189 protein-coding genes, 5 tRNA genes, 3 other RNA genes, 2 pseudogenes, 1 CRISPR repeat array and 1 riboswitch are annotated in these 205956 nt (G+C 68.6%); of the genes and pseudogenes, 69 read left to right on the top strand and 130 right to left on the bottom strand.

Annotated features, from left to right (window positions below; all coding sequences use genetic code 11):
• Positions 1 to 149: 149 nt before the first annotated feature.
• The 8 genes from MXC99_RS14555 to MXC99_RS14520 all read right to left on the bottom strand — a co-directional run bounded on the left by MXC99_RS14555 (position 150) and on the right by MXC99_RS14520 (position 7401).
• Positions 150 to 1145: an aldo/keto reductase gene (locus tag MXC99_RS14555; RefSeq protein WP_247726137.1), complete on the bottom strand. Its 996-nt coding sequence runs from the start codon at positions 1143 to 1145 to the stop codon at positions 150 to 152.
• Positions 1146 to 1263: 118 nt separating this feature from the next.
• A complete protein-coding gene (locus MXC99_RS14550) occupies positions 1264 to 2223 on the bottom strand; it encodes a Gfo/Idh/MocA family oxidoreductase (protein WP_247726136.1) in 960 nt (319 codons plus the stop codon).
• The gene (locus tag MXC99_RS14545) at positions 2223 to 3077 is read right to left on the bottom strand and encodes a class III extradiol dioxygenase subunit beta (protein WP_247726135.1); all 855 of its coding nucleotides are present in this window, start codon (positions 3075 to 3077) and stop codon (positions 2223 to 2225) included. The genes MXC99_RS14550 and MXC99_RS14545 overlap by 1 nt, the downstream gene beginning before the upstream one ends.
• Positions 3078 to 3079: 2 nt before the next feature.
• Positions 3080 to 3547 carry a protocatechuate 4,5-dioxygenase subunit alpha gene (gene ligA / locus MXC99_RS14540; RefSeq protein WP_247726134.1) on the bottom strand — a complete coding sequence of 156 codons (468 nt, stop codon included), beginning with the start codon at positions 3545 to 3547 and terminating at the stop codon, positions 3080 to 3082.
• Positions 3548 to 3549: 2 nt separating this feature from the next.
• Positions 3550 to 4464, bottom strand: coding sequence for an amidohydrolase family protein (locus MXC99_RS14535; protein ID WP_247726133.1), 915 nt, complete (start codon positions 4462 to 4464; stop codon positions 3550 to 3552).
• A 98-nt stretch (positions 4465 to 4562) separates the two neighbouring features.
• Entirely contained in the window at positions 4563 to 5252 is a 690-nt protein-coding gene (ligK, locus tag MXC99_RS14530; RefSeq protein WP_247726132.1) for a 4-carboxy-4-hydroxy-2-oxoadipate aldolase/oxaloacetate decarboxylase, read from the bottom strand.
• Positions 5253 to 5266: 14 nt separating this feature from the next.
• On the bottom strand, positions 5267 to 6292 hold the full coding sequence (locus tag MXC99_RS14525; RefSeq protein ID WP_247726131.1) for an amidohydrolase family protein: 1026 nt from the start codon (positions 6290 to 6292) through the stop codon (positions 5267 to 5269).
• Complete coding sequence (locus MXC99_RS14520; RefSeq protein ID WP_247726130.1) at positions 6289 to 7401, bottom strand: 4-oxalomesaconate tautomerase; 1113 nt, start codon at positions 7399 to 7401, stop codon at positions 6289 to 6291. Before MXC99_RS14520 ends, MXC99_RS14525 begins: the two co-directional genes overlap by 4 nt.
• Before the next feature lie 185 nt (positions 7402 to 7586).
• Here MXC99_RS14520 and MXC99_RS14515 point away from each other — a divergent pair, with 185 nt between their 5' ends.
• Both MXC99_RS14515 and MXC99_RS14510 read left to right on the top strand, forming a co-directional pair.
• Complete coding sequence (locus tag MXC99_RS14515; protein ID WP_247726129.1) at positions 7587 to 8486, top strand: LysR family transcriptional regulator; 900 nt, start codon at positions 7587 to 7589, stop codon at positions 8484 to 8486.
• A 78-nt stretch (positions 8487 to 8564) separates the two neighbouring features.
• Positions 8565 to 9380, top strand: a complete 816-nt coding sequence (locus MXC99_RS14510; RefSeq protein WP_247726128.1) for a DODA-type extradiol aromatic ring-opening family dioxygenase — start codon at positions 8565 to 8567, stop codon at positions 9378 to 9380.
• A gap of 87 nt (positions 9381 to 9467) precedes the next feature.
• Here the strand turns inward: MXC99_RS14510 and MXC99_RS14505 are convergent, their stop codons facing one another.
• On the bottom strand, positions 9468 to 10793 hold the full coding sequence (locus MXC99_RS14505) for a hypothetical protein (protein ID WP_247726127.1): 1326 nt from the start codon (positions 10791 to 10793) through the stop codon (positions 9468 to 9470).
• Between the two features lie 12 nt (positions 10794 to 10805).
• Positions 10806 to 10982: a hypothetical protein gene (locus MXC99_RS14500; protein ID WP_247726126.1), complete on the bottom strand. Its 177-nt coding sequence runs from the start codon at positions 10980 to 10982 to the stop codon at positions 10806 to 10808.
• Positions 10983 to 11199: 217 nt separating this feature from the next.
• Here MXC99_RS14500 and MXC99_RS14495 point away from each other — a divergent pair, with 217 nt between their 5' ends.
• On the top strand, positions 11200 to 11667 hold the full coding sequence (locus tag MXC99_RS14495; RefSeq protein WP_247726125.1) for a permease: 468 nt from the start codon (positions 11200 to 11202) through the stop codon (positions 11665 to 11667).
• A 248-nt stretch (positions 11668 to 11915) separates the two neighbouring features.
• Complete coding sequence (locus MXC99_RS14490; RefSeq protein WP_247726146.1) at positions 11916 to 12155, top strand: thioredoxin family protein; 240 nt, start codon at positions 11916 to 11918, stop codon at positions 12153 to 12155.
• Positions 12156 to 12266: 111 nt separating this feature from the next.
• Here the strand turns inward: MXC99_RS14490 and MXC99_RS14485 are convergent, their stop codons facing one another.
• Complete coding sequence (locus MXC99_RS14485; RefSeq protein ID WP_247726124.1) at positions 12267 to 13181, bottom strand: alkaline phosphatase D family protein; 915 nt, start codon at positions 13179 to 13181, stop codon at positions 12267 to 12269.
• 39 nt (positions 13182 to 13220) lie between these two features.
• Positions 13221 to 13469: a hypothetical protein gene (locus MXC99_RS14480; RefSeq protein ID WP_247726123.1), complete on the bottom strand. Its 249-nt coding sequence runs from the start codon at positions 13467 to 13469 to the stop codon at positions 13221 to 13223.
• Between the two features lie 258 nt (positions 13470 to 13727).
• On the opposite strand from MXC99_RS14480, the gene MXC99_RS14475 reads away from it, so the two are divergent.
• The gene (locus MXC99_RS14475; protein ID WP_247726122.1) at positions 13728 to 13928 is read left to right on the top strand and encodes a type II toxin-antitoxin system VapB family antitoxin; all 201 of its coding nucleotides are present in this window, start codon (positions 13728 to 13730) and stop codon (positions 13926 to 13928) included.
• A complete protein-coding gene (locus MXC99_RS14470; protein WP_247726121.1) occupies positions 13925 to 14296 on the top strand; it encodes a type II toxin-antitoxin system VapC family toxin in 372 nt (123 codons plus the stop codon). The genes MXC99_RS14475 and MXC99_RS14470 overlap by 4 nt, the downstream gene beginning before the upstream one ends.
• A 217-nt stretch (positions 14297 to 14513) precedes the next feature.
• On the opposite strand, the gene MXC99_RS14465 is transcribed toward MXC99_RS14470, so the two are convergent.
• Together MXC99_RS14465 and MXC99_RS14460 are read right to left on the bottom strand one after the other, a co-directional pair.
• Positions 14514 to 14606: transfer RNA gene (locus tag MXC99_RS14465), tRNA-Ser, on the bottom strand.
• 62 nt (positions 14607 to 14668) lie between these two features.
• A complete protein-coding gene (locus tag MXC99_RS14460) occupies positions 14669 to 15895 on the bottom strand; it encodes an aspartate kinase (RefSeq protein ID WP_107220332.1) in 1227 nt (408 codons plus the stop codon).
• Between the two features lie 257 nt (positions 15896 to 16152).
• Between MXC99_RS14460 and MXC99_RS14455 the strand changes: the two genes are divergently transcribed.
• Positions 16153 to 16446, top strand: a complete 294-nt coding sequence (locus MXC99_RS14455; RefSeq protein ID WP_075149583.1) for a helix-turn-helix domain-containing protein — start codon at positions 16153 to 16155, stop codon at positions 16444 to 16446.
• Positions 16447 to 16461: 15 nt separating this feature from the next.
• Here MXC99_RS14455 and MXC99_RS14450 read toward each other — a convergent pair whose 3' ends face one another.
• Positions 16462 to 17340 carry a radical SAM protein gene (locus MXC99_RS14450; protein ID WP_247726120.1) on the bottom strand — a complete coding sequence of 293 codons (879 nt, stop codon included), beginning with the start codon at positions 17338 to 17340 and terminating at the stop codon, positions 16462 to 16464.
• Between the two features lie 87 nt (positions 17341 to 17427).
• On the opposite strand from MXC99_RS14450, the gene queD reads away from it, so the two are divergent.
• Positions 17428 to 17871, top strand: coding sequence for a 6-carboxytetrahydropterin synthase QueD (queD, locus tag MXC99_RS14445; RefSeq protein WP_247726119.1), 444 nt, complete (start codon positions 17428 to 17430; stop codon positions 17869 to 17871).
• 143 nt (positions 17872 to 18014) lie between these two features.
• Here the strand turns inward: queD and MXC99_RS14440 are convergent, their stop codons facing one another.
• From MXC99_RS14440 to purN, 4 genes are read right to left on the bottom strand one after another with little or no spacing between them, the layout of a single operon-like run.
• Entirely contained in the window at positions 18015 to 18560 is a 546-nt protein-coding gene (locus MXC99_RS14440) for a phospholipase D family protein (RefSeq protein ID WP_432654256.1), read from the bottom strand.
• A gap of 46 nt (positions 18561 to 18606) precedes the next feature.
• Entirely contained in the window at positions 18607 to 19905 is a 1299-nt protein-coding gene (locus MXC99_RS14435) for an RsmB/NOP family class I SAM-dependent RNA methyltransferase (protein ID WP_247726118.1), read from the bottom strand.
• A gap of 11 nt (positions 19906 to 19916) precedes the next feature.
• On the bottom strand, positions 19917 to 20678 hold the full coding sequence (locus tag MXC99_RS14430; protein ID WP_247726117.1) for a DUF3108 domain-containing protein: 762 nt from the start codon (positions 20676 to 20678) through the stop codon (positions 19917 to 19919).
• Positions 20678 to 21334 (bottom strand): phosphoribosylglycinamide formyltransferase, encoded by a 657-nt coding sequence (purN, locus tag MXC99_RS14425; RefSeq protein WP_247726116.1) that lies wholly within the window; start codon positions 21332 to 21334, stop codon positions 20678 to 20680. Before purN ends, MXC99_RS14430 begins: the two co-directional genes overlap by 1 nt.
• Positions 21335 to 21485: 151 nt before the next feature.
• Here purN and mutL point away from each other — a divergent pair, with 151 nt between their 5' ends.
• Positions 21486 to 23417 carry a DNA mismatch repair endonuclease MutL gene (gene mutL / locus MXC99_RS14420; RefSeq protein ID WP_247726115.1) on the top strand — a complete coding sequence of 644 codons (1932 nt, stop codon included), beginning with the start codon at positions 21486 to 21488 and terminating at the stop codon, positions 23415 to 23417.
• Positions 23418 to 23446: 29 nt separating this feature from the next.
• Here the strand turns inward: mutL and MXC99_RS14415 are convergent, their stop codons facing one another.
• Complete coding sequence (locus tag MXC99_RS14415) at positions 23447 to 23992, bottom strand: YqaA family protein (protein ID WP_247726114.1); 546 nt, start codon at positions 23990 to 23992, stop codon at positions 23447 to 23449.
• Positions 23993 to 24384: 392 nt separating this feature from the next.
• Between MXC99_RS14415 and MXC99_RS14410 the strand changes: the two genes are divergently transcribed.
• The 4 genes from MXC99_RS14410 (at position 24385) to MXC99_RS14395 (ending at position 27325) form a co-directional block, all read left to right on the top strand.
• Positions 24385 to 25080 (top strand): hypothetical protein, encoded by a 696-nt coding sequence (locus MXC99_RS14410; protein ID WP_247726113.1) that lies wholly within the window; start codon positions 24385 to 24387, stop codon positions 25078 to 25080.
• A gap of 3 nt (positions 25081 to 25083) precedes the next feature.
• A complete protein-coding gene (locus tag MXC99_RS14405) occupies positions 25084 to 25650 on the top strand; it encodes a FlgO family outer membrane protein (RefSeq protein ID WP_247726112.1) in 567 nt (188 codons plus the stop codon).
• An 88-nt stretch (positions 25651 to 25738) separates the two neighbouring features.
• Positions 25739 to 26734, top strand: a complete 996-nt coding sequence (gene miaA / locus MXC99_RS14400; protein ID WP_247726111.1) for a tRNA (adenosine(37)-N6)-dimethylallyltransferase MiaA — start codon at positions 25739 to 25741, stop codon at positions 26732 to 26734.
• 45 nt (positions 26735 to 26779) lie between these two features.
• Entirely contained in the window at positions 26780 to 27325 is a 546-nt protein-coding gene (locus tag MXC99_RS14395) for a DUF1415 domain-containing protein (RefSeq protein WP_247726110.1), read from the top strand.
• Positions 27326 to 27393: 68 nt separating this feature from the next.
• Here the strand turns inward: MXC99_RS14395 and MXC99_RS14390 are convergent, their stop codons facing one another.
• The 3 genes from MXC99_RS14390 to ssrA all read right to left on the bottom strand — a co-directional run bounded on the left by MXC99_RS14390 (position 27394) and on the right by ssrA (position 32092).
• On the bottom strand, positions 27394 to 30468 hold the full coding sequence (locus MXC99_RS14390) for an efflux RND transporter permease subunit (protein ID WP_247726109.1): 3075 nt from the start codon (positions 30466 to 30468) through the stop codon (positions 27394 to 27396).
• A 9-nt stretch (positions 30469 to 30477) separates the two neighbouring features.
• A complete protein-coding gene (locus MXC99_RS14385; RefSeq protein ID WP_247726108.1) occupies positions 30478 to 31575 on the bottom strand; it encodes an efflux RND transporter periplasmic adaptor subunit in 1098 nt (365 codons plus the stop codon).
• Between the two features lie 189 nt (positions 31576 to 31764).
• Positions 31765 to 32092: a transfer-messenger RNA gene (ssrA, locus tag MXC99_RS14380) on the bottom strand.
• Positions 32093 to 32302: 210 nt separating this feature from the next.
• Between ssrA and MXC99_RS14375 the strand changes: the two genes are divergently transcribed.
• The gene (locus tag MXC99_RS14375; protein ID WP_247726107.1) at positions 32303 to 33547 is read left to right on the top strand and encodes a nitronate monooxygenase; all 1245 of its coding nucleotides are present in this window, start codon (positions 32303 to 32305) and stop codon (positions 33545 to 33547) included.
• A gap of 118 nt (positions 33548 to 33665) precedes the next feature.
• Complete coding sequence (locus tag MXC99_RS14370; protein WP_247726106.1) at positions 33666 to 34745, top strand: HD domain-containing phosphohydrolase; 1080 nt, start codon at positions 33666 to 33668, stop codon at positions 34743 to 34745.
• Positions 34746 to 34762: 17 nt separating this feature from the next.
• Here the strand turns inward: MXC99_RS14370 and gloA are convergent, their stop codons facing one another.
• The 5 genes from gloA to ffh are packed head-to-tail and all read right to left on the bottom strand — an operon-like array spanning position 34763 to position 38879.
• Positions 34763 to 35149: a lactoylglutathione lyase gene (gene gloA / locus MXC99_RS14365; RefSeq protein WP_247726105.1), complete on the bottom strand. Its 387-nt coding sequence runs from the start codon at positions 35147 to 35149 to the stop codon at positions 34763 to 34765.
• Between the two features lie 53 nt (positions 35150 to 35202).
• Positions 35203 to 35928: a M48 family metallopeptidase gene (locus MXC99_RS14360; protein ID WP_247726144.1), complete on the bottom strand. Its 726-nt coding sequence runs from the start codon at positions 35926 to 35928 to the stop codon at positions 35203 to 35205.
• Positions 35929 to 35975: 47 nt separating this feature from the next.
• Positions 35976 to 36725, bottom strand: a complete 750-nt coding sequence (locus MXC99_RS14355) for a competence/damage-inducible protein A (RefSeq protein WP_247726104.1) — start codon at positions 36723 to 36725, stop codon at positions 35976 to 35978.
• On the bottom strand, positions 36722 to 37492 hold the full coding sequence (locus MXC99_RS14350) for an EI24 domain-containing protein (protein WP_247726103.1): 771 nt from the start codon (positions 37490 to 37492) through the stop codon (positions 36722 to 36724). Before MXC99_RS14350 ends, MXC99_RS14355 begins: the two co-directional genes overlap by 4 nt.
• A gap of 16 nt (positions 37493 to 37508) precedes the next feature.
• Positions 37509 to 38879 carry a signal recognition particle protein gene (gene ffh, locus MXC99_RS14345; protein ID WP_247726102.1) on the bottom strand — a complete coding sequence of 457 codons (1371 nt, stop codon included), beginning with the start codon at positions 38877 to 38879 and terminating at the stop codon, positions 37509 to 37511.
• A gap of 48 nt (positions 38880 to 38927) precedes the next feature.
• On the opposite strand from ffh, the gene MXC99_RS14340 reads away from it, so the two are divergent.
• The 8 genes from MXC99_RS14340 to aspS all read left to right on the top strand — a co-directional run bounded on the left by MXC99_RS14340 (position 38928) and on the right by aspS (position 48068).
• A complete protein-coding gene (locus MXC99_RS14340) occupies positions 38928 to 39758 on the top strand; it encodes a cytochrome C assembly family protein (protein ID WP_247726101.1) in 831 nt (276 codons plus the stop codon).
• A gap of 139 nt (positions 39759 to 39897) precedes the next feature.
• Positions 39898 to 41178 (top strand): HlyC/CorC family transporter, encoded by a 1281-nt coding sequence (locus MXC99_RS14335; protein ID WP_282100159.1) that lies wholly within the window; start codon positions 39898 to 39900, stop codon positions 41176 to 41178.
• A gap of 88 nt (positions 41179 to 41266) precedes the next feature.
• Positions 41267 to 42982 carry a type IV-A pilus assembly ATPase PilB gene (pilB, locus tag MXC99_RS14330; protein ID WP_247726099.1) on the top strand — a complete coding sequence of 572 codons (1716 nt, stop codon included), beginning with the start codon at positions 41267 to 41269 and terminating at the stop codon, positions 42980 to 42982.
• A 14-nt stretch (positions 42983 to 42996) separates the two neighbouring features.
• Complete coding sequence (locus MXC99_RS14325; protein ID WP_247726098.1) at positions 42997 to 44226, top strand: type II secretion system F family protein; 1230 nt, start codon at positions 42997 to 42999, stop codon at positions 44224 to 44226.
• Positions 44227 to 44229: 3 nt separating this feature from the next.
• Positions 44230 to 45081, top strand: coding sequence for a prepilin peptidase (locus tag MXC99_RS14320; RefSeq protein WP_247726097.1), 852 nt, complete (start codon positions 44230 to 44232; stop codon positions 45079 to 45081).
• Between the two features lie 150 nt (positions 45082 to 45231).
• Positions 45232 to 45489 carry an FmdB family zinc ribbon protein gene (locus MXC99_RS14315; protein ID WP_247726096.1) on the top strand — a complete coding sequence of 86 codons (258 nt, stop codon included), beginning with the start codon at positions 45232 to 45234 and terminating at the stop codon, positions 45487 to 45489.
• Positions 45490 to 45538: 49 nt separating this feature from the next.
• Complete coding sequence (locus MXC99_RS14310; protein ID WP_247726095.1) at positions 45539 to 46165, top strand: DUF502 domain-containing protein; 627 nt, start codon at positions 45539 to 45541, stop codon at positions 46163 to 46165.
• A 103-nt stretch (positions 46166 to 46268) separates the two neighbouring features.
• Positions 46269 to 48068, top strand: coding sequence for an aspartate--tRNA ligase (aspS, locus tag MXC99_RS14305; RefSeq protein ID WP_247726094.1), 1800 nt, complete (start codon positions 46269 to 46271; stop codon positions 48066 to 48068).
• A gap of 63 nt (positions 48069 to 48131) precedes the next feature.
• Here aspS and prmC read toward each other — a convergent pair whose 3' ends face one another.
• The 9 genes from prmC to groES all read right to left on the bottom strand — a co-directional run bounded on the left by prmC (position 48132) and on the right by groES (position 57439).
• Positions 48132 to 49001: a peptide chain release factor N(5)-glutamine methyltransferase gene (gene prmC, locus MXC99_RS14300; RefSeq protein ID WP_247726093.1), complete on the bottom strand. Its 870-nt coding sequence runs from the start codon at positions 48999 to 49001 to the stop codon at positions 48132 to 48134.
• On the bottom strand, positions 48998 to 50083 hold the full coding sequence (prfA, locus tag MXC99_RS14295; protein ID WP_247726092.1) for a peptide chain release factor 1: 1086 nt from the start codon (positions 50081 to 50083) through the stop codon (positions 48998 to 49000). Before prfA ends, prmC begins: the two co-directional genes overlap by 4 nt.
• Before the next feature lie 58 nt (positions 50084 to 50141).
• The gene (gene hemA, locus MXC99_RS14290) at positions 50142 to 51395 is read right to left on the bottom strand and encodes a glutamyl-tRNA reductase (RefSeq protein ID WP_247726091.1); all 1254 of its coding nucleotides are present in this window, start codon (positions 51393 to 51395) and stop codon (positions 50142 to 50144) included.
• Between the two features lie 220 nt (positions 51396 to 51615).
• Positions 51616 to 52824, bottom strand: a complete 1209-nt coding sequence (locus MXC99_RS14285) for a Bcr/CflA family efflux MFS transporter (RefSeq protein ID WP_247726090.1) — start codon at positions 52822 to 52824, stop codon at positions 51616 to 51618.
• Between the two features lie 115 nt (positions 52825 to 52939).
• A tRNA-Phe gene (locus MXC99_RS14280) sits at positions 52940 to 53015 on the bottom strand.
• Positions 53016 to 53155: 140 nt separating this feature from the next.
• Positions 53156 to 54625 (bottom strand): sensor histidine kinase N-terminal domain-containing protein, encoded by a 1470-nt coding sequence (locus MXC99_RS14275; RefSeq protein ID WP_247726089.1) that lies wholly within the window; start codon positions 54623 to 54625, stop codon positions 53156 to 53158.
• The gene (locus MXC99_RS14270; protein WP_247726088.1) at positions 54600 to 55286 is read right to left on the bottom strand and encodes a response regulator transcription factor; all 687 of its coding nucleotides are present in this window, start codon (positions 55284 to 55286) and stop codon (positions 54600 to 54602) included. Before MXC99_RS14270 ends, MXC99_RS14275 begins: the two co-directional genes overlap by 26 nt.
• Before the next feature lie 166 nt (positions 55287 to 55452).
• Positions 55453 to 57096: a chaperonin GroEL gene (gene groL / locus MXC99_RS14265; RefSeq protein ID WP_247726087.1), complete on the bottom strand. Its 1644-nt coding sequence runs from the start codon at positions 57094 to 57096 to the stop codon at positions 55453 to 55455.
• A gap of 52 nt (positions 57097 to 57148) precedes the next feature.
• Positions 57149 to 57439: a co-chaperone GroES gene (gene groES / locus MXC99_RS14260; protein WP_136386082.1), complete on the bottom strand. Its 291-nt coding sequence runs from the start codon at positions 57437 to 57439 to the stop codon at positions 57149 to 57151.
• Positions 57440 to 57899: 460 nt separating this feature from the next.
• On the opposite strand from groES, the gene cas3 reads away from it, so the two are divergent.
• From cas3 to MXC99_RS14190, 13 genes are all read left to right on the top strand, one after another.
• On the top strand, positions 57900 to 60527 hold the full coding sequence (cas3, locus tag MXC99_RS14255) for a CRISPR-associated helicase Cas3' (protein WP_247726086.1): 2628 nt from the start codon (positions 57900 to 57902) through the stop codon (positions 60525 to 60527).
• A 3-nt stretch (positions 60528 to 60530) separates the two neighbouring features.
• Positions 60531 to 62114, top strand: a complete 1584-nt coding sequence (locus MXC99_RS14250) for a type I-E CRISPR-associated protein Cse1/CasA (RefSeq protein ID WP_247726085.1) — start codon at positions 60531 to 60533, stop codon at positions 62112 to 62114.
• Entirely contained in the window at positions 62111 to 62641 is a 531-nt protein-coding gene (locus MXC99_RS14245) for a type I-E CRISPR-associated protein Cse2/CasB (RefSeq protein ID WP_247726084.1), read from the top strand. Before MXC99_RS14250 ends, MXC99_RS14245 begins: the two co-directional genes overlap by 4 nt.
• Positions 62642 to 62679: 38 nt before the next feature.
• Positions 62680 to 63870 (top strand): type I-E CRISPR-associated protein Cas7/Cse4/CasC, encoded by a 1191-nt coding sequence (cas7e, locus tag MXC99_RS14240; RefSeq protein ID WP_247726083.1) that lies wholly within the window; start codon positions 62680 to 62682, stop codon positions 63868 to 63870.
• A 1-nt stretch (position 63871) separates the two neighbouring features.
• Positions 63872 to 64582, top strand: a complete 711-nt coding sequence (gene cas5e, locus MXC99_RS14235) for a type I-E CRISPR-associated protein Cas5/CasD (protein ID WP_247726082.1) — start codon at positions 63872 to 63874, stop codon at positions 64580 to 64582.
• Positions 64579 to 65295, top strand: a complete 717-nt coding sequence (gene cas6e / locus MXC99_RS14230) for a type I-E CRISPR-associated protein Cas6/Cse3/CasE (RefSeq protein ID WP_247726081.1) — start codon at positions 64579 to 64581, stop codon at positions 65293 to 65295. Before cas5e ends, cas6e begins: the two co-directional genes overlap by 4 nt.
• Entirely contained in the window at positions 65289 to 66182 is an 894-nt protein-coding gene (gene cas1e / locus MXC99_RS14225) for a type I-E CRISPR-associated endonuclease Cas1e (protein WP_247726080.1), read from the top strand. Before cas6e ends, cas1e begins: the two co-directional genes overlap by 7 nt.
• The gene (gene cas2e / locus MXC99_RS14220) at positions 66154 to 66465 is read left to right on the top strand and encodes a type I-E CRISPR-associated endoribonuclease Cas2e (protein WP_247726079.1); all 312 of its coding nucleotides are present in this window, start codon (positions 66154 to 66156) and stop codon (positions 66463 to 66465) included. Before cas1e ends, cas2e begins: the two co-directional genes overlap by 29 nt.
• Before the next feature lie 59 nt (positions 66466 to 66524).
• Positions 66525 to 68444: direct repeats of the CRISPR family, unit length 29 nt; unit sequence GGATCCCCCGCGTCCGCGGGGATAGGCCC.
• Between the two features lie 100 nt (positions 68445 to 68544).
• Positions 68545 to 68868 (top strand): winged helix DNA-binding protein, encoded by a 324-nt coding sequence (locus tag MXC99_RS14210; protein WP_282100158.1) that lies wholly within the window; start codon positions 68545 to 68547, stop codon positions 68866 to 68868.
• A 16-nt stretch (positions 68869 to 68884) separates the two neighbouring features.
• Positions 68885 to 69682: a 5-oxoprolinase subunit PxpB gene (gene pxpB, locus MXC99_RS14205; RefSeq protein WP_247726078.1), complete on the top strand. Its 798-nt coding sequence runs from the start codon at positions 68885 to 68887 to the stop codon at positions 69680 to 69682.
• Positions 69679 to 70737, top strand: a complete 1059-nt coding sequence (locus MXC99_RS14200; RefSeq protein ID WP_247726077.1) for a biotin-dependent carboxyltransferase family protein — start codon at positions 69679 to 69681, stop codon at positions 70735 to 70737. The genes pxpB and MXC99_RS14200 overlap by 4 nt, the downstream gene beginning before the upstream one ends.
• Positions 70734 to 71510 (top strand): LamB/YcsF family protein, encoded by a 777-nt coding sequence (locus MXC99_RS14195; RefSeq protein ID WP_247726076.1) that lies wholly within the window; start codon positions 70734 to 70736, stop codon positions 71508 to 71510. Before MXC99_RS14200 ends, MXC99_RS14195 begins: the two co-directional genes overlap by 4 nt.
• Positions 71511 to 71628: 118 nt before the next feature.
• Positions 71629 to 74106, top strand: a complete 2478-nt coding sequence (locus tag MXC99_RS14190) for a Lon protease family protein (protein ID WP_247726075.1) — start codon at positions 71629 to 71631, stop codon at positions 74104 to 74106.
• A gap of 20 nt (positions 74107 to 74126) precedes the next feature.
• Here the strand turns inward: MXC99_RS14190 and MXC99_RS14185 are convergent, their stop codons facing one another.
• The 10 genes from MXC99_RS14185 to MXC99_RS14140 all read right to left on the bottom strand — a co-directional run bounded on the left by MXC99_RS14185 (position 74127) and on the right by MXC99_RS14140 (position 84442).
• Complete coding sequence (locus MXC99_RS14185; protein ID WP_247726074.1) at positions 74127 to 74804, bottom strand: transglutaminase family protein; 678 nt, start codon at positions 74802 to 74804, stop codon at positions 74127 to 74129.
• Positions 74801 to 75910 (bottom strand): alkene reductase, encoded by a 1110-nt coding sequence (locus MXC99_RS14180; protein WP_247726073.1) that lies wholly within the window; start codon positions 75908 to 75910, stop codon positions 74801 to 74803. Before MXC99_RS14180 ends, MXC99_RS14185 begins: the two co-directional genes overlap by 4 nt.
• Positions 75911 to 76095: 185 nt before the next feature.
• Entirely contained in the window at positions 76096 to 76383 is a 288-nt protein-coding gene (locus tag MXC99_RS14175; protein ID WP_075147438.1) for an acyl carrier protein, read from the bottom strand.
• Positions 76380 to 77588, bottom strand: a complete 1209-nt coding sequence (locus tag MXC99_RS14170) for a dihydrolipoamide acetyltransferase family protein (RefSeq protein ID WP_247726072.1) — start codon at positions 77586 to 77588, stop codon at positions 76380 to 76382. Before MXC99_RS14170 ends, MXC99_RS14175 begins: the two co-directional genes overlap by 4 nt.
• Positions 77581 to 78555, bottom strand: a complete 975-nt coding sequence (locus tag MXC99_RS14165) for an alpha-ketoacid dehydrogenase subunit beta (protein WP_247726071.1) — start codon at positions 78553 to 78555, stop codon at positions 77581 to 77583. The genes MXC99_RS14170 and MXC99_RS14165 overlap by 8 nt, the downstream gene beginning before the upstream one ends.
• Entirely contained in the window at positions 78552 to 79571 is a 1020-nt protein-coding gene (pdhA, locus tag MXC99_RS14160; RefSeq protein WP_247726070.1) for a pyruvate dehydrogenase (acetyl-transferring) E1 component subunit alpha, read from the bottom strand. The genes MXC99_RS14165 and pdhA overlap by 4 nt, the downstream gene beginning before the upstream one ends.
• Positions 79568 to 80986: an acetate--CoA ligase gene (acsA, locus tag MXC99_RS14155; RefSeq protein WP_247726069.1), complete on the bottom strand. Its 1419-nt coding sequence runs from the start codon at positions 80984 to 80986 to the stop codon at positions 79568 to 79570. The genes pdhA and acsA overlap by 4 nt, the downstream gene beginning before the upstream one ends.
• A gap of 428 nt (positions 80987 to 81414) precedes the next feature.
• Complete coding sequence (gene groL / locus MXC99_RS14150) at positions 81415 to 83004, bottom strand: chaperonin GroEL (protein WP_247726068.1); 1590 nt, start codon at positions 83002 to 83004, stop codon at positions 81415 to 81417.
• A 91-nt stretch (positions 83005 to 83095) separates the two neighbouring features.
• On the bottom strand, positions 83096 to 83764 hold the full coding sequence (locus MXC99_RS14145; protein WP_247726067.1) for a phosphoribosyltransferase: 669 nt from the start codon (positions 83762 to 83764) through the stop codon (positions 83096 to 83098).
• 111 nt (positions 83765 to 83875) lie between these two features.
• Positions 83876 to 84442 carry a phosphoribosyltransferase family protein gene (locus MXC99_RS14140; RefSeq protein ID WP_247726066.1) on the bottom strand — a complete coding sequence of 189 codons (567 nt, stop codon included), beginning with the start codon at positions 84440 to 84442 and terminating at the stop codon, positions 83876 to 83878.
• Between the two features lie 166 nt (positions 84443 to 84608).
• Here MXC99_RS14140 and MXC99_RS14135 point away from each other — a divergent pair, with 166 nt between their 5' ends.
• Together MXC99_RS14135 and MXC99_RS14130 are read left to right on the top strand one after the other, a co-directional pair.
• Positions 84609 to 85238 carry a nicotinamidase gene (locus MXC99_RS14135; protein WP_247726065.1) on the top strand — a complete coding sequence of 210 codons (630 nt, stop codon included), beginning with the start codon at positions 84609 to 84611 and terminating at the stop codon, positions 85236 to 85238.
• Positions 85235 to 86581 carry a nicotinate phosphoribosyltransferase gene (locus MXC99_RS14130; protein WP_247726064.1) on the top strand — a complete coding sequence of 449 codons (1347 nt, stop codon included), beginning with the start codon at positions 85235 to 85237 and terminating at the stop codon, positions 86579 to 86581. Before MXC99_RS14135 ends, MXC99_RS14130 begins: the two co-directional genes overlap by 4 nt.
• 82 nt (positions 86582 to 86663) lie before the next feature.
• Here MXC99_RS14130 and MXC99_RS14125 read toward each other — a convergent pair whose 3' ends face one another.
• The gene (locus MXC99_RS14125) at positions 86664 to 88349 is read right to left on the bottom strand and encodes an autotransporter assembly complex protein TamA (protein WP_247726143.1); all 1686 of its coding nucleotides are present in this window, start codon (positions 88347 to 88349) and stop codon (positions 86664 to 86666) included.
• Between the two features lie 89 nt (positions 88350 to 88438).
• Complete coding sequence (locus MXC99_RS14120; RefSeq protein WP_247726063.1) at positions 88439 to 89440, bottom strand: class 1 fructose-bisphosphatase; 1002 nt, start codon at positions 89438 to 89440, stop codon at positions 88439 to 88441.
• Between the two features lie 254 nt (positions 89441 to 89694).
• Between MXC99_RS14120 and MXC99_RS14115 the strand changes: the two genes are divergently transcribed.
• Positions 89695 to 90957 carry a D-amino acid dehydrogenase gene (locus tag MXC99_RS14115; protein WP_247726062.1) on the top strand — a complete coding sequence of 421 codons (1263 nt, stop codon included), beginning with the start codon at positions 89695 to 89697 and terminating at the stop codon, positions 90955 to 90957.
• On the opposite strand, the gene MXC99_RS14110 is transcribed toward MXC99_RS14115, so the two are convergent.
• From MXC99_RS14110 to dnaX, 9 genes are all read right to left on the bottom strand, one after another.
• Positions 90929 to 91411 carry a hemerythrin domain-containing protein gene (locus tag MXC99_RS14110; protein ID WP_247726061.1) on the bottom strand — a complete coding sequence of 161 codons (483 nt, stop codon included), beginning with the start codon at positions 91409 to 91411 and terminating at the stop codon, positions 90929 to 90931. The genes MXC99_RS14115 and MXC99_RS14110 overlap by 29 nt on opposite strands.
• A 10-nt stretch (positions 91412 to 91421) precedes the next feature.
• Positions 91422 to 91862: a ClpXP protease specificity-enhancing factor gene (locus tag MXC99_RS14105; protein ID WP_247726060.1), complete on the bottom strand. Its 441-nt coding sequence runs from the start codon at positions 91860 to 91862 to the stop codon at positions 91422 to 91424.
• A gap of 64 nt (positions 91863 to 91926) precedes the next feature.
• Entirely contained in the window at positions 91927 to 92523 is a 597-nt protein-coding gene (locus MXC99_RS14100) for a glutathione S-transferase N-terminal domain-containing protein (protein WP_107220285.1), read from the bottom strand.
• 107 nt (positions 92524 to 92630) lie between these two features.
• Entirely contained in the window at positions 92631 to 93386 is a 756-nt protein-coding gene (locus MXC99_RS14095) for a cytochrome c1 (protein WP_247726059.1), read from the bottom strand.
• The gene (locus tag MXC99_RS14090) at positions 93383 to 94651 is read right to left on the bottom strand and encodes a cytochrome b (protein WP_247726058.1); all 1269 of its coding nucleotides are present in this window, start codon (positions 94649 to 94651) and stop codon (positions 93383 to 93385) included. The genes MXC99_RS14095 and MXC99_RS14090 overlap by 4 nt, the downstream gene beginning before the upstream one ends.
• Before the next feature lie 3 nt (positions 94652 to 94654).
• Positions 94655 to 95248, bottom strand: coding sequence for a ubiquinol-cytochrome c reductase iron-sulfur subunit (petA, locus tag MXC99_RS14085; RefSeq protein WP_247726057.1), 594 nt, complete (start codon positions 95246 to 95248; stop codon positions 94655 to 94657).
• A gap of 200 nt (positions 95249 to 95448) precedes the next feature.
• Positions 95449 to 96042, bottom strand: a complete 594-nt coding sequence (recR, locus tag MXC99_RS14080) for a recombination mediator RecR (protein ID WP_247726056.1) — start codon at positions 96040 to 96042, stop codon at positions 95449 to 95451.
• Positions 96043 to 96056: 14 nt separating this feature from the next.
• Positions 96057 to 96380, bottom strand: coding sequence for a YbaB/EbfC family nucleoid-associated protein (locus tag MXC99_RS14075; protein ID WP_247726142.1), 324 nt, complete (start codon positions 96378 to 96380; stop codon positions 96057 to 96059).
• A gap of 139 nt (positions 96381 to 96519) precedes the next feature.
• Positions 96520 to 98496, bottom strand: a complete 1977-nt coding sequence (dnaX, locus tag MXC99_RS14070) for a DNA polymerase III subunit gamma/tau (RefSeq protein ID WP_247726055.1) — start codon at positions 98494 to 98496, stop codon at positions 96520 to 96522.
• Between the two features lie 240 nt (positions 98497 to 98736).
• Between dnaX and cfa the strand changes: the two genes are divergently transcribed.
• Complete coding sequence (gene cfa, locus MXC99_RS14065) at positions 98737 to 99948, top strand: cyclopropane fatty acyl phospholipid synthase (RefSeq protein WP_247726054.1); 1212 nt, start codon at positions 98737 to 98739, stop codon at positions 99946 to 99948.
• A pseudogene (locus MXC99_RS14060) lies at positions 99949 to 100077 on the top strand (ZIP family metal transporter); the annotation flags it as partial. It lies immediately after the preceding gene.
• 71 nt (positions 100078 to 100148) lie between these two features.
• Here MXC99_RS14060 and ffs read toward each other — a convergent pair.
• An RNA gene (gene ffs / locus MXC99_RS14055) (signal recognition particle sRNA small type) lies at positions 100149 to 100247 on the bottom strand.
• A 100-nt stretch (positions 100248 to 100347) separates the two neighbouring features.
• Here ffs and MXC99_RS14050 point away from each other — a divergent pair.
• The 3 genes from MXC99_RS14050 (at position 100348) to MXC99_RS14040 (ending at position 105922) form a co-directional block, all read left to right on the top strand.
• Positions 100348 to 101163 carry a nitroreductase family protein gene (locus MXC99_RS14050; protein ID WP_247726053.1) on the top strand — a complete coding sequence of 272 codons (816 nt, stop codon included), beginning with the start codon at positions 100348 to 100350 and terminating at the stop codon, positions 101161 to 101163.
• Between the two features lie 52 nt (positions 101164 to 101215).
• A complete protein-coding gene (locus tag MXC99_RS14045) occupies positions 101216 to 103042 on the top strand; it encodes an SLC13 family permease (RefSeq protein ID WP_247726052.1) in 1827 nt (608 codons plus the stop codon).
• A 114-nt stretch (positions 103043 to 103156) separates the two neighbouring features.
• Positions 103157 to 105922 (top strand): diguanylate cyclase domain-containing protein, encoded by a 2766-nt coding sequence (locus tag MXC99_RS14040; RefSeq protein ID WP_247726051.1) that lies wholly within the window; start codon positions 103157 to 103159, stop codon positions 105920 to 105922.
• 85 nt (positions 105923 to 106007) lie between these two features.
• Here the strand turns inward: MXC99_RS14040 and MXC99_RS14035 are convergent, their stop codons facing one another.
• The 16 genes from MXC99_RS14035 to rnr all read right to left on the bottom strand — a co-directional run bounded on the left by MXC99_RS14035 (position 106008) and on the right by rnr (position 129401).
• Positions 106008 to 106370 (bottom strand): hypothetical protein, encoded by a 363-nt coding sequence (locus MXC99_RS14035; protein ID WP_247726050.1) that lies wholly within the window; start codon positions 106368 to 106370, stop codon positions 106008 to 106010.
• Between the two features lie 25 nt (positions 106371 to 106395).
• Positions 106396 to 106911 (bottom strand): chemotaxis protein CheW, encoded by a 516-nt coding sequence (locus tag MXC99_RS14030; protein ID WP_247726049.1) that lies wholly within the window; start codon positions 106909 to 106911, stop codon positions 106396 to 106398.
• The gene (locus MXC99_RS14025; protein WP_247726048.1) at positions 106908 to 108590 is read right to left on the bottom strand and encodes a diguanylate cyclase; all 1683 of its coding nucleotides are present in this window, start codon (positions 108588 to 108590) and stop codon (positions 106908 to 106910) included. Before MXC99_RS14025 ends, MXC99_RS14030 begins: the two co-directional genes overlap by 4 nt.
• 13 nt (positions 108591 to 108603) lie before the next feature.
• On the bottom strand, positions 108604 to 108969 hold the full coding sequence (locus MXC99_RS14020) for a response regulator (RefSeq protein ID WP_247726047.1): 366 nt from the start codon (positions 108967 to 108969) through the stop codon (positions 108604 to 108606).
• 24 nt (positions 108970 to 108993) lie between these two features.
• Positions 108994 to 111153 carry a hybrid sensor histidine kinase/response regulator gene (locus MXC99_RS14015; RefSeq protein ID WP_247726046.1) on the bottom strand — a complete coding sequence of 720 codons (2160 nt, stop codon included), beginning with the start codon at positions 111151 to 111153 and terminating at the stop codon, positions 108994 to 108996.
• Between the two features lie 5 nt (positions 111154 to 111158).
• Complete coding sequence (locus MXC99_RS14010; RefSeq protein ID WP_247726045.1) at positions 111159 to 112706, bottom strand: CheR family methyltransferase; 1548 nt, start codon at positions 112704 to 112706, stop codon at positions 111159 to 111161.
• Complete coding sequence (gene cheB / locus MXC99_RS14005) at positions 112703 to 113776, bottom strand: chemotaxis-specific protein-glutamate methyltransferase CheB (protein ID WP_247726044.1); 1074 nt, start codon at positions 113774 to 113776, stop codon at positions 112703 to 112705. The genes MXC99_RS14010 and cheB overlap by 4 nt, the downstream gene beginning before the upstream one ends.
• Entirely contained in the window at positions 113773 to 115455 is a 1683-nt protein-coding gene (locus MXC99_RS14000) for a methyl-accepting chemotaxis protein (RefSeq protein ID WP_247726043.1), read from the bottom strand. The genes cheB and MXC99_RS14000 overlap by 4 nt, the downstream gene beginning before the upstream one ends.
• Positions 115456 to 115565: 110 nt before the next feature.
• A complete protein-coding gene (locus MXC99_RS13995) occupies positions 115566 to 118370 on the bottom strand; it encodes a nitrate reductase (RefSeq protein WP_282100157.1) in 2805 nt (934 codons plus the stop codon).
• A 53-nt stretch (positions 118371 to 118423) separates the two neighbouring features.
• A complete protein-coding gene (locus tag MXC99_RS13990) occupies positions 118424 to 120106 on the bottom strand; it encodes a bifunctional protein-serine/threonine kinase/phosphatase (RefSeq protein WP_247726042.1) in 1683 nt (560 codons plus the stop codon).
• A gap of 7 nt (positions 120107 to 120113) precedes the next feature.
• Positions 120114 to 121328: a nitrate/nitrite transporter gene (locus MXC99_RS13985; RefSeq protein ID WP_247726041.1), complete on the bottom strand. Its 1215-nt coding sequence runs from the start codon at positions 121326 to 121328 to the stop codon at positions 120114 to 120116.
• Positions 121329 to 121473: 145 nt separating this feature from the next.
• On the bottom strand, positions 121474 to 121824 hold the full coding sequence (nirD, locus tag MXC99_RS13980) for a nitrite reductase small subunit NirD (RefSeq protein ID WP_247726040.1): 351 nt from the start codon (positions 121822 to 121824) through the stop codon (positions 121474 to 121476).
• Positions 121825 to 121833: 9 nt separating this feature from the next.
• Positions 121834 to 124332 carry a nitrite reductase large subunit NirB gene (nirB, locus tag MXC99_RS13975; protein ID WP_247726039.1) on the bottom strand — a complete coding sequence of 833 codons (2499 nt, stop codon included), beginning with the start codon at positions 124330 to 124332 and terminating at the stop codon, positions 121834 to 121836.
• A 228-nt stretch (positions 124333 to 124560) separates the two neighbouring features.
• On the bottom strand, positions 124561 to 125301 hold the full coding sequence (bluB, locus tag MXC99_RS13970) for a 5,6-dimethylbenzimidazole synthase (protein ID WP_247726038.1): 741 nt from the start codon (positions 125299 to 125301) through the stop codon (positions 124561 to 124563).
• 49 nt (positions 125302 to 125350) lie between these two features.
• Positions 125351 to 125544, bottom strand: a riboswitch (cobalamin riboswitch).
• Between the two features lie 142 nt (positions 125545 to 125686).
• On the bottom strand, positions 125687 to 126439 hold the full coding sequence (gene rlmB / locus MXC99_RS13965) for a 23S rRNA (guanosine(2251)-2'-O)-methyltransferase RlmB (RefSeq protein WP_247726037.1): 753 nt from the start codon (positions 126437 to 126439) through the stop codon (positions 125687 to 125689).
• A complete protein-coding gene (gene rnr / locus MXC99_RS13960) occupies positions 126432 to 129401 on the bottom strand; it encodes a ribonuclease R (protein WP_247726036.1) in 2970 nt (989 codons plus the stop codon). The genes rlmB and rnr overlap by 8 nt, the downstream gene beginning before the upstream one ends.
• Before the next feature lie 39 nt (positions 129402 to 129440).
• Between rnr and MXC99_RS13955 the strand changes: the two genes are divergently transcribed.
• Together MXC99_RS13955 and MXC99_RS13950 are read left to right on the top strand one after the other, a co-directional pair.
• Positions 129441 to 129525: transfer RNA gene (locus tag MXC99_RS13955), tRNA-Leu, on the top strand.
• A 169-nt stretch (positions 129526 to 129694) separates the two neighbouring features.
• Positions 129695 to 129779 (top strand) — tRNA-Leu (locus tag MXC99_RS13950).
• Positions 129780 to 129973: 194 nt separating this feature from the next.
• Here the strand turns inward: MXC99_RS13950 and MXC99_RS13945 are convergent.
• The 19 genes from MXC99_RS13945 to MXC99_RS13855 form a co-directional block, all read right to left on the bottom strand.
• Entirely contained in the window at positions 129974 to 131284 is a 1311-nt protein-coding gene (locus MXC99_RS13945; RefSeq protein ID WP_247726035.1) for an adenylosuccinate synthase, read from the bottom strand.
• Between the two features lie 4 nt (positions 131285 to 131288).
• Positions 131289 to 132446, bottom strand: a complete 1158-nt coding sequence (locus tag MXC99_RS13940) for an ATP phosphoribosyltransferase regulatory subunit (RefSeq protein WP_247726034.1) — start codon at positions 132444 to 132446, stop codon at positions 131289 to 131291.
• Positions 132447 to 132464: 18 nt separating this feature from the next.
• Positions 132465 to 132650, bottom strand: coding sequence for a DUF2065 domain-containing protein (locus MXC99_RS13935; protein WP_247726033.1), 186 nt, complete (start codon positions 132648 to 132650; stop codon positions 132465 to 132467).
• A gap of 7 nt (positions 132651 to 132657) precedes the next feature.
• A complete protein-coding gene (hflC, locus tag MXC99_RS13930; protein WP_247726032.1) occupies positions 132658 to 133539 on the bottom strand; it encodes a protease modulator HflC in 882 nt (293 codons plus the stop codon).
• Positions 133539 to 134843, bottom strand: coding sequence for an FtsH protease activity modulator HflK (gene hflK, locus MXC99_RS13925; RefSeq protein WP_247726031.1), 1305 nt, complete (start codon positions 134841 to 134843; stop codon positions 133539 to 133541). Before hflK ends, hflC begins: the two co-directional genes overlap by 1 nt.
• A 14-nt stretch (positions 134844 to 134857) precedes the next feature.
• Positions 134858 to 136003, bottom strand: a complete 1146-nt coding sequence (gene hflX, locus MXC99_RS13920; protein ID WP_247726030.1) for a ribosome rescue GTPase HflX — start codon at positions 136001 to 136003, stop codon at positions 134858 to 134860.
• A gap of 51 nt (positions 136004 to 136054) precedes the next feature.
• Positions 136055 to 136291 carry an RNA chaperone Hfq gene (gene hfq / locus MXC99_RS13915; protein ID WP_002924769.1) on the bottom strand — a complete coding sequence of 79 codons (237 nt, stop codon included), beginning with the start codon at positions 136289 to 136291 and terminating at the stop codon, positions 136055 to 136057.
• Positions 136292 to 136402: 111 nt separating this feature from the next.
• The gene (gene der / locus MXC99_RS13910; protein ID WP_247726029.1) at positions 136403 to 137731 is read right to left on the bottom strand and encodes a ribosome biogenesis GTPase Der; all 1329 of its coding nucleotides are present in this window, start codon (positions 137729 to 137731) and stop codon (positions 136403 to 136405) included.
• 13 nt (positions 137732 to 137744) lie between these two features.
• Complete coding sequence (gene bamB / locus MXC99_RS13905; RefSeq protein WP_247726028.1) at positions 137745 to 138887, bottom strand: outer membrane protein assembly factor BamB; 1143 nt, start codon at positions 138885 to 138887, stop codon at positions 137745 to 137747.
• Between the two features lie 3 nt (positions 138888 to 138890).
• A complete protein-coding gene (locus tag MXC99_RS13900; RefSeq protein WP_247726027.1) occupies positions 138891 to 139538 on the bottom strand; it encodes a tetratricopeptide repeat protein in 648 nt (215 codons plus the stop codon).
• A gap of 2 nt (positions 139539 to 139540) precedes the next feature.
• Positions 139541 to 140836, bottom strand: a complete 1296-nt coding sequence (hisS, locus tag MXC99_RS13895; RefSeq protein WP_247726026.1) for a histidine--tRNA ligase — start codon at positions 140834 to 140836, stop codon at positions 139541 to 139543.
• A gap of 75 nt (positions 140837 to 140911) precedes the next feature.
• Complete coding sequence (gene ispG / locus MXC99_RS13890; RefSeq protein ID WP_247726025.1) at positions 140912 to 142171, bottom strand: flavodoxin-dependent (E)-4-hydroxy-3-methylbut-2-enyl-diphosphate synthase; 1260 nt, start codon at positions 142169 to 142171, stop codon at positions 140912 to 140914.
• A gap of 9 nt (positions 142172 to 142180) precedes the next feature.
• A complete protein-coding gene (locus tag MXC99_RS13885) occupies positions 142181 to 143152 on the bottom strand; it encodes a RodZ domain-containing protein (RefSeq protein ID WP_247726140.1) in 972 nt (323 codons plus the stop codon).
• A gap of 5 nt (positions 143153 to 143157) precedes the next feature.
• Complete coding sequence (gene pilW / locus MXC99_RS13880; RefSeq protein WP_247726024.1) at positions 143158 to 143946, bottom strand: type IV pilus biogenesis/stability protein PilW; 789 nt, start codon at positions 143944 to 143946, stop codon at positions 143158 to 143160.
• Positions 143943 to 145103 (bottom strand): 23S rRNA (adenine(2503)-C(2))-methyltransferase RlmN, encoded by a 1161-nt coding sequence (rlmN, locus tag MXC99_RS13875; RefSeq protein ID WP_247726023.1) that lies wholly within the window; start codon positions 145101 to 145103, stop codon positions 143943 to 143945. The genes pilW and rlmN overlap by 4 nt, the downstream gene beginning before the upstream one ends.
• A gap of 115 nt (positions 145104 to 145218) precedes the next feature.
• Positions 145219 to 145644, bottom strand: coding sequence for a nucleoside-diphosphate kinase (ndk, locus tag MXC99_RS13870; protein WP_247726022.1), 426 nt, complete (start codon positions 145642 to 145644; stop codon positions 145219 to 145221).
• Between the two features lie 219 nt (positions 145645 to 145863).
• The gene (locus tag MXC99_RS13865) at positions 145864 to 147150 is read right to left on the bottom strand and encodes a TRAP transporter large permease (protein WP_247726021.1); all 1287 of its coding nucleotides are present in this window, start codon (positions 147148 to 147150) and stop codon (positions 145864 to 145866) included.
• Positions 147151 to 147165: 15 nt separating this feature from the next.
• Positions 147166 to 147885 (bottom strand): TRAP transporter small permease, encoded by a 720-nt coding sequence (locus MXC99_RS13860; protein WP_247726020.1) that lies wholly within the window; start codon positions 147883 to 147885, stop codon positions 147166 to 147168.
• Positions 147886 to 147961: 76 nt separating this feature from the next.
• Positions 147962 to 148966 carry a TRAP transporter substrate-binding protein gene (locus MXC99_RS13855; RefSeq protein ID WP_247726019.1) on the bottom strand — a complete coding sequence of 335 codons (1005 nt, stop codon included), beginning with the start codon at positions 148964 to 148966 and terminating at the stop codon, positions 147962 to 147964.
• Positions 148967 to 149140: 174 nt separating this feature from the next.
• Between MXC99_RS13855 and MXC99_RS13850 the strand changes: the two genes are divergently transcribed.
• A complete protein-coding gene (locus MXC99_RS13850) occupies positions 149141 to 151123 on the top strand; it encodes a sensor histidine kinase (RefSeq protein WP_247726018.1) in 1983 nt (660 codons plus the stop codon).
• On the top strand, positions 151120 to 151725 hold the full coding sequence (locus MXC99_RS13845) for a response regulator transcription factor (protein WP_247726017.1): 606 nt from the start codon (positions 151120 to 151122) through the stop codon (positions 151723 to 151725). The genes MXC99_RS13850 and MXC99_RS13845 overlap by 4 nt, the downstream gene beginning before the upstream one ends.
• Before the next feature lie 94 nt (positions 151726 to 151819).
• Here the strand turns inward: MXC99_RS13845 and tilS are convergent, their stop codons facing one another.
• The 4 genes from tilS to MXC99_RS13825 form a co-directional block, all read right to left on the bottom strand.
• A complete protein-coding gene (gene tilS / locus MXC99_RS13840; protein ID WP_247726016.1) occupies positions 151820 to 153178 on the bottom strand; it encodes a tRNA lysidine(34) synthetase TilS in 1359 nt (452 codons plus the stop codon).
• Positions 153179 to 153238: 60 nt separating this feature from the next.
• A complete protein-coding gene (locus tag MXC99_RS13835) occupies positions 153239 to 154204 on the bottom strand; it encodes an acetyl-CoA carboxylase carboxyltransferase subunit alpha (protein WP_247726015.1) in 966 nt (321 codons plus the stop codon).
• 168 nt (positions 154205 to 154372) lie between these two features.
• Entirely contained in the window at positions 154373 to 155038 is a 666-nt protein-coding gene (locus MXC99_RS13830; RefSeq protein WP_247726014.1) for a Bax inhibitor-1/YccA family protein, read from the bottom strand.
• Between the two features lie 53 nt (positions 155039 to 155091).
• Positions 155092 to 155427 carry an HPF/RaiA family ribosome-associated protein gene (locus tag MXC99_RS13825; RefSeq protein ID WP_247726013.1) on the bottom strand — a complete coding sequence of 112 codons (336 nt, stop codon included), beginning with the start codon at positions 155425 to 155427 and terminating at the stop codon, positions 155092 to 155094.
• A gap of 166 nt (positions 155428 to 155593) precedes the next feature.
• On the opposite strand from MXC99_RS13825, the gene nhaR reads away from it, so the two are divergent.
• Positions 155594 to 156505, top strand: coding sequence for a transcriptional activator NhaR (gene nhaR, locus MXC99_RS13820; RefSeq protein WP_247726012.1), 912 nt, complete (start codon positions 155594 to 155596; stop codon positions 156503 to 156505).
• A gap of 125 nt (positions 156506 to 156630) precedes the next feature.
• On the opposite strand, the gene MXC99_RS13815 is transcribed toward nhaR, so the two are convergent.
• Positions 156631 to 156715, bottom strand: a tRNA-Leu gene (locus MXC99_RS13815).
• A gap of 111 nt (positions 156716 to 156826) precedes the next feature.
• On the opposite strand from MXC99_RS13815, the gene queA reads away from it, so the two are divergent.
• From queA to secF, 5 genes are all read left to right on the top strand, one after another.
• The gene (gene queA / locus MXC99_RS13810; RefSeq protein ID WP_247726011.1) at positions 156827 to 157891 is read left to right on the top strand and encodes a tRNA preQ1(34) S-adenosylmethionine ribosyltransferase-isomerase QueA; all 1065 of its coding nucleotides are present in this window, start codon (positions 156827 to 156829) and stop codon (positions 157889 to 157891) included.
• Positions 157881 to 159041 carry a tRNA guanosine(34) transglycosylase Tgt gene (gene tgt / locus MXC99_RS13805; RefSeq protein WP_247726010.1) on the top strand — a complete coding sequence of 387 codons (1161 nt, stop codon included), beginning with the start codon at positions 157881 to 157883 and terminating at the stop codon, positions 159039 to 159041. Before queA ends, tgt begins: the two co-directional genes overlap by 11 nt.
• A gap of 92 nt (positions 159042 to 159133) precedes the next feature.
• On the top strand, positions 159134 to 159460 hold the full coding sequence (gene yajC, locus MXC99_RS13800; RefSeq protein ID WP_247726009.1) for a preprotein translocase subunit YajC: 327 nt from the start codon (positions 159134 to 159136) through the stop codon (positions 159458 to 159460).
• 109 nt (positions 159461 to 159569) lie between these two features.
• Positions 159570 to 161450, top strand: a complete 1881-nt coding sequence (gene secD, locus MXC99_RS13795) for a protein translocase subunit SecD (RefSeq protein ID WP_247726008.1) — start codon at positions 159570 to 159572, stop codon at positions 161448 to 161450.
• A 24-nt stretch (positions 161451 to 161474) separates the two neighbouring features.
• Positions 161475 to 162407, top strand: coding sequence for a protein translocase subunit SecF (secF, locus tag MXC99_RS13790; RefSeq protein WP_247726007.1), 933 nt, complete (start codon positions 161475 to 161477; stop codon positions 162405 to 162407).
• A 297-nt stretch (positions 162408 to 162704) separates the two neighbouring features.
• Here secF and MXC99_RS13785 read toward each other — a convergent pair whose 3' ends face one another.
• The 4 genes from MXC99_RS13785 to secA form a co-directional block, all read right to left on the bottom strand.
• Complete coding sequence (locus MXC99_RS13785) at positions 162705 to 163022, bottom strand: DUF2322 family protein (RefSeq protein ID WP_247726006.1); 318 nt, start codon at positions 163020 to 163022, stop codon at positions 162705 to 162707.
• 87 nt (positions 163023 to 163109) lie between these two features.
• Entirely contained in the window at positions 163110 to 164486 is a 1377-nt protein-coding gene (purB, locus tag MXC99_RS13780; protein WP_247726005.1) for an adenylosuccinate lyase, read from the bottom strand.
• 127 nt (positions 164487 to 164613) lie between these two features.
• Entirely contained in the window at positions 164614 to 165852 is a 1239-nt protein-coding gene (gene argJ, locus MXC99_RS13775; RefSeq protein ID WP_247726004.1) for a bifunctional glutamate N-acetyltransferase/amino-acid acetyltransferase ArgJ, read from the bottom strand.
• A gap of 108 nt (positions 165853 to 165960) precedes the next feature.
• Positions 165961 to 168687, bottom strand: coding sequence for a preprotein translocase subunit SecA (gene secA / locus MXC99_RS13770; protein ID WP_247726003.1), 2727 nt, complete (start codon positions 168685 to 168687; stop codon positions 165961 to 165963).
• An 87-nt stretch (positions 168688 to 168774) separates the two neighbouring features.
• On the opposite strand from secA, the gene MXC99_RS13765 reads away from it, so the two are divergent.
• Positions 168775 to 169206: a DUF721 domain-containing protein gene (locus tag MXC99_RS13765; protein WP_247726002.1), complete on the top strand. Its 432-nt coding sequence runs from the start codon at positions 168775 to 168777 to the stop codon at positions 169204 to 169206.
• A 39-nt stretch (positions 169207 to 169245) separates the two neighbouring features.
• Here the strand turns inward: MXC99_RS13765 and MXC99_RS13760 are convergent, their stop codons facing one another.
• From MXC99_RS13760 to rsmI, 21 genes are all read right to left on the bottom strand, one after another.
• Positions 169246 to 169434, bottom strand: a complete 189-nt coding sequence (locus MXC99_RS13760) for a hypothetical protein (RefSeq protein ID WP_247726001.1) — start codon at positions 169432 to 169434, stop codon at positions 169246 to 169248.
• A 109-nt stretch (positions 169435 to 169543) separates the two neighbouring features.
• Entirely contained in the window at positions 169544 to 170467 is a 924-nt protein-coding gene (gene lpxC, locus MXC99_RS13755) for a UDP-3-O-acyl-N-acetylglucosamine deacetylase (RefSeq protein WP_247726000.1), read from the bottom strand.
• A 222-nt stretch (positions 170468 to 170689) separates the two neighbouring features.
• Entirely contained in the window at positions 170690 to 171835 is a 1146-nt protein-coding gene (ftsZ, locus tag MXC99_RS13750) for a cell division protein FtsZ (protein WP_247725999.1), read from the bottom strand.
• A gap of 123 nt (positions 171836 to 171958) precedes the next feature.
• Positions 171959 to 173188 (bottom strand): cell division protein FtsA, encoded by a 1230-nt coding sequence (gene ftsA, locus MXC99_RS13745; RefSeq protein WP_247725998.1) that lies wholly within the window; start codon positions 173186 to 173188, stop codon positions 171959 to 171961.
• Positions 173185 to 174042: a cell division protein FtsQ/DivIB gene (locus MXC99_RS13740; protein ID WP_247725997.1), complete on the bottom strand. Its 858-nt coding sequence runs from the start codon at positions 174040 to 174042 to the stop codon at positions 173185 to 173187. Before MXC99_RS13740 ends, ftsA begins: the two co-directional genes overlap by 4 nt.
• Positions 174035 to 174949, bottom strand: coding sequence for a D-alanine--D-alanine ligase (locus tag MXC99_RS13735; protein WP_247725996.1), 915 nt, complete (start codon positions 174947 to 174949; stop codon positions 174035 to 174037). The genes MXC99_RS13740 and MXC99_RS13735 overlap by 8 nt, the downstream gene beginning before the upstream one ends.
• Positions 174946 to 176361 (bottom strand): UDP-N-acetylmuramate--L-alanine ligase, encoded by a 1416-nt coding sequence (gene murC, locus MXC99_RS13730; protein WP_247725995.1) that lies wholly within the window; start codon positions 176359 to 176361, stop codon positions 174946 to 174948. Before murC ends, MXC99_RS13735 begins: the two co-directional genes overlap by 4 nt.
• The gene (murG, locus tag MXC99_RS13725) at positions 176358 to 177428 is read right to left on the bottom strand and encodes an undecaprenyldiphospho-muramoylpentapeptide beta-N-acetylglucosaminyltransferase (protein WP_247725994.1); all 1071 of its coding nucleotides are present in this window, start codon (positions 177426 to 177428) and stop codon (positions 176358 to 176360) included. The genes murC and murG overlap by 4 nt, the downstream gene beginning before the upstream one ends.
• A complete protein-coding gene (ftsW, locus tag MXC99_RS13720; protein WP_247725993.1) occupies positions 177425 to 178660 on the bottom strand; it encodes a putative lipid II flippase FtsW in 1236 nt (411 codons plus the stop codon). Before ftsW ends, murG begins: the two co-directional genes overlap by 4 nt.
• Positions 178657 to 180054: a UDP-N-acetylmuramoyl-L-alanine--D-glutamate ligase gene (gene murD / locus MXC99_RS13715; RefSeq protein ID WP_247725992.1), complete on the bottom strand. Its 1398-nt coding sequence runs from the start codon at positions 180052 to 180054 to the stop codon at positions 178657 to 178659. Before murD ends, ftsW begins: the two co-directional genes overlap by 4 nt.
• The gene (gene mraY, locus MXC99_RS13710) at positions 180051 to 181139 is read right to left on the bottom strand and encodes a phospho-N-acetylmuramoyl-pentapeptide-transferase (protein ID WP_247725991.1); all 1089 of its coding nucleotides are present in this window, start codon (positions 181137 to 181139) and stop codon (positions 180051 to 180053) included. The genes murD and mraY overlap by 4 nt, the downstream gene beginning before the upstream one ends.
• Positions 181140 to 181158: 19 nt before the next feature.
• Positions 181159 to 182559 carry a UDP-N-acetylmuramoyl-tripeptide--D-alanyl-D-alanine ligase gene (locus tag MXC99_RS13705; protein ID WP_247725990.1) on the bottom strand — a complete coding sequence of 467 codons (1401 nt, stop codon included), beginning with the start codon at positions 182557 to 182559 and terminating at the stop codon, positions 181159 to 181161.
• Positions 182556 to 184061 carry a UDP-N-acetylmuramoyl-L-alanyl-D-glutamate--2,6-diaminopimelate ligase gene (locus MXC99_RS13700; protein WP_247725989.1) on the bottom strand — a complete coding sequence of 502 codons (1506 nt, stop codon included), beginning with the start codon at positions 184059 to 184061 and terminating at the stop codon, positions 182556 to 182558. Before MXC99_RS13700 ends, MXC99_RS13705 begins: the two co-directional genes overlap by 4 nt.
• Entirely contained in the window at positions 184058 to 185824 is a 1767-nt protein-coding gene (locus MXC99_RS13695; protein WP_247725988.1) for a peptidoglycan D,D-transpeptidase FtsI family protein, read from the bottom strand. Before MXC99_RS13695 ends, MXC99_RS13700 begins: the two co-directional genes overlap by 4 nt.
• Positions 185821 to 186087: a cell division protein FtsL gene (gene ftsL / locus MXC99_RS13690; protein ID WP_247725987.1), complete on the bottom strand. Its 267-nt coding sequence runs from the start codon at positions 186085 to 186087 to the stop codon at positions 185821 to 185823. The genes MXC99_RS13695 and ftsL overlap by 4 nt, the downstream gene beginning before the upstream one ends.
• A complete protein-coding gene (gene rsmH / locus MXC99_RS13685) occupies positions 186084 to 187022 on the bottom strand; it encodes a 16S rRNA (cytosine(1402)-N(4))-methyltransferase RsmH (protein WP_247725986.1) in 939 nt (312 codons plus the stop codon). The genes ftsL and rsmH overlap by 4 nt, the downstream gene beginning before the upstream one ends.
• Complete coding sequence (gene mraZ / locus MXC99_RS13680; protein WP_107220184.1) at positions 187019 to 187462, bottom strand: division/cell wall cluster transcriptional repressor MraZ; 444 nt, start codon at positions 187460 to 187462, stop codon at positions 187019 to 187021. The genes rsmH and mraZ overlap by 4 nt, the downstream gene beginning before the upstream one ends.
• A gap of 298 nt (positions 187463 to 187760) precedes the next feature.
• Positions 187761 to 188141: RNase P RNA component class A (gene rnpB, locus MXC99_RS13675), an RNA gene on the bottom strand.
• 89 nt (positions 188142 to 188230) lie between these two features.
• Positions 188231 to 189811 (bottom strand): methyl-accepting chemotaxis protein, encoded by a 1581-nt coding sequence (locus tag MXC99_RS13670; RefSeq protein ID WP_247725985.1) that lies wholly within the window; start codon positions 189809 to 189811, stop codon positions 188231 to 188233.
• Positions 189812 to 189954: 143 nt separating this feature from the next.
• Positions 189955 to 190992, bottom strand: a complete 1038-nt coding sequence (pyrC, locus tag MXC99_RS13665) for a dihydroorotase (RefSeq protein WP_247725984.1) — start codon at positions 190990 to 190992, stop codon at positions 189955 to 189957.
• Between the two features lie 137 nt (positions 190993 to 191129).
• The gene (gene rsmI / locus MXC99_RS13660) at positions 191130 to 191960 is read right to left on the bottom strand and encodes a 16S rRNA (cytidine(1402)-2'-O)-methyltransferase (protein WP_247726139.1); all 831 of its coding nucleotides are present in this window, start codon (positions 191958 to 191960) and stop codon (positions 191130 to 191132) included.
• Between the two features lie 108 nt (positions 191961 to 192068).
• Between rsmI and MXC99_RS13655 the strand changes: the two genes are divergently transcribed.
• From MXC99_RS13655 to MXC99_RS13645, 3 genes are read left to right on the top strand one after another with little or no spacing between them, the layout of a single operon-like run.
• Positions 192069 to 192566 carry a YraN family protein gene (locus MXC99_RS13655; RefSeq protein ID WP_247725983.1) on the top strand — a complete coding sequence of 166 codons (498 nt, stop codon included), beginning with the start codon at positions 192069 to 192071 and terminating at the stop codon, positions 192564 to 192566.
• 44 nt (positions 192567 to 192610) lie between these two features.
• The gene (locus MXC99_RS13650) at positions 192611 to 193204 is read left to right on the top strand and encodes an SIS domain-containing protein (RefSeq protein ID WP_247725982.1); all 594 of its coding nucleotides are present in this window, start codon (positions 192611 to 192613) and stop codon (positions 193202 to 193204) included.
• Entirely contained in the window at positions 193204 to 193875 is a 672-nt protein-coding gene (locus tag MXC99_RS13645; protein WP_247725981.1) for a BON domain-containing protein, read from the top strand. The genes MXC99_RS13650 and MXC99_RS13645 overlap by 1 nt, the downstream gene beginning before the upstream one ends.
• 101 nt (positions 193876 to 193976) lie before the next feature.
• Here MXC99_RS13645 and mpl read toward each other — a convergent pair whose 3' ends face one another.
• Positions 193977 to 195350: a UDP-N-acetylmuramate:L-alanyl-gamma-D-glutamyl-meso-diaminopimelate ligase gene (gene mpl, locus MXC99_RS13640; RefSeq protein ID WP_247725980.1), complete on the bottom strand. Its 1374-nt coding sequence runs from the start codon at positions 195348 to 195350 to the stop codon at positions 193977 to 193979.
• Positions 195351 to 195431: 81 nt separating this feature from the next.
• On the opposite strand from mpl, the gene MXC99_RS13635 reads away from it, so the two are divergent.
• The 7 genes and pseudogenes from MXC99_RS13635 to MXC99_RS13610 all read left to right on the top strand — a co-directional run bounded on the left by MXC99_RS13635 (position 195432) and on the right by MXC99_RS13610 (position 200546).
• Entirely contained in the window at positions 195432 to 196052 is a 621-nt protein-coding gene (locus MXC99_RS13635) for a hypothetical protein (RefSeq protein ID WP_247725979.1), read from the top strand.
• Complete coding sequence (locus MXC99_RS13630; protein ID WP_247725978.1) at positions 196049 to 196600, top strand: TlpA family protein disulfide reductase; 552 nt, start codon at positions 196049 to 196051, stop codon at positions 196598 to 196600. The genes MXC99_RS13635 and MXC99_RS13630 overlap by 4 nt, the downstream gene beginning before the upstream one ends.
• 362 nt (positions 196601 to 196962) lie before the next feature.
• On the top strand, positions 196963 to 197415 hold the full coding sequence (accB, locus tag MXC99_RS13625; RefSeq protein WP_247725977.1) for an acetyl-CoA carboxylase biotin carboxyl carrier protein: 453 nt from the start codon (positions 196963 to 196965) through the stop codon (positions 197413 to 197415).
• A gap of 7 nt (positions 197416 to 197422) precedes the next feature.
• A complete protein-coding gene (gene accC / locus MXC99_RS13620; RefSeq protein WP_247725976.1) occupies positions 197423 to 198781 on the top strand; it encodes an acetyl-CoA carboxylase biotin carboxylase subunit in 1359 nt (452 codons plus the stop codon).
• Between the two features lie 3 nt (positions 198782 to 198784).
• Positions 198785 to 199687 (top strand): 50S ribosomal protein L11 methyltransferase, encoded by a 903-nt coding sequence (gene prmA / locus MXC99_RS13615; protein WP_247725975.1) that lies wholly within the window; start codon positions 198785 to 198787, stop codon positions 199685 to 199687.
• Between the two features lie 7 nt (positions 199688 to 199694).
• Positions 199695 to 199796 (top strand): annotated as a pseudogene (locus MXC99_RS16965) (MJ0042-type zinc finger domain-containing protein); the annotation flags it as partial.
• A 279-nt stretch (positions 199797 to 200075) separates the two neighbouring features.
• Positions 200076 to 200546, top strand: a complete 471-nt coding sequence (locus MXC99_RS13610; RefSeq protein WP_247725974.1) for a DUF3426 domain-containing protein — start codon at positions 200076 to 200078, stop codon at positions 200544 to 200546.
• A 42-nt stretch (positions 200547 to 200588) separates the two neighbouring features.
• Here MXC99_RS13610 and MXC99_RS13605 read toward each other — a convergent pair whose 3' ends face one another.
• On the bottom strand, positions 200589 to 201062 hold the full coding sequence (locus MXC99_RS13605; protein WP_247725973.1) for a glycine zipper 2TM domain-containing protein: 474 nt from the start codon (positions 201060 to 201062) through the stop codon (positions 200589 to 200591).
• Positions 201056 to 201991 (bottom strand): carbohydrate kinase family protein, encoded by a 936-nt coding sequence (locus tag MXC99_RS13600; RefSeq protein WP_247725972.1) that lies wholly within the window; start codon positions 201989 to 201991, stop codon positions 201056 to 201058. The genes MXC99_RS13605 and MXC99_RS13600 overlap by 7 nt, the downstream gene beginning before the upstream one ends.
• 157 nt (positions 201992 to 202148) lie before the next feature.
• On the opposite strand from MXC99_RS13600, the gene MXC99_RS13595 reads away from it, so the two are divergent.
• The 4 genes from MXC99_RS13595 (at position 202149) to MXC99_RS13580 (ending at position 204413) form a co-directional block, all read left to right on the top strand.
• A complete protein-coding gene (locus MXC99_RS13595) occupies positions 202149 to 202928 on the top strand; it encodes a GNAT family N-acetyltransferase (protein WP_247725971.1) in 780 nt (259 codons plus the stop codon).
• A 166-nt stretch (positions 202929 to 203094) separates the two neighbouring features.
• Positions 203095 to 203865, top strand: coding sequence for a lysophospholipid acyltransferase family protein (locus MXC99_RS13590; protein WP_432654255.1), 771 nt, complete (start codon positions 203095 to 203097; stop codon positions 203863 to 203865).
• Positions 203866 to 203887: 22 nt separating this feature from the next.
• Positions 203888 to 204145 (top strand): type II toxin-antitoxin system Phd/YefM family antitoxin, encoded by a 258-nt coding sequence (locus tag MXC99_RS13585; RefSeq protein WP_247725970.1) that lies wholly within the window; start codon positions 203888 to 203890, stop codon positions 204143 to 204145.
• A complete protein-coding gene (locus MXC99_RS13580; protein ID WP_247725969.1) occupies positions 204135 to 204413 on the top strand; it encodes a Txe/YoeB family addiction module toxin in 279 nt (92 codons plus the stop codon). Before MXC99_RS13585 ends, MXC99_RS13580 begins: the two co-directional genes overlap by 11 nt.
• Positions 204414 to 204482: 69 nt before the next feature.
• Here the strand turns inward: MXC99_RS13580 and MXC99_RS13575 are convergent, their stop codons facing one another.
• From MXC99_RS13575 to MXC99_RS13565, 3 genes are all read right to left on the bottom strand, one after another.
• Complete coding sequence (locus MXC99_RS13575) at positions 204483 to 205280, bottom strand: symmetrical bis(5'-nucleosyl)-tetraphosphatase (RefSeq protein WP_247725968.1); 798 nt, start codon at positions 205278 to 205280, stop codon at positions 204483 to 204485.
• A gap of 2 nt (positions 205281 to 205282) precedes the next feature.
• Positions 205283 to 205435: a hypothetical protein gene (locus MXC99_RS13570; protein WP_247725967.1), complete on the bottom strand. Its 153-nt coding sequence runs from the start codon at positions 205433 to 205435 to the stop codon at positions 205283 to 205285.
• Positions 205435 to 205956, bottom strand: a 522-nt coding sequence (locus MXC99_RS13565) for an alpha/beta hydrolase (RefSeq protein ID WP_247725966.1), incomplete at its 5' end; no start/stop codon positions are given. The genes MXC99_RS13570 and MXC99_RS13565, both read right to left, overlap by 1 nt.

The following is a 205956-nucleotide window of genomic DNA, read 5'->3' as shown; positions in this document are numbered from 1 at the left end:
GCGAGGCGGTAACGCTGCTTCGGGCTACGCCCTGCGCAGCGTTACCGCCTCGCATAATCGAGCGGACAATTCATTTGCTACAACACCGGACAGTTCTATTTGTTGCCAACAGCACGCGCGAAACGAGGCCCTTGCGCGCCTCCCTGCGGTCAGAATTTCTCGGTGTCGATTTCCGCCTGGGTCGCTGCCGCATAGCGCGCCCCGCTGACCGTGTGGCGGTTGATCAGGGCATCGAGCCGCACCACCAGATCACCATCGAGGCGGATTTCGCCGGCCTGCAGGTTTTCCTCCAGATGGTCGGGGCGGGTGGTGCCCGGAATCGGCAGGATGTGCTCACCCTGGTGCAGCAGCCAGGCAAGGGCGAGCTGGGCCGGCGTGCAGCCGGCTTCGCGGGCGAGGGCGAAGTAGCCTTCGAGCAGGCGCAGGTTGGCGGCGAAGGCCGCGCCCTGGAAGCGCGGCATCGCCCGGCGGATGTCCTTCGCGTCGAAGGCGGCGACCTGGGCGGGGGTGGTCAGCGCGCCGGCGAGAAAGCCGCGCGCCACCGGGCTGAAGGCGACGAAGGCGACGCCGAGCGCGCGGCAGGCCTCCAGCACCGCGATCTCGGCGTTGCGCGTCCACAGCGAATATTCGGTCTGCACCGCGGCGACCGGATGCACCGCGTGGGCGCGGCGCAAGGTGGCGGCCGACACTTCCGACAGGCCGATGGCGCGGATCTTGCCCTCGCCTACCAGCTCGGCGAGCGCACCGACGCTGTCCTCGATCGGCACCGACTTGTCCCAGCGGTGCAGGTAGTAGAGGTCGATGACTTCGGTCCGGAGGCGGCGCAGCGCTTCCTCGCAGGTGCGCTTGAGGGTCTGCGGGCGGCCGTCGATGACGCGCTTGCCATCGACACCGGTCATCCCGCACTTGCTCGCCAGCGTGAAGCGCGACCGATACGGCGCCAACACCCGGCCGAGCAGCGTCTCGTTGGCACCGAAGCCGTACAGCGCGGCGGTGTCGAAGTGGGTGACGCCCAGGTCCAGTGCGCGCCGCAGCAGCGCTTCCGCCTGCTCAGGCGCGGGCGGCACGCCGTAGGCGTGGGACAGGTTCATGCAGCCCAGGCCGATCGCGCCGACCTGGAAGGGGCCGAGGGGGCGTTGTTGCATGAGGAGACTCCGGTACGGAAAGACGGGCGCGGACGATCCGCCGCACGGATGGCGCCGGCAGCACGCAGGCGACGGCGTGGCGCGTCCGCCGTCTGCGCTGCGGCCGGCAGGCTACCGCTCAGGCCGCATCGAGCTGCTGCTCGAGTTGGTGCAGCACCCGGTAGCAGGGCAGCACCTTGGCAACGCTGGAGTTCGGCTCGCGGCCTTCGCGGATCGCGGCGAAGAACTCGCGGTCCTGCAGCTCGATGCCGTTCATCGATACCGCCACCCTGGAGACGTCGATCTTCTCTTCCTTGCCGTTGAAGAGGTCGTCGTAGCGCGCGATGTAGGTGCCGGTGTCGCCGATGTAGCGGAAGAAGGTGCCCAGCGGCCCGTCGTTGTTGAACGACAGCGACAGCGTGCAGATCGCGCCGTTGGCGGCCTTCAACTGGATCGACATGTCCATCGCGATGCCCAGAGCCGGGTGGATCGGGCCCTGGAGGGCATTGGCCTGGACGATCGGGCTGCCGGCCTGGTAGGCGAACAGGTCGACGGTGTGCGCGGCGTGGTGCCACAGCAGGTGGTCGGTCCAGCTGCGCGGCTGGCCGAGCGCGTTCATGTTGGTGCGGCGGAAGAAGTAGGTCTGCACATCCATCTGCTGGATGTTGAATTCGCCCGCCTTGACCTTGTTGTGCACCCACTGGTGGCTGGGGTTGAAGCGGCGGGTGTGGCCGACCATCGCCACCAGGCCGGTCTCCTGCTGCAGCTTCGCCACTTCCTCGGCGCCCTTCAAGGTGTCGGCGAGCGGGATCTCGACCTGGACGTGCTTGCCCGCCTGCAGGCAGGCGATGGTCTGCTCGGCGTGCATCTGCGTCGGCGTGCACAGGATCACGGCATCGACTTCGGGCCGTGCCAGGCTGTCGGCGAGATCGGTGCCGGCGTGGGCGATGCCGTACTGGCGGGCGACTTCGCGGGTCTTGTCCAGGTCGCGGCCGATGACCGAGACCACTTCGACACCGTCGATGTTCTTGATGCCGTCGAGGTGCTTGATGCCGAAGGCGCCGGCACCCACCAGCGCAACCTTGATCGTCTTGTCCATCAGTTGTTCTCCAGGATCAGGTGGCCCACTGCGGTGTTCGACGCCGGGACGTGGAAGAAGCGGTGCTTGACGTTGGGCCTGGGGCCGCCGTCGATGTCGGCCATCGCGCCGCGCGCGATCAGCCACATCACCAGCTCGATGCCTTCGGAGCCGGCTTCGCGCACGTACTCGATGTGCGGCATCTCCGACAAGCCGGCCGGATCGTCGATCAAGCGGTCGAGGAAGCAGTTGTCCCACTCGGCATTGATCAGGCCGGCACGCGCGCCCTGCAGCTGGTGGCTCATGCCGCCGGTGCCCCAGATCTGCACCTTGAGGTCGTCATCGTAGGACGCGACCGCGCGCCGAATCGCCTGGCCGAGCTGGAAGCAGCGCCGCCCCGACGGCACCGGATACTGCACGACGTTGACAGCGAACGGGATCACCGCGCACGGCCACGCCTCGGGCTCGCCGCACATCAGCGACAGCGGCACGGTGAGGCCATGGTCGACATCCATCTTGTTGACGATGGTGAGATCGAAGTCGTCCTGGATCACGCTCTGGGCGATGTGCGAAGCGAGTTCTGGATGGCCGATGACTTTCGGCACCGGGCGCGGCCCCCAGCCCTCGTCCGCGGGGGCGAACTCGGCCGCGGTGCCGATCGCGAAGGTCGGAATCATGTCGAGGCTGAAGGCGGTGGCGTGGTCGTTGTAGACGAGGAAGATGACGTCGGGCGTGTTCTCCTTCATCCACTGCTTGGAATATTCGTAGCCTTTGAACAGCGGCTGCCAGTAGGCCTCGCCGGTCTTCTTGAGGTCGATCGCGGCACCGATCGCGGGTACGTGCGAGGTGTAGACGGATGCGGTGATTCTGGCCATGGTCAGGCTCCCTTGTTCTTGCCGACTGGGCGGCCCGGTTGACGACCGGCGGCGCCCTGGGGCTGGTGCTGCGGCTGGGCGTCGCCATCTTCGCCCAGATAACGGTTTCCCTCGGGCGAGCGCCCGCCCCTGATCATCATGTCGCGGTATTCCTGTTCGGTCATGCCGGTCATGCTGCCGGCCATCTGCTGGAAGCTCAGGCCGTCGGTGGCGCCGATCTTGGCGAGGAAGTAGATGTTGCCACCGGTGCGCATGCACCAGTTGAGGTCGCGCGCGAGGACGGCCTGCTTCTGCTCCTCGGTCATCGGCCACTCGTCGAGATAGGCGCGCTCGTCGGCCTTGAAGCGGGCGCGGTTCTCGGCCTTCATCAGCGACATGCAGAACTGGTTGAGCCAGTAGCCTTTGCGCGACTGCTCGGCATCGAAAATGATGGTGCCGGGAATATCCTTGTAAGGTTTGTCCAAAGCCATGATCAGCACTCCTCGGGCCAGTAGAGACGCATCGGGTTATCGACGAGCAGCTTTTTCTGCAGTTCCGCAGTGGGAGCGATGTGGGGGATGAAATCCACCAGCAGGCCGTCGTCGGGCATGTGATCCTTCAGATTGGGGTGCGGCCAGTCGGTGCCCCACAGCACGCGCTCGGGAAAGGTCTCGACGATGCGGCGGGCGAAGGGGACGACGTCGCGGTAGGCATTCTGTTCGCCATCGAGCGCCTTCGGCCCGGTCAGCGACAGGCGCTCGGGGCAGCTGACCTTGGACCAGACGTTCGGGTTGTCGCGCATGAACTTCACGAACAGCTCGAACTCCGGGCCGTCGACCGGCTTGGCGACGTCCGGGCGGCCCATGTGGTCGACGACGACGGGCGTCGGCAGCGCAGTGAAGAAATCCCACAGCTCGGGCAGGTCGGCGGCCTCGAAGTAGATCACCACGTGCCAGCCCAGCGGCGCGATGCGGGCGGCGATCTCGAGCAGCTCGTCCCTCGGAGTGAAGTCGACCAGGCGCTTGACGAAGTTGAAGCGCACGCCGCGCACGCCGGCAGCGTGCAGGTCCTGCAGTTCCTGGTCGGTGATGCTGCGGCGCACGGTGGCGACGCCGCGGGCCTTGCCGCCGGAGTGGATCAGCGCATCGACCATCGCACGGTTGTCGGCGCCGTGGCAGGTCGCCTGCACGATCACGTTGCGGGCGAAGCCGAGCTGATCGCGCAGGGCGAAGAGCTCGGCCTTGCTCGCATCGCAGGGCGTGTACTTGCGCTCGGGGGCATAGGGGAATTCGGCGCCGGGGCCGAACACGTGGCAGTGGGCGTCCACTGCACCCGCCGGCAGCTGGAAGCGGGGCTTGCTCGGGCCGGCGTACCAGTCGAGCCAGCCGGGGGTCTTGTCGAATTGCATGGGTCGTCCTCTGGTGCTCTCAGTTGTGGTCGGGCGTGCGAGGCCTGCGGCAGGCGAGCGGCTATTCCCGCCCGTGGCACGCCGTCCCTTCTTGTATTTCAGTCGATGTATTTCAGCCCGGCCTTGGCGAGCGGCTCGCGCAGCGAATACATATCGAGGCCCAGCTCGCCCGCAGCGAAGCGGGCGCGCTTGGCGGCCTCGTTGGCTTCGCGCGCGGCCGCGGCATCGGCAACCTGGGCAGCGACCGCACGCGGCACCACCACCACGCCGTCATCGTCGGCGATAACCACGTCGCCCGGCTCGACCAGCGCCCCGGCGCACACCACCGGCACGTTCACCGAGCCCAGGGTGGCGCGGGTGCAGCCCTTGGCGTGAATCGCCCGGCTGAACACCGGAAAACCCATCGCGGTGAGATCCTTGACGTCACGCACGCCGCCATCGATGACGAGCCCCTTGGCCCCGCGCGCCCGATAAGAGGTGGCGAGCAAATCGCCGAAGAAGCCGTCGGTGCTGTCGGTGATGCAGCCGGCCACCACCACGTCGCCGGGCCGGATCTGCTCGGCGGCGACGTGCAGCATCCAGTTGTCGCCCGGCTGCAGCAGCACGGTGACGGCCGTCCCGCACAGATGGGCACCGGTGTAGATCGGGCGCATGTAGGGCTTCATCAGGCCCGCACGGCCGAACGCCTCGTGGATGGTGGCGACGCCGAACTGCGCCAGGCGTGCCACGGTGTCTGCGTCGGTGCGCTCGATGTTGCGCTTGACGATGCCGAGATTGTTGATGGACATGTCGATTCCTCCCGTTACCGGCCCTTGGCCTTCAATGCCGCATCCAGCCGCGGATAGACGCGGCGGGCGTTGCCTTCGTAGATCTGGTGGCGCTCTTCGGCGGTGAGATTGGCGCCTTCGATGTAGCGCTTGGTGTCGTCGTAGTAGTGGCCGGTCTCGGGGTCGATGCCGCGCACCGCGCCGATCATCTCGGAGGCGAAGAGCACGTTGTCGACCGGGATGACCTTGGTCAGCAGGTCGATGCCGGGCTGGTGATAGACGCAGGTGTCGAAGAAGATGTTGTTGAGCAGGTGTTCGGTCAGCAGCGGCTTCTTCAGCTCCTGCGCGAGGCCGCGGAAGCGTCCCCAGTGATAGGGCGCGGCGCCGCCGCCGTGCGGGATCACGAAGCGCAGCGTGGGGAAGTCCTTGAACAGCTCGCTGGTCAGGCACTGCATGAAGGCGGTGGTGTCCGCGTTCAGGTAGTGCGCGCCGGTGGTGTGGAAGCAGGCGTTGCAGCTCGTGCTGACGTGGATCATCGCCGGGATGTCGAGCTCGACCATCTTCTCGTAGATCGGGTACCAGTGCCGATCGGACAGCGGCGGCTCCTTCCAGTGGCCGCCGGACGGGTCCGGGTTCAGGTTGATGCCGACGAAGCCGTATTCCTTCACGCACTTCTCGATCTCGGGCAGGCAGGTCGAAGGGCTCACGCCCGGCGACTGCGGCAGCATCGCGGCGCCGATGAAGTAGTCCGGAAAGAGCTGGCTGACCCGGTAGCACAGCTCGTTGCAGATCGCCGCCCAGGTCGCGCTGGTGTTGAAGTCGCCGATGTGGTGGGCCATGAAGCTCGCGCGCGGCGAGAAGATCGTCAGGTCCGAGCCGCGCTCCTTCATCAGGCGCAGCTGGTTGTTCTCGATCGTCTCGCGCAGCTCGTCATCGCTGATCCTGAGGTCGGCGACCTTGGGCGCGACGGCCGGGTCCTTGAGGCCCGCGATCTGCTGGTTGCGCCACTCTTCGAGCACCTTCGGCGCGGTCGTGTAGTGACCGTGGATGTCGATGATCATGCCTTGTCTCCTTTGTTCCAGACCGAGGTGGGTACCATGACTTCGCCGCGCATGATCAGGCGCGCGGTGCGCAGCAGGGCCGCGCGGGTGACGTTCTGCGGGTCGGCGGGGTCGAGCTCGAGCTCGACCGAGAATTCGCCCGTGGGATGCTCGACCGACACCGACTTGACACTGCCTTTGGGCACGACGGCGATGCCTTCAGCGACCGAGCCCTTCAGCACGCAGGCGGTGGCGACGGTGACCGCGGCGAGCACGCCGATGGCGTCATGGCAGACGTGGGGGATGAAGCTGCGCGTGGCCAGGCTGCCGCCGTGCTGGGCGGGGGCGATCAGCGTCATCTTCGGGTAGTTCTTCGCGCTGACGTCGCCCAGGCCCATCGCATGGCCGCAGGCGAGACGCAGGCGCTCGATGCGCGCCTTGAGCGCGGTGTCGGCGTTGAGCTCGGCGACGCTCTCGTAGCCGCTGCGGCCGACGTCGGCAGCGCGCAGGATCACCAGCGGCATGCCGTTGTCGATGCAGGTGACGCCGACGCCGTCGATGACGTCCTTGACCTTGCCGGTGGGCAGCAGGCCGGAACACACCGAGCCGGCGGTGTCGAGGAAGTTGATCTTGATCGGCGCCGAGGTGCCGGGCACGCCGTCGATGCGCGCGTCACCGTCGTAGGCGACCTGCCCGCCGGGGGTGTGCACGGTGATATCGCACTGCATGTCGGTGTTGAGCGTGAGCACGCGCAGCGTCGTCGTGTCGCCCTGCGCCTGGGCGAGGCCGGTCTCGAGCGCGAAGGGCACGACCGCGGCGAGCATGTTGCCGCAGTTGGGCGTGGTGTCGACCCTGTCCTGGTCGGGCTGCAGCTGGGCGAAGAGGAAGTCGAGATCGACGCCGGGCACGGTGCTCTTGCGCACGATGCCGACCTTGCTGGTGAGCGGATGGGCACCACCGAGGCCGTCGATCTGGCGCCGGTCGGGCGAACCCATCACGGCGAGCAGCACGCGGTCGCGCGTCGCCCGGTCCGCCGGCAGGTCGGATTCGAGGAAGAACGGCCCGCGCGAAGTGCCGCCGCGCATGAAGAGGGTGGGGATCGGGGTCTGCATGGCTTGCATTCTGTTCATCCGCTGCTCCTCGCAATAGGGCGCCAAGCATCTAACAGCTATCGAATCATGCTATAACCGGGCAGAACATATCTCACTTCAAGCATGACCTGTCTGCCCCGACACCTCCCGCGCTTCCCGCACAGGCCGCCCCCGCAGCCGGCCGCGGGCAGGATCGGTTTCCGGCAATCCTATCGCCTAACGTCATGGACCTGAAACAGCTCGCTTATTTCGTCCGGGTCGCCGAGCTCGGCAGCTTCACCCGCGCCTCGATCGCGCTCGACATCGCCCAGCCCGCACTCAGCCGCCAGGTGCGCCTGCTCGAAGTCGAGCTGCACCAGAACCTGCTGGTGCGCAACGGTCGCGGCGTCACCCTCACCGAAGCCGGCACCGTGCTGCTCGAACACAGCCGCGGCGTGCTCCACCAGATCGAACGCCTGCGCGAAGAGTTGTCGCGGGTGCGCGGCGCCCTCTCCGGCCGGGTTGCACTCGGCATGCCGCCCAGCCTGTCGAAGCGGGTCGCCGTGCCGGTCACGCGCGCGTTTCGTCAACGCATGCCCCAAGCGGCGCTGTCGATCATCGAGGGACTCTCGGTCACCATGCAGGAATCCCTGGTCTCCGGCCGCCTCGACATCGCGCTGGTGTATAACGCGACCCCGTCTCCCGACGTGGACCTGATCCCGCTACTCGACGAAGCGCTGTACCTGATTCAACGCAGCGACGATCCCGCCGCCGGCGAGCCGATCACGCTCAAGGATCTCGCCCGCCAGCCCCTCGTGATTCCGAGCCGGCCCAACTCGATCCGGATGCTGGTCGAGACCGAGCTGGGCAAACTCGGCCTCCACCCGGAGATCACGCTCGAGATCGACGGCGTGCCCACCATCCTCGATCTGGTCGCCGACGGTGCCGGCCGCGCCGTGCTGACTCGCAATGCCGTCCTCACCGCCGCCACCCCGTCCCTGTTCGCCACCCGCCCGATCGTTTCACCGCAGCTGCAGTCCAGACTGTCCCTCGCGCTCAGTTCCCGCCGCCCCAGCACCGGCACGCAGCGGGCGATGCTGAACCTGCTCGAAGAGCTCATCCCGCAGCTGCTGACCACGCGCTGAGCGAGCCATCGCCGAAGCGCTCACCCGGCACCCCAGGCGATACTCTGTCCACGCAATTTCACCCCGCGGAGCATGATCATGACCGCCATCGGCAATACCCGCATGCCCACCCTGTTCGTGCCCCATGGCGCCGGACCCTGCTTCTTCATGGACTGGAACCCGCCCGACGCGTGGAACGCCATGGCCGCTTTCCTCGAGAACGTGGCGGGCACCTTGCCCGCGCGCCCGTCGGCCATCGTGCTGGTCTCGGCCCACTGGCTGGAACCGGCCTTCAGCGTCGGCAGCGGCGCGCAGCCGGAGCTGATCTACGACTACTACGGCTTTCCGCCGCACACCTACGAGCTGCGCTATCCGGCGCCCGGCGCGCCGCAGCTGGCGGCACGCATTGCCGCCCTGCTCGGCCAGGCGCAGCTGCCGGCACGCCAGGATGACGCGCGCGGCTTCGACCACGGCATGTTCATTCCGCTGAAGCTGATGTTCCCCGCCGCCGACGTTCCGGTGGTGCAACTCTCGCTGCGCCACGACCTCGACCCGCAGGCGCACCTGGATGCCGGCCGCGCGCTGGCCCCGCTGCGCGATGAAGGCGTGCTGATCGTCGGCAGCGGCATGAGCTTTCACAACATGCGCGGCTACGGCGACCCGCGCTTCGGGCCGGTTTCCGATACGTTCGACCGCTGGCTGGTGCACACGGTCGAGTCCGCAGCGCCGCAGCGCGAGCATGCCCTGGCCGCCTGGGAACAGGCGCCGTCGGCCCGGCTGTGCCATCCGCCGCGCGCCGAGGAGCATCTGCTGCCGCTGATGGTGGTTGCCGGCGCGGCGAGCGAAGCTGGCGGCCGATGCGTCTTCAGCGACCGGGTGATGGAAACCACGTTGTCGGCCTTTCGGTTCGACTGACTTCTCAGGGAGATCGGGGCCGCCGCCCGGCCCTTCCCCATTGGCGAGCTGGTGCAAAAAGTCCGCCCGGGCCTGCTGCAGCTCGAATCATCCGGCAAGATCACTCGCACGGGTCACAAACACCGGCGCGAACCCGCCGCCCGGCGTCCGGAAATTGGTCGTCTGTCCCTTGTACAGCCGCGCCGCGACCAGACGGATCGAGCCGGCATACGCATAGGCACGGACATCGAGCTTCAGATCGCTGCTCTGCCCATCGATCGCGACCCGCCGTTCCGAGGGAAGGGCAAGGCTTTGCGCCACGTAGCCGCCGGCGAGGATCTCCTGCCAGACGCGCTGCGTGAGCTTGTCGCCGCGGTAGGTCGCACGGCTGCCGAAGCCGGCGAAGGGTTTGAAGAACAGGCCGCGCCGTGCGGCCCACAAGGCCTCTGCCCGTTCCGGGGTGACGGCCACCGTGCGGGGGACTCCCGCGCGCAAGCGCTCGACATGGGGCGGGGAAACGCCCAGTCCGGCAAGCTGCGCGGCATCGCTCAAGAGCGTGAGATTGCGCTTGTCCGCAACCAGCGCGTGCGCGCGCGGGTGTGGGGTCAGCACCACCACACCGGCTTCGTAGGCCGCGCGCAAGGGCACCAGCGCCGGAGCCTGCAGGTAGAAGTCGGTCAGGCGGTTGTAGACCAGATCGATCGGCGCGCCGGCGTGCATCAGGCGCCCCGAATCGAACGACAACTCGGCGGGGTCGCAGATCACGGCGTCGATACCGGCACTGCGGAAGAGGTGGCGAAAGAGCAGGAACTCGGGGTACAGATACTGCGCCGTAGGATGTTCGTCGACGATCGCCACGCGGGCGGGCCGGCCGCTTCGCCCCTGCAGCGCCCATTCGGCGAGGAAGTCGTCCAGCCAGTGGCGGTCGAGCGCATCGAGCGCCGCCGTCGGCCGAAGGAAGGGCTGGATCTGCTCGCAACAGGCCTTTTGTGCGCGCGCCAGGGCACCGTTGAGCATGGCCCCGCCGGCGTTGGTGTTGATCTCGATGAGCTGCGGGCCGGCTTCACCCAGGTGGAAGTCAAAGCCCATGAATACCGACTTCGGCCCCAGGTCGATGCGGGCGATCGGCGGGGCACGATCGAGTGCGATCGCCTGGTACGCGGGCAGCGCCAGGACCGATTCGACCGCCGCGACGAGGTCTGCCATGGCCAGGAGCGTTTCGGGCGCGATGAACACGGCGGTCGCGGAGAACAGATGCGGCCGGCTGCGGCCGATCTCGGCGGCGAGACCGAGCAGGCTCGGCTCTGCTTCGAGTTGCCGGCGCAGGCGCGCGGGGTCGAGACTGCGGCACTCGCAGTCCCGGTTGATCGCCGCAGCCACGTCGTGTGCGCTGGCGTGCCGGGTAAAGCTGAAATCGACCGAGTCCATATCCATTTATACATGATCTCACTTCGAACCGAAGTCCGTCATCGGCCCCATCGCCCCGACGGTGAGGTCCGGCTCTTGGGCACGGAACAACGTGCCCGCCAGGTCCAGTTCGATAAGGACGGGAAGGTCTTCTGTTTCGTGCCCCCCCCCCCGCGCGACTGACCCTGCCGCCTTTTTCTCACGCGACGTTTTCATGGGTGAGCCTGCTTGTCGGCGGCGGATCAGGCGATTCGGCTGCGCCTCTGGGTCGAGTCGAGCGGATGTCAGGTTGCAGGACTTCTCGGAGTAGGTGTCATGGACATGGTGCTTTCCTGGGGGAGTCCATCCTGTACGGCGGCCTGGGTAACCTTGCGGCCTATCTCGCGGCCCATGCGCTGCTGTGCCTGCTGCCCGCCTTTTCATCGCCGGCGCAATGTCAGCGCTGATTCCGAAGGAGACCCGCTTCCTCGGTCGCAACTCGCGCAAGGCGGTGTCGTATCCCGCTGCAGCGGCCGCCGGATCCTTGCTCGCAGTGTGCTCGTGCACCATCGTTCCGCTCTTCCCCGGCATCTACAAGAAGGGCGCCGGCCTCGGCCCGGCGATCACCTTCCTGTTCTTCGCGCCGGCGGCCGACATCCTGGCGCTGGTCTACACCGGCGGCATCATCGGCCCCGATCTTGCCCTCGCGCGCTTTCTGCTCTCGCTGACTTTCGGGATCGGGATCGGCCTGATCATGGCCTTGATCTTCCACCGCAACGACGCCGCGCACGACCGCGCCACCGACACGGCTTTCGGCGCGCAGGGCGCGGGGATGGAGCGGATGGCGCTGGTGTTCCTGTTCGTGTGGGTGGCATTGCTGCTGGTGGGGACGCTCAAGCTCGATGTACTGACCGGTACCTGATGCCCGACCCCGCGCTGTCGCAGCAGAGCATCCTGATCATCGCGGCGATCATCGGGCGCAAGAACACCTTCACCTACGTCGGCCTGGTCGCGCTCTTCAGCGCCGCTGCCGACCTCATCTACGGCGCCTGGATCGACGGCAGCTTCGCTGCTCATGCTCGCCCCCTACCTGGCGGGCTTCATCGCTCTGCCGGCGGCGCTGCTGTCGGTCACCCGCCGCCGTGGGTGTTCACTGAAAGGGGTCTGATCATGCTCGACATCAAGGTGCTCGGCCCCGGCTGCGCCAATTGCCGGAAGCTGGAAGAGCTCGGACGCGAAGCCGTCGCCGCCACCGGCAGGGAAGCCGAAGTCCTCAGGATCACCGACATGGACGAGGTCCTCGCCCACGACGTGCTCAAGACTCCGGGGCTGGTGATCGGCGAAAAGCTGGTGTCGCCGGGGCGGATTCCGACGACGGCAACGATTGCGGGGTGGATCCGGGCGGCCTGAAGTCTCCGGACTCGAACAGCCGAGCAGCGATCTCTACGCGGCGAAAGAGCATGGCAGGCTGGAAATCTGCACGAAGCTGGTTCTTGGCTGTTTGCGCAAGACCCGGTGCGCTCACGGCGTGCGCAGCCGCGCGGCTGGAAATTCCGCCTCCCACAGGCGCGTGCCCGCGGCGTCCCACGCGGCGACGCGGAGCAGCCGCGCGCCGGCCGGCCCGGAGAACTGCAGGGTGCAGAAGTTGCGCTGCGTGACCAGGGTTCCAGGAACCTCGCGCACCGGGAAGGGGCGGGGATGCACGCGCGCGGTCAGCGGCGAGCAGGTCAGCTCGGTGAGCGGGTAGGTGCCGGGGCGCTCGCGCTCGGTCAGGTGGGTGTAGTGGATATCGCCGGAGACGAAGAGCACGCCGTCGATGCGTTCCGCAGCGAGCCAGTCGAGGAAGGCCTGGCGTTCCGCCGGGAAGTTGTGCCAGCCTTCGCCGCCGCGCAGCTCCGGCGACGGACGGTCGCTGAGCATGCGGCTGCCGTTGGTGACCAGCTTGAAGCTGGCGTGCGAGTCGCGCAGCGCGCCCTTGAGCCATTCGAGCTGCGCTGCGCCGAGCATCGTCCGTGCCGGATCGGTGCTGGCATCGTCATCGCGGTGGTAGCGGTCGTCGAGCAGGAACAGCTCGACGTCGCCGAGCGGCACGCGGTAGGCGTAGCGGGTGGCGGCCCGCAGACCGTCGAGGTCGATACGCGCGGTGTGGCCGCGCTCCGGGCGGGTGGCGACTGGCGCGCTGCGCTGCGCCGCGCCGGGCTGCCCCTGCGCCCAGTACTCGAGCTGCACCTGCGCGGGGGCGTCGGTCATCAGCCACACGCCGACGCGCTCGGACGTCGCCGGCCCGGCCATCGGGCCGCCAGCCAGGGTGGCCGCACCGGCACCGGCCGCGTACAGCGCCAGCCAGGGCAGCGCCAGGCGGCGCAGGGCGCGCCACGCGATTCCGGGGCACAACGGCAGGAGGGGCGTGGAGGCGGTTATCTTGCTGGCCGTCATCGGCTGCCGTATCACCGACAGGAAATCAGCTCGCCAAGGTCACCCTTCCGTTTGCGAGTCGTTTTTTTGCGCATCCGCGCCGGACTTTTCTCGAGCGGCTTTGATGTCCGCTTCCATCTTCCTTTTGGCCAAAGCGACGGCGAGCTTGACCGCCACGATCATCACGCCCGCAACCACGATGAGGGAGAGCATTGAAGCTCGAGTGCCCTCTTGAGGCGTTGCGGCGATCGCCGCAGCACTCGAAAGGCACATACAGGAACCGGCCAACACTGCCGCCACGTACTTCATGTAGAACCTCGTTCGTCGATCTCGTTGTTTCCCGCGTCATACGGCTACCCGCTTCCGGGCAGGTAGTGTCGCAGATCGTATCCCGTGTGGACGGATGGGCGCGAGCGCAAGGTCGCAGCAAGCCTCGACATGAACGCCAGGAAGCATGTCGCCACCGCCCCTCCTGGGCATCGGGCGTCCCATCCTCCAGGCCGAAAGGCACGGATAAGCGCATCAAATGGTGCTAAAATTGATTCAAGTCACTTCATCGAGCCCATTATGCGCACCACCCTCGCACTCGACGACGAGCTGCTTGCCAAGGCTCAGGCACTGACCGGGCTGACCGAGAAATCCACCCTGGTGAAGGAAGCCCTGTGCGCACTGATCCAGCGCGAAAGCGCCCGGCGCCTCGCCCTGCTGGGCGGCTCGGAGCCTCAACTGAACGACATTCCGCGGCGGCAGCCGGAACCTGCGGCATGATCCTCGTCGATACGTCGATCTGGATCGACCACCTGCGTGGCTCGGATCAACATCTCTCCGTGCTTCTGGCAGAGGGGCGGGTGGTGATGCATCCGCATGTGCTGGGCGAAGTCGCACTCGGCAGCCTGAAAAACCGTGCCGCCGTGCTGGGTGCGATGAGCGACCTCCCGCAGACGGTAGTGGCAACGGACGACGAGGTGCTGCGCTTCATCGAAGCGCAGGGGCTTTTCGGGCTGGGTATCGGTTACATGGATGCGCATTTGCTCGCCGCCGTGATGCTGACGCCCGGAACAAGGCTGTGGACGCGCGACCGGCGCCTGAGCGCCGCAAGTGCTCGCCTCGGTCTGACCTATGCGCTCGCCCACTGATTCGGTACCGGGATTTCGATGACGCACATTCACACCGGACAAGCCCTCGAAGACGAGATCTGCCGCACCCTTCGGCAAGCTCAGGACAGGCCCGTCGAAGGCTTGAGCGGATTTCTGGCGGCGCAACCGCTGGTTCCAGGGTGACTCCTCCACTGCTGGGCCGCCAGAAACGAAAAACCCGCAAAGCCAACGGCAGTGCGGGTTTCAGCGTTTCTTCTGGCGGAGACGGAGGGATTCGAACCCTCGATACCGTTTTTGACGGTATGCTCCCTTAGCAGGGGAGTGCCTTCGACCTCTCGGCCACGTCTCCATCAGGAAGGCGAGATCATAGCGAGTTCGTGCCTTCCGGTCAAACAGGATTGAGCGCGTTTATCAGGCTGCGGTGTCGAGGCCGAAAGCCTTGTGCAGCACGCGCACGGCGAGCTCCAGGTATTTTTCTTCGATCGCCACCGAGATCTTGATTTCGGAGGTCGAAATCATCTGGATGTTGATGCCTTCCTCGGCCAGGGTACGGAACATCTGCGAGGCCACGCCCGGATGGGAGCGCATGCCGACGCCGACGATCGACACCTTGCACATCGTGCTGTCGCTCTCGATCGCGCGCGCGCCGATATGCGCCTTGACGCCTTCGAGCACTTTTTGCGCCTTGGCCAGGTCGCCGCGTGCAACGGTGAAGGAAAAGTCGGTGGTGCCGTCGTGGCCGACGTTCTGGATGATCATGTCGACGTCGATGTTGGCGTCGGCGACCGGCCCCAGAATCTGGTAGGCGATGCCCGGCTTGTCGGGCACACCGGTCACGGTGAGCTTGGCTTCGTCACGGGAGAAGGCGATGCCGGAGATGACGGGCTGTTCCATGTTCTTGTCTTCCTCAACGGTGATGAGCGTGCCCTCGCCTCCATCTTCGAAACTGGAGAGGACGCGCAGCTTGACCTTGTACTTGCCGGCGAATTCCACCGAGCGGATCTGCAGGACCTTCGAGCCGAGGCTGGCCATTTCCAGCATTTCCTCGAAAGTGATGGTGTCGAGCTTGCGGGCTTCGGGAACGATGCGCGGGTCTGTGGTATAGACACCGTCCACGTCGGTATAGATCTGGCACTCGTCGGCTTTCAGCGCGGCGGCCAGCGCCACCCCGGTGGTATCCGATCCGCCGCGGCCGAGGGTGGTGATGCTGCCGTGCTCGTCCACGCCCTGGAAACCGGCGACGACGACGACCTTGCCGCCATCCAGGTCCTTGCGGATCGGCGCGTCCTCGATGTTCAGGATGCGCGCCTTGGTGTGCAGCGAATCAGTCAGGATCTTCACCTGGCCGCCGGTATAGCTCTTCGCCGCCACCCCGATGTCCTCGAGCGCCATGCACAACAGGCCGATCGTGACCTGCTCGCCGGTAGACACCACGACGTCCAGTTCGCGCGGGCTGGGATTGGACGCCACCTCCTTGGTGAGCGCGATCAGCCGGTTCGTTTCACCGCTCATCGCCGACACCACCACCACCACCTGGTGCCCTTCCGCGCGGAACTTCGCGATCTTGCGCGCGACGTTCCTGATGCGCTCGGGGTTGCCCACCGAGGTGCCGCCGTACTTCTGAACTATCAGTGCCATTGTCGTATCCAAGTGCCAGTGGATAAAGCAGGGGATTCTAGCGAAAGGCGGAAATTTTTGCTCGACCTCGGAAACTACGCTTGCGCAGGTTATTTTTTGCAAGTTTCATTAAAACCGCCAAAATCGATATTGTATGTTGAGCGAATAGTGATCTATACTTCATACGCCCTATGACTTAAGTCATAGGGAAAACGTAGCGGCTGTGCGGATAAAGCCTGCCCCCCAAGGCATCGCCGGCGCAAACATGAGGAACGATGATGAAAGCTACCGAAAAGCTGGACGTCCGCGAAATCCGCCGGAAGCTGGGTCTGAATCAGTCCCAGTTCTGGTCGAAGATCGGCGTCACCCAAAGCGGCGGATCCCGCTACGAAAGCGGCCGCAACATCCCCCGTCCGGTACAAGCGCTGCTTCGCCTGGTCCACGTCGAACAGATCGACATCAACAAGGTCAAGCGTGACGATGTCGAAGTTGCAGAATATCTCAAGACGACGAACCCGGAACTGTACAAGACACTAAAGAAGGAGGCGCGCAGCAAGCGCAAGGAGCGCTGAGCGCATGCCGGCGCATCAGGGGCTGACGCGAACCGTCAGCCCTTTTTTTTCGATCCGGTCCCCGATCGCTTCCAGCTCGGCCGCACTCAGCGGCGCCAGATGCACCGCCTCCGGCTGCATCGACGGGCGGGCGATGCCGTACAGCAGCACGCCCTCCAGCCGACCGATACCGGCCGCCGCAAGCAGCGCGAGGTAGTCGTCGATCTCGGCGGTGGTGGGAGCTGCACCGTTCCAGCGGAACATGCAGGTTTGCACCCAGGTGGGGCACAGCTGCGCGCTGCGCGCCAGGTTGCGTGCGACCGCAGCCGGTTCAAGCCGCACCCCGTTGATGCGCTCGATCGCCGCAGCGCTGCCGCCATCGACCTTGAACCACACCTCGCCCCCGGCCTGCGCGAGCCGGCGCACCCCCTCCTGCACGCGGGCCTGCGCCATCAGGCTGCCGTTGGTGATCAGCCGCAGCGGCACCGCCGCACTGGCGAGGCCGAACGCCTCCCGCACGCGCGCCACTCGGTCCACCGCCTCCGCAAACTCCACCGCGCTGGTCGGCTCGCCGTTGCCGGAAAAGGCGATGTCACGGATCACCCGTGTGCCTTCGGGAACGAAGCGCTCCATCCAGTCGCCATGGAGCAGGTCATCGATGAAACCGTGCAGTTCGTCTTCCAGCCGGGCGAGATCGATCGCCGGCGCCTTGCCGCGCACCAGTCCGGGCACCTGGCAGTAAGCGCAGTGCCAGTTGCAGGCGTTGTTCGGATTCAGGTTGATCCCGATCGAGACCCCGCCGGCCCGTCGCGACAACACCGGATAGACGTAGGTCAGCCCGGCCAGATCGCGGTCATGGTTGCGGACGCTGAGCCTGCCGGCCCTCGCCCCCGCTCCGGAAAAAGAAGAATTCATCGTTCGCTCAAAGACTTGCAAAACCGCTCCGGGCCAGACCGGAAACGGCCGGTGATATAATCCGCCGCCCAGTTCACGAGAGTCGCCATGCGCATCACCCGCCGCCTCGAATTCGACGCCGGACACCGGATTCCCGATCATGCCAGCCAGTGCCGCCACCTCCACGGCCACCGCTATGCGCTCGAAGTCACCCTCTCGGGCGAAATCATCGAGGCCGACGGCCTGCCGGTCAACGGCATGGTAATGGACTTCGCCGACGTCAAGCGCATCGCCAACGCGCTGGTGGTCGAGCGCTGGGACCATGCTTTCCTCGTCTACCGCCAGGACTGCAAGGTCCTCGACTTTCTCGCCTCGCTACCCGGACACAAGACCGTGGTGCTCGACGTCGTCCCTACCGCGGAGAACCTGGCGGCCGAAGCCTTCCGCATCCTCGACCCCGCATACCGCGACAGCTACGGCAACCATCTGCGCCTCGAACGCGTACGCCTGTACGAAACGCCGAACTGCTGGGCCGACGCCCTCCGCAGCTGAATCCGGCGCGACAGCGCCCCGCCGGCCAGCGCACCCGGGGGCCGGCGTCCACTCGGGGGCCAGCGTCACCTCCGCACGCAGTCAGCGCCGCCCCACTGCAGCGCTGCTCGCCACCCCGGTTACCTGGTCATTTCCGCGCGCGGTCAGCGCCGCCACGGCAGCGACTTCACCGGCGTCGCCTCGGCGCGGTGGCGCCGCCAGTTGTCACGGTAGGCACGCGCGAGCGCGCAATGGTCGCGCAGCACCAGCAGGTTTTCGGCATTACGCTCGCGTGCCGACCAGGTGAAATTGTAGGAACCGGTCAGCACCGCGCACCCCGGCCCTTCCGCATCGGCGATCAGCACCTTGTTGTGGGCGGCGGCGTACTGGGTCTCGAACGCCACCGGCACCCCGGCGGCGAGCAGGCGCGGAATCGCCTTGCCCTTGCCCTGCCGGTTCATCTTCGCATCGGCGAGCACCTCGACCTTCACTCCGCGGCGATGGGCCGCGACCATGGCGTCGGCGATCGGCTGGCTGGTGAACACGTAGGCCTGCACCTCGAGGCTGCGCCGGGCGCGGCGGATGACATCGAGGACGAGCTTCTCGGCCTCGTCACCGGGCACGAACGCGAGTTCGATCTCGCCGCGCGCGGCAAAGCGCTGGCTCGCCTGAAGACCGGCGCTGGCCGCCACCCCCAGCAGTACGCACAGTCCCCTCGCCGCCAGTGCCAGGCCGGCGATGCGTGCGCCGCGAGGCTCAGGCACCGCCGGCGCGCTCCATCACCGCGGCGAAAAAACCGTCGGTATCATGAACCTGCGGCAGCAGGCGCAGACGCTCGCCGGTCTCGAGTGCGACGCCCTGCCTGGACAGGATGTCCTGCGCCGAGCACACGCGAAACTCCGGATGGGCGGCGAGGAAGGCGTCGACCACGCCGTCGTTTTCTTCCGCGAGCAGGCTGCAGGTCGCATACACCAGGCGCCCGCCAGGACGCACCAGGCGTGCGGCGGCAGCGAGGATGGCGCCTTGCTTGGCGGTCATTTCGGCGACCGCGGCCGGCGACTGGCGCCACTTCAGGTCGGGATTACGGCGCAGCGTGCCCAGCCCGGTGCACGGCGCATCGACCAGCACGCGGTCGGCCTTGCCCGCCAGGCGCTTGACCCTGGCGTCGTTCTCGTGCGCGATCAGCACCGGATGCACATTCGACAGCCCGGCGCGCGCCATCCGCGGCTTGAGCTTGGCCAGGCGCTTGTCGGATACGTCGAAGGCGTACAGCCGCCCGCTCGAACGCATCATCGCTCCCAGCTGCAAGGTCTTGCCGCCGGCGCCGGCGCAGAAATCGACCACCAGCTCGCCGCGCCGCGGCTGCACCAGCAGGCCGAGCAGCTGGCTGCCTTCGTCCTGCACTTCGAAGCTGCCGTCGATGAACAAGGGGTGCTTTTGCAGCGCCGGCTTGCCCGCCAGGCGGATCGCCTGCGGTGACAGCCGCCCCGCGCTCGCACCGATGCCATCGGCCTCGAGGCGGGCGAGCACCGCGTCGCGGTCGGCCTTGAGCTGGTTCACCCGCAGATCGAGCGGCGCCGGGCGGTTGAGCCCATGGGCAAGCGCCAGCAGTTCGTCTTCGCTCATCTGCGCGCGCAGGCGCTCGGCCAGCCAGTCGGGCAGATCGGCGCGCTCGGCGAGCGACATCGCGCCCGGCTCGGCCGCTTTCAGCGTCGCCACCCAGTCGCGCTCGGTCGCGCTCGCCAGGCCTTCGAAGTTCCGCATCGGCCAACCCTCACCGCGCGCCAGCCAGGCCAGCAGCAGCATGCGCGGGGTCGCCTCGTCGCCGGCCAGCCGGCGCAGCCAGCGCAGCCGGCGCAGCACGCCGTAGATCGACTCGGCGATGAAGCCACGGTCGCGATGACCGAGTTCGCGATTGTCGCGAAAGTGGCGCGACAGCACTGCGTCGGCCGGGTGTTCGAAAGTCAGCACAGCCCCCAGCGCCTGGGTGGCGTGAATGAACAGCGGGCGGGAAACGGCCCCTTCGGGTGCCTTGGTCTTGGTCGGTCGGTTCATATCCGGTGTGCTCAGTTCTTGTTCGAATTCGTGTTCGCCCGGGTCGCCTCGCCGGCAGGACCGAGTTCGATCCGTGCCGCGCGCTGGTCGAGCACCGCGCCCTTTTCATCTTCGATGCGGATGCGCACCGGAAGCAGCCCGTGCGCCAGCGACAGCCAGATGCCGATGTCGAGCCCGCCGTCGGCGGCGTAGGCTCTCATGCGCACGGTCGCGACGCGGCCGATCGGCAGGTCCAGCACTTCCTCGCCGAGCACTTCCAGCGTCGCCTGCTTGAGGCTCTTGCCCGTCGCCACCGCCACCGTGGCGCTCTTGCCGGAGCGCGCGACGCGCCGCGCCTGGTGCCACAGGCTGAGCAGATCCTGGTCGCCGGGACGGATCTCGCCCGAGCGCCGCTCGGTGTCGCCACGGCGGATGCTGACCCGCTCCCCGCTCCAGTCGAAATGGGCGCTTTCGGGTTTGCGCCCGCGCTGCTCGACGCTGAAGCGCTCGGGGCGCAGGCCGTGGCGGTCGATGGTGCCGGTGCTGCGCTGCTCGTACTGGAGCCCGAACAGGCCCGCCAGCCCGCTCGCCTCCAGATTCAGCCGCAGTTCGTAGCGGGTCTCGCCGATGTGCCACTGATGCAGCGCTTCGCCCACCTTGAAGCCGCGTTCACCGTAATGCACGTCGAAACCGATGCTGCCCGCCGCCGGCGGTTCGGCAGTTGCGGCCCCGACCTGCAGCGGCAGCACCGCCGCGCCGATCAGGAGCAAGCCCGCCAGCGCGCGCCGCAGCATCAGTCCGCCTCCCCGGTCTCGAGCGGCGGCACCGTGCACCCGGCCTCATCGAGGCGCACACCGCGCACCCGGACCCGGCCCCGGTCGTCGATCGCCAGCCGGTCGTCGACGAACCAGCGCACCGCCTGCGGGTAGATCCGGTGCTCCTGCGCCAGCACGCGCGCCGCCAGCGTCGCCTCGTCGTCGGCCGGCAGCACCGGCACCGCCGCCTGGATGACGATCGGACCGCTGTCGAGCGCCGCGGTGACGAAATGCACGGTGGCGCCATGCACGCGCACGCCGGTTTCGATCGCCTGGCGGTGGGTATGCAGCCCCGGGAAGGCGGGCAGCAGCGAGGGGTGGATGTTGAGCAGGCGCCCTTCGTAGCGCTGCACGAAAGCCGGGGTCAGCAGGCGCATGAAGCCGGCAAGCACCACCAGGTCGGGGGCATGGGTGTCGATGCAGGCCGCCAGCGCGGCATCGAAGTCCGTGCGCTCGGCATGGGCGGTGTGATCGACCACCGCGGTGGCGATGCCATGCGCCTGAGCGAAGGCCAGCCCGCCGGCTGCGGGCCGGTTGCTGATCACCGCGGCGATACGGGCGCCGGGGATCCTGGCGCGCACGATCGCTTCCATGTTGCTGCCGCGGCCGGAGATGAGGATGACGATGGATTTCATGGGAAGGCGAGGAGAAAAAAGGGCAGGACAGGACCGGGCCGCATTGTAGACGGCGGACCGGTGTGCATCGGAAAAAGTTCACCCCCGCTGCTCAACGCAAAGCGGTTTTCGGCCCCTTGTATAATGCGCCGTTCCGCCCCGGCCCCGCCCCATGTCCCGCATCCATCCCCTGCCCGACTTGCTCGTCAACCAGATCGCCGCCGGCGAAGTCGTCGACCGCCCCGCGTCGGTGCTCAAGGAAGTGCTGGAAAACGCCGTCGACGCCGGTGCGCGCGCGATCGAGGTCCAGCTCGAGCAGGGCGGCGTGCGCCGCATCCGCGTCACCGACGACGGCTGCGGCATCGAGCGCGACGACCTCGCCCTTGCCCTCGAGCGCCACGCCACCAGCAAGATCGCCAGCCTCGACGACCTCGAACACGTCGCCACCATGGGCTTTCGCGGCGAGGCACTGGCGGCGATCGCCGCAGTGGCGCGCACCACCCTCGCCAGCCGCGCCGAAGGCGCCGCCCACGCCTGGCGCATCGACGGCGACGAGCGCAGCCTGGCGCCCGCAGCGCTCAATCAGGGCACCGTGGTGGACGTCGCCGACCTGTATTACAACACTCCGGCACGACGCAAGTTCCTCAAGCGCGAAGCCACCGAGTACGCCCATTGCGACGACATGTTCCGCCGCGTCGCCCTGGCGCGGCCCGAGATCGGCCTGCAGCTGTCGCACAACGGCCGCGTCATCCACCGCCTGCCCCCCGGCTCCGTCGCGGCGCGGGTGGCGGCGCTGATGGGCGACGACTTCCTCCAGCATGCGCGCGAAGTGACGGCCGATGCCGGCCCGCTGCGCCTGACCGGCTTCGCCTCGCTGCCGGCCTACTCCCGCAGCAGCCGCGACGCGCAGTATTTCTTTGTCAATGGCCGCTTCGTCCGCGACAAGCTGCTGACCCATGCGGTGCGCGAAGCCTACGCCGACATCCTGCACGGCAGCCGCCACCCGGCCTACGTGCTGTTCCTCGGCATCGACCCTGCCGGCGTGGATGTCAACGTTCATCCGGCGAAGATCGAGGTGCGCTTTCGCGAAGCGCGCGCGGTGCATCAGTTCGTCTATCACGCGCTCGAGCGCACGCTGGCGGAATCCGGTGCAGGGTGCGCCATGCCCCCGCAAGGCCGCCCCCGAGCGGACGGAGCACGGGCGGACGAAGGCCAGACTGACGGCTGGCCGGGTGCGGGAACTCCCGCCGCCTCGCCGCCCGCCGCCCGTCCGCCGGCGCACGCCTGGCCGGCGGTCGCCGCGCAGCAGGGCCTGCTGGCGATGGAGCCGGCCAGCCGCGCATACTTCGACTTCGCCGCCGGCGCCCGCCCTGCGCCCCCCGTCGGCCCGCCCGCAAGCGCCACCGCGGCCGCCACCGGCACCGGCGCCCGATCCGGCGCCACCGCGGAAAACCCGCGGGACGGTGAATGGCGCCGCGCCGGAAGCACGCCACTGCCCCCGTCCTCGCTCGCGAACGACGGCTCGCCCCCGCTCGGCTTTGCCCTCGCCCAGCTGCACGGCATCTACATCCTCGCCCAGAACAGCGCCGGGCTGGTGCTGGTGGACATGCACGCGGCCCACGAGCGCATCCTCTACGAAAAGCTCAAGACCGTGCTCGACGGCCGCCCGGCGGTGCAACGCCTGCTGATTCCGGCGGTGTTCTCGGTCGGGGCGAAGGACCTTGCCGCCGCCGACGAGTGCAGCGAAGTGCTCGCCGCCATGGGGTTCGACGTTGGCGCCGCCGGCCCGCAGGAGTTGGCGGTGCGCAGCGTCCCGGCCTTGCTCGCCTCGGCCCCGGTCGCCGAGCTGATGCGCCAGCTGCTGCAGGAACTGCGCGAATACCCCGCCACCGAAGTGGTCGCCGCGCGCCGCAACGCGTTGCTCGCCACCATGGCCTGCCATGGTGCGGTGCGTGCCAACCGCCAGCTCACCCTCCCCGAGATGAACGCCCTGCTGCGCGACATGGAAGCGACCGAACGCGCCGACCAGTGCAACCACGGTCGTCCGACCTGGACCCAGCTGAGCCTCGCCGAGCTCGACCGCTTCTTCATGCGCGGTCAGTAAAAGCCGCCAAAAACCGCCGCCATCCCGGCTCAAGCCCGGTAGAGGAGCACTCCGACCACTACCGCCCCGACCGTCGCCCAGCCCAGGCGATCGACGTACTTGCGCAGCACCGCTTCCATCCGCGCTCCGCCCCAGGCCATCAGCCCGGCTACCAGGAAGAAGCGCGCCCCGCGCCCGATCAGCGATGCCAGCGTAAACGGCATCAGCGCCATCGAGACCACCCCTGCGGCGATCGTGAACACCTTGTACGGAATCGGCGAAAACCCGGCGACGAAGATCGCCCAGAACCCCCAGGCCTCGAACCACGCCGCGGCCTGCGTGTAGGCCCCCCAGTACGCGCTCGTGCGCAGCCAGGGCTCGATTGCATCGAAGGCGTAGTGGCCGATCAGATAGCCGAACAGCCCACCGGCGACCGAGGCCAGGGTGGTCAGCAGCGCGAACCACCACGCCCGGCGCGGGTTGGCCAGGCTCATCGGCGCCAGCATCACATCCGGCGGAATCGGAAAGAAGGACGACTCGGCAAAACTCAACCCGCCGAGGAACCACGGCGCGCGCCGGTGCCTCGACCAGGTCATCGCACGCTCGTACAACGGCGAAAAGATCTTCACGTTCCCCCCGGAACCATAAGCAAGAAAAGTCCCGCAACACCGCGGACGGCAATGATAACCGCTGCACCGCCGCCGCATGCGTGCCCCGGAACGTTTTCCCCAGCCGGCGTGGGAAGCCGTCTGGACAAGCTGTGGATAAGCATCGCAAGCCATTGTTATTGTATTGAAATACGCCGCCGCCTCATTTTTAGGCATCGCCCCCCGCACCGCACCGGTCCTTCACCGGCTGCAGCCTGAATTGAGCGGGACGGCGTTTTCTGCTAGTTTCGGCCGGCTTCGCCAATATGCCGTTTCACCTTTCTTGCAGGCACTCGTCATTCCCCGGAGGGCGGCGGGTGATCTCCTTCAAATCGAGCTCCATGATGAAAAGCCTCGCCGCTGCCGCGGCCACGATCCTGGCGGCAACTGCCTGCAGCACCCCGTACTCGCCGGCACCGCTGGCCACGAACTTCGCAACGGCCAAGCAGCACAAACTGCAGGCAGCCGCACACTGGAACACCATCGCCCACGACGTCGCAACGCGCCTCTCCTCCAGAGTGCCCAAGAGTGCGCCCCTGTTCATCGTTCCTCAGGAAAACCCGTCCGCATTCGAGCGCGCGTTCAACGCCCAACTGGTCACGACACTCGTGGACGCCGGCCATCTGGTGACGCGGGTCCACGAAGGCGCACTGCAGGTGGAGCTCGACACCCAGGCCGTTCCGTTCGCCGCCGACCGGCAGCAGTACCGCCACGCCGGAAAGGCCACCGCCCTCGGCGCCGGAGTCTGGGTGCTGTACGACATCGTCGAACACGCCCCCTCGGGCGCCGGCCAGGCCGCCCTGCTCGCCCTGGGCGCCGCCGATGCCCTCGCCTGGTCGGAGTCCGAATTCGCCGCCGGTGCCACCCCATCGATGGAAATCATCGTCAATGCCAGCGTCACTGGTGCCACCCATTATCTTGCACGCAATACCAGCGTCTATTACGTCGCCGATTCCGACCAGCGCCTTTACCTGAAGCCCCTTCCGCAGGAAGTGTTGCGCCCGGTCATCAAGACCTTCCAGGTCGAAGGAGACTGAAGGATGTTCAGGCATAGCACGCCCGCTGTCGCACTGGCCGGGATCATCGCCCTGAGCACCGGAGGGTGCACCACCCAGGCCAAGGCCGTACGCAAGGAGCCGACCTACCAGCAGGCCGCGGCCAACCCGCTGATTCCCGCCAACTACGCCGCGGCCGCAACGCTGCTGGCACAGTTGCAGAATCGCCTGGCGACCGGCTCCCCGTTGATCATCGCCACGGTCGTCAATATCGACGCCCTCAACCGCTCATCCACCCTCGGCCGGCTGATTTCCGAGCACGTTTCGGCGCGTTTTTCACAAGCCGGGTACCGGATGGTCGAGATGAAGTTCCGCAGCAGGGTCTACATGGCGCGCAACCAGGGCGAACTGATGCTGACCCGCGAAATCCATGACATTGCCAATTCGCACGATGCGCAGGCGGTGGTCGTCGGCACCTATGCACAGAGCAACGAACTGGTGTTCGTCAATCTGAAGGTGATTCAACCCGAGACCAACATCGTGCTGGCGGCGCACGACTACGCGCTCCCCCTCGATGCAATGACCAGCTCGATGTTGAGCACGAGCCCCTGAGCGCCCCCGGGGTCGGCCAACCAGGCGCGATTCGCGCCAGCCCCCCGCTTCTGGGGGATAATCGCCCGCCACCGACTCTTGCCCCCCGATGCCCTCCGCCTGCGTGCCCCCCGACGCCCATCATTCCGGCCCCACTGCCGGCCTGCCGCCCGCCCTGCTGCTGCTCGGCCCCACCGCCAGCGGCAAAACCGCAAGCGCGCTCGCGCTCGCCCGGCATCTGCCGGTGGAGGTGGTGAGCGTGGATTCGGCGCTGGTGTATCGCGACATGGACATCGGCACCGCCAAGCCGAGCGCGGAAGAGCGTGCGGCGTGCCCGCACCACCTGATCGACCTCATCTCGCCGGAAGAAAGCTACGGCGCCGCGCGCTTTCGTGACGACGCCATCGCGCTGATGCGGGCGATCGGCGCACGCGGGCGGATTCCGCTGCTCGCCGGTGGCACGATGCTGTACTTCAAGGCGCTGCGCGACGGGCTTTCCGACCTGCCCGCGGCCGACCCCGCGCTGCGCCGCGCGCTCGACGAGGATGCCGCCGCACGCGGCTGGCCGGCGCTGCATGCCGAGCTCGCCATGCTCGACCCCGAGGCCGCCGCCCGCCTCGCGCCCACCGACGCCCAGCGCATCCAGCGCGCGCTGGAGATCGTGCGCCTCACCGGCCGCCCGCTCGCCGCCAGCTATGCGCAGGCCGAAGACGCCCCCCTGCCCTGCCGGCTGCTGCCGATCGCGCTCGCGCCTTCGAACCGCGCCGTGCTCCACGCCCGCATCGCCGCGCGCTTCGACGCCATGCTCGACGCCGGCTTCATCGACGAAGTGCGCCGGCTGCGGACGAAATATCGCCTCGACCCGGCCCTGCCGTCGATGCGCTGCGTCGGCTACCGCCAGGCCTGGGAATACCTCGACGGCGCAATCGATGCCGATGCGCTGCGCTTCAAGGGTATCGCCGCCACCCGCCAGCTCGCCAAGCGTCAGCTCACCTGGCAGCGCCAGTTCCGCGAGCGCTGGCCGGGGCTGATCGAACTCGACTGCCTGCGCCCCGACCTGCCCGCCGCAGTGCTCGAGGCCGCACGCCGCCTGCTCGACGCCTGAGCCTTCCCCGCTCCCGCTTCCGCCCACTCACCTTCCGAGGCTCCCATGGACGAACAGATCATCGCCGACATCGAACACTGGCTGGACGAAGTCGTCATCGGCCTCGACCTCTGCCCCTTCGCCGCCAAACCGCGCCGGGAAAAGCGCGTGCGCATCGCGGTCAGCCACGCCACCGACGAGGAAACCCTGCTCAACGACCTGCAGGCCGAACTCGAGCGCCTGTCCGACACCCCGGCGGCCGAGCTCGAGACCACCTTGCTGGCGATCCCCGCTATGCTCGAGGACTTCGCCGACTACAATGACTTCCTCGACGCGGTCGACCTCTGGGTCGAGCAGTTCGGCTGGGAGGGCGAGCTGCAGGTGGCGAGCTTCCACCCCCAGTACCAGTTCGCCGACACCGCGCCCGACGATCCGGGCAACCTCACCAACCGTTCGCCGTGGCCGCTGCTGCACCTGCTGCGCGAGGACAGCCTGGAGCACGTCCTCGCCCATTACCCCGACATCGACGCCATCCCCGAACGCAACATCCGGCGCATGGAAGGACTCACCGCGGAAGACAAGCGCCGGCTCTTCCCCCACTTCTTCGGCTGAGCTCGGGATGACCTCGGACTGACATTCCGCGGGCGCGGCGGGCACGGCCGTCCCCGCGCTGCGCTTTTTCAGCCCGCCGCCCCGCCCGGCGCCGCCACCGCCGCGCGCGCCCGCCGCGCCAGCAGCGTGTACACCGTCGGCACCACGAACAGGGTGAACACGGTGCCAATCAGCAACCCGCCGACGATCACCCAGCCGATCTGCTGGCGGCTCTCGGCCCCGGCCCCGGTGGCGAGCGCGAGCGGGATCGCCCCCAGCACCATCGCTCCGGTGGTCATCAGGATCGGTCGCAGGCGCAGCACCGCCGCCTCCAGCACCGCCTCGTCGACCGTCCGCCCCTGCCCCGGTTCGCGCAGCTGGTTGGCGAACTCGACGATCAGGATGCCGTGCTTGGTGATCAGGCCGACCAGGGTCACCAGCCCGATCTGGCTGTAGACGTTGAGCGTGCCGCCGGCAAGCCACAGCGCGCCGAGTGCACCCGCCATCGACAGCGGCACCGTCAGCATGATGATGAAGGGATCGCGGAAGCTCTCGAACTGCGCCGCCAGCACCAGGTAGATGAAGGCGAGCGCGAGCACGAACACCAGCGCCAGGCTCGCCGAACTGGTCTTGAACTCGCGCGACTGGCCATCGTAGTCGGTGCCGTAGCCCGGCGGCAGGGTGCGCGCGGCAGTGTCCTCCAGCCACTGCAGGGCCTCGCCGAGGGCGTAGTCCGGCGCCAGATTGGCGGAGATCGTCACCGAGCGGCGCTGGCCGAAATGGTTGAGCTCGCGCGGCGCCACCCGCTCGCTCACCGCCACCACGCTCGACAGCGGCACCATCCCGCCATCGCGGGCGCGCACGAAGATGTCGCGGATGTCGCGCGGGTCGGCACGGCTGCCGGCCTCGACCTGCACGATCACGTCGTACTGCTCGGCATCGCGCTTGAAGCGGGTGACCGGGCGGCCGCCGAGCATGGTTTCCAGGGTGCGCCCGATCACATCCACCGCGACCCCGAGGTCGGCGGCGCGGTCGCGGTCGACGTCCACCGCGAGCTCGGGGAGCGTCAGCTTGAGGTCGGTGTCGGGCGACACGAAGCCGGGGTTGGCGCGCATCGCATCGAGCAGGGCGTCGGCGACGCGGGCGAGTTCGTCGTAACTCTCCGAAGTCGAAACCACGAAGCCGACCGGGCGCGAACGCGGACTCTGGCCGAACGAGGCGGGCTGCACCGGGAAGGCGTTGACGCCGGGGATGGCGCGCAGCTTCGGCTGCAGCTCGGCGCCGATCTGCGCCGCCGAGCGTGTGCGCGCGGCCCAGTCGGTGAAGCCGACGAAGGAGATGCCCTGGGACACGGTCGGGTTGCCGGCGATCACCAGGTAGCGGTCGACTTCGGGCAGCCCGGCATAGACGTCCTCGATCTCGCGCGCGTAACGCGCCATGTAATCGAGGGAGGCGCCTTCCGGGCCGGAGAAGATCCCGATCACGCGGCCACGGTCCTCCTGCGGTGCGAGCTCGGTCTTCAGCTGCCCGAGCAGCACCACCGCGCTGCCGGCCACCACCGCGAACGCCAGCATCACCACCCAGCGCCGCGCCAGCGCCGCCGCCAGGGTCCGGCGGTAGCCCGCGGTCAGCGCCCCGAGAAAGCCTTCGATGGCGTTGTACACCGCACCATGGCGCCGCTCATGGCGCAGCAGCCGGGCGCACATCATCGGCGACAGGGTCAGCGCGACGAAGCCCGACACCAGCACCGCGCCGGCCAGGGTGAGGGCGAACTCGGTAAACAGCTTGCCGGTGCGCCCGCTCATGAACGCCACCGGGGCATACACCGCGGCCAGCGTGATCGTCATCGCCACGATCGCGAAGCCGATCTCCTTCGCCCCGCGGAAGGCCGCGGCGAGCGGCGCCATGCCGTCCTCGATGTGGCGGTAGATGTTCTCCAGGACCACGATCGCGTCGTCGACGACGAGGCCGATCGCCAGCACCAGGGCGAGCAGGGTCAGGGTGTTGATCGAGAAGCCGAAGGCGAACATCAGCGTGAACGCCCCCACCAGCGACACCGGAATCGTCACCAGCGGCACCAGCATCGCCCGCCAGTTGCGCAGGAAGAAGAAGCACACCGCGGCGACCAGCAGCACCGCCTCCCAGATCGTGGTGAACACCGCCTCGATCGAGCGCTCGATGAACACCGTGGTGTCGTTGGCGATCGTCATCGACATCCCGGCCGGCAGCTCGGCCTCGAGTCGCGGCAGCATCTCCACCAGCCCGCGCTTGAGATCGAGCGGGTTGGCGGTGGCCTGCTTGATCAGGCCGATCGAGATCGACGGCCGCCCCAGGAAGCGCACCGAAGTGCGCTCGCTCTCGGGCGCCAGCTCCACCCGGCCGACATCGCCGATGCGCACCGTATAGGCGTCGGGCGTGGCCGGCGGGCGCACGACGACGGCGGCGAACTGGGCCGGCTCGGCCAGATCGGTCTGTGCGACGACGGCGAACTCGCGCTCGCGGCTCTCGATGCGCCCAGCCGGGAGTTCCACGTTCTGGCGCCGGATGGCGTCCTCGACGTCCTGCACGGTGAGGCCGAATGCGGCCAGGCGCTCGCGGTCGAGCCAGATCCGCATCGCATAGCGGCGCTCGCCGTACACGCGGGCGTCGGCCGCGCCGGGCAGGGTCTGCAGGCGCGGCTTGATGATGCGGCTGGCGAAGTCGCTCATCTCCAGCGCCGAGTGGCGGTCGGACGAGAACGCCACCCAGATGATCGGGTTGGCGTCGGCCTCGACCTTGGCGATCACCGGCTCGTCGATGTCGTCGGGCAGGCGCCGGCGCACCCGCGAGACGCGGTCGCGCACGTCGGCGGCGGCGCTGTCGGCAGCGCGCTCGACGCGGAAGCGCACGGTGATCTGGCTGCGCTCCTGGCGGCTGATCGAGGACAGCACGTCCACCCCCTCGATCCCGGCGAGCGAGTCCTCCAGCGGCTTCGTCACCTGCGACTCGACGATCTCGGCGCTGGCGCCGCGGTAGGTGGTGTCGACGGTGACCACCGGCTCGTCGATGTTGGGGTACTCGCGCACGGCAAGGCGCGAGTACGACATCAGCCCGACCAGCAGCACCAGCAGGGACAGCACGGTGGCGAACACCGGGCGGCGGATGCAGATCTCGGAGACGACCATCGCCCGCTCTCAGTCGGCCGGCGCCGCGCTGCCGCCGGCGCGCACCTGCACTGGGGCACCGTCGCGCAGCTTCAGCTGTCCCGCGGTCACCACCTGGTCGCCCGCCTGCAGGCCGTCGACGATCTCGACCATCGCCTCGCGGCGCACGCCGGTGCCGACCACCACCCGCTGTGCCTTGCCCTCGGCGACCCGGTAGACGAACTGCACGTTGCCGGGCGCCGGCACCAGGGCCGTCTCGGGCACCATCACCACGTCGCCGCGCTCGGCCAGGATCAGGCGCACGCGCACGAAGCCGCCCGGACGCAGCCGCATTCCCGGATTTTCCAGCCGGGCGCGCAGGCGCAGCGCCCGGCCCTGCGCATCGACCAGCGGATCGACCGCGTCGACGGTGGCGGCGAAGCGCTCCCCCGGCAGCGCGTCGCTGGCGAGCGACAGGGTCTGCCCCGCCCGCACCCGGTCGAGGTACTGCTCGGGCAGACGGAAATCGACCTTCAAGGTGGCGATATCTTCGACATTGACCAGCGCGTCCCCGTCCTTGACGAAGTCGCCCGGGCTCACGCTACGGAGCCCCACCACACCGTCGAAGGGGGCGCGGATCTGCATGCGCGCCAGCCGCGCCTGCGCCAGCGCGACGCCGGCACGCGCCACCTCGAGCTGGGCACGGGCGCTGTCGAGGCTGCTCTGGCTGACGAATTTGCGCGCGAACAGATCCTGGGCACGATGGAAGCTCGATTCGGCGAGGGTGAGAGCGGCGCGCGCCTGCTCCAGCTCGGCGCGCTGCACCGCGGCATCCAGTTCGACCAGCACGTCGCCGCGCCGCACCGCGCTGCCATCGCGAAAGCCGATCGCGGCGATCCGCCCGGCCACTTCGGGGCGCAGCACCACCGATTCATTCGACACCAGCGAGCCGACCGCGGTGACGTCATCGGCCAGCGCCAGCGTCCGCACTGCGTGCGTCTCGACCGCGACCGGCACCACGGCCGCCGGCGCATCGGGACCGGAGCGCGGCACGCCCCCCGGACTTCGGCTCGCATGCCAGGCATAGCCGGCCAGGAGTGCGAGGCCGATCAGGCTGGCAATGACGATGAAGGGGTGGCGAGAAGACATGGCGTTAGCGGCTTGGAGGGCTTGGAGCGGCGGGCAATTTCCCGATTGTCACACAACACCGCACCCGCCCGCCTCGCCCGGTTACGCCGCTGCGTTGCAAACCGCCTTCGCTGCACGCTTACCGAGTGCGCCGCACATCGACCGGCGCGGCGAAACGAAAGGCGGGGCGCACTCGGCACCCGGTAGACGTGACGATGGGGACCGAAGTCCCCACCGGCTTTTCTTTGGTAACAAGGCTCAAGCGGCCTCGGCATAGGCCTTAGGCGGCCAGTGCGAAACGCTCATCGTTGGCGTTTATGGTTTTGCGCGGATTACGTCCGTCGCCTCTCGGGTTGCCTGCTCACCTTTGCCCGCCCTGTCGAAACCGGTACACCCCCACCCAAACACACTCCCGAATGCGCTTGGGTGGAGGTGAGGGGAATCGAACCCCTGTCCAGAACGCCTCCAGATTGCCGGGATTACAACCATGAGGGCTATGGTACGCAGGCCAGCGTCAGCATTCAACACCTACGCGCGCCAGACATCGGCGCAGTTGTAAGCAATGTTCTCGCCGGCGGGGCCGCAGGCGCCCGCCGGCGCCTCTGCGGGGGCCGCCAACGGGCGCTGCCGGACGGGCCCACAAGCGGGCCGGATGGCATGCCGGGCATGCCCGATGTGCTGCGGGGCTGGGCCGGAACCCTGACTCGGGTGATAATGCTGGACTGCCGATACAACGGACACTGAATCAATGAAGCGCGTGGATGATTTTCGCCTACGACTGGGCTCGCAGGAACTGGTACCGATCATGGTAGGAGGGATGGGAGTCGATATCTCGACCGCCGATCTTGCCCTGGAAGCCGCCCGTCTGGGTGGGGTCGGTCACATCTCCGACGCGATGCTGCCCACGGTTTCGGACCGCCGCTACAACACCAAGTACGTCAAGAACAAGCTCCAGCAGTACAAGTTCAACGTCGCCAACACCGACAAGTCAGTGGTGCAGTTCGATCTCGGCCTGATCGCCGAGGCTACCGCGACCCATGTCGGGCGCACGATGGAAGCCAAGCGCGGGCCGGGCCTGGTGTTCATCAACTGCATGGAAAAGCTGACGATGAACAGTCCGCGGGACACCCTCCGGGTGCGCCTGCGGACCGCGATGGACCACGGCATCGACGGCATCACCCTGGCGGCCGGCCTGCACCTCGGCTCGTTCGCGCTGATCGAGGATCACCCCCGCTTCCACGACGTCAAGCTCGGCATCATCGTCTCCTCGCTGCGCGCGCTGCAGCTGTTCCTGAAGAAAAGCGCGCGCACCGGCCGCCTGCCCGATTTCGTGGTAATCGAAGGCCCGCTCGCCGGCGGCCATCTGGGCTTCGGCATGGACTGGGCGCAGTACGACCTCGCCACCATCGTCGCCGAGATCCGTAACTGGATGCGCGAGCAGCAGCTCGACATTCCGCTGATTCCGGCCGGCGGCATCTTCACCGGAAGCGATGCGGTCGATTTCCTCGAGGCGGGCGCCGCTGCGGTGCAGGTGGCGACGCGTTTCACCGTCACCCAGGAATGCGGCCTGCCCGACGACGTCAAACAGCATTATTTCAAGGCCAGCGAAAGCGAGATCGAGGTCAACCAGATCTCCCCCACCGGTTACCCGATGCGGATGCTCAAGAGCAGCCCCGCGATCGGCAGCGGAATCCGCCCCAACTGCGAGGCCTACGGCTACCTGCTCGACTCGCACGGCAACTGTCAGTACATCGATGCCTACAACCGCGAAGTGGCGGCACATCCGGACGCGAAGAAAGTGAAGGTGCGGGACAAGACCTGCCTGTGCACCCACATGCGCAACTTCGACTGCTGGACCTGCGGTCACTACACCTACCGCCTGAAGGACACTTCACATCGCGACGAGAACGGCGACTACCGCATCCTGAGCGCCGAGCACGTGTTCCACGATTACCAGTTCAGCACCGACAACAAGGTCGCGCTCCCCGACTGAGCGCGGGATGGCGCCGCAAAACGGCGCCATTTTTCTTTTTTGCTCCGCGACTTATTTCCTCGCCCCCGGCATTCGCCGGGGCCACGATGGCAGCGTTTCGATCTCGCCCGGTCAACCGATGAACGTCGCCATCGTCGATGACACGCCGCTCAACCTCACGCTGATGGCCCGGCTCGTCGGCCGCCTGCCCGGCGCGACCCCGGTGGCGTTCGATCGTGCGCTCCAGGGGCTGGCATGGTGCGACGCCAACGACCCCGACCTCGTCATCGTGGACTACAGGATGCCCGAGATGGATGGCCTGGAATTCATCCGCCATCTCCGTGCACGCCGCGACAGCGACGATCTTCCGATCCTGATGGTGACCGCCAGCGATGATCGCCGGGTGCGCTACCAGGCGCTTGAATGCGGCGCCAGCGACTTCCTGACCAAACCCTTCGACACCCACGAGTTCGAGCCACGGGTGCGCAACATGCTGAAATTGCGCAGTGCCCACCTCGCAACCCGCCAGCGTACCGCCAGCCTGGCGGCCGAAGTGCGCCGCGCCACCACCGAAATCCTCGAGCGCGAGCGTGAAACGATCACCCGGCTGGCGCGCGCAGCCGAATTCCGCGATCCGGAAACCGGCGCCCACATCCAGCGCATGTCACACTATTCGGCGCTGATTGCGCGTGCCCTGAGCTATCCCGAAGAGTTCGCCGAAGCCATGCTGATGGCCGCGCCGATGCACGACGTCGGCAAGCTCGGCATCCCGGACGACATCCTGCTCAAGGCCGGGAAACTCACCGAGGATGAATTCGCCATCATGAAGCGCCATCCCCGCATCGGCTACGACATCCTGAAGGACTCCTCCTCCAGCATTCTGCGCCTGGGGGCGACCATCGCCCTGTCGCACCACGAAAAAATCGACGGCAGCGGCTACCCGCAAGGGCTCTCCGGCGAGGCGATTCCCCTCGCCGGGCGCATCGTCGCGGTGGCCGACGTCTTCGATGCACTCACCTCGGCACGCCCGTACAAACCGGCATGGCGGTTCTCCCGCGCCATCGCACTCCTGCGCGCCGGCTGCGGCAGCCACTTCGACCGCCGCTGCGTGGATGCCTTCCTGCACCGCTGGAATGACGTGCTCGCCATCCACGCACGCTTTCGCGACACTCCAGCGCCAGCGCACGGGAACGCGCGAACGGCCGCCACACCGATGTGAGCGCGCGGCGCCGGCGTTCAGTCCCGGCGTTCGATCAACTCCACCTTGTAGCCGTCGGGGTCTTCGACGAACGCGATCACGGTCGAACCGTGCTTCATCGGCCCGGCTTCACGCACCACCTTGCCGCCGCGGGCGCGGATCTCGTCGCAGGCCTTCTTCGCATCGGGCACTTCGAGCGCGATATGGCCGTAGGCGTTACCCGCCTCATAGGCATCCACGCCCCAGTTGTACGTCAATTCGAGCACCGCTGCGTCCTTTTCGTCCTGGTAACCGACGAAGGCCAGCGTGAACCTGCCGTCCGGGTAGTCCTGGCGACGCAGCAGGCGCATTCCCAGGACTTCGGTATAGAACGCGAGGGAACGCTCCAGATCGCCGACGCGCAACATCGTGTGCAGAATACGCATGAAATTCTCCTTGGTCGGAGGATGGAAAGAAGGGTGGCGGAGGGCGGGCCGGCTCAGCCTGCCGCGGCGCCGCGGCCCGGTGCGCTGTGCGCCCCGATCACCGGCAGGGTCGGCGCGGCCGCGCGCAGCGCCGAACGCGCAGCGCGCCAGTTCGGATAGACGTCTTCCACCACGGCCCAGAAGCGCGGGGAATGATTCATCTCGATCAGATGCGCCACTTCGTGGGCCACCACGTAATCGATCAGCCCCGGCTGCAGGTGGATGAGTCGCCAGTGCAGGCGTATCCCCGAGCGGCTGCTGCAACTGCCCCAGCGCGTCACCGCGTTCGACAATCGCACCGGTGGCTGCTTCAGGCCGAGGCGATGGCAATACTCCGCCACCCGCCCGCGATACCAGGGCAGCGCCCGGGCCTGGAGCGCGCGCAGCAGCGCACGCGAGGGATCGCCCCCGAGCGGGAGCACGAGTTCTTCGCCGCCGTCGAGCGCCGCCCGCCACTGCGTTCTGCCGCCTTCGCGCAGGCGCAGCCTGAGCGGACAGCCGAACAGAGGGAGTTGCACCCCGTCCGCGACCTCCAGCACCGGCGCCCGTGCCGCCTCCGCGCTCGCCTTCAGCCGATCGAGCAGCCAGCGCCCGTGGCTGTGAACGAAACGCTCGATCTCCTGCAGCGAAGTGCGCAGCGGCACCGCCACGCGCGCACCGCAATGGTCGATCTGCAGAGCGAAGGAGCGGCGCGCCGAACGACGCAGCACCAGGTCCACCGCCGTGCCGTCGATCACCATCGCGTGCGACAGCTCCACCGCCTCGCCTTTCCCATCCCGGCGCACGTTCAACGCTTGTCCTGCCACTCCAGCCCGCGCGCCGAAAGCGTCTCCCGGATCCGCGCCATCGCCGCGGCGACAGCGGCCGCCGGCCCTTTCATGCCCAGTTCCAGTGAGCGCCGCCGTCCTTCTTCGGCCAATGTGGGCAGGCTGAAGAGGGTGGCCTCGGGAAAGTCGTCGCAGAGCTCGCGCATCAGGCCGATGAGTTGGCCTTCGTAGACGTCCCACACCGTCAGTGCCTGTTCGACATAGTCTTCGGCGTGGTGGAGGTGGGCATATTTCGTGTCCAGCACCCATTCCACCATCGGCCAGGCCATGACCGGAAAGCCGGGCACGAAATAGTGCTGCCGGATGGAAAAGCCGGGGATGCGGTTGTAGCCGTTGGGGATGATGTCGCTGCCCACCGGATACACGCCCATCTGCAGGCGCTCGGGCGTGATCTCGTCACCGAAGCGGGCACGGATCTCGGCCTCGGCCGCGGGATGGAGGGCCAGTTCCAGGCCGAGCGCGGCCGCCGCCGCGGCGCGCGTGCGATCGTCCGGAGTCGCGCCGATGCCGCCGAAGCTGAACACCACGTCGCCGCTGGCGAACGTCTGGCGCAAAGTCTCGCACAGGCGGACGGGGTCGTCACCAGCGTAGCGCGCCCACGCCAGCTTCAGCCCGCGCGCGGCGAGCAGTTCGATGAGGCGGGACAGATGCTTGTCGCTGCGGCGGCCGGAAAGGATCTCGTCGCCGATGATCAGGGCACCGAAGTTCATGAAATCTTCCGCGGGGGGGGAGCGGCATCGAGCACGCTGATGCCGTGCTGCAGGCGATGGCGGCGCAGGGCCTCGAGCAGGTAATGCACGAAAGCGAGGCCGGCATAGGCCGGCGCCACCAGGTTGACGAAAGGAACGTAGGCCAGCAGCGCGGAGCCGCCGCCGAGCAGCAGCATCTGCGGCCTGCGGTCGCCACGCAGGCGCTGGAGTTCATCCTTGTCGGCGTGCAGCATCAGCGCATCGTAGCCGAACGCGCGCTGGTTGAGCCAGCCGGTAAGTACGACCGAGGCGAGCAGGCCGACACCGGGGATCAGCCAGAGCGGCAACGACACCAGCAGTGCGAGCAAAAACAGAAGGCCGGCGACGACCGAATTCCACGCGCTGCCGAAGTTGGAGCCGCCGCGGCGCTGTTCGAGTTCGGCGTAGTCGGTACGCCCGATCCGCTCCAGCATCAGCGGCAAGGCAACGGTGGCCACCAGCAAGGCCGCGGTCACATAGACCAGGGGCACCACCAGCAAGGCGACGGCGATCTTGATCAGCACCAGCATCGTCACCGCCGCCGCATCCGAAGCCGACAGCCAGCCGCCGACGAAGGACCAGCCGTTCACCCAGGCGAACAGGCCCTCGGTGACCGGCGTCCACACCAGCACCGCGACCACGGTCCACACCAGCATCGCAACCACACCCGGCCACAGCAGGTGCCAGAAGATGTCGCGCCGCAGCAGGCTGCGGCTGGCGCGACCGAAGGCAACGAGAATCTCCTTCACGACCACCCACCTCCCATCACCGGGGCATACCCGGCAGGCCGCCCGGGATCATACCCTTCATCGCTCGCATCATTTTCTGCATGCCGCCCTTGGAGAACTGCTTCATCACCTTCTGCGTCTGTTCGAACTGGTTCAGCAGGCGATTGACCTCCTGCACCGTGACCCCGGAACCGGCAGCGATGCGGCGCTTGCGGCTGGCCTTGAGCACCTCCGGCTTGGCACGCTCGAGCGGCGTCATCGAGTTGATGATGCCCTCGATGCGGGAGATGGCCTTTTCCTCGGCGCCCCCCTGGAGCTTGCCGGCGGCCTGCGCGAACTGCGCCGGCAGCTTGTCCATCATCGACGCCAGCCCGCCCATCTTGCGCATCTGGGCGATCTGCTCTTTGAAGTCGTTCAGATCGAAGCCCTTGCCGCTCTTCAACTTCTGCGCGAAGACGCGGGCTTTCTCCTCGTCGACTCCGCGGCGCGCCTCCTCGACCAGGCCGAGGATGTCGCCCATCCCGAGGATGCGGCTGGCCATCCGGTCGGGGTGGAAGGGCTCGAGCCCGGAGAGCTTCTCGCCGACGCCGGCGAACTTCAGCGGCTTGCCGGTGACGTGGCGCACCGACAGCGCCGCACCGCCACGCGCATCGCCGTCGAGCTTGGTCAGCACCACACCGGTGAGCGGCAGCGCCTCGTTGAAGGCGCGCGCGGTGTTGACCGCATCCTGGCCGAGCATCGCATCGACCACGAACAGGGTTTCGATCGGGCCGAGTGCGGCGTGCAGATCCTTGATCTCGGCCATCATCGCCGCGTCCACCGCGAGACGGCCGGCGGTGTCCACGAGCAGCACGTCGACGTGGTGCTTGCGCGCGTAATCGAGTGCGGCGCGCGCGATGTCCACCGGCTTCTGCTCCGCCGACGAGGGGAAGAAGCCGACGCCCGCCTGCGCCGCCACCGTCTTCAACTGCTCGATCGCCGCCGGGCGATAGACGTCGGCCGACACCACCAGCACTTTTTTCTTCTGCTGTTCGTGCAGCAGTTTGGCGAGCTTGCCGGTGGTGGTGGTCTTGCCCGCGCCCTGCAGACCTGCCATCAGCACCACCGCCGGAGGCTGGGTGGACAGATCGAGACCTTCGTGCGCGCCGCCCATCAACGCCTTCAGCTCGTCATGCACCACCCCGACCAAAGCCTGGCCCGGCGTCAACGACCCGACCACCTCCTGACCGACCGCCTTTTCCTTCACCCGGGCAACGAAGTCCTTGACCACCGGCAATGCGACGTCGGCCTCGAGCAGCGCCATACGCACCTCGCGCATCGCCTCCTGGATGTTTTCTTCGGTCAGGCGCGCCTGGCCGCGGAGGGTTTTGACGACTTTGGACAGGCGCAGGGTGAGATTGTCGAGCATGTTCGGAAAGGCCTTGGCGCGGTGACTTGGAGTAAACTGCGGCTACATATGCAGACCATTCTACTTCATCTGGTTCCCGCCTCGCTTTACGCCGGACTGGGCGTGCTGTTCTGGCGCAGCTGCCTGCTCGGCGCCGCACCGGAAGGGGCGCGGGAATGCCTGTCGGGGCGACAGCGCTTGGTGTTGCTTGTCGCCGTGCTCGCTCATGGCTATGTCCTGCACGAGGCGATCTTCCCCGGCAGCGAAATGCGTTTCGGCTTCGGTGTTGCGGTATCGCTGATGGTGTGGCTGGCGATCTGCTTCTACTGGGTGGAAACGCTCTATACCCGGCTCGACGGCCTGCACGCGGCCGCCATGCCTGCAGGTGCGCTGGCCAGCCTGGTGCCGCTGATCTTCCCTGGCGAGCATGTGCTCGTCAACGCAGCCTCTCCTGCCTTTCGCGCCCACTTCGTGGTCGCGATGCTGGCTTACAGCCTGTTCACGCTGGCGGCCCTGCACGCCATGCTGATGTCGATCGCCGGACGCCAGCTCCACAGCGCCCGCTTCAGCCGCCTGCTCGCCGGACTTCCGCCGCTGCTGACGATGGAAGCGCTGCTGTTCCGCCTGATCGCAATCGCCTTCGTGCTGCTCACCCTCACCTTGGCCAGCGGCGTGCTGTTCTCCGAGACGCTTTTCGGCCAACCTTTCCGGGTCGACCACAAGACCGTCTTCGCCTTCGTTTCGTGGTTTCTCTTCGGCATGCTGCTGCTCGGCCGCTGGCGCTGGGGATGGCGCGGACGGGTGGCGTTGCGGTGGACGCTGGCGGGCTTCACCGCCCTCGTGCTGGCCTATCTCGGCAGCCGTTTCGTCATCGAAGTCGTGCTCGAGCGCGCTTCCTGAGCGCCTCCTGCCTGACCATCTCCTGCCACAACCGTCTCCGCAAGCCGCCGTATCGCGCAGGCATCCGCCCCGCCCGGCTTTGTTGACAGCGTTCTGAGGCGCCCCAATACTCGGGGCCCCGCGACTTTCCCCGCCTCTCGTGCCGGACATCAGCCTGACGGCCCAATTCATCGCCCTGGTCGTGCTACTCGTACTTTCGGGCGCCTTTTCCATGTCCGAGACGGTCATGATGGCGGCGAACCGCTACCGCCTGCGTTCGCTCGCCGGCCAGGGCAATCGGGGTGCCCGCCTCGCAATCGAGCTGCTGGGCAGGACCGACCGCCTGCTGGGCGTGGTCCTGCTGTTCAACAATCTGGTCAACACCGCCGCCGCGACCCTGGTCAGCGTCATCACGCTGGAGATTTTCGGTGACGAGCGCTGGGTTCTGGGAATCGCCACCCTGCTCGTCACCTTCGCCATTCTGGTCTTTTCCGAGATCACCCCGAAAGTGATCGGCGCCACCCACGCCGACCGCCTCGCCCCGATCTTTGCCTTTCCGCTCTCGGCCCTGCTGCGGGTGTTCTACTTCGCGATCTGGTTCGTCAATCTGTTTTCGCGCAGCCTGCTGTGGTTGCTCCGGCTGCAGCCCCGGGAAGACAACCACACCGCGCTGTCGGTCGAAGAGCTGCGTGCGATGGTGCTCGAGTCCGGCCAGTTCATTCCGCACAAGCACCGCAGCATCCTGGTGAACCTGTTCGATCTGGAGAGCATCACGGTCGAGGACGTGATGACCCCGCGCGGCGCGATCGAGGCGATCGACCTCTCCGCCACCGAGACCGAACTGCGCCGCCAGATCGCCACCAGCTTTCACACCCGCCTCGCCGTGCACGACGGCGACAGCGAACAGGTGATCGGCGTGCTGCACCAGCGCCGCCTGCTCAACGATACGCTCGAGGACGGATTCTCCGTCGAGCGCATCCGCGGCTTGCTGGCCAAGCCATACTACGTGCCTGCCGACACCCCGCTGTATTCGCAGATCCAGTTCTTCCAGGAAAACCAGCAGCGCCTCGCCTTCGTCGTAGACGAGTACGGCGAGATCCTCGGCCTGATCACCCTGGAAGACATCATCGAAGAGCTGATCGGCAAATTCACCACCAGCATGCCCGCCGCCGGCGGCCGCCTGGCCTGGAACGAGGATGGCAGCGTGCTGGTCGACGGCAGCGCCAACCTGCGCGAACTCAACCGCAGGCTCGACCTCGCGCTGCCGACCGATGGACCGAAGACGCTCAACGGACTGATCCTCGAGCATCTGCAGGACATCCCGGAAACCGGGGTGTCGATGAAGATCGCCGAAATTCCGATCGAAGTCGTGCAGACCCAGGACCGCCGGGTGCGTACGGCACGCCTGTTCCGCCCGCTCGGAGACGGCACCGGACGATGAGTTTCTCCTTCCCCTTCGCGCCCGCGAAGGCCTTTACAAGGCCCGAGGTGGCGTGCAACATCGCCCGCTATCGAGTCGAGAGCACGGCATGGCGGCAAGCTCCAAACCGTCCCTGAGCGGCCTCGCCAGGGCGCTGATCCAGCACGGGCATCTGCAGGAAACCGATGCCCTCGCCTGCTCCGCACACAGCGGAGAAGGCAGCAACGCTTTCATCCGCGAAGTCGCCCAGCGCGGACTCATGAGCAGCGCGGCGATGGCCGCCTTCGCTGCCGAAACTTTCGGCTACCCCCTGCTCGACATCACCACCTTCGACACCGCCGCCCTCGCCCGCGAAGCCGTCGATCGCAAGCTGATGCAAAAGCACCAGGTCGTGCCTTTGGCGCGGCGTCAGAACCGCCTCACCCTCGCAATCGCCGACCCGTCGAACATCCGTGCACTCGACGAGATCCGTTTCCAGACCGGTCTCCAGCTCGACCTCGTGATTGCCGAAGCCGACAAGCTCGGGCGCGCCGTCGACGCGCTGGTCGAAAGCGCCGCCGATACGCTCCGGGAGCTCACCGGTGAAGCCTTCGACATGGACCTGCTGCACCAGGAAGGCGCGCAGCACCCGCCCGACGAAGACGACACTTCGGAAGTCGACGACGCGCCGGTGGTGCGTTTCATCCAGAAAGTGCTGATCGATGCCATCAACGAAGGCGCCTCCGACATCCACTTCGAGCCGTACGAGAAGTACTACCGCATCCGCGTGCGCACCGACGGCGTCCTGCGCGACATCGCCCAGCCTCCGCTGGTGCTCAAGGACAAAATCGCCGCCCGCATCAAGGTCGTCTCGCGCCTCGACATCTCGGAAAAGCGCATTCCCCAGGACGGGCGGATGAAGCTGGCGCTGTCGAAGAACAAGGCGATCGACTTCCGCGTATCCACGCTGCCGACCCTGCACGGCGAAAAGATCGTGATGCGGATCCTCGATCCCGGCTCGGCAATGCTCGGCATCGATGCCCTCGGCTACGACCCCGACCAGAAGGAAGCCCTGCTCGCTGCGATCGACCGTCCTTACGGCATGATCCTGGTCACCGGCCCCACCGGCTCGGGCAAGACGGTGTCGCTCTACACTTGCCTGAACCTGCTCAACCAGCCCGGCGCCAATATTTCGACCGCGGAAGACCCGGCCGAAATCAACCTCCCCGGCATCAACCAGGTCAACATCAACGAAAAAGCCGGCCTCACCTTTTCCGCGGCGCTGCGCGCCTTCCTCCGCCAGGACCCGGACATCATCATGGTGGGCGAGATCCGTGACCTCGAAACCGCCGAGATCTCGGTCAAGGCGGCACAGACCGGCCACCTCGTGATGTCCACGGTGCACACCAACGATGCCCCGAGCACGCTCGAGCGCCTCAAGAACATGGGCGTCGCCCCGTTCAACATCGCCTCTTCGGTGATCCTGATCACCGCCCAGCGCCTTGCCCGCCGCCTGTGCTCGTGCAAGAAGCCCGCGGACATCCCGGAAGAGGCGCTGCTCGAAGCCGGCTTCAGCGCTGCCGAGCTCGACGGCAGCTGGCAGGCCTATGGGCCGGTCGGCTGCGAACGCTGCCAGGGCAGCGGCTACAAGGGCCGGGTCGGGATCTACCAGGTCATGCCGGTCAGCGAGCAGATCGCCCACATCATCATGACCGGCGGCAACTCCATCGACATCGCCGCGCAGGCCGCACGCGAGGGCGTGCGCGATCTGCGCCAGTCGGGCCTGCTGAAAGTGAAGCAAGGCATCACTTCGCTTGCCGAAGTGCTGGCCTCGACCAACGAATAAAGGACGTTCGACTCATGGCGACAGCAAGCCGGGCAGTGCGCGGCACGGGCCCGAAGGAAGACCTGTACAGCTGGGAAGGCAGGGACAAGACGGGCAAGTTGATCCGCGGCGAAATGCGCGCCAGCGGCGACGCCATGGTCCAGGCCATGCTGCGCCGCCAGGGCATCCGGGTGAGCAAGGTGCGCAAGCAGAAGCTGTCGCGCGGCCGACGCATCGGCGACAAGGAGATCGCCCTGTTCACCCGCCAGCTCGCCACCATGATGAAATCCGGCGTGCCCCTGCTCCAGGCCTTCGACATCGCCATGAAAGGGTCGGGCAATCCGGCACTGTCGCGCCTGCTCAACGAGATCCGCAACGACGTCGAGACCGGCTCCAGCCTGTCCCAGGCATTCGCCAAACACCCCCGGCACTTCGACAAGCTGTTCACCAACCTGGTCGCCGCCGGCGAGCAGGCGGGCATCCTCGACAACCTGCTCGACCGCATCGCCACCTACAAGGAAAAGATCCTCGCGATCAAGAGCAAGATCAAGTCGGCCCTGTTCTACCCCGCGGCCGTGGTCGTGGTTGCCGGCCTGGTGATTTCGGTGATGATGCTGTTTGTGATTCCCGAGTTCAAGAACGTGTTCTCCAGCTTTGGCGCCGACCTGCCGGCCCCCACGCTGATGGTGATCGCGATGTCTGACTTCTTCGTCGCCTACTGGTACCTGGTGTTCGGAGCGCTGCTCGCGGCCGTGCTGGCGATCGCCTGGAGCTACAAGCGCTCGAGCGCAATGCAGATCGCCGTCGATCGCGTCGTGCTGCACCTGCCGCTGGTCGGTCCGATCATCCGCAAGGCGACCGTGGCCCGCTGGACACGCACCCTGTCGACGATGTTCGCCGCCGGCGTGCCATTGGTCGAAGCCCTCGACTCGGTGGGCGGCGCCTCGGGCAATCACGTCTACCTGACCGCGACCCGGCAGGTCCAGAGCGACGTCAGCACCGGCACCAGCCTTACCGTCGCGATGCAGAACGCAGCGGTGTTCCCGGCCATGGTGGTGCAGATGGTTTCGATCGGCGAGGAGTCCGGCCAGCTCGATTCCATGCTCGGCAAGGTCGCGGATTTTTTCGAGCGGGAAGTCGACGACGCCGTCGCCGGCCTGTCGCAGCTGCTCGAGCCGCTGATCATGGTCTTCCTCGGCACCATCATCGGCGGCCTGGTGGTCGCGATGTACCTGCCGATCTTCAAGCTCGGCTCGGTCGTGTGATCCATGGCTGAACTCCTGCACGAACCGTTCGCTCTCGTTCCGCTGCTCAGCCTGCTCGGGCTTTTCGTCGGCAGCTTCCTCAACGTCGTCATCCATCGCCTGCCGAAGATGATGGAGCGCGACTGGCACGCCCAGGCCGCCGAACTGCGCGGCGAGCCGGCGCCCGAAGCCCCGCGCTTCAACCTCGCCACGCCACGCTCGCGCTGCCCGCACTGCGGCCACCGCCTGTCCGCGCTGGAAAACATCCCGGTGCTCAGCTTCATCTTCCTGCGCGGCCGCTGCAGGCACTGCGGCGCCGGCATCAGCAAGCGCTACCCGGTCGTCGAACTCTGCACCGCCGCCCTCTCCGGCGTGGCCGCCTGGCATTTCGGTGCCAGCACCGCCACGCTCGGCGCGCTGCTGTTCATCTGGGCGCTGGTGGCGCTGAGCTTCATCGACCTCGACACCCAGCTGCTGCCCGACAGCATCACCCTGCCCCTGCTGTGGCTGGGCCTCGCGTTCAACACCGGAGGCGTATTCACCGACCTGCACAGCGCGGTCATCGGCGCCATCGCCGGTTATCTCGCCCTGTGGACGGTGTACTGGCTGTTTCGGCTCGCGACCGGCAAGGAGGGCATGGGTTACGGCGACTTCAAACTGCTGGCGGCGATCGGTGCCTGGCTCGGCTGGCAGGTGCTGCCACTCACCATCCTGCTGTCCTCGCTGGTGGGGGCGATCGTCGGCATCGCCCTGATCGCCTTCGCGCGCCACGGCCGCAACGTGCCGATTCCGTTCGGCCCTTATCTCGGTGCCGCCGGCCTGATCGCGCTGCTGTGGGGCGAGACCCTGACCACGCGCTACCTGGGCCTGTTCTAACCCCCGGACCACCCTCCGGCGCAATGCCCACCCTCCTTGAAACCCGGCTGCGCCACCCCCATTTCGGTTGCGCGCCCGGTGTTCACGGGCTTCGCTTTTTCCTTATGCTGCATTGCGTTAGACTTGCGCACTTGTCTCCGGGAGCTCGTCATGCCCATTTATGAATATCGTTGCCCAAGCTGTGGTTTCCAGAAGGAACATCTGCAAAAAATGAGCGACGCACCGCTGTCCTCGTGCCCGTCCTGCGGCACCGAGGGGTACACCAAACTCCTCTCGGCCGCCGGCTTCCAGCTCAAGGGCAGCGGCTGGTACGCCACCGACTTCAAGGGCGCTGCCGCGCCGAGCACGCCCGCCCCGGCAGCGGCGCCCCCCTGCGCCGGGGGCAGCGGCGCGTGCGCCTGCCACTGACCGGCCACGTTCCCCCGAACGGCCCGCCCGGCGGGCCCGAGACGCTCAATTGAAGAAATACTTCATCACCGGCCTGCTAATCTGGATTCCGCTGGCGATCACCTTCATGGTGCTGGCCTGGATCGTCAGCACGCTCGACGCGATCCTGCTGTGGCTGCCGAACGGTTTCCATCCGCGCGACTTCATCGGCCTCGATATCCCCGGCGTCGGCGTGCTGGCAAGCCTGCTGATCGTGTTCTTCACCGGCCTGGTCGCAGCCAACGTGCTCGGCCAGAAGCTGGTCCAGCTGTGGGAAGCGCTGCTGTCCCGGATTCCGGTGGTGAAGTCGATCTACTACAGCGTCAAGCAAGTCTCGGACACCGTTTTTTCCAGCACTGGCCAGGCTTTTCGCAAGGCCCTGCTGGTGCAGTACCCGCGCCAGGGCGCATGGACGATCGCCTTTCTCACCGGCCAGCCAGGCGGCGATGCGGCGTATCACCTGCAGGGCGACTACGTCAGCGTCTATGTGCCGACCACGCCCAACCCGACCTCGGGCTTCTTTTTGATGATGCCGCGGGCGGACGTCATCGAACTGGAGATGAGCGTCGATGAAGCGCTCAAGTACATCATCTCCATGGGAGTGGTCGCTCCCCCGCTGCGCCGGCCGGCCAGCCGGGCGGCCCTGCTCAACGAATGACGCTCCCCGACGGACAAGGCCACCGCCAACAAGACCACCCCGTTTTCCCTGCTTCCTTGAATCCCGACGGCACGCTGCCGTCGCCCAGCCGGAACTCCTCCTTATGCGAACCCATTACTGCGGAAAAGTCACTGCCGCCGACCTCGATCAGATCGTCACCATTTGCGGCTGGGTGCATCGCCGCCGCGACCACGGCGGCGTCATCTTCATCGACCTGCGCGACCGCGAGGGCCTGGTCCAGGTGGTGTGCGACCCCGACCGCGCCGAGATGTTCAAGATCGCCGAATCGGTGCGCAGCGAGTTCGTCCTGAAGATGAGCGGCAAGGTCCGCCGCCGCCCGGCCGGCACCGAAAACGCCAACCTGACCTCGGGCGAGATCGAGGTCCTGTGCCACGACATCGAGGTCCTCAACGCCGCCGCGACACCGCCGTTCCAGCTCGACGACGAGAACCTGTCCGAGACCGTGCGCCTGACGCACCGCGTCATCGACCTGCGCCGCCCGCAGATGCAGAAGAACCTGATGCTGCGCTACAAGACCACGATGGCCTTCCGCCGCTTCCTCGACGGTGCCGGCTTCATCGACGTCGAGACGCCGATGCTCACCAAGAGCACGCCGGAAGGCGCGCGCGACTACCTGGTGCCCTCGCGCGTGCATCCGGGGCAGTTCTTCGCCCTGCCGCAATCACCGCAGCTGTTCAAGCAGCTCTTGATGGTCGCCGGCTACGACCGCTACTACCAGATCGTCAAGTGCTTCCGCGACGAGGACCTGCGCGCCGACCGCCAGCCCGAGTTCACCCAGGTCGACCTCGAGACCTCGTTCATGGACGAGCGCGAGATCACCGCCCTGGTCGAGGAGATGATCCGCTACGTGTTCAAGGAAGCGCTGGCGGTCGAACTGCCCGCGCCCTTCCCGCGCATGAGCTACGCCGAGGCGATGCGCCGCTACGGTTCGGACAAGCCCGACTTGCGCGTGACCCTCGAGCTCACCGACGTCACCGACGCGGTGCAGGACGTCGCCTTCAAGGTCTTCTCCGGCCCCGCCACCTCGGGCGGGCGCGTCGCCGCGATGCGCGTCCCCGGCGGCAACAGCCTGACCCGCGGCGAGATCGACGAATACACCAAGTTCGTCGCCATCTACGGCGCCAAGGGCCTGGCCTACATCAAGGTCAACGATGCCACCCAGCCCAACGAACAGGGCCTGCAGTCACCGATCGTCAAGAACCTGCATGAGAAGGCGCTCGCCACCATCCTCGAGCGCACCGGCGCGCAGTCGGGCGACCTGATCTTCTTCGGCGCCGACAAGACCAAGGTGGTCAACGACGCCATGGGCGCGCTGCGCACCAAGCTCGGCCACGAGAAGGCTTACGTGACGGGCGAAGCCTGGCGCCCGCTGTGGGTGGTCGACTTCCCGATGTTCGAATACGACGAGGACGACAAGCGCTGGACCGCCTGCCATCACCCCTTCACCAGCCCGAAGGACGAGCACGTCGAGCTGCTCGAATCCAACCCGGGCGAATGCCTCGCCAAGGCCTACGACCTTGCGCTCAACGGCTGGGAGATCGGCGGCGGCTCGGTGCGTATCCACCGCGCCGACGTGCAGGCGCGCGTGTTCGAGGCCCTCGCCATCGGCCCCGAGGAGCAGCAGGCCAAGTTCGGCTTCCTCCTCGATGCGCTCAAGTACGGCGCCCCGCCGCACGGCGGCCTGGCCTTCGGCCTCGATCGGATCGTCACCATGATGACCGGCGCCGAATCAATCCGCGACGTCATCGCTTTCCCCAAGACCCAGCGCGCCCAGTGCCTGCTGACCGATGCACCGGGCGACGTCGACGAGAAGCAGCTGCGCGAACTGCATATCCGCCTGCGCCAGAAGGTCGAGACCCAGGTCGAAGTCGGCCGCGGCTGAGTCCGCCAAAGCGGCCGCCAGACCGCCGCCTGCCCGCCCCCGCGGCGGACAGGCGGCGGTTTTTCATTTTCGCCCGGGCCAGCGCCCGCCCGAGACGCGCTCGAGGCCGGCCAGATCCTTCCACGAAGCGATCGCCCCGAAACCGGCATCGAGCAGCAGGCTGCGCACCGCCGCCGCCTGATCGTAGCCATGCTCGAGGAACAACCAGCCGCCGTCCTCCAGCCAGCGCGGCGCGGCACCCACGATCGCAGCCAGGTCGTCCAGCCCCGCCGGCCCGGCGGCGAGCGCCGTCACCGGCTCGAAGCGCACGTCGCCCTGCGCCAAGTGCGGGTCGCCCGCCGCCACGTAGGGCGGATTGGCGACAATGAGCCCGAAGCGCTCCTCGCCCAGCGCCGCAAACCAGTCGCTGAGGACGAAGCAGGCGCTGGCGCCGAGCCGCGCGGCATTGGCCATCGCCACCTGGAGCGCCTCGCGCGAGCGGTCGACGGCCACCACGTCGGGCACATCGAGTTCGAGCGCAAGCGTCACCGCCAGCGCCCCGCTGCCCGTCCCCAGGTCGAGCACGCGCACGCCGCGCCGCGCCGCGCAATGGGCAAGGGCGAGCTCGACCAGCAGCTCGGTCTCCGGGCGCGGAATCAGCACCGCGGGGGTGACGAGGAATTCCCGCCCGTAAAACTCGCGCGTACCGGTGAGGTAAGCCACCGGCTCTCCCGCCGCGCGACGCTCGACCAGGCCGCGGTACGCCGCCCACTCGGCGTCGGCCAGGCGCTGCTCGGGATAGGCGGCCAGGCGCGCCCCGGAACACTGCAGGGCATGGCGCAGCAGCACGCGGGCATCGATCGGTTCAATGCGCGCGCGCGCCCAGGCCAGCGCCGCGGCGATATCGGGCACCGCCGCGGGCGGCAGGCCGGCGCCGGATGAGGCCGTGCTCATGCGCCGTCCCCCGCCAGCGCGGCGAGCAGTTCGGCCTGGTGCTCCAGGATCAGGGCGTCGACGAGTTCGTCGAGCTCGCCCTGCATCACCGCATCGAGCTTGTACAAGGTCAGGTTGATGCGGTGATCGGTGACCCGGCCCTGGGGAAAGTTGTAGGTGCGGATGCGCTCGGAGCGGTCGCCGCTGCCGATCAGGCTCTTGCGCTGCGCCGCTTCGGCGCTCTGCCGCGCACGCGCTTCGGCATCGTGCAGGCGCGCGGCCAGCACCGCCAGCGCCTGTGCCTTGTTGCGGTGCTGCGAACGATCGTCCTGACACTCGACGACGATGCCGCTCGGAAGATGGGTGATGCGCACCGCCGAGTCGGTCTTGTTGATGTGCTGGCCGCCGGCGCCCGAAGCGCGGAAAGTGTCGATGCGCAGATCCGCCGGGTTGATGTTCACCGTTTCGACTTCGTCCGCCTCGGGCAGTACCGCCACCGTGCACGCCGAAGTGTGGATGCGGCCCTGGGTCTCGGTCACCGGCACGCGCTGGACGCGGTGGCCGCCGGACTCGAACTTCAGCTTCGAATAGGCGCCCGCGCCGGCGATGCGGGCGATCACTTCCTTGTAGCCGCCGAGGTCGGACTCGCTCGCCGACACGATCTCCACCTTCCAGCGCTGGCGCTCGGCATAGCGGCTGTACATGCGCAGCAGATCGCCGGCGAACAGCGCCGCCTCGTCGCCCCCGGTACCGGCCCGGATCTCGAGAAAAAGGTTGCGCTCGTCATTGGGGTCGCGCGGCAGCAGCGCGCGCTGCAGCGCGGCCTCCAGCTCGGCGATGCGCGCTTCACCGGCGGCCAGCTCCTGCTCGCCGAGCTCGCGCATCTCGGCATCGTCCAGCAGCTCCCGCGCCGTCGCGCAGTCGGCCTCCGCCTGCGCATAAGCCTGGTACAGGGCGACCACCGGTTCGACTTCGGCGCGCTCCTGCGACAGTTCGCGGAACCGTTTCATGTCGTTCGCCGTTTCCCCGGCCGCGAGTGTGCGATCGAGTTCGTCCAGGCGGCGGACGAGGTGTTCGAGTTTGTCGCGGATGCTTCGCTTCATGGAGTCAGCCCGGAGGGCCTGCGCCGGGCGCAGGCGGTAAAGAATCGACCGTAGCGCCCTAGCCGTGGGACGGCAGGTTGAACAGTTGCTCGACGAGCCGCCCGGCCTCGGCCTTGCGGGTCTCGTCGGCCTGGTTCAGGAAGCGCGTGGGGCCGTGCATGAGCTTGTTGGTGAGGCCGTGCGAGAGGGCGTCGAGCACGCGCTGCGGCTCCTCGCCCTTCGCCAGCAGGCGCAGGGCGCGCTCGAGCTCGGCCTGGCGCAGGGCTTCGGCATGTTCGCGCAGCGCGCGGATGGTCGGCACGCTGCCGCGCGCCGCCATCCAGTGCAGGAAGCCGTCGACCCGCGAGTCGATGATCTGCTCGGCCTCGACCACCGCCTGCTGGCGCGACTCCATGCCCGCCTCGACGACCTGGGCGAGATCATCCACGGTGTACAGAAAGACGTCGTCGAGCCCGGCGATCTCGGGCTCGATGTCGCGCGGCACGGCCAGATCGACCATCACCATCGGCCGGTGGCGGCGTGCCTTCACCGCACGCTCGACCATCCCCAGGCCGACCAGCGGGAGGGGCGCGGCGGTACAGGACACGACCACGTCGAAGCGCGCCAGCGCCTCGCCGATCTGGTCGATGCGCAAGGTGCGCGCGCCGAAGCGCGAAGCCAGGACCTGGGCGCGTTCCTCGGTGCGGTTGGCGACGGTCATCGACTTCGGACAGGCACCGCCGAAGTGCGCCGCACAGAGCTCGATCATCTCGCCCGCACCGATGAACAGCACATGCTGATCGGAGACACGGCCGAAAATGCGCTCAGTCAGGTGCACCGCCGCGGCCGCCATCGACACCGTATTGGCGCCGATCGCGGTCGTCGAACGCACCTCCTTGGCCACTGCGAACGTGCTCTGGAACAGCTTGTGCAGCAGCACCCCCAGGGTCCCGGCCTGTTCCGCGAAGCGCGCCGCATCCTTGACCTGGCCCAGGATCTGCGGCTCGCCGATGACCATCGAGTCGAGCCCGCTGGCGACGCGGAAGACGTGACGGATCGCGTCGCGCTGCGGGTAGGCGTACAGGTAGGGCGAGACTTCGTTCAGCGAGACGTGGTGAAAGTGCGCCAGCCAGTCGGCGACACGCTGGGGCTGCTCGGCAGCGAAATACAGTTCGGTGCGGTTGCAGGTCGACAGGATCGCCGCTTCGCGCACCGAGTCGGCATGAGCGAGGCCGTGCAGGGCCTGCTGCAGATGCTCAGGCTGAAACGCGACCCGTTCGCGGATCGCGAGCGGCGCCGTGTGATGATTCAGACCCAGAGCGTAAAGTTGCATGCGGAAAACGGCCTCGTCGACAGCCGGCGCATTATAGCACTCCGAAAAGTGCAAAAAACTTGAGCAAAATCAGCCACTTCAACCCGAAAAAGAGGGTGCGCGAACGAAAACGGGCCGACACCCGGTCGGCCCGTCTGACGAAATCGGCGCCAGTATAGCAACAAACCCGGAGGCGAATCCACGCACGCGCCGAAGGCCGCACGCCGGGCGGGCGCGCGCGCTACCCGGCCACGCTTGCCCGGCTGCGGTGCATCAGCGTCTGCGCCGCGACCGCGCACAGGGTGAACGTCATCATCAGCAAGCCCAGGTTCACCACCCCGTGATGCGGAAACAGGCCTACCGCATAGCTGCCCACCGCTCCCATCAGCTGCTGCAGCACGCCGGCCACGGCAGCGGCCGAACCGGCCAGCGCAGGCAGCACACCGACCGTTCCGGCGAGCGTCGACGGCATCAGGAAACCATGTCCCAGGCCCAGCAGCAGCAGCGGCAGGGCGAGGGCCAGCGGCGTATTCAGCCCGGCCAGCCCAAGCACGAGCATCAGGCCGATACCGCTCACCGTGAACAGCTGCCCGAGCGCCATGATCCGCCCCTCCCGGGCCCGATGCACCAGATGAGTGGTCAGGTAGTTGCCGACGATGTAGGCCGCCGGAATGCACATGATGTAGTAGCCGATGCCTTCGGGGCCGACGCCGTAGCTGCCGAGCACGATCGGCGCGCCACCGAGAAAGGCGTAAAAAGTAGCGGTGGTCATCGACAGGATCGCCACATAGAACAGGAACACCGGCTCCCGGAGCAGGCGCCCATACGCACTGAGCATGTTAGCGAACCAGTGCCCCCGATTTTCCGCCGGCGCGGGCGAAGCCGGCAGCCCGCGCCAGGCCGCCAGCAGGAGCGCGGCGGCGAGAACGGCGATGAGGACGAAATTGGCCTGCCAGCCCAGGCGGACATGCAACTGCCCGCCGACGATGGTCGCCAGCGGCGGGCACAGCCCCATCACCATGCCGACATAAGCCATCACCCGGGTCCGCTCCGGCCCGTGGAACAGGTCCTGGACCATTGCCCGCCCCACTACCATCCCTGCCGCACTGCCCGCGCCCTGCAGCACGCGCGCCGCAGTCAGCGTCGCCAGGTCCGGCGCCAGCGCGGCGAGGACCGAACCGGCGCCCGCCAGCGACAAGCCCGCCAGCAGCATTCTTTTGCGTCCCATCTGGTCGGACAGCGGCCCATAGACCAGTTGCAGTCCGCCGAAAGCGAGGAGATAGGCACTGAAGGTAAGCTGGACGCTCGCCTGGCTGGAGCCGAAGATGGCAGCCCATTCCTGCATCGAGGGAATGGAAATGGTCATCGCCAAGAGGCCGAACGCCATCTGTCCCAGCAAGTTGGCGATCAGCAGGGTGCGGGCACGTTGCGTCGGAGCGGCGTTCATCATAGGTTTATAGCCATTCGAAATGCCGCGCAATGCAGCCGCCGGCCGGCACGCGAATCGTCCCGAGGTACAAAGCAAAACGCCGACCACACGGATCGGCGTTTTGCTTGAAATACGGTGGTGGCCAGTCGCGGAATCGAACCACGGACACGCGGATTTTCAATCCGCTGCTCTACCAACTGAGCTAACTGGCCTAAGGAGCGCGCATTATAGCGAATTCAGGACGAAGGTCAAACATTCACGCCAGTTTTTTCGATATCCCGAACGGGACGGCCGGGCGGCGGGCCGGGCCGTGCAGCAGTTACGCCGGCGGTGCCGGGGCGACATCCCGGAATCACTCGAAATCGCCGTGCACCGGCGGTGGCGGCTGCAACTGGCTGCGCGGGAAGACGACGCGCGCAAGCGTGCCCCGCCCGCCGGGGTTGGCGTCGAGGGTCACGACCGCACGATGCAGTTCGGCGATTTCCTGCACGATCGGCAAGCCCAGGCCGGAGCCGTCCTCGCCGCTCCCGAGCACTCGGTAGAAGCGCTCGAACACACGCTCGCGGTCCGTCTCCGCGATCCCGACCCCGGTATCCTCGACTTCGAGGATCGGCACCCCTGCGAAGCGTGTGCGCGCCGTTACGCTGCCGCCGCGCGGGGTGTATTTGATCGCGTTATCGACCAGGTTCTTGACCATCTCCCGCAGCAGGACTTCGTTACCTTCGACCAGCAGGTGCTGCCCCCCTTCGACACCGAGGTCGATCTGCTTGGCGCGCGCGCGCGGGAAGAGTTCCAGCGCGACCGCACGAACCACGGCTTCCAGATCGACCGGCTCGACCGCATACAGCTTCTCGAAGCTGGCCTCGGCGCGTGCCAGCGACAGCAGCTGGTTGATCAGGTGGGCGGCACGGTCGGTGCTCTCGGCGATGCGCTCGAGCGACTGGCGCAGCTGCTCGGGGTCGGCTTCATGCAGCGCCAGGTCGGCCTGCATTTTCAGGCCGGTCAGCGGGGTGCGCATCTGGTGTGCGGCATCGGCGATGAAACGCTGCTGGGCCTGCAGGTTCTCTTCCAGGCGGGCCATCATGTCGTTGAAGGCGATGATCAGCGGACGGACTTCCTCGGGCACGCTGGCCGGGGCGATCGGCGACAGATCGGTCGGACGCCGGCGCCGGATCATGCTCTGCAGGCGGCTCAGGGGCGCGATGCCGCGCGTGAGCCCGACCCACACCAGCACGACCGCGAGCGGAATGATGGCGAACTGGGGCAGCAGCACACCGGTCACCACCTTCGAGGCAAGATCGGTGCGCTTGTTGCGGGTTTCCGCCACCTGCACCAGCACCAGCAGGTCGCGCTTGTCCGGCTCGGGACGCAGGAAACGGTAGGCGACCCGCGCCTCCTCGCCATGGATCACTTCGTCGCGGAACAGGACCTCTTCACCGTAGAGCGTTTGCGGCAAGGGCGGGCGGCCGATCTCGACGTCGCCGGTGAGGATCGAGCCGCCGTGGCTGGCGACCTGGTAATACACCGCATCGTCCTGGTCGGCGCGGAACAGCGCCCGCGGCGGCGCCGGAAAATGGACCGCCACTTCACCGTTTTCGACGACCACCAGCCGCGCCAGCGCGCGCACGCTGTCGGCGAGCGCGAGGTCATAGGGCCGGTTGGCGATGTTGTCGGCGACGTTGTGGGTGACGATGATCGAGATCGGCCACAGGAACAGCAGCGGGGCAAGCATCCAGTCGAGGATTTCGCCGAACAACGAGTTCGGCGCCGCGCTCTTGCGCCCGCCTGAAGCGCGTTCAGGCTTTCGCCGCCGCGCCAGCATCGGGGTTTTCCAGGCAGTAGCCCAGGCCGCGCACGGTGACGATCCGCACGCCGCTGTCCTCGAGCTTCTTGCGCAAGCGATGGACATAGACCTCGATCGCGTTGCTCGACACTTCCTCGCCCCAGCCGCACAAGTGGTCGACGAGCTGGTCCTTGCTCACCAGCCGCCCCACCCGCAGCAGAAAGACTTCGAGCAGGGCGATCTCGCGGGCTGACAAGTCCACCATCTGGCCGTCGATCTTGACTACACGGTCGGCCTGATCGTAGCTGAGCCGGCCGACCTCGATGCAGCGCGGCTGCCCGGTGCCCCGGCGACTCAGCGCGCGCACCCGCGCCTCCAGCTCGGGCAGCGCGAAAGGCTTGGTCAGATAGTCGTCGGCGCCGGCATCGAGTCCGCGCACGCGGTCATCGACGCCATCCTGGGCCGTCAGGATCAGCACCGGCTGAACCGACTTGCGCGCGCGCAGGCGCTTGAGCACTTCGATGCCGTTCAGCCGCGGCAGCCCGAGATCCAGGATCAACAGATCGTAAGCCTGCGAACTGACTGCCGCATCCGCATCGACCCCGTCCCCGACGTGATCGACCGCACAACCGCCACGCCGCAAGGCACGACAGATGCCGTCGGCGATGACCGGATCATCCTCTGCCAACAAGATGCGCATAGACTCAGGATCCCTCCTGGAAAGGAGGGATTATCCCACGCTTCGCCGAAGAGAAGCATCCGCGGCGCACGCCGTATGGAGCGCATCAAAAAGGCGAAAGCCCCGCCGAAGCGGGGCTTTCGCCTTTCCAGCAGGCTCCCGGCCGCGGCCGGGAAACGGGCCGGTCTTACATGCCCATGCCCATGTCACCCATGCCGCCCATGCCGCCCATCGGGGGCATCATCGGCTTTTCTTCGGCCAGCTCGCCGACCATGCAGTCGGTGGTAAGCATCAGGCCGGCCACCGAGGCGGCGTTCTGGAGCGCGGTGCGGGTAACTTTGGTCGGGTCCAGCACGCCCATCTCGACCATGTCGCCGTACTCGCCGGAGGCGGCGTTGTAGCCGTAGTTGCCCGAGCCTTCGACCACCTTGTTGACCACCACCGAAGCTTCGTCACCGGCGTTGGCGACGATCTCGCGCAGCGGCTGCTCCATCGCGCGCAGCACGATCTTGATGCCGGCGTCCTGGTCGTGGTTGTCGCCCTTGAGGCCGGCGAGGTTGGCGCGGGCACGCAGCAGGGCGACGCCGCCGCCGGGGACGATACCTTCTTCCACTGCCGCGCGGGTGGCGTGCAGGGCGTCCTCGACGCGAGCCTTCTTCTCCTTCATTTCGACTTCGGTCGCGGCACCGACCTTGATCACCGCCACGCCGCCGGCGAGCTTGGCGACACGCTCCTGCAGCTTCTCGCGGTCGTAGTCGGAGGTCACTTCCTCGATCTGCACACGGATCTGCTTGACCCGCGCCTCGATGCGCGAGGCTTCGCCGGCGCCGTCGATGATGATGGTGTTTTCCTTGCCGATCTCGATGCGCTTGGCCTGGCCGAGGTCTTCCAGGGTGGCCTTCTCCAGGGTCAGGCCGACTTCCTCGGCGATCACCTGGCCGCCGGTCAGAATGGCGATGTCTTCGAGCATGGCCTTACGACGGTCGCCGAAACCGGGAGCCTTGACGGCGCAGGTCTTGAGGATGCCGCGGATGTTGTTCACCACCAGGGTGGCGAGCGCTTCGCCGTCGACGTCTTCGGCGATGATCAGCAGCGGACGGCCGGACTTGGCGACTTGCTCGAGCACCGGCAGCAGATCGCGGATGTTGGAGATCTTCTTGTCGAACAGCAGGACGAACGGGTTCTCGAGGATCGCGACCTGCTTGTCCGGGTTGTTGATGAAGTAGGGCGACAGGTAGCCGCGGTCGAACTGCATGCCCTCGACGACGTCGAGTTCGTTGTTCAGGCTCTTGCCGTCTTCGACGGTGATCACGCCTTCCTTGCCGACCTTGTCCATCGCGTTGGCGATGATGTCGCCGATATCGGCGTCGGAGTTGGCCGAGATCGAGCCGACCTGGGCAATTTCCTTGTTGGTCGAGCAGGGCTTGGACAGCTTCTTCAGCTCTTCGATGGTGGCGATCACGGCCTTGTCGATGCCGCGCTTCAGATCCATCGGGTTCATCCCGGCGGCGACGAACTTCATGCCTTCGCGCACGATCGACTGGGCCAGCACGGTCGCGGTGGTGGTGCCGTCACCGGCGATGTCCGAGGTCTTGGAAGCGACTTCCTTGACCATCTGCGCGCCCATGTTCTCGAACTTGTCCTTCAGTTCGATTTCCTTGGCCACCGAGACGCCGTCCTTGGTCACGGTCGGGCCGCCGAAGGAGCGCTCGAGCACGACGTTGCGGCCCTTCGGGCCGAGGGTGACCTTGACTGCGTTGGCGAGGATGTTGACACCGGCGACCATGCGCTCGCGGGCGGAATCACCAAACTTGACTTCTTTAGCTGCCATTCTTCAGAACTCCTTGAATATTCGGTAGTGAATCGTTGGGGAAGAGGGAGGCTCAGGCCTCGACCACACCCATGATGTCTTCTTCGCGCATGACGAGAAGCTCTTCGCCCTCGACCTTCACGCTCTGGCCGGCATACTTGCCGAACAGCACCTTGTCGCCCACCTTGACGGCCATCGGACGGACCTTGCCGTCGTCCAGGATCTTGCCGTTGCCGACAGCCAGCACTTCACCCTGGTCGGGCTTCTCGCCGGCGGAGTCGGGGATCACGATGCCGCTGGCGGTCTTGCGTTCGGCTTCCAGACGCTTGACGATCACGCGATCGTGCAGGGGACGGATTTTCATCGAGTTCTCTCCTATCTACGGTTCAACTGTTTGGGTTGATTGATCTGCGGGCAGGGCCCGCGGGGAAAATTCGCAGCGGCTTTCGCTAGAGCGGACCTTGAGCCGCTGAAGCCTGTTAGCACTCACTGCCAACGAGTGCTAATAATAGGGACGCCCCACACAGATTTCAAGGGCCCACGCGTCACCGATTTACATGGCCGGCAGCCGCCGCCCTGAAGCAGATGCGGACTAGTTATCCACTCCAGCATGTGGTGCGCGACGATGTGCCAGTTCCGGTCGATGCGCAGCATATGCCGCGCATCCGGCACGCGAATGACCTGGGCACGCCAGGGCAGTTCAGTGAAGAAGCCATCTCGAGCGCGAGCAAGGATGACTTTCGAGCAACTGAAAAATATGCAGCGTATAGTACATAGACATTGTTCGAAGCGCGCCTCAGCGAAGGCTGCATCAATCAGCTCCAGTGTTCGTCGACCTTACAGAATCCTCCGCATTCGGCAAACTAAGACGCCCCCTCGACGGCCTCGAGTGGCATCCTCTCGTCGACCACCTAGCTGATGTCGCAGCGGTGTTCGAGGCCCTTTGCAGTTGCCGGAGCATTCGACGTTCTCTTGAAGCCGCTGCCGAACGAGCACTTGAGGTACGCGACACTGCACGGCTGGCGGCCCTTGTTTTCCTCCATGATTTTGGGAAGGCCAATGCCGGATTCCAGGCCAAACGCTGGCTCGACAGCGAACGGCCGCGCGGCAGGCTGACCGCCGGGCACGGCGCAGAGGCGATCGCACTGCTCAACGCGGCCGGTCACGACGAGGAAGCAGAGGCGCTCTTGCTGCGCCTGCCCATCCTGGAGATCTGTACGTGGGGCGGGGTCGAGACGCTGGACAGTCTCCTGCGCGCCAGTACGGCGCATCACGGCCGCCCGCTTACTGATGCCCCCGACTGGTTCAATGCACGGGTCCACTGGATCGCGCGCGACGACTACGACCCCGCTGCGCAATTGAGCCGCATCGCAGCGGCCCTCCAGTGTTTTCTTCCCGACGCCTTCCTCGATGGCGGGCTACCCCTGCCCGACGCTCCCCGCTTTGCGCACTATTTTGCCGGGCTGGTGCAGTTGGCAGACTGGCTCGGCTCCGATACGCGCTTCTTTCCCTTTTCCGAACTTGGCGAGGACCGACTTGCCACCAGCCGCGAGCGTGCCCGCGCCGCCGTGCGCACTATCGGCCTGGACGCGACACCTTACCGGCAGCCACTCGTACGCACGCTACCCTCGTTCTCGGACGTGTTCGACACCTCGGCGCCCTACCCCTCACAGGCCGCAATGGCCAAAGACGGGCTCGGCCCGGTGATCGTGCTCGAAGCCGAAACCGGCAGCGGCAAGACCGAAGCCGCGCTGTGGCGCTATTTCCATCTCTTCGCGCGCAGTGAAGTCGATAGTCTTTACTTCGCGCTACCGACCCGGGTGGCCGCCTCCCAGGCCTACCGGCGCGTGTGCGATGCCCTCGCGCGCGTCTGGCCCTCAGGCGGACCGGTCGCAGTGCGTGCCCTATCCGGCTACGCCGCAGCTGACGGCGAGACCGCGCAGGCACTGCCCGACTTCAAGGTGCTGTGGAGCGACGATCCGTCCGATGCCGAAGCTGGCCGGCGTTGGGCGGGAGAGAGCGCGAAGCGATTCCTCGCTGCGCCAGTCGCCGTCGGCACGGTCGATCAGGCCTTACTCGGCACGCTGCAAGTCAAGCACGCCCACCTCCGCCACGCGCTGGCTGCGCGTTCGCTTCTGGTCATCGACGAGGTGCACGCGTCGGACGCCTATATGGGCGTTCTCATCGAACAACTGATCGCGGCCCAGACCGCGCTCGGAGGCCACACCCTGTTGCTGTCGGCGACCCTCGGTGCCGCCGCGCGGGCGCGCTACCTTGCCGCCGGCACGCGCAAGCCGCTGCAGCTTCCGACACTTGCACGGGCCAGCGCGCTGCCATACCCCGCGATCAGCGACAACTCCGTGCTGCGCGCAACGAGCGGCGCGCAGCACGAAAAGCAGGTCGCCTGGCACTGCGAGGACGCCATCGATACGCCCGTACGCATCGCCGCCCTCGCGCTCGATGCCGCCGCGCAGGGCGCCCGGGTGCTGGTGATCCGCAACACCGTGCCGGCCGCCGTCGCCACCCTTGCGGCGCTCGAGGCGACCACGCCCGAGGCGGGCTGGCTGTTCCGCCACGCCGGCATCGTTACGCTGCACCACAGCCGCTTTTCGCGCGAAGACCGGGCGCCGCTCGATGCCGCCGTCGAGGCGCAACTCGGCAAGGGCCGCCCGAACGGGCCGCTGATCGTGGTCGGCACGCAGACGCTGGAGCAGAGCCTAGATCTGGATGCCGACTTCCTGATCACCGACCTCTGCCCGATGGATGTGCTGCTGCAGCGCATCGGCCGCCTGCACCGCCACCGCCGCCCGGCCGAGGCACGACCCGTCGCATTCCGGGAGGCGCGCGTGGTCGTGCTGACGCCGGCAGGGGGCGACCTCTCACCCTGTCTCGCCCGCCCGCGGCACGGGCTCGGCCGCTTCCACGACGGCGGCGGCGTCTACGCCGATGTGCGCATCCTCGAAGCCTCTCGGCGGCTGATCGTCACCGAGCCGCAGGTCCACATTCCCGCCGACAACCGGCGCTTGGTCGAGTCGGCAACGCATCCCGAGGCGCTGCATGTCATCGAGGCGCCAGGCGATCCATGGGCTGCCCACGGCCAGCAAATCGACGGCGACACCGGCGCCCGCCGCGCCAGCGCCAAGCTCGGTCTGCTACCGCTGGACACTGCCTTCGCCGAGCTCGCCTTTCCCCTGGACGTGAAGCTCGCCACCCGCCTCGGCGCCGCCGACCGCGTGGTGAATTTCGACCCACCTCAACCCGGCCCTTTCGGAAACCTGATCCGCGAGCTGCCGCTCCGCCATCACCTGCTGCCCGCTGGTCTCGCCCTCGACGCCCGGCCGGAAGCCATCATGACCGAACCCGGCGGCTTCGGCTTCCGCCTTGGCACCACGCACTACCGCTACAGCCGGGTCGGTCTCGAAAGAGTCGCGCAATCCGACACCCCGGAGTAACGCATGGACGAACCCCGCCTGAACCTGCTCGACGAGCCCCTGATCCGCATCCGTGATTTGGACGGCGCACTGCAAAGGCTGTCGCTGCCGCAGCTCTTCGTCGAACTCGGCCGCGACGCCGTGCGGGACTTTCCCGCGCTGCGCCCGCACCAGCGTCACCCCTGGCATGCGCTGCTGGTTCAACTCGCCGCGCTCGCGCTGCACGAAGCCGGCGAAACCAAGGCATGGGACGACCCGGCCGACTGGCGCACGGCGCTCCTGGCGCTCACGCCGGATCACCCGGACGGCTGTGCCTTCAGCCTGCTCGCACCGCACGACCAGCCCGCTTTCCTCCAAGCGCCGGTGCCGGGCGGCAAGCTCGACGGCTGGAAGGACATCGCCACACCCGACGCGCTGGACATGCTCGTGACGTCGAAGAACCACGACCTCAAGGGCGAGCGGATGCGGCGGGCCGAGGCGGATGACTGGCTGTTTGCGCTGGTCAGCTTGCAGACGCAGGAGGGCGTCCTCGGAAATGGGAAGCGCGGTATCTCGCGAATGAACAGCGGCTATGGCAATCGACCAGCCGTCGGCGTTGCGCCTCCGGGGGGCGCAGGCGCCCGGTGGCGCCGAGATTTACAGGTCATTCTCGATGCTCGCTCGGGAATAGCTGGTGATTTTGGGCTTCGTGAGGCTGACGGCATTTCGTTACTTTGGGTCACACCCTGGGACGGTACAACGAGCCTTCGTTTCGCCGATCTTGATCCGTTGTACATTGAGATCTGCCGGCGCGTTCGGCTTGCGTCCGGCGTGGGCAGCTACATTCGTGCCTACGACTCCACAAGCAAAGTGAATCGCGTGGGGGTTGGTGAAAGCCAAAAAGGAAAAACCGGCGATCCGTGGGCTCCTATCAACCTGGAGGAAGACAAGGCGCTCAACCTCCCTGCCGGCGGATTCGACCACAGCCTTTGTGTCGATATCCTTTGGGGAGGAAAATTCAGACGGACTGTTTCACAAACTCTCCGTCCTGATGACTCGGCGACCGGCAATAGTTTCTTGGCGCAAGGCCTCGTGCGCGGCAACGGCAAGACTGAGGGTTACCACGAGCGCCGCATTCCGCTTTCACAGAAATCGGTCGGCTGGATGAAAAGTGGCCAGACCGACCTCCTCGCGAAAATCGCCAAGGCCCGGGTGGAGGACGTCGCGAAAATGCGCGGGTCGGTTTTGCGTACCGCGCTCTTCCATCTCATCGAAGCCGGCACCGAGAAGATCGACTTCGACCGCCGCACCGCCAAGCAGCAAATCGAACCCTTCGTGCAGGCCTTCGAGCGGGACGAAGACGCCCACTTCTTCGACGACCTCAACCGCGAGATCGAATCCGACGACCCGCATGCCGAGCGCCTCGCCTGGCTGCTCGGCCTCGCCGGACGCGCGGAGGCGGTGTTGCGCCGTGCCTTCGCGATCGGCCCGCAATGCGGCGAGCGCCGCTACCGCGCCCGCGCCCGCGCGCTGACCTACTTTCACAACGCCCTGCGCAGCGGCAAGCACTTCCCCGCGCTCGCGCTCCATCTTCGCGAACAATCCGCGGCAGAGGAGGCCGCATCATGACCGACCACGATCCGACATCGTCCGCTTCTCCGCTCGCCCGCCTGGCGCAGGTCGTCGCGCGACCGCAGCGCTTTCGCGGCGACACCGCCGCGCTCGACAACGGCGAACAGGCCGCGCTGGCGCGCCTAGACCCCGAGGGCCCGCGGCCGCATCAGGTCGGCGCATTGGCCCGCGCGCTAGTGCTCGCCGGAATTTCCCCAGACGACTGGCATCCCGAGACCTGGCAGCGCTGGGCCTTGATCGCCCACGGCATGGCCTTGGCCGGGCACGACGCCGCGTCCCGCCTCGGTGCCCAACTCGCATGCGCCGACGTATCGGAGAGCCGCGTGACCCGTCTGCTCACCGCACGCGGTGACGCCTTCCGTCAGCAGGTGCCGCGCGTACTGCGGTTGATGGCGAGCCGTGGCGTGGCGCCGAACTGGCGCGACTTCGGCGCGCTCATCCTCACCACCGACCGCGACGAGCCACGCGCCGAGACGCTGCGCCTGCGCATCGCCGGCGGCTACTACGCCGCCGCCCATCGCTGAACCGAACCCACCCGATCGATTTCGCCAAGGACCCCACCATGAGCCTCCCGCGCTTCATCCAGATCCATACCCTGCACACCTACCCGGCCGCGCTGCTCAACCGTGACGACGCCGGCCTCGCGAAACGCCTGCCCTACGGCGGGGCGGTGCGTACGCGCATCTCCTCGCAATGTCTCAAGCGTCACTGGCGCGTCACCGATGACGCCTTCTCGCTGGCGAAGCTCGGGGTGCCTATGGCGACACGTACGCGCTACATGGCCGAGCTGGTCCGCCAGCGGCTCGTCGAGCAACAGATCGACAAAGCGCGCGCCTTCGCCACCGCCGAAGCCCTGCTCGAAGCCCTGTTCGGCGAGAAGGCGGACAAGAAGAAACAAGGTGCAAAGGCCTTGCAGACCGGCCAGGCGGTGCTGTTCGGCAACGAGGAGATCGCCTACCTCACCCGCCGCTGCCGCGATATCGCGAGCGACTTCGCCGAGCCGGCCGAGCTGAAGGTTGAGGTGGCGAGATTCCTCAAGGCAGAGATGAAGAACGTTGAGACGATGAAGCTCGTCAGCGGCCTAGAGTCGGCGCTCTTCGGCCGCATGGTCACCTCCGACGTGCTCGCCAACCGCGACGCCTCGGTGTCGGTGGCGCACGCCTTCACCGTGCACGAAGCCCAGGTCGAGAACGACTACTTCACCGTGGTCGACGACTTCGCCCAAGAGGAGGATGGCGCCGGTTCCGCCGGCATCTTCGACACCGAACTCGCCTCGGGCCTGTATTACGGCTATGTGGTCGTCGATGTGCCCCAGCTCGTCGCCAACCTCGAAGGCATCCATGCAAAGGACGTCTTTGCCGCCAGCACCGAGGCAGCCAAGCGCGAACTGGCCGGCAAGGTCACCCAGCACCTGCTGCACCTCATCGCCACCGTGAGCCCCGGCGCCAAGCGTGGCTCCACCGCGCCGTACGACTGGGCCAAGTTCATGCTGGTCGAGGCCGGCGACTGGCAGCCGCGCAGCCTTGCCGCCGCTTTCCACGATCCGCTGCCGCTCAAGGGCGAGGCGCCGATCCGCACCCGGGCCGCCAGCAAGCTGGCGAGCGAGATCGCCGCCTTCGATGCCGCCTACGGCATGCCCACAGCGCGCCGTTTCCTGTCGCTGGACGAGATCGCAATGCCGGCGGCCGAGCGCGCGACGCTCACCCGTCTGGGCGAGTGGGTCGCGCAGATCATTCGCGACGGCGCGTGCTGAGATGGCCCGGCATCTGTTACTGCGCCTCGAAGGGCCGCTGATGGCCTTCGGCGGCGAGACCATCGACAACCTCGGCGTGATCCGAGACTTTCCGGCGCAGTCGATGCTGACCGGACTGATCGCCAATGCGCTGGGCTGGCGGCGCGAAGACCCCGCGGCGCACGACCGGCTTCAGGCGCGGCTAAGGTTTGGCGCAAGACTGGATCGGGCCGGCTCCCGTTTCACGGATTTCCAGACCGCTGAACTGCGCAAAGACGACTGCGGCTGGACAACGACCGGCCAGCACGAGGGGCGGGGTGGTGGCGATGGCACCTACAAGGGCCAGCATCTGCGCTACCGGGATTACCACGCCGACGCCGCCGTTCTCGTCGCGCTGCGCCTCGACCCGCCTGAGGAATCCCCGACGCTCGAAGAAGTCGCCAATGCCCTGCAACGCCCCGCGCGTCCGCTCTTCCTCGGCCGCAAACCCTGCCTGCCCGCCGCACCGCTGTTCGCCGGCTGGGGTGATGCGCCGGACCTCCTCAGCGCCCTGCGGGAAGCCGCGCCGCTTGCCGCCAATGAGCGCCCACGGGTTCTGTGGCCGGTGGGAGAGGGTGCGCTACGCGGCAGCCGGCAGCTCGATTTGTGCGATGAGCGCAACTGGACGAGCGGCGTACACGGCGGCTGGCGCCCGGTATGTGAGGGCGTCCTGCAGCGGGAGGCCGAGGCATGAAGCTGAACCTGATTCAGTGCCATCCCGACCCGCGCCGGCTCGCTGCCTGGGCCACGCGCTTCGGCCTCACCGCTGGCGGAGATGACCTCGGCTATGCGCTGCACACGCTGCTGTCCGCTGCCTTCGGCGATGCCGCGCCCAAGCCATTCCGGTACTTCGACGATTCGCGCGGCTTGCTAGCCTATAGCGCACATGACGCCGAGGCGCTGCAACTTGCCGCGCAGATGGCCGCCCCCGATGTGCATGCCACGCTGGGCATGGGGCGCTTCGCGTCGCGCAGCTTTCCAACCGACTGGACTTCGGGTCGGCGCCTGGGATTCGAGGTGCGGGCGCGCCCGGTGCTGCGCACCAACGCGGGCCGCGAACGCGACGTCTTCCAAGTGGCAGCTGAGAAGGTTGGTGTGGGGGAGTTCGACCAGTCGCGCGAAACGATTTATGGAGAATGGCTGGCGCGCGAGCTGGGCCGTGGCGACGCTGCACACATTGACAGCCTGCGCCTCGACGCCTTCCGTCTGAGCGCGAGCCTGCGCAAGGGCAGCGCCGTCAATGGCAAGCGTCCCGCCCAGCGTGTCGCCGGCCCTGATGCACTGTTAGTCGGGGAACTGACGGTACGCGATCCGGCTGGTTTTTCGGCACTGCTCACACGCGGCGTGGGACGCCATCGCGCCTTCGGCTTCGGCATGCTGCTGTTGCGTCCGCCCACCGCATGCTGAAGGGCCGTCTTGGGCTGGAGACGGCCCGCATCCCACATGCAGATCGCCACGGCCTGCTCTGGCTGGAGCGCGGCGAGCTGTGCGTGATCGACGGCTGCCTGCACTTCATGGCTGGCAAAGATAGCCTTACGCCCTACATCGACCAGATCCCGCATCAGGCGGTGTCGATGATCCTGCTCGGCCCAGGCAGCAGCGTTACACACGATGCGCTGCGTCTGCTTGCACGCCACGGCACGCTGATGGCCGCGGTCGGCATGGACGGTGTGCGCAGCTACACCGCACCGCCGCTGCTACCCGACCGCTCGGACGTCGCGCGCCGCCAGGCCGAGCTGTGGGGCAATCCGCGCCGGCGCATCGCGGTAGCCCGCCGCATGTACGCGCTGCGACTGGGCGAGATCCTACCGCACCGAGATCTGGACACCCTGCGCGGCATCGAGGGCTCGCGCGTGAAGACCCTGTACCGGCTGACCGCCGAACGTTATCGTGTCCCATGGAATGGTCGCCACTATGATCGCGCGCATCCGGACGCCGCGGATACGCCAAACCAGTCCATCAACCATGCTGCAACTGCGGTGCAGGCTGCAGCGGCCATCGCCGTTCAGTCGCTCGCGGCAATACCCCAGCTTGGGTTTATCCATGAGGACTCGGGCCAGTCCTTTATCCTCGACATTGCGGATCTGTTCCGGGACGCGATCACGCTGCCCATCGCGTTCGCCGCGGCGCGCAGGGCACTCGACGGCGCACCGGACTCCATAGACCGGCTGGTGCGGCGTGAAGCGGCCATCGTCTTTCGCAAACGGTCGGTCATCCCGTCGATGATCGACAGCATCAAGTCCGTCCTGCGCATGGAGGAAGCCGATGCCTCTGGCAGTGATCGTGACACGTGACGTCGCCGACCGTTTCCGCGGCTTTCTGGCCTCGGTCATGCTCGAGGTCGCGCCGGCCGTATACATCTCGCCGCGCATGAGCAAGGCCGTGCGTGAGCGGACCTGGAAGGTGCTCACCGACTGGCACGACACCGAGCCGCGCGGCAGCATCGTTATGGTCTGGCGCGACAATAACGAAACGGGCGGTGTCGGCCTTGCCCACCTCGGCGAGCCGCCGAAGGAACTGATCGAGATGGATGGCATGTGGGTGGCACGCACCAGACGTCAAGCCCGCGGTCTTTAACAATCCGGAAAGATGCTATTGTATGTTTTCCCTTTGGGGTCATCGACTTGGCTCCAAGAGGATCCCCCGCGTCCGCGGGGATAGGCCCGTATCCGCCGTCTTCGGGTACCACGTCACCACGGATCCCCCGCGTCCGCGGGGATAGGCCCTTCGGGTCGGTGACGGTGCCGTGCCACCAGCGGGATCCCCCGCGTCCGCGGGGATAGGCCCTGCAAAACCCGGACCGGGATACCGGCGAGGCCGGATCCCCCGCGTCCGCGGGGATAGGCCCCTTGACGACGCCGTCGACTGGGCCGAGTTCAGGGATCCCCCGCGTCCGCGGGGATAGGCCCACCGGCAAGACTCCCGAGACCAGCCCCGAAGAGGATCCCCCGCGTCCGCGGGGATAGGCCCGATGAGCAAGCAAAGCGAAGCAAAAAAGGAACGGATCCCCCGCGTCCGCGGGGATAGGCCCAGATCAGGCACTCCGACCGGGAAGGCGAAGGCGGATCCCCCGCGTCCGCGGGGATAGGCCCTCGTCGTTTCGCAGCCCGCGCTTGATGAGCATGGATCCCCCGCGTCCGCGGGGATAGGCCCTCACGATCAAGCCGGCGGCAAAGATCCCCGGCGGATCCCCCGCGTCCGCGGGGATAGGCCCGCGACCGGAGTATTCAAGCGAGGCGATTAACGGGATCCCCCGCGTCCGCGGGGATAGGCCCACTGGTGCAGCACCAATGTCTTTTCCGATTTCGGATCCCCCGCGTCCGCGGGGATAGGCCCGCCGACAAGGCCCCGTATGGCGCGATGGTTGAGGATCCCCCGCGTCCGCGGGGATAGGCCCGCGAAATCGTTCGCCGCGCTCATCAAGGAAGGGGATCCCCCGCGTCCGCGGGGATAGGCCCACAGGCCGGCTGGACAAGAACGTCGACCGCGTGGATCCCCCGCGTCCGCGGGGATAGGCCCGCTCCACGCCGAATTCCAAGAGCAATGAATTCGGATCCCCCGCGTCCGCGGGGATAGGCCCGTGATGAGCGCACGCACTGGGTCGGTTTTATCGGATCCCCCGCGTCCGCGGGGATAGGCCCCCACCACGACGTAATAGGTCCCGGCAGCGAGAGGATCCCCCGCGTCCGCGGGGATAGGCCCTGGGCTGCCGTTCTTCGTGATGACGGCCATGAGGATCCCCCGCGTCCGCGGGGATAGGCCCGTGTCGGCGAGCACGCAGAATCAGGCGATGCAGGATCCCCCGCGTCCGCGGGGATAGGCCCCGGACCCGCCCGCATGTTCCACGCCCAGCCCCGGATCCCCCGCGTCCGCGGGGATAGGCCCGTCATGTACTTGAACGTGACCGGGATCAGGCCGGATCCCCCGCGTCCGCGGGGATAGGCCCCGCTACTCCCTCCCGCCTGTCCTGCCGCTCGAGGATCCCCCGCGTCCGCGGGGATAGGCCCTCAATCACCTGCGCCGTCTCCCTCGGCCTCTGGGATCCCCCGCGTCCGCGGGGATAGGCCCGCTGGTCCCTGCAGAAAGGGTTCCCGAAAGCCGGATCCCCCGCGTCCGCGGGGATAGGCCCGCCTCTGCGCCGCCAGTTCGGAAAGCCGTCGCGGATCCCCCGCGTCCGCGGGGATAGGCCCTTGTTCGCTGGGTTGGCGCGGCTGCGCACTTCGGATCCCCCGCGTCCGCGGGGATAGGCCCGCCGCCGAGTATCGACAGGTCCTTGAGAGCGCGGATCCCCCGCGTCCGCGGGGATAGGCCTTTGCCAGATTTCCACCCGATAGTTCATCCCGAGGATCCCCCGCGTCCGCGGGGATAGGCCCTCATTGCCGGTGTCGATGTTGTGATACTCGTAGGATCCCCCGCGTCCGCGGGGATAGGCCCCTTACTGGTACATCAAATAGCCCGCCCCATTCGGATCCCCCGCGTCCGCGGGGATAGGCCGTACAGCCTGGGCGACAAGCTGCGCGTCGAAGTGGATCCCCCGCGTCCGCGGGGATAGGCCGTCGCCGAGCGCGAATACTCGGCCGCCGCTGCCTGGGGGCAACACCAGAAATCAGATCGTTTCCGCAGCAAACAGCGCACTATTCTAGCTCGCCTCCATTTATGCGGCTAAACCACGGGAGAGGAGTTTTACGCCGTCTAGCCAACATCGAGGACACTCACGTCGTATCCTACTCGCTGCGAAAGCTCACCGGGCTCGGCCTGGTGAGGAGCGCCAAGCAGGGCAAGGAAGCCTTCTTCTCGGCCACCGACAAGGAGCGCGAGATGTGCATGGCTTACCGCGACGTGCGCGAAGCGTGCTTGATGCCCGGCTTCACCGGCAGCGCCGAGGACAACGCCCACATCGGCGAACTCGCCCAGTTGCTGTGCACCCTGCCCGGGCGCTACGACCAGGCGGCGCGCGCCGCGTTCACTTCGCAGTCATAGACAAGGGAGCTCTCCGGTGAGCTATCGCATCCTCGACGCCGGCGACGCCGCACTGACGATCGAATTCGGCAGCACGATCGACCCGGCCCTGCTGGCCGCGGTCAATGCGCTCGATGCCGCGATCCGGCGCTTGCAGCAGGCCGGGGAGCTGGCCGGCGTGATCGAGACGATGCCCACCTTCCGTTCGCTGGCGGTGTTCTTCGACCCGCTCGTCACCGACCGCGACGCCCTGCTCGCCGCGCTGCCACCGCTGATCGCCGCCGCCGAGCACGCTCCCCCCGCCGCGGGCCGCCGCTGGCGCCTGCCGGTGTGCTACGAGGGCGAGGCCGCGCCCGACCTCGCCGAGTTCGCGCGAACCCTCGGTCTCGACGAGGCCGAGGTGGTGGCGCTGCTCAGCGGCAACGAATATCGGGTCTACATGCTCGGTTTCCTGCCCGGCTTCCCGTTCATGGGCGATCTGCCCGTGCCGCTGCGCTTGCCGCGCCGTACGCAGCCGCGCGTGCGCGTGCCCGCCGGCAGCGTGGCGGTCGCCACCGGGCTGACGGCGATCTACCCATGGGAGAGTCCCGGTGGCTGGCACCTGCTCGGGCGCTGCCCGGTGCCGCTGTTCGACGCCCGGCGCGCCTCCCCCTCGCTGCTGGCGGCAGGCGACCGCGTGCGTTTCAATCCGGTGAGCGCCGACGCATGCCGTGCCATCGAAGCCGGCCTGCGCGCGGGCGAACTCGACCCGATGCAGTGGCTGGAAACCGCCCCGCCCGTCGCGGAGAAGGCCGCGGGGAGGCGGGCGCGCAGCGCCAGGAGGGTCGTCCGGTGAGCACGCACACTGAACTCGAAATCCTCTCGCCCGGCGCCTACGCCTCGATCCAGGACGGCGGCCGGCGCGGCTTCCGCCGCATCGGCGTGCCCTGGGCAGGCGCACTCGACCGCCGCCTGATGCGCATCGCCAACGCTCTCGCCGGCCGCACCGAGGACGCCCCGCTCATCGAATGCTTCGACGGCGGCCTGCACCTCGCGGCACGCGGCGGCGCGGTGAAAGTCGCCGTGGCCGGCGACGCCCTGCTCGAAGTCGACGGCATCGACGGACGACGCCGGCTCGCCCCCTGGCGTTCGGTGACGCTCGCCGGCGGCGAACAACTGCGCATCCGCAAGCTCGGCGGCGGACGGATCGCGATGGTCGCGGTCATCGGCCTCGATCTGCCGGCGGTGATGGGCAGCGCGGCCACCTACGCACGCGCCGGTCTCGGCGGCGTGGACGGCCGCGCGCTCACCGCCGGCCTGCGCCTGGCGCTCGCCGACAATGCCGACCCCTGGGGCAGCGACCGTGTCCTGCCCCGGCCGCCGGAGCTCACCCCCGGCCCGATCCGCCTGGTTCCCGGCCCGCAGGACGACCACTTCAGCGCTGCCGCGCTGGAAGCGCTGGTGAGCGGCGACTACCGCGTCACCACCGAAACCGACCGCATGGGTATCCGCCTCGAAGGCGCCGGACTCGAACACGCCGGCGCCGCCGAGATCGTGTCGGATGCCACCGTGCCCGGCTCGATCCAGGTCCCCGGCACCGGCCAGCCGATCGTGCTGCTCGCCGACGCCCAGACCGCCGGCGGCTATCCCAAGATCGCCACCGTGATCGGCGCCGACCTCGGCCGCCTCGCCGCGCTGCGTCCCGGCCAGAGCCTGCGCTTCATCAGCGTGAGCGCCGCCGAGGGCGCCCGCATCGCCCGCGCCGCGGAAGCGCAAACCCGGGCGCTGATCGCCGCAATTCGCCCGCTGCCGGCCGATGGCATCGACCTGGTGGCCTTGTACACCACGAACCTGGTCGGCGGCGTCGCCAATGCGCTCGGCGCCGAATACCGACCGGAGGTCTCCGCATGAACAAGACGATCAACCTCAACGCCGACCTCGGCGAATCCTTCGGCGCCTGGAAGATGGGCGAAGACGACGCTCTGCTGCAGGTGGTGCGCTCGGCCAACATCGCCTGCGGCTTTCACGCCGGCGACCCCGCGGTGATGCGCCACACGGTGCGCACCGCGCTCGCCGCCGGGGTCAGCCTCGGCGCCCATCCAGCCTATCCCGATCTGCAAGGTTTCGGTCGCCGGCCGATGAAGATCGCCCCGGCCGAACTCGAAGCGATGATCCTCTACCAGGTCGGTGCGCTGATGGGCATCGCCGCCGCCGAAGGCGGTCGCGTCACCCACGTCAAGCCGCACGGCGCGCTCAACAACCAGGCCTGCGAGGATGCCGCGCTCGCCGCCACGGTGGCGCATGCGGTGAGGGCAATCGACCCCGAACTGATCCTGCTTGCCCCGGTGCGATCCGAGCTCTACCGCGCCGGCGAGCGCGCCGGCCTGCGCGTCGCGGGCGAGATCTTCGCCGACCGCGCCTACACCGATGCCGGCACACTGGTGCCGCGCGGCCGACCGGGGGCGATGATCGACGACGACGACGAACTCGTCACCCACGTCCTGCGCATGCTCGAGGCCGGCGGCATCATTGCGCAAAGCGGCAAATGCCTGCCGGCACCGATCGACAGCATCTGCGTCCATGGCGACCGCCCGGGCGCGGCCGATAGCGCGCGCATGCTGCGCGCGGCGCTCGAATCGAAGGGGTGGACGGTCGCCTCCCTACCCGCGCTGAGCGCCGGCTGAGGCGCTGGCGCAGCGCCTGCCCCACCTCCGCGCGCCGGATCGCCGCACTGGCCCGCGCGCGACACAGACGTTATGCTCCGCGCAAGAAGCCGTAGAGGTCACGCCGATGAGCACGCCGATGAGCCCCCTGCCCGCACTGCCGCCCGAACGCCTGCACAGCGCGTGCCCGCCGTCCATCCTCGGTTTCGCCAGCACGGCCGAACTGGCCGACATCGACGGCGGACAGCTGCATCCGCGCGCGGTCGAGGCGATCCGCCTCGGTCTCGACATCCGCGACGGCGGCTACAACCTCTTCATCCTCGGCGAGACCGGCAGCGGACGCCACGCCCTGATCGACCAGTTGCTCACTGCCGAGCGCGCACACGGCCCGGCGCCGGCCGACTGGTGCTACGTGTGGAATTTCAACCACCCTTCGCGGCCATCCGTCCTGCGCCTGCCCTGCGGGCGTGGGGCGGCGTTCCGCGACCACATGCAGCGTTTCGTCGAAGAGCTGATTCCGGCGATCGGCGCGGTGTTCGAAAGCGACGACTACCGCGCCCGCATCGGCGCGCTGCAGGAGGAGGCCAAGCAGCGCGAGGAAGACGCACTGCGCACGCTCGGCGACGAAGCCCGGCGGCTGGGCGTGGCCCTGCTGCGCACCCCGCACGGCTTTGCCTTCGTACCGATGAAAGGCGAAGACGACACCCTCAGCAAGGAAGAATTCGACCAGTTGCCCGAAGCCCGCCAGCAGGAGCTGGGCGAGCACATCAAGATGCTGCACGACCGGATGCAGCAGCTGATGAACGAATTCCCGCGCTGGCGTCGCGAACTGCAGAAGCAGGTGCGCGAGGCCGGCCAGGAGGCGCTCGGCACCACCGTCACCCACATGATCGACGAGCTCAAGGCGCGCCATGCCGACCTTCCAGCCGTACTCGAACACCTTGACGCGGTACACCGCGACGTCATCGCCAGCGGCGAATCCCTGCGCGCCGCGCCGCATGCCGACGAAGACAGCGAGGGCGTTACCTATTCGGGCACGATCTCGGTGCAGCGTTACCAGGTCAACCTGCTGGTGGAGAATCCGGCCACCGGCGCCCGCCCGCTGGTCTACGAAGACCACCCCACCCTGCAGAACCTGGTCGGGCGCATCGATCACGTCGTGCACATGGGCACCCTGGTCAGCAACTTCACCCTGATCCGTGCCGGCGCCCTGCACCGCGCCAATGGCGGTTTCCTGGTGCTGGACGCACTCAAGCTACTGTCCCAGCCCTACGCCTGGGAAGGACTCAAGCGCGCGCTGATGGCCGACAAGGTGCGCATCGAATCACTCGCCGAACTGGTCGGCGTCACCGGCACGGTGCAGCTCGAACCGGAGCCGATCCCGCTCGGGCTCAAGATCGTCCTCGTCGGCGAGCGCATGCTCTACTACCTGCTGTCGCAGCTCGACCCCGAGTTTCCCGCGCTGTTCAAGATCAACGCCGACCTCGACAGCGAGATCGGACGCACGCCCGAAAGTACCGCACGCTACGCCAGCCTGTTCGCCACCCTGGCGCGACGCCAGGGTCTGCGGCCGCTGTCGGCGGCGGCGGTCGCACGCCTTATCGAGCACGCCGCCCGCCTCGCCGGCGACGCCGAGCGCCTGAGCACACGCACCCGGCCGCTCGTCGACCGCATGCACGAAGCCGGCCATTTTGCTGCCACCGCCGGCTCCATGCTGATCGAACGCGAACATGTGGAAGCCGCGCTCGAGGCTCACCACCGCCGCAACGAGCGTATCGGCCGCCAGTACCTGGACGCCATCCTGCGCGGACAGATGCTGGTCGACACTGCCGGCAGCCACATCGGCCAGGTCAACGGCCTCGCCGTCGTCCAACTGGGCGAGAGTAGCTTCGCCCATCCGGTGCGCATCACCGCCACCGTGCGCGTGGGCGAAGGCGAGGTCATCGACATCGAGCGCGAAGTGCGCCTGGCCGGACCGATCCATTCCAAGGGCGTGCTGATCCTGTCGTCCTTCCTCGCCACCCGCTTCGGCTGGCTGATGCCGCTGTCGCTGAAGGCGAGCCTGGTGTTCGAGCAGTCCTACGGCGGCGTCGAGGGCGACAGCGCCTCGCTCGCCGAACTCGCCGCGCTGCTGTCGGCGCTCGCACGCACCCCGCTGCGCCAGTCGCTCGCGGTCACCGGCTCGGTGAACCAGTACAGCGTAGTCCAGCCGGTCGGCGGCATCAACGAAAAGATCGAAGGTTTCTTCGCCCTGTGCAAGGCGCGCGGACTCGACGGCGAGCAGGGAGTGCTGATTCCCCGCGCCAACGTCTGCAACCTGATGCTCCATGCCGACGTGGTCGAGGCCGCACGCGCCGGACAGTTCCACGTGTGGGCGGTCGCCGACATCGACGAGGCGCTCGAACTGCTCACCGGCCTGCCGGCCGGCACCCCGGGCGAGGACGGGACCATGGCGGAAGGCTCGCTCAGCCAGCGCGCCCTCTCCGGCCTGCAAAAGCTCGCCCGGATGCGGCGCGAGGCTGGCCGCCGGGCGGGCGGCGCGACGCGGCCGGAAGGAGCCCCCGACGCGACCGGGAACGGCCCGGGAGAACGCGCCGGAGCGGGCCGCCGCGGCTAGGGCACAGCGGGCGATGCCGCTCAGCGGTCGACCATCGCCTCGTGCTCGAAGTCGCCTCTCAGGCTGGCTTCGGCCGCATCCACCAGGCGCGGGTGGAAGGCCCGCATGTCGTCGACGAGTTCCTCGAACGGAAAATCGTCGAACACGCCGCGATCGTTCACATACTCCATGTGGCGCTCGTCGCGCGCGTTGTAAGGATGCATCAGCGAGTCGTCGCGGCCGTTGAATTCGAGCGGCTTGACGTCGAAGCGCTCGCACATCTGCAGGTTGAACGCCGGTGTGGCCTTGACCCAGCGCCCCTCGAGATGGAGCGCGACGTAGCCGTGCCAACGGTAGAGGTCGCCGCCGACGAGTTCGCGCAGGCGCTCGGTGCTGAGGTGGTTGCGCACGTCGGCGAAACCCACCCGCGCCGGGATGCCCGCGCCGCGCGCGGCCGCGGCCAGCAGGATGGCCTTCGGCACGCAATACGCCGCCCCCTCGGCGACCGTGCGGCTGGCGATGAAATATTCCCTTCTCATGTAAAAGCGGTAGGGGTCGTAGCGCACGCCGTCACGCACCGCGTAATACAGGCGCACGGCGCGGTCGACCGGGTCGGCGGCAGCACCGACGGCCGCGTCGATGAAGTCGCGCACGCGCGGATGATGGAAATCGAAAAAATCGCTCGGGGCCAGATACGCCTGCATGTCGTTACTGCTCATTCCTGCTCCTCTTTACTTTCTTCCAGCGTTGGATAGTCGATATAGCCCTCGGCGCCGCCGCCGTAGAGCTTGTCGGTGCGCAGCGGGTTGAGCGGCGCGTCCTCGCGCAGCCGGCGCACGAGGTCGGGGTTGCAGATGAAGGGGCGGCCGAACGCCACCAGATCGGCCCGGCCGCCGGCCACCACCTCGATCGCCTCGGCACGGCGATAGCCGTTGTTCACCATCCACGCGCCGGGAAAGCGGCGGCGCAGCGCGTCGTAGTCGAAAACGGGGGCGCCGGCCGGATGGCGGGCACCGCCGGTCTCGCCTTCGATGACATGGAGGTAGGCCAGGCCAAGCGGCGCGAGCTGCTCCACGACGTAGCCGTAGAGCGCCTGCGGGTCACTGTCGCGCGGTGTGCTGCCGCCGAAGGTCATCATCGGGCTCAGGCGCACGCCGCAACGGCCGGCGCCGATCTCCGCACTGACGGCCTGCATCACTTCGAGCAGCAGGCGGGCGCGGTTGGCGATGCTGCCGCCGTAAGGGCCGCTGCGGTCGTTGACGCTGTCGCGCAGGAACTGCTCGAGCAGGTAGGTGTTGGCGGCATGCACTTCGACACCGTCGAAGCCGGCTTCGCGTGCGCAGCGCGCGGCGTGGCGGTAGTCGGCGACCAGCCCGGGCAACTCGTCGTCGCGCAGCGCGCGCGGCGTGGAAACATCGACGAAGCCGTCGCGGGTGAAGGTCTGAGTCGGCGCACGCCGGGCGGTGGACGACACCGGCGCCGCCCCTCCCGGCAGCAGCGACACGTGCGAAATGCGCCCCACATGCCAGAGCTGGATCACGATGCGTCCGCCCGCGGCATGCACGGCATCGGTGACCCTACGCCAGGCCGCGACCTGCTCCGGCGTGTAGATGCCCGGCGTGTCGAGGTAGCCCTGCGCCATCGCGCTGATCTGGCTGCCTTCGGCGATGATCAGGCCGGCGCTGGCGCGCTGCCGGTAGTACTCCACGGTCATCGGCCCGGCCAGCTCGCCGGCGGAGGCGCGGTTGCGCGTCAGCGGCGCCATGACGATGCGGTTGGCAAGGTCGAGGTCGCCGATCCGGATGGGATCGAACAGGGAAGTCATGCATGCGCTCCTTCGGTTGCATGGAAGCCGGCCCTGGCCGGGGCCGAGCCCGCATTGTTCCCTGCCCGGAGCGGATCGTCCACCTCGGAGGACCGGCGCCCCCCCGCGGCGACCGGGCCGGGGAAGTGCGTACCGCCGGAAAACGCCCCCGTTCACCGTCCCGTCGCCTGCGCCAGGCGACGGATTCAGTCCCCGCGCGCGGCGAGCCGGGTACGCAGATGGGCGACGAGGTCGTCGATCGTGTTCAATTTCCCGTAGTCGGCCTCGGCGATCTCGACCTGCAGCCGCCCGGCCAGGCCGACCAGGAAGTTGAGCCAGTCCATCGAATCCAGGTCGACCTGCCGGCGCAGAGGCCGGTCGGAGCGCAGCGCCTCCTCGTCCAGTTCGGGTGCGACCGTCTTCAGGGTCTCGATCACGATCGCCCGCAATTCGTCACTGCCCAGTTCGTCGCTGCTCAATTCGCCACCGCTCATCGCCGCACCTCCCCATCCGCTTCACACGCCGCCCCCGGGGCCGGTTGCGCCACCTGCAACGCCTGTGGGTGCTGCAGCAGCGCACGCAACTCGGCCAGGAAGCGCGCACCATAATGGCCGTCCGAAACCCGGTGATCGGCCGCCAGGCTGGCGACCACCGCCGGGCAGGTCCCGAGGCTGCCGTCTTCGTGCACCCAGGGCCGCACGTCGACCCGGCCGAAGCCGACCAGCGCCACCTGTGGCGGGTAGATCACGCCCACCACCGCCTCTGCGCCCTGCTCGCCGAGGTTGGTCACGGTCACCGTCGGATCGCTCATTTCCGAACTGCGCAGCGAGCCCGCGCGCGCCCGCCGCACCAGGTCGGTGAGTTCCTGCATCAACACCTCGACCGGCTTATGCCCGGCATCGTGCAGCGCAGGAGCGATCAGCCCCCCCTGGCGCAACGAGATCGCGACACCGAGGTTTATCGCTGCCGACGGCTCGAAGCGGCCGTCGCGGTAGAAGCCGTTCAAGGCCGGGAACTTCCCCAGCGCCAGCGCCACCGCTTTCAGCAGCAGCACCGCCATCAGCAGCCGCCCGGTGATCGGCCGCCCGGCATTGGCTTGCGCCAGCCAGGCACCCGCACGCGCCAGCGGGATGGTCTCGAGCAGGTAGTAGTGCGGAATCTCGCGTTTCGCGCGGCTCATCGCTGCCGCGATCGTGCGTCGGGTTTCGGCCTCGCGCTGAGCCGGAACGAGCGGCGGCACCCGCGCAGCGGGGACGGTGAGGTCCCGCCCTCCCGCGCCCCCTGTTTCTGCGCCCCGGGCCGGGCCTTCCCCCTGCGCCGCGGCCTGCTCGACGTCGGCCAGGGTGAGCGCGCCGCCTGCGCCGGTGCCGTGCACCGTAGCCGGATCCACCCCGAGCTCAGCGGCCCGCCGGCGCGCCGCCGGCGAGATGCGCAGGCGCGGCGCTGCCGCCGGTGGTGCCTCGCCCTCCGCCAGCAGGCTCGCCATCACCGTGCCGACCCGCATCCGGGTGCCCGGCACGGCAAGCAGTTCGTGCACCGTGCCCGCCTGCCAGATTTCCACATCCACGGCGGCCTTCGACGTATCGACCACCGCCACCACCTGGCCTTTCTTCACCGTGTCGCCGGGCTGGACGCACCACTCCAGCAGCGTCCCTTCATCCATGTCGGCGCCCAGCGCAGGCAACCTGAATTCAAACACCGAGCACCTCCCCGACCGCGGCGACAATCTTTTCCGGCTGCGGCAGCGCCGCCTCTTCCAGCTGTTTCGCATACGGGATCGGCACTTCCGCGCTGCACACCCGCTGCGGCGGCGCGTCCAGATCGTAGAAGCAGCGCTCGACGAGCCCGGCAACCACTTCCGCCGCCAGGCTGCCGCTCTTCCAGCCTTCATCGACCACCACCGCACGATGGGTCCGGCGCACCGAGGCGGCGATCGTTTCCCAGTCCAGCGGGCGCAGCACCCGCAGGTCGACCACTTCGACGTCGATCCCGCCCTCGGCCAGCTGCTGTGCCGCCTGCAGCGCCTTGGGCAGGCAGCCGCCCCAGGCGAACACGCTCGCCCGGGTACCGGGCCGACGCACCGCGGCGCGGGCGATGTCGCACGCATCGATCGCTTCAGCCAGTTCGTCTTCGAGGCCGTAGAGCTGCACGTGCTCGAAGATCACCACCGGGTCCGGGTCCGCAAGCGCCGCCGCGAGCATCCCGCGCGCATCGGCCACGGTACCCGGCGCCAGCACCCGGATGCCGGGAATATGGGCGTACCAGTTTTCCAGACTGTGAGAATGCTGGGCCGCGAGCTGGCGGCCGGCGCCGGTCGCCATGCGCAGCACCAGCGGCACCGACAGCTGCCCGCCCGACATGTGGCGCAGCAACGCGGCGCTGTTGACGATCTGATCGAGCGCCAGCAGGCTGAAATTGACCGTCATCACCTCGACGATCGGCCGCATCCCGCCCAGCGCGGCGCCCACGCCGGCACCGACGAAGCCGAGTTCGGACAGCGGCGTATCGCGGATGCGCTCGGGGCCGAATTCTTCGAGCAAGCCCTTCGAGACCGCGTACGTGCCGCCGTAGCGGCCGACGTCCTCGCCCATCAGGAACACCCGTGGATCCTTCACCAGGGCCTCGCGCAGCGCCGCGCGCAGGGCTTCACGGTAGCTGCTCCTCATGCTCCGGCTCCGGGAGAATGGACGTCCTTCAGCAGATCCGCCACGGCTTCCGGCGCGGCCGCTTCGGCAGACGCGACCGCGGCCTCCACTTCGGCCTGCGCCGCCGCGTCGAGGGCGGAGAAGGCGGCCTCGGTGAGCACGCCCTCCGCCTTCAGGGCAGCAAAACAAGCCTCGATCGGATCGCGCGCCTTCCAGCGCGCGACTTCGGCCTTGTCGCGGTACAGCTCGGGATCGAACATCGAATGGGCGCGAAAACGGTAGGTCTGCAGCTCGACGAAGAAGGGGCCGCCATCCGCACGCACCGCTTGCGCCGCCGCCCGGACCGCGGCGCAAACCGCACCCACGTCCATGCCGTCGGCACGGGCAGCAGGCACCGCGTAGCCCGCCGCCTTGGCACACAGATCGGTCTGCGATTCGGAGCGTGCGAGCGCGGTACCCATCGCGTACAGGTTGTTCTCGCAGCAGAACAGCACCGGCAGCCGCCACAGCGCTGCCAGGTTCATCGACTCGTGGAAAGCGCCTTCGGCGACCGCCCCCTCGCCGAAAATGCAGGCCGTCACGCCGGGCCGGCCCTGCAGCCGGTCCGCCAGCGCCAGGCCGACCGCGAGCGGCAGTCCACCACCGACGATCGCATTACCGCCATAGAAGCGGTGTGCGACATCGAACAGGTGCATCGAGCCACCACGACCGCGCGAGCAGCCCGTCGCCTTGCCGAACATCTCGGCCATGATCGCCTCCATGCAGACCCCGCGCAGCAGCGCATGGCCGTGCTCGCGGTAGGTGGCAACGACGTTGTCCCCGGCCTCCAACGCATGGATCGTGCCGGTGGCGCAGGCCTCCTCGCCGATATAGAGGTGGAGGAAGCCGCGGATCCGGCCCGTGCCGTAAAGCTCGGCGCACTTTTCCTCCATGCGGCGGATGCGCAGCATGTCGGCGAGCAGGCGCAGCGCCGGGACCGGCGCGGGGTCCGGCGCAGCCCGGGCTTGCCCTGCAGAAGCATCGCGTCCGCTGTTCATGCTCCGGCCTCCAGCGTCGACGTGTCGCCCTCCGGCAGCCCCAGCTCCCGCGCCTTCAGCAGCCGGCGCATGATCTTGCCGCTGCGCGTTCGCGGCAGCACGGCGAGGAAATCGATTTCCTTCGGCGCCACCGCTGCCCCCAGCCGCCGGCGCGCATGGCCGAGGAGCTCCGTGCGCAGCGCCTCGCCGGGCTCGAACCCTTTTTTCAGCGAGACGAAGGCCTTCACCACTTCGCCGGCAATCTCGTCGGGCTTGCCGATCACCCCCGCCTCAGCCACCGCCGGGTGTTCCATCAGCACGCTCTCGACCTCGAACGGGCCGATCAGGTGGCCGGCGGACTTGATCACGTCGTCGCTGCGACCAACGAACCAGAAGTAACCGTCGGCGTCGCAGCGCACCAGGTCGCCGCTCAGGTACCAATCGCCGGCGAAGCACTTGCGATAGCGCGCCTCGTCGTTCAGGTAGCCGCGCAACATCGACGGCCAGCCACGCTTGAGCGCGAGCTCGCCTTCCTCGCCGGGCATCGTCACCCGCTCGACACTGCCGTCCTCGCGCCGGCGCACGACCGCCGCCTCGACTCCGGGCAGCGGCCTGCCCATCGAGCCGGGCTTGATGTCGAGCGCCGGCAGGTTGGCGATCATGATGCCGCCGGTCTCGGTCTGCCACCAGTTGTCGTGGATCGGATGGCCGAGCACTTCCTTGCCCCACCACACGGCCTCGGGGTTGAGCGGTTCGCCGACGCTGGCGACCAGGCGCAGGCGCGGGAAGGTCTGCTGGTGCGCCAGTTCCGCACCGGCCTTCATCAGCATGCGGATCGCGGTCGGCGCGGTGTACCACACGCTGACCCGCTCGTCGGCGAGGATCCGGTACCAGCGCCCGGCATCGAACTCGGCCTCGTCCACGATCGAGCTCACCCCGTGCACCAGGGGCGCGACGATGCCGTACGAAGTCCCGGTGACCCAGCCCGGATCGGCGGTGCACCAGAAGACGTCGTCGTCGTGCAGATCGAGCGCATAACGTCCGCTCGCCCAGTGGGTCAGGACCGCAGCGTGCACGTGCAGCGCCCCCTTGGGGGTCCCGGTGGTGCCGCTGGTGAAGTGCAGCAGGGCGGGATCCTCGGCCCGGGTCTCGACCGTGGCGAAGGAGTCGGCCGCGCCCGCCATCAGCGCTCCCAGGTCGTGCGTTCCCGGGCCGAGCATGCCCGCCTCCACCGCCCCGCCGCCCTCGCCGACCAGCAGGACGTGGCGCAGCGTCGGCAGCCGGGCACGCATCTTCTCCACCTTGCGTGCATAGAGCAGGTCGGTGGTGACCAGCACCGCACCTTCGCCGAGCCCGATCCGGGTCGCGATCGGCTCCGGGCCGAAAGCGGAAAACAGCGGCGACGCCACGCAGCCGCAGCGCAGGCTGCCCAGCACCGCGACACAGCTCGGGAATGCGCCCGGCGAGCACGAACACGCGTTCGCCGCGGCACACGCCGAGGCCGGCCAGGACGTTGGCGAAACGGGCGGTGAGGCGGGCGAGTTCGCCGTAGCTGAGCTCACGCACCGCGTCCTGCCCGAGAAAGCGGAACGCCACCCGCGTGCAGCGCTCGCCGCGGGCATGGCGCTCGACCGCCTCGTGGGCGATGTTCAGGCAGCCCCCCGGGAAACCGTCCAGTTCGGCACGCACCGCCGTCCACGAAAAGCCGGCGCAGGTCGCCGCGTAGTCGGCGAGATTGGGCGGCACCGCCAGATCGGCGGCGTGCTTGCGGATGACCGCGGAACGATGCATGGACACTGCCCTCCGTTCGTCTCCATCATGCTGCGGCCGGCACAGCCCTGCCGCTGCCCCTTCCCGTGCCGCGCTATCCCTCGCCCGCGGGAGACGGCGCCACCATGCAGCCGGTGGTCAGGATCAATCCGGCCACCGAAGCTGCATTTTGCAGTGCGCAGCGCGTCACCTTGCACGGGTCGAGCACCCCCATTGCCACCAGGTCGCCGTATTCACCGCTTGCGGCATTGAAGCCGAACGCGCCGTCGCCGGCGAGCACGCGCTCGATCACCACCGCGGCATCGAGGCCGGCGTTGGCCACCAGTTGCCGCAACGGCTCCTCGATCGCCCGCTGCACGATGCGCAGGCCGCAGTCCTCGTCGTGGCCGGCTCCGTGCACCGTTTCGAGCACGGCACGGGCGCGCAGCAGCGCGACGCCGCCGCCGGGGAGGATGCCTTCGGCCACCGCGGCGCGGGTCGCATGCAGCGCGTCCTCGACGCGGGCGCGGCGCTCCTTCATCTCGGCCTCGCTGGCCCCGCCCACCTTGATCATCGCCACGCCCCCCGCCAGGCACGCAAGGCGCTTGTCGAGCCCCTCGCGGGCGTAGTCCGAGCCGGCCCGCTCCCGCTCGGCGCGGAGCTGGTCGATGCGGGCGTCGATCCGCTCCCGCGTGCCGCAACCGCCGATCAGGGTGCAGGCGTCCTTGTCGACCTCGACCCGCCGCACGTGCCCGAACTGCCCCGCCGTCAGCTCGGCGAGCCCGATCCCGGATTGCGCATCGACCAGCGTCGCCGCAGTCAGCACCGCGATGTCCTCGAGCATCGCGCGCTGCCGCTCGCCGAAGGCGGGCGCCTTCACCGCGCAGGCCTTGAGGGTGCCGCGCAAGGTGTTGATCACGAGCAGGGCCAGCGCATCCCCCTCGATGTCCTCGGCGATCAGCAGCAGCGGCCAGCCCTTGCCCGCCGCCACCTCGAGCGCAGGCAGCAACTCGGTGACGACGGACAGCTTGCGCGCGCAGACCAGGACCGCCGCATCCTCGAGCACGACACGCGTGCCGCCCTCGACATTGATGAAGTAGGGCGACAGGTAGCCGCGGTCGAACTGCATGCCCTCGACCACGGTGAGCGTGCTCTCCAGGCCGGAGCCCTCCTCGACGGTGATCGCCCCCTGATTGCCGACGCGCGCCATCGCATCGGCGATCAGGGTGCCGATCCCTTCGTCGTTGTTGGCCGAGATTCCCGCCACCTGGGCGATCTCCCGCCGTGCCGTGCACGGCCGTGCAATCGCATGCAGCATCGGCACCAGCGCGGCCACCGCCCTGTCGATGCCACGTTTGAGGTCCATCGGGTTGCCCCCGGCGGCCACGTACTTCACCCCTTCACGCACGATCGCCGCGGCCAGCAGGGTCGCCGTGGTGGTGCCGTCGCCGGCCACTTCGGAGGTGCGCGCCGCGGCCTGGCGCACCAGCTCCACCCCGATGTTCTCGAACGGGTCGGGAAGGGTGATCGCGCGCGCGACGACGACGCCCGAGTTGATCACGACCGGCGGCCCGGACGGCTGCTCCAGGAGCACGGTCCGCGCACGCGGGCCGAGTGTTTCCCTGACTGCATTGGCCAGCACATCCACTCCGCGCAGGATGCGCCGATACGCATCGTCACGGAACACCAGCTGTTTCGCCGTCATCGCGATCTCGCCTCCCCTTCATCGACAACGCCTCCGGTCCCCCCGGCCAGGCCGCCGCACGCCCTTCCGCTCCGGCCGCGGGCAAGCACGCTCAGCCCGGCACGGGCTTGCGCCCGCACGCCCCGTCGTCCCCGTCCCGTCCGCGATGGCGGCGCAGGCAATCGACGACCTCGTCGTCTTCGACCTGCCCGAAGCGGGCAAAGAACTGCCCCACCGCCTGGAAATCCGCTGGCGCATGCAGGCAGACGAGCTCATCGACGCAAGGGCGGACCCTCTCCAGGCTGGAGGGGGCCGCAACCGGCACCGCACACACCAGCTTTTGCGGCCTCCGCGCGCGCACGGCATGGAGCGCGGCGAGCATGGTCGCCCCGGTGGCGAGGCCGTCATCGACGACGATGGCGATCCGCCCCTGCGGATCGGCACCCGCGGCTCCGCCCGAATACAGTGCGCGCCGCCGCCGCAGCTCGTCGAGGCGGCGCGCCTTCTCGGCCGCCAGCCAGGCCGCATCGTCCGCTTCCGGATCGGAGACGAACACCCTGCCACCCTCGTCGATCGCGCCGATCGCATATTCGGGGTTCCAGCGCGAGCTCAGCTTGTGCACCAGCACCACGTCCAGCTCCCCGTCCAGGGCCTGCGCCAGCGCCGCGCCCATCGGCACCGCCCCGCGCGGAATCGCGAGCACGAGCGGATTGCACCCGCGATAGGGCGCCAGCGCCGCCGCGAGGCGGTCGGCAGCATCGAGTCGATCGCGGAACAGCATCCCGGCCCCCCTCCCCGCCAGTGCAGCGGCATCGGTTGTGATGCTTCACCATAGCCTGCCGATCGCCCCGAGCCAGGGCGCGGAATGCAGAAAACCGCGGCACGGCAAGGGTCAGCGTCCGCGCTCCGGCTGCAGCAGTTCGATGCGGAAGTCGGCCTCGTAGGGCGGGACGTTGCATTCGATGATGTCGGCCGGCGCGATGTCGAGGCGGACACCGGTCACGTCGGCGCGCACCGGCAGTTGCGCGGCGCCACGATCGACGAGGGCGGCGACGCGGATCACCGCGGGCTGCCGCTCCGCCAGGTGGGCGACGGCACGCAGCAGGGAATGCCCGGTATACAGCACGTCATCGACGACGAGCAGGCCGTATCCGCGCAGATCGAGCGCAGCCTGGGAGGCGTCTTCACGGAGCAGGGTTTCGGGGTGAAGAAGGCGCAGATCGTCGGCGTAGCGCTTGATCTTCAGATCCAGGCGCAGCGGCGCAAGGATGCCGTAACGGCGCGCCATCGCATCGGCGATGCGGTCCGCCAGCGGCGCGCCCCGGCGCAGGACGCCGACCACCGCGAGCGGCTCGCGACCGGAGAACAGGCCGGCGGCCTGACGGGCCATGGCGTCGATCACGGCTTCGAGCCGGGCCGTATCGTAAAGACAGGTGCGCAGGCCGGGCGGTCGATCCATGCTGTCCTCCGCGAGAGGTGATCTGTGATCAGGACACCGGCAGAAGCATCTAAACTGACAACAGGCCGGCCGGCGTGCAGACGGAAATTACTCCATTTCGGGCAGGGTTGGCACGCCCGCCGGCAACCGGCCGCCGCATCGACGGGCTCCGCCCGGGGAGGATGACATGTCCGCCAGCCACACCGCCCTCCAGCCTGATTCCGCAACGTTCGCGCCCCAGCCCGGCGATGCCCTCATCGTCGTCGATGTGCAGTGCGACTTCCTGCCCGGCGGCGCCCTCGGCGTTCCGGGCGGAGACCGGGTCGTCCCGCGCCTGAACCGCTACATCGCACGCTTCGACGAATGCGGACTGCCGGTGATCTTCACCCGCGACTGGCATCCGCCCGACCACTGCTCGTTCCGTCCAGCCGGCGGACCGTGGCCACCGCACTGCATCGCCGGCAGCGCGGGCGCCGCGTTCGCCCCCGGGCTCGAAGTCCCGGCCGCCGCCCATATCGTCTCCAAGGCCGCCACGCCCGAGGCCGACGCCTACTCCGGCTTCCAGGGCACCGGTCTCGAAGCACTGCTCCACGGCCTGGGCTGCCGGCGCCTGTTCGTCGGCGGCCTGGCCACCGACTACTGCGTCCGCGCCACCGTGCTGGACGCGCTCGCGGCCGGTTTTTCCACGGTGCTGCTGGCCGATGCGGTGCGCGCCGTCGACGTCCATCCCGGCGACGGCAAGCGCGCCGAGCAGGAGATGGCCGCCGCCGGTGCGCGGTCGCTGTCGCTCGAGCGGCTGCGCGGGGCACGGCCATGAACGACAGCGCGCTGGTCACCGACCTCTACGAGCTGACCATGCTGCAGGCCTATTTCGACGAAGGCATGGGCGAGCGCGCGGTGTTCGAACTGTTCGTGCGCGCCCTGCCGCGGCAGCGCAACTTCCTGGTCGCCGCCGGCCTCGAGCAGGCGCTCGATTACCTCGAGCAGCTGCGCTTCACTGCCGACGAACTGGCCTGGCTCCGCGCCAGCGGGCGCTTCAAGCCCGCCTTCCTCGACTGGCTGCACGGCTTCCGCTTCAGCGGCGACGTCGATGCGATGGGCGAGGGCACGGTGTTCTTCGCCGACGAGCCGATCCTGCGCGTCGAGGCGCCGATCGGTGAAGCGCAGTTCGTCGAGAGCCGGCTGCTCAACCTGCTCAACTTTTCCACCCTGATCGCGACCAAGGCCGCGCGCTGCGTGCTCGCCGCCCCCGGCAAGCTGCTCGTCGACTTCGGCCTGCGCCGTGCCCACGGCGCCGAAGCGGGGGTACTCGCCGCCCGCGCGAGCTACCTCGCCGGCTTTGCCGGCAGCGCCACGGTGCTCGCCGGCCAGCGCTTCGGCGTCCCGGTGTTCGGCACCATGGCACACGCCTACATCGAGGCGCACCAGTTTGAAACCGAGGCCTTCACCCGGTTTTCGGCATCGCAGCCGAGCCGCGTGACATTGCTGATCGACACCTACGACACCGAAGCCGCTGCGGCCAAGGTCGTCGCCCTGGCCCCCACGCTGAAGGCACGCGGCGCCCAGCTGGTCGCGGTGCGGATCGACAGCGGCGATCTCGCTGCCCATGCGCATCGGGTACGCGCCATCTTCGACGCCGGCGGCCTCGCCGAGGTCGGCATCTTCGCCAGCGGCAACCTCGACGAGCACCGCATTGCTGCGCTGCTCGCCGCCGGGGCACCGATCGACGGGTTCGGCATCGGCACCCAGCTCACCACCTCGGCCGACGCGCCCGCGCTCGACTCGGCCTACAAATTGCAAAGCTATGCCGGCGTGCCACGACGCAAGCGCTCCGAAGGCAAGGCCACCTGGCCCGGCGCGAAGCAGGTGTATCGCCGGTTCACGGCCGACGGTTCACTCCTGTGCGACCATGTCACCCTCCTCGGGGAGCCGCCGCCCGCCGGCGGCGTCGCGCTGCTCCAGCCGGTGCTGCGCGGCGGCGCGCGCCTGGCCCCGCCCGCGGCGCTCGATGCCCTGCGCGGGCATGCCGCCGACAACCTCGCCCGCCTGCCGGATGCCTTGCGCCGGCTGGAAGCCGCCGCGGCAGGCGAGTCCTATCCGGTGCACATCTCGCCGGCGCTGCAGGCATTGGCCGCAGAAGTGGACCGCCGGCCACACTGAGCGGACGCGCGCTCGAAGGAGCGTATTTCGGCCGATCGCATCCTCTCCGGACGCCCTTCGTCGCATGCGGCGGTGGAGATGCTCAGAACGCGATCGCCACGCCGAAGTGCAGCCGCAGCCTGCGCTCCCGCTCCCCCCATGCGAGGTCGATCGCCAGCGGCCCGGCCGGGCTGCGCCAGCGCGCGCCGACACCGTAGCCGGCATGCACATCGAAGTCGGCGCGCGAGTCGGCCGCATCGCCGGCATCGACGAAGAAGGCCGTCCCCCATTGCGGCCGGAACCAATGCACATATTCGGCACTGAGCGTGCCCAGATAGCGCCCGCCGACCGTGGCGCTGCCTTCACGGACACCCAGGCTCTGGTAGTCGTAGCCGCGCACCGACTGGGCGCCGCCGGCCCGGAAGAGGAAGTCCTGCGGAATGCCTTCGCGGCGGTCGGCGAGGGTGACGCCCCCTTCGGCGCGCAGGATGAAGACATCGCTGCCGCGTACCGGCCAGTAACGCACGAAGCGCGAATAGAGGCGGACGAAATCCTGTTCGGCAAGGGCGATCGCCGCGCCCCCGCCGACCTGGAACTCGAGCACATAGCCACGGGTGGGGTCGAGGAGTTTGTCGACAGCCCGCTTCGTCCACGTCCAGTTGGCGGTCAGGGTGTTGCTCGACTGCGCCAGTGCTCCGTCCGGTTCGATCTTTTCATGCTGCAGGCGCAGCGCGAGCCGGGTCTCGATGTCGCCACGGGTTTCGATCCGCGCCGCCCCCAGCGCCTGCGACGTCACTTTCAGGCCTTCGAGGTCGCTGCCCTCGAGCAGGGCGCCGAAGCTGTCGCGATGACGGCCCCGCGGCGGCAGGAAAACGTCGGCGTAAAGGGCGTGGCGGCGCTGCTCCAGGCGCAGGCCGGTAGACAGCTCCCAGCCGCGCCGAAGCAAGTTGACGTCGCGATAGGACGCTTCGACCCGCGCCCCGGTATTGGTCGAATAGCCGGCGCCGACGCCGAAATGCTTGGGCAGCGCCTCGGTCACCTGGACCCGCACCGGCGCCGCCGCGGCCTGCGTCGGATCACGCTCGATATCGACGATCACCGAACCGAAGTGCGGCGTGTTCTGCAGCCCGCTCTGGAAGGCCAGCAGCTGCTCGCGGTCGTACGGCGCGCCCTTGCGCAGCAGGCTGTAGCGCGTGACCAGGTCGGCGGGCAGATGCTGGAGGCCGTCGACGACCAGCTCGCCGAGGTAGAACGCCGGGCCGCTGTCTACCGTCACCGTGAGCCGCGCACGCGCGGTTTCGGGGTCGATCTCGGCGCGGCTGCGGGCGATGCGGGCGACCGCGTAACGGCGCGTGCTGACCGCATCGAGCAGGCCCTGCTTGGCGCCGTCCCAGTCCGACTGGCGGAAAGGCGCCCCCACCGGCAGGCTCCAGCGCGCGCGCAGGGCGTCGAGGGATTCGATACCGCCACCGCCGGAGGCCGCGGCGATCTCCCCTTCGAACTCGATGCGGACCTCGGCGACTTCGGTGCGCCGCCCTGGTTCGACTTCGACCGTCCAGTGCCGCGCATCGCTGCGATCGATGCGGATGGCGGGACTGAAATACCCTTCGGTCGCCAGCAGCTCGGCGATTTCCCGCCGCGCGCGGCGGATCATCGCCGCGCGGTCGGCCGCTTCGTCGGGCAGGGCCGCCCCGTCACGGTGGAACAGGCGGACGTGGCGCTCGAGCAGCGGCCGCACCGTATCGGGGGCTTCCAGCCGGACCGCCAGCACTTCCTGGGCTTCGACCATGCCGGCCGGGCAGAGCACCGCCGCCACGGACAGTGTCAGCGCGCGCAGCCATCGGCCCGGCACGGATCCGGCCCCGATCCGCATCCGCCTCAGGCCGTGCGGTGGTATCCGCTCACCCGCTCCACCTCGTTCTTGGAGCCGAGGATCACCGGCACCCGCTGGTGCAGCTTGAGCGGCTGGACGTCGAGAATGCGCTCGCGTCCGGTGGTGGCCGCGCCTCCGGCCTGCTCCACCAGCATCGCCATCGGATTGGCCTCGTACATCAGCCGCAGCTTGCCACCCTGGTGGCGGCACTTCTCGTCCATCGGGTACATGAACACGCCGCCGCGGGTGAGGATCCGATGCACGTCGGCCACCATCGAGGCCACCCAGCGCATGTTGTAGTCCTTGCCCAGCGGCCCGGCCTTGCCCTCCAGCATCTCGTCGACGTAGCGCTTAACCGGAGCCTCCCAGAAGCGCGCGTTCGATGCGTTGATCGCGAACTCGTGGGTGTCGGCCGGAATCGTCATGTAGGGCTGGGTGTAGATGAAGCTGCCCATCTCGCGGTCGAGCGTGAAGCCATGCACGCCCTTGCCTACGGTCAGAATGAACTGGGTCGAGGGGCCATACACCGCGTAGCCGGCAGCGACCTGCTCGCGCCCCGGCTGGAGGAAGCTGCCCTCGGTGGGCTCGGCCTCGCCCGGCGGGTTGCGCAGCACCGAGAAGATGGTGCCGACCGAAATATTGACGTCGATGTTCGACGAGCCGTCGAGCGGATCGAACAACAGCAGGAAGCCTCCCTTCGGATAGTCGAAGGGGATCTGGTGTACGGTCTCGACCTCTTCGGAGGCCATCGCGGCGAGATGGCCGCCCCATTCGTTGGCCTGCAGCAGGATTTCGTTGGCGATCACGTCGAGCTTCTTCTGCGCCTCCCCCTGGACGTTGTCGGTGCCGGCTTCGCCCAGTACCCCGGCGAGCGCGCCCTTCGAGATGTTGACGCTGATCGCCTTGACCGCCCGCGCGACGACCTCGATCAGGAGACGCAGGTCGGCGGTGATGCGGCCGGCGCGCTGCTGCTCGATCAGGAACTGGGTAAGGGTGACACGGCGCATGAGGAACTCCCGGAACACGGACTTTACGGACAAGGGCGGATTATCGCGGTTCCGCGCCGCGAGCGCACGGCTTTAAGCCCTCATCCGGTTTCACCGCAGGCGGCGAGCGGTTATCATCGACGCCTCCGTCGCGCCGCGGCGGAGATCCGGCTCCGGGCTGCGCCAGCATTCGCCCCGGTCGCTCACCCCGCGCGCGCACCCACCGTCCGTTCCCAACCCGACTTCCCAACCCAATCCACCGCACCCGACCTTACATGCATGTCATGGTTCTCGGCGCCGGCCTGTCCGGCGTCACGACCGCCTGGTATCTGCAGCAGGCCGGTTTCGGCGTCAGCATCATCGACCGCCAGCCCGGGCCGGCGCTCGAAACCAGCTTCGCCAACGGCGGGCAGATCTCGATCAGCCACCCCGAGCCGTGGGCCAACCCGGGGGCACCGCTGCAGGTGCTGCGCTGGCTGGGGCGCGACGACGCCCCGCTCAAGTTCCGCCCCACCACCGACCCCGCGCAGTGGCTGTGGGGCGCGCGTTTCCTGTTCGAGTGCCTGCCCGCCCGCGCCCACCGCAATACCGCGGCGATCGCCGCGCTGGCGCGCTGGAGCGGCGAGCGCCTGCGCGAACTGCGCGCCCACACCGGGCTGCAGTACGATCAGCTCGAGCGCGGCATCCTCCATCTGTTCCATACTCCGCGCGAGTTCGCCCAGGCGCCGGCGCGCGCCCGTCAGCTGGAACGGTTCGGCATCGAGGCCCGCGTCTGCAGCCGGGCCGAGTGCCTCGCCATCGAGCCGGCGCTCGCCGCCCGCGCCGAAACCCTCGCCGGCGGCCTGTTCGCTCCCGGCGACGAGTCGGGCGACGCTTTTCGCTTCACCCGGGAGCTCGCCGCCCGATTACAGGAAAACGGTGCAAACCTGCACTGGGACAGTGCGATCCGCGGGCTGCGGAGCGGCCCCGGCAAGGGCATCGAAAGTGTCGAAGTGTGCGATGCGCAAGGGCGGCACAGCGCGCTGCGCGCCGATGCCTACGTGGTCTGCCTCGGCAGCTACGGCCCGCACCTGGTCGCGCCGCTGGGCGAGCGCCTGCCGATTTATCCGGTCAAGGGCTATTCGATCACCGCGCCGCTACGCGATGCGACGCGGGCACCGAGCGTCAGCCTCACCGACGAATCGCGCCGCATCGTGTGCTCGCGCCTGGGAGACCGCCTGCGCGTCGCCGGCACCGCGGAACTGAACGGTTTCGACACCCGCATCCGCAGCGAGCGCATCCGCCCCATTCTGGACTGGGTGAACAACCGCTTCCCGGGGGCGATCGACGAGCAGCGGGTCGAACCCTGGGCCGGGCTGCGACCGGCGACGCCGGGCAACCTTCCGGTGATCGGCCGGGGGCGGGCGCCGAATCTGTGGTTCAACACCGGGCACGGCACTCTGGGGTGGACGCTGGCCTGCGGCTCGGCGGCAGCGCTCGCCGAGCTGATGTGCGGACGCACTCCGCCGCTCAGCTTTCCGTTCCGCCTTCCGCGCTGAGCACGGCGCAGGCGCAGCCGCGCGCGCCGCCCGCCGCATCGAGCGGCGGCGTGCAGGTCCCGCTGGCGACGTCGAAGCCGATGCTCGCCAGATGGAAGGCGAGCGCCGCATCCATGCCGTTGACATGGTTGCGGAACCATGCCGGCAACTCTTCGATCAGGCGCCTGGCGAAGAACAGGTCGCCGCGCGCCATGCGCTGGCGGACGTCCTGCATCACCGTCAGCACGCGGTCGTGCTCGGCGCGGTGGCAGCCGGGGAAGTCGACCGCCTCCATCCAGCCGTTTTCGAGGTCGAAATGCGCCTTCGCCTGCGCGACCAGCGTGTCGAACGCGGCCAGCATGTCTTCCGGCGCGGCTGCGAGCAGGGCGTTGTAACTGGCGACGAATTCGCGATGGGTGTCGTCCATCGGCGCGAGATCGTTCTCGAGTTCGTCGCTCCACACCAGATCCGGCATCCGTCTCTCCTTACTTCACGACCTTCAGATGGCTCCCGCGCGCGGGGCGCGGCGTTTCGGGCGACGGCGCTTCGCTGCGCTCCTGCGCCAGTTCGGCGCTGACCTCGGCCATGTCTTCGGCCGCCTCCTCGCCGGCCTCCCCCTCGGGCTCGAACGCCATGCCCTGGCCGTTTTCGCGTGCATAGATGGCGATCACGTTCGCCACCGGAATCACCAGCGCATGGGCGGCGCCGCCGAAGCGGGCCTGGAAGGAGATGGTGTCGTTGTCCATCTGGAGCTGGGAGGTCGCATCGGGCGAGAGATTCAGCACCAGCTGCCCGTCGCGGGCATAGCCGGGGGGAACCCGCGTGTGCGCATCCACCCGGGTCGCGAGGTAAGGGGTGAACCCCTGGTCGACGCACCACTCCCAGATGGCGCGCAGCAGGTAAGGCTTGGTCGAAACAGTCGTCATCGGATCTCCACAGGGGAGGCGGAGCACGATCGCGCCCCCGCCCTCCCCGCTTCAGGTCGGCCCCTCAACGGCGCATGACCTTTTCGGACGGCGTCAGCGCATCGATGAAACCCTGACGGCTGAAAATGCGCTCGGCGTACTTCATGAGCGGCGCGGCGGCTTTCGGCAGCTCGATGCCGTAGTGCTCGAGGCGCCACAGCAGGGGCGCGATCGCCACATCGAGCATGGAAAATTCGTCGCCCAGCATGTACTTCTGCTTGGTGAACACCGGGGCGAGTTGGGTCAGGTGGTCGCGCACATGGACCCGGACCTTGTCGACGCCCTTCTGTGCGGCCTCGAGCGCTTCGAGGTGGGTGAACAGCTCCTGCTCGAACGTGTGCAGCAGTTGGCGCGCGCGCGCGCGCATGATCGGGTCGGGCGGCATCAGCTGCGGATGCGGGAAGCGCTCGTCGATGTACTCGTTGATGATGTTGGCCTCGTACAGCACGAGGTCGCGATCGACCAGCACCGGCACGCGGTTGTAGGGGTTGATGACGGCGATGTCTTCGGGTTTGTTGTAGAGATCGACGTCGATGACCTCGAAGTCCATTCCCTTTTCGAACAGCACGATCCGGCAGCGGTGACTGAACGGATCGGTCGTGCCGGAATACAGGTTCATCATGATGTTGCCACTCCGGAATTCAAAAGCAAAAGCGCACCACGCGGTTTCGCGTGGTGCGTCTGGGGCCAGGGCGCGCTAGACGGCCTTGCGGCCCACCGCGACAAGGATCAATGAATGTCCTTCCAGTAGTTCTTCTTCAGCGCATAGCTGAGCACGAACAAGCCGGCAAGGAAGATCAGCACCACGACACCGATCGTCTTGCGTTTGTCGGCTATCGGCTCGCCCATCCACACCAGGAAGGACACCAGGTCGGCGACCGCCTTGTCGTACTCGGCGGGCGCCAGCGCACCCGGCTTCACCAGCTCGAGAGCGGTGGTCGAGGTGCCGTCGGCATTCTGCGTCACCTTGGCGATCTGCTCGCCCTGGAGCTGCCAGAACACGTGCGGCATGGCCACGTTGGCGAAAATCGCGTTGTTCCAGCCGGTCGGGCGAGCGGGATCGCGATAGAACTGGCGCAGGTAGGTATACAGCCAGTCGGCACCACTGCCGAACTCGGACGCGCGCTGGCGGGCGACCAGGGTGAGGTCGGGCGGCGCGACGCCGAACCAGACCTTGGACTCGGCCGGACGCATCGCGACCTTCATCAGGTCGCCGACGCGCTCGCCGGTGAACATCAGGTTGTCGCGGATCGCCTGCTCGGACAGACCGATCTCCTGGAGCTGGTTGTAGCGCGTGAAGCTGGCGCTGTGGCAGCTGAGGCAGTAATTGACGAACAGCTTGGCGCCGTGCTGAAGCGCAGCCGGATCGGTGCTGACCGGCGCCTTGTCGAGGTGCAGGGCGGCGCCGGCCGCCATCGCGACGGCCGGAGCGAACAGCAGGGCCGCCGCTGCGCGCTTGATCAGGTTGAGTAGACGCATCTTCATTTGAAAGTCACCCTTTCCGGTTCGGGTTTGCACTTGTCGAGCTTGCTGTACCACGGCATCAGCAGGAAGAAGGCGAAATACAGCACCGAGCAGATCTGCGACACCAGCGTGCGCCCCGGGGTCGGGGGCAGCACGCCCAGGTAGCCCAGGATGAAGAAGCACACCACGAAGACGGCCACGGCGATCTTGAACACCGGCCCCTTGTAGCGCATCGACTTCACCGGGCTGCGATCGAGCCAGGGCAGGAAGGCGATGATCACCACCGACGCGCCCATTGCCACCACGCCCCAGAACTTGGCGTCGAGCCCGAACAGCGGGTAGGTCACCGCGCGCAGGATCGAGTAGAAGGGCGTGAAGTACCACACCGGCGCGATGTGCGGCGGCGTCTTCAGCGGATCGGCCGGGATGAAGTTGTTGAACTCGAGGAAGTAGCCGCCGCCTTCGGGAGCGAAGAACACCACCGCACTGAAGAAGAACAGGAAGGCGACGACGCCGACGATGTCCTTCACCGTGTAGTAGGGGTGGAACGGAATGCCGTCGAGCGGGATGCCGTTGGCGTCTTTCTTCTTCTTGATCTCGACCCCGTCCGGGTTGTTCGAGCCGACTTCGTGCAGCGCCACGATGTGGGCGACGACCAGTCCGATCAGCACCAGCGGCACGGCGATGACGTGGAAGGAGAAGAAGCGGTTCAGGGTGGCATCGGAGACGACGTAATCACCGCGGATCACCAGCGACAGGTCGGGACCGATCAGCGGAATCGCCGAGAACAGGTTGACGATGACCTGCGCCCCCCAGAACGACATCTGGCCCCACGGCAGCAGATAGCCCATGAAGGCTTCCGCCATCAGCACGAGGAAGATCAGCGTGCCGAAGATCCAGATCAGCTCGCGCGGCTTGCGGTAGGAGCCATAGAGCAGGCCGCGGAACATGTGCAGGTAGACGACGATGAAGAACGCCGACGCGCCGGTCGAGTGCAGGTAGCGGATCAGCCAGCCGCCGGGCACTTCACGCATGATGTATTCGACGCTGGCGAAGGCCACCGGCACGCCGGCAGCGTTGAGCGAGGCGTCCGGCTTGTAGTGCATGACCAGGAAGATGCCGGTCACGATCTGGATCACCAGCACGAGCAGCGCCAGCGAACCGAAGAAGTACCAGAAGTTGAAGTTCTTCGGCGCGTAGTACTCGGACAGATGCGCCTTCCAGGTCGAAGTGAGCGGGAAACGCTCGTCGATCCAGTCGAGCACGGCTTGGGATTTGGTTGTCATCGCTTAGGCCTTCCCGTCTTCGCCAACAAGAATGGTGGTATCCGCGAGGTAGTGGTGCGGCGGGATTTCGAGGTTGTCCGGCGCCGGCATGCTGCTATACACGCGGCCGGCCAGATCGAAGATGGAGCCGTGACAGGGGCACAGGAAGCCGCCCGGCCAGTCGGCGCCCATACCGCTTTCGGCGCCCATCTTGAACTTCTCCGACGGCGAGCAGCCGAGATGGGTGCAGATGCCGACCGCGACCAGGTATTCGGGCTTGATCGAACGATGCTTGTTCTGCGCGTAGGCCGGCTGCATCGGCTTGGCCGAATCGGGATCGCTCACCTTGCCGTCGGTCTGCTCCAGCGAAGCCAGCATCTCGGGCGTGCGCCGCAGAATCCAGACCGGCTTCCCGCGCCACTCCACCGTCATCATCTCGCCCGGCGCGAGCTTGCTCACGTCCACTTCGACCGGCGCCCCGGCTGCCTTGGCGCGCTCGGACGGCGTCAGACTGGCGACAAACGGCACCGCGGTCGCCACCGCGGCGACGCCGCCCGCGGCGGACGTCGCCAGCAGCAGGGTGCGGCGGCTGCTGTCCATCTTTTGATCAACGCTCATGACCCTCTTCCCAGAAAGGAAAACTCGAAAGACTTGGATACCAAAACAATCGGCGGATTATAGCGAAGACGCTGCAGCAGAGAAAGCGAAAAGCCGGGATCACCTGCAGGAACAAGGCTTTCCGGGCGGAAACAGGATTGCAACAGCCCTCTTACGAGCACGGTTTTTCTGCACTGCAGCAAACTGGTCGACGACAGGAATCAGACCGTTTTACGCTCGACCAGCGCCTGGGCGATGGTGCCGGTGTCGGTATGCTCGAGCTCGCCGCCCACGGGAACACCGCGCGACAGCCGCGTCACCGCCACGCCGCGCGCCGACAGCAGCGCGGCGACCGTGTGCGCGGTCGCCTCACCCTCGTTGGTGAAGTTGGTCGCCAGGATCACCTCGCGCACGCCGCCCTCGGTCGCGCGCGCGATCAGCTTGTCGAGGCGAAGCTCGCGCGGGCCGATGCCGTCGAGCGGCGACAGGCGCCCCATCAGCACGTAGTACAGGCCGCTGTAGGCCTGGGTCTGCTCGATCATCGCCAGATCGGCGGGCATCTCGACCACGCACAGCAGCGAAGCGTCACGCCGCGGATTGGCGCAGCGCGGACAGACCGCCTCCTCGGTGAAGCTGTTGCAGCGCTCGCAATGGCGCAGCACCTCGAGCGCGTGAGTGAGCGCGCGCCCGAGCCGCGCCGCGCCGCGCTGGTCGCGCTGCAGCAGGTGGTAAGCCATGCGCTGGGCGGACTTCGGCCCCACTCCGGGCAGGCAGCGCAGCGCCTCGATGAGCTCGTCGAGGCTGGAAGGCATCATGCCGCGCCTTCCGCTCAGAACGGCAGCTTCATGCCCGGCGGCAGGTTCAGCCCGGCGGTGACGCCGGCCATTTTCTCCTGGGTGGCAGCCTCGGCCTTGCGCACCGCATCATTGAGTGCGGCGGCGACGAGGTCTTCGAGCATTTCCTTGTCGTCCATCACCGAGTCGTCGATCGACACCCGGCGGACGTCGTGCTTGCAGGTCATCAGGACTTTCACCATGCCGGCGCCGGCCTGGCCCTCGACTTCGATCGAAGCCAACTGGTCCTGCATCTTCTTCATGTTTTCCTGCATTTGCTGGGCCTGCTTCATCAGGCCGGCGATGCCACCTTTCATCATCATGCGCTCTCCGTCGAGTCGGTCGGAATGAGTGGGTCAAAAACAAACAAGAGGCGATCCGGCACCCCGCCCGGCCGTGCCCACACGCAGCGGCCGGGGGTGCGGACCGGCCGTGCCGGGCGTCCCGCCGGCAACGGGCTCACAGGGGTTTCACCGTATTCTCGACGAGCGTGGCGTCGAAACGTTCGATCAAGTCGCGCACCAGCGGGTCGGCCTCGAGTGCGGCGACGGCCTCGGCATGGCGCGCCCGGCGCTCGATCGCATCGCGCTGCGCGGGAGTCTCGCCCGCGATGTCGCCAATGTCGATCCGGAGCTTCAGGCTGCGCCCGAGCACAGCCGAAAGCTGGTCCTGGAGGCGATCGAGGGCACCGCGGTTCATGTCCAGCAGGTGACGGTGATCGGCCGCGAGGCGCAGCTGGAGGCTGTTCGCATCGCCACCGACCCACTCGCAGTGCTGCGCCAGTTCGCGCACCAGCCCGCTGAGTTCGAGCATCCTGATCAGTCCGCGCCAGTCGCCCTGCGCCAGCAGCGCCTCCGCCCCGCCCGGCGCCGGAGGCGCCGCACCGAGCCCCGGGCGGGCAGGAGCGACCGGCGCGGCGCGGCGCAGCGCAGATTCCGCGGCGGGCGGGGGGGCGGCGCCGGCCGGGGGCGGCTCGCGGTCATCACGACCACCGTCGACCGCGTAGGCTTCCGGCGGCAGCTCCTCCCACGGCGGCACGTCGTGCCTTGCGGCCGGCTCGCCGGCCGGCGCAGACGGGAGCACCGTCCCTGCTGCCGTCCCTGCCGCAGGCGCAGCCCCCAGCGCGTCCTGCCCCGCCGGCGCCGGTCCGGACGGTTCCGCCGTGCCCGGGCGCGGGGCGGCGGATGCGGCCGAAGCCGGCGGGCCGTCCTGCCGGATCGGTCCGCCGGCGCGAGGCAATGCCGGCGCTGCCGCAGGATGGGGGGCGCCGGAAGCGGAAGCAGCCGGCGCAGGGATCGCCCGGGCATGGCCGGCGCCCCCGGCCACGCCCCCCGGCCCGCCGAGCGCTTGCGGCTGCTCCGGGCGGAACGCGTGCAGGCGCAGCAGCGTCATCGTGAAACCGGTGTACTCGTCCGGCGCCAGCGCCAGCTCGTCGCGACCGTGGATCGCGATCTGGTAGGCGAGCTGGAGGTATTCGGCATCGAACCCGGCCGCATAGCCGGCGACGCGCGCGCGCTCGGCTTCGTCGGCGATCGCCGCGGGCGCGAACTGGGCCAGCGCGATGCGATGCAGCAGCGTCGCCAGGGTCTGCAGCGCGGCATCGAACGACAGGCTGCGCGCCTCCATGCCATCGGCGACCGCGAGCAGCGCAGGAACGTCGGCGGCGGCGAGCGCATCGAGCACCGCGTACAAGTGGTCATCGCCCACCGTTCCGAGCATGTGGGCGACCTGCTCTTCCCCGACCTGGCCGGCCCCGTGCGCGATCGCCTGGTCGAGCAAGGAGAGCGCATCGCGCATCGAGCCCGCCGCCGCTTTCGCCAGATGGCGCAATGCGCCCGGCTCGAACGGAACCGCCTCGGCCTCGAGGATGCGCCCCAGGTGATCGACGATGTGGCCCGGCGGCATCTGCTTGAGGTTGAACTGCAGGCAGCGGCTCAACACCGTCACCGGGATCTTCTGCGGATCGGTGGTGGCGAGGATGAACTTGACGTGCGCGGGCGGCTCTTCCAGCGTCTTCAGCATCGCGTTGAACGCATGCCCGGTGAGCATGTGCACTTCGTCGATCATGTAGACCTTGTAGCGCCCCTGGACCGGCGCATAGACGGCCTTGTCGAGCAGCGCCGCCATGTCGTCGACGCCGCGGTTGGAGGCGGCGTCCATCTCGACGTAGTCGGGAAAACGGTCGGCGTCGATCGCACGGCAGGCCTCGCATACACCGCAGGGCTCGGCGCTGACGCCGGCCTCGCAGTTGAGCGCCTTGGCGAGGATGCGGCTGATCGTGGTCTTGCCCACGCCGCGGGTACCGGTAAACAGCCAGGCGTGATGCAGCCGGCCGGTGGCGAGCGCGTGCGTCAGCGCACGCACGACGTGCTCCTGACCGACCAACGTGGCGAAGGATTTCGGCCGCCACTTGCGCGCAAGGACCTGATAGCTCATGGCGGGCGATTCTAGCAGAGCGACGCACGCCGGCCACGCCGCATTCGATCAACCCCAGGCGCAACGAAAGCGCACGCCCCATCGTTGATGGCGATCGGCAGGATCCGGCCGGGCGATTGGATCGTTCCGCCCCCCCTGTCTATGCTGGATACGGCTCTGCGGAAAATTTCCGCCCGGCATGATCGCGGCGGACAGGCAATGACGCCCTTGTTCCCTCCATCCAACGCCGGGAGAACAACGATGGAAACGAAGCTCACCACCGCCACCGGACGCCCCCCCGCCGGCCACCGGGACACGCCGGCCGCCTCCCCGCGCGGCCGGGCCGCGCATGAGCCTGCCCTGCGTGCGATCGCCGACCTGCTCGCCGGCGCCGACATCGAAGTCAACGGCGAACGCCCCTGGGACATGGTGATCCACCACCCGCAGACCGCGGAGCGCATCCTCGCCCGCGGCAGCCTCGGCCTGGGCGAAAGCTACACCGAAGGCTGGTGGGACTGCGCCCGCCTGGACGAATTCATCGCCCGCGTGCTGTTCGCCCGCCTCGACGAGAAAGTCGGCACCGGCGCGCTGCGGGTGCAGGGCATCCGTGCCCGCCTGTTCAATCTGCAAAGCCTGCGCCGTAGCTGGCAGGTCGGCGCCCTGCACTACGATCTGGGCAACGACTTCTTCGAAGCCATGCTCGACGGCCACCTCGCCTACACCTGCGGCTACTGGGCCAACGCCGGCACGCTGGAACAGGCGCAGACCGCCAAGCTCGACCTGATCTGTCGCAAGCTCGGCCTCGCACCCGGCATGCGCCTGCTCGACATCGGTTGCGGCTGGGGCAGCCTGATGAAATTCGCCGCCGAGCACTACGGCGCCGAATGCGTCGGCCTCACCATCTCGCGCGAGCAGGCCGAGCATGGCCAAGGCCGCTGCGCCGGACTGCCGGTCGCCTTCCGTCTGCAGGACTACCGCCAGTTCAACCGCGGCGGCAACGAACGCTTCGACCGCATCGCCTCGATCGGCATGTTCGAGCACGTCGGCGCCAAGAACCACGGCGCCTTCTTCGAGATGGTGCGGCGCAGCGTGAAGGAGGACGGTCTGTTCCTGCTCCACACCATCGGCAAGAATCTGCGCCGCACCCCGACCGACCCCTGGATCGACCGCTACATCTTCCCCAATGGCGACCTGCCCTCGCTCGGCCAGATCGCCGACGCCGCCGAAGACAGCTTCATCATCGAAGACGTGCACAACTTCGGCGCCGACTACGACCGCACCCTGATGGCCTGGCACGCCCGCTTCGAAGCCGCCTGGCCGCGCTTCGCCGCACGCTACGGCGAGCGCTTCCACCGCATGTGGCGCTACTACCTGCTCGCCTGCGCCGGCACCTTTCGCGCGCGCAGCAACCAGCTGTGGCAGATCGTCATGTCGCCGCGCGGCGTCGCGGGAGGCTACCGCCGCCCCGAGTGAGCACCGCTGTTCGTGGTCAGCCACGAGATCATCCCGGAATCGCACCGCCGCGGCCACGAGACCCTCGCCACCGCGGGGCTGGTCAGCGGCTTCGCGGCGATGATGGTGATGGACCGCGTGCTCGCCTGAGCGCCGCACTCCGGACCGGGGAAAAGCCGAAGGGCGCCCGCAATGGAGCGCCCTTCGGCTTCGATGTCCAGGGTGGCGAGCCCGACCCCCGGCACTTGCAGGAAACGGCTGTGGCTGCTGCCTTCCGGCCCTGACCAGGTTCACCGCGCTGCAATGCGGGGAGACCCGCCACGGCCGGCATTGTAGCAGCACCGCCGCTGCCGCGGGATGCCGGATCGCACGACGCAGCCGATATACTGCGGATTCCCCTTCTCCGGACACCTCCTGCCCATGACCGCGCAACGCTTGTCTGCCCGCTACGGCGGCGAATCCGCCCCCGCCACCGACGCCCTCAACCCGTTCATCGAGCACCTGCTCGATCACCGCTCGGTGCGCTCCTTCCTCCCCGACCCGGTCAGCGACGCCCAGCTCGCCGCGATCATCGCCGCCGCCCAGTCGGCCGCCAGTTCGTCGAACCTCAATGTCTGGAGCGTCGTCGCCGTGCGCGACGCGGCCCGGCGCGAGCAGCTGGCCGCGCTCGCCGGCGACCAGGCCCACGTCCGCGAGGCGCCGCTGCAGCTGGTGTGGCTCGCCGACCTCGCCCGCCTGCGCCGGGTCGCTACCCGGCTCGCACGCCCGTCCGCCGGCCTCGACTACCTGGAGATGTTCCTCACCGGCGTCATCGATGCCGCGCTCGCCGCGCAGAACGCCGCCACCGCGGCCGAATCGCTCGGCCTCGGCATGGTCTATATCGGCGGCATGCGCAACCGGCCGGAAGAAGTCGCCCGCCTGCTCGAATTGCCGCCCGAAGTGTTCGCGGTGTTCGGCATGTGCGTCGGCACTCCCGATCCGGCGCACCCGGCCGCCGTCAAGCCGCGTCCGCCGCAGTCGGTGGTGCTGCACCACGAGACCTACTCGCAGTCCGCCCAGGACGAGGGCGTCGAAGCCTACAATCAGGCGATGGCACGGTTCTACGAGGCCCAGCAGATGAACGTGCATGGCAGCTGGGCGGTGCACTCGACCAAACGCATCGCCGGCCCGGAAACCCTGTCCGGCCGCCACCGCCTTGTCGAAGCCCTGCACGCCCTCGGCTTCAAGCTGGAATAGGCGCGGAAATCCGCCTTTCCCGGGCGCCACGACCGCCCCGGCGAATGCTCCGATGACCCACGACCAGCTCCTGATCCTGGCCATCCTCTGCGCCACCGTCGCCCTGTTCCTGTGGGGGCGCTGGCGCCACGACATGGTGGCTGCGGGCGCGCTGCTGGCCTGCGTGCTGGCCGGCCTGGTCGAGCCGGACGCGGCGTTCGCCGGCTTCGGCCATCCGGCGGTGGTCACCGTCGCCTGCGTGCTGGTGCTGAGCCGCGGCCTGCAGAGCTCGGGCGCCATCGACGTGCTCACCCGCGCCGTGCTGCCCGCCCGCGGCGGGCCGACCGCGGGCATCGCCGCGCTGACCGCGCTCGCCGCGGTGCTGTCGGGCTTCATGAACAACGTCGGCGCGCTGGCCTTGCTGATGCCGGTGGCGCTCCAGCTCGCCGGCCGCCTCGAGCTGCCGCCGGGCAAGGTGCTGATGCCGCTCGCCTTCGCCTCCATCCTCGGCGGCACCACGACCCTGATCGGCACTCCGCCCAACCTCATCGTCTCCGGCTTCCGGGCGAACCAGACCGGAGCGGGCGGCTTCGCGATGTTCGACTTCACCCTCGCCGGCCTGCCTCTCGCCCTGGCCGGGCTCGCCTTCATTGCCCTGCTCGGCTGGCGGCTGGTACCGGCAAGAGCGCAGCCCGGTGCCGCCGGTTTCGACACCGGCGCCTATCTCACCGAGGCGCGCGTACAGGACGACAGCCCGGCGGCCGGCATGCGCCTGCGCGAAATCGAAGCCAAGCTCGACGAGGCCGGCGCACAGGTGGTCGGCCTGGTGCGCAACGAGGTGCGGATGATCGCGCCGAGCGGCGGGCGGATCGTCCGCACCGGCGACATCCTGGTGATCGAAGCCGAGGTCGAGACTCTGCCCGGCGTGCTCACCGGCCTCGGGCTCGAGCTCGCCGAAGCCCACCCGCCGGATGCCGGCGATGGGCAAAAAAGAAGCGTCCCGGACACGCCCCCCGGAGCCGGCAAGGACGCCGAGCGCGGCGACGAACTGGTGCTGCTGGAGCTCGTCGTGCGCCCCGAATCCGCCCTCGCCGGGCGCTCGGCCAGCGACATCCTGCTGCGTTCGCGCTACGGCCTGAACCTGCTCGCGGTGTCGCGTGACGGCGCACGCGCCCGGGCGCGGCTGCGCACGCTCAAGATCCGCCCCGGCGACCTGCTGCTGATGCAGGGGGATTCCGACACCCTGGCCGAATTCGCCGCCGACTTCGGCTGCGTACCGCTGGCCGGACGCGAGCTGCGCATCCCGGACAAGCGCAAGGCGTTCACCGCCACCGCCATCATGCTGGCGGCGGTAGCCGCCGCCGCCCTCGGCCTGTTGCCGGCAGCGCTGTCCTTCACCGCCGGCGTACTGGCTTCGATGGCGCTGCGCACGGTGCATCCACGCGCGGTGTACGAGGCGGTGGACTGGCCGGTGGTCGTGCTGCTGGCCGCCCTGTTGCCGGTCGCCGGCGCCTTCCAGAGCAGCGGCGCCGCCGATCTCCTCGCCCGCCTGCTGCTCGGCAGCCTGGCCCGGGGAGATGCCGTGATCGGCCTCGCCCTGATCCTCCTCACCACGATGCTGCTCACCGACCTGATGAACAACGCCGCCACCGCCGCGGTCATGGCTCCGATCGGCCTCGGTGCGGCCACCGGGCTCGGCGTCAACCCCGACACCTTCCTGATGGCCGTCGCGATCGGCGCCTCCTGCGCCTTCCTGACCCCGATCGGGCACCAGAACAACACCCTGATCCTGGGCCCGGGCGGCTTCCGCTTCGGCGACTACTGGCGCATGGGCCTGCCGCTCGACCTGCTGGTGCTCGCCGTCGCCATGCCGATGCTGTTGCTGGCCTGGCCCTTGTAAGCCGCATCCGGGGCCGAAACCCGCGCCGCAGCACGATCCCGGCGCGCCGATCCGCATTCACTCGATCGGCGGCGGCTGATATGCTGGACGTCATCACATGACAGGATTCGATCCGTGCCGGGCTTTCGTCACCTCGAAGCGAAGGTGTGGGCGAGCGTGGTCCTGGCCCTGTGCCTGGGCGCGGCCCTGACCGTAGCCATCGCGCAGTACGACCGCCGGCTGGGCGAGCGGTCGCAATCGAGCCGGATCGAAGTCCGCCTCCAGGCCGCGGCATTCCAGCTTGAACGCACGCTGTCCGCACTGGTACAGCTGAACCACGATGTCGCCGCAGCCATCCTCTCCGAACGCACCGTCACCGCGGAAAAGCTGCAGCCCCTCGCCGAAAAACTGATCAACGACCACCGGCGGATCATCAACGTCGCCGTGTCGCGCGGTCTGGAGGTGGTTTTCGTCCACCCGCTCGCGGGTAACGAAGCCGTGCTGGGGATGCATTTCGACACCCGTCCGGAACAGATGGAAGGGGTGCGGCGCGCAATCGAGCGGCGTACCACCGTGATAGCCGGCCCCCTGTCGCTGGTGCAGAACGGACGCCCCGGGCTGATCGTACGCACCCCGGTCTTCCACCCCGCCGCCGATGACGAGCCGGGAGCGTTCTGGGGAATGGTGTCTACCGTCGTCGAGCTCGAAGGCCTCCTCGAGGACGCGGGCCTGTCCTCTCCCGGCTTGCCGTTCACCCTGGCGATCCGCGGCCGCGAGGGCAGCGGCGCGCAAGGCCCTCCCTTCCACGGCGACACCACCCTGTTCCGACGCCCCCACGTCGCGGTAGACGTCGCCCTGCCGGCGGGTGGCCGCTGGCGCCTGGGCGCAACCCCGAGAGGGGACGATACCGAAGTGGCGGCGCGCATCGCCCGCATCTATACCGCCGGCGCCGCCATCAGCCTCGCCCTGGCGCTCCTGCTGCTATACCGCGGCGGAGCGTTCGGGCACGGCGGCGGCGCGAACCCGGCGCACCCGTTGCTTCCGGCCGGGGCCCGAATCGGCATCCGCGCCTTCCTGCTGGGAGCATCGCTGCTGGTCCTCCTGCCCATCCTCGCGATCGGCGGGTGGGTGTCCTACCGCAACGCCCAGCAGTCGACCGAGCGTTTCAGCCAGGCGCTGGCACGGGAAATCGGCGATCGCCTGCACGATCGCGTAGCGGCCTTTTTCGAAGTGCCGCGGCATTTCGTCGCGTTCAACGTCGAGCAGGCTCGGGCCGGCCTGCTCCGGTACGAAAAACCCGAGGATCTGATGCGCGGCTTCCTCTCCCAGATCCGCCAGCAGCCGCTACTCACTTTCGTGTCGATGGGCATGGCGGACGGCGAATACTACGCCGCCAGCCGCCCGCCGCACGGTGCCGACAAGGCCTTGCGGATGCTCCACTCGCGTGCCGCCGACGGCTACGTGATGCATATTTTCCGTACCGACCAGACGGGCCGGAGCACGAGCCTGATGTCTACCGGGATGGGCCGATTCGATGCCAGGCGCCGCCCCTGGTTCCAGGCTGCGCTGGACTCCGGCGCCCTGGCCTGGTACCCGGCCTACCGCTATGCGATCAACGACGCCGAAGGGGTCTACGACACCATGGGCATCGGCATGTCCGCCCCGTTGTTCGACTCGCACGGCAGCTTCATCGGCGTCGCCACCGCCGATGTGGCGCTATCCCAGCTCAGCGAGTTCCTGCGCGAGCTGACCGCCGGCACCCGCGCGACGGCCTTCATTGCCGAAGCCAACGGCCTGTTGCTGGCGAACTCGGCGCTGGCTCCGATCTACCGGCTCGATGGCGAAGAGGCCGTCCGCATCCCCCTCGCGGAAAGCGACAGCCCGCTCATCCGTGCCGCCGCCCGAACCCTCGCGGCATCCGCGCATCCCGAAGGCAGCGCATCCCTTCCGATCGGCAACGGGAATTTCCTCTTCGAATGGCATAGTTTCGCGCTGGCGCAGGGGCCGACCCTGACCATCGGCCTGATCCTGCCGACCGCGCACTTCGAAGCCATGGCCAGCGACACGCTGCACAACATCCTCTACCTGGCACTGGCGGTGATGATCCTCAGCCTGATGATCGGCCTGCTCGTCTCCGACTGGGTGGCACGGCCCCTGCGCTCGCTGAGCCGCGTCTCCTCCAGGCTCGCCCGCGGCGACTGGCAGCCGGCATCGCACGAACCCGGTCCGATCCGCGAAGTGGCGGCGCTGTTTGCCGCGATGGACAGCATGGCGGCTCAGCTCAAGCGCCATACCGAAACCCTCGAACACAAGGTCAGGGAGCGCACCGAAGAGCTGGAAGCGGCCAACCACAAGCTGGCCATGCTGTCCCTCACCGACGGCCTGACCGGCATTTCCAACCGCCGCCACTTCGACGAGATGCTGCGCAGCGAATGGGCCCGGGCGCTGCGCACGGCGCAGCCGCTGGCGATCCTGATGGTCGACATCGACCTGTTCAAGAAATACAACGACCACTACGGCCATCAGGCCGGAGACGAGTGCCTGATCCGCGTCGCCCACGCGATCCAGTCCTGCGTCAAGCGCGCCGGAGACCTCGCCGCACGCTACGGTGGGGAAGAATTCGCGGTGATCTGCGCCGAGTCGGATCTCGAAAAAGCCACCGCGCTCGCCGACATCCTGTGCCATGCCGTCGCCGCACAGGCGCTGCCGCACGTGTTATCGCCCCATGGCAGGATAACCGTCAGCATCGGTGTCGCCGCAGCGGTGCCGACGCCGGACGCGGCGCCGGAAACCCTGCTGCGCCGTGCCGACGAGGCGCTCTACCGTGCCAAGGCGGGCGGGCGCAACCGCGTCAACGCCGAAACCGGCAATCCACAGCCGCTCCCCGCCGGCCCGGCCTGAACGCCGGCCGGCAACGCCACCGCCGGGCACGGCCGGTGACGCCGCGCAGGAAAGCGCCGGGCCGCCCCAGGTTACCTGGAGGCGCTCAAAACCCGGCGCCGCCGTCCGCAGGTCCGAACAAGGCCAGCACCCGGTCGCCGGCGACGGCAAGCCCCTTCAGGGTAGTGCTTCGCTTCATCGCCTCGATCAGGGGCGGCAGCGGCACGATGTCGGTCACCTCGACGCGGAGCAGCTCGAGCGGGCCGTCCGCCAGCACCTCCCGCATCCCGCCCGCAGCGCGCAGCGCAAGGCGCACCGGCGCACGCGGACGGACCGGCGCGAGGCCGAGGACGGACTCGATGGTGGCGGGCGCTTCATCCCCGGCGACGCAAAGCCGCGACGTCCCCACGTGGCGGGCCTCGATGCCGCACACCGCCGGCCCGGAGCGGAACAAGACGATGTCGAGCACGGCGCCGGGCGCTCCGGCGCCCACCTCAGCGCTCCGTCCTGCCGCCATGGCGGGTGAGCAGGAGCGCCGGATCGAGCAGCAAGGCCGGTGCATCCGCCGCCCCGACGATACCGCAGACCACGCCTTGCAAGACCTCGGCGAGGGCTCCGGGGGGCGGCTCGATGGCACTTTCGAGGACATCGCAGACGTCGATGACGCGCCCGACCCGGATCGCGCTGCGGATGCCCGCGGCTTCGATCAGCAGCATCGCCCGGGCGCCTTCGCCCTTTTCCGGCGCAAGCCCGAGCGCATCGTCGATACGCAACACCGACTCGACGCTGCCGCGCAGGTTGATCACCCCTTCGATCTGCGCCGGACAGCCGGGCACGAAGAACACCGGCGTCTCGGCGAGGATCTCGCGCACGCATTCCCCGCGCAGGGCGAAGCGATCGCCGCCAAGCTCGAACACCACCAGCTTGGCCATCGGCTCATCCACTTCGACGATCTGCGCCGCGGCCGAAGCGTGCAGCGCGAGCACCTGCTCGAGCGTCGGCGTGTTCACGCGGCCACCGCTTCGCTCACCGAGGCGAGCACGCGGTTGCGCCCCCCCTGCTTGGCTCGGTACAAGGCCCGGTCGGCCACGCCGAACAGGCTCGCAAGGCTGCTGCCGGCCACGTGCTGCGCCACCCCGGCACTGAAGGTGCAGGTGAACGCCTGGGCGCCGTCGGCGAACTCGACGCGCTCGAACAGGGTCCGGAGCTGATCGATGCGCGCCACCGCCATGTCAAGCGCGGCATAGGGCATGATCACCGCGAACTCTTCGCCGCCATGGCGGCCGATCACGTCCGAGTTGCGGAAGTGCTGCTTCAGCATCCGCGCCAGGGAAGCGATCACCTGGTCGCCGGCGCGATGGCCGTAGCTGTCGTTGATGCGCTTGAAGTGGTCGATGTCGATCAGCGCGAAACACAGCCCGGTGCGGTTGCGGTCGCTGGCGGCGATCGCGTTCTCGAGCATGTACAGGGTCGTCGAATGATTGAACAGCCCGGTCAGGCTGTCGCGCACGATCAGCGCACGCAAGGCGCGGGTACGCTCGGCGCGGATCGCGACTTCCGACACCAGCGCTACCGGGTCGATCGGCTTGACCATGAAGCCGTCGGCGCCGATGCGCATCGCCGCACGCTGCTTGCGCTGGTCCGACTCACTGGAGAAGAACAGGATCGGCAGCGAGAAATGGCTCGGCACCTGGCGGATCACCTGCGCCAGCTCGGTCCCCGAGCACCCCGGCATGTACATGTCCATCAGCACCATGTCGGGGCGGAACGCCTCCAGCACCTCGAGCGCCCGCAGCGGGTCGGAGACGCGCGTCGTCATCATCCCGGCTTCCTCGAGGATCATGCAGTGGTAGGCCGCCACTTCCCGCTCGTCGTCGATCACCAGAATGCGGTAGGGTTCGACCGGCTGGACGTGGGTGATCTCGTCGAGCACCGCGGCAAGGTCGGCCGAGCGCACCGGCTTCAGGAAGTAGGACGTCCCCCCTGCCCGCACCGCATGCAGGCGGGCCTCGAAGTCGTCGCGTGCGGAGATGAAGACCGTGTTCAGCGGCGGGTCGAAGCGCCGGTTGATGGCGGCCATGAACTCGGTGCCCGAATTGCGGTTGTCGGGGAAGTGGATGTCCATCACCACGCAGTCCGGGCGGCGGTCATCGATGGCACGCTCGAGCGCCGCGGTGTCGGGAAAGCCCTGGACTTCGTAGCCGAAGCAACCCACCTGGGTCACCAGCTGGTCGAGCGAGGCGGCATCGTCGTCGCACACGTAGATCAGGCGGCCGCAGGCATCGGCGGTCGCCGGCAGGCCGGCATGGTCCAGGTTGAAGCCGAGGAACTCCCCGCCCTCGGCCGCCACGGGCGCCCCCGCAATCTCGGCCGCCGCCCGCTCCAGCCGGTCCACCGCGAAGCCCAGCGCCTGGCGGCAGCGCGTGCTGTCGTCGCAGCCGTTGGCCAGGATCTCGCCTTCGAGTGCGATCTCGCGCAGGCCGTCGAAGCCGAACACCGCCGCCGAGCCCTTGAGGTTGTGGAACAGGCGCTGCAGCTCTTCATTCCTGCAGCAGTCGCAGCCGTGCCCGGCGCTCTCGCCGAGCACTTCGCGCATGCGCCCGATCCGCCCGGGCAAGTGGGAAACGAAATCGTCGCGCAGCTTCTTCAGGCGCTCGGCCGGCTTGGCGGCAGCAGTGGGTACGTTCATCCGTGTTCTCGGGTCATGCCGCCCGCGCTCGGGCGATGCGCTCGACGGCGCGGGCAAGGTTGTTGTCGAGATCGCCATCCTTCAGCACGCAGGCGTCGAGCCCGGGCTCGGCGGCAAGCAGGCTGGCCGGATCGTCCCCGCTGAGGAGGACGAAGGGAATGCGGCAATCCTGGGCGCGCAGTTCGCGGAACAGCTCGATCCCGCTGATCAGGGGCATGTTCATGTCGCAGACGATCAGGTCGACGTTTCCGCCTTTTCCCAATTGTGCGGCGGCATCAGGCGCATTCTCACACAGCATGGTGTCATGGCCCAGCTCTTCCAGGATCGCCGCCGCCACCTGGCCGGCAAAAGGGTCGTCATCCACGATCAGGATCCGCACGGTTCATCTCCAGGCGCCGACCGTTCAGGCCAGCAGGGTTTTCAGGGTTTCGACCAGGCTGCGCTGATCGAAGTCGCCCTTGACGATGTAGGCGTCGGCGCCGACCTGCATGCCGCGCCGCTTGTCCTCGTCGCGCTCGCGGGAGGTGATGATCAGGATCGGCCGGTGCCGGTAGCGCTCTTCCTCCCGCAGCCGCGCGGTCAGCGAGAAACCGTCCATCCGCGGCATCTCGACGTCGGTCAACACCGCGTCGAAGTCTTCGGCCAGCGCCTTGGCCAGGCCATCGACCCCGTCCTCGGCGAGCGTGACCAGGTAGCCATGGGCTTCGAGCACTTCCTTTTCGAGCTCGCGGGTATTGAGCGAATCGTCCACCACCAGCAGGCGGCGGGCGTTCCCCGCGCCGGCGCCCGGCACCCGGCGCGGCGCGTCGGCGCCGGCATGGCGCGCATGCACGAACAACGCCGGCGCATGGAGCACGCAGGCCAGTGCCCCGCTGCCGATCTCGACCGCGCCGGTCACGAAGCGGGCCTGCGCGAGCATCGCCGGAAGCGGCTTGATCACCATGTCGCGCTCGTCGAGCAGGGCATCGACCCGCAGCGCGATCTTGTCGCCGCGCACGCTCAGCACCAGCAGCAGCGCGCCGCCACCGGCCGCCGGTCGCGGCGGCAGGCCGAGCAGCACATCCAGCGCCACGACCGGAACGAACTCGTTGCGCACGATCACCGCACTGCGCTCGGCCACCTTCAGCAAGGCCTCCGCCGGCCGGCGGACGATCTCGCTCACGCCATGCGCGGGAATCCCGAACGGATGACCCGCGACCTCCACCAGCAGCATCCGCAGCCGGGCCAGGCTCAGCGGCAGGCGCAGCACGAAGCGCGCGCCCTGTCCGGGACGGGAATGCACCCCGATCTCGCCGGAGAGCTCCTCGGCCAGGGTCTGCCTGACCACATCGAGCCCGACCCCCCGCCCGGAGACGTCGGTGATGATTCCGGCGGTGGAAAAGCCGGGAAGGAACAACAGGTCGATCACCGCCTTTTCCGACAGGGCCGCGGCCTCGCCGGCGTCGATCAGCCCGCGCGCCAGCGCCTTTTCGCGCACCGCGTCGAGGTCGATACCGGCGCCGTCGTCGGCGACTTCGATCACCGCATGCGCCCCGTCCTGGCGCGCGACGAGCTCGACCCGCCCCCGCTCCGCCTTGCCGCTGCGCCGCCGCGCCGCGGGCGGCTCCAGCCCATGGTCGACGGCGTTGCGCAGCAGATGGACGAGCGGATCGGAGAGCTTGTCGATGACCTGGCGGTCGAGCTCGATTTCACTGCCGCGGACGACGAACTCCACGTCCTTGCCGAGCGAGCGGGCGAAATCGCGCATCATCCGCCCCATCGCGTCGAAGATGACGCCCAGCGGCAGCATGCGCATCACCAGCGTGCGCTCGTGGAGGGCGCCGATCATCATTTCCTGGGTGCGGACGCCGTCGCGCAGCGTCCGGCCGAAAGCGCGCATGCGCTCGTGCACCGCGGGCAGGCGGGAGGGATCGGCAATGCCGCGCGCCAGCTCGCGTTCGAGTACATGCGCCTGCGCCGCCCACTCCCGCACCCGGGCCTGCGAGGAAGCGAATTCCCCCATCAGGCCGATGAGCTCGTCGAGCTTGTCCACCCGGATCCGTACCGTATCGAACCCGGCCTGGCGTGCGCGCGCAGCCTCCGCGCTGCCGCCTTCGCCGGCCGGCCCGGGCACATCCGCGACATCCCCGGCCGGCGGCTGCAGCGGATTTCCGCAGTCAGACGCCGAATCCGGCGCCGCCGCAGCCGCCAGGGCGGCGCACAGCGCCGCAGCGGGCGCCGGCAAGGCGGTCGCGTCACGGGTGGCGGCCAGGCAGTCGACCTGCGCCGCGATCGCATCGATGCCTTGATAAAGCGCGCCCGCAAGACGGTGATCGAAGCGCACCCGGCCTTCGCGCAGGGCGCCGAGCACGTCCTCCAGAAGATGGGCCGTCGCGGTGATCGGCGTCAGCTTGAGCATCCGCGACGAACCCTTCACCGTATGCGCGGAGCGGAACAGGGCATTGATCAGCTCGGCATCGGCGTGGCCGGCCTCGAGGGCGGTCAGACCTTCGCCGAGGCGGCCGAGGTGCTCCCTCGCCTCCTCGACGAAACGGTCCATGAAGCGGCCGATGTTGATCGCCACCGCCCTCAGCCTCCGCTTCCGGACAGCTGCAATTCACGGCCCAGACGGCGCTCGCAGAGAAAGCGCACTTCCGCCGGGCGCAGGCCGACGGGGAGGATGGCGATGCCCGGACCGCCCCCGCCTGCGGCGTCGAGCAGCTGCAGCACCGCCCGCCAGGCGCGCTGCGCGGCAGTGATTTCGCCCTGCTGCGCATAGAGGCTGCCGAGGTGGAAATGGGCCGGCCAGCAGTCCCGGTTCAGATAAACCGCCTTCTTGAACCATTCCGCCGCCGCCGTCAGCTCGCCACGCCACTTGTCGATCAGTCCGAGCAGGTAATGCGCCTCCACCGACCAGGCATCGCGCGCGAGCGCCCCCAGGGCCGCCGCCCTCGCTTCGTCGAAACGTTGCCGGTTCAGGCTGATGTAGGCGCCGAGCAGCAGTGCCGCATGATCCTCGGGGTCGGCCTGCAGGCGCGCCGACACCAGCGGCCAGGCCTGCTCATAGCGTTCGTCGTGCACCAGCCCGATCAATTCGTCCAGGTCGAGCGTCGCCGCGTCTTCCGCGGGAGCGGCGGCGCGGGCGCGCAAAACCGGTCCGGTGCGCGCCTGCCGGGCCGCCATTGCCGGCCGCAACGCGGGTTTCAGGGCCGGACGCGGCGGCGCGCTGGTCGGCGTACGCACGAAAGGAGGCATCCGTCCCTTGCCCTCCGGCGTGCGCATTTCCTCCCGCCCGGCGGAGGCGATGCGCGCCCCGGCGCACGGCACCGACGGATGGGAAAAATGGAACAGCCCCGCTTCCTCGACGAGCTCGAACACGCCGAGGTCGTTGGCGAGTGTTTCCGCGACCCCGGTGACCAGCAGCCCGCCGGGCCGCATCCAGCCGGCGAGGGCCTCGAGAATCCGGCGCCGGACCGCCTTCTCGAAATAGATGCTGACGTTGCGCATGAACACGATGTCGAAGGGCGCCGTCCCTTCGGGAAAAGCGGGTTCGAGCAGGTTGAGCTCGCAAAAGCCGACCACCGCCCGCACGAAGGGCCGCAGCCGGTAATGGCCGCCGGCGAAGTCGAAATAGCGCGCACGGAGCTCCGCATCGACTCCGCGAAAGGAAAACTCCGAGTACTGTGCCTGACGCGCCCGCGCCAACATGGGCCGGGAGAGATCACCGGCGGTGATCGAAAACAGCGCGGGGGTACGCTCACGGTAACGCTCGAACAGCGCGATCGCCAGCGAATACGGCTCCTCCCCCGAAGAGCAGCCGGCGCTGAGGATGCGCAGCGGCATGCCGTCCTTTCCTGCCGCCAGCAGGCGCGGAACGAGGGTATCCGCGACGAAACGGATCTGTTCCGCCTCCCGGAAGAAATAGGTTTCATGCACGGTCAGCTGCTCGGCCAGCGTTCGCCGCTCGTCCTCATCATCGGCGAGCAGGGCCAGGTAGCGGGCCGCGCCGGCCAGCTCGCGGGCCTCGATGCGGGCAGCCACCGCGCTCGCCAGGCGTCGTCCCGCCTCCCCCTCGAACACGAGTCCGAAACGCGCGGTGATCAGCTCGCCGATGGCATCGAGCGGCGCCTCGCTCATCGTCGTCCCCGGTCTGCAAGCAGAGCCAGGATCTCGTCGCCGATCCGGTCCACAGGCAGCACGCGTTCCACCGCCCCCTGCTCGATCGCCACCCGGTTCATGCCGAACACCACCGACGAGGCTTCATCCTGGGCGATCGTGACCCCACCGGCCGCGCGCAGCGCGCCCAGGCCGCGGGCACCATCGCGCCCCATGCCCGACAGGATCACGCCGATCGCGCCGGCACCGAACACCTTGGCTACCGTACGCAGCAGGACATCACAGCTCGGGTGGTGGACATCGGTCGCCGAGGGCTCGACCAGCGCCAGGCGGCGGGCAGCGGTGACGACCAGATTGCGCTCGGGCGGCGAAACATAGACGTGTCCGGCCTCGAGCCGCTGACCGTCGCAGGCGAGCACGACCGGCAGCGCGCACAGCCCCGCCAGCCACCCCGCCATCCCCTCGGCGAAGCCCTCGGAGATATGCTGGGCGATCACCACCGGGGCGCGGAAAGCGGCCGGCAGCCGGGGCAGGATGCGGGCCAGGGCCTGAGGGCCGCCGGTCGAGGCGGCGATGGCGACGATGCGCCCCTCCGCGCCCTCCCCCGCCGGCGCCGGAACGGGCCGGTGCGGCGCGGAACCGGGGGGCGGCGCGGACGGTTCCGGATCGGTGCGGAAGCGCCGGGTGATCACCGGTACGCCGGCGAGCAGGCGGATGCGGGCGACGAGATCGCGCGCCTCGTCTTCGCTGCAGCGGGGCTTGCGGACGACTTCGAGCGCTCCGCGCTGGATCGCCTCGCCGGCAATCGCGGCGTCGTCGGCACTGGTGATCACCAGGATCGGTACGGCGCGATGCGCCATGATCCGCTCGATCGCATCCAGCCCGCCCAGCACCGGCATGTCGAGGTCCATCGTCACCAGGTCCGGGCGCAGCGTCTGCGCCAGTTCCACCGCCTGCAGCCCGTTGCCGGCCTCGGCGACGATCTCGATGCCCCGGTCACGCTCGAGGCAGGCGCGGATGACGCCGCGCGCCACCGCACTGTCGTCGGCCACGAGCACGCGCAGCGGCCGCTGGAGAGCGGCAGGATTCATGCCCCGGGCGCCGCCGCGTCGGCACGGCGATCGCCGCCGTCATCGTCCCGGTACCTGAAGCGGCGGGTGGTTTCGAACAGGTCCGCCGCCAGCCGCTTCAGCTCCTTGCCCACCTGGACGACGCGCTCGGTGGATTGGGCGCCGTGGCGGTTGGCGCCGACGATCTCGCGCAGCGCGACCACGACCTGGGTGCTCGCGGTCTTCTGCTGCTGGGTGGCGAGCGAAATCTGCTGCGCCGCGCTGTCGGTGCCGGCTGCGGTTTCGAGAATCTCGTCGAGGTTGTGCGCCGCCTCGTCGCTGGCTTCGGTACCGGCCACGATCACGCTCGCACTCTTCTCGGAGGTGACGACCAGGCGGTTGATCGAGTCCTGGATCTCGCCGACCTTGGCCGCGACGTCTTCCGAGGAGTCGGCGACGCTGTCGGCCAGGCGGCGGATCTCCGCCGCCACCACGGAAAAGCGCCGGCCGGCCTCGCCGGCGCTGGAAGCTTCGAGCGCGGCGTTGAACGCGATCAGCCGGGTCTGGTCCGCGACCGCGTTGATGATTTCCATGATCCGGCCGATTTCCTTCGAGCGCGCGCCCAGGGCCATGATCTCGTGCAGGTTGTGCTCGTTGTCGTTGCGGATGTCCTCCATGCGCTCGAGCACCATGCGCACGCCTTCCGCCCCCCTGCGGCTGTTGGCCAGGGTCTGCTGCGCCATGTCGACCACCACCGCGGCGTTCTGGGCGATTTCCGACGAAGAGGCCGAGAACTCCTCCATCGTCGACGTGATTTCGGCCACCGCCGAAGACATCTGGCTCGACATCGCCGCCTGCTGCTGCACGGACGTGCCCACTTCCTCCGAAGCGGCAACGAGCGCACCGCCGGCGGCATGGATCTCGCCGAATGCCATCGACAGCTTGCCGACCATCTCCTTCATCGCCGCGAGCAGGCTGGAGGAATCTCCGGAGCGCAGCGCCACCTTCGCGGTAAAGTCGCCTTCCGCGACCCGGTGCGCGACCTTGGCCGCATAGCCCGGCTCGCCCCCCATCTCGCGCGCCAGGCTGCGCATGATCAGGAAGCCGGCGAGCAGGGCCACGACCAGGGCCGCCCCGGCGGAAACGAGCACCTGCACCCGCGCCCCTTCGGTAGCGGCGGTGGCCTGGTCGATGCCGGCATGCAGCGACTGGCTCTGAAAATCCGCCGCCGCCGCGATCGCGCTCTGGTAGTCGGCCAGTTGCGGCCGCAGCGCGTTGTTCAGGTAGGCGCGCGCCTCGGGCAGGCGCTCACTCGAAATCAGCTCGATCAGCTCATCCTGGCCGACGATGTAGCGCCCACGCTCGCGCCGGACTGCCTCGAGCAGTTCCCGGTCGCGCGGATGGGTCGCGAGCTGGTCCAGGCGCTCGAGGTTGCCGCCGATCGATTGCCGCCCGGCCATCACCACCTCGCGGTTGCGCGCGCGATCGGCACCGTTGTCGGCCAGCAGCATCTTGTGCAGGGCGATCGCGATCGTGTCCGATTCGTGGCGCACTTCCCCGAGCATCGCCACCCGCGGCCACAACTGCCCGCCAACGACGTGCAGCTGGCCGTTGAGCTCGCCCATGCGCAGCAGGCTGATCGCCGATACCGCGAGCAACAGCATGATCACCAGCCCGAAGCCGATCGTCAGCTTGGTGGCTACCTTCATCTTCGAGAACATCACACCTCCAGGCGAAATCCCGGTACCGCCGGCGTCCGGTCCGGGCGCCAATCGTACACCTTTTCGTCATGTCTCTGGGATGCCGCGGAAGCGGGAGCGCCCCGCCGGGGCTAGTGGCCCGATGCCCGGAGCATCCTGCGGATCTCGGCCACGCAGGAGCCGCAGGAGGTGCCGCAGCGGAGCGTGCGCTGCAGCCGGTCGAAGTCGTCCCCACCTGCGATCGCAGCGGCGATATCGGCCTCGGCGACATCCAGGCAGTTACACACGATGCGCCCGCGCAGCTTCGCCTGCGCCGGCGGTGCCGCCAGCGGTGCGAGCAGCCAGCGCCGCAGCCCGGCGGCCGGCCGGCGGTCGACGATCAGTTCGCTCAGCCATGCCTGTGCCGCACTCTCGCCCGCCAGGCGCAACCCGACCAGGCGGTCGTCCTCGATCAGCGCGCGCTTGCCGATGCCGCGCCGGACGTCGACGTAGGACAGGGCGTCATCGCCCCCGAGCCCGAGCAGCGCGTCCAGCTCGCCGATCCAGGCGGGCGGAATCGGGCGGTCGTGGGCGATGCGCATCACCACCGCCGGATGCTCGCGCCCGGCGAGCGCGAGCGAGGCGTAGGCGAAGCGCTCCAGCCACGGCGACAACGCCTCGGCGTCCTCCGCCGCGGTGCGCCCGGGGCGTTCGGCGCGCATCAGCAGCGCCCGGAACGGCAGCACCGCCTTGTCGATGCGGATCACCGCATGCTTGAGCTCGGGCTGTTTCGAGCGTGGATCGAAGTCGCCGCCGAGGAGCAGGTTGACGCCCGCCGAGCCGAGCACCTTGCGTCCCCAGTGCATGGCGATGAAGGCCTGGCCCTTGCGCATGTCGGGCGACGCCCGCGCGCGCAGCACCAGCTCGCCGCGGCGGCTGGCGACCCGGACCATGTCGCCGTCCTGCAGCCCGCGCACCGCGAGGTCGTCGGCATGGAGTTCGATGCGGGCCTCGTCGACGTGGCCGTACAGGCGGGCGACCTTGCCGCTGCGGCTCATGCCGTGCCACTGGTCGCGCAGGCGCCCGGTGGTGAGGTGCAACGGATAGCGCGCATCGACCTTTTCCGCGGTCAGCGCGCGGCCGGGAACGACGAAGCGGGCGCGGCCGTTCGGGGTGGGGAAACGGCCGTCGACGTACAGGCGCGCGCGCACGGCGCCCTCCTCGACCCGCGCCCCGGCCGGAAACGGCCACTGCTGCGGCCCCGCGGCCTCGAGCAGGGCGTAGCTCAGGCCGCCGATGTCGAGATCGCGCCCGACCGTGGTGGCGACATGCTCGGCGAAGACCTCCTCCGCGCATTCGTAGGCGAACAGGCACGCGGCCTGCGGCTTGCCGATGCGCGGCCCGAGCGCGCGCGCGAAGTCGCGCGCGATGCGCCAGTCGGCGCGCGCCTCGCCCGGCGCCGGCAGCGCCGGGCGCACGCGGCTGATGCGACGCTCGGAGTTGGTCACCGTGCCGTCCTTCTCGCCCCAGGTCATCGCCGGCAGCATCAGGTCGGCGAACGGCGCGGTCTCGGTGCTGCGAAAAGCCTCCTGGAGGACGACGAACTCGCAGGCGGCGAGCGCCTCGCGCACCCGCGTCTGCGCCGGCAGCGACTGCGCCGGGTTGGTGCACGCGATCCACACCGCCTTCACCTTGCCCGCCCGCACCGCCTCGAACAGCTCAACCGCGCTCAGGCCGGGCGTCTCGGGCACGCGGTCGATACCCCACAGGCGCGCCACTTCGGCGCGGTGCGCAGGGTTGGCGAGGTCGCGGTGGGCCGGCAGCAGGTTGGCCAGGCCGCCGACTTCGCGCCCGCCCATCGCGTTGGGCTGGCCGGTGAGCGAGAACGGGCCGCAGCCCGGACGGCCGATCTTGCTGGTCGCGAGCGACAGCGCGATCAGCGCCGTGCCATTGTCGGTGCCGTGGATCGACTGGTTCAGCCCCTGGCACCACAGCGACAGCGCCGCCGGCGCCTGCCCCCACCAGCGCGCCGCGGTGACGATGTCGTCCGCCGCGACGCCGCACACTTCGGCGGCGACCACGGGGCTGAGCTCGGCCACGTGGGCACGCAAGGACTCGAAGCCCTCGGTGTGGGCGGCGATCCAGGCCTCATCGACCCTGCGCTCGCGCAGGAGGACGTGGAGCATCGCCTCGAACAGCCGGATGTCGGTGCCGGGCAGCACCGCCAGGTGCAGGTCGGCCGCCGCCGCGGTGTCGGTGCGGCGCGGGTCGACGACGATCAGCTTCATCTGCGGGCGCCGCGCCTTCGCTTCCTCGATGCGGCGGAAGGCCACCGGGTGGGCATAGGACGGGTTGGCTCCGGCGATCAGGATCGTGTCGGCATGGTCGAAGTCCTCGTAGCAGCACGGCGGCGCATCCGCGCCCAGGGTCGCCTTGTAGGCGGCGACGGCGCTCGACATGCACAGGCGCGAGTTGGTGTCGATGTTGTTGCTGCCGATCAGCCCTTTCATCGCCTTGTTGAAGACGTAGTAGTCCTCGGTCAGGAGCTGGCCGGAAATGTAGAACGCGACCGCGTCCGGGCCGTGGGCGGCGATGATCTCGGCAAAACGCCGGGCAGCGGCATCGATCGCCGCCTCCCAGGCGATGCGCCGGCGCGGCTCCGTGCGCGTGGCGCGGTACTCCGGGTACAGCAGGCGGGTGTCGAGGCCGGCGCTCAGATGCAGGCTTGCGCCCTTGGTGCACAGCCGGCCGAAGTTGGCCGGGTGCGCGGGGTCACCACGCACCCCGGTGATGCGCGTGCCGTCGTGCTCGATCATCACGCCGCAGCCCACTCCGCAGTAGGCACAGGTGGCGCGGGTTTCATGGCGCGGCGCGGCACACGCCGGCGCGTGCACACCGGCGCCCGGTCGATGTGCAACGGCGGCGCGGCCGTAAGTCTCGGGGTGTTGTGGGGTCATGGTCCGCCTCGTTGATGGTCGTCAAGGTCTATCCGCCCCCGCACGGGGAGGGTTCATGCGCGGCTCAACAGGTGGAGCAAGACGATGTCGAGCAGCAGCGAAGCCACTACAAGCAGTTTCAATGCCAGCCCGGGATTGCGCGCCACCAGCGGTGTCCGCCGCGGAGTCGCGAGCGGGCGCTGGGCGCCGCGTTCGAGTGCCAGGCGAAACTCTTCCGCGGTCTCGAAGCGCTCCCCCGGCGCACGGGCGCAGGCTTTCAGCAGCACGGCTTCGAGCCAGGCCGGAGTGTCCGGGCGGTAGCGGGTGGGCGGCAGCGGGGTGCCGAACTGCGGACGCTGGAAGGGCTCGATCTCGCCGTAGGGGTAATGCCGCGTCAGCAGCTCGTAGAGCGTGACGCCGCAGGCATAGAGATCGGAAGCCTCGTCCGCGACCTGCCCGGCGAACAGCTCCGGCGCCATGTAGGACGGCGTGCCGGGGGGGCGGGTCTCGTGCAGCGCCTCGCCGGCAGCGGCGGCCACCCCCAGGTCGAGCAGGCGCAGCCGGCCGTCGCGGTCCACGTGCAGGTTGTCGGGCTTGAGGTCGCGATGCACGATATCGAGGCGGTGCAGCGCACCAAGATGGCGCAACAGGGCGCAGCCGAGATCGACCACTTCCGCCACCCGATAACGGTGGCCGCGCCCGAGCGCCGCCTGCAGCGTCTCGCCCGCGTGCCAGCTCATCAGGTAATACAGGTGGGCGCGCGCCGCATGATCGACCACCTGCGGGAAGCCCTGTCCCGGCGCCCGCCGCGCCAGCCACTCCTCGTGCGCCAGGGCGCGGCACGCCTCGTCGTCGCCGTCGAAGTCGGGCAACAGGGTCTTCAGCACCAGAAGCGCGCCATCCGCCTCCCGCCGCACGCGGTAGAGCAGGGTCAGGCGCGAGGCATGGAGCAAGGCCTCGACCCGCAGGCCGTCGATCGCCTCGCCCGCTTTCAGCCGTGGCGGCAACGCCCGGCGGCGGCCATCGGCGAGACGGTCGTGCAGGCTCGCCGCCGGCAGCGCGGCGACCTCCGCCACCAGCGCGCTGGCGTTATCGGTGGTGCCGGCGCGCAGCGCCTCCGCGACCAGCGCATCGGCCGCCGCCTGGGGGTCGGCCGCGTGCCGCAGCACGGTCACGACCCGCTCATCCCCGAGCGCATTCCACACCCCGTCGGTGGCGAGGACAAAGCGGTCGCCGGCGGCAAGCTCGCCGTCGTCGAAGTCGACCAGCAGGCGCCTCTCCAGCCCGACGGCGCGGCGCAGCACGTTGCTCAGTTCGGGATGCGGCCAGGTGTGGTCCTCGGTCAGGCGCAGCAGGGTCCGGTCGCGCCACAGGTAGGCGCGCGCATCGCCGACGTGGGCGAGGTGGAAACGCCGCCCGCGCAGCACCAGCGCGGTGAGCGTGGTCGCCATTCCGGCATATTCGGCGGTGCGCGCCGCCTGCGCCAGGAGCCAGCGATTGGCAGCGGCGAGCACGGCATCGAGCGACTTTTCCACGCTCCAGGTGTCGGGGGTGGAAAAGTAGTCGGCGAGCAGGCTGCGCACGGTGTATTCCGCGGCCTCGCGGCCGTGGGCATGGCCGCCGACACCGTCGGCGACCGCCAGCAGCACCCCCTTGTGCTCGCGCTCGGCCCCCTCGGGCGCAGCCGCGGCAACGAAGTCCTCGTTGTGCGGCCGCGGCCCGGCGTGGGTGGCGTAGCCGAGGCGAACATCGGGCATGAGCGGTTCAGATCCGGGCCGAAGTCAGGTGCGCGGCCCCCCAGGTGGTCCGCCAGCGCGCCTTCACCATGGTCAGCCCGAGCAGCGCGAACACGGCGAGCGCAGCGAAGATCAGGAAGCCGGCCTGGTAGCTGCCGGTCGCCTGGCGGGCATAGCCGAGCGAGGACGCCAGGTAGAAGCCGCCGATGCCGCCCGCCATGCCGACCAGCCCGGTCATCACCCCGATCTCGCGCCGGAAGCGCTGCGGCACGAGCTGGAACACCGCGCCATTGCCCATGCCCAGCGCCAGCATCGCGGCGACGAAGGCGGCAAGCGCCATCCACGCTGCGGGGAGGGCGAAGCTCACCAGCACGAGGAACGCCGCGGCGACCAGGTACATCGCGGTCAGGGTGCGGATGCCGCCGATGCGGTCGGCCACCGCGCCGCCGACCGGGCGCACCACCGAGCCGGCGAACACGCAGGCCGCGGTGAAGTAGCCCGCGGTCTTCGCATCCAGCCCGTACTGGGTGTTGAAATAGATCGTCAGCGAGGAGGCGAGGCCGACGAAACCGCCGAAGGTGACCGAGTAGAAGAACATGAACCACCACGCATCCTTGTCCTTCAGGACCTTGAAATAGTCGCCGAGCGGCTTCGGCGGCGGGCACTCGGGCGCATCCCGGGCGACGACGAGGTAGAACACGAACACCAGCACCAACGGAATCAGCGCCAGGCCGAAGACGTTGCTCCAGCCGAAGGCGAGCGCCAGCCCGGGGGCGAACAGCGCGGCGAGCGCGGTGCCGGAGTTGCCCGCACCGGCGATGCCCAGCGCCGTGCCCTGGTGTTCCGGCGGATACCAGCGCGAGGCGAGCGGCAGAGCAACGGCGAACGAGGCCCCGGCAAAGCCGAGGAAAAAGCCCAGCAGCAGCACCTGATGGTAGCTCGTGATCCCGAACCACCACGCCGCGGCGAGCGCGCCGATGACGATCAGCTGGCCGACGGCGCCGCTGCGCCGGGGCCCGAGGTGATCGACCAGCACCCCCATGACGAAGCGCAGGATCGCGCCGGCGAGCACCGGCAGCGCCACCATGAAACCCTTTTGCGCGTGATCGAGGCCGAGGTCGGCAGCGATCTGCACGCCGAGCGGGCCGAGCAGCACCCACACCATGAAGGCCAGATCGAAGTAGAGGAAGGCCGCCAGCAGGGTGGGCGGGTGGCCGGCGCGGAGAAAGGCCTTTCGGTCCATGAGAAAACTCCCGGAGTTGGATTGCGCAGCAGGACTGCAGGCAGCACGCCGCCGTGCCGTGCCGGAGAGCGGCATGGCCGGTGTGGATGGGGAACGGGAACAGGGAAACGGCGCGCAGCGCGGTGCGGACTCCCGGTCGCGGGACTCAGCTCCTGAGCATGACCTGCCCCGCCACCAGCTTCACCGCGAAGGGCTTGCTGCAGCCGACGTCGGGGGCGAGCACGGCGCCGGTGTCGAGGGCGAGCTTCCAGCCGTGCAGCGGGCAGCTGACTTCGCGACCGTGGACGATGCCCTGCGACAGCGGCCCACCCTTGTGCGGGCACTTGTCGTGGAGGGCGAAGACTTCGTCCGCGGCGGTGCGGAAGATGGCGATGTCGCCGTGGCGGGAGGCGACCACGCGCGCGCCCAGGCGCGGGATGTCGGTGAGCGCGCAGATCGCCTTCCATTCGCCTTCGGTGGCGGCAGGCGGCGTGTCCAGGGGGGTGTCGAGGGTCATGGCGTTTTCTCAGGCGTGGAGGGTTTCGAACGGCGTCTTGAGCGCGGCCTCGGCGTCGGCGGCGGCGCGCGCGGCCCACGGGTCGGCGTAGTCCTGGACCGCGAACAGCAGGCGCTGATGGAGCGCATGCCGGCTCTCGGCGTCATCGACGACGCGCTTTTTCACATGCTCGAGACCGACGCGGTGCACGTAGTGCACGGTGCGCTCGAGATAGAAGCCTTCCTCGCGGTAGAGCTGGAGGAAGGCGGCGGAATACTCCATGACCTCCTCCCGGGTGGCGACCTTGCACAGGAACTGGGCGACTTCGGTCTTGATCCCGCCGTTGCCGGCGACATACAGCTCCCAGCCGGAGTCGACGCCGATCACGCCGATGTCCTTGATCCCGGCCTCGGCGCAGTTGCGCGGGCAGCCGGAAACCGCGAGCTTGACCTTGTGCGGGCTCCACATGCCGAACAGCATCTTTTCCAGGTCGACACCCATCGCCATCGAGCGCTGGGTGCCGAAGCGGCAGTGCTCGGCGCCGACGCAGGTCTTCACCGTGCGGATGCTCTTGCCGTAGGCGTGGCCGGAGGCCATGCCGAGGTCCTTCCACACCTTGGGCAGGTCCTCGCGCCGGACCCCGAGCAGGTCGATGCGCTGGCCGCCGGTCACCTTCACCGTCGGGATCCGGTACTTGTCGGCGACATCGGCGATGCGGCGCAGTTCGTCGGGCGTGGTGATGCCGCCGAGCATGCGCGGCACCACCGAGAAGGTGCCGTCTTTCTGGATGTTGGCGTGGGCGCGCTCGTTGATGAAGCGGCTCTGCGGATCATCCACGGCCTCGTGTGGCCAGGTCGACACCAGGTAGTAGTTGAGCGCCGGGCGGCAGGTGGCACAGCCGTCGGCCGTCTTCCACTCCATGAAGGCGGTCGCGTCCGCAATCGTCAGCAGCTTGTGTTCGCGGATCGCGCGCCGCACCTGGCCGTGCGACAGCTCGGTGCAGGCGCACACCGGCTTGTCGTGCGCACTCACCGCCTGGTAGGCACCGCCGACCGTAGACGCGAGGATCTGCTCGACCAGACCGGTGCACGAACCGCAGCTCGATGCCGCCTTGGTGTGCTGCTTGACCTCGTCCAGGGTGAACAGGCCCTTTTCCTTGATCGCCTTGACGATGGTGCCCTTGCACACGCCATTGCAGCCGCACACCTCGGCGCTGTCGGGCATGCTCGCCGCGCGGTTCTCGCCCTTGTGCCCGGCGTCGCCCAGCCGAGTGCTGCCAAATGAGTGGCCAAACATCAGCTGATCGCGGATCTCGGCGACGCTCTGGCGGTCCCTCATCAGCTGGAAGTACCAGGAACCGTCGGCGGTGTCGCCGTACAGCACCGAACCGACGATGCGGTCGTCCTTGAGCACGACGCGCTTGTAGACCCCGCCCTGCTTGTCGTGGAGCACGATCTCCTCGGTGTCCGGGCCGCCGCTGAAGTCGCCGGCGGAGAACACGTCGATGCCGGTGACCTTGAGCTTGGTCGAGGTCACCGAGCCGCGGTACTGGCCGATACCGAAGTTGGCGAGGTGGTTGGCGCACACCTTGCCCTGCTCGAACAGCGGCGCCACCAGGCCATAGGCCACGCCGCGGTGAGCGACGCATTCGCCGACCGCGTAGATGCGCGGGTCGGTGACGGTCTGCAGCGTGTCCGAAACGTGGATGCCGCGCACCCGGCCGCTGCCGCAGTACAGCCCGGCCGCTTCGGCGAGGGCATAGCTGGGACGGATGCCGGCCGCGACCACCACCAGGTCGGCGGGAATTTCCGTGCCGTCCTTGAAGCGCACCGCACCGACGCGCGCGCCCCCTTCCCCACCCTCGCTGGGGGCAGGGAGCAGCGCCTCGGTGTGGCGGGCGAGCAGGAACTTCATCCCCTTCGCTCCGAGCGAGGACTGCAGCATGTCGGCCGCGGCACGGTCGAGCTGGCGCTCCATGATCCACTCTCCAAGATGCACCACGGTGACGTCCATGCCGCGCAGCATCAGGCCGTTGGCCGCTTCGAGGCCGAGGAGCCCGGCGCCGATCACCACCGCGTGGCGGTACTTGCCGGCGGCTTCGATCATCGCCTCGGTGTCGGCGATGTCGCGGTAGCCGAGCACCCCGGCCAGTCCGTTGCCGGGAATCGGCGGAATGAAGGGGGTGGAACCGGTGGCGAGCAGCAGGCGATCGTAGTCGGCCTCGACGGCGCTGCCGTCGGCGGCCTCGGCGAACACCTTGCGCCGTGCGCGGTCGATTTTCGTCACCGTCGTGCCCGCATGCAGGGTGATGCCGTGCTCGCGGTACCAGGCCAGATCGTTGAGCATGATCTCGGGCAGGGTCATCTCCCCGGCGAGCACCGGCGACAGCAGGATGCGGTTGTAGTTGCCGTGCGGTTCGGCGCCGAACACGGTGATGTCGTACAGGTCGGGGGCGAGCTTGAGCAGCTCTTCGAGGGTACGCACGCCGGCCATGCCATTGCCGACAAGGACGAGTTTGAGCTTTTTCATGACGTTCTCCGCAGGGCTGAATCGATGGACGCTGGCGCATCACGCCGGACACGGTCCTCGGCGATTGCACAGCATCAAACGTGCCAACTGCCCGGAAGCGGCCGATCCGGCGGCTTCCGGGCAGTTCAGGGGGAAAACGTCAAGGGGTTTGCGCCGGGCGGCGCACAGCTGCAGTGCAGCAAAAAGCAGCAGACGCACTGAGCTTGTGCGGCGCCGGGCGGCGCCCGATCAGCCGCGGGCGGGGCCGGCCTCGTCGAGGCGGGCGAGGAGCGCGGCACCGGCGGCGTCGGCCTCGCCCTGCCAGCGGTCGAAATGGAGCAGTTCGCCGAGCGCCAGGCGCGGCAGCCAGCCGGCGGCCTCGAGTTCGGGGCGGTCGTAGAAGTGGCTGACGTAGCCGATGCACAGGTAGGCCACCGGGATGATCTCGCGCGGAATCCCGAGCGCTTCGCGCAGCGCCTGCTGGTGGAAGATGCTGACCCAGCCCACCCCCAGCCCTTCGGCGCGCGCGGCGAGCCACAGGTTCTGCACCGCGCACACCGAGCTGTACAGGTCCATCGCGGCGATGTGGGTGCGCCCGATCACGACCGGGCCGTTGCGGCGGCGATCGCAGGTGATGCACAGATTGACCGGCGCTTCGAGGATGCCTTCGAGCTTGAGCTGCCGGTAGGTGGTGCGCTTGCCTTCCTCGAACATCAGCTCGGCTTCGGCGTGGGCCGCACCGAAGGCCCGATGGATCTGCTGCTTCACCTCCGGCGAGCGCACGAGAACGAAGTCCCACGGCTGCATGAAACCGACCGAAGGTGCGTGATGGGCGGCATTCAGGACGCGCGCGAGCACCTCGTCCGGAATCGGATCGGGCAGGAACTGGCCGCGCACGTCGCGCCGGGTGTGGATCGCGCGATAGACCGCGGCGCGCTCCTCGGCGCTGAACTGCGGATCGGCCTGGATGGACTGCGAAGGGCTGCTCATGAAGTATTCCCCTTGTCGTCGAGCAGTGGACGGCCACCGACCAGGCGGCCGCCTGAAACGCTTCGGGGCCGGTCTTCCGGCTGCGGATCGTCTCGTCCGGACGCCTTCCCGGTCCTCGCGGACCAGTGGCTGAGCGAACCTTGCCCGGACAATCCCCTTCACGGCGCTGGGCGCGCGGCGGACTCGAACCGCCTTCCCGATTCTCCCGCGGCGAGCGCGGGCACCCCGAAGCACATGGCGACGAAGCTTACCCGGAAATCCTCCGCAGCGGGCCCCGTGGGGGCGGCGCGCACCGCCAAGCCCCGGCGTGCGCGCCGCCGCATCGCGCAGGCGCCCGCGCCCCCGGCACCCCGGGGCGGAGCGCGCACCGCCGCTGCCGGAGCCTTCAGCCGCGCTGGCGGCGGGCCTCGAACAGGCAGATCCCGCTCGCCACCGACACGTTCAGGCTCTCGACGCTGCCGTGCATCGGGATGCGGGCGAGCGCATCGCAGGTGTCGCGGGTGAGCCGGCGCAGGCCATCACCTTCGGCGCCGAGCACCCAGGCGAGCGGCCCTTTCTGGTCGATGTCGTAGAGCGTTTGCTCGGCCTCGCCGGCGGCACCGATCACCCACACGCCGGCCTCCTGCATCTCGCGCAGCGCGCGCGCAAGGTTGGTGACGGTGATGTAGGGCACGGTGTCGGCCGCACCGCTGGCGACCTTGACCGCGGTGGCGTTGAGCCCCACGGCGCGGTCCTTGGGCGCGACCACGGCGTGCGCGCCGGCGGCGTCGGCCACGCGCAGGCAGGCGCCGAGGTTGTGCGGGTCCTGGACGCCGTCCAGCACCAGGATCAGCGCGTTCTCGTCGAGGCCGTCGAGCACGTCGGCGAGCTTGATCTCGCGCCGGGTGGCGTCGACCTTGGCGACCACGCCCTGGTGGCGGCGAGTGCCGACCAGGCCGTCGAGCTTGTCGCCTTCGCTCTGGGTGACGCGCGCTCCGGCGGCCTCGGCCTGGGCGAGGAATTTCCGCACGCGCGCATCCTTGCGGTCGGCCGAGAGGAAGACCTCGAGCACCGAATCGGGCGCATGACGCAGCTTGGCGGAGACGGCATGAAAGCCGTAGATCAGTCGGGTGGGAGTGTTCTCGGGTGCTTTAGCCACGGTCGGTGCCCTTTGCGGAAGTCTTGCGCCCGGCACGTCGGGCCGGAGCCACGGACGGAGTCGGGGTCGCGGATTCTAGCGCTTCGGGGACCGGTGCGGCAGCGGCTGCGGCCGCGGCCTTTTTCGCGCGCGGCGTGCGCGGCTTCGCTTCGGTGGCCGGCACGGCCGCGGCCGGGACCGGCGCGTCGGCAGCCGGCGGCGTGCCCGCCTTCCTCACGCGCGACCGGGGCGCCTTCGCCTCGGCGGCAGGCGGGGCTTCGACCGGCGCCGGCTCTGCAACGGTCTTCTTCGTGCGCGCCTTGCGCGGCGTGGACACGGCGGCCGGCGGCGCGGCCGCCGGTGCAGGAGCGAGCTCGGCGGCCGCCTTCTTCGCCCGGGACTTGCGCGACTTGGGCTCCGCGGCCGCCGGCATCGCAGCCGGGGCCTCGGCGGCCAGTGCGGGCGCGGCCACCGGCTCGGCCGCGCGCTTCTTCGGCCGCGCCCTGGGCGGCTTCGCGGCGGCCGCCGGCACCGCGGCTTGCGGCGCTTCAGCTTGCGGTGCCGTAGCTTCGGCGGCCTTCGCCGGCGCTTTCGGCTGCGCCGGCAGCGGCCCCTCGATGAGGCGGAAGTCGATCTTGTTGGTCGCCATGTCGACCCGCACGAGCTGCACCTTGACCCGGTCGGAGAGGCGGAACTGTTTGCCGGTGCGCTCGCCCACGAGGGCGTGGCGGGTCTCGTCGTGGTGGAAGTAGTCGCTGCCCAGATCCGAGATGTGCAGCAGGCCCTCGATGAAGATGTCGTCGAGGGCGACGAAGAGGCCGAAGGGCACGACCGCCGACACGCTGCCGGTGAATTCCTCGCCGACGCGGTCCTGCATGAAGTAGCACTTGAGGAAGGCGACCACGTCGCGCGTGGCCTCGTCGGCGCGGCGCTCGGTCATCGAGCAGTGCAGGCCGATCTGCTCCCAGTCGCCGGGGCGGTATTGTTCACCGGCGAGCGCCGCCTTGATGCCGCGGTGGATCAACAGGTCGGGGTAGCGCCGGATCGGCGAAGTGAAGTGGGTGTAGGACTCGTAGGCGAGCCCGAAGTGGCCGACGTTGTCCGGGCTGTACATCGCCTGCTTCAAGGAGCGCAGCATCACGGTCTGCAGCAGCTGGGCATCGGGGCGGTCCTTGACCTGTTCGAGCAGCTTGGCGAAATCGCTCGCGCGCGGCTCGTCGCCGCCGCCCAGGCCGAGGCCGAACTCCTTGAGGAATTCGCGCAGCTTGGCGAGCTTGTCCTCGGAGGGGCTGTCGTGGACGCGGTACAGCGCCGGGTGCTCGCGGGTCGCGAGGAAGTCGGACGCGCACACGTTGGCGGCGAGCATGCACTCCTCGATCAGGCGATGGGCGTCGTTGCGCACCTCGGGCACGATCTGCGCGATCTTGCCCTGCTCATCGAAAATCATCCGCGTCTCGGTGGTCTCGAAGTCGATCGCGCCGCGTTTGGCGCGCGCCTTGAGCAGCACGCGGAAAAGCTTGTCGAGGTTTTCCAGATGGGGGAGCAGCGCGGCCAGTTCGGCGCGTGCGGCCGCATCCTTGTCGTACAGCGCCGCAGCCACCCGGGTGTAGGTCAGGCGGGCATGCGACCAGATCACCGCCGGATAGAAGCGGTACTGCTTGATCGCCCCGCTGGCCGAGATGTCGATGTCGGCCACCATCGCCAGGCGCTCGACCTGCGGATTGAGCGAGCACAGGCCGTTGGAGAGCTTCTCCGGCAGCATCGGGATCACCCGGCGCGGAAAATACACCGAGTTGCCGCGATCGAAGGCGTCCTGGTCGAGCGCACTGGCGGCGTCGACGTAGTGCGAAACGTCGGCGATGGCGACGATCAGGCGGTAGCCCTTGCCCTGACGCTCGCAATACACCGCGTCGTCGAAGTCCTTCGCGGTTTCGCCGTCGATGGTGACCAGCGGCAGCCGGGTGAGGTCCTCGCGCCCGGCCCAGTCCTTCTTGCGTACCGTGTCGGGGAGTTTGCGCGTCTGCGCCTTGGCTTCCGACGAAAACTCGAAGGGCAGGTCGTGCTTCCTGAGCGCGATCTCGATCTCCATGCCGGGGTCGGCGTAGTTGCCCAGCACCTCGACGATGCGCCCGATCGGCTGGGCGAACTTGGTCGGCTGCTCGACCAGTTCGACGGTGACGATCTGGCCGGGCTCGGGTTTCTTGCGCCCGCCCGGGGCGACCAGGATGTCCTGCGCCAGGCGGCGGTTCTCCGGCACCACGATCATGACGCCGTGTTCGTTGATGACGCGGCCGACGACCCGGGTGTTGGCCCGTTCGAGGACCTCGACGAGCTTGCCTTCGGGGCGGCCGCGGCGGTCGGTGCCGGAGATGCGCACGATCACGCGGTCGCCGTGCAGCACTTCGCGCATCTCCTTGGGGCCGAGGAAGATGTCGGGCTCGCCGTCGTCGCGGCGCAGGAAGCCGAAGCCGTCCGGATGCCCCTCGACACGGCCCTTGATCAGATCGACCTTGGACGGCAAGAGGTAGGCATCGCGCCGGTTGCGGATGATCTGGCCGTCGCGCTCCATCGCGCGCAAGCGGCGGTCGAAGAAATCGAGCTCGTGCGGCGCGATGTCGAGCGCCGCGACGAGTTCCGAGAACGGCATCGGCACGCCGCGCTCGGCGAGGATCTGCAGCACGTACTCGCGGCTGGGAAGCGGATGTTCGTACTGCTGCGATTCCCGCAGGTAGTGCGGATCGGCGAGGCGGATGGCGCTCGCCTGGGCGGCCGCGGCCTTGCGTGCGGCACGGCTGCGGCCGGGGCCCTTCACCGCTCCCTTCGCAACGCCCGTCGCGGCCGGAGGCGTGACGGAAGCAGGACGGTGGCCGTCACCGGCACTCTTGTGCGCCTTCTCGCTGCGGTGGGCGGAGTTCGTGCGCGCGGCCTCTTCGGCTTGCGTCGTGCCGCGCCTGGAAGTGTTTTTTTTCGTTTTGCGAGTCATTGACAATCTTCTTTCGGTGCTTATAATGCGCGTCTTCCTGCCCAGATGGCGGAATTGGTAGACGCACTAGTTTCAGGTACTAGCGCCGCGAGGCGTGGAGGTTCGAGTCCTCTTCTGGGCACCAGTTGTCGGAAAAGCCGCTCTTCGGAGCGGCTTTTTTGTTGTCCGCCGCCAACCGCCGGGGAGTGGCGCTGCTGCATCGCGCGCGGACCGCCTCGATCGACGGCCGGAGCGCGAAAAAATGGGTGAAGCCCTTCCCGCAGGTCGAAGCCTTTGCTATTATGCGCGTCCCTGCCCAGATGGCGGAATTGGTAGACGCACTAGTTTCAGGTACTAGCGCTGCGAGGCGTGGAGGTTCGAGTCCTCTTCTGGGCACCAAACGCAGGGAAAAGCCGGCTGAAAGCCGGCTTTTTTCGTTCACCGGCAAGCGTGCGGCAGCGCTGGCGGAAATGCCGCGGGAGCGGACCGGCCCGCGAACGCCCCATGCGGGGAAGCCGTTCGCGGACAGGACCACTCCCGCGTTTTCTGCGGTGCCGGTCGCGGCTGCGACCGGGCTCGGCGACGAGACGAAATCAGGCGCCAAACGGGTGACGGCGCAGGATGGTTTCGTCGCGCTCGGGGCCGGTCGAGATCACGTCGATCGGGATCTCGCAGATTTCCTCGATGCGATGCAGGTAAGCGCGCGCCTCCTGCGGCAACGCGTCCCAGCTCTGCGCACCGAAGGTGGTGCCGCTCCAGCCCGGCATCGTCTCGTAGATCGGCTCGCAGCGCGTGACCTCCTCCGAGCCCATCGGCAGCAGGTCGATACGCTTGCCGTCGAGCCGGTAGCCGGTGCACAGCTTCAGTTCGGCCAGCCCGTCGAGCACGTCGAGCTTGGTGATGCACAGGCCGGTGACGCCGTTGATGATGATCGAACGTTTCAGCGCGGCCAGGTCGAGCCAGCCGCAGCGGCGCTTGCGCCCGGTGACGGTGCCGAACTCGCGGCCCTTGGTCGACATCTGCTCGCCCGGCACGCCCGGGGTCTCGATGTCGAGCTCGGTCGGGAACGGACCGCCGCCGACCCGCGTGCAGTAGGCCTTGGTGATGCCGAGCACGTAGTGCAGACGACTGGGGCCGACGCCGGAACCGGCCGCGGCCTGGCCGGCGACGCAGTTGCTGGAAGTGACGAACGGATAGGTGCCGTGGTCGATGTCGAGCAGCGTGCCCTGCGCGCCCTCGAACAGCAGCGAGCCGCCCGCCTTGTTGATCGCATAGAGCTCGGCGGAGACGTCGGCCACCATCGGCAGCAGTTCGGCGGCATCGGCCATAGCCTCGTCGAACACCGTCTGGAATTCGACCGGTTCGGCACCGAGGTGCCGGGTCAGGACGAAATTGTGATATTCGAGGTTCGCCTTCAGCTTGGCGGCGAAGCGTTCGCGGTCGAACAGGTCGTAGACGCGCAGCGCGCGGCGCGCGACCTTGTCCTCGTAGGTGGGACCGATGCCCTTGCCGGTGGTGCCGATCTTGTCGCCGGCCGCTTTGGCGGCTTCGCGCGCGCGGTCGAGCGCGCTGTGGTAGCCGAGGATCAGCGGGCAGCCGGGGCTCACGCGCAGGCGCTCGCGCACCTTGATGCCGCCGGCTTCGAGGCTGCGGATCTCGGACAGCAGATGGTGGACGTCGAGCACCACGCCGTTGCCGATGAAGCAGGCCACCCCCTCGCGCACGATGCCCGAAGGCACCAGATTGAGCTTGTATTCGTTGTGGCCGATGACCAGCGTGTGGCCGGCGTTGTGCCCGCCCTGGAAGCGCACCACGCCCTTCGCGTGGTCGGTAAGCCAATCGACGATCTTGCCCTTGCCTTCGTCTCCCCACTGGGTGCCGACGACGACGACGTTCTTTGCCATTTCCTTACTCTCCCTGTAACGGCACGAGCGTCCAGCGCCCGTCCCGTTTCACCAGTTGCCGGTCGCAACCGGCCTCGTTCCAAGTTCCTTCATGCCCCGGCAGCGCGGTGACGACAATCCCGCCACGCGCGCGCAGGGCGGCCACTTCGGCCGCCAGTTCCGGGTCTTCGGCAAGCGGTGCGAGCACCGCACCGACGCTCGCCGGTGAAGACGGCAGATGCCAGGCCAGCTCGCGCAGGTCGAGGCTGAAGCCGGTCGCCGGACGGGCACGGCCGAAAGCCTCGCCGACCCGGTCGTACCGTCCGCCGAGCGCAAGCGCGGCCGGCGAATCGGCGCCGTAAGCGGCGAACACGACGCCGCTGTGGTAGTGGTAGCCGCGCAGGTCGGCCAGATCGAAGCTGATCGGCAGATCGGCCAGCGCGGCGGCAAGCTGGCGCAGTTCCCCCAGCAAGGCGGCAATTTCCGCGTCCTGCGGCAGGCGTGCGGCCGCCACATCGAGCACCTCCGGCCCGCCATAGAGCTCGGGCAGTGCGAGCAGCGCACTGCGCACCGGCTCGGCCACCCCGGCAAGCGCATCGTGCAGCGCCGGCACGTCCTTGGCCTGGAGCAGGTCGAACAATTCTTCCTCGCGCCCCGGCACCAGCCCGGCACGCGCGGCCAACGCATGGAACAGGCCGACGTGGCCGATGTCGATGCGCGACGCCGGCACTTCGGCCAGGCGCAGCACTTCGGCGAGCAGGTGCAGGATCTCGACGTCGGCCTCGATGCCGGCATGGCCGTACAGCTCGGCGCCGAGCTGGAGCGGCTCGCGGGTCGCGGTCAGGGTCGACGGCAGGGTGTGCAGCACGCTGCCGCAGTAACACAGCCGCGACACGCCCCGGCGGTTCAGCAGATGGGCATCGATGCGGGTGACCTGAGGCGTCATGTCGGCGCGCACCCCCATCGTGCGCCCGGACAGCTGGTCGACCAGCTTGAAGGTGCGCAGCTCGAGGTCCCGACCGGCACCGGTGGTGAGCGAATCGAGGTATTCGAGCAGCGGCGGCATCACCAGCTGGTAGCCACGCACCCGGAAGGCGTCGAGCAGCCGGCGCCGGAGCGTCTCGAGCTGATGGGCATCGGACGGCAGGGCATCCTGGATGTAATCGGGCAAGACCCAGCGCATGAGAGTGTCAGATGAGTGTCAGATGAAAATGAACAGCAGGACGAGACCGGCGAGCATGGACGTCAGCCCGATGAAACGGATCTGACCGTCGGCCATGCTCGCCAGGCGCAAAAAAGTTTCGCGCCAGGCCGCTGGCGCGATGAAGGGAAGAAAACCTTCGATGATCAGCATCAGGGCGAAGGCGGTCAGTAGCGAGCTGCCCATGAAGGAATCAGTTGCGCGCAGCGCCTCCGGCATCCTTCATGAAGCGGAAGAAGTCCGAGCTCGGGTCGACCACCATCACGTCGTCCTTGCCGGAAAAGCTCGAGCGGTAGGCTTCGAGGCTGCGGTAGAAGGCGTAGAAGTCCGGGCTCTTGCCGTAGGCTTCGGCATAGATCGCGGTCGCCTTGGCATCGCCCTCGCCCATGGCCTCCTGGGCCGAGCGATAGGCCTCGGCGATGATGACCTCGCGCTGGCGGTCGGCATCGGCGCGGATGCGCTCGGCTTCGGCCGCACCCAGCGAGCGCAGCTCGTTGGCGACGCGCTTGCGCTCGGCTTCCATCCGCCGGTACACCGACTCGGACACCTCGTTGGGCAGATCGACCCGTTTCAGGCGCACGTCGACGATCTGCGCGCCGATGGTGCGCGCGTCGCGGTCGGCACGTTCGCGCATCTGCTCCATGATACGGTCGCGCTCGCCGGAGACCACGTCATGGACCGTGCGGCGGCCGAACTCCTCGCGCAGGCCGGCATTGACCGTCTGGGTCAGGCGGGTGCGCGCGCGCGCTTCGTCGCCGGCGACCGATTCGTAGTACAGCTGCGGATCGACGATGCGCCATTTGACGAAGTGATCGACCAGTACGTTCTTCTTCTCGGAGGTGATGAAGCGCTCCGGCTCCGGCGTATCCATGGTCAGGATGCGCTTGTCGAAATAGCGCACGTTCTGGATGAACGGCAGCTTGACGTTCAGTCCGGGCTCGGAAATCACTTCCTTGACTTCGCCGAGCTGGAACACGATCGCATACTGGCGCTGATCGACGGTAAACAGCGACATCGAGGCGATCACCACGGCGAGCAGCAGGCTGCCGCCAATCACAGACATCTTGTCACGCATCAGCGCTCTCCCCGCTCACGGCTTCTCATCAGTTCGCGATTGCGCGGGTCCAGGGACGGCATCGGCGCATTCGCGCTCAGTCCGGCCGCCGATTGCGAGTCGGGCAGGGACGCCGCCGACGCCGGCCTGGCGCCGGCCTGCTGCATCAGCTTGTCGAGCGGAAGGAAAAGCAGGTTGCCATTGCCCTTGGCATCGATCATCACCTTCGAAGTGTTCGACATCACCTGTTGCATGGTCTCGATGTACAGGCGCTCGCGGGTCACCTGCGGCGCCCGGACGTACTCGGCGAAGACCTGGCTGAAGCGGCTGGCCTCGCCCTCGGCGTTGGCGACGACGCGCTCGCGGTAGGCGTTCGCCTCCTCGACCAGGCGCGAGGCGGTACCACGGGCACGGGGCACGACATCGTTGGCATAGGCCTCGCCTTCGTTCTTCTGCCGCTCGCGATCCTGCCCGGCCTTCACCGCATCGTCGAACGCGGCCTGCACCTGCTCCGGCGGCTGGGCGTTCTGCATCGTCACGCGGCTGATCTGGATACCCGTTTCATAGCGGTCGAGGATGCGCTGCATCAGTTCGTGCGCGGTAGCGGCGATTTCCTCGCGCCCTTCGTATAGCACGAAGTCCATCCGGCTCTTGCCGACAATCTCGCGCATCGCGGTTTCCGCCGCCTGACCGACCGCTTCATCGGGGAAACGGTTGTTGAAGACGTAGTTTTCCGGGCTGTTGAGCACGTACTGCACCGCGAACTGGATGTTGATGATGTTCTCGTCGTCGGTGAGCATCAGCGATTCGCGCAGCATCTTGTTGCGCTCCGAGCCGCGATAGCCGACTTCGACCGTGCGCACGCCGGTCAGGTCGACGATCTCGTGGGACTCGAACGGCGCCGGCAGGCGCCAGCGCAGGCCGGGCTCGGTGGTCTGGACGTACTTGCCGAGGCGCAGGACTACCCCGCGCTGGTTGGCATCGACCGTGTAAAAACCGCTCGCCAGCCAGACTACGGCGACCAGCACCAGCAGCACGCCGATCCCGCCGCCGAACTGCTTGAAGGAGAAACTGGGCAGTTGCGGCGAGCCGCCACCACCGCCACCACCGCCACCACCGCGGCCGCCACGCTTGTTGCCGAACATGCCGCTCAGGCGCTGGTTGAAATCGCGCCAGACCTCTTCGAGATCGGGCGGTCCCTGGTTGCCACCGCGGTTGCGGTCACCGCGGTTGTCGCTGTCGCGGCTGTCTTCGCCGCGATTGCCGTCGTTGCGGTCGCCGTCGTTACCGCCCTGGCTACCCCAGCGTGGGTCGTTGAGTGACATGAGAATGCCTGTTATCACGATTGTTCTGATCGTTCGTCCACCGTCCCGGCGATCCGGTCGGCATCGTCACCAAAGGTTTGCTGCGCCACTTCGGCTAGTGTGTCGCGAAGCAGGTCGAGGCCTTCACCCGTTCTGGCGCTCAGAAAAATGCGTCTGATTTTATCACAGTCCCCCCGCTCGACTGCCGGCGCCGCGTGCGTCAGGTCGATCTTGTTCCAGACCAGGATCTGCGGCACGGCTGCGGCGCCGATTTCGGCGAGGACCAGATTCACCGCTTCGATCTGGGCGTCGCGGTCTTCGCTCGCCGAATCGACCACGTGCAGCAGCAGGTCGGCCTGCGCGGTTTCCTCCAGCGTCGCCTGGAACGCCGCGACCAGCGCATGCGGCAGGTCGCGGATGAAGCCGACGGTGTCCGACAGCACGACGCTGGCACCGCCGACGTAGAGGCGGCGCGAAGTGGTATCGAGGGTGGCGAACAACTGGTCGGCTGCATACGCCCCGGCCTTCGTCAGCGCATTGAACAGCGTCGACTTGCCCGCATTGGTGTAGCCGACCAGGGAGACTGACAGGACATCACGGCGCTCCCGCGCCCGGCGCCGCACCTTGCGCTGCTTCTCGATCTGGGCGAGGCGGGACTTGAGCATCTTGACCCGGTTGCCGAGCAGGCGGCGGTCCGTCTCGAGCTGCTTCTCACCCGGGCCGCGCAGGCCGATGCCGCCTTTCTGGCGTTCGAGGTGGGTCCAGCCGCGCACCAGCCGGGTGGCCAGATGCTCGAGCTGGGCGAGTTCGACCTGGAGCTTGCCTTCGTGGCTGCGGGCGCGCTGGGCGAAGATGTCAAGGATCAGCGCGGTGCGGTCGATGACCATGCACTGCAGCTCGCGCTCGAGGTTGCGCTGCTGCCCGGGCGACAGCGCATGGTTGAAGATCACGATGTCCGCGGCATGGGCGCGGAGCGCTTCGGCGATCTCCTGGACTTTGCCACTGCCGGCGAAGAGCTTGGGATCGGGCGCCGCGCGCCGGCCCTGGACCACGGCCTCGACGCTGGCGCCGGCGCTGCCGGCGAGCAGCTTCAGCTCGGACAGGCGCTCGTCGATCGCCCCCTGGCCGAGGTCGAGCTGGACGAGGACCGCGCGCTCGCCGGAGGCGGGGCGCTCAAACATGCGTGCCTCCCGCGACCGACGGACACCGGTCGCGCCCCATCGCCACGGGCTTCAGTTGCTGCCCTCGTCCTGCTGGATGACGACGGGACGGGCCGGAACCACGGTCGAAATCGCATGCTTGTACACCATCTGGGTGACGGTGTTCTTCAGCAGGACGACATACTGGTCGAAAGACTCGACCTGGCCCTGCAGCTTGATGCCATTGACCAGGTAGATCGATACCGGGATGTGCTCACGACGCAGGGTGTTGAGGAAGGGGTCTTGTAGAAGTTGCCCTTTGTTACTCATTGCTGAACCTCTTTATATTGTGTTTATAAGAATGTCGGGCTTGCTGCTGCACTGCCGCATCGCAGTATGCAACGAAACCCGGGCGTGGAAACGGATTCTGCGCAGGAAAATTCAGCCCCGCACCGCGAACGGATTGTGCGTGGTGCGGAACTGGATGCGCAAGGGCGTGCCCTGCAGCTTGAAAGCCTCGGTAAAGCAGCGTTCCAAGTAGCGAACATAGGACGCGGGAATGTCATCGAGAGCATTGCCGTGGATCACAATCACCGGCGGATTCACTCCCCCCTGGTGGGCATAGCGCATCTTCGGCCGCGCCATGCCGTGGCGCGGCGGCGCCTGGCGGGCGACCGCCTGCTGCAGCGTCCGCGTCAGCCGCGGGGTGGCCAGGTTCGCCATCGCCGCAGCATAGGCGGCATCGACCGATTTGAGCAGTCCGCCGATGCCCTCGGATTTGAGCGCGGAAATCTGGTGGAAGCGGGCGAAGCCGAGGAAGGCCAGCTTGCGCGCGATGTCGGCTTTGAGGCGGTCGCGACGGTAGTCGTCGACCGCGTCCCACTTGTTGATCGCCACCACCAGCGCGCGCCCGGCCTCGAGCGCGAAACCGGCGATATGGGCGTCCTGATCGGAAATGTCCTGCGCCGCATCGAGCACGAGGACGACCACGTTCGACTCCTGCACGGCCTGCAGGGTCTTGATCACGGAGAACTTTTCCACCGCCTCGAAGACCTTGCCGCGCCGGCGCAGGCCCGCGGTGTCGATCAGGGTGTAATGGCGGCCGCCGCGCTCGAAGGGAATCGAGATCGCGTCGCGGGTCGTGCCGGGCAAATCGAAGGCGATCACCCGCTCCTCGCCGAGCAAGGTGTTGACCAGGGTCGACTTGCCCACGTTGGGGCGGCCGACGATCGCTACTTTCGGCCCTTCGTCGGCTGCAGGCTCACGCTCCTCGTCCGCCGGGAAGGGCGCCAGCACCAGCTCGACGAGCTGCTTGACGCCGTCGCCGTGGGCCGCCGACACCGCCAGCGGGTCGCCCAGGCCGAGAGCATGGAAATCGGCCGCGACCATCGCCCGCTCGAGCCCTTCGGCCTTGTTCACCACGACATGGACCGGGCGGCCGGCGCGGCGCAGGCGGGCGGCGATGTTCTCGTCGTGCGGCGTGCGCCCGGCGCGACCATCGACCAGGAACAGCAGCACGTCGGCCTCGGCGATCGCCTGCTCGGCCTGGCGTGCCATCTCGTGCATGATGCCGTCCTTGGCGACGGGATCGAAGCCGGCGGTGTCGACGACGAGGTAATCGCGATCGCCGACCCGGCCGATGCCGTAGTGGCGGTCGCGCGTCAGCCCGGGCTGGTCGGCGACGAGGGCGTCGCGGCTGCGGGTGAGGCGGTTGAACAGAGTCGATTTGCCGACGTTGGGCCGACCGACCAGAACGATGGTGGGTTTCACTTCCTGCCTTGCCTCAGCGCACTTCGTACGCGGTAATGTCGCCGTCGCCGCCCTGGACGACGAAGCCGCGCCCGAACGCGACCGGATCGGCGGCGATCGCCCCCTTGCCGGCGCGTTCGCGGGCGGCCAGGGAACCGGTTTCACGATCGAGAAGATGGACATAGCCCTCGCCATCGCCGACCACGACGTGATCGCCGACGATCAGCGGCCGCGACAGCCGGCGCCGCACGAGCGCGTCCTGTTTCCACACGCTCGCCCCGCTGTAGGCGTCAAGCGCATGCACCGCATCGCGCTCATCGACGAGCAGCGCGAAACGCGCGTCGCGCGCCATGCCCACGCTGCTGGAGAAATCGCGCGCCCACAGCGCGTTGCCGTTGGTGGTGTCGAAGCAGGCCGCGCGCCCCTGGTAGCTCACCGCGCACACTTCGCGCCGCCCGACCACCGGCGTGCCGACGATGTCGGCCACCCGCTCGAGCTCGGTGGCACCGCGCGGCAGGGCGACACCGAGCTCGGTGATCGCGCCGCCGTTGGCGGGATTGAGCACCGCCAGCTTGCCGCCGGGGAAGCCGGCGAGCACGACGTTGCCCTCGATGAGCACGCCGGCGAATGTGCGCAGCGCCAGCGGCGGATTGTTGCGCTGGTACACCCAGCGCCGGCTGCCGTCGCGCGCATCGAGCGCGATCAGGCGGTTGTCCGAAGCGCGCACGACGACGAAGTCCGGGCCGAGCGCAGGCGGCGCCAGCACTTCGACGCCGAGCGGCGAACGCCAGCGCTCGCTGCCGCTGGCCGCATCGTAGGCGATCACCGTGCCGTCGGTGGCGACCACCACCGCAAGCCGGCTATCGGCACCGACTCCGGCCGACAGGCGCTTGTCGGCGCGCACCTGCCACAGCGCGCGGCCGTCTTCAAAACGGCCGACGTCGCCGCGGTGCGAGGCCGCGTACACGCTCTCGCCCCACACCGCCGGCTGGAAGCGGTAGCCCCCGGCTTCGCCGATGTCGGCCTGCCAGCGCCTCGCCAGCTCGGCGCTCGGCTTCAGTTCCGTCAGTGCCGCCGGCGCCGAAGGCGAGTGGGAAAAAGGGTTCAGCGACGAGCAGCCGGCGAGCAGCGCGGCAGCGGCGGCAAGCGCAACGAAACGCAGCGAAAGCGACTTCATCGGTCAGGCTCCCAGGGATTCGAGTTTCACGCGGACGAGTTCGCGCAGCGTCGTGGCCTCCTCGCCTTCGGCAGCGAGGCCGTCGATCGCGGCCCGGTAGGCGGCCCGCGCTTCGTCGCCCCGGCCCAGCTCCGCGAGCACGTCGCCGCGCAGATCGTCGTAGCGGCTCTTGTAAGCCGCCGTCACCGGCGCGCCCTGCAGCCGCGCCAGCGCTGCATCGAGCTCGCCCTGCTCCAGCATCACCGCGGCCAGGCGCAGCCGGGCGAGGTCGCGCAGCGCCGCGTCCGCGCCCTTGTCCGCCGCCCATTCGAGCTGGACCCGCGCATTGGTCAGGTCGTCGGCCTCGAACTGGACCGCCGCCGCCAGCAGCGCGCCGAGCTGGGCGCTGGCACTGCCGCCATGCTCGCCGATCAAGCGCCCGGCGGCCTCGCGCGCCTTTTGCGCATCCTGGCTTTGAGCGGCCTGCTGCACCGCGTAGTAGAGGGTGCCGGCCTCGGCGGCGTTGCGGTTCTGGTACCACTGCCAGCCCTGCCAGCCGACCGCGGCGACTGCGGCGGCGAGCGCCAGGCCGACCACCAGGTTGCCGTACTGCGCCCACCACGCCTTGAGTTCGGAAATCTGTTCCTGCTCTTCCAGATCGTAGACCGCCATCATCAACCCTCTTGTACGGATTCTTCAGGATACAGCAAGCCTGCCAGTGCCTCGGGCAGGGTCTCGAGCGCGACGCGCTGCTGCGCGCCGCCGCCGCGCAAGGGCTTGAGGCCGACTTCAGCGGCCGCGGCCTCGTCTTCGCCGATCACCACCGCGACCGCGGCCGCGCTGGCGTCGGCTTTTTTCATCTGCGACTTGAAGCTGCCGCCACCGCAGTGCATCAGCACGGCGAAGCCGTGTTCGCGCAGCGCCTCCGCGGCACGGAAGGCCAGGCGCTGGGCAGCGTCGCCGACACTGACCACGTAGGCGTCGGGCGCCATGCGCTCGCTCTCGCCACCGCAGGCCTGCCACAGCAACAGCAGGCGCTCGATGCCGATGGCAAAGCCGGCGGCCGGCTGCGGCTTGCCGCCGAGCTGCTCGAACAGGCCATCGTAGCGCCCGCCGGCACAGATCGTGCCTTGGGCGCCGAGGCGCGTCGTGACCCACTCGAACACGGTGCGGTTGTAGTAGTCCAGCCCGCGCACCAGGCGATGGTTGATCCGGTAGGGAATCCCGGCATCCTTGAGGAAGACCTGCACCGCGTCGAAGTGCGCCTTCGATTCGTCACCGAGGTAGTCGGCGAGCCGCGGCGCAGCATCGACGATGGCCTGCAGCGCCGGGTTCTTGGTGTCGAGGATGCGCAGCGGGTTGGTGTGGAGGCGGCGCCTGCCGTCCTCGTCGAGCTGGTCCTGGTGTTGCTCGAGGTAAGCGACCAGCGCCGCGCGGTGAGCGGCGCGCTCTTGCGGAGCGCCGAGCGAGTTGATCTCGAGCGTGACATCCTCGAGCCCGAGGTCGTCCCACAACCGTGCGCACATCAGGATCAGCTCGGCGTCGGTTTCGGGGCCGGCAAAACCGAGCGCCTCCACGCCGATCTGATGGAACTGGCGGTAGCGGCCCTTCTGCGGACGCTCGTGGCGGAACATCGGCCCGTAGTAATACAGGCGCTGCGGCCCGCCGGACGGGATCAGGCTGTGCTGGATCACCGCGCGCACGCAGGAGGCCGTGCCTTCCGGGCGCAGCGTCAGATGCTCGCCGTTCAAGGCGTCCTCGAAGGAGTACATCTCCTTCTCGACGATGTCGGTGACTTCGCCGATCGCGCGCTTGAACAGCGGCGTCGGCTCCACCAGCGGCATCCGGATCGGGCGGTAACCGTAGCTCTGCAGCCAGTCGCGCACGATGTCTTCGAAGTATTCCCAGGTTTCGGCGTCATCGGGCAGGATGTCGTTCATCCCGCGCACCGCCTGCAAGGTCTGGCTCATTGCTGTGTTCGTCTTGTCGTGTTGCGGGATGCGTGGATCGCACCCTCGTCCTTGTTCATGTCCCTGGGGCCGGACTCAGCCGGCCTTTCTTGCATAGCGCGTCGCCACGTAGCGATCGACGATGGCCCTGAACTCGGCGGCGATGCCGTCGCCGCGCAAGGTGGCGATTTTTTCCCCATCGACATAGACCGGGGCCGCCGGCGACTCGCCGGTCCCCGGCAGCGAGATGCCGATATTCGCATGCTTGGACTCGCCCGGCCCATTGACCACGCAGCCCATCACCGCCAGGGTCAGGTTCTCGACGCCGTCGTACTGCTCGCGCCACACCGGCATCTGGGCACGAACGTAGTCCTGGATGCCGGCGGCGAGTTCCTGGAACACCGTGCTGGTGGTGCGCCCGCAGCCCGGGCAGGCGGTGACCATCGGCGTGAACGCGCGCAGGCCCATGGTCTGCAGGATCTCCTGCGCGACCACGACTTCCTGGCTGCGGCTGCCGCCCGGCTCGGGCGTCAGCGAGACGCGGATGGTGTCGCCGATGCCTTCCTGCAGCAGCACCGCGAGTGCGGCGGTCGAGGCGACGATGCCCTTGCTGCCCATCCCGGCCTCGGTCAGCCCCAGGTGCAGGGCATAGTCGCTGCGTCGGGCGAGATCGCGGTACACCGCGATCAGGTCCTGCACGCTCGACACTTTCGCCGACAGCACGATGCGGTCCGCGGCCAGCCCGTACTCCTCGGCCTTGGCCGCGGATTCGAGCGCCGACACCACCAGCGCCTCGCGCATCACCGCACCGGCATCGCGCGGCGCGGCACGGTGGGCGTTCTCGTCCATGATGCGGGTGAGCACCGAGGGGTCGAGGCTGCCCCAGTTCACCCCGATGCGCACCGGCTTGTCGTAGCGGCAGGCGAGTTCGACGATCGCGGCAAACTGCGGGTCGCGCTTCGCGCCGGCACCGACATTGCCCGGATTGATGCGGAACTTGGCGAGCGCCTCGGCGCAGGCGGGAAAATCGGTCAGCAGCTTGTGGCCGTTGTAGTGGAAATCACCGACCAGCGGCACCTCCACGCCGAGCGCCAGCAGACGGTCGCGGATGTGCGGCACGGCTTTGGCCGCCGCTTCGTTATTGACGGTCAGGCGCACCATTTCCGAGCCCGCGCGGGCGAGTTCGGCGACCTGCATCGCCGTGCCGAGCACGTCGGCGGTGTCGGTGTTGGTCATCGACTGGACGACGACCGGCGCCTCGCCCCCGACCCTGACCTTGCCGATCGCGACCTGCCGCGTGCGCCGGCGGCGCCAGGGCGCGGCGCTGAGGAGGGGGAAATCCTTGTCCTGGTTCATCGTTTCCAACTATTCACCTAAAGTCAGGCGGGCGACCGAGCCGCGCGTATGGGCGGCCAGATCGACCGTCCGGCCGTCGAACTCGACCGCCACTCCCGCCGCATTGCCCACCACCAGTGCGAACGGCGGCGCGCCCTGCACGGTGCGCGCCGTACCCGCGCGGTTGAGCCCGGAATGGAGGATGGCGCCGGCGGCGTCGCGCACCTCGATCCAGGAATCGGCGCCAAAGCGCAACACCAGCCGGCCGCTGCTCCCGCCGGTCTCCGGCGCAGCAGCCAACGGGCTCCCGGCGCCGCCGCTCCTGTCTTCCGCAACTTGAGCCGGCGGCACCGGCGCGGCGGGCGCGGGCGCCACGCCCCCTTCTGCAGCGGCCGGCGTCTCGGCCTTGAGCGGGATCTCGGCAGCGGTCGCCGCCGGCGTGTTCGCGGCGGCCTCCGGCTGCGGCGGATTGTCCGCCCCAAGCACGGCGGCGCCCGCCACCGAGGGCGGCCCGGCGTCACCACGCTCGGCCGGCAGCAACGCGGCCGGCCCGCTTTCCACCGGCCCGGGCGAATCGGTCCGGAACCCATCGAAATACCAGCCCGCGGCGACCATCAGCACCAGCACCAGCACCAGTATCCCGGCCGGGAACGTACCCCGGCGCCGGCCGCTGTGGCTGGGCAGGTCGCCGTCGGCATTGCGGATCGGCGACAGATCGGGGGCCGCCGCCCCGGCCAGGCGCTGCACGCCATCGAGCAGCGGCGCGGCGTCGAGCCCCAGGTAGCGCGCATAGTTGCGCAGGAAGCCGCGCACGAAGGCCGTCCCGGGCAAGGCGGCGAAATCGTCGCGCTCGAGGGCGTCGATCTGGCGCGGACTGAGCTTGAGCGCAAAAGCCACTTCGGACACCGATTCGCCGCGCGCCTCGCGCGCGCGCCGCAGTTGCGCCCCCGGCGACGGCACGGCGGACTCGCCGGCCGCGGCAGGAAGGTTTTCGCTCTGCATGCTGCTCACTCGAACTTCCCTTGGATCATCCGTTGATATTCTTCCGATTCGGCGAAACGGCTACGCAGCTGCGCCGCATAACTCGCCTCGGCGTCGTGGTTGCCGAGGCGGCGCTCGGTGCGCAGGCCGAGCCAGGCCGAGGCCGGGGTCGGTCCCAGACGCTGGTGCAGCCGGACCAGATGGGCGCGCGCCTGTTCCAGACGCCCGCCGCGGTAGGCGATCGCGGCGAGCTGGTACAGCGCCTGGGCGTTGTCCGCATCGGCCTGCAGCGCGCGCTGGAACTGCGCTTCCGCGGCGTCCTCGTCGGCCAGCCGCAGATGGCACAGCCCGGCGTTGGTCAGCGGCCGGGCCGGATGGCGGTAGTACGGGTTGCGCGCCGCCACCGCCAGCCGCTCCAGACCTTCGCGCTCGCGCCCCCGGAGGCACAGGAACCAGCCGTAGCTGTTGTTGAAATCGGGGTCGCCGGGAGCGAGGCGCAGCGCGCGCTCGAAGTTCTCCCCGGCCGCGGCATATTCCTCGACGAGCATGTAGGCCAGGCCCAGCAGGTGAAAGGCCGGCGCGTAGTCCGGGCTGTCGCCGAGCGCGATCTTCGCTTCGTCGAGCGCGACATCGTAGCGCCCGATTTCGAAATAAGCCATGCCCAGGTCCACATGCACGCGCGCGCGCGCCTGCGCCGGGGTCGCCGGCGTAAGGTCGGACAGCGGCCGGCTCGGCCCCGCCGGGTCCACCGGCGCCGTGGCACAGCCGGCCGCCAGTACCGCCGCCGCGGCCAGCGCCAGCGCCGTGCGCCTCATCGGCGTTCCTCCGGCGCGCGCTGCAGGCGCACGCTGCGCCGGGTCTTGTCCTGCACCTGGCCGGCGAGCTGGCCGCAGGCGGCATCGACGTCGCCGCCGCGCGTCTTGCGCGTCGTCGTGACGATGCCGGCGTCGATCAGGATGGCGCCGAAGCGGCGGATCCGCTCCGCCGACGAACGCTCGAAGCCGGCGTGGGGGAAGGGGTTGAACGGGATCAGGTTGAACTTGCACGGCACTTCGCGCACCAGGGCGACGAGTTCGCGGGCATGCGCATCGCTGTCATTGACGCCGTCCAGCATGACGTACTCGAAGGTGACGAAATCGCGCGGGGCGCGCTCGAGGTAGCGCCGGCAGGCGGCCATCAGCTCGCGCAGCGGGTATTTCCGGTTGATCGGCACGAGGCGGTCGCGCAGCGCATCGTTGGAGGCGTGCAGCGACACCGCCAGCGCCACCGGGCATTCGTCGCGCAGGCGGTCGATCGCCGGCACGATGCCCGAGGTCGACACCGTGACGCGCCGGCGCGACAGGCCGTAGGCGTGGTCGTCGAGCATCAGGCGCAGCGCGGTGACGACGTTGTCGAAGTTGGCGAGCGGCTCGCCCATGCCCATCATCACGACGTTGCTGATGATGCGTCCGTTGTCCTGCTCACCGGCTTCGAGGCCCGCGGCGTCCTCGGCGGCGTCCTCATCGGCGTCCACTCGGGCGGCGCCCAGCAGCTTGTTCGCCAGCCACAGCTGGCCGATGATCTCGGCCACCGACAGGTTGCGGTTGAAACCCTGTTTGCCCGTGGAACAGAACGCACAGTCGAGCGCGCAGCCCGCCTGCGAGGACACGCACAGCGTGCCGCGGTGGGTTTCGGGAATGAACACGGTCTCGACCGCGTTGGCGTTGCCCACGTCGAGCAGCCACTTGCGCGTGCCGTCGGCCGACACCGAGTCGCGCACCGGCAGCGGCGCACGGATCGTCGCGATTTCCTTCAGTTTGGCGCGCAGGGACTTGGCGACGTCGGTCATCGCGTCGAAGTCGTCGCAGCCCTCGCGATGCATCCAGCGCATCACCTGGCGGGCACGGAACGGCTTCTCGCCCAGCCCGGCGAACCAGGCGACGAGACCGTCGACGTCGAAATCGAGCAGATTGACCGGGGCGGAAATGCTCATGCCTGAAACTTCACTCCAGAGAACGGTTGAGGCCAAATGCAAACGGCCCGAACACGCCGGACGCGGTGCGGGAGGCACCGCGGAACCCGCGCGAGGGGCCGTCGGAATGGACCGTTCAGCGCGAGTAAACGTTCATGCCGGGGAAAAAGAAAGCCACTTCGACCGCGGCCGTCTCCGGCGCGTCCGAGCCATGCACCGCGTTGGCGTCGATGCTGTCGGCGAAGTCGGCGCGGATGGTGCCCTTGTCGGCCTTCTTCGGGTCGGTGGCGCCCATCAGCTCGCGGTTCTTGGCGATCGCGTTCTCGCCTTCCAGGCACTGGATCAGCACCGGGCCGGAGGTCATGAACGACACCAGGTCCTTGAAGAAGGGACGCTCCTTGTGCACCGCGTAGAACTGTCCGGCTTCCTGCTCGGACAGGTGCACCATCTTCGCGGCGATGATCTTCAGGCCGGCCGCTTCGAAGCGGGCGTAGATCTGGCCGATCACGTTCTTGGCGACGGCGTCGGGCTTGATGATGGACAGGGTGCGTTCGATTGCCATGGAAAAACTCCGGAACTGCGCTTGGAAAAGCGTGAGGTTTAGAAAAAAGCGCGAAATTTTAACAGGTTTCGGGGGAGGCCGATGCGCTCGCCGGGCGCACGAATGTATCCCGGCGCCAGCACGGGGGCAAAAAAGCAATCCCCGCCGGGCGTCGCCGCCTCGCGGGGATTGCGGCGCGCGGCGCGGCCGGGTCGCGCAATGCGGCCGGGCCGCGGGCGCCTACATCATGCCCAGCGCCTTGGGGAGGAAGGTCGAGATGCTCGGGATGTAGGTGATAATGAGCAGGAACACCAGCATCGTGTACAGCCAGGGCATCACCGCCTTGCTCATCTCGGTGAGGCCGGCCTTGGTCACGCCGCTGGCGACGAAGAGGTTCAGCCCTACCGGCGGCGTGATCATGCCGATCTCCATGTTGACCACGATCATCACCCCGAAGTGGATCGGGTCGATCCCCAGGGCGACCGCCACCGGGAACAGGATCGGCGCCAGGATCAGGATGATCGAGGACGGCTCCATCAGCGCCCCGGCCACCAGCAGCAGCAGGTTCACCACGATCAGGAAGCCGATCGGCCCCATGCCGCTGGCGACGATGGCGTCGGCCATGCGCTGCGGAATCTGCTCGCTGGTGAGGATGAAGGAGAACAGCACCGCGCTGGCGATGATGAACAGCAGCATCGCGCTCATGTTGGCCGAGTCGAGCAGCACGCGCGGAATCTGCCTGAAGCTCAGGTCCTTGTACACGAACACCGCGATGAAGAAGGCGTACACCGCGCTCATCGCCGCCGCCTCGGTCGGGGTGAACATGCCCGAGTAGATGCCGCCCATCACCACCACGATCAGCATCAGGCCCCAGAACGCCTTGCGGAAGTGCTTGATGCGCTCGCCCCAGCCCACGGCCGGCATGGTCGGGTAGTTGTTCTTGCGCGCCACGTACCAGGTGCACAGGCCGAGCATGAAGGCGAGCAGGATGCCCGGAATCACGCCCGCCATGAACAGCGCGCCAACCGAGGAGTTGGTCGTCACCGCGTACATCACCATCACGATCGAGGGTGGGATCAGGATCCCCAGCCCGCCGGCCGAGGCCACCACGCCGGCACCGAAGCGCACCGGGTAGCCCTGCTTGATCATCGCCGGGATCAGGATCGAGCCGATCGCCACCACCGTCGCCGGGCTCGAGCCCGACACCGCCGCGAACAGCGCGCAGGCGAGCACCGCGCTCATCCCCAGGCCGCCGCGCAAGTGCCCGACCATCGCGGTGGCGAAGTTGATCATGCGCCGCGCCACTCCGCCGTGGGTGAGGAAGTTGCCGGCGAGGATGAAGAACGGAATCGCCATGATCTCGAACTTCTCGATCCCGGTGAACATCTTCAACGCCACGGATTCGAGCGGAACGTCGGTGAAGATGAACATGAAGCTCAGCACGGTGAGGCCGAGCGCCACGCCGACCGGCATGCCGATCGCCATCAGGACGACGAGCAGGCCGAAAATTGCAAGGGTATTGGTCATGTCTGCGTCCTCGCGTCAGTTCTTTCCACCCGGGCGCTTCGGGTGGGTCTTCGCCCACTCCTCGTCGCTCATGCCGGCATGCCCGTGCTCGACGTCCTCGCCGAGCGTGATCGACTCGCCTTCGAGCAGCACGTTCGGGTCCTGCGCCTCGTCGAGCCCTTCGACGTGGCCATGGTCGTGGGTGGGCAGCTCGCCGCTGCGGGCGAAGCTCACCATCACCTGCAGGAAGCGGTAGCACATCAGGAAGGAGCCGAGCGGCACCGCCGAATACACGATCCAGGTCGGCCATTCGAGATCGGGCGTGGTCGGGCCTTCGTAGTAGTCGCCGACGTCGCGCCCGAGCAGGCTGAGCGTCTCGTAGGCCATCCCGTTCTCCCACACGAAGAGGGCGCCGAAAAGGCCGATCAGCGCGGTGAACACCACCCCGCACACCAGGCCGAGCTGGATCAGCGCGGCGCGCGGCGTGCCGGAGAGCTTGTTGATCAGGATGTCGACGCCGACGTGAATGCCGGTGCGCACGCCGTAGGCGGCGCCGAACTTCGCCATCCACACGAAGAGGATGATGCAGAACTCCTGGGCCCAGCCGACGTTCATGTCGAGCAGCCAGTCCTGCACCACGGGAATCTCATAGCCCGAAGCGTAGCGATGCACCACCGAGACGAAGATCACGATCGTCGCCACCGCCATCAGGCTGGCGATGATGATTTCCTCGAGGCGGTCGAGAAGCTTGTTCATGATTGTTTTCCCCCGAAAAAACGCCCGCCGCTCGAAAGGAGCCTGACGGGCGTGCCTGGGTCTGGATGCGGACGGATCAGAGCTTGGCCGGATCGAAGCCGGTTTCGGTGTAGATCGACTGGATCAGATCCTTGCCGATGCGCGACTCCATCTTCTTGTGCACCGGCACCAGGGCCTTCTTGAACGCCGCCTTCTCTTCCGCGGTCGGGGTGTGGACTTCGGTCTTGCCCGACGCGCGCACGGCCTCGAGCGCCTTGTCGTTCTCTTCCTTGGCGATCTGGTTGGCGTAGAGGGTCGATTCCTTCATCGCCTTGTCGAGCTGGGTGCGCACTTCGGCCGGCAGGCCGTCCCAGAACTTCTTGTTGGTGATCACCGCGTAGCCCAGGTAACCGTGGTCGGTCAGCGTCATGTGCTTCTGCACTTCATGCATTTTCTGGGTATAGAGGTTCGAATGCGGATTCTCGGTGCCATCGACGACGCCGGTCTGCAGCGCCTGATAGACCTCGGAGAAGGCCATCACCTGCGGCAGCGCCTTGAGCTCGCGCATCTGCTCTTCGAGCACCTTTGAGGACTGGATGCGCATCTTCTTGCCGCGCAGGTCTTCGGGTTTGTTGATCGGCGAGTTCGCCGAGAAGGACTTGAAGCCGTTGTCCCAGTACGCCAGGCCCTTGATGCCCTTGGGTTCGAGCTTGGCGAGCAGCTGTGCGCCGACCGCGCCCTGGGTGACCTTGTTCAGGGCTTCGTAGCCGTCGAAGATGTAGGGCAGATCGAACACTTCGAACTCGCGCACGCCGAGCGGGCCGAACTTGGCCAGCGACGGCGCCAGCAGCTGGACGGCGCCGAGCTGCAGCGCTTCCATTTCTTCCTTGTCCTTGTACAGCGTGCTATTCGGGTAGACTTCGACTTTCACCGCGCCCTGGGTGTATTGCTCGGCAAGCGCCTTGAACTTCTCGGCCGCCTTGCCCTTGGGCGTGTCCTGGGCGACAACGTGGCTGAACTTGATTACGATCGGCTCCGCAGCGACCGCAGCGGCAGACAAACCGACCGCAACCAGACCGACCAGAAGTGCGCGCATCTTCATGAGATTCTCTCCTCCGCATCAACGACATCGATGAACTTTTCCGGCCCGCGGCGCTTCCCGGGGCAGGGGCACGGCGATAAATTCGCCTGTGCCGGAGATCAGTATCGTTTGGGCTCCGCCCGGTCGCTATTGTGGAATACCGCAGCAAGGAAAATCTCCGCCGTGCCCGCGTCCATGAGCCCTCTCCCCCCTTCGGCGCCCCCACCGCCTCCCGGCCCCCGCAGCCGCTGGGTTCAGCGCCTGCCCTTCCTGAGTCTGGCCCTGTTCCTCGGCGCGATTGCCGCCCTGGTCTGGCTGACGCGCGAATACGACGCCGACGAACAGCGCACCACGCTGCTCAACGACGTGCTGTGGATGGAGCAGAACCTGCGTTTTCAGCTCGATCGCAACGAGATCCATCTGCAGCAGATCGGCACCGAGCTGTTCGCCGGCACCTCGCTCTCGCCGCAGACCGAAGCCAGCCTCGCCCATCTGCTCAACCCCGAGCGCGGACTGGTGCAGATCCTGTGGCTGGCGCCCGACGGCCGCATCGCCGGCGCCCTGCCGCCACGCCCGGCGGAGGCCGCGGGCGGCAACCGCGTGCCGACCCCGGCCACGTTCGAGCTGGCGCGCAGCGTCGGCCGCCCGGTGTATGGCCCGGCCTACCCCGCGAACGGCAACGCCCACCACTTCGAAGTTCACGTCCCGCTGTGGTCGAACGAATCCCTGCTCGGCGTCGTGGTGGGCGTGTATTCGCTGTCGGACCTGGTCGTGCGCGAGCTGCCATGGTGGTTCTCGGAGCGCTACCGGGTCGCGGTGCTCGACTCCGACGGCCGGGAAATCGCCGCCAAATCCAAGGTCGCGCCCCTTTCTCCCCGGCTCGCCTACTCGATGCCGTTCGACCCGCCGGGGCACGGCCTGACCCTGCAGATCACCGCCTACAAGTCCGAAACGCGCTGGATTCCGCTCCTGCTGGGCGCCTCGATCGTGCTCCTGGGCGGCATCATCGTCTGGAGCGTGGCCCAGCTGCGCCGCCAGCTCGCCCGCCGGCAGCAGGCCGAAACCGCGCTGCGCACCGAGTCCGCGTTCCGCAAGGCGATGGAGGATTCGATGCGTACCGGGATGCGCGCCCGCGACCTCGACGGCCGGCTGACCTACGTCAACTCGGCGTTCTGCCGCATGACCGGCTTCGCTGCGGAGGAACTGATCGGGCTGAAACCGCCGATGCCCTACTGGGACCCGGAGCGGCTCGAGCAGACCTTCGAGGTGCACCGCGAAATCATGTCCGGCGAAAGCTCCGTCGAAGGCACCGAAGTCCGCCTGCGGCGCAAGAACGGCGAAGCACTCGACGTGCTGGTGTTCGAAGCGCCGCTGATCGACGCCCACGGCCGCCACGCCGGCTGGATGGGTTCGGTGCTCGACATCACCGAGCAGAAGCGCGCGCGCGAGCAGGCCCGCCAGCAGGAAGAGCGCCTGCAGCAGAGCGCGCGCCTGATCACGATGGGAGAGATGGCCTCCACCCTCGCCCACGAGCTCAACCAGCCGCTGGCGGCGATCGCCAGCTACAACTCGGGCTGCATCAACCGCCTGCACGGTGGTGACGTCGACCCCGCCGAACTGCTCGACATCCACCAGCGCATCGCCCGCCAGGCCCGGCGCGCGGGCGAGATCATCCGCCGGGTGCACGATTTCGTGCGCCGCGCCGAGCCTCGACGCGAAGTGCTCGACCTCAACGCGGTGATCCGCGACGCGGTCGGCCTGATCGAGGCCGATGCGCGCAAACGCCGGGTGGCGATCCGCACCGATCTCGCTTCCGCCCTGCCTCCGGTGGCGATCGACGCGGTGATGATCGAGCAGATCGTGGTCAACCTGGTGCGCAACGCGATGGACTCGATGCGCGACACCCTAGCCGAGCGCCGCCGCGTGGACATCGCCTCCGCGCTCGACGATCGCTTCGTCACCGTCACCGTGGCCGACCGCGGCAGCGGCATCGCCGAGGAGATCGCCGCCCGCCTGTTCGAGCCGTTTTTCACCACCAAGCCCGAAGGCATGGGCATGGGACTGAACATCTGCCGCTCGATCGCCGAACTGCACCACGGCCGCCTGGGCTTCGCAGCCCGCCCCGATGGCGGTACCCTTTTCACCCTGTCGCTTCCCGTTGGCCTCGACTCCGCATGACCTCCGCCTGCACCCACATCATCGACGACGACGACGCCATCCGCGACGCCCTCCAGTGGCTGTTCAAGACCCGCGGTGTCGCCTGCCGCGCCTGGCCCGGCGGCGAAGCTTTCGTCGACGCCTGGCGGCCCGACTGGCGCGGCTGCATCGTGCTCGACATCCGCATGGCGGGAATGAGCGGGCTGGAATGCTTCGACACCCTGCTCGCGCGCGGCTGCACCCTGCCGGTGATTTTCATCACCGGTCACGGCGACGTGCCGATGGCGGTGGCGGCGCTGAAAAAAGGCGCGTTCCACTTCATCGAGAAGCCGTTCAACGACCACGACCTCGTCGATCTGGTCGAGAAGGCGCTCGCCACCGACGCCGAGCGTCAGCGCGCCGCCGCCGGCCGCGAAACGATCGAAGCCCGGCTGGCGACGCTGACCGGTCGCGAGCGCGAAGTCATGAACCTGATCCTGGAAGGCAAGTACAACAAGGTCATCGCCGACGAGCTGTCGATCTCGATGCGCACGGTCGAAGCCCACCGCTCGCGCATCTTCGACAAGATGGCCGTGCGTTCGGCAGTCGAGCTGGCACAGCAGCTGACCCTGCTGCGCGGCTGAAGCGCCCCCACCCTCACTGCGTGTTCGCGGCCTCCCGAGGGGGCAAGAAAACTTGGGGCGGCCCTGCGTTTCCTTCAGGCAAGGCGCTCCGGACTCAGCCCGCCCCGCGGACCGGATCGGCGCCGGCGGCGTGCCAGCGCGGCATCACGCCCGCCTCGCCGGCTGCACAGGCGAACTCCGCCGCCACCCCGATCCCCGCCACCCAGGCCGGTTCGCCATCCACCCACAGCACCGGCAGACGCGCGCGCAGCCACACCGGAATCGCCGCCTCCTGGCACAGGTTCTTGAAACTGCGCCGCGGGCGGCGCCAATCGAGGCGCAGCTTCATCCCCTGGCGTCGCGCCCCCAGCCTCACCGTGCCCGCGCCGGACAGGCGCACACGACTCAGCCCGGCCCCCACCGCCGGCTCGAACACGACTTCCCCCGCGCCCCACGGCAATGCGGCTTCCCCCAGCCAGTCCCGCGCTGCGGGCGCAGCACCCGGTTCATCTGCTTCGAGCCACAGTGCATCGCGGTAGGCGCAGCACGCCCAGGCCCCGAGCACCAGGCGCAGCGGCATGTCCACGCTCGCCGCACGGAGCTGGCGCACCGCCTCGACCAGGCGCCCGCGCCCCGGCGCCCGTGCCCCGCCGCGGCGCAGCTGCCAGCGCAACAGGTTGCCCAGCCGCGCCTCGCCGAGCGCCAGCGCAGCCGAACGGCGCAAGGTGCGACCGCCGCAGGCAGCGGCGTCGAGCGCAGCCAGTTCGTCGAGCAGGGCATCGGCTTCGCGAAAATTTTCCGCGGCGCGCGCCAGCGCAGGCACGGCGGCCGGGAAGATGCGTTCGGCGACCGGCAGCAGCTGGTGGCGCAGGGCATTGCGCGTGTAGCGGAGGTCGGCATTGCTCTCGTCCTCCTCCCAGAGGAGGGCGGCCGCACGTGCCCAGGCGAGGATCTGCGCCCGGCGCACCCCGAGCAGCGGGCGCAGGCGTCCCGGCCGCGCAGCCGGCCGGCTGCGATCGAACGCCGCCATCGCCGCCGCGCCATGCACGCCGGCGCCGCGCAGCAGGCGAAACAGCACGGTTTCGGCCTGGTCGTCCTGATGGTGACCGAACACCAGCCAGTCGCAATCGACCCTGTCGAGGGCCGCATGGCGGGCTTCGCGCGCCGCCGCCTCGAGGCCGCCGGGATGGTCCCGCGCCACGGTCACGCGCAACAGCTGGAAAGGAACTCCGGCCTGCGTGCAGCGCCGGGCGCAGGCCGCCGCCCAGGCGTCGGCATTCGGGCTGAGGCCGTGATGGACGTGCGCGGCCGACAGCGCGTAGCCGAAATCCGCGCGCAGGGTGCACAGCAAGGAGAACAAGGACACCGAGTCCACCCCGCCCGAGAGCGCACAGCACAGACGGCTGTGCGCCCCGACGCCGGCGGCGGCGAGCACGCGACCGACTGCGGCGCGCAGTTCATCGTCCCCGACCATGCTTCTGGTGCCCGGCCGCGATGCCGCGGAACACCGCCGCCTGAGCGGCGGCAGCGCCGCTCAGGCGGCCTTTTCCTTGTAGCGCCCGTAGCTCATCAGCTTGTCGTAGCGCTGGGCGACAAGCTCCGAAGGGGTCAGCGCTTCGAGTTCGCGCAGCGCGTCGGTCAGCGCGCGCTTGAGCGCGACCGCCATCGCGCGGTGGTCGCGGTGGGCACCGCCGACCGGCTCGGTGACGACCTTGTCGATCAGGCCCAGCGACTTCAGCCGCGCCGCGGTGATGCCCATGGTATCGGCCGCATCGGCGGCCTTCTCCGCGCTCTTCCACAGGATGGAGGCGCAGCCTTCGGGCGAGATCACCGAGTAGGTCGAGTACTGCAGCATCAACACCTGGTCGGCGACCGCGATCGCCAGCGCTCCGCCCGAGCCGCCCTCGCCGATGATGGTGCTGACGATCGGAATCTTGAGCTCGGCCATCAGGTAGAGGCTGTGGCCGATCGCCTCGGACTGGCCGCGCTCCTCGGCGCCGATGCCCGGATAGGCGCCCGGGGTGTCGACGAAGGTGAATACCGGCAGACCGAACTTCTCGGCGAGCTTCATCAGCCGCATCGCCTTGCGGTAGCCCTCGGGGCGCGGCATGCCGAAGTTGCGCGCGATCTTCTCCTTCGTGTCGCGCCCCTTCTGGTGGCCGATCACCACGCAGCTCTGGCCGTTGAAGCGCGCCAGACCGCCGACGATCGCCTTGTCGTCGGCATAGGCGCGATCGCCGTGCAGTTCCTGGAAATCGGTGAAGATCAGCTCGGCATAGTCGAGCGTATAGGGGCGCTGCGGGTGGCGTGCCACCTGAGCGATCTGCCACGGCGTGAGCTTGGCGTAGAGTTCCTTGGTCAGCGACTGGCTCTTGGCCTCCAGGCGCGCGATCTCCTCGGAGATGTCGACCGCCGGGTCGTCCTGCACGAACCGCAGTTGGTCGATCTTCGCCTCAAGTTCGGCGATCGCCGTTTCAAAATCCAGAAAGGTGGTCTTCATCCAGCCGTTCCCAGTCAAAAATGTGCGCCATTGTAACGCCAGGCGGACGGCGGCGTAGCCTGTCCACGCTGCACTGCCACACGCGGCACTTCGCCAGACGACGCGGGGCGACCGCCCTCTGGCGATCGCCCCGCTCATCCCGCAGCGCGCCGGCAGGGGCGCAGCGGATCAGTCGTTGCTGGCGAAGCCGAGCAGGTGCAGCAGGCTGGTGAAGAGGTTGAAGATCGACACGAACAAGGTCACCGTGGCCATCACGTAGTTGGTTTCGCCGCCGTGGATGATGTTGCTCGTTTCATACAGGATCAGGCCCGACATCAGCAGCACGAAGGCGGCCGATACGGTCAGCGACAGCGCCGGGATCGAGAAGAACACCGCGCCCAGGCCGGCCAGGAAGGCCACCAGGATGCCGACCATCAGGAACCCGCCCATGAAGGAAAAATCCTTCCTGGTGGTCACCGCGTAGGCCGACAGTCCGAGGAAGATCGCCGCCGTGCCGGCCATCGCCTGCATCACGATGCTGCCGCCGTTGGGCAGCGACAGGTAGGCGGAGATGATCGGGCCGAGCGTGAAGCCCATGAAGCCGGTGAGCGCGAACACGAACACAATGCCCAGCCCGCTGTTGCGGAACTTGGTGGTCAGGAACAGCAGGCCGAAGTAGCCCACCAGGGTCAGGATCAGACCCGGGTGGGGCAGGCCCATCGCCACCGACAGCCCGGCGGTGAGCGCCGAGAAGGCCAGCGTCAGCGAGAGCAGCAGGTAGGTGTTGCGGATGACCTTGTTGGTCGATAGCACCGAAGCTTCGGCGCGGCGCATTGTCGTGATGCGGTTTTCCATGGCGGATCTTCCTCCGGAAGGATGAATGGTTTTGAGGGGAGGCAAGCCGGTCTTCAGGCCGGCAGCGCCGCAACCGGGGCGGACGCTCCGCGGCCCGGCTTTTGCTGACGGCGCAGGCGCTGGGCCAGAACCCGTGACACCCGCTCCGCGGCGGCGTCGACCGCGGCGCGCACATCGAGCTGCTTGATCGCGAACACCACGTCCGGCAGGTTGCGCAGCCGCAGTTGTACCACGCAACGCTTGTCCGCACCGTCGCCATCGGCCACCTTCACCCGCGCCCACTGGATGTGGTCGCGGAAGCGCCCGATCGCGCCGCGCATCCGCCGGCTCACATAGTCATGCAGGCCGGGCGTCGCCTTCACACCGTCACACTGCAGGTCGATACGCATCTCGAGTCTCCTGTTGTTGTCGCGCAATCACGGTCGGGTCCAGCGCCTCGACGCATGTTAAAACTCAGACCATTCGATAAAATCTCGGTTCAACAGAATATCGATCCGGTTTTATCGAAACATCCAGAAGCCACTTCCCGCTCCCCCGCTCGATCGAGGTCAGGCCATGCTGAACTACAAGCAGCTCCACCATTTCTGGATCGTCGCCCGCGCCGGTGGGATCGTGCGCGCGGCGGAACGTTCCGGGCTCGCCCCCCAGACGCTTTCGGGGCAGATCACCACGCTCGAGACCGCACTCGGGGTCAATCTGTTCAAACGCCAGGGCCGCGGCCTGGCACTGACCGAAACCGGGCGCATGGTGCTCGACTACGCCGAAGAGATCTTCCGTCTCGGAACCGAACTGGAAGAAGCCCTGCGCAGCCGGGCCACCGGGCGTGCCGTGCCGTTTCGCGTCGGCGTCGCCGACGTGGTGCCGAAAGCGATCGCCTGGCTGCTGCTGGCGCCTTCGATGGATCTCCCGGAGCCGATGCGCATCGTCTGCCGGGAAGGCAAGTTCGACACCCTGCTCGGCGAACTCGCGATCCACAAGCTCGACGTCGTCCTGGCCGACCGTCCCCTGCCGCAGAACATGGACGTGCGCGGCTACAGCCACGCCCTCGGCGAATCGACGATCGCCTTTTTCGCCACGCCGGCGCTGGCGGCGACGCTGAAAAAGGGCTTTCCAGAATGCCTGGACGGTGCCCCGCTGCTGCTGCCCGGTGCCGAAGCCAGCGTCCGCGGCCCGCTCCTGCGCTGGATCGAAGCTGCCCACCTGCATCCGCGCATCGTCGGCGAGTTCGACGACAGCGCCCTGATGCGCGCCTTCGCCGAGGCCGGGGCGGGCGTTTTCCCGAGCGCGGCGCGGGTCGGCGAGCAGTTGTGCCGGCAGGCGGGTCTGGTGCATCTGGGGGACGCCGGCGGCGTCATCGAAACCTACTACGCGATCTCGGTCGAACGCAGGCTGACCCACCCGGCGGTACGCGCGATCAGCGACGCGGCGACGGCACCGGCGCAGCGGGGGCAAGCGGAGGCGATTTGATTTTCAGCGGCAGGCGATCCAGAATCGCGGGCCCGACGCTGGCGCGTGCTGGAAAACCAGGGCGGGAATGCAGGAATACGGAGCGGTGGCGTGCTGCGTGTGCTCCGGCGCGCACGCGAAGCCCCTGGTGCCGGGAAAGGGACTCGAACCCTTACACCTTGCGGCGGCGGATTTTGAATCCGCTGCGTCTACCGATTCCGCCATCCCGGCAGGGGAGGCGCATTATCTCCGAACAAGCGCCGCTGCAGCAAGCGCGAGAGAAGGATCTCTTGCCCACCCACCGAGCCGAGGGCTCGCCCTTTCATTCTCACGTTCACCGCAATGTCCCTGACCCTCGACGATTTCGACTACCTGCTGCCGCCCGAGCTGATCGCCCAGGCGCCGCTGCCCGAGCGCAGCGCCAGCCGCCTGCTGGTCGTCACCCCCGCCCCCGGCGCCGAGCCGCTGCTTGCCGACGCGAGCATCGCCGATCTGCCCGCGCTGGTACGCCCCGGCGACCTCCTCGTGTTCAACGACACCCGCGTCATCCATGCCCGCCTGCACGGCGTCAAGGACAGCGGCGGCCAGGTCGAAGTCCTGATCGAGCGCGCGATCGGCCCGCACGAGGCGCTCGCCCAGGTGCGCGCGAGCAAGTCGCCGAAGACCGGCAGCCGGCTGCGCCTGGCCGAAGCGTTCGACGTCGAAGTGCTCGGCCGCGTCGGCGAGTTCTACCACCTGCGCTTTCCCGCCGGCGAAAATCTGTTCACCCTCCTCGAACGCCACGGCAAGCTGCCGCTGCCGCCCTACATCCAGCGCGCCGCCGGGGATGCCGACGAAAGCCGCTACCAGACGGTGTTCGCGCGCGATCCCGGCTCGGTCGCCGCGCCCACCGCCGGCCTGCACTTCGACGAGGCCCTCCTCTCCCGCCTGGCCGAGCGCGGCGCGAACTGCGCCTGGCTGACCCTGCACGTCGGCGCCGGCACGTTCCAGCCGGTGCGGGTGGATGACCTCAGCGAACACCGCATGCACCGCGAACGCTACGTCATCCCGCAGGAAACCGTGGACGCGATCGCCGCCACCCGCGCCGCCGGCGGACGTGTGATCGCGGTCGGCACCACCAGCATGCGCGCGCTCGAAGCCGCCGCCCAGGACGGCGCACTGGAAGCGGGCAGCAGCGAGACCGAAATCTTCATCCTCCCCGGCTTCCGCTTCCAGGTCGTCGATGCGCTGATCACCAACTTCCACCTGCCCAGATCCACCTTGCTGATGCTGGTGTCGGCCTTCGCCGGCATGGACGCCATCCGCCGCGCCTACGCCCACGCCATCGCCCGCCGCTACCGCTTCTTCAGCTACGGCGACGCGATGTTCCTGACCCGCAAGAACGAAACCGAAGACGATGCACTTTGAACTCCTCGCCACCGACCGCGGCGCCCGCCGCGGTCGCCTGACGCTCGCCCACGGCGTGGTCGAAACCCCGGTATTCATGCCGGTCGGCACCTACGGCACGGTGAAGGCGATGACGCCGGCGATGCTCGCCGACATCGGCGCGCAGATCTGCCTCGGCAACACCTTCCACCTGTGGCTGCGCCCGGGGCTGGAGATCATCGGTGCACACGGCGGCCTGCACCGCTTCATGGCCTGGGACAAGCCCATCCTCACCGACTCGGGCGGCTTCCAGGTCTTCAGTCTGGGCGCATTGCGCAAGATCAGCGAGGAAGGAGTGAAGTTCGCCAGCCCGATCGACGGCGCGAAACTGTTCCTCACGCCTGAAATTTCGATGCAGATCCAGCACGTGCTGAACTCGGACATCGTGATGATCTTCGACGAATGCACGCCCTACCCCGCCACCCGCGACGAGGCGGCGAAGTCGATGCAGCTATCGCAGCGCTGGGCGCGGCGCTCGCGCGACGAGTTTGACAAACTGAGCAACAAACCGGGCGGCAGCGCGGACGGCAAGCCGGACGCCGCCCCGGAGAAACGGAACGCCCTGTTCGGCATCGTCCAGGGCGGCATGTACGAGGATCTGCGCGACGAGTCGCAGGCTGCGCTGGAGGAGATCGGCTTCGACGGCTTCGCCATCGGCGGCCTCTCGGTGGGCGAGCCGAAGGAAGACATGGCGCGCATCCTCGCCCACACCGCGCCGCGCCTGCCGCAAGGCAAGCCGCGCTACCTGATGGGGGTGGGCACGCCCGAGGACATCGTCGCCGGAGTGGCCGCCGGCATCGATCTGTTCGACTGCGTGATGCCCACGCGCAACGCCAGGAACGGCTGGCTGTTCACCCGCTACGGCGACATCAAGATCAAGAACGCGGTGCACAAGGCCGACACCCGGCCGCTCGACCCGTCGTGCGACTGCTACACCTGCCGCCACTTCAGCCGCGCCTACCTCCACCACCTGCACCGCAGCGGCGAGATTCTCGGCAGCATGCTCAACACGGTCCACAACCTGCGCTACTACCAGACGCTCACTGCCGAACTGCGCGCGGCGATCGTCGCCGGCGAGTTCGCGCACTACGTGCAGCGCTTTCACCGCGAGCGCGCCACCGGCACCGCCTGAACCGTTCGGCGCGCGCGCCATCTCACCCATCCCGGGCACGATCCCGGCTGCTGCTATACTTCACCGCTTTTCTGCCCAACCGGAGTTTCAACGTGCTGATTTCCAATGCCTACGCCCAGGCCGCGGGCGCTGCCGACCCCAGTGGCGGCCTGATGGGCCTGCTGCCGCTGATCCTGATGTTCGTGGTGCTGTGGTTCCTGATGATCCGTCCGCAGATGAAGCGCGCGAAGGAACACAAGTCGATGGTCGAGGCGCTTGCCAAGGGCGACGAAGTCGTCACCGGCGGCGGCATCGCCGGCCGCGTCACCGAAGTCGGCGACAGCTTCGTGCACGTCGAGATCGCCGCCAGCACCGTGGTCGCCGTGCAGAAGCAGGCGGTCGCCACCGTCCTGCCCAAGGGTACGCTGAAGTCGCTGTAAGGCCTGCCGGCACACCGGCGGGCCTCCACCCGCCGGTGCGTTCCACCGCCCTGCGCCGCGCCCTCCGCACTGCGCCTTTCCGCCTCGCTCCTCCACTTTCCCGCCGACGATGAACCGCTACCCTCTCTGGAAGAACATCCTCATCGGCCTCGTGCTGCTCTGGGGCCTGATCTATACCCTGCCCAATTTCTACGGCGAAGTGCCGGCAGTGCAGGTATCGAGCGCCAAGGCCACCCTCAAGCTCGATTCGGTCGCGGTCACCGAGCGCATCGGCAACGCCCTGCGCGCCGCCGGCATCGACCACACCGGCATTTTCGCCGACCCCGGCAGCGTACGCGCGCGCTTCACCGACACCGAAACCCAGCTGCGCGCCAAGGACGTCATCGAGCAGGCGTTCAACCCCGACCCCGCCGACCCGTCCTACGTCGTCGCCCTGAACCTGCTGTCGGCTTCACCGAACTGGCTCACCTCGATCCAGGCCCTGCCCATGTACCTCGGCCTCGACCTGCGCGGCGGCGTGCATTTCCTCCTCGAAGTGGACATGCCGGGGGCACTGACCAAGCGCCTGGACGCCACCACCGGCGACCTGCGCACCCTGATGCGCGACAAGAGCGTGCGCCATGCCGGCATCAGCCGCGAAGGCAACACCGTAGTGGTCCGCTTCCGCGACCCCGCCCAGCGCGAAGCCGGCCGCCGTGCGATCCAGGACGCCACCGCCGACCTCCAGCTCGCCGAGCGCGACGATGCCGCCGACGACCTCAAGCTCATCGCCACCCTGACCCCGCAGGCGCAGCAGACGATGCGCGATTTCGCGATCAAGCAGAACATCACCACCTTGCACAACCGCATCAACGAGCTCGGCGTCGCCGAGCCGGTGATCCAGCAGCAGGGGGCCGAACGGATTGTCGTGCAGCTACCCGGCGTGCAGGACGTGGCCAAGGCGAAAGACATCCTCGGCCGCACCGCCACCCTCGAAGTGCGCATGGTCGACGACACCCCGGGCGCCATCGAGCAGGCCCTGGCCGGCAGCATCCCCTTCGGCACCGAGCTGTACACCGAGCGCGGCGGCTCGCCGCTGCTGGTCAAGAAGCAGGTCGTGCTCACCGGCGACCGCCTCACCGATGCCCAGCCCGGCTTCGACGGCCAGACCAACGAGCCCGCCGTGCATCTGACGCTCGATGCCGCCGGCGCACGCATCTTCCGCGACGTCACGCGCGAGAGCGTGGGCAAGCGCATGGCGATCCTGCTGATCGAAAAAGGCCAGGGCGAAGTCGTCACCGCGCCGGTGATCCGCAGCGAGATCGGCGGCGGCCGGGTGCAGATCTCCGGGCGCATGACCACCGCCGAAGCCAACGACGTCGCCCTGCTGCTGCGCGCCGGCTCGCTCGCCGCGCCGATGGAGATCATCGAGGAGCGCACCGTCGGCCCCAGCCTGGGCGCGGAGAACATCACCAAGGGCTTCCACTCGACGCTGTGGGGCTTTCTCGCGATCGTCGTGTTCATGTGCGCCTACTACCTGCTGTTCGGCCTGGTGTCGTCGGTCGCGCTCGCCGCCAACCTGCTGCTGCTGGTGGCGCTGCTGTCGCTGCTGCAGGCCACCCTGACCCTGCCCGGGATCGCCGCGATGGCGCTCACCCTGGGCATGGCGATCGACGCCAACGTGCTGATCAACGAGCGCATCCGCGAAGAGCTGCGCAACGGCGCCAGCCCGCAGGCAGCGATCGCCGCCGGCTACGACCGCGCCTTCGACACCATCCTCGACTCCAACATCACCACCCTGATCGCCGGCATCGCCCTGCTCGTATTCGGCTCCGGCCCGGTGCGCGGTTTCGCCGTGGTGCACTGCCTGGGCATCCTGACCTCGATGTTCAGTGCCATCCTGGTGTCGCGGATGCTGATCAACTTCATTTACGGCCGCCGCCGCAAGATCGACGGCCTGTCGATCGGCACGGTCTGGAAGCCGGCGGCCGACACCGCCGCCAAGCGCTGAGCGGACGAAACAGGGAACCGGATCATGGAATTCTTCCGCATCAAGAAAGACATCCCGTTCATGCGCCACGCGCTGGTGTTCAACGTCATCTCGTTGCTCACCTTCGTGCTCGCGGTGTTCTTCCTCAGCACCCGCGGCCTGCACCTGTCGGTGGAGTTCACCGGCGGCACCCTGGTCGAGGTCAGTTACGCCGAAGCGCCCCGGCTCGAGCCGATCCGCGAGGCGCTCGCCGCCAGCGGCTATCCCGACGCCCAGGTGCAGAACTTCGGCAGCGCCCGCGATCTGCTGATCCGCCTGCCCAACCGCGACGATCTGGACACTTCGCGGGTGTCGGAAACCGTCATGGCGACGCTGAAATCGGTGGCGGGGAGCGCACCGGAACTGCGCCGGGTCGAGTTCGTCGGCCCGCAGGTAGGCAAGGAGCTCGCCACCGACGGGGCGATGGCCCTTCTGCTGGTGATCCTGGGCATCGTGATCTATCTCGCGCTGCGCTTCGAATGGCGCTTCGCGGTGTCGGCGATCATCGCCAACCTCCACGACGTGATCATCATCCTGGGCTTTTTCGCGTTCTTCCAGTGGGAGTTCTCGCTGCCGGTGCTGGCCGCGGTGCTGGCGGTGCTGGGCTACTCGGTGAACGAATCGGTGGTGGTGTTCGATCGCGTGCGCGAGACGTTCCGCAAGAAGCGCGCCATGGACACCCCGGCCGTGCTCGATCACGCGATCACGAGCACGATCTCGCGTACCGTGATCACCCACGGCAGCACCCAGATCATGGTGCTGTCGATGCTGATCTTCGGCGGCGAGACGCTGTACTACTTCGCCCTGGCGCTGACCATCGGCATCTGCTTCGGCATCTACTCCTCAGTGCTCGTGGCCAGCCCGCTGGTGATGTGGCTGGGAGTGTCGCGCGAGCAGTTCGTGAAGCCGAAAAAGGAGAAGGAAGAGGCGGTGGTCTGAAGCCACGGTCTTCCCGATACGGCAAAGGCGCTCTTCGGGCGCCTTTTGCTTTTCTCGGGAATCACAGGCGGTAGTGTGCGCGGCCTCGATCCGACCTCGAAATCGGTGGCCTGTCGCCGCCTGCCCTCGCGGCCTTCGGCTACCCTCGGCGGAGCACGTCGCGGGGGCGGCGACGCAAACTCGGCGCTACGCGCCTCAAACATGCGTCGCCTTGTTTCCCCCGCGACGCCCTCCGCCTCGGCGCTCGTGAAGTTGGCGACAGGCCACCGACTCCGAGGTCTACCGCAGAGAGCAGCCTCAGACCGCAAACACCTGCTTCACCTTGAGCGTCTCGCCGCGTTCGATGAGGCCGATCAGGCGGTCGATGTTGGGGTGCTTGCCGGGATGGGTGCGGGCATCCTCGGTGTGCTCGGCGTACAGTTCCAGCCCCTTCCTCGCCGCCTCGGGCGAGATCGCGCCGTAGAGCTGGGCGAGGTGGTTGTACACCGCGAGCGAGCCGGCCTGGCCGGGTTTGTTCTCGATCGTGGCGACGACCGTGTCGGCGGCGTCGATCAGCTTCAGCGCGGCGAGATGCGACACGCCAGGCAAGGTTTTCAGGTTGTCGGCGAAGGCCATCGGGTTCTCCCGGATTGAAAACGCCACCCGCAGGTGGCGCGCAACGGATGCAGCCAACGGCCCGGCCGGGCCGCAGCCACGCAGTGATCAGATGCGACGGGCGAGTTCCGCCGCCTTGCCGACATAGCTCGCCGGCGTCATCGCCAGCAGGTGCTCGCGCGCCTCGGCGGGGATCGCCAGGGTGCGGATGAAGTCCTGCAGCGCCGCGCGGGTGATACCCTTGCCGCGGGTCATCGCCTTCAGCTGCTCGTAGGGGTTGGCGATGCCGTAGCGGCGCATCACCGTCTGCACCGGCTCGGCGAGCACTTCCCAGCACTCGTCGAGATCGGCGGCGAGGCGCGCCGGATCGGCCTCGAGCTTGGAGAGGCCGCGCAGGCAGCTGTCCAGCGCGAGCACCGTGTGGCCGAAACCGACGCCCATGTTGCGCAGCACGGTGGAGTCGGTGAGGTCGCGCTGCATGCGCGAGATCGGCAGCTTTTCGGAGAAGTGCCTGAGCACCGCGTTGGCGATGCCGAAGTTGCCTTCGGCGTTCTCGAAGTCGATCGGGTTGACCTTGTGCGGCATCGTCGACGAGCCGACCTCGCCTTCCTTGAGCTTCTGCTTGAAGTAGCCGAGCGAGATGTACATCCAGATGTCGCGGCAGGCGTCGATCAGCATGGTGTTGGCGCGCGCAATGGCGTCGAACAGCTCGGCCATGGCGTCGTGCGGCTCGATCTGGATGGTGTATTCGTTGAAGCGCAGCCCCAGGGATTCGATGAAGCGGCGGTTGAAGCCCTCCCAGTCGAACGCCGGCCAGGCCGACAGGTGGGCATTGTAGTTGCCCACCGCGCCGTTGAACTTGGCAGTCAGCGCCACCCCCGCGACCGCTGCGCGGGCACGCATCAGGCGCGCGGCGATGTTGGCCATCTCCTTGCCGAGCGTGGTCGGGCTGGCGGGCTGGCCGTGGGTGCGCGACAGCATCGGCAGCTCGGCGAGGGCGTGCGCCAGTTCGCGGAAGCGCGCGATCACCGCGTCGAGCGCGGGCAGCAGCACGGCGTCGCGGCCCTCGCGCAGCATCAGCGCGTGCGAGGTGTTGTTGATGTCTTCCGAAGTGCACGCGAAGTGGATGAACTCGGACACCTTCATCACTTCGGCGTTGTGGCCGAGGCGCTGCTTGAGCCAGTACTCCATGGCCTTGACGTCGTGGTTGGTGGTGGCCTCGATCGCCTTCACCGCCTCGCCATCCGCGGTCGAGAACGCATCCACGACCGCGCCCAGTTCGGCGATGGTCGCCGCCGAGAACGGCGCGATCTCGGCCAGCGCCGGCTCGGCAGCGAGCGCTTTCAGCCATTCGATTTCCACCTTCACCCGGTTGCGGATCAGGCCGTGCTCGGAAAAATGGTCGCGCAGACCCGCGACCTTGCCGTGGTAACGGCCATCGAGCGGGGACAGGGCGGTCAGCGGGGACGGGACGGCATTCGGCATGGCGGGAACTTCCGGAAAAAGCGGTTATTTTAACGCCGGCCCCCTTCGCGGCAGAAAACAAAAGACGGCGGGCGAGAGGGGGGCGGAGCTTGACGGCGCGAAACCGGGCGATCGCGCTCGACCCGCCTCAGCTCCGGTAGTCGGCGTTGATCTTGACGTAGTCGTAGGAGAAGTCGCAGGTCCACACCGTCGCCGCGGCGGCGCCGCGGCCGAGGGCGATGCGTACGGTGAGCTCGGCGTGCTGCATGATGCGCGCGCCCGCCTCCTCCACGTAGGACGCGGCGCGCCCGCCGTGTTCGGCGACCAGCACCGACTCGTCCGGATTGCCCAGCCACACGCGCAGCGCCGACACGTCGAGATCATCGATGCCGGCGTAGCCGATCGCCGCCAGGATGCGCCCGAGGTTGGGATCGGAGGCGAAAAAGGCGGTCTTCACCAGCGGCGAATGCGCCACCGCGTAGGCGACCTTGCGGCACTCGTCGCGGTCGCGGCCGCCTTCGACCGCGATCGTCATGAACTTGGTCGCGCCCTCGCCGTCGCGCACGATGGCCTGCGCGAGCGCGATCGACACCTCGACCACGGCATCGCGCAGGGCGCGGTAGTCGGCGCTGCCGGCATCGGCGATCTCGGCGTTGCCGGCAGCGCCGGTGGCGATCAGGATGAAGGAGTCGTTGGTCGAGGTGTCGCCATCGACGGTGATGCTGTTGAACGACAGCTCGGCCGCCTCCTTCACCAGCGCATCGAGCAGCGCCTGCGAGACCGCGGCGTCGCAGGCGAGAAAGCCGAGCATGGTCGCCATGTTCGGCCGGATCATGCCCGCGCCCTTGCTGATCCCGGTCAGCGTCACCGTGCGCCCGCCGATCGACACCTGCTTCGACACCGCCTTGGCGAGCGTGTCGGTGGTCATGATCGCGTGCGCGGCATCGAACCAGCCGTCGGCGCGCAAGTCGGCGACCGCCCCCGGCAGGCCGGCGACCAGGCGCTCGACCGGCAGCGGTTCGAGGATCACGCCGGTCGAGAACGGCAGCACCTGCCCGGCCTCGACCCCCATCTGCCGCGCCAGCGCGGCACAGGTCGCGCGCGCATGGGCGAGGCCGGACTCGCCCGTGCCGGCGTTGGCCACCCCGGTGTTGATCACCAGCGCGCGGACCGCGCCACCGGGCAGATGCGCCTTGCACACCTGCACCGGCGCCGCGCAGAAGCGGTTTTTCGTGAACACGCCGGCGACACGGCTGCCCGCGGCGAGCTCGATCACGGTGAGATCGCGGCGACCGGCCTTGCGGATGCCGGCCTCGGCGACGCCCAGGCGCACGCCCGCAACGGGTTTCAGGTCGGCAGGGGGCGGCGTGACGAGATTGACGGCCATGGAATCATTGCCCTTCGATGGTTGTGTTCGATTGCTGCGATGCGGCCCGGGGCGCAGGCTCCGGGCCTTCTGCGGCCCCCTCGGGCGCCGCACCTTGCGGCGGACGGATCAGCTCAGCTTGCCGTGGCAGTGCTTGTACTTCTTGCCCGAACCGCAGGGGCAGGGGTCGTTGCGCCCGACCTTGGGCGCGGCGCTGGCCGGCGGCTGCATGCCGCCCTCGGCGTTGCCCAGCGCCTCGTCGAAGTCGGCATGCCGGTACTGCACGTTCTCGACCTGCGGCGGCGCTTCGGCCGCTTCGAGCTGGGCTTCGGTGCGGATCTGCACCGTCATCAGGATCCGGGTGACGTCGGCGCGCACGGTGTCGAGCAGGGCTTCGAACAGTTCGAACGCCTCGCGCTTGTATTCCTGCTTCGGGTTCTTCTGTGCATAGCCGCGCAGGTGGATGCCCTGGCGCAGGTGGTCGAGCGCAGCGAGGTGCTCGCGCCAGTGCGAATCGAGGCTCTGCAGCATGACGTTGCGTTCGAACTGGTGCCACGCCGCCGGATCGACGATCGCCACCTTGGCGGCGTAGGCGTCCTCGCCGGCCTGGAGGATGCGTTCGAGAAGGGCATCGTCATCGAGACTGGGCTCGGCCTGGATCCATTCGCCCGCCGCCACCTTGATCTGGCAGTCGGCCAGCAGCGCCTGCTCGAGGCCGCCGATCTCCCACTGCTCCTCCACGCTGTCGGCGGGCACGTAGCGGCGGAAGAGGTCGTGCAGCACGCCCTGGCGCATCGCGCGGATGGTCTCGGAGATGTCTTCGCTCTCGAGCAGCTCGTTGCGCTGCTGGTAGATGACCTTGCGCTGGTCGTTGGCGACGTCGTCGTACTCGAGCAGCTGCTTGCGGATGTCGAAGTTGCGCTGCTCGACCTTGCGCTGCGCCGACTCCAGCGAACGGGTCACCATCGCGTGCTCGATCGCCTCGCCTTCGGGCATCTTCAGCCGCACCATGATCGCGTTCAGGCGCTCGCCGGCGAAGATCTTCATCAGCGGATCTTCCAGCGACAGGTAGAAGCGGCTGGAGCCGGGGTCGCCCTGGCGCCCGGAACGCCCGCGCAGCTGGTTGTCGATGCGGCGCGACTCATGGCGCTCGGTGCCGATGATGTGGAGGCCGCCGGCGGCGATCACCTGCTCATGCACCTTGGCCCATTCGGCACGCATCGCCGCGGCCTTGGCTTCCTGTTCTTCCGGCGACAGCGACGCGTCCTCGCGCACGAGCGAAACCGGCTTCTCGATGTTGCCGCCGAGCACGATGTCGGTGCCGCGGCCGGCCATGTTGGTGGCGATCGTGACCACCCCCGGGCGGCCGGCCTGGGCGACGATCTGCGCTTCGCTGTCGTGCTGCTTGGCGTTGAGCACCTGGTGCTCGATCTTCGCCTTCTTCAGCACCTCGGAAAGAAACTCGTTGGTCTCGATCGAGGTCGTGCCCACCAGCACCGGCTGGGCGCGCTCGACGCAGGCGCGAATGTCCTCGATCACCGCGTCCCACTTTTCCTTCGCGGTGCGATAGACCTTGTCATTCTCGTCCTTGCGCTGGGTCGGCTTGTTGGTGGGAATCACCACCGTCTCGAGGCCATAGATCGAATGGAACTCGAAAGCCTCGGTGTCGGCGGTACCGGTCATGCCGGCGAGCTTGCCGTACATGCGGAAGTAGTTCTGGAAGGTGATCGAGGCCAGGGTCTGGTTCTCGGCCTGGATGCGCACCCCTTCCTTCGCCTCGACCGCCTGGTGCAGGCCGTCCGACCAGCGCCGGCCGGGCATCAGGCGACCGGTGAATTCGTCGACGATGACGACCTCGCCGTTCTGCACCACGTAGTGCTGATCCTTGTGGTACAGCGCCTGGGCGCGCAGCGCGGCATACAGGTGGTGCACCAGCAGGATGTTGGCCGGATCGTACAGGCCGCCGCCTTCGCTCAACAGCCCCATCCGCACCAGGATCTGCTCGGCGCTCTCGTGGCCCTGCTCGGTCAGCAGCACCTGGTGTGATTTGAGGTCGACCGTGTAGTCGCCCGCCTCGGTGACCTCGTCCTTGTCGTCGAGCCCGCCTTCCTGCTTTTTCAGCAGCGGCGCGACCTGGTTCATTTTGAGGTAGAGCTCGGTGTGGTCCTCGGCCTGGCCGGAAATGATCAGCGGCGTGCGCGCCTCATCGATCAGGATCGAGTCGACCTCGTCGACGATGGCGAAGTCCAGGCTGCGCTGCACGCGCTCATCCACGGCATACACCATGTTGTCGCGCAGGTAATCGAAGCCGAATTCGTTGTTGGTCCCGTAGGTGATGTCCGCCGCATAGGCCGCCTGCTTCTCGGAATGCGACATGCGCGACAGGTTGCAGCCGGTGGTCAGGCCGAGGAAGCCGTAGATCCGCCCCATCCACTCGGCGTCGCGACTGGCGAGGTAGTCGTTCACCGTGATCACATGGACGCCCTTGCCCGACAGCGCGTTCAGATAGGCGGGCAGGGTCGCGACCAGGGTCTTGCCCTCGCCGGTGCGCATTTCGGCGATCTTGCCGTGGTGCAGCACCATGCCGCCGACGAGCTGGACGTCGAAGTGGCGCATGCCGTGCACCCGCTTGCCGGCTTCGCGCACCACCGCGAACGCTTCGGGAAGGATCGCGTCGAGCGTCTCGCCATTGGCCACGCGCTGCTTGAATTCCGCAGTCTTGCCGCGCAGCGCCTCGTCGGACAGAGCGGAAACTTCCGCCTCCAGCGCATTGATCTTGCGCACGGTCTGAAGGTACTGACGGACGAGGCGGTCGTTGCGACTACCGAAGATTTTCTTGAGCAGGCCGGAGAGCATGTTTTTAGGATCGACGTCGATTCGGCAAAGGCGGCAGTTTATCATGGCGCACCTACGCAGCCCGCGAGGGTTCATCTCGTCTTCCCGATGGCTCGATTACTCCACCGCTTCCTCACCCGCGGCGATGCCCTCGCCCACCTGCAGGATCATGTCGTCCGCCTGCGCCGGCTGCAGAGCGTGCTGGAAACCGCACTGCCGTCGCCGCTGACGGGCCAGTGCCAGGTCGCCAACCTGAAGGACGGCACACTCGTGATCAGTGCGCGCGGCGCGGCGGCCGCGGTGCGGCTGAAGCAGATGCTGCCCAGCCTGGTGGAGCACTTCGCCCGCGCCGGCCATGCGGTGCAGTCGATCCGGGTCAAAGTGGCTCAGCCCGAACAGCCCGAGTGGCGCCGCCCGAGCACCGAACGCCACATGTCGGCCGACGCCAAGGCCAGCCTCAGCGTCTTCGCTCAAAGCCTGCCCGCCGACGCGCCCTTGCGCGAAGCACTCGAACGCCTGGTGCGGCGCGGGCGCGACTGAGGCCGGCCGCAGCGGCGACTGGAATCGGCCCAGCGGGAATCAGCCCAGCGGCGCCAGCACGCGCTCGATCGCGAACAGGGCGAGGAACAGGAAGAGCACGACCACGGCGATGCGGAACGCCTTCCATGCCCAGGACTTGTAGCGCGGATTACCGGTCAGCAGCCACAGGACGACCGCCCCGCCGACGGCAAACACCGCCAGCAGCAGCAGGAAGCGCATGATCAGCACGCCGCGGCCCTCCCCCGCGGACGGCGTCCGGGCGGCGCCGGCCGCCGCTCAAGGGCGGGGAACACGGCGGGGAAAAGAACGGGCGTGAAGCCGGGGCGATTCACGTGTGTCAGGCAAGCGCCGGGAAAGGTGCGAACTGGTGCGCGACCGCCGGCGGAGTGGCTTCGCTCCGGTCGAAGCTGACGATTTCCCAGGCTTCGCGGTCTTCCAGCAGCACGCGCAGGATCTGGTTGTTGAGCGCATGCCCGGCCTTGTGCGCCGAATAGGCGGCGAGCAGCGGATGGCCGCACAGGTAGAGGTCGCCGATCGCGTCCAGCACCTTGTGCTTGACGAATTCGTCGGCATAGCGCAGGCCTTCGGCGTTGAGCACGCGGTACTCGTCCATCACGATCGCGTTTTCCAGGCTGCCGCCGAGGGCGAGGCCGTTGGCACGCATGAACTCGACGTCCTGCATGAAGCCGAAGGTGCGCGCGCGGGCGACGTCGCGCACATAGGACTGCTCGGCGAAGTCGATCGTGACCTGGGTCGAGGTGCTGTCGATCGCGGGGTGGTTGAAGACGATCGAAAAGCTCAGGCGGAAACCGTCGTAGGGTTCGAGGCGGACCCACTTGTCGCCTTCGACGTACTCCACCGTTTTCCTGACGCGGAGGAATTTCTTCGCCGCCGGCTGCTCTTCGATGCCCGCGGACTGGAGCAGGAACACGAAGGGCGCGGAGCTGCCGTCGAAGATCGGCATTTCCGGCGCATCGACGTCCACATGGAGGTTGTCGATGCCCAGCCCGGCGAGCGCCGACATCAGGTGCTCGACGGTGCCGACCTTGTGCCCGTCCTTTTCCAGGCCGGAACACATGCGCGTGTCGCACACCGCATAAGGGTCGGCGGGCAGGGCCAGCGGTGGATCGAGGTCGATGCGGTGGAAGACGACGCCGGTGTCGGGCGCGGCCGGGCGCAGGACCAGGGTCACCTTGCGTCCGCCATGCAGACCGACGCCGGTGGCCTTGACGACGGATTTGAGGGTGCGCTGCCTGATCATGACCGGATTCCTTTTTCGATCACGAATTTTAGCATGTGCCCCCGTTGCCGCCCGGGCCCCTGCAGCGCGCGCGCCAGGCCGTTGCGCAAGCGGATGTTGCAGACGCACGCTGCCGCATGGGGCAGGCAGCGGTCACGAACCGGAGGCGGCGACTCGCACCCGCTGCCCGCAGGCGGCGGCACGGCAGGAGGGGCGGCGCAGGAAGCGGCCGCCGGCAACGCTTCAGTCGGCCTGGCGGCGCAGGAAGGCGGGAATGTCGTAAGTGCCGACGCCGCTCGTGCTCATCGCTTCGACCGTGGTGCGGCGACCGCTGCGCATCACCGCCGGCACGTCGAGGCCATGCACGTCGCCCGCGGCGCTGCTCATCGCCGGGCCGTAAGTGCCGGTACCCTGCACCACCTGCATCACCGGCTGGCGCGCGGTGCGCGGCGCCCCCAGGCCGGTGGCGACCACGGTGATGCGGATGCGGTCTTCCATGGTGTCGTCGAACACCGTGCCGTACTTGACGAAAGCTTCGGGCGCGGCAAACGCCTGCACCGTCCTCACCGCGTCACGCACTTCGGACATTTTCAGCGACTTGCTCGCGGTGATGTTGATCAGCACGCAGCGCGCCCCCGACAGCTCGGTGCCTTCGAGCAGCGGCGACACCGCGGCCTGCTCGGCGGCGATGCGCGCACGGTCCATGCCGGCCGCTTCGGCCGAGCCCATCATCGCCCGCCCCATCTCCGCCATCGCGGTGCGCACGTCCTGGAAGTCGACGTTCACCAGCCCGGGGACGTTGATGATCTCGGCGATGCCGCCGACCGCCGAGCGCAGGACGTTGTCGGCCGAGCGGAAGCACTCCTCGAAACCGGCGTCATCGCCATAGACGTCGAGCAGCCGGTCGTTGAGCACGACGATCAGCGAATCGACATGGCGGGTGAGTTCTTCCACGCCACTTTCGGCGACGCGGATGCGGTTCTCGAAATCGAACGGCTTGGTCACCACAGCGACGGTCAGGATGCCCATTTCCTTGGCGATCTCGGCCACCACCGGCGCGGCGCCGGTGCCGGTGCCGCCGCCCATGCCGCCGGTGATGAACACCATGTGCGCGCCTTCGAGCGCGGCGGCGATCTCGTCGCGCGATTCCTGCGCGGCGGCGCGGCCGGCCTCGGGCTTGGAGCCGGCCCCCAGGCCGCTGTTGCCGAGTTGCAGCTTGAGCGGCGCGAGGCAGCGCTTGAGCGCCTGCGCATCGGTGTTGGCCGAAATGAACTGCACGCCCTTGACGCCCTCGCGCAGCATGTGATCGACCGCGTTCCCCCCAGCACCGCCGACACCGACCACCTTGATGACGGTGCCGCACGGTTCCTTCTCAACGATTTCAAACATTTGCCTCGCCTCCTGAATTGACGATCCTGCTCGACACCAAACCCGGCCGGCTTCTATTTAGTATGTGTTTTTCAGTCTACTACTAAATAAACTTATGCAGCCCGGCCGGGATCTGCAACCTGGTCAAAAATTCCGTTCGAACCACGCCTTCATCCGCCCGAACACCTGCCTGACGCTTCGCACCTCGCGCGTCTGCAGCCCGCGGCGGCGCTGCGTCATGCCTTCCATCACCAGACCCATTGCGGTCGCATAGCGCGGCTGGCACACCACGTCGGCAAGGCCGCCGTCGTACTGCGGCGCGCCGATCCGCACCGGCATGTGGAACACTTCTTCGCCCAGCTCGACCATGCCGCGCATCACCGCCGAGCCGCCGGTGAGCACGACCCCGGAAGACAGCAGCTCCTCGTAGCCGCTGCGCCGCAGCTCGGCCTGAACGAGCTCGAACAGCTCGGACACGCGCGGCTCGATGACGTCGGCCAGGGCCTGGCACGACAGCTTGCGCGGCGGCCGGTCGCCCACGCCGGGGACCTCGATCATGTCCTCGGGGTCGGCGAGCTGGTGCATCGCCACGCCGTGGCGGATCTTGATCTCCTCGGCCTCCGCGGTCGGGGTGCGCAGCGCCATCGCGATGTCGTTGGTGATCTGGTCGCCGGCCACCGGGATCACCGCGGTATGGCGGATCGCGCCCTGGGTGAACACGGCGATGTCGGTGGTGCCGCCGCCGATGTCGATCATGCACACGCCGAGCTCCTTCTCGTCTTCGGTCAGCACCGCGTGGCTCGAGGCGAGCGGCTGCAGGCTCAGGTCGAGGACTTCGAGGCCGCAGCGGCGCACGCATTTGATCACGTTCTGCGCCGCCGACACCGCGCCGGTGACGATATGCACCTTGACTTCGAGGCGCACTCCGCTCATCCCGATCGGTTCGCGCACGCCGCCCTGGCCGTCGATGATGAACTCCTGGGTCAAGGTGTGCAGGATCTGCTGTTCAGCCGGGATCGGCATCGCGCGCGCGACTTCGATGACGCGCTCGACATCGAGCGCCGACACTTCCTTTTCCTTGATCGCCCACGAGCCGTTGGAATTGAAGCTCTTGATGTGGCTGCCGGCGATGCCGGTATAGACCTCGTGGATCTTGCACTCGGCCATCAGCTCGACCTCCTGCACCACCCGCGAGATCGCATCCACCGTGGCTTCGATATTGACCACCACACCGCGCTTGAGCCCGCTCGCCGGCTGCGTGCCCAGGCCGACCACGTCGAGGCGGCCGTCAGGCTTCACTTCGGCCACCAGACAGGTGACCTTGGCCGTGCCGATGTCGAGGCCGACGACCAGTTCCTTGTAGTTCTTGTTCATTTCTTGCCCTTCCTGCCAGCAGGCGACGCCGCCGGCAACAGCACCGAGGCGTCCGCCGGGGTCAGCGCGAAGCCGCCTGGATAGCGCAGGTCCGCGACCTTGATGTCGATGTCGATATTGTCCTGCACCCGCGGCCATACCGCGATGAAACGCTGCAGCCGCTCGGCGAGCGGGGATTCGTCCTGATCGCGGCCGACGATGACGGTCATCCCGTTGTCGAGGTGGAGCCGCCAGGCCTGGCGCGCCGACAGCGCGAGGCCGACCAGGCGCAAGCCCAGCGGCTGGAGCATCGCGGCGAACTCGCCATGGCGCGCGAGCAGCGTACGGGCGGAGCCTTGCGGGCCGTCGAACTGGGGCAGATCGGCATTGCTCGCGGCGGTAAACACTTCACCGTAGCGGTTCACCAGGCGCGCCTCGCCGCTTTCGGACACGGTCCAGTACGCCACCGCCTCGTGCTCCTCGATCCGCAGTTCGAGCGCATCGGGCCAGCGCCGGCGCACTTCCGCCTTGCGCACCCAGGGCAGCTTCTCGAACGTGGCCCGGACGGCGTCGAGGTCGACCATGAAGAAATTGCCCTGCACCGCCAGACGCGCCGCATATCCGAGCTGGGCCTCGGTGACGTGGGCGGGCGGCGTCAGCACCACCAGCTCGCGCAGCGGGAACAACGGGCGCGACACGAACCAGGCCACCAGCGCCCAGCCCAGCGCCACGGCCGCGCCCAGCGTGAGCAGATCGGAGAACAGATCGAGCAGCGCCGGTCGGTGCCACACGCCTTTCTCTGCACTCGGTCGCGCGCCCGCTCCACGCGGGCGGGCGGAACGGATCGCCGCGGGATGGGCGCGCGCTTCAGCCAAGGCGGGCCCCCTCCAGGATCTTCAGGCACAGCGCGGCGAACTCCAGCCCGGCGACGCGGGCCGACATCGGCACCAGCGAATGCCCGGTCATCCCCGGCGAAGTGTTCATCTCGAGCAGGTAGGGCCGGCCGTCGGCGTTCAGGATCAGGTCCACCCGCCCCCAGCCGCGGCAGCCGAGCACGCGCGCCGATTTCATCACCAGCGCCTGCAGCGCCGCCTCCTCGCCCGCGGGCAGGCCGCAGGGGCAGTCGTAGCGGGTATCGTCGGTGAAATACTTGTGCTGGTAGTCGTAGTTGCCGCCGGGGGCGACGATACGCACCAGCGGCAGCGCGCGGTCTTCGAGAAAGGGCGCGGTGAGCTCCTCCCCGGCGATGAACTCCTCGGCGATCACCAGGCGGTCGTAGCGCGCCGCCAGTTCCCACGCTGCCTTCAGCTCGCCCGGCGCGGTCACCTTCGTCGCGCCCATGCTCGAGCCTTCGTGCACCGGCTTGACGAAGATCGGCAGGCCCAGCTCGGCGACCACCGCCTCCCAGTCGGTGTCGGCGTCGAGGATCGCGTAGCGCGGCGTGGGCAGGCCGCTCGCCAGCCACACCATCTTGGTGCGCCACTTGTCCATCGACAGCGCCGAGGCCATCACCCCGCTGCCGGTGTAGGGGATGCCCATCAGCTCGAGTGCGCCCTGCACCGTGCCATCCTCGCCACCGCGGCCATGCAGGGCGATGAACACGCGCGCGAAGCCCTCTTCCTTCAGGATATGCAGATCGCGCTCGGCAGGATCGAAGCCGTGGGCATCGACTCCGGCCCCCTGCAGCGCGGCCAGCACCGCCCGCCCCGACATCAGGGAAACATCGCGCTCGGCGGAGTCTCCGCCGAACAGCACCGCGACTTTGCCGAAGTCCTTGTTCACACTGCGTCCTCGATTCGGGCGAGTTTGCCCGGCACCGTGCCGATGCTGCCCGCCCCCATGGTGATCACCACGTCGCCCGCGCGCGCGGCAGAAAGAATCATTTTCGGCAGGTCGGCGATGTCCTCGACGAACACCGGCTCGACCGCCCCCGCCACCCGCAGCGCGCGCGCCAGCGCACGGCTGTCGGCGGCGACGATCGGCGCCTCGCCGGCGGCGTAGACTTCGGCCAGCAGCAGCGCGTCGGCCGTCGACAAGACCTTGACGAAGTCGTCGAAGCAGTCGCGGGTGCGGCTGAAGCGATGCGGCTGGAAGGCCAGCAGCAGGCGACGCCCGGGAAACGCGCCGCGCGCCGCGGCGATCGTCGCCGCCATCTCCACCGGATGGTGGCCGTAGTCGTCGATCAGGGTGAAGCTGCCGGACTCGGCGCCGTCCACGCTCGGCAGCGGCACTTCACCGTAGCGCTGGAAGCGCCGGCCGACGCCGTTGAACTCGGCCAGCGCCTTGACGATCGCGGCGTCGGGCACCTGCACTTCGGTTGCGACCGCGATCGCCGCCAGGGCGTTGAGCACGTTGTGCAGGCCCGGCAGGTTGAGCTCGATCGCAAGCCGCGAGGTCGTGCCGTTCACCCGCACGCAGTCGAACAGCATCCGTCCGCCGGCGGCGCGGACGTTCTCGGCGCGGATGTTGGCGCCCGGCGACAGGCCGTAGCGCACGATCTGCTTCGACACCCGGGGGATGATCTCGCGCACGTTGGGATCGTCCTCGCACAGCACCGCGACGCCGTAGAACGGCAGGCGCTGGAGGAAATCGACGAAGGCCTGCTTGACCCGGCCGAAGTCGTGGCCGTAGGTGTCCATGTGATCGGCATCGATGTTGGTGACCACCGACAGCACCGGGTTGAGCAGCAGGAAGGAGGCGTCCGACTCGTCGGCCTCGGCCACCAGGAAGTCGCCCTTGCCCAGGCGCGCGTTGGCCCCGGCGGCATTGAGCCGGCCGCCGATGACGAAAGTCGGGTCGATGCCGCCTTCGGCGAGGATGCTCGCCACCAGCGAGGTGGTGGTGGTCTTGCCGTGAGTGCCGGCGATGGCGATGCCGCTCTTGAAGCGCATCAGCTCGGCGAGCATCTGCGCGCGCGGCACCACCGGAATGCGCCGCGCGCGCGCGGCCGCGACTTCCGGGTTGTCGTCCTTCACCGCGGTCGACACCACCAGCACGTCGGCATCGGCGACGTTGGCCGCATCGTGGCCGCGGACGACGCGTGCGCCCATGTTCTGCAGCCTGCGGGTGGCGGCGTTGTCGCCGAGGTCGGAGCCGCTGACGCGAAAGCCCTGGTTGACCAGCACTTCGGCGATGCCGCTCATGCCCGCACCGCCGATGCCGACGAAATGGATGTTCCTGACTTTGTGCTTCATGTCCGGTCTCCGCCGGCCAGCGTCGCGCAGACGTCGGCGACCTGCGCCGCGGCCTGCGGCCGCGCCAGCGCGCGCGCATGCTCGGCCATCTGCAGCAGGCGGCCGCGGTCGAGGCTGGCGAGGATGCCGGCCAGGCGTTCGGGGGTGAGTTCGGGTTGCGGCAGCAGGTAGGCTGCACCGCGCGCGGCGAGAAAGCGCGCGTTGCCGGTCTGGTGGTCGTCCACCGCATGCGGGAAGGGCACCAGCAGGCTGGCCACGCCGGCCGCGGCGAGCTCGGCCACGGTCAGCGCCCCGGCGCGGCAGATCACCAGGTCGGCCGCGGCATAGGCGGCGGCCATGTCGTCGATGAAGGCGCGCTGCTCGGCCTCCACTCCGGCCTTCGCGTACGCTTCGCGCAAGGCCTCGAGCTGGCGCCCGCCGGCCTGATGGACCACCACCGGGCGCTGCTCCGGGGCAAGGCGGGCAAGCGCCTGCGGCACCGCGGCGTTGAGCGCCGCCGCCCCCAGGCTGCCGCCCACCACCAGCACCCGCAGCGGGCCGCTGCGCCCGGCATAGCGCTCGACCGGCGCCGGCAGCGCAGCGATGTCGGCGCGCACCGGATTGCCGATCCACTCCGCCCGCTCGAGCACCGCGGGAAAGCCGCTCAGCACGCGGTCGGCGACGCGCGCGAGGACGCGGTTGGCCAGCCCGGCCACCGAGTTCTGCTCGTGCAGCACCAGCGGCCGGCCGAGCAGCGCCGCCATCATGCCGCCGGGGAAAGTGATGTAGCCGCCCATCCCGAGGACGACGTCGGGCTTCACCCGGCGCAGCGCGCGCACGGCCTGCCAGAAGCCCGACAGCAGGTTCACCGGCAGCATCAGCTTGCGCACCAGGCCCTTCCCGCGCAGCGCGCCGAAGCGCACCCACACGGTTTCGTAGCCGTGCGCCGGCACGATCCGCGCTTCCATCCCGTCCGGGTTGCCCAGCCAGACGATGCGCCAGCCGCGGGCGCGCAGCGCCTCGGCGACGGCGATCCCGGGGAAGATGTGGCCGCCGGTGCCACCGGCCATGACGAGCAGCGTCCTCATGCCCGCCCTCCGCGCATCAGTTGCCGGTTTTCCCAGTCGACCCGCAGCAGGATGCCGAGCGCGATGCAGTTGGCGACGATGCCCGAGCCGCCGAAGCTCATCAGCGGCAAGGTGAGGCCCTTGGTGGGCAACAAGCCCATGTTGACCCCCATGTTGATGAAGGACTGGACGCCGATCCAGAGGCCGATGCCCTGCGCGACCAGTCCGGAAAAATAGTGCTCGAGGCGGATCGCCTCGCGACCGACGATGAAGGCGCGATGCACGAGCACGGCGAACAGCGCCACCACCACCACCACCCCGACGAAGCCGAGCTCTTCGGCGATCACCGCGAGGAGGAAGTCGGTATGCGCCTCGGGCAGGTAGAACAGCTTCTCCACGCTGCCCCCGAGGCCGACCCCGAACCATTCGCCGCGGCCGAAGGCGATCAGCGAGTGGGACAGCTGGTAGCCCTTGCCGAACGCATCCTGCCACGGGTCCATGAAGCCGAAGATGCGGTCGCGGCGGTAGGGCGAGGTCCAGATCAGGATCATGAAGCCGATCACCGCCGCCACCGCCAGCAGGACGAACACCTTGACGTTGACCCCGCCGAGGAAGAGCACGCCGAAGGCGATCACGGTGATGACGACGAAAGCGCCGAAGTCGGGTTCGCTCAGCAGCAGGAAGCCGACGAACAGGATCACCACCATCATCGGCAGGAAGCCGCGCATGAAGCTGCCCATCACGTCGAGCTTGCGCACGGTGTAGTCGGCGGCGTAGAGCGCGGCGAAGATCTTCATCAGCTCGGACGGCTGCAGGTTGACCGGGCCGAGCGACAGCCAGCGCTGGGCGCCGTTGACTTCGCGCCCCACCCCTGGAATCAGGACCACGACCAGCAGCACCACCCCGGCCACGAACAGCGCCGGCGCGAGCTGCTGCCAGCGCGCCATCGGCAGGCGGAAGCTGACCAGGCCGAGGCCGATGCCGATCGCCAGGAACACGGCGTGGCGCATGAGGAAGTAATGCGACTGGTAGCCGGTAAAGCGGCTGCCCTCGGCCGTGGCGATCGAGGCCGAATACACCATCACCAGCCCGATCAGGAGCAGCCCGACCGCCGACCAGATCAGCAGCAGATCGAGTTCCTGCGCCGGCGTCCCGCCCGGCGCGAAACGGCCACGGGGGCGCGGACGCGCTTCGCCCGCCGCACGTCCGGCGGCGACGGCGAAGCGCCCGGAGAGCCTGCTGGCGAGCTTCATCGCGCGCTCACCTCCGCCAGCCTGCGCACCGCGGCGACGAAGACTTCGGCGCGGTGGGCGTAGTTGCGGAACATGTCGAGGCTGGCGCAGGCCGGCGACAGCAGTACCGCGTCGCCGGCCTGTGCCAGCGCCGCGGCACGGAGCACCGCGGCGTCGAGGTCGGGCGCATGCTCGAGCGCGACGCCGCACCCGGCGACCGCCGCGGCGATGCGTCCGGCATCGCGCCCGAAGAGCACCGCGGCGCGCGCGCGGCGCGCCAGCGCCGGCCCCAGCGGAGCGAAGTCCTGACCCTTGCCGTCGCCCCCGGCGATCAGCACCACCGGGCGGTCCATGCCTTCGAGCGCGGCCACCGTGGCACCGACGTTGGTGCCCTTGGAATCGTCGTAGAAGCGCACGCCGTCGGTGCGCTCGGCGACCAGCTCGACCCGGTGCGGCAGGCCGCGAAAGGCGGTCAGCCCCGGGAGCAGGCGCTGCGGCGCGATCCCCAGCCCGCCTTCGCACAGCGCCAGCGCGGCGAGCGCGTTGGCGGCGTTGTGGCGGCCGGCGAGCGCCAGCTCGGCGAGCGCGAGCAGGCGCTCGCCGCCGCGCACCAGCCAGTCGCCGCCCGCGCCCGCGGCGATGCCGTAGTCGTCTCCCGCCGCAGCCGCGGAGCCGAAGCGGATCACGCGGCGGTCGGGCAGGGCCATCGCCGCCACCCGCACATCGTCGCGGTTGAGCACCTGCACGCCGGCACCCTGGAAAATCCTGGCCTTGGTCGCGGCGTATTCTTCGATTCCGGCGTAGCGGTCGAGGTGGTCGTCGCTGATATTGAGCACCGTCGCCGCGTCCGGGTCGAGGCCGTGCATCGTTTCGATCTGGAAGCTCGACAGCTCCAGCACCCAGCACTGCGGCAGCGCCGCCCCGGCTTCCAGCCGTTCCATCAACACATCGAGCGCGGCCGGGCTGATGTTGCCGGCCGCCACCGCGTCGATGCCGGCGGACTGCGCCAGCGCCGCGGTCAGCGCAGTGGTGGTGGTCTTGCCGTTGGTGCCGGTGACGGCGAGGATGCGGGTCTGCGCGCGCACGCCGAGTTCGTCCAGGGCCTGCGCCAGCAGGCTCATCTCGCCGGTCAGCGGCAGGCCGCGGCGGCGCGCGGCGGCGGCGACACCGGCGCGCGGGTCGAGCCCCGGACTCAGCGCCACCAGATCGATGCCGTCGAGCACTTCCTCGCCGAACGCGCCAGTGACGAGCTCCGCCAGCGGCGCCTCGGCACGCAGCGCTTCCAGCCCCGGCGGCGCCGCACGGCTGTCGGCCACGCGCAGGCGCGCACCGCGCAGCGCGCACCAGCGCGCCATCGCCAGGCCCGACTCGCCAAGGCCGAGGATGAGGACGTGTTTTCCGGTGAGGATGCTCATCTGAGTTTCAGCGTCGACAGCCCGAACAGCACCAGCATGATGGTGATGATCCAGAAGCGGACCACGACCTGGGTTTCCTTCCAGCCGCCGAGCTCGTAGTGGTGGTGCAGCGGCGCCATGCGGAAAATGCGCTTGCCGCCGCTGGCCTTGAAGTACAGCACCTGCAGCATCACCGACAGGGTTTCGGCGACGAACAGCCCGCCCATCATGAAGAGCACGATCTCCTGGCGCACGATGACCGCGATCGTGCCGAGCGCGGCGCCGAGCGCAAGGGCGCCGACATCGCCCATGAAGACTTCCGCCGGATAGGCGTTGAACCACAGAAAGCCCAGCCCCGCGCCGCAGATCGCGCCGCAGAACACCGCCAGCTCGCCCGCGCCGGCGACGTAGGGGACGCCGAGGTACTTGGCGAACCCGGCGTGGCCGGCGACGTAGGCGAAAATCGCCAGCGCCCCGGCCACCATCACCGTGGGCATGATCGCCAGGCCGTCGAGGCCGTCGGTGAGGTTGACCGCGTGGCTGGTGCCGTTGATCACGAAATAGCTCAGGGCGACGAAGCCGACAATCCCCAGCGGGTAGGCGACGGCCTTGAAGAACGGCACGATCAGCTCGGTTTCGGCCGGCGTGCTCGCCGTCGCGCCGAGGTACAGCGCCGCCGCCAGGGCGATGGCCGAAGTCCACAGGTATTTCCAGCGGCTGGCGAGCCCTTTCGGATCACGGTGCACGACCTTGCGCCAGTCGTCGACCCAGCCCACCGCACCGAAGCCGAGCGTCACCAGCAGGGTGACCCAGAGGTAGTCGTTTGCGAGGTCGCCCCACAGCAGCATGGTGAGGCCGATCGCGATCAGGATCAGGGCCCCACCCATGGTCGGGGTACCGGCCTTGGTCAGATGCGATTTGGGGCCGTCGTCGCGCACCGCCTGGCCGATCTTCTTCGCCGCGAGCCAGCGGATCACGCCCGGCCCGGCGACGAGCGAGATCGTCAGCGCGGTCAGCGCAGCGAGCACCGTCCGCAGCGTGATGTAGCCGAAGACGTTGAAGCCGCGGATGTCCTGGCCGAGCCAGAGAGCGAGTTCCAGCAACATAGGGTCTGTCAGGGGTCGGTTACGTTGAAGGGGCGGAATTGTGCATTGCCACAAGCGCATCCGCCACTCTTTCCATGCACATGAACCTCGAGCCTTTCACCAGCACCACCGAATCCGCGTCGAGGCGCGGAGCGAGTGCCTTGACGAGCGCCTCGGCAGAGGCGAAGTGATGCCCGCCCTCGCCGAAATTGCGCACCGCGATCGCACTCATCTCGCCCAGCGCGAACAGGCCGTCGACGCCCTTGCTCTTGGCGTAGCCGCCGATCTCGTCATGCACCTGGGCGCTGATCCCGCCGACTTCCCCCATGTCGCCGAGCACCAGCCAGGTATGGCCGGGGAGCGAGGCGAGGACGTCGATGGCGGCACGCACCGAGTCCGGGTTGGCGTTGTAGGTGTCGTCCAGGATCAGGGCGCCGCGCGGGCCGTTGCGCCGTTGCAGGCGACCGCGCGCGCCGGTGAACCCCGCCAGCCCGTCGGCCACCGCTTCGGGCGAAACGCCCGCAGCAAGGCAGACCGCCGCCGCCCCTACGGCGTTGCGCGCATTGTGCACGCCCGGCACCTGCAGGATGAAACCGAACCGCCCGGCGGGGGTGTCGAGCTCGAGCCGGGAGCCGAGGCCGCGCAGGGTACACTGCCCGCGCACATCCGCCGCCCGCTCGATACCGAATGTCACAATCCGGCGCCCGGCGTTGACCGCGCGCCACTCGCCGACGTGCGGGTCGTCGGCGTTGATCACGGCGATGCCGGTCGCACCCAGGCCTTGATAGATCGCCCCCTTCTCGCGGGCGACCTCCTCGACCGAGCCGAGGCCCTGCAGGTGGGCACGCTGGGCGTTGGTGACGATCGCCGCGGTCGGCTGCGCCAGTGCGCTCAGGTAAGCGATTTCGCCGGGACGGTTCATCCCCATCTCGATCACCGCCGCGCGGTGGAAATCGCGCAGTTCGAGCAGGGTCAACGGCAGGCCGATGTCGTTGTTCAGATTGCCGCGGGTGGCGAGGACGCTGTCGTCGCCGAAACCGTCGCGGCGGGCCTGGGCGCGCAGGATCGCCGCGCACATTTCCTTCACTGTGGTCTTGCCGTTGCTGCCGGTCACCCCCAGCAGCGGCAATGCGAAACGGGCGCGCCAGCTCGCCGCCAGGGTACCGAGTGCGCGCCGGGTGTCGTCAACGACGATCAGCGGCAACGGCGCGAGCGCCTGCCCGGCAGCCCACTCGGCATCGACCAGCGCCGCCGCCGCACCCCGCGCCGCCGCCTCGGCGACGAAGTCGTGACCGTCGAAGCGCTCTCCGCGCAAGGCGACGAACAGCTGGCCGGGCACCAGCGCCCGGCTGTCGCTGCCGACGCATTCGAAGCGCGCGTCCCCCTGCGCGCGCGCCTGATGGGCGGCGAGCGCCCGCACCGCATCGTGCACGGTCATCATCGTTCGCGCTCCTTCGCATGCCAGGCCTGGAGGGCGAGGCGGGCCTGCTCCAGATCGGAGAACGGCAGCCGCTGCCCGAGGATTTCCTGATAGGGCTCGTGCCCCTTGCCCGCGATCAGGACGACGTCGGCGGCGCCGGCCTCGCCGATCGCGATACCGATCGCCTGCGCCCGATCGACCACCTGCTCGGCCTGCGCGCCGCTGCCCGCGGCGATCGCCGCCATGATCACGAGCGGGTCTTCGCTGCGCGGATTGTCGCTGGTGATGACGACACGGTCGGCGAGCGCGCGCGCCACTTCGCCCATCAGCGCACGCTTGCCGGTATCGCGGTCGCCGCCGCAACCGAACACGCACACCAGCCGCCCGCCGCGCATCCGCACCGTGCCGCGCAGGGCTTCCAGCACTTTCTCCAGCGCATCCGGCGAATGCGCGTAATCGACGATCACCAGCGGCTCGCGCTCGCCGCCCACCACCTGCATCCGCCCGGCGGGCGGCGTCAGCTGCACCAGCTGCGCAGCCACGGTCTCGAACGCCACTCCGCGCGCCAGCAGCGCGGCGCCGACGGCGAGCAGGTTCGCGACATTGAAGGGCGCCACCATGCGCACCGCGAGATCGGCCTCACGGCCGCCCCAGTGCAGCGTGAAACGCAGCCCCGCCGCTGTGGCCTGGAGACGGTCGGCGCACAGCACGCGGGCGCCGGCGACCGCGCCGGCATGGTCCGCGCGCACGGTGCAGGCGACGACGTCGCGCCCTTCGCCCGCCAGGCGCCGTGCCAGCGTCATGCCGAAGGGGTCGTCGATGTTGATCACGCAGGTCTCGACTCCGGGAAGCGCGAACAGCCGCGCCTTGGCCTGGGCATACGCCTCCATCGAGCCGTGGTAGTCGAGATGGTCGCGGCTCAGGTTGGTAAACAGCGCGACATCGAAGCGCACCCCGTTGACCCGCCCCTGGTCGAGCCCGATCGAGGACACTTCCATCGCCGCGGCTGCCGCCCCGCCGGCACGGAATCGCGCCAGCCAGCGCTGCAGCTCGAGGGCGTCGGGCGTGGTATTGAGCGCCGCCTCGAGTTCGCCGGGAAAACCGCAGCCGAGCGTGCCGATGATGCCGCAGCGCGCGCCGAGCCCGCTCAGCGCGCTGGCGAGCATCTGGCTCACCGTGGTCTTGCCGTTGGTGCCGGTGACTCCGGCCACCCACAACGCGGCCGAAGGCCGGCGGTAGATCTCGTCGGCCAGCGGACCGGCCAGCTCCTTCAGGCCGGCGACCGCCAGCGATGGCAGGGGCAGCGCTCCGGGATCGAAACCGTCACCGCTTTCCCACAGCACCGCCCCCGCCCCGCGGGCGATGGCATCGGCGATGTGGCGGCGACCGTCGGTGCGGAACCCGGGCCAGGCGGCGAACACCTCCCCCGGCGCGAGGCGACGCGAATCCGCGCCGATTCCCTGCGGCTCGACTCCGGCCTGGCGCAGGCGGGCGAGGACTTCCTGGACTTGTCCTGTGCTCACATGCGCTCCCGGGCGGATGTGCCATCCTCGGTTTCGTCGGCCGGCTTGCGCGCGATCTGCAACGGCGCGATCGGCATGTCGGGGGCCACGCCAAGGGTGCGCAGCGAACCTTCGACCAGGCGCGCGAACACCGGTGCGGCAACGGCGCCACCGTAGTGCTGGCCAGCCGAAGGCTCGTCGATCATCACCGCAACCACGATGCGCGGCTTCGTGGCCGGGGCGAAACCGACAAAGGAAGACACGTACTTCCTGGCATAGCGTCCGCCTTCGAGCTTATGCGCGGTTCCGGTCTTGCCGGCCACGGTATACCCGGCCACCTGGGCGCGCGGCGCGGTGCCCTGGGGGCCGGCGGCCAGCTCGAGCATCGCCCGGACCTCGCGCGCGGTCTGCGCCGAGAAGACCCGCCGCCCCGGCGCCGGAGCGCGCTCGAGGCGGGTCAGCGACAGGGGCAGCAGTTCGCCGTCGCGGGCGAACACGAGGTAGGCCCGCGCCATCTGGATCAGGCTCACTGCGATGCCGTGGCCATAGGACATGGTCGCCTGCTCGATCGGCCGCCAGGTCTTTGCCGGTCGCACACGGCCCGCGGTCTCGCCGGGGAAGCCGAGATCGAGCGGTGCGCCGAAGCCGAGCTGATCGAACAGCTGCCACATCTCGTCGGCAGCGAACTGCTGCGCGAGCTTGACCGTGCCGACGTTCGACGACTTCTGCACCACCTGGGATACGGTGATCGGGCCGTGGCGCTTGGTATCGGAAATCGTCGCCGAACCGATCGTCAGCCGGCCGTTGCCGGTATCGATCATGGTGCCCGGCTCGACCTTGCCCTTCTCCAGGGCGAGCGCAGCGATGAAGGGCTTCATCACCGAGCCGGGTTCGAAGCTGTCGGTAAACACCCGGTTGCGCAGCTGGGCACCGCTCAGATCGGCGCGATTGTTGGGGTTGAAGGTCGGCGCATTGGCCAGCGCCAGCACTTCGCCGCTTTGCGCATCGAGCACCACGACCGCTCCGGCCTTGGCCTTGTGCTGCTGCATCGCCTCGCGCAGCGCCGACCAGGCGAGGTACTGGATCTTGCCATCGATCGACAGCGCGACGTCATCGCCGTCGCGCGGCGGGCGGATCGCTTCCACGTCCTCGACGATCTGGCCGCGCCGGTCCTTGATCACCCGGCGCAGCCCGGGACGGCCGGCGAGCCGCTTCTCGAACGCGAGTTCCATTCCTTCCTGCCCTTTGTCCTCGACATCGGTGAAGCCGAGGATGTGGGCCATCACCTCGCCGCCCGGGTAATAGCGGCGATATTCCTGCTGCTGATGGATGCCTGCGAGGCCGAGGTCGGCGACCTGCTGCGCCACGTCGGGCACGAGCTGGCGCTTCAGGTAGACGAAGTCGCGGCTCGATCCGAGCTTGGCATTGAGCTCGTTGATGTCCATCTCGAGCAACCGCGCCAGCTCACGCGCCTGCGCCGGCTCCAGCCGTACGTCGGCGGGCAGGGCCCAGACCGAACGCACCGGCGTGCTCACCGCGAGCACATTGTCGTGGCGGTCGGTGATGCGCCCCCGGGTGGCGGAGATTTCGAGCGTGCGCGCATAGCGCGACTCGCCCTTGGCCTGGAGGAAGTCGTTGTTCACCCCCTGCAGGTAGAGCGCCCGCCCGCCGAGCGCGACCGAGCAGGCCATGAGTCCGAACATCACCGCGCGCGCGCGCCAGGCCGGCAGCGCGTGCTTGAGCAGCGGATTGTGATTGAAGGTGACGGTACGCTGATTTTTCATGATTGCGGCTCCACCACCAGCACCTGGCCGGGCGTCGGCGCCCCCATGCCCAGGCGCCCGCGGGCGAACGACTCGATACGCCCATGCGCCGCCCAGGTGCTTTGTTCGAGTTGCAGGCGGCCCCATTCCACTTCCAGGGCGCGCGCGCGCGCCTGTTCGCGCTCGTGCTCGGCATGCAGCTTGCGCGCCTGATGCTGGGCCGACACCACGCCCAGCGCACTGGCCACGGTCAGCGCCACCAGCACCGCGTCGGCGCGCATCATGGCGCCGCCCCGGTACGCTCGGCGACCCGCATCACCGCGCTGCGCGCACGCGGGTTGGCCGCGACTTCGGCTTCGCCCGGCCGCAGCGCCCGTCCCACCAGCTTCAGGCGGGGCGCCGGCAGGTCGGCAGCCCGCAGCGGAAGGCGGCGCGGCAGCACCGGGGGGCGCGACGCGTCGCGCATGAAACGCTTGACGATGCGATCCTCGAGCGAATGGAAGCTGATCACCACCAGGCGGCCGCCGGCACGCAGTCGACCGACGCATGCCGGCAACACCCGGCTCAGCTCCTCGAGTTCCTGATTGATGAAAATCCGAAGAGCCTGGAAGGTGCGTGTCGCCGGGTGCTGCCCCGGCTCGCGCGTACGGACCGCCTTTTCCACGATCGCGGCAAGTTGTCCAGTGGTTGCGACAGCCCCCCCTGTCCGAGCAGCTGCAATCGCCTTTGCAACCGCATGAGCAAACCGTTCCTCTCCATAATCCCTGATGACCTCCGTGATCTGGCCGACGGAGGCTTCCGCCAGCCATTCCGCCGCGGTCTGCCCGCGGCTCGTATCCATGCGCATGTCGAGCGGAGCATCGAAACGAAAGCTCATGCCGCGCGCAGCGTCGTCCAGTTGCGGGGACGAGACCCCCAGATCCAGCAGCACGCCGTCCACCTGCTCCAGCCCCAGCCGCGCGAGCGTCTCGTCCAGATCGCTGAACGGGGCATGGACCAGGGTCAGCCGCGGATCGCCCAACGCCTGCCCGGCTTCGATCGCTGCCGGGTCGCGATCGAAGGCGATCAGCCGCCCCTCCGCCCCCAGCCGCGCGAGCACGGCGCGGCTGTGGCCACCGCGCCCGAAAGTGCCATCGACATAGACGCCGTCGCCCCGGATGGCGAGCGCATCGACGGCTTCGTCGAGCAGGACGGTGACGTGGTGATGAGGGGTATTCACAGCGCCAGGCTCTCGAAACCCGGCGGTAGCCCGGTATTGACCAGATCGAGCATCGCCTGCTGCTGCTGCTGCCAGCCGGCGTCGGACCACAGCTCGAAGTGACTGCCCTGGCCGACGAGCCAGACCTGCTTCTCGAGCTTGGCAAACTGGCGCAGCGAGGGTGCAACCAGGACCCGCCCCGCGGCGTCGAGCGCCTCTTCCTGGGCGAAACCGACGAGCAGGCGCTTGAGCATTGCCGACAACGGATCGAGCCCCGGCGCGGCGAGCACCTTGTCGCGGATCGGCACCCAGGCCGGCACCGGATAGACGAGCAGGCAACCGTGCGGGTGGGCGGTGAGCACCACTTGGCCGGCCTCGACCGCGAGGGCGTCACGATGCCGCGCGGGGATCGCGAGGCGACCCTTGGCATCGAGATTGAGCGCTGCGGCTCCTTGGAACATCGTCCCCCCTGACGGTGCTGGGAAAGCATCCGAGCGACACTTTCTCCCACTTTTCTCCACTGGAACCCACTTTAGTTCAAAGGAAATACCCGGTCAACATCGATCGATCAGAATCTCTTTATGACACAATGACTTAGATCAAAACCCAAAGGCGTAAATAATCCCTGAAAAATCAAGGGATATGGCGCAGAAAGCTCAAATTCAGCGCGAACGCGGACAGCCCCCTCACGACGCGGTGAGAGAAGGCTGGAAATGAAAATAGGAAATGGAAAAAACGGGGGCGAAATGCCAGGGAAGAGGGGGAAGTTCGCCGATAAGCCGGGTTCTGTCGAACGCCGCCGGCGCGAGCCGGCAGCATCGGGCAGTCATTCCTCTGGGCGCCGCGTCGCCGCGGCGCTCTAGCAGCCTACCCGGGAGCGGCGCGAGCCACGCCGATGCTCCCCTATTTGGCCTTGCCCCGGATGGGGTTTGCCGTGCCAGTCCTGTTGCCAGTCCTGCGGTGGGCTCTTACCCCACCGTTTCACCCTTGCCTGATCTTCCTTGCGGAAGCCATCGGCGGTCTGCTCTCTGTTGCACTTTCCGTCGCCTCACGACGCCCGGCCGTTAGCCGGCATCCTGCTCTGCGGGGCCCGGACTTTCCTCCACGCACGACGTGCGCAGCGACTGCCTGGCGAACTTCCCGCACGGATTATACGCACATCGCGCGGGCACAACGGTCGCCGTCGCCCCCTGTCATCGCCAGGCCGGAGAAAAGCAGCCTCCGGGGATTCAGCCGCGACCGGTAAACGCCTTGTAGACACCGCAACCGAGGTAGAGATCGGCGTCCGCCTTGCAGACGTAGGACATCTTCGTCTGCACCACGCCCGACACCGGGTTGGTGATGTCGTACTCGACCCAGCCCGGACCGCGTTCGGCCTGCTCGACGATGTCGCTGACCAGGCGGCGGCCGTCGACTCCGGGAATGTCGCGCACCCGGGAGCCGACCTTGCCCGGATTGCCGCCAAAGGCGAGGTAGGTGCCTGCCGCATCGAGCACGAACATGTACATGTCGCGGTCGTGATAAGGCTGGTCCCGGTCGGTGATCATGTGCAGGAAGCGCTCGCGGCCGATACCGCTGTGCCACAGCGCCGCGGCCCGCTCGACCAGCGTCACCGCCTCATCGGCCGTGCCCTGCTGCAGCCGGAACGCGGCCACCGCATGGGTGAGGGTGGCCGCCCGCCCCTCCAGAGCCTCCGCATGCTGCACCGCAGCACCCACCATCTGCGCGTTGTCCTGAGTGATGCGGTCGAGCTGCTGCACTGCGGTGCTGATCTCGCGCAGCCCCGTGCTCTGCTCGCCGCTGGAATGGGAAATCTCGCTCATGCTCGCGGCCACACCATGAATGCCCGCAGCCATCTGCGCGATCCCGTCTCCGGCGTGGCGGATCAGTTCCACGCTGCGCTCTACCTGCTGCACGGACGTCTTGATCAGTTGCCGGATCTCCCGCGCAGCTTCGGCCGAGCGCTGCGCGAGGTTACGCACCTCGCCGGCAACGACGGAGAATCCCCGCCCCTGTTCCCCCGCGCGCGCGGCCTCGACCGAGGCGTTGAGGGCGAGAATGTTGGTCTGGAAGGCAATCGAATCGATCACCCCGATGATCTCGTTCATCCGTCGCGCATCCTGCTGGATCGCCTCCACCGACTGCACTGCACTCTCCATCGCCTGGGCGCCGGCATCGACCGCGGCGCTGACCCGGGTGGCGCGCTGATCCACTTCGCGGGCGGTGTGGGCGTTGCTTTGCACCGTACTGGAGATTTCCTCCACGCTCGCCGCGGTCTGCCCCAGGCTCGCGGCCTGCTCCTCGGTGCGCTCGGACAGGGCCCGGCTGTCGACGGTCAGGCTGCGACCGGCATGGGCGACGAGCGCGGCATTGCTGCGGATGTCGGCGACGATCGCGGAAAGGGAGTGCACCATCCGGTCGAGCAGACCGGCGAGCTCGCCCAGTTCGTCACGCGCATCGACCTCGGTGTGGACGCGAAGATCCCCGGCGGCGGTCCGCTCCATCGCCTGACGCAACTGCTTCAAGGCTTCGGCCTGCCCCGCGCACAGCGCCGCGAGCAGGTAGAGCAGCACCACGGCGCCGGCCAGCGCGACGGGCAACCCGCCCAGCGCACCGCCGATCGAGGCCGCCAGTGCGGCGACCGATACCACCGCGAACTTGCCCAGCCAGTGCAGCCGCCCCAGCAGCCACAGCCCGCCTCCCAGCGGGTGCCAGCGCACGGACTTCCGCCGTTGCGGCCTTGCCGCCGCATCGGCGCCCCCTTGCGCGAAATACCCTGCCTTCACCAGCCCGTTATATGTTGTATTCATTGTTGTACCTTCCCCTCTCCTTGAAACACCGGCCCTTCCTGCGGGCCGGTCCGAAACGCCGTGGCGGGCGCGGACAGGTGGCCGCAGTGCGGTCGGAGCGCCTGTCCGCGCCCGCCACGGCGCATGCCACCCGGCTCACCGGCTCAGGTGCCGGCGAGCTTCCATTTCACCCGCTCCCCGGCACGCAGAGGAACCAGCGGGTCCTCTGCGAGATAGGGATACGCCAGCGGGACGGTCCATTCCTGCCGCTGCAGCGTGATCGTGGTCGAATTCGGTGCGAGTCCATAGAACGCCGGACCGTTGAGGCTGGCGAAAGCCTCGAGACGGTCGAGCGCGCCTGCCGCATCGAACGCTTCGGCATACAGCTCGATGCCGGCATGGGCGGTGTAGCAGCCGGCGCAACCGCAGGCGTTTTCCTTGGTGCTGCGGGCATGGGGAGCGGAGTCGGTGCCGAGGAAAAAGCGCGGATTGCCCGACGTCGCCGCCGCCGCCAGCGCCTGGCGGTGGGTCTCGCGCTTGAGCACCGGCAGGCAGTAATGGTGCGGGCGGATACCGCCGGCGAAGATCGCGTTGCGGTTGAGGAGCAGGTGATGCGCGGTCACCGTGGCGGCGACGTTGGCCCCGGCGGCGCGCACGAACTGGGCCGCCTCGGCGGTGGTGATGTGCTCGAACACCACTTTCAGAGCCGGGAAACGGCGCACCAGCGGCGACAGTGTACGCTCGATGAACACGCGCTCACGATCGAAGACATCGACGTCCGCGGCGGTCGCTTCGCCATGCACGCACAGCACCATGCCGAGCTTTTCCATGCGCTCGAGCACCGGATGGATCTTTTCCACCGCGGTGACGCCGGCATCGGAGTTGGTCGTCGCCCCGGCCGGGTAGAGCTTGCAGGCAACGATCCGGCCGCTCGCCCGGGCGCGGTCGATCTCGTCCGGCGGCAGGTTGTCGGTGAGGTACAGGCTCATCAGCGGCTCGAACGCCGTGCCGGGGGCCGCGGCAAGGATGCGCTCGCGGTAGGCCAGCGCCTGCACGGTGGTCGTCACCGGCGGCTTCAGGTTGGGCATGATCAGGGCACGGCCGAAGCGCGCTGCGGTGTGCGGCACCACCGAAGCGAGCGCGGCATCATCGCGCACGTGCAGATGCCAGTCGTCGGGGCGGATCAGGGTAATCGATTGCATGGAGCGGGTCCTCGTGACAGCGCGCAGATTATAGGCGCTTCCCGCTGCGGCGGATCGGCAGCCACCGTCCACACGGGAAAACCCTGGCACGGAGCCGGCCGTCACCGCCGCCGCTCACCCTTCCGCTCGCGCCCCGCTCACGCCTCTTCCTCGCCGCGGATCTCCAGCGCCCGCGCATACAGCAGCTTGCGCCCCGCCCCGGTGATCTCCGCCGCCAGCCGCGCCGCGCTCTTCAGCGGCAACTCGGCGAGCAGCAGGCCGAGCACACGCTCGGCTTCCGCGCTCAGCCCCGCCTCCACCGGCGCTCCCGCCAGCACCAGGACGAACTCGCCACGCACCCGGTTCGGATCGGCCGCGAACCAGGCTCCGGCTTCGGCCAGCGACAGGCGCACGATTTGCTCGTGCAGCTTGGTCATCTCGCGCGCGACCAGCAGCTCGCGCCCGCCGCCGAACACCGCCAGCAGGTCGGCGGCGCACTCGACGATGCGGTGCGGCGCCTCGTAGAACACCATCGCATCGGTCTCGTCGCGCAGGGCCGCGAGCGCCGCGACCCGCGCTCCGGGCCGGGCGGGCAAGAACCCGACGAAGCGAAATCCCCCTTCGGCAAACCCCGACACCGACAGCGCCGCCACCGCCGCGCACGGCCCCGGCAGCGGCACCACCGGATGGCCGGCCTCGCGCACCCGGGCGACGAGGCGCGCGCCGGGGTCGGACACCGCCGGCGTGCCGGCATCGGTGATCAGGGCGACCTGCCGGCCGGCCGCGAGCAGCTCGATCAGCTGCCCCGCCGCCGCCTGCTCGTTGTGCTGATGCACCGCGACCATCCGCACCTTCAGGCCGTAGGCATCGAGCAGGCGCTGGCTGTGCCGGGTGTCCTCGGCCGCGACCACGTCCACCGCCCCCAGCACGGCGAGCGCACGCAAGGTGATGTCATGGAGATTACCGAGCGGGGTCGCCACCACATACAATGACGTCGTGCTAGACAGGGGGCGGACGGGAAGGTGAGCGGAGAAGGGCACGGAGGCGGTCATGGATGAGTTCGAAGGGTCGACGAAGGTAATCCGGGGAGCGGCGCGATGAGAAAGATGCCAGCGAACGCGGCGACAGCCGCCACGCCGAACGCGACGTCCGGGCGAACCCGCCGGGACGGGACGGCAGCGTCCGCGGGCGAGGCGGCCGCTGCCGGCGGGCGCAGTATCGGCTCCCCGCGGACTCCGGCGCAAGCGCGCGGCGCCGCCGCCGAGGCGCTCGCCGCCGAACACCTCGCGGCACACGGCCTGCGCATCCTCGCCCGCAACGTGCGCTGCCGCGGCGGCGAACTCGACCTGATCTGCCTCGACCGCGGCCAGCTCGTGTTCGTCGAAGTGCGCCTGCGCAGCAATGCCCGCTTCGGCGGCGCGGGCGAAAGCATCACCGCGGGCAAGCGCCGGCGTGTGCTGATCGCCGCCCAGTGGTGGCTGGGCGGCGCGGGGCAGCGCTTCCAGGGTGCGGCCTGCCGCTTCGACGCCGTCCTCCTCGACGCCCTCGAGCGCGACCGTATCACCTGGTTACCCGGCGCCTTCGATGCCGGCTGAAAGCGCATGGTAGACTGCACCGTCCTTTCGACGATTTCCTCCGCATGAACCTGATCGACCGCGTCTCGCGCCAGTTCGAGGACAACATGCGCACCGCACTCGAGGCGCTCGAAATGCTGGCCGCCCCGATCGCCGGCGCCATCGAACTGATCACCGCCTGCCTGCTGGAAAACGGCAAGATCCTCGTCTGCGGCGCGGCGGGCTCGGCCGGCGACGCCCGCCGCTTCGCCGCCCAACTGGTCAATGGCTTCGAGCTCGAACGCCCTTCGCTAGCCGCAATGGCGCTGAGCGCGGACGCCTCTACCCTTGCGCCGATCGCCGGCGAACCCGACACGAGCGGGCTGTTCGCCCGCCAGATCGAAGTTTTCGGCCACCCCGGCGACGTCCTCGTCGCCATCGCCGCAAACGGCGAGCCGGCGCGCCTCCTCGATGCCATCCGCGCCGCCCACGAGCGCGACATGCGGGTGATCGCGCTGACCGGCGCCGACGCCGAGCGCATCGCCGAAAGGCTCGGCCCGGCCGACATCCATCTGGCCGCCCCCGCCGACCGCACCGCTCGCATCCAGGAACTGCACTTGCTGATCCTGCACTGCCTGTGCGACGGTATCGACTGCCTGCTACTCGGAGTAGAAGACTGATGAAAACGACCTCCCCCTCCCGCCTCGCCGGCGCCCTTCCGGTCCGCGCCGCCGGCCGTCGCCGGCTGCTGCTGGGCCTCGCCGCAGCGGCTGCGCTGCCGCTCCTCCAGGGCTGCTTCCCGGTCGTCGCCACCGGTGTCGGCGCCGGCGCCGCGATGGTGTCCGACCGCCGCACCGGCGGCGCCTACGTCGAAGACGAAAGCATCGAATGGAAAGTCTCGAACCGCATCCGCCAACGCTTCGGCGGCACCGTGCATGTGAACGTCACCTCCTACAACCGCAACGTCCTGCTCACCGGCGAAGCCCCTGACGCCACCGTGCGCGGCGAGCTCGACGGACTCGTCGCCGGTGTCGAGAACGTCCGCGGCGTGATCAACGAAGTCGTGGTCGGTCCCCACTCCAGCCTCAGCGCGCGCGCCAACGATGCCCTCATCACCTCCAACGTGAAAGCCCGCTTCGTCGATGCGCAGCGCTTTTCCGCCCACAATGTGAAGGTCGTCACCGAGGCCAACGTGGTCTTCCTCCTCGGACTGGTCACGCGCACCGAAGCCGACGCCGCGGCCACCGTCGCCCGCACCAGCCAGGGCGTGCGCAAGGTGGTGCGCGTGTTCGAATACATCAGCGACGAAGAGGCCCGCCGCCTCGACGACCCGGCCGGCGCCCGGCGCTGAACGCCGGGCGGTCCACACCGTACGCCGGCGCCAGGGCGAAGCGCCGCCGCCGAGGCACGCCACCGAGGCACACCGGCCCGGGCGCAGCGGGCCGCTTGCGCTCACTGCGCAGCCGCGGCTCCCGTGCCCCCCCCGGCCAGCGCCGCGAGCAGGCGCTGGTGCACGCCGCCGAAGCCGCCGTTGCTCATCACCAGCACCTGGTCGCCCGGGCGCGCCGCGGCCACCACGTCGGCCACCAGGGCGTCGAGCGCATCGTGGCAGTGCGCCCGCGCCCCCAGCGGCGCCAGGGCCTCGCCGGCATCCCAGCCGAGGCCGGAGGTATAGCAGAACACCGCATCCGCCCCCGCCAGGCTGGCCGCCAGCCGCGCCTTCATCACCCCGAGCTTCATCGTGTTCGAACGCGGCTCGAGCACGGCCAGGATCCGCCCCTGCACCTGGCGCCGGCGCAGGCCGTCGACGGTCAGCGCGATCGCCGTCGGATGGTGGGCGAAGTCGTCGTAGACGCTCACCCCGTTGACCGTGCCGCGCAGTTCGAGCCGCCGCCGGATGCCGCGAAAACTCGCCAGGCTGGCGATCGCCTGCGCCGGGGTAACGCCGACGTGGCGCGCGGCGGCGATCGCGGCGAGCGCGTTCTCGCGGTTGTGGCTGCCCGCCAGCGGCATCGGCGAGCGCCCCAGCTCGGCGCCGGCGAGCCGGAACAGCGCCTGCGCGTCGTCCGCGCCTGCCTCCGCCGACCACTGCGCGGCATCGTTGAACCACTCCAGCTCGGACCAGCAGCCGCGCCCGATCACCCGTTTCAGGCTGTCCTCGCGGGCGTTGGCGACGATCCGCCCGCTCGCCGGGATGGTCCGCACGAGGTGGTGGAACTGGGCCTCGATCGCCGCCAGATCGGCGAAGATGTCCGCATGGTCGAACTCGAGGTTGTTCAGGATCGCGGTCCGCGGCCGGTAGTGGACGAACTTCGAGCGCTTGTCGCAGAACGCGGTGTCGTACTCGTCGGCCTCGATGACGAAGAACGGCGATTCGGTCAGGCGCGCCGACACGCCGAAGTTCTGCGGCACGCCGCCGACCAGAAAGCCCGGAGCGAGGCCGGCCTCCTCCAGCATCCAGGCCAGCAGCGAAGTCGTCGTCGTCTTGCCGTGGGTGCCCGCCACCGCCAGCACCCAGCGCCCGGCGAGCACGTGCTCGGCCAGCCACTGCGGCCCGGAGACGTAGGGCAGGCCGCGGTCGAGGATCGCTTCGAGTAGCGGATTGCCGCGCGCCACCGCGTTGCCGATCACGAACACGTCGGGCGCCAGCTCGAGCTGGGCGGCATCGTAGCCCTCGATCAGGCCGATGCCCTGCTCCTCGAGCTGGGTGCTCATCGGCGGATAGACGTTGGCGTCGCAACCGGTCACGGTGTGGCCGGCGGCGCGCGCGAGCAGGGCGACTCCGCCCATGAAGGTGCCGCAGATGCCGAGGATGTGGATGTGCATGAGACGCTGGGCTCCGAGGGGCCGTCATCCGGATGAAACCGGCCCGTGTACAATGGCCGCGCATTTTACCCGAGCGCGATCATGGCCTCACACGCCCACTCCTCCCGCAGCACCGGCCTGCGCCGCGAAATCGCCGCCCTCGCCGCCCGCATGATGGCCGAAGATGGCATCGGCGACTTCGGCTTCGCCAAGCGCAAGGCAGCGAAGCGGCTCGGCGCCACCGACGCCGACGCCCTGCCCAACAACGCCGAAATCGAAACCGAGCTGCGCGCCTGGCAGGCGCTGTACCAAGACGAGGAGCAGCCCGAACGCCTGTTCGAGATGCGCAGCGCGGCGGTCGAAGTCATGCGCCTGCTCGCCGATTTCCACCCCTACCTCACCGGCGGCGCGCTCGACGGCACCGCCGGGCGCTATTCCGAACTGGAGATCGAACTGTTCCCGGAAAGCGCCAAGGACGTCGAAATCTTTTTCCTCAACCAGGATTTCTCCTACGAGCACCGCGAACCGCGCCGCCCCGCACCGCACACGCCCGAAGCCGTCCTCAGCTTCGACTGGGACGACATCCCGGTCAAAGTGTCGATCTACCCTTCGGCGGCCGAACGCGGCGGGCGCCGCGGTCAGGAGCGGGCCCGCCTGCCCCAGGTCGAAGCCCTGCTCGGGACCGCAGCCGGCCTCTCCGGCACAAGGAACGGAACCCCATGAAGCGCAGCCTCCAGTTCGCCCTGATCGCAGCCGTCGCCGGCGCCGCCGGCATCGCCGGCTATCTCGCCAGCGGGGACCGGCGCAGCGCCCCCGCTTCCGCCATGGAGGGCGTTTCCGCCGCTGCCGTCGACCGCCTGCTGAATCTGCGCCTGCCCGACGAATCCGGCGTCGAGCAGGCCGTCGCGCAGTGGCGCGGCAACGTGATCGTGGCCAACTTCTGGGCCACCTGGTGCCCGCCCTGCCGCAAGGAAATCCCCGACTTCTCGGCCGTCAGCCAGGCCCTGGCCGCGCATCCGGTGCAGTTCGTCGGCATCAGCGTAGACACCGCCGCGAAGGTGCGCGCCTTCGACGAAGAATTCCAGGTGCCCTACCCGCTGCTGATCGCCGGCCCCGAGCTGCTCGAACTCGCCGCCGGGCTCGGCAACAACGCGCGCGCGCTGCCATTTACGGTCATCATCGACCGCGAAGGCAAAGTGCGCCACATCAAGCTCGGCACCTTGCACCGCGACGAACTCGAGCGCAAAATCCGCGCACTGCTGCCGTCCTGAGCCCTCCGAATTCGCGCACAAAATGCGCCAAAAGTGGACAACGTGCAGCCAATTGCGGCAAACTTGCCGCCATGAAGCGCCCAACCTGCCTACCTGAAGCCCCCCTCAAAGCGCGCCCGAACCGCGCCGGAAAAGGTTTTTCGGTAGTTTTGCCCGACGGATCCACCCCGATACCGGGCCATGATGCATGCCCCATGCGAGGCGCGCGCCCCTCTCGCCCCAGCGGCAGCGCCCGGCCGCCACGGCCTTGCGACCTGCCCACCGCGCGCCTTCGTGCCGTCGCCCGCCGACGGCACCCAGAACACTAGCCATCCCCGACCGCGACCGCCGTCCAGGCGGCGCTGTCCTGTCCGGAGAAAATCATGGATCTGCGCAAGCTGAAGAAACTCATCGACCTCGTCCAGGAGTCGGGCATTTCCGAACTGGAAGTCACCGAAGGCGAAGAAAAAGTCCGCATCGCCAAACACCCGGCGGCGGCGCCCGGTGCCTACTACGCGCAGATGCCGGCCCCCGCGCCGGCAGCCACCGTCAGCGCCACGCTCGTGGCCCCGGTCGCCGACGGCGACGACCTCCTGCCCGAAGGGCATGTGGTCAAGTCGCCGATGGTCGGTACTTTCTACCGCGCCAGCGCGCCCGGAGCGAAACCGCTGACCGATGTCGGCCAGAGCGTCGCCGCCGGCGACCGCCTGTGCATCATCGAAGCAATGAAGCTGATGAACGAGATCGAAGCCGACGTCAGCGGCGTGGTCAAGGCCATCCTCGTCGACAACGGCGAACCGGTCGAATACGGCCAACCCCTGTTCGTCATCGGCTGAGCGCGCCATGTTCGAGAAGATCCTCATCGCCAACCGCGGCGAGATCGCCCTGCGCATCCTGCGCGCCTGCCGCGAGCTCGGCATCAAGACCGTCGCCGTGCATTCCGAGGCCGACACCGACGCCAAGTACGTGCGCCTCGCCGACGAGTCGGTGTGCATCGGCCCCGCCCCTTCCAGCCTGAGCTATCTCAACGTGCCGGCGATCATTTCGGCGGCCGAAGTCACCGACGCCGAAGCGATCCACCCCGGCTACGGCTTCCTGTCGGAGAACGCCGACTTCGCCGAGCGCGTCGAGCAGTCCGGCTTCGTCTTCATCGGCCCACGCCCCGAGACCATCCGCCTGATGGGCGACAAGGTCTCGGCCAAGGACGCGATGAAGGCTGCCGGCGTCCCCTGCGTGCCCGGTTCCGGCGGCGCCCTGCCGGAAGACTCGAAGGAGATCATCAAGATCGCGCGCGCTGTCGGCTACCCGGTGATCATCAAGGCCGCCGGCGGCGGCGGTGGGCGCGGGATGCGCGTGGTGCACACCGAGGCGGCGCTCCTCAACGCCGTCGCCACCACCCGCGCCGAAGCCCAGGCGGCGTTCGGCAACCCCGTGGTGTACATGGAGAAGTTCCTCGAGAACCCGCGCCATATCGAGATCCAGATCCTCGCCGACCAGCACGGCAACGCGGTGTATCTGGGCGAGCGCGACTGCTCGATGCAGCGCCGCCACCAGAAAGTGATCGAGGAAGCGCCGGCGCCGGGCATCGACCGCAAGCGCATCGCCGACATCGGCGAACGCTGCGCCGAAGCCTGCCGCACGATCGGCTACCGCGGCGCCGGCACCTTCGAGTTCCTGTACGAGAACGGCGAGTTCTACTTCATCGAGATGAACACCCGGGTCCAGGTCGAGCACCCGGTCACCGAACTGATCACCGGCATCGACATCGTCCAGGCCCAGGTCCGCATCGCCGCCGGCGAGAAGCTGTGGTTCCGCCAGCGCGACATCGAATTCCGCGGCCACTCGATCGAATGCCGGATCAACGCCGAAGACCCGTTCAAGTTCACCCCCTCGCCCGGGCGCATCGGCAACTGGCACACCCCCGGCGGCCCCGGCATCCGCGTCGACTCCCACGTGTACAACGGCTACACCGTGCCGCCGCACTACGACTCGATGATCGGCAAGCTGATCGCCTACGGCGACACCCGCGACCAGGCGATCCGCCGCATGCGCATCGCGCTGTCGGAAATGATGGTCGACGGGATCAAGACCAACATCCCGCTGCACCAGACGCTGATGCTCGACCCGCACTTCATCGAAGGCGGCACCAGCATCCACTACCTCGAGCACAAGCTCGCCGACCAGAGCGAAGTGAAGGTCTGAACGATGTGGATCTCGGTCACCCTGCAGGCCGATGCGGCCCGCGCGGAAGCGCTGTCGGACGCCCTGATGGAGGCCGGCGCGCTGTCTGTGTCGATCGAGGACGCCGACGCCGGCACCGCCGCCGAAACCCCGCAATTCGGCGAGCCCGGTCACCTGCCCAGCGCGCTGTGGGAGCATAGCCGGGTCATCGCCCTGTTCGACGGTGACACCGGCAGCGCCGAACTCGGGGCGATGCTCGCCGAGGCCGCGCACGCCGCCGGCCTCGACGGCGTGCCGCCGTTCACCACCGCAGAAGTCGCGGAACAGAACTGGGTGCAGCTCACGCAGAGCCAGTTCGACCCGATCCGCATCACCGACCGGCTGTGGATCGTGCCCTCATGGCACGAAGCGCCCGACCCCGGCGCGATCAACATCGAACTCGACCCCGGGATGGCGTTCGGCACCGGCTCGCACCCGACCACCCGGCTGTGCCTGGAGTGGCTGTGCGACACCGTGCACCTCGGGTGCACCGTGCTCGACTACGGCTGCGGCTCGGGCATCCTCGGCATTGCCGCGGCGCGGCTGGGCGCCGCCGACGTGCTCGGCGTCGACATCGACGAGAAAGCGATGGAGGCCGCGCGCGACAACGCCGCGCGCAACGGCGTGACGATGCGCCTGCAGCACTCCGCGATCGCGGTCGAAGAAACCTTCGACCGGGTGGTGGCGAACATCCTGACCAATCCGCTGTGCGTGCTCGCCCCGGCAATCGCGGCGCGCATCGCCGGCGGCGGGCAGGTGGCGCTGTCGGGCGTGCTCGAGACCCAGGCCGATCAGGTCATCGAAGCCTGGGCGCCGTTCATCGCGCTGCGGGTCGGCGCCCGCCTCGACGGCTGGGTCCGGCTCGAAGGGCAGCGCCCCGGGAGATGATGATCGCATGACACTCACCCGCTGCCCCGCCTGCCAGACGGTGTTCCGGCTGCGTCCGGAGCAGCTTCATGCGCAGGGCGGGAAGGTGCGTTGCGGGCGCTGCCTGCGGCCCTTCGACGCTGTCGCGCACGAAATCGCCCCGGACGCGGCGAGCGCGGCCGAGGCCCCCGACGTGTTGCGCCGCCGCCGGCTTCCGCCGGCACCCGCGGCGACACCGGAGCCAGCGTCGGGCCCGGTGAGTCCGCTCCCCGGCCCGCAGTCCGGGCGGAGCGCCCCGCAGCCCGAAGCCGGACCGCCGTCGCGCGCGCCCGCGGAACGGCCCGCCCCCCCGGAGGGCCCTCGCCCGCAACCCCGTGCTCGCGCCCGCCCGCAGCGCCCGTCGGCGCTCGTGCGCATCGCCACCACCCTGGTGCTGGTGCTGCTGACCGGCACCCTGGGCGCCCAGCTGCTATACCTGTTCCGCGCCGAAATCGCCCGCGACCTGCCCGGGCTGCGCCCCCTGCTGGCCAGCGCCTGCGCCCGCGCCGGGTGCACGCTGCCCTATCCGCGGGATGCACAGCGGATCGCCATCGAAGCCACCGAACTGCAGGAAGAGCCCGGCCGGCCGGGCGAATTCGTACTGTACGCGACGATCAACAACCGCGCCGACTACGCGCAGGAGTGGCCCTACCTGGAGCTGACCCTGAACGACGCCACCGAGCAGGCGCTGGCGCGGCGGGTGCTGTCCCCCCGCGACTGGCTGCCCGCCGACCATCCGGCCGAAGCCTTCCCGGGGCGCAGCGCCCTCGGCATCCGCCTGCCCTTTTCCACGCCGGACATGGCGCCGGTCGGCTACCGGCTCTACGTCTTCTACCCCTGATCCCTTTTCCCGTCGCCGAAAAATCCGCGGCGCGCCCCGGTCTCAGCGCGTCACCCGCGTGGTGCCGGCATCGCGCAGCACACGGACGCGCTCGCCGGGACGGAAGCCCTCCCCTTCGTCGGCCTGCACCACGGCGAGGAACTGGCCATTGTCCAGGCGCACCGTCACTTCGGTGCCCGCCGTGCGGGTCGCGCCTTCCTCGATCGCGGAACCGGCCAGCCCGCCGGCGACGGCACCGATCACCGTCGCCACCGCCGCGCCGCGGCCGCCGCCGACCGAGCTGCCGGCGATGCCGCCGACCGCCGCGCCGGCGAGCGAGCCGACCGGCGTCTTCGTGCCTTCGAGCTGCACCCCGCGCACCGACTCGATCGTGCCGAACTGCACCGTCATCGCCCGCCGCGCCTCGGTGCGCGCGTAGCTTCCCCCGCCCAGCCCCTGGGCGCAGCCGCCCAGCACCAGCGCAGCGACCAGCGCACCGGCCAGTGCGCGCGACTTCGTTCCGATCCGTTTCACCATGCTTGTTCTCCAAATGCCTGTTCAAAGCGCGCGGCGATCTCGGCGCGCGCCGGCCGGTAGTTCTGCCCGCCGCGATCGGCGATCTTGATCGCCCCCATCACCGCCGCCAGACGCGCGCACTTGCGCACGTCCCAGCCCGCGGCCAGGCCGTACAGCAGCCCGGCGCGGTAGGCATCGCCGCAGCCGGTGGGGTCGACGAGCGCATCGGCCGTCACCGCGGGCACCGCAAACAGTTCGCCGCGGCAGTGGATGCGCGCGCCTTCCGCGCCCAGCGTCACCACCAGGGCCTCGACTTCGCGCGCCAGCTCGGCTTCGCTGCGCCCGGTCTTGTCGCACATCAGCCGGGCCTCGTAGTCATTGACCGTACAGTAGCGCGCCTGCTGCAGGCAATTCAGTAACGCTTCGCTACCGAGGATGGGCAACGCCTGGCCGGGGTCGAACACGAACGGCACGCCCGCCTCGGCAAAGCCGGCGGCATGGCGCAGCATGCCGTCGGCGCCGTCGGGCGAGACGATGCCCAGCTTCGCCCCGCGCGCCTCGCGCACGTCGTTGAGGTGGGAATGGAACATCGCCCCGGGGTGGAAGGCGGTGATCTGGTTGTCGTCGAGGTCGGTGGTGATGAAAGCCTGGGCGGTGAACGTGCCGGGCACTTCGCGCACGTAGTCCTGGCGCAGGCCGAGGGCCGCGAAGCGGGCGCGATACGGCCCCGCATCCTCGCCCACGGTCGCCACGACCAGCGGATCGGCGCCGAGCAGCTTCAGCCCGTAGGCGATGTTGCCGGCGCAGCCGCCGAACTCGCGGCGCAGATCGGGAACGAGAAAGGACACGTTCAGGATGTGGATCTGCTCGGGCAGGATGTGATTCTTGAAGCGGTCCTGGAAGACCATGATCGAGTCGTAGGCGACCGATCCGCAGACGAGGATGGACATGGAGGAAAGACGGCCGGGAGGAAAGAAGCCCGCATTATACGGACCGCCCCCGGCGCCGGAGGCGCGTTCGCCCGTCACCGGCCCGTAACCGCGGCGTCACCGCCCCGCAATGCCGGGTTTCGAGAATGGCTCCACCCGAACAGGACGGAACCACACCATGCTCCAGCCCCGCTCCCATCGCCTCGAGCCCGACCGGAACCGCGTCCCGCGCAAGGCGCGCAACCTGCACGTCGGCCTCGCCGGCTGCGAAACCGAAATCCTCGAAGCACAGAAGCTGCGCTACCGGGTCTTCGCCGACGAGATGGGCGCGCGCCTGCCGACCCGCAGCCCGGGCGTCGATCGCGACCTCTACGACCCCTTCTGCGAACACCTGATCGTGCGCGACGAGGACGCCGGCCGCATCGTCGGCACCTACCGCATCCTGTCGCCGAGCGCCGCACGCAAGGTCGGCGGCTACTATTCCGAGAACGAGTTCGACCTCACCCGCCTGCACCACCTGCGCCGCCGGCTGGTGGAAATCGGCCGCGCCTGCATCGACGCCGACTACCGCAGCGGCGCGGTGATCGCCCTGCTGTGGTCGGGGCTGGCGCGCTACATGCTGGAAAACGGCTACGAGCACCTGATCGGCTGCGCCTCGGTGTCGATGGCCGACGGCGGCCACGCTGCGGCCAGTCTGTATAATCGCCTCCGCGGCGAGCACCTGGCGCCGCTCGAATACCGTGTCTTCCCGCGCTGCCCGCTGCCGCTCGACGCCCTGCGCGGCGACCTCGCCAGCGAACTGCCGGCGCTGATCAAGGGCTACCTGCGCGCCGGCGCGTGGATCTGCGGCGAACCGGCGTGGGACCCCGACTTCAACACCGCCGACCTGCCGATCCTGATGCCGATGAACCGGGTCGACGGCCGCTACGCCCGCCACTTTCTGGGACGCCAAGACTGAACAAGCCCGCCGCCCCCTTCGTCCCCGCCCCCCTCGCTCCCGTGCGCCCGCCGCGCCGGGCGCCGGAAGCACTGTCTCCCTGCCCGGCGCCACAGCCAGCGCTGCCACGCCCGCGCCGCTGCGCGCCTGGCGCTACCTGCGCCTCGGCCTGCACCTCCTGTACGGCGTGGCGACGATCGCGCTGGTCTACCCCCTCACCCACCGCGCCCTGCGCCGGCGCTGGTCGCGCGCCCTGCTGCGCATCCTCGGCATCGAGCTGGAGGCCGAAGGCGGAGCCATCGCCCCTGGCTGCCTGCTGGTGGCGAACCACATCTCATGGGTAGACATCTTCGCCATCAACGCCCTCGCTCCCGCCGCCTTCGTGTCGAAGGCCGAAGTACGCACCTGGCCGCTGATCGGCTGGCTCGCGGCGAACAACGACACCCTCTTCCTGCGCCGCGGCAGCCGCGGCCACGCCCGCATCGTCAACGCCGAAACCGCCGCGCGGCTCGAGGCCGGCGGCAACGTCGCGATCTTTCCCGAAGGCACGACCACCGACGGCACCGAGGTGCTCCACTTCCATGCCGCCCTGCTGCAACCGGCGATCGCCTGCAGCCGCCCGGTGCAGCCGCTGGCGCTGCGCTACCTGAGCACCGACGGCGGCCACAACCGCGCCCCGGCCTACGATGGAGAGATCAGCCTGGGGCAGTGCGTCGCCAACATCATCGCCACCCGCCACAGCATCGTGCGCATCCGCATCGCCCCCCCGTACCCGACCGCGGACGGGGTCGACCGCCGCATCCTGGCCCAGCACGCCCGCGACTGGGTGCTCGCGGCCAGCCGCCTGGCGCCGGCCGCCGTCGTCAGCGCAGCGCTGCCTGCGCCTGGGGTTGCTCGCGCTCATGGGCGCCAGCCTTGCAATCACGCCCGCAGCGCCCTAGACTTGTTCAGCAAATAGCACAATTCAAAGAGGCATCATCATGCGTGTGGTGAATTTTTCGGAGGCGCGGAACAACCTCAAGAACGTGATCGATCAGGTCATCGACGACGCCGACTACACGGTCATCGCGCGCCGGGATGCGCCCGACGCGGTGGTGATGTCGCTCGACACCTTCAACGGCCTGATGGAGACCGTCCATCTGCTGAAGTCCCCCGCCAATGCCGCCCACCTGGCACGCTCGATCGAGCAGTACCGCAAGGGCCAGGTCACGCCGCGGGATCCGGTCGATGCCGGTTGAAGAAAAGCTGCTCAGGCTGACCTGGACCCTGGCTGCCTGGGAGGATTACGAATACTGGCAAGACCAGGACCGCAAAACCCTCAAACGCATCAATGCCCTGATCAAGGACGGCCTGCGCCACCCCTTCGAAGGCATCGGCAAACCCGAGCCCCTGAAAGAAAACCTCTCGGGCTTCTGGTCACGCCGCATCGACGACACCCACCGGCTGGTTTACTGCGTCGATGACCAGGCGCTGGTGGTGATTGCCTGTCGTTACCACTACCAGTAACACCCATGCAGTTCGATGAAACAGCCATGCGCCGACGGCGCCGGCCGCCTTCGCCAGCGCAGCGCCTGCCTAAGCCTGCACCTGGAACACCGCATCGTCCTCGATGCGCAGCGCGGTGAGCTTGCCGCCCCACACGCAGCCCGAATCGAGCGCGATCAGGCCGGGCTCGCGATAGAAGCCCAGCGCCGACCAGTGCCCGCAGACCACGGTGTGGGTGCGGCTGAGCCGGCCGGGCACCCGGAACCACGGCAAGGTGCCCGGCGGCGCCTTGTCCGGCGCCCCTTTGGCGCTCAGGTCCATGCGCCCGTCTACGCTGCAAAAGCGCAGCCGGGTCAGCGCATTGACGATCACCCGCAGCCGGCCCCAGCCTTTCAGCCCTTCCTTCCAGCGCGCCGGCCGATCGCCGGCCAGATTCCGCAGGAACTCGCGCGCCTGCGGCCCGCCCAGCGCCGCACCGACTTCGTCGGCGAGCCGCTGGGCGTGCGCCACCGACCACTGCGGCAGCAGCCCGGCATGGACCAACACGTATTCGCCTTCCACCTGCAGCAGCGGCCGCCGCGCCAGCCAGTCGAGCAACTCATCGCGGTCCGGCGCCTCGAGCACCTGGAACAAGGTGTCGTCCCCGACGCGCCGCTTCAACCCGGCGGCCACCATCAGCAGGTAGAGGTCGTGATTGCCGAGCACGATTGTCGCCGCACTGCCCAACTCGCGCAGGGTACGCAGCACACGCAGCGAATCCGGCCCGCGATTGACCAGATCCCCCACCACCCACAGGCGGTCGGCCGCAGGGTCGAAACGCACCCGCTCCAGCATCTGCGCCAGCGGCGCGTAGCAGCCCTGGATGTCGCCGATTGCGTAAGTGGCCATCGTCAGTCGCCGCTCTGGACGAGAAACGCCTCGACACACTGCCGGCAATCCTCGTCATGCATCAAAAGAAGATCCTTGTGGCCAAGTGCAGTGAAATGCCGGTGCTGCACTGGCACCCCCGCCAGCTTGAGCTGTATCGAAAACCGTTCGTTCATCACTTTGGTAAAGGCCTGCCCGCCCCCCCCTGCACCCCTGCCGAGAGCAACAGGAAACGCGTCCCGGCGAGCGCCGTGAGAGGATGTCCGGCAGGAGAAAGGCGGCGCTGCCGCTCCTCATCCTCCCCCATCAGACGGCGCAACTTACGGACTCTGCGATCCTGGTATGCCAGTCCCAGGCCCTGCTCCGCAAGCATGCGGATCGCCAAGGGAACGTCAAAATGTGCCCCGTCGAGGCAGATGACCTGAGCGATCACCGAATTCGTCAGGCGGTAGCGCTGTAGGTAGCCAGGATCGCACGCAAGCAATGCGGCCAAGTGCGCACCCGACGAAAAACCGACCAGGGTAATCCGCGACGGATCACCGCCATAGCGGCGGATGTTGATGCTCATCCACTTTATCGCTTTGGCTGAGCTGCCCCACGAATTTCGTCTTCCAACGTAGTCGTCGTACGATCGACGCAACGAGAGGAAGAACGACGTGAAACGCATCCCGAAGCAGGAGTACACGGCCGAGTTCAA

This window comes from Thauera aromatica (genome assembly GCF_023093595.1).
GTDB lineage: Bacteria > Pseudomonadota > Gammaproteobacteria > Burkholderiales > Rhodocyclaceae > Thauera > Thauera aromatica_A.
Note: the sequence above shows the minus strand (reverse complement) of the source record. Positions and strands in the feature narration are given on the sequence as shown.

Coding starts and splice junctions, on each gene's coding strand:
- MXC99_RS14435 (WP_247726118.1), bottom strand. CDS start 19,905: ATGAACCGACCGACCAAGACCAAGGCACCCGAAGGGGCCGTTTCCCGC.
- MXC99_RS14110 (WP_247726061.1), bottom strand. CDS start 91,411: ATGCCGGATCTGGTGTGGAGCGACGAACTCGAGAACGATCTCGCGCCG.
- MXC99_RS13985 (WP_247726041.1), bottom strand. CDS start 121,328: ATGGACCGAAAGGCCTTTCTCCGCGCCGGCCACCCGCCCACCCTGCTG.
- tilS (WP_247726016.1), bottom strand. CDS start 153,178: ATGGTCGGGGACGATGAACTGCGCGCCGCAGTCGGTCGCGTGCTCGCC.
- ispG (WP_247726025.1), bottom strand. CDS start 142,171: ATGAACCAGGACAAGGATTTCCCCCTCCTCAGCGCCGCGCCCTGGCGC.
- secD (WP_247726008.1), top strand. CDS start 159,570: ATGAACCGCTACCCTCTCTGGAAGAACATCCTCATCGGCCTCGTGCTG.
- MXC99_RS13935 (WP_247726033.1), bottom strand. CDS start 132,650: ATGGGCAGCTCGCTACTGACCGCCTTCGCCCTGATGCTGATCATCGAA.
- MXC99_RS14515 (WP_247726129.1), top strand. CDS start 7,587: ATGGACCTGAAACAGCTCGCTTATTTCGTCCGGGTCGCCGAGCTCGGC.
- pilW (WP_247726024.1), bottom strand. CDS start 143,946: ATGAGGCGCACGGCGCTGGCGCTGGCCGCGGCGGCGGTACTGGCGGCC.
- MXC99_RS13940 (WP_247726034.1), bottom strand. CDS start 132,446: ATGCGCTGGGTCTTGCCCGATTACATCCAGGATGCCCTGCCGTCCGAT.
- MXC99_RS14325 (WP_247726098.1), top strand. CDS start 42,997: ATGGCGACAGCAAGCCGGGCAGTGCGCGGCACGGGCCCGAAGGAAGAC.
- cas5e (WP_247726082.1), top strand. CDS start 63,872: ATGGCCCGGCATCTGTTACTGCGCCTCGAAGGGCCGCTGATGGCCTTC.
- ftsA (WP_247725998.1), bottom strand. CDS start 173,188: ATGAACAAGAACTACAAGGAACTGGTCGTCGGCCTCGACATCGGCACG.
- MXC99_RS13605 (WP_247725973.1), bottom strand. CDS start 201,062: ATGGTGAAACGGATCGGAACGAAGTCGCGCGCACTGGCCGGTGCGCTG.
- MXC99_RS14385 (WP_247726108.1), bottom strand. CDS start 31,575: ATGTCTTCTCGCCACCCCTTCATCGTCATTGCCAGCCTGATCGGCCTC.
- MXC99_RS14390 (WP_247726109.1), bottom strand. CDS start 30,468: ATGGTCGTCTCCGAGATCTGCATCCGCCGCCCGGTGTTCGCCACCGTG.
- MXC99_RS14175 (WP_075147438.1), bottom strand. CDS start 76,383: ATGAGCGGTGGCGAATTGAGCAGCGACGAACTGGGCAGTGACGAATTG.
- pdhA (WP_247726070.1), bottom strand. CDS start 79,571: ATGAACAGCGGACGCGATGCTTCTGCAGGGCAAGCCCGGGCTGCGCCG.
- secA (WP_247726003.1), bottom strand. CDS start 168,687: ATGCTCTCCGGCCTGCTCAAGAAAATCTTCGGTAGTCGCAACGACCGC.
- MXC99_RS14470 (WP_247726121.1), top strand. CDS start 13,925: ATGATCCTCGTCGATACGTCGATCTGGATCGACCACCTGCGTGGCTCG.
- MXC99_RS14140 (WP_247726066.1), bottom strand. CDS start 84,442: ATGGATCGACCGCCCGGCCTGCGCACCTGTCTTTACGATACGGCCCGG.
- MXC99_RS13850 (WP_247726018.1), top strand. CDS start 149,141: ATGAGCCCTCTCCCCCCTTCGGCGCCCCCACCGCCTCCCGGCCCCCGC.
- aspS (WP_247726094.1), top strand. CDS start 46,269: ATGCGAACCCATTACTGCGGAAAAGTCACTGCCGCCGACCTCGATCAG.
- MXC99_RS14535 (WP_247726133.1), bottom strand. CDS start 4,464: ATGCAATTCGACAAGACCCCCGGCTGGCTCGACTGGTACGCCGGCCCG.
- MXC99_RS14180 (WP_247726073.1), bottom strand. CDS start 75,910: ATGACTTCCCTGTTCGATCCCATCCGGATCGGCGACCTCGACCTTGCC.
- MXC99_RS13845 (WP_247726017.1), top strand. CDS start 151,120: ATGACCTCCGCCTGCACCCACATCATCGACGACGACGACGCCATCCGC.
- MXC99_RS13900 (WP_247726027.1), bottom strand. CDS start 139,538: ATGGCGGTCTACGATCTGGAAGAGCAGGAACAGATTTCCGAACTCAAG.
- bluB (WP_247726038.1), bottom strand. CDS start 125,301: ATGAGCAGCCCTTCGCAGTCCATCCAGGCCGATCCGCAGTTCAGCGCC.
- gloA (WP_247726105.1), bottom strand. CDS start 35,149: ATGCGTATTCTGCACACGATGTTGCGCGTCGGCGATCTGGAGCGTTCC.
- dnaX (WP_247726055.1), bottom strand. CDS start 98,496: ATGAGCTATCAGGTCCTTGCGCGCAAGTGGCGGCCGAAATCCTTCGCC.
- accB (WP_247725977.1), top strand. CDS start 196,963: ATGGATCTGCGCAAGCTGAAGAAACTCATCGACCTCGTCCAGGAGTCG.
- MXC99_RS14090 (WP_247726058.1), bottom strand. CDS start 94,651: ATGACAACCAAATCCCAAGCCGTGCTCGACTGGATCGACGAGCGTTTC.
- MXC99_RS14360 (WP_247726144.1), bottom strand. CDS start 35,928: ATGGTGATCGACGGCACGGCGGTGGACCTGGTGCTGCGTCGTTCGGCG.
- MXC99_RS13860 (WP_247726020.1), bottom strand. CDS start 147,885: ATGAACAAGCTTCTCGACCGCCTCGAGGAAATCATCATCGCCAGCCTG.
- MXC99_RS13885 (WP_247726140.1), bottom strand. CDS start 143,152: ATGCAGAGCGAAAACCTTCCTGCCGCGGCCGGCGAGTCCGCCGTGCCG.
- ligK (WP_247726132.1), bottom strand. CDS start 5,252: ATGTCCATCAACAATCTCGGCATCGTCAAGCGCAACATCGAGCGCACC.
- hflX (WP_247726030.1), bottom strand. CDS start 136,003: ATGTTTGAGCGCCCCGCCTCCGGCGAGCGCGCGGTCCTCGTCCAGCTC.
- MXC99_RS14475 (WP_247726122.1), top strand. CDS start 13,728: ATGCGCACCACCCTCGCACTCGACGACGAGCTGCTTGCCAAGGCTCAG.
- MXC99_RS13945 (WP_247726035.1), bottom strand. CDS start 131,284: ATGGCAAAGAACGTCGTCGTCGTCGGCACCCAGTGGGGAGACGAAGGC.
- MXC99_RS14045 (WP_247726052.1), top strand. CDS start 101,216: ATGACCCACGACCAGCTCCTGATCCTGGCCATCCTCTGCGCCACCGTC.
- MXC99_RS13600 (WP_247725972.1), bottom strand. CDS start 201,991: ATGTCCATCCTCGTCTGCGGATCGGTCGCCTACGACTCGATCATGGTC.
- ftsW (WP_247725993.1), bottom strand. CDS start 178,660: ATGAAGCTCGCCAGCAGGCTCTCCGGGCGCTTCGCCGTCGCCGCCGGA.
- ffh (WP_247726102.1), bottom strand. CDS start 38,879: ATGCTCGACAATCTCACCCTGCGCCTGTCCAAAGTCGTCAAAACCCTC.
- MXC99_RS14480 (WP_247726123.1), bottom strand. CDS start 13,469: ATGAAGTACGTGGCGGCAGTGTTGGCCGGTTCCTGTATGTGCCTTTCG.
- MXC99_RS13835 (WP_247726015.1), bottom strand. CDS start 154,204: ATGAAGACCACCTTTCTGGATTTTGAAACGGCGATCGCCGAACTTGAG.
- MXC99_RS14000 (WP_247726043.1), bottom strand. CDS start 115,455: ATGTTCTCGAAGATGAAGGTAGCCACCAAGCTGACGATCGGCTTCGGG.
- MXC99_RS14510 (WP_247726128.1), top strand. CDS start 8,565: ATGACCGCCATCGGCAATACCCGCATGCCCACCCTGTTCGTGCCCCAT.
- MXC99_RS14410 (WP_247726113.1), top strand. CDS start 24,385: ATGATGAAAAGCCTCGCCGCTGCCGCGGCCACGATCCTGGCGGCAACT.
- recR (WP_247726056.1), bottom strand. CDS start 96,042: ATGATGCCTTCCAGCCTCGACGAGCTCATCGAGGCGCTGCGCTGCCTG.
- ligA (WP_247726134.1), bottom strand. CDS start 3,547: ATGGCTTTGGACAAACCTTACAAGGATATTCCCGGCACCATCATTTTC.
- miaA (WP_247726111.1), top strand. CDS start 25,739: ATGCCCTCCGCCTGCGTGCCCCCCGACGCCCATCATTCCGGCCCCACT.
- MXC99_RS14185 (WP_247726074.1), bottom strand. CDS start 74,804: ATGAGCAGTAACGACATGCAGGCGTATCTGGCCCCGAGCGATTTTTTC.
- hflK (WP_247726031.1), bottom strand. CDS start 134,843: ATGTCACTCAACGACCCACGCTGGGGTAGCCAGGGCGGTAACGACGGC.
- MXC99_RS14025 (WP_247726048.1), bottom strand. CDS start 108,590: ATGAACGTACCCACTGCTGCCGCCAAGCCGGCCGAGCGCCTGAAGAAG.
- MXC99_RS14555 (WP_247726137.1), bottom strand. CDS start 1,145: ATGCAACAACGCCCCCTCGGCCCCTTCCAGGTCGGCGCGATCGGCCTG.
- MXC99_RS13865 (WP_247726021.1), bottom strand. CDS start 147,150: ATGACCAATACCCTTGCAATTTTCGGCCTGCTCGTCGTCCTGATGGCG.
- MXC99_RS13855 (WP_247726019.1), bottom strand. CDS start 148,966: ATGAAGATGCGCGCACTTCTGGTCGGTCTGGTTGCGGTCGGTTTGTCT.
- accC (WP_247725976.1), top strand. CDS start 197,423: ATGTTCGAGAAGATCCTCATCGCCAACCGCGGCGAGATCGCCCTGCGC.
- MXC99_RS13765 (WP_247726002.1), top strand. CDS start 168,775: ATGGCTCGATTACTCCACCGCTTCCTCACCCGCGGCGATGCCCTCGCC.
- MXC99_RS14405 (WP_247726112.1), top strand. CDS start 25,084: ATGTTCAGGCATAGCACGCCCGCTGTCGCACTGGCCGGGATCATCGCC.
- MXC99_RS14210 (WP_282100158.1), top strand. CDS start 68,545: ATGCGGCTAAACCACGGGAGAGGAGTTTTACGCCGTCTAGCCAACATC.
- tgt (WP_247726010.1), top strand. CDS start 157,881: ATGCACTTTGAACTCCTCGCCACCGACCGCGGCGCCCGCCGCGGTCGC.
- MXC99_RS14250 (WP_247726085.1), top strand. CDS start 60,531: ATGGACGAACCCCGCCTGAACCTGCTCGACGAGCCCCTGATCCGCATC.
- nirB (WP_247726039.1), bottom strand. CDS start 124,332: ATGAAAAAGCTCAAACTCGTCCTTGTCGGCAATGGCATGGCCGGCGTG.
- MXC99_RS14135 (WP_247726065.1), top strand. CDS start 84,609: ATGTCCGCCAGCCACACCGCCCTCCAGCCTGATTCCGCAACGTTCGCG.
- mraY (WP_247725991.1), bottom strand. CDS start 181,139: ATGTTGCTGGAACTCGCTCTCTGGCTCGGCCAGGACATCCGCGGCTTC.
- queD (WP_247726119.1), top strand. CDS start 17,428: ATGCGCATCACCCGCCGCCTCGAATTCGACGCCGGACACCGGATTCCC.
- MXC99_RS14315 (WP_247726096.1), top strand. CDS start 45,232: ATGCCCATTTATGAATATCGTTGCCCAAGCTGTGGTTTCCAGAAGGAA.
- prmA (WP_247725975.1), top strand. CDS start 198,785: ATGTGGATCTCGGTCACCCTGCAGGCCGATGCGGCCCGCGCGGAAGCG.
- MXC99_RS14095 (WP_247726059.1), bottom strand. CDS start 93,386: ATGAAGATGCGTCTACTCAACCTGATCAAGCGCGCAGCGGCGGCCCTG.
- MXC99_RS14495 (WP_247726125.1), top strand. CDS start 11,200: ATGTCAGCGCTGATTCCGAAGGAGACCCGCTTCCTCGGTCGCAACTCG.
- MXC99_RS14120 (WP_247726063.1), bottom strand. CDS start 89,440: ATGCGCCGTGTCACCCTTACCCAGTTCCTGATCGAGCAGCAGCGCGCC.
- groES (WP_136386082.1), bottom strand. CDS start 57,439: ATGAAAATCCGTCCCCTGCACGATCGCGTGATCGTCAAGCGTCTGGAA.
- argJ (WP_247726004.1), bottom strand. CDS start 165,852: ATGGCCGTCAATCTCGTCACGCCGCCCCCTGCCGACCTGAAACCCGTT.
- secF (WP_247726007.1), top strand. CDS start 161,475: ATGGAATTCTTCCGCATCAAGAAAGACATCCCGTTCATGCGCCACGCG.
- MXC99_RS13825 (WP_247726013.1), bottom strand. CDS start 155,427: ATGCGTATCGACCTGCAGTGTGACGGTGTGAAGGCGACGCCCGGCCTG.
- MXC99_RS13570 (WP_247725967.1), bottom strand. CDS start 205,435: ATGAACGAACGGTTTTCGATACAGCTCAAGCTGGCGGGGGTGCCAGTG.
- groL (WP_247726087.1), bottom strand. CDS start 57,096: ATGGCAGCTAAAGAAGTCAAGTTTGGTGATTCCGCCCGCGAGCGCATG.
- MXC99_RS14190 (WP_247726075.1), top strand. CDS start 71,629: ATGAGCCCCCTGCCCGCACTGCCGCCCGAACGCCTGCACAGCGCGTGC.
- MXC99_RS14450 (WP_247726120.1), bottom strand. CDS start 17,340: ATGAATTCTTCTTTTTCCGGAGCGGGGGCGAGGGCCGGCAGGCTCAGC.
- MXC99_RS14395 (WP_247726110.1), top strand. CDS start 26,780: ATGGACGAACAGATCATCGCCGACATCGAACACTGGCTGGACGAAGTC.
- ndk (WP_247726022.1), bottom strand. CDS start 145,644: ATGGCAATCGAACGCACCCTGTCCATCATCAAGCCCGACGCCGTCGCC.
- MXC99_RS14115 (WP_247726062.1), top strand. CDS start 89,695: ATGCATGTCATGGTTCTCGGCGCCGGCCTGTCCGGCGTCACGACCGCC.
- cas6e (WP_247726081.1), top strand. CDS start 64,579: ATGAAGCTGAACCTGATTCAGTGCCATCCCGACCCGCGCCGGCTCGCT.
- MXC99_RS13585 (WP_247725970.1), top strand. CDS start 203,888: ATGCGTGTGGTGAATTTTTCGGAGGCGCGGAACAACCTCAAGAACGTG.
- MXC99_RS13635 (WP_247725979.1), top strand. CDS start 195,432: ATGGCCTCACACGCCCACTCCTCCCGCAGCACCGGCCTGCGCCGCGAA.
- MXC99_RS13650 (WP_247725982.1), top strand. CDS start 192,611: ATGAACCTGATCGACCGCGTCTCGCGCCAGTTCGAGGACAACATGCGC.
- MXC99_RS14415 (WP_247726114.1), bottom strand. CDS start 23,992: ATGACCTGGTCGAGGCACCGGCGCGCGCCGTGGTTCCTCGGCGGGTTG.
- MXC99_RS13645 (WP_247725981.1), top strand. CDS start 193,204: ATGAAAACGACCTCCCCCTCCCGCCTCGCCGGCGCCCTTCCGGTCCGC.
- MXC99_RS14285 (WP_247726090.1), bottom strand. CDS start 52,824: ATGATGAACGCCGCTCCGACGCAACGTGCCCGCACCCTGCTGATCGCC.
- rlmN (WP_247726023.1), bottom strand. CDS start 145,103: ATGAGCATTTCCGCCCCGGTCAATCTGCTCGATTTCGACGTCGACGGT.
- MXC99_RS14500 (WP_247726126.1), bottom strand. CDS start 10,982: ATGAAAACGTCGCGTGAGAAAAAGGCGGCAGGGTCAGTCGCGCGGGGG.
- MXC99_RS14245 (WP_247726084.1), top strand. CDS start 62,111: ATGACCGACCACGATCCGACATCGTCCGCTTCTCCGCTCGCCCGCCTG.
- MXC99_RS14320 (WP_247726097.1), top strand. CDS start 44,230: ATGGCTGAACTCCTGCACGAACCGTTCGCTCTCGTTCCGCTGCTCAGC.
- MXC99_RS14100 (WP_107220285.1), bottom strand. CDS start 92,523: ATGATGAACCTGTATTCCGGCACGACCGATCCGTTCAGTCACCGCTGC.
- MXC99_RS14550 (WP_247726136.1), bottom strand. CDS start 2,223: ATGGACAAGACGATCAAGGTTGCGCTGGTGGGTGCCGGCGCCTTCGGC.
- MXC99_RS14355 (WP_247726104.1), bottom strand. CDS start 36,725: ATGAACTTCGGTGCCCTGATCATCGGCGACGAGATCCTTTCCGGCCGC.
- purN (WP_247726116.1), bottom strand. CDS start 21,334: ATGAAATCCATCGTCATCCTCATCTCCGGCCGCGGCAGCAACATGGAA.
- prmC (WP_247726093.1), bottom strand. CDS start 49,001: ATGAGCACGGCCTCATCCGGCGCCGGCCTGCCGCCCGCGGCGGTGCCC.
- MXC99_RS14525 (WP_247726131.1), bottom strand. CDS start 6,292: ATGATCATCGACATCCACGGTCACTACACGACCGCGCCGAAGGTGCTC.
- queA (WP_247726011.1), top strand. CDS start 156,827: ATGTCCCTGACCCTCGACGATTTCGACTACCTGCTGCCGCCCGAGCTG.
- MXC99_RS13670 (WP_247725985.1), bottom strand. CDS start 189,811: ATGAATACAACATATAACGGGCTGGTGAAGGCAGGGTATTTCGCGCAA.
- hfq (WP_002924769.1), bottom strand. CDS start 136,291: ATGAGTAACAAAGGGCAACTTCTACAAGACCCCTTCCTCAACACCCTG.
- MXC99_RS14520 (WP_247726130.1), bottom strand. CDS start 7,401: ATGAACAGAATGCAAGCCATGCAGACCCCGATCCCCACCCTCTTCATG.
- MXC99_RS13575 (WP_247725968.1), bottom strand. CDS start 205,280: ATGGCCACTTACGCAATCGGCGACATCCAGGGCTGCTACGCGCCGCTG.
- cas7e (WP_247726083.1), top strand. CDS start 62,680: ATGAGCCTCCCGCGCTTCATCCAGATCCATACCCTGCACACCTACCCG.
- mraZ (WP_107220184.1), bottom strand. CDS start 187,462: ATGTTCCAAGGAGCCGCAGCGCTCAATCTCGATGCCAAGGGTCGCCTC.
- MXC99_RS14275 (WP_247726089.1), bottom strand. CDS start 54,625: ATGCTGGCGCGGCGGCGAAAGCCTGAACGCGCTTCAGGCGGGCGCAAG.
- MXC99_RS14165 (WP_247726071.1), bottom strand. CDS start 78,555: ATGAGGAGCAGCTACCGTGAAGCCCTGCGCGCGGCGCTGCGCGAGGCC.
- lpxC (WP_247726000.1), bottom strand. CDS start 170,467: ATGATCAGGCAGCGCACCCTCAAATCCGTCGTCAAGGCCACCGGCGTC.
- MXC99_RS14270 (WP_247726088.1), bottom strand. CDS start 55,286: ATGCGCATCTTGTTGGCAGAGGATGATCCGGTCATCGCCGACGGCATC.
- groL (WP_247726068.1), bottom strand. CDS start 83,004: ATGACGGCGAAACAGCTGGTGTTCCGTGACGATGCGTATCGGCGCATC.
- prfA (WP_247726092.1), bottom strand. CDS start 50,083: ATGAAGCGAAGCATCCGCGACAAACTCGAACACCTCGTCCGCCGCCTG.
- MXC99_RS14105 (WP_247726060.1), bottom strand. CDS start 91,862: ATGACGACTGTTTCGACCAAGCCTTACCTGCTGCGCGCCATCTGGGAG.
- murD (WP_247725992.1), bottom strand. CDS start 180,054: ATGAGCATCCTCACCGGAAAACACGTCCTCATCCTCGGCCTTGGCGAG.
- MXC99_RS13695 (WP_247725988.1), bottom strand. CDS start 185,824: ATGAAAAATCAGCGTACCGTCACCTTCAATCACAATCCGCTGCTCAAG.
- MXC99_RS14010 (WP_247726045.1), bottom strand. CDS start 112,706: ATGAGCGAGGCGCCGCTCGATGCCATCGGCGAGCTGATCACCGCGCGT.
- MXC99_RS13705 (WP_247725990.1), bottom strand. CDS start 182,559: ATGATGACCGTGCACGATGCGGTGCGGGCGCTCGCCGCCCATCAGGCG.
- MXC99_RS14485 (WP_247726124.1), bottom strand. CDS start 13,181: ATGACGGCCAGCAAGATAACCGCCTCCACGCCCCTCCTGCCGTTGTGC.
- MXC99_RS13595 (WP_247725971.1), top strand. CDS start 202,149: ATGCTCCAGCCCCGCTCCCATCGCCTCGAGCCCGACCGGAACCGCGTC.
- MXC99_RS14145 (WP_247726067.1), bottom strand. CDS start 83,764: ATGCTGTTCCGCGATCGACTCGATGCTGCCGACCGCCTCGCGGCGGCG.
- murG (WP_247725994.1), bottom strand. CDS start 177,428: ATGAGGACGCTGCTCGTCATGGCCGGTGGCACCGGCGGCCACATCTTC.
- MXC99_RS14545 (WP_247726135.1), bottom strand. CDS start 3,077: ATGGCCAGAATCACCGCATCCGTCTACACCTCGCACGTACCCGCGATC.
- MXC99_RS14195 (WP_247726076.1), top strand. CDS start 70,734: ATGAACAAGACGATCAACCTCAACGCCGACCTCGGCGAATCCTTCGGC.
- murC (WP_247725995.1), bottom strand. CDS start 176,361: ATGAAGCACAAAGTCAGGAACATCCATTTCGTCGGCATCGGCGGTGCG.
- MXC99_RS14340 (WP_247726101.1), top strand. CDS start 38,928: ATGCAGACCATTCTACTTCATCTGGTTCCCGCCTCGCTTTACGCCGGA.
- MXC99_RS14375 (WP_247726107.1), top strand. CDS start 32,303: ATGAAGCGCGTGGATGATTTTCGCCTACGACTGGGCTCGCAGGAACTG.
- MXC99_RS13655 (WP_247725983.1), top strand. CDS start 192,069: ATGAGAAAGATGCCAGCGAACGCGGCGACAGCCGCCACGCCGAACGCG.
- cheB (WP_247726044.1), bottom strand. CDS start 113,776: ATGAATCCTGCCGCTCTCCAGCGGCCGCTGCGCGTGCTCGTGGCCGAC.
- cas1e (WP_247726080.1), top strand. CDS start 65,289: ATGCTGAAGGGCCGTCTTGGGCTGGAGACGGCCCGCATCCCACATGCA.
- ftsL (WP_247725987.1), bottom strand. CDS start 186,087: ATGATGCGCGCCGACGCGGTGCTGGTGGCGCTGACCGTGGCCAGTGCG.
- MXC99_RS13785 (WP_247726006.1), bottom strand. CDS start 163,022: ATGGCCTTCGCCGACAACCTGAAAACCTTGCCTGGCGTGTCGCATCTC.
- nhaR (WP_247726012.1), top strand. CDS start 155,594: ATGCTGAACTACAAGCAGCTCCACCATTTCTGGATCGTCGCCCGCGCC.
- mpl (WP_247725980.1), bottom strand. CDS start 195,350: ATGCACATCCACATCCTCGGCATCTGCGGCACCTTCATGGGCGGAGTC.
- pilB (WP_247726099.1), top strand. CDS start 41,267: ATGGCGGCAAGCTCCAAACCGTCCCTGAGCGGCCTCGCCAGGGCGCTG.
- MXC99_RS14075 (WP_247726142.1), bottom strand. CDS start 96,380: ATGATGAAAGGTGGCATCGCCGGCCTGATGAAGCAGGCCCAGCAAATG.
- MXC99_RS14455 (WP_075149583.1), top strand. CDS start 16,153: ATGAAAGCTACCGAAAAGCTGGACGTCCGCGAAATCCGCCGGAAGCTG.
- MXC99_RS14430 (WP_247726117.1), bottom strand. CDS start 20,678: ATGCTGCGGCGCGCGCTGGCGGGCTTGCTCCTGATCGGCGCGGCGGTG.
- mutL (WP_247726115.1), top strand. CDS start 21,486: ATGTCCCGCATCCATCCCCTGCCCGACTTGCTCGTCAACCAGATCGCC.
- MXC99_RS14130 (WP_247726064.1), top strand. CDS start 85,235: ATGAACGACAGCGCGCTGGTCACCGACCTCTACGAGCTGACCATGCTG.
- MXC99_RS13830 (WP_247726014.1), bottom strand. CDS start 155,038: ATGGAAAACCGCATCACGACAATGCGCCGCGCCGAAGCTTCGGTGCTA.
- bamB (WP_247726028.1), bottom strand. CDS start 138,887: ATGAAGTCGCTTTCGCTGCGTTTCGTTGCGCTTGCCGCCGCTGCCGCG.
- MXC99_RS14370 (WP_247726106.1), top strand. CDS start 33,666: ATGAACGTCGCCATCGTCGATGACACGCCGCTCAACCTCACGCTGATG.
- rnr (WP_247726036.1), bottom strand. CDS start 129,401: ATGACTCGCAAAACGAAAAAAAACACTTCCAGGCGCGGCACGACGCAA.
- MXC99_RS14505 (WP_247726127.1), bottom strand. CDS start 10,793: ATGGATATGGACTCGGTCGATTTCAGCTTTACCCGGCACGCCAGCGCA.
- MXC99_RS14125 (WP_247726143.1), bottom strand. CDS start 88,349: ATGGTCGAAGCCCAGGAAGTGCTGGCGGTCCGGCTGGAAGCCCCCGAT.
- cfa (WP_247726054.1), top strand. CDS start 98,737: ATGGAAACGAAGCTCACCACCGCCACCGGACGCCCCCCCGCCGGCCAC.
- ftsZ (WP_247725999.1), bottom strand. CDS start 171,835: ATGTTTGAAATCGTTGAGAAGGAACCGTGCGGCACCGTCATCAAGGTG.
- hisS (WP_247726026.1), bottom strand. CDS start 140,836: ATGAGCCAGACCTTGCAGGCGGTGCGCGGGATGAACGACATCCTGCCC.
- MXC99_RS14490 (WP_247726146.1), top strand. CDS start 11,916: ATGCTCGACATCAAGGTGCTCGGCCCCGGCTGCGCCAATTGCCGGAAG.
- MXC99_RS13630 (WP_247725978.1), top strand. CDS start 196,049: ATGAAGCGCAGCCTCCAGTTCGCCCTGATCGCAGCCGTCGCCGGCGCC.
- MXC99_RS14460 (WP_107220332.1), bottom strand. CDS start 15,895: ATGGCACTGATAGTTCAGAAGTACGGCGGCACCTCGGTGGGCAACCCC.
- purB (WP_247726005.1), bottom strand. CDS start 164,486: ATGCCGAATGCCGTCCCGTCCCCGCTGACCGCCCTGTCCCCGCTCGAT.
- MXC99_RS13990 (WP_247726042.1), bottom strand. CDS start 120,106: ATGCCCGATGTTCGCCTCGGCTACGCCACCCACGCCGGGCCGCGGCCG.
- cas2e (WP_247726079.1), top strand. CDS start 66,154: ATGCCTCTGGCAGTGATCGTGACACGTGACGTCGCCGACCGTTTCCGC.
- hflC (WP_247726032.1), bottom strand. CDS start 133,539: ATGCGTGACAAGATGTCTGTGATTGGCGGCAGCCTGCTGCTCGCCGTG.
- MXC99_RS13580 (WP_247725969.1), top strand. CDS start 204,135: ATGCCGGTTGAAGAAAAGCTGCTCAGGCTGACCTGGACCCTGGCTGCC.
- pyrC (WP_247725984.1), bottom strand. CDS start 190,992: ATGCAATCGATTACCCTGATCCGCCCCGACGACTGGCATCTGCACGTG.
- MXC99_RS13995 (WP_282100157.1), bottom strand. CDS start 118,370: ATGACCCCACAACACCCCGAGACTTACGGCCGCGCCGCCGTTGCACAT.
- hemA (WP_247726091.1), bottom strand. CDS start 51,395: ATGCAACTTTACGCTCTGGGTCTGAATCATCACACGGCGCCGCTCGCG.
- petA (WP_247726057.1), bottom strand. CDS start 95,248: ATGAGCGTTGATCAAAAGATGGACAGCAGCCGCCGCACCCTGCTGCTG.
- nirD (WP_247726040.1), bottom strand. CDS start 121,824: ATGACCCTCGACACCCCCCTGGACACGCCGCCTGCCGCCACCGAAGGC.
- MXC99_RS14050 (WP_247726053.1), top strand. CDS start 100,348: ATGACCGCGCAACGCTTGTCTGCCCGCTACGGCGGCGAATCCGCCCCC.